Raw genomic sequence first — 230686 nt, 5'->3', positions numbered from 1 at the left:
GGCATTTTTCTACACTGCAAACTGGAGCTCACTTAAACCTCGGTAAACGCCCTTGTCTAGCTTCATGAGGTGTTCGTGGGTACCCTGTTCAACTATGCGACCTTTGTCGAGCACAATAATATTATCGGCTCTGCGAATGGTTGCCAGCCTGTGCGCAATGACAATAGAAGTGCGTCCCTGCATCAATTTTTCCAGAGCTTCCTGAACCAGACGTTCCGATTCAGAATCGAGCGAGGAGGTGGCCTCATCGAGAATGAGTATCTGCGGGTTTTTCAACAAAGCACGGGCAATGGCAATGCGTTGCCTCTGACCTCCGGATAATTGCGTACCCCGCTCGCCTACAAGGGTTTCCAGTCCATCCTTCATTTCCGAAATAAATTGCCAGGCATTAGCCTGCTTAGCAGCCTCTACAATCTCATCATGGCTGGCTCCCCATCGTCCATAGGCAATGTTTTCGGCAATGGTACCTCCAAACAAAAAGATATCTTGAGGCACTACAGCCATTTGCGAACGCAATGCCGTTAAGGAATACTGTGTCGACTCTTTCCCATCAAACAGAATACGGCCCGAACTGGGTTCGTAAAGGCGCATCAATAGCGAAACAAGAGTCGATTTGCCGGCACCACTGGGCCCTACCAGGGCAATAAGGTTATTGGGCTCGACAGAAAAACTAATTTCAGTTAACACATCCGTACCTAAGCGCGAAGGGTATTCGAAACGCAGGTTATCAAAACGTATACGACCTTTGATGGTTTGCTCGGGAACCAATGCAAGATTTTCCTGAACCGTTTCTTCCTTTTCATCCAAGATTTCGAGTAAATTTTCTGTGGCTCCCACAAATTTCTGCACACGACCCAATACACTTGCCAGGCCACCAATGGTGCCACCAATAAAGCCTGAATAGATAATAAACGAAAACAGCTCTCCGGTTTGCAGTTCTCCTTTTCCTAAGAGGTCAGCTCCTTTCCAGATAACTGCCACCATGGCCCCGAAGAGACCTAGTATGATGAAGGACGAAAAAGCACCCTGCATGCGTCCGTTCTGTATACCGGTTTGGGCAATCTTTCCGGTTATTTCCCGATAGCGATCCATTTCGTGATATTCGTTGGTAAATGATTTTACCGATTGAATACCTTGTAGAGTTTCTTCCACCACCACATTCGATTCGGCCACCTGGTTCTGGGCTTCTTTCGACAACTTTCGTATGTAGCGTCCAAAAAATATCACCAGCACCATTACCACTGGCAAAACCGCCAACATAAAAAGGGTAAGCTTCATAGAAGTAAACATCAACAGGCTTATGCCACCCACAATAATCAAAATCTGCCTGATAAATTCTGCCAGAGTAGTGGTCATAGCATCCTGAAGCAGGGAAATATCAGCCGATAGGCGACTATTCAGCTCGCCCACCCTTCGTCCCTGAAAAAATTTAAGCGGTAAACGAATTAAATGGTTATAAACCTTGCGCCGTAAATCGGCGAGGGTTTTTTCTGTTACCCTTACAAACAATAATATCCTGAAGTAAGAAGCCGTTGCCTGTAAAAGCAACACTACAACCAACAACAATCCTATTCGGTTAATCTGCTCCTTGATCATGCCGGCCTGACCGATGTCCACCAGATCGCCAAGCAATTTAGGAAAAGCAAGACTAGCCGCGCTACTAATCAGCAGCAGAAGCATGCCAAGGGCATATTCCCTGCGGTAGGGCCGTATAAAGCGATATAGTTTAAAGAGTTCTTTTAGTCCCGAAAGACTAATTTTTTTCCTGGGAGTTTCTGAATTCATTCACGAAATAGCTTGGATGCAAAACGAAATATAAACACCCGGTTGGCTTTAGTGTTCATGCAAAAAAATAAAAACACCCTATCCGCCTGAACGATTAGCTCTCCAATTCTATTCTACCAGGAAGGTAAGGCTTTACCCTGGCCGCAAAACTACGAAGTATTGATTCCGTTGTTTCCCAGTCGATGCATTCGTCGGTTACCGATACACCATATTGTAGCATCGATAAATCGGCAGGAATGAGTTGTTTGCCGGCCTTCAGGTTGCTTTCTATCATCACGCCAATTATAGATTGGTTTCCGGTTTCAATCTGTCCGGCAATATCGTCGAGCACCTCGCACTGGTTACTTGCTTTTTTTCTGCTATTGGCATGACTGCAATCGACCATAATATTCACCGCAAGCCCGCAGCGCGATAAAAGGGTTTCGTATTCCGAAATAAACGCAGCCGCATAGTTGGGTGACTTTCCACCGCGCAAAATAATATGTCCATAGGGGTTGCCTTTGGTTTGCACCACAGCCACATGCCCATCGGGATCGATACTGACAAAACTATGCGGGGCAGCCACCGATTCCAAGGCATTGATAGCCACATTGATGTTTCCATCGGTGCCATTTTTAAACCCTACTGCCGAAGTAAGCCCACTGGCCATTTTCCTGTGGCTGTGCGATTCGGTGGTACGTGCCCCGATTGCGGTCCACGAAATCAAATCCTGGATGTATTGCGGGGTAACAATATCGAGGGCTTCGCCAGCTGCAGGAAGTCCAAGATTGGCAATGTATGAGAGTAGTTCACGAGCTTGCTTCAGCCCCTCTTCAATTTTACCACTGTTGTCGAGGTACGGATCATTGATAAGTCCGGACCAGCCCACCGTAGTGCGAGGCTTTTCGAAATAAACACGCATCACGAGCAAAAGCGTATCCCCAAGTTCATCGGCTAATTTTTTTAACCTGCTGGCATATTCTTTTGCTGCACTAATGTCGTGTATAGAACAAGGACCCACAACCATTAACAAACGTTTGTCTTTGCGGTCGAGAATATCTTTTACTGCAAGCTGTCCCTTGAAAACTGTATGAATAATCTTTTCGTTTAATGGATATAATTCCTTTAAATGATTTGGAGCAATTATAGGTGTCTCAGAAACAATATGGTGGTTTTCAATTCTCCTTTCTGTCATTGTTTTTTTATTTATTCTTTTTTTTAAAGCCGCAAATGTAAGGCATGTATCACGAAATAACATCTAGATTGAATAAAAACCTTTAGAATAAGGTTCCTTTTCAACAACAGAATTAAATAGTATATCCACTATCCTTTGGTAAAAAGGGTAACAGAATAACTTTATTATTATTATATTTAAATAACACAAATCCCTCAACACTTGGAAGAAGACCGGCTCATAGATCGGGTAATTAACTCCCTGCTGATATTCGGTAGTTTAATGGGGATTATCTCTTTTATCCTGAGCTATTTAATAAATCTGGAAACTGAATATGGCATGGTCTTTTACAGCGATAGCCTTGTATTGGCTATTATGATTGGCATTACCATTTTCCGGAAGAAAATAAGCAGGTATGTAAAATCGGTCACCGTGTTGACACTCTTGTTTGCTCTAATTTTTACAGACATCTTTCATTCGGGAATTTATGCAGCCAATGTGCGCCTTATGGTGCTTATTCCCTTTTTTTGCTTCCTGATCTTTGGGTTACGTAAAACTGTTATTATATACCTTTTAAGTATAATTATCATCACACTAATTGGCTATTTCTTTTCTACGGAATCCTTACAAATTAAAACCGATTTAAATCATCGCGTAACTCAGTTTGATGTGTGGCTTATACATCTCACCATTACTACTATGGTGGCATTTTTAATTCTGATTATCGAAAAAAATTTTCACGAATCCTTTCTTTCTTTTATCGACAGTTTAAAGAGAAAGAATATTGAACTTGCAGAAAGCGAACAAAGTTACCGGGAGATATTTAATGCCACGGCTGATGCCATTATTCTGTACGATCTGGAAGGAAACATTCTGGAAGTTAACCAAACTATGATTCAGAACCTTGGATACGAACAAAATGAAATTAAGGACCTTTCTATCCATTCAATCAGTGCAGCTAATGAAGGATACACTCAGGAATTGGCTCTCACTCACATAAAAGACGCTCGCGATAAAGGAAATAAAAAAACCGATTGGAAGTTACAGGCTAAAAACGGTAGAGTTTTCTGGGTTGAGATATCGTTAAAGCGTACCTTTATTTTAGGTAAGGACAGAATTCTCGCAGTAATCACCGACATCGATGAAAAGAAAAAAACAGCCCTTCAACTCGAACTATACAAGAACCAATTAGAGCAATTGGTATCTGAGCGTACCGAAAAATTAGAACTTGCCAACCAACAGTTAACTTTTAGCCATACACAGCTCATAGCACAGAATGAAGAATTACAATCGACACTCAAGCAACTCAAAGATGCTCAAGAGCAACTGATGCAGGCCGAAAAAATGGCTTCACTTGGAGTTTTAAGCGCTGGAGTGGCACATGAAATCAACAATCCTCTTAATTTTATTCAGGGTGGTTTAACAGGTCTCGAGGAATTCTTCAACGAACAACCTGAACTTAAAAATAATGAATCAACTACCTTATTGCAAGCTATCCGCGAGGGTATTGACAGAGCCTCGGCGATTGTTACGAGTCTCAACCAATTCAGCAGGCAAAGCAATTCGATAAAAGAAAAATGCCAGGTACATGCCATCATTGAGAATTGCCTACAAATTTTACAAAGCCAGTTTAAAAACAAAATAGAAATAAAAAAAGAATATTGCAGCCCCAACCCTGTAATTTATGGTAACAGTGGTAAACTGCACCAGGCATTTTTAAATATCCTAATCAATGCAGAGCAAGCAATTTCGACAAAAGGAATAATTTCCATTAAAACGTTAATCATAGGCAATTCTCTTCATATTCTCTTTGCAGATAGCGGCGAGGGCATTGACAAACAAATTATAAATCGCATTACAGAACCATTTTTTACTACCAAAGAGCCCGGAAAAGGTACAGGCCTTGGTTTATCCATTACCTACAACATTATTACAGAACTAGATGGAAAATTGGCATTTAATTCTGAAAAAAGTAAAGGCACTGATGTCACAATTGTATTACCTTTAATACAAGTTTAAATCAAAATTTATGTCTGAAAAATCTACCATCCTTTATGTCGACGATGAACTTCTGAATCTTCAGATTTTTGAAATCAATTTCAGGAAGAATTACAGGGTAGTCACTGCTCTTTCCGGAGAACTGGCACTGGAAATACTCGAACTCGACCCGAGCATCACAGTTGTAGTTAGCGACATGAGAATGCCAGGTATGGATGGGCTGGAATTTATACGAAAGGCACGAGATAAACATTTCAACCTGGCTTTTTTTATTCTTACGGGTTATGACATCACTTTTGAAATTTCACATGCACTGGAAAGTAAACTAATCCATCAATACTTCCGAAAACCGTTCAATATGAAAGAGATAAGTGAAGCAATTGAAATTGCTCTGAATCAACCAAAACAATCCTAACACCAATCATTTACAGAGAATGGGGTTCCTTTAACAGGAGAAAAATGGTGAAAAACAAAAGGTTAACCGGTAAACGATTAACCTTTTTTTATGTGAACCTGAAGGGAGTCGAACCCCTAACCTTCTGATCCGTAGTCAGATGCTCTATCCAATTAAGCTACAGGTCCAAATTGGGAGTGCAAATATAAATTATTTTTTGGATATGGTAAACCCAATTGTTGATTATTCAACAAGAAAAACCTCTCAATAAAACAATTTTAACTCATGCAATCCATAGCAGAGCAGAGTGTCTACAAGGACTTATGGATCTCGAAATAGATTTCCAGCTTGTTCTTATCGAATCTATAATTAAGCTGGCTTCCCTGAAGCGCTATAAACTCTCGCGCAATAAACAAACCCAACACGGGCACGCTGGACGCTTTTGAGGCATTATAAAGTTCCTGAGGCCTGGCATTCAGGCAAAACTCCACATCTTCGGGTTCTGCAGTAAAATTATCCGATTGCAATACCACAAACCATTTGCCGTCCTGCACACGTGCATCGAAAATAACAGATGCTTTATGCATGGTGTTTTTTATCAGGTAAACCGCAATATTTCGAATGGCAATGCGCACCAGGTTGCTGTCGGCCATAATATTCATTGCCGAAGGAACCTTGTTCTGCAGTGCTACCCTTTTTACACCGGCCAAATAGTCGTAATAAGGCTTGGTATCGGAAAAGATATTCGCCAGGTTGTTGGTCGATAAACGACAACGAATTTCGTTTTGCTGAAGATTATTCCAATCGGCCAGATTTTCAAGAAACACATAAAGGTTACGCAAAGTGCTGTCCATCGCCTTCATCTTAACTGCCATCTCGGAAGCCGAATACTGGTGCGATTTGTTTCGAAGCATTTCCGAATAACCCAATATTGTACTCAGCGGGGCATGCAGGTCGGTGGTAATAACCGAAATAAGTTTATCCTTCATCAGGTTAATTTCTGCCAATTCACGCGTCTGCTGCCTGAGTAATTCTTTGGAACGAATTCGCTGTATCTCAGAAGCTGCCCTTGAAGAGAGTATACTGAGCATATAGCGCGAATTTGGTAATTCTTCCATACTATCCTGGCTCAACACCCCAATCACACCAAAAGCCTGGCCACTGATATCGAAAACAGGAGCCCCGATAAAGCTTCTGGCCGAAGTCTCCTTTACCAACGAATCGTTAGGAAATAATTTCTCTAAGGCTTGCGGATAAAAAGAAGTATAACCCCTTAGAATATTTTCAATTACCGAGTCTTTGATTGTAATAAAATAGGTTTTAATATCTTCGCCATACCAATAAAAAACTTTAAGTTGAGAGTCATTTTCGGCCACCCGACGGGCAATAAAAGCGGCTTTGGCATTAAAAGTGTGGCATAAAAACTTGGTAAGCTCCTTAAAAAACTGTCGGCCTGTTACCTTGGAAGTAACCCGCAACACTTCACCTAACCAATCTTCTTCGCGAAGATAATTGGCCGATTTTGCGATTTTTATGAGAGCATAGTCTGGATGTGAGAATGGCAAGATTTTCTGCGTCATCCTTCCCCAAAACACATTTTGTTTTCGGGTTTTAAAGGATAATTCGTGCGAGTAATTGGAATTATTAACAAGCTCATCTTTAAGGCGATGGTTGCCCAGATTCAGAGGCTCATGATTGTAAAGTCGGTTAATTGCCAGATCAACCAGTTCGTTCTTTGATTCAGCCTCAAACAACTTAAGGGCTGCCTGGTTGCAATCGGCAATCACAAATTTTTCCAGATTGATAATGAAAATGGCTTCGTCGGAAATTTCAATAATTCCTTTGAATAACAATTCTTCCTCGCTTAAATGTGTAAGCAGGTCGAGACGTGTGGTTTGACTCTGAGGCATGGAGTAGTTTGGTTTGTTAGTGGTAGTTACGTGGTTGGTTTTGAAAATGTTATAGCTATTGGTACATATTTTAACTTTTTTACATTAATTTAACGATAGTATCTGCCGATTTGGTATTTTTAAGGATATATTTCTCAACACAATTGAAAGTTAGCAAACTTAACTTGTTCGAAAAAACATAACAAGCCTGACACCATGAAAAAAATCTTAAAATTCCTCTTTTATTTTGTGCTTTTCGTTCTATTGGTGATGTTGGTATCACCAGTATTGTTCAAGGGTAAAATCATTAAAGTTGCGCACGAACAGATTAATGCCAACATCAATGCAAAGGGATCATTTAGTGATATTAAGCTCTCTTTTTTCAAACAGTTTCCATACCTGAGCGCCAGCATCCAAGATTTATGCGTAGTAGGCATCGAACCATTTGAAGGCGACACTTTAATTTATATCGAATCCTTCGACGTGGCTGTGCATGTGATCAGTGCCATAAAGATGGAAAACATCGAAGTAAAAAAGATAGCCATCAACCAGCCTTTTGTGCAGGCGCTTGTGTTGGAAAATGGGCAAGCCAACTGGGATATAGCCAAAGAAACTACCGAAGAGCCTGAAGTTATCGATACTTCAGCAACAGAGTTCAATGCCAAAATATCGCTAAAAAGTTTTCAAATCAACCACGCCAGGATTATTTACAACGACCATGAAGCCAAGATGATGGCCTCTCTGGAAGATTTCAACTTTAACCTGAAGGGTGATTTTTCGCAACAATTCTCCACCCTGCTGATTCAATCAAAAACAAAAAAACTCTGCTTTGTAATGGACGGCATTCGTTACCTGCGCGATGTAGCTCTAAACATTGATATGAATGTGGATGCAAACCTTACCGAAAACATTTATGTGCTTCAACAAAATAGTTTCGCACTCAACGACTTTGTGCTTACACTCGACGGGCGTGTGGAAATGCCAGACAGCAGCGACATGCTCCTCGACATGACTTATGCTACCAGTAACACCGACTTTAAAACTCTACTTTCACTGGTTCCTGCTATTTACATGCGCGACTATGCCGAGCTTCAAACCAGTGGTAAACTCGCCCTCAACGGAAGCATCAGTGGACCGCTGGGCGAAGAGGTTACACCCGATGTAAAGGGTAAACTTACCGTGCAAAATGCCATGTTTCGTTACCCCGACCTGCCCAAAGCAGCCGACAACATCCATATCGATGTGGACTATTTCTACGATGGCCGGCAGATGGACAATACCACTGTGGATGTAAACCGTTTTCATATCGAATTTGGGGGCAATCCAATTGATATGACACTAAACCTCCGAACACCCATCAGCGATCCCTTTATCAATGCCCGAATGATTGCCAAACTTGATTTAGAATCATTCTCTGATCTGATACCCTTGGAAGATACAGAGTTGAAAGGAAAAGTAGATATCGATTTGGACATGATGGGAAATCTCTCACTACTGGAACAAGAAAAATACGAAGATTTCAAAGCTCAGGGTAAAGTGCTCATCAATGATTTTAAATACAATTCGTCCGATTTACCCAAAGCCTTTGGCATAGCAACAGCCAACCTCGAGTTCTCTCCACAATTCATGGCTTTGAATAGTTTTAACGCCACCATGGGCAAAAGCGATTTTGCTCTGCAGGGAAAGGTGAGCAATTACCTGCCCTATGTACTTAACGACGGGATAATCAGTGGCAATCTTTCGTTGCAATCCAATACACTCGACCTCAACGAGCTGATGGGTACCGAAACCACAGAAGAAAGTGCTGAATTGGAAGATACAGCAGCCATGGAGGTATTCGAAGTACCAACCAACATCAATTTTACATTTGCCTCAGTAATCAACAAAGTTTATTACGACAAACTTGAAATCGATCAGCTTATTGGAAGTATTTACATTCGCGACGGAAAAGTTGTGATGGAAAAGCTCCAGATGAATACCCTGGGAGGATCGCTCTTATTAAGTGGCGAATACAGCACACAAGATATAGCCAACCCACTATTCGATTTTAAATTCCAGGCAAAACAGATCGACATTCCAAAAACTTTTGCTGCTTTCGATTTTATTGGAGTTATTGCCCCTATTGCTTCAAAGGCTACTGGCAATATATCTGTGGATATGGAAATGAGCAGTTTCCTCGACAAAACTATGAACCCCGTAATGAACTCCATCGTAGCAAGCGGAAATCTGGGATCGAACAAAATTGGCATTAAAAGCTCCAATGCCTTCAATGCAATTGGCAAACAACTCAACTCCGATGCCTTTAACAACATGGAGTTAACCGACCTTTTATTCGATTTCGAGATCAGAGCAGGAAAATTGTTTGTCAACCCCTTCGAAACCAAGCTGGGAAAATCCAAATTAATTATTGCCGGCGAACAGGGCATTGACAAAACTATCAACTATGGCATTAGCATGGCTATTCCAAGGTCTTTGCTGGGTACCAGCAATGCTGCCGTAAGCAATCTCGCAGCTGACAAAGGAATCGACCTGGCCACCTCCGAAGAGGTTAATCTGGTTGCTCGCCTTACAGGTGATATGGCTAAGCCCAATGTAAAAATTGATATGAAAGAAATGCTTGGAGGCACTAAAGAGGCTTTAAAAGCAGCTGCTACCAAGGAGCTCGACACCAAAAAGGACGAAGCTAAAGCACAGGCAAAAGCAGAAGCCGACAAAATCATGAAACAAGCGGAGACCCAGGCTGCTACTATTCGCAGCGAAGCAAAAAAAGCAGCAGATTTGGTGAGAGCCGAATCCAACGCTAATGCCGATAAGCTTGTAAAACAAGCAACCAACCCAATTGCGAAAAAAGCAGCAGAAGCCTCGGCAACAAAAATTAAGTCTGAAGGAGAGAAAAAAGCCCAGCAAATAGAGTCAGAGGCCGACACGAAGGCCCAGAAAGTGCTTGACGAGGCTCAGGCAAAAGCAGATCAATTGCTGAAATAAGCCCCCGGAATAAGATTCGCTAGGAGCTTATCCTTAGGCGATGTAACAAAAAAAGCCGTTCGGATACCGAACGGCTTTTTCTATGTTGTGAGATTAGATTAAGCTTTTTTAACCACTTTACGTTCCTGAATACGGGCCTTTTTACCAGTAAGTTCGCGGAAATAGAAAATTCTGGCCCTCCGTACACGTCCGTGTTTATTCACCTCAATTTTGTCGATAAAAGGTGAAGCAAGAGGAAAAATACGCTCTACACCAATATTGCCTGACATCTTCCGAACGGTAAATGTTTCTTTAATGCCAGTACCTTTACGTTGAATAACAACGCCACGATATTGCTGCACGCGTTCTTTATTACCTTCTTTAATTTTGTAATGAACAGTTATGGTATCGCCGGCTGCAAATTCCGGAACCTCTTTTTCAACAGTAAAATGACTCTCAGCTACTTTAAGTAAATCCATCTGAATAGATATTTATTGGTTACACCCCGATTTTTCAGGTCGCAATATTAGTAAAATATTTTCAATAATGTATCGCTGCGAAGCTTAAATCTTTTGTTTTTTTTATTTTCGATCCAACCCTTGTTTTAATGTCCGCTGCCTTCCGGTACTTTCAGACGTTCGCCGGTATCTTCGGCTACTTTCTTGTACCAGGCCTCGCTGTATCCGGGTTGTTCTAGTTTAGGTGTTACATATTTATAACCTTCCGGAACTGGCACTTCACTCTTAACATTGCCATCCATAAATCGCACAAATAAAAACTGGTAAAGCGATTTCCATTCGTTAAGCGTTTGGTTTCCAGCTTCGAGCGTGAAGTTTGTTAGCAATTCGGCTTGTTCTTTTTCCTTTTTGGTTGCCAGATAACGGGCATCCATTACTTTCACACTTTCGATAAAGCTTTGTTCGAGCCTCGATTGTTTGTCCTGAATAAAAGGCAACATCAGGTTGTAGCGTGTGTAAGCCAGATTCGATACCATGTTAAAAATCCAAAACGCCGATTCATCGCTGAATTTCATCATAGAGCCATTTCCTACTGCAAATGCATGAGGCACCCCATTGGTTCCGCAATAAACAGGTGTGTAAACCGTGCTATAAGTATCGTCTACACCAAACCATAAAATGCCACCCACTGGATTGGGTAACCAACTGCGCATTTGTGCCACAAAAGAAAATCCTGTTTGTTGTGTTGAAATGGCTCTTTCATTGAAATATGTTTTACCATCAACCTCCCAGGTAAGAGGGCGCCAGCGCACGATGCAGGCATTGGCACCGGCACCGATATCCTGGGTCATGTCCATAGGAGTTCCCTGGTAATAATCGCGCATCATGCCCATTACATCGCTCACGTTAAGTTTTTTGTCCGGCTTTACCCAAAGTGGCATACGGTTTTGGAGGTTGTGCCCCATGGCATAATCCTCATAAGCTTTCATGCCGGAATTTACTTTATTAAAACCTGCATAAACGCGCGCATCGCAAAAACGTGCACCGCCAAAATCAACCGGAGCATAAGCATCGGAGAAACTAAACAAACTATCAGGACCCTGGTAATAAGCTTTTTCTTTTGCAAAGCTAATTACATCGGGTGCATACAAACAGTTTTCAGGGTCATTGATAGGAAACTGGGTAATACGTGCCTGGTTCGCATGACCGCTGATATAACCATCCGGAATGCGTTGTGCCACCCAAACAGCACCTTTGTTTCCTACACCTTTTCCTATCATTTCCATAATCCATACCTCGTTAGGGTCGGCAATAGAGAATGACTCCCCACTGCTGTAATAACCATAGGTCGCAAGCAATTCACCAATAATCTGAATGGCCTCGCGTGCTGTTTTGGCTCGTTGAAGGGTAATGTACATCAGACTTCCGTAGTCGATTACCCCGGTTGTGTCAATCAGTTCAGGTCTGCCGCCATAAGTCGTTTCGCCAATAGCAAGCTGGTGTTCGTTGATGTTGCCAACTACCTTGTATGTTTCAGGAGCCTGTTTAATTTTACCTAAATATTTTCCTGTATCCCATTCGTAAATCTCGAGCGAATCCGTGGCACCGTATTTGGCTGCAGGGTAAAAGTACAATTCACCAAACAATACATGCGAGTCAGCTGCATAGGTTATCATGGTTGATCCATCGGAAGAAGCTCCTTTTGTAACTAAAAAGTTAGTACATGCCTTTGTTGTTGCATATCCCGCAAACAGCAAGGCAATAATTATTATTCTTTTCATTCTATGGTAATTTAAGTTATATCTGAATATGGCAAAAAAAAACTATTTGCATTGCAAAAATGCTAATAATCGTCATATACCGGCATTCATACAACTTGAATTTTACTGTGTTTAATTTATGGTAAATAAACAGCACCTGATACTGAATTGTTCCAGGCACCGGTTACACTGGCCAAAGTATTTACCTTCCCTTCGAGGCGCAAAAGACCTAGGAAAGCAAAAATTACCGCTTCTTTCATTTCAATCAGGGTATTCGTCGGAATTACCAGTTCTTTATGGCAAAGGAGTTTGACCTGATCAAGCAAAAAACCGTTGTATGCTCCCCCTCCGGTTACAAGCACAGTTTTTCCGGGACCTTCATTTAAAGTTTGAGCAATCTGCTGCGCAGCATGCATAGTAAATGTTCGCAGCAGGTCTTTTGCAGTATGAGTTCCTATTAACAAAGGTAAGATGTTGGTATGAACCCATTCGAGCCCGAGTGATTTCGGAAATGTTGCTTTGTAATAGTCCAGATTATTTAGCTTCTCCAACAGATCAGGCAATAATTGCCCCGTTTGGGCAAGGTCTCCATTCGAATCGTAAGGATGGCCGAGGGAATTAGCCAGCTTGTTCAGCACAATATTCACAGGGCAGATGTCAAAAGCAATCCTTACCCCATCGGAGCGGTCGTATGAAACATTGGCAAAGCCACCAAGGTTGAGGCAGGCATCGAATTCACTAAAAAGAAGCTTATCGCCAACAGGCACCAAAGGAGCACCTTGACCGCCTCTTGCTACATCAGTCGAACGGAAATCGCAAACCACGATTTTATCGGTAGCGACCGCAATCTCAGCACCGTTGCCAATTTGCAGGGTATACCCCTTATCGGGTGCATGAAAGATAGTATGGCCGTGAGAAGAAATAAAATCAACCTGCGATTTGGTATCAGACAGAAAACGTTTAGCCTCCTGTCCCATGAACCTGCCAAGAGATGCGTGCAAGGCGGCAAGGGTGTTTGCATCCTGATTAAACACACTTTTAAGTTCTGCTTGTATTCCAACCGGATAGGAAATTGTTTTAGAAACTATTGTTTCGTATTTCCAGCCTTTTCTTTTTCTTTCGAAATGACACACTACAAGGTCCAGACCGTCAAGACTGGTACCAGACATCATGCCAAGAACGCGGTGATCATGTTTTTTCGCAATCATAAATTAGAAATAAAAAGAGGCTGAATACTTGGCCAGGTTATTACGCTCGTCGAGCACATAAATTTCGAGCTTATGAGGTTCATTCAAGTTAGCAATCCTTTTCTTGTCCAGCTTGCAACTAAAGGTACCTGTTTTTGCATCGAAACGGAATAAGACCCAATTCCCATCGACATAGGCATTGTAGGTTTTAATTCCCGATAGGTTGTCGGATATAATAAACGACAGCATATCGCCAGCCTTGTAACGGCCCCCGTTGATGAATGAAAGTGGAATAATCTCTGGCGACAAGGTATCGCAGACCACAAGGTATTTGCCGAACTTGCTTATGGAAGCTATTACCCTACCTGACTGATACCTTCCTCCAAGGGATTCCAGCTCTCCTTTCTCGTCAATTTGTGCCAACAAAAGTTTCTCTGGCAACATACCATTGAGCGGCCGTGTTACAGAAAGCGATAATTCTGGTTGTTTATTTAAGGCAACGAGCTCATCGCCTACCACAATAATATCGGAGAAAGACTGAGTGGGGTATGGAATGCTGATAAAGGATACCCATTTATCTGAAAAAAGTGCATTTGAAGGAAAATACAGCGAGAAATATTCATTTTGATAAGTCTTTTCCTGCTTACAACTGATATAAACATTGCCTGTATCGGAAGGTGTATTAGGGATATCGTCAGCCAGTGCCAATTTAAAATTGAGTTCCGATTTGTTTTGGTACACATCGGTAACACGCACCTTTGCCTTGTAGGTTCTGTCTTTATTAAGTCTTACAACTCCGCCATCCCGAACTTTATTGTAAATCGAAAGTTGGTTATTGGTTTCGGAGAATAATCGGTGAACGTATCGGTCGTTCAACATTTTCTCAGCGTAATCGAGGTGAGATTTGATAAAACGCGACTCATCAAAGCTGATCTTGTCGATTGTAAAAGAATAGATTAAGGTATCATCCAGCAAAAACTCAAGTTCGTAAATACCACATTTATTGTTTGAACCATTCAGATAATCATATACTTCTACTCCAAACGCTGAGGCACTTCCGACTTTTATAGTGCCGGAAGTGTAGTAAGTCCCGTTTGATCCGGCAACCGAATACATGCGCTTGTCGGCAGGGATAAAAGTAAGGGTATCTAACTGGCTGTAAACAGCCAAACGCATAAATACCGGAGGAATTGAATCTTTCACAGGAAGATTGAATTTTAGTCCATTCAAAGGCACCTGTCTCGAATCGCGCAACTCAAAATGCAAATGGGGTCCTCCCGAACGACCAGTATTTCCTGATAAGCCTATTTTCTGCCCCTGATTCACAACAAATAGGTCTGCGGGCAAGTTCAGGTCGATCTCGTAAGATTTTCGCCGGTACTGTTCGTTTTGCAGGTAAGCTTCCAATTCCGGATAAAACTCTTCCATATGGGCATAAACCGAGGTATACCCGTTGGCATGCGTAATATAAACCGCATGACCATAGCCTCCAGACTGCACCTTAACACGCGATACATAGCCCGATTGCACGGCATAAACAGGCTTACCAATAGTACCATTTGTTTTAATGTCGATTCCTGCATGAAAATGGGTACTCCTCAATTCTCCAAAATTACCAGACAAATACAATGGCAAATCGAGAGGGGGCACCAATTGAAATGTTTGGGAAAAAACAGGTGAAGCAGTTATTATAGAGAATAACAGAAATACAAATTGAATTTGAAAAGAAATGCCCATAAAATAAAGATTAAATGCCGTGTAAAAAACAGATTATAAATTAATATGAGGTAAAAATAACTTAAAGATTTTTTTATATTTGTATAAGCATTATGTAAATTTATAGCAAGATATTTTCATGGAACAGAGTAATGACCAACTTATTCTTTTACTGCGCGATAGAATAAAAAAAGTCATTCAATTACATGAAAGAGAAAAAGAAAAAAACAGCATTTTAGAGGCAGAAAAGAAAAAGCTGGAACAAAATGTTGCAAATTTGTATAGAGAAAAAGAAGACTTTGAATCAAAATATAACAATTTAAAATTAGCTAAACAACTGGAAGTATCGTTTGAAAACACACACGATGCGAAGTTGAAAGTGAACAGAATTGTGCGGGAGATTGACAAATGTATTGCTCTTTTAAATAAGTAGCTGTGAATGGAGGAAAAGCTTTCCATAAAAGTAAACATAGCCGACAAGTTTTATCCTTTAAAGATTGATAAAAACGAAGAGGAAAGAATAAGGAAAGCCGCAAGACTAATAAACGAAAGACTTCTGCAGTATAAGCAGAAATACGTTGAAAAAGATGTTCTTGATTTTCTTGCCATGACAGCCTTGCAAAATACCACCAGAATGGTGGAGTTGGAAGAAAAACACGATGTAAACACAGTAATTGAAAACATTAAGGATATTACTGAAGAATTGGACGAATACATAAAAGGAGAGTAATTAGGTTCTTTACATATAGCAACGATATTGCCCGCATTGTTTCTTCAAATATTTGTGAAACTCAACACTTTCTACATTGAAGCATCGCTCGGGTCATCAAGAACAGGCCATATCCCGATTCGTCGGGAATCGTAAAAGATCATTGGAAGTTCGACATGGTACGGCGGCTTCACCCCTGACAGAATGGGGTTTCAATAAATCTTGAGGAAATATGCGGGCATTTTTATTTATATATAATTCAAATTAACCAATGGACGCAACAAACACAATAGCAAGCCAGACATTCCTTTTGCAAGGAATTGTAATAGGCAGCATTGCCTTTCTGGTTGGCGGAGGGTTGGCATTCGTGCTCTACAATTTTGCCCTGAAAAAGAAGAGAGAAAGCATAATTAACGATGCCAATGCAGAAGCCGAAGTAATAAAAAAGGATAAAATGTTACAGGCTAAAGAAAGATTTCTTCAGCTTAAATCGGAACACGAAAAGCACATCAACGAACGTAACAGCAAGCTGGCCCAGGCTGAATCGAAATTTAACCAGCGCGAATCCCAACTCTCTCACAAATACGAAGAGCTTCAACGCCTTAAAAACGAACAGGATGCCATTCGCGAAAATCTAAATGTTCAACTTGAACTAGTCGAGAAAAAAAGTCAGGAACTGAGCAAATTACACAAACAACAAGTTGAGCAGTTGGAGACTATTTCTGGTTTATCAGGCGAAGAAGCAAAAAACCAATTGATAGAATCGCTCAAAGACGAAGCCAAGACAGAAGCGATTTCGTACATCAACGAAATTATGGACGAAGCTAAGATGACTGCCAATCGTGAAGCAAAAAAAGTAGTAATAGAAACCATACAGCGTGTAGCTACTGAAACTGCCATCGAGAACGCTGTAACCGTATTTAACATCGAAAGTGACGAAATAAAAGGCCGTATCATTGGACGCGAAGGTAGAAACATTCGTGCCCTCGAGGCCGCCACTGGTGTAGAAATTATCGTGGACGATACTCCCGAAGCCATTATACTATCTGCATTCGACCCTGTTCGCAGGGAAATTGCCCGCCTTGCGCTTCACCAACTGGTAACCGATGGCCGGATTCACCCGGCACGTATTGAAGAGGTGGTAGCCAAAACGAAAAAACAAATTGAAGAAGAAATTATCGAGGTTGGTAAACGCACTGCCATTGACCTTGGTGTGCATGGATTACATCCTGAACTCATTCGACTTGTAGGTAAAATGAAATACCGTTCCTCTTACGGACAGAACCTGCTGCAGCACTCCCGCGAAGTAGCAAATCTTTGTGCCATCATGGCATCGGAGTTGGGTTTAAACCCGAAAACTGCCAAACGAGCTGGACTATTACACGATATTGGAAAAGTATCTGACGAGGAACCAGAATTGCCACACGCCATTTACGGAATGAAAATGGCCGAACGTTGCAAAGAAAAGCCAGATATTGTGAATGCCATAGGAGCTCACCACGATGAGATTGAAATGACCAGTCTTATTTCTCCAATTGTTCAGGTTTGCGATGCCATTTCAGGAGCCAGACCCGGTGCCCGCAGGGAAGTAGTAGAGGCTTATATCAAGCGATTGAAGGATCTTGAAAATCTGGCTTTGGCATATCCCGGCGTTACAAAAACCTATGCCATCCAAGCTGGTCGCGAACTCAGGGTTATTGTTGGAAGTGACAAAGTAAGCGACAAAGAGGCCGATGCCTTGTCGTACGAAATTGCAAAACGTATCCAGGACGAGATGACTTACCCGGGACAAGTAAAAATTACCGTCATTCGCGAAACACGCGCGGTAAGCTATGCAAAATAGCAGATTTAACCTTATTTATAGCGAAAACGCCTCCTGACTTGGGAGGCGTTTTTTTTATCGCACAATCTGCTTGTTAATGGTTTTAAGCAATTGCTGCAGAGGCTTTACTTTTTCGTTGTAACCAATTTTTTCATAGGCTATTATAAGGTTTACAATTAGCCTTTCCATAATAATCTCGTTATTGCATGGAAGAAAATATTCTGCCTTAGGTTCCAATTTTTCAGCTACAATAAAACGTTCTACATCGAAGCGGGTTAAAATTGCTCCATTGTTATAGGGGTTTATGTAGAATAAAATGTCGTTCGATTTATCGCGGGCTTCCACATGCCGGTATTCGTTGATATAGGCTAATACAAAGGCTTTGGGTAAGTTTACTCCGTAAACCGGCAATTTAAGTTTACGGGCTATAGACAAATACAAAATACCCAGCGAAACCGGATTACCCTTGCGGGTTTCCAGAACATAATTGATAAAAGAATTGGAAGGTGAATAAAAATTGGCAGAATTGCGTGTAAAGTGGTTCAAATCGAAAATAACATAGTTCAGTAGGTTTATCTTTTCATAGGCCGTAAGGCTTGTGCCCGAATCAAAATTTACATCAGAGGCTATACGTTCCACTTCGGAACTGATGGACTCCAGTGAAATATTCGGATATTGTATTTGTGCGAGTGTGACAGCCCCTTCGAGCAAATTAGTGGCACCTGTGTCTAACCATTCTTTTATCTGCTGATGTGTATGCGAAACCTGAATAAAATGGATCAGGCTTTCAATCCGCTGCTGAAGGTCCCCATCTAAGGTAGATTCCCACACCTTTTCGAGCTGGGGTATAATCTTCAGTCCGTGCTTCATCAATTCGGCCGTTACAGCCTTGTTTACTTCCAAATCCTTATCGTCAAGTAGCGATATCAAAGACTGAATTGGCTTTCTCATTATTCAATGTCAAGAATTAAATGCTTGAAACAAATATATTGTACGATTAAACAGGTTCACTTCTAACTTATAAACAATTCCGCTCATCATAATTAAAATTCTTGCTGAAACAATTGCGTTATATCAGATACAAACATTAGGCAAACTCAAAAAATCCTGTTAAATTAGAAAGTACGATTTCCAGTAGGGTCGAAATTTCATACCAGCAAAGTAATTCGCCAAAAAGGCATTTGTTAGTGCTTCGATAATTACCAGGAAGTAGAATTAAATGCAACCAGAAATGATGGATGCAACCAGGTTTGAAATCGCCGAAACATGTTTTGGCAGATTAAAAGCAATAGAAATAACAAATAAGCATACCCGAGAGCAATTGGTTATATTGCCCGATATGGGAGGCATGTTGCTGGGATATAGACTTCTGGTTAACCATCAATTAATTTCTATTTTAGAAAATTATCGGACTGAAACTGAATTATTGGAAACCATAGGCAACAGTTTTAAAGGTTGTCTTCTATTTCCTTTTCCTAATCGCATCGATGGAGGAAAATATCAGTTTAAAGGAAAGCAGTATCAGCTAAATGTGAACTTTTCGAATGAAAACAACGCCATCCACGGCCTGTTATTCGATAAAAAATTTGTAAAAATTTCACAAACCATCGATGAGCATCACTGCAGCCTTGTGTTAAGCCATTCCGATAAGAATCTTCCTGGCTATCCATTTGCCTTTCAAATTGATATTGCATATACGCTTAATGAGCAAAGTGAGCTGAGTATCTGCACGCGCATTACCAATACCGGAAACCAGAATTTACCAGCAGGTATTGGTTGGCATCCTTATTTTACACTAGGTTGCCAGATCGATCATCTGAGAATAAGCTTTCCGGCTGCAGAAAAATACATCACCAATCAGCGTATGCTCCCAACAGGTGAGCATGATGCCTACAACGATTTTTCTAACCTGAAGCAAATTGGGAACAATCGGTTTGACACGTGTTTTAAAGTGGCCGCTAATTCCGGCCAGGCTGAGACAATTCTGTACAATTCAAACCTGAAAGGCGGGATAAAAGTATGGCAAAATACCGGACACAACCAATACAATTACCTGCAGCTATATACACCCGATCACAGGCAATCCATTGCCATTGAACCTATGACCTGTCTGCCGAATGCTTTCAACATAAACTCAGAATTTCTCGATTTACCTCCTGGTTCAATTCACGAAGTGGAATGGGGAATTAAAAAACATTGCCAATAAAATTCATACTGCTCGGGGTTTTTTAATATTTTTGAAATAAAAACCCATGATACAGCGAATACAATCTATTTTTATTCTGGTCTCTGCTGTTTTGCAGGTAGTGTTTCTGAAAGCTTCGCTTGCACAGTATTTTATTTCAAACAAAGTTGTCGACTTTTATGCAATGGGATTTTATGTTCAACCCGAAAAAGCAGAAAAGATTTTTTCCACTTTCACTCTGGCCATACTTAGTTGGGTTATTCTGTTTTTAACAGCTGTATCTTTGTTTTTATACAAAAAACGAATGCTGCAAATACGGTTTTGCATTTACAGTTTGCTTTTAAATATTGGTGAAATAGGCTTAATCCTTTTCTTTATGAATAGTTTTAACGGGAATTTCCAACCAGAATCACATTCCTACAAGCTCGCACTTGTTATTCCGGTTGCCAATGCCATCCTATTATATCTTGCCTTTAGGGGAATCAGAAAAGATGAACTGCTCGTAAAGGCCTATCACCGCCTGCGATAGCTATAAACTTGTCTTATTTAAGAAAAAAAACGCAATCGGTTGATTGCAGTTTTCTTCTTATAATGCATCAACTTTTTCGGGATCGGTTACCTTTTCGCAGAAATGACAAAGAAGCATACGTGCCTGTTTGTCTATCACTTTAAAATGAGTCTTAATTTTCTCGTGGTTTGTGATGCATTTAGGATTCACACAGCGAATAATACCAAAAATTTCATCGGGTAGTTCAACTGTCTTCTTCTCAACAACTTTATAGTCTTTAATAATGTTGAGCTTGGCCTGCGGAGCAAAAAGGGCAATTCTGTTGATGTCTTTTTCCTTAAAAAATACATCCGAGAGTTTAATAATAGCTTTGCGGCCCAGTTTTTTACTTTCGAAATTGGTACCAAAAGTAATGGTATTATCAATTTCATTGAGCTTAAGTATATTAATTACCATAAACAGGTGGTCTGCCGGAATATGGTCAATCACCGTACCATCTTTAATGGCGCTTACTTCCAGTTTCTTGTTTATCATCGTTTTGATTTTATTGAAGTCCTAAAATGAGCGAAATAATAGCCTGGCGCACATAAACACCATTTTCAGTTTGTTCGAAATAATAGGCATACGGACTGTCATCGACATCGGTATCAATTTCATTAACACGTGGCAGTGGGTGCAGTACCTTCATGCTATTCTTGCATCCATCCAGCATTTCGCGTTTGAGAACATAAGCATTTTTCGTACGCTCATATTCAATCGGATCGCTGAATCGCTCTTTTTGTACACGGGTCATGTAAATAATGTCTGCCTTCTGAACGTGTTTATCAATGTCTTTCTGTTCTGAAAATTTTAAGCCTCTTTTCATAAGATAATCTTTATATTCCTTTGGCATTTTCAGTTCGTCTGGCGAGATAAAACAGAAGGTAGCATTAAATTCAGAAAGAGCCATTAAAAGAGAGTGCACCGTGCGGCCATATTTCAGGTCGCCAACCATAAAAATGTTTAGATTTTCGAGGGTTTTCTGGGTTTTAAGAATGGAATAAAGATCGAGAAGAGTTTGAGTAGGATGCTGATTGGCACCGTCGCCTGCATTGACAACAGGAACCTTTGAGTTTTCACTGGCATACCGGGCACTTCCTTCGAGTGGATGTCGCATCACAATAAGTTCGGCATAATTGGCTACTACCCTTATTGTATCGTAAAGAGTTTCGCCTTTGGTTACCGAAGAACTACTTGAATCGCTAAAACCAATTACTTTTCCTCCAAGTCGGTTAATGGCACTTTCGAAACTCAACCGGGTACGTGTAGAAGGCTCAAAAAACAGGGTGGAAATAACTTTTCCGTTTAGCAGATTTTGGTATGATTTGCTTTCGAACTGCGAAGCGACCTCCATAATTTTCAGATAGTCGTCTTTCGAATAATCGGTAATCGACACTAAACTTTTATTCTTCATTCGGTAAAAGTGTTTATTTTAAAGATAGTTAAATTCATTGTTACATCAATCCTTGTTAAAATCATTCAGCACTTATGTGTGCATTACAGCACCATAAAGTTGCTCAAACCTCGAAACAACTCTGTTGTAATCGAGCAATCGTACATTAAGAGTTAGCTGGCATATCTGGCTAAAATCCTGACGTATTATCTCTATTCCTTCTTCTTTCACGAGTTTTAATACCGGCCCCGATAACTCATAGGGGAATTCGACACGAAAAGTACGCTTCACAAACCTGGGAACAATTTCAGCGGCATCGAGGCATTCTGAAGTAGCCATTTTATAGGCATTGATGAGGCCTCCTGTGCCAAGCAGTGTTCCTCCAAAATAGCGCACCACTACAACCATCAAATCAGACAAGTTACGTGAGATGAATTGACCATAAATAGGTTTGCCTGCAGTACCTGAAGGTTCACCATCGTCGCTTACCCGATATTTTTCGTCGATTATTCCTAAACGGTATGCATAGCAATGATGTCTGGCATCGTTGTATTCTTTCTTTAGGTGAACAATATGTTCCTTTACCTCGTCTTCCTGCGCAACAGGATAAGCAAAAGCCAGAAATCGGCTTCCCTTGTCTTTGAATAAACCTTGCGAGGGAGCAGTGATAGTATTGTAAGCATCGTAACTCATAGATAGCTTAAAAGAAATATATTCTTAAAATAAAATATATGATTGAATGCAGGTCTTTAACTATTGCGGGCTTATACATTCCTCTGGTTGATGCAGATAATACATTCGGTTTTTAGGAAATAGAACTTATAAAGCAAAAAAAAACAGGTTTAAAGCAACCTGTTTTAATGAATTAGAATTTCAATTTTTTTTCAATGTCTTCAATCTGATTTTTGAAATGTTTGTCGGTATCGAGCAAATTATTTACCGTTTTACAGGCATGAAGCACTGTTGCATGGTCTTTGCCTCCTATCTGCGCTCCTATTGTAGCCAATGACGATTTTGTCAGGCATTTGCTAAAATACATAGCCACTTGACGGGCCTGAACAATTTCGCGCTTACGCGTACGTGATTGAAGCATCTCTACTCCTATATCGAAGTAATTGCATACCACCTTCTGTATGTAATCGATTGAAACCTCACGTTTCGTATTTTTAATGAGTTTATCAATCATCTCTTTGGCCAGGTCGAGGGTAATCTCTTTCCGGTTTAGGGTCGATTGGGCCAAAAGAGAGATAAGGGCACCCTCGAGTTCACGAATGTTTTCGGTTATATGTGTGGCGATGTATTCAATTACCTCGTCGGGCATTTGAATGCCATCTTTATAGGTTTTTTGGTTGAGAATTGCAATTCGGGTTTCGAAATCAGGAGTCTGTAGATCTGCCGAAAGCCCCCATTTAAACCGCGAAAGTAAGCGTTGTTCCATTCCCTGCAATTCTACAGGTGGTTTATCCGAAGTTAGAATCAGTTGTTTGCCCGATTGATGCAGATGATTGAAAATGTGAAAGAAAGTATCCTGAGTTTTTTCTTTTCCCGAAAATTCATGCACATCGTCAATGATCAGCACATCAATCATCTGGTAAAAATGCAAAAAGTCGTTGCGGTTATTGTTGCGAATCGATTCGACAAACTGAGTCTGAAACTTATTGGCATTGACATACAATACCGTTTTATCGGGGAAACGATCTTTCACTTCAATTCCAACTGCCTGAACAAGGTGGGTTTTTCCTAAACCCGAATCGCCATAAATTAATAAGGGATTAAATGCAGTTCCACCCGGGCTGTTGGCAACTGCAATACCTGCCGAACGGGCCAGTCGGTTACATTCGCCTTCCACAAAATTGGCAAATGAATTCTCTGGATTTAAATGTGGGTCAATATCGAGTTTCTTTAATCCTGGAATAATGAAGGGATTCTTAATGGATTTCTCTTCATCGTTCAGCGGAACTGAAACAGGTCTGTTCTTAATTTCTTTTTGGTTCTGCGCTGGTAACTTAAGAAAGGTTGAACTGCTTACTTCAACAGGGTTGTATTCCATTACAACACTGTATTCAAGTTTGGCATCATAACCAAGCTCTTTACGTAAGGTTTTGCTGATAATTTCAATGTACTTTTCTTCGAGGTATTCATAGAAAAATGGACTAGGTACCTGAATTGTCAGAATGTTATTCTCAAGCCTCAAGGGTATGATAGGCTCAAACCAAGTCCGATAACTAATTGAGGGCACGTTATCTTTTATTACTTTTAGGCAATTACTCCAAACCTCCCGATGCATTGTTGTATTGTATTAGGTATAAAGCTTTTAGTTTGAACGGCGTTGTTAATTAAACAGAGGAGCAATTTTGTGAAAAAAAAGATAAAAAAAAAGACCTCTGGCTATTGATAAATTCAATAATAATATACCTGGTTTATTATCAGCTTATTAAAATTCAAAAAAAAATAAAAATTATTTATTACATTGATTATAAGCGTATTACACGAACTTCAAGAACCTCAGAGAGTTAATTCAATGTTTATTCTAACTTAATTAAACGTTAACCGTAACTCTTATTAAACAGAAAAATATTCTACATTCAAACTCCTTTGGCTAACAGGCATAGTAATCTGGGTATTGTGGAATGTTAATAACTTTGAAGCTTTAAATATCTATGAAAAAAACGATATCATTCGTCGGAAGTGTTGGTATACCCGCACGTTATGGAGGGTTCGAAACTTTGGTAGAAGAATTATCAAAACAACTTCAGCATCATTACAACATCAAGGTATTTTGCAGTAAGGCGGTTTATTCAAAACCTGAAAGAATCTCGGGGAACAAAACGCTTAGTTACTATTATATTCCATTTAAAGCCAACGGTGTACAAAGCATCTTTTACGATGCCATTAGCTTTAGAAAAGCCTTGAAAAGTTCCGATATAATAATTCTTTTAGGTGGAGGAGCAGGAGTTTTTTTGTATTTATCTCAACTGATCTACAGAAAGAAAAAAATTCTCTTTCACCCCGATGGCCTTGAGTGGAAAAGAAAGAAATGGAATTGGTTTACAAACAGATACCTGCGCTATTCCATTCAGTTACTATGCCGAATTGCAGACAGTATTGTTATCGATAACAAAGCGCTCCTTCCCTATTACCGTCAATTTAGTGCGAAATTAGAATTTTGCACTTATGGTGGCAACCAGTTTGAACTCTCAGATATCCCAACTGATAACGAAGATTATTGGCTTACCATTGCGCGGGCTGAGCCTGAAAACAACCTTGAAATGATTGCACAATCGTTTCTTGGCAGACCTACTGAACATTGGAAGCTAATTAGCAATTACAGTCAAACCTCCTATGGACAAAAGCTTTATGAGCGATTTGGCAATGTGGAGAATATTCAATTTTTACAGGCAGATTACTCCAAAGTCTTTCTCGAAAAACACCTGAATGCTTGCAAAGGTTATATTCACGGACACAGTGCAGGAGGCACGAATCCAACCCTTACCGCAGCCATGTGGCTCAACAAACCTTTGCTGTGTCATCGCAATGAGTTTAACCTTGCAACTACGCAAGAAGCAGCCTTGTTCTTTTGTAGTGCCGACGAACTGTTAAGGCACCGGGAGAAAAACCCATTGCCCAACACAGCATTAACCCAAAAGGCCAAGAATATTGCTATAGAAGAGTATCAATGGAGCCATATTTCAGAGAAATACAGTATTATCATAGAACGATTGCTTAAAAAATAGAATATTTCAGCAACCGACAACGAGCATTTTTTATATTTGTGTTTACTTAAAAAGAACTCATGGAAAATTTTCTGGCCTCTGATTTTTTAGTGGAAAGGTTAGGCTCTTGTAAAATTCCTTCGCCGCTTGATTTATCAAAAAAGTACGATGACAATGTATTCAATTACATCGACGATAAAGAGAGGGTACTTTTCGATAGTTCCTTAAGAAGCTTTCAGGAACATCAACAAAATGGCATTGAACCTATTACTTTCGAAAAAGCAGGACCAAAAGAGTTTATTTACTATGACCCATCGAAAATTCGAGCTGCTATAGTAACCTGCGGTGGATTATGTCCCGGATTAAACAATGTAATCAGGGGTATCATAATGCAGCTGCATAGCCGTTATAAAGTTACCAGAACCATTGGAATACGTTATGGTTACGAGGGTTTTATTCCTAAATACAACCACGATATTATCGAATTAAACCCACAATTGGTGGAAGATATTCATAACCAGGGAGGCTCGATACTAGGTTCATCACGGGGAGATCAGAATGTAGAAGAAATTGTAGATGCCCTTGAAAGAATGAATGTAAATATCCTTTTTGCCATAGGTGGAGATGGGACCCTGCGAGGTGCCAATGCCATTAAAGAGGAAATTACTAAACGAGGGCTTAAAATTTCCGTTGCAGGAATACCCAAAACCATTGACAATGATATCAATTTTATCGAAAAGTCATTTGGTTTCGAAACCTCCTTTACAGTAGCCTCAAGAATACTACGAGGTGCCCACAACGAAGCCAAAGGAGCTTTTAATGGAATTGCCCTGGTAAAACTTATGGGACGCGATTCAGGGTTTATTGCCGCCAATGCCTCGCTTGCGGTTCAAGAGGTAAATTTTGTGATTATTCCGGAAATGGAAATAGAACTCGAAGGGCCCAATGGATTTCTTAGCATATTAAAACGTCGACTGGAGCGTAAACAACATGCTCTCATTGCCGTGGCTGAAGGTGCCGGACAGAATTTATTTGACAAGAAAGACATGGAACGAGACAAGTCGGGAAATATAAAATATCAGGACATTGGTATACTCCTGAAAGAAAAAATTGAAGAAAATTTCAAATCCATCAATTTTCCCTTTACCTTAAAATACATCGACCCAAGTTATATCATTCGCAGTGCAGAGGCCAATGCCAACGACAGCCTGTTTTGCAACCTTTTGGCTCAAAATGCCGTTCATGCAGCCATGGCTGGCCGCACTGGATTTGTTGTGGGTTATTGGAATTCGCAGTTTACAACCATACCGATACACACCGCTGTAAGAACCCGCAAAAGAATTTCTATTGAGGGCGAACTCTGGTCGAATGTGCTTGAAACAACTGGTCAACCAAAACAAATGACTAACTCCAAATAATCACGGTAAAAGCTAAATATCCCAAGAAACTAAAAAAGAGGAATTGAGCATGAAAAGGAAAAAGTTAATATACCAAAAATAGCCCGTTTGCTTATAATTGATTTTTTATTGTATTTTTATTGAAACTTCCAATATTATTTCAACATTCTACCAACCAAATTTTTACCTATGGCACAAACCGTCGCTGAGAAAAGAGCCAAAAGAAGATATAACATCCCGGTTATTGGTCACTTTGCAGATAAAAGCATTCGATTTAATTCCATTCTCCAGGCCGAAAAAATTACAGGGATAAGTTATATTTTGATTTTTGAATCATGCATAGGTAAAATCCACAAAGCACACAATGTGTATTGGGAATTTGAAAAAGGCAATCACTTCATAAAATACAAAGCCCACTTTTTAAGAATGGCTCAAAAGCTTCAACTAGAGAATCCACATTGGCACTAGCCAACTGCCTTTACTTGAAAGCCAATTGCCTTTAGGCTCTGAATAATTTCGGCTCCACCATTCAATAAACCAATTGTCCAATCCTGTGGCTCATATCGATAGACATAACTGGAGCGTATATTCTCAAAATTATTCAAATTTTTCCTCAACAAAGCATCATCCTTCTCAACGGCATAGGTGCGACAAATAACCTCTGCCATAACTTCGTCATTTTCTTTGTTTTTAGCATCAACCACCAACTGGTTTAGGTACCCGGGCAATTCATAATCTGGCTGCCAATCATTGAGTGGAATCTCTAAATATTCTGCCACCCTTTGTACCACCTGCGTCGTAGCATTTGCCTTTCCTTCTATCGAATAGCCTGCTATATGTGGGGTTATAATCGAGGCCATGCTAGCAAGTTCCTGAGAGATGCTTGGCTCGTTTTCGAACACATCGAGTACAGCTTTTAGCTTTTTCTTTTTTCCAACCGATAAAAAAGCATTGGTATCTATCACTTCGCCGCGTGAGCAGTTGATAAGCATTGTGCCTGGCTGCAAAGATTCAATAAACGACTGATTCACCAGATGAAAAGTTTTATCTGGTCCGTTGTGGATTAATGGCACATGAAAACTTATTAGATTGCACTCGCGAATTATGGATTGCATTACCCGAAAGTTGCAATTGCCCTCAACCCTTTCGCGTGGTGGGTCGTTCAATAATACTCGAAGACCAATTGCTTCGGCAAAACTGGCCACCTTACTACCTACATGTCCCACCCCTACCACTCCAAGGGTAATATCTCTGATATTCATGTTTTGTTTCGCAATCAGAGCAAAAATAGCCGACATAAACCATTGCTTTACAGCCCCGGAATTGCAGCCTGGGGAATTCTTCCAACTAATGCCTTCTTTTTTGCAATAGTCCACATCAATGTGATCAAAACCTATAGTGGCACTTGCAATGAATTTTACCTTAGACCCTTTCAGAAGTTCTGCGTTACAAATTGTGCGGGTTCGAATGATAAGCACATCCGCCCCAAGTACGATCTGGTTATTTATTTTGGAATGGTGAAAATACTCTATATCGCAAAAAGGCTCGAATACTCCGAAAAGAAATGGAATATCTTTATCGGCAATAATTTTCATGCTAAAATTGATTGAAGTTATTATTCTATAATTAATCAAATGTGTTTCACACACAGTCAAACAATCCCAATAGTACCAAAATTATGACTCAGCCTGCTTAATAAGCACCGATACGAGTAATAGCTGTGCAAAAAGGTTGTTTAACCTTTGAGTCAGGTTAATGGCTTTAATTCCTTCGGGGGAATACAATTCCGAAAGTTCTTTAAGCTGAACTATCTTTTCGTCAATGCTATTCATCAAACGGTTAGCATCCCATCCGGCATACTTTTCCGCAGGAGCAAATTGAGTGAGCATCGCCGGATTCACTTTTTGCCCCGGGCATAGTTTATTAAAAGAAAAATCTTGATCCAAGGCAGCAATCAAACTGGCATTTTCCAGTTTTTGAATAAGTATGTGTCTATTCACCCCTTTGCGATTTCGATGCTCCAGTCGTTTTATATTGTTCCGGATCTCGCGCAGGAGCATGCGCTTAGTGGCGTTTCTCGATTTCGATTTCTGACTTAAAAAACCGTACAGTTCGAATGCCGAACCGAAAATTTCTTGCATGAGACTCATGGATATTGTAAAATTTATAATAAATTAAGCTTTGTTTAATAAAACTAAACATATTAGGCTTTGTGATACCTAATGGGTTCTTTTCAATCTAAAACAACTACTCTAATCCTTCGCATGAAAAGTTAAAACAAAATACCACGAAAGAAAAAACAATTTTCTGATAAATACGTATGTAGACTTACGAAAACCTGATCCAACTAATAATAATTCCTGTGATTTCACTTACCTATTTTTCAACCCTGAGCTTTCAATTCGTTATTCCTTTTATGACAGGTGCGCTGATTACAGCACTTGGAATTTACTTGTATTTAAAATATTTCAAAGGTCCAATGGGCATTCTACGCGACCTTAGCGAATTGAATCCCGAGGAAACAGTACCCTTCATTACCTTATTAAACAACCTTCCCGATAGCATTTTTATTAAGGACCCCTATGGAAAGTATATCGTGGTAAACGAAAAGTTTGCCAGCTTACTGAAAAAATCATCACCGAAAGAATTAATAGGTAAGCACGATTCGGACCTTTACGAAGAAAGTATTGCTGCCAAATACAATTACGAAGACCAGCAAATACTATACAATGATGTGCCTGAATTGCTTCGGGAACAGCGAAGCGAGAACAACGGAATACTCAAATTCACAGTTACAAGAAAATACCCTCTTAAAAATAGAAATGGCAAATTAATAGGCCTTTTAGGAATAATTTCTGACACTACTCAGCAAAATCTTTACAACGAGTTGTTGACACAGAAAAATGAGGAAATTGAAAAAGAAAGACTTTTGCTACGTACCTTGATAGATAATATGCCGGATGCCATCTATATAAAAGATAGCGAATGTTGCTTTTTAGATGCCAATATCGCACAGATTGAGATTACCAAAGCCAAATCGAGAAGTGAAATTCTCGGAAAATCCGATTTCGATTACTATCCAAAAGAAATTGCTGATATCTTTTATAAGGACGATAAATTTATAATGGACACCGGCCAGTCGGTGATTAATAAAGAAGAAATAGGCTTCGACAAAGAAGGAAATATCAGGGTTCGCTCTACAACTAAAGTGCCATTTAAAGATGAAAACGGAAAAATTCTAGGATTGGTAGGCATTGGCCGTGATATTACCAAGCTTAAGGAAACTGAAGAAAAGTTAATTGAACAGGCACAAAACCTGCAAGAGGTTAATGTATTGCTCGAAGAAAGACAGGAAGAAATTAACCAACAGGCCGATGAATTAGGCGAACAAAATAAAATACTGGAAAGTGAGCGAAAACTGCTGCGCACCCTGATCGACAACCTGCCTGATTTTGTTTACATCAAAGATAAAAACAGCACCTTTATTACAGCCAATCAGTACATGCTCGATTCCTTGAACATCGCTTCGGAGGAAGAAATTAAAGGAAAATCTGATTTTGACATCTATCCGAAAGAAATGGCCAAGAAATTTTTTTCCGACGATCAGCGGATTATTTCGAAAGGCAGCCCAATGATTGGCATTGAGGAAACTAGTCTGGATAAAAACGGGAACCTCATGTATTTGCTAACAAGCAAAGTGCCATACAGAAATGCCGATGGGGAAATAGAAGGTATTGTAGGAATTGGAAAAGACATTACATCTCTGAAAGAAACCGAAATCAAACTACAGGAGCAGGCCGATTACCTCAAAGAGGTGAATGTAGTACTAGAAGAACGTCAGGAAGAAATTCAACAGCAATCCTCAGAACTGGCAACCCAGAATAAAATAGTTGAAAACGAAAGAAACCTCCTAAGAGTGCTTATCGACAATATCCCCGATTCTATTTACATCAAAGACACCCAAAGCCGCTTTGTACTGGCCAACAAGTCACTGATGGAAAAACTTGGAATTAACTCGTCCTATGAACTTGAAGGAAAAAGCGATCTTGACTTCTATCCAAAGGACCAGGCGCAAAGGTTCATCGAATTGGAAAAACAAATTATTGCACAAAAAAAGGCAGTAATAAACAAAGAAGAATTGCGTGTTCTTGACGATGGAGAAAAGATATTCCGGACGGTAACCAAGGTACCCTATTTCGACGAAGATGGGCGAATATTAGGACTGGTTGGTATTACAAAAGACATCACCGAACTTAAAAATTACCAACAGCAGCTCGAACAGCAAGCCGAAGACCTTAAAGAAGTCAACCAATTGCTGGAGGAACGTTCGGAAGAAATACTTAAACAATCGGAATGGCTGGAAGAACAAAATAAAATGATTGAAAAGGAACGTTCGCTTTTACGTACCCTGATCGATAACATGCCTGACTTTATCTATATAAAAGATGCCGAAAGCCGCTTTATTACTGTGAATAAGCGAATGCTCGATACTATGCAAACCGACAACCTTGACGATATCATTGGGAAAACCGATTTTGACCTTGCACCTTCAAAAGAAGCAGCCCAAGAATACTTCAACGACGAGGTTAGGATTATGCGCACGGGTAAAGCCATGATTAACAAAGAAGAAATTGGCTTTGATGAAGAAAGAAGGGAAAAAGTAGTTTCAACAACCAAAGTACCTTTTAAAGATGTCGATGGTAAAATTATGGGTATTGTGGGCATTGGCCGGGATATTACTAAGCAAAAAAACACTGAAAAGCAATTAATTGAGCAAGCGGAAAGTTTGAAAGAAGTAAATACATTACTGGAGGAAAGGCAGGAAAAAATTCAGATACAGGCCGAAGAGTTAAACCGGCAGTCTGATATCTTGAAAAAAACAAATGCCCGACTGGAGGAACTAAATGCAACAAAAAATAAATTCTTTTCTATAATTGCCCATGATTTAAAAAATCCATTCCAGGCCATTTTTGGCTTCTCGGAATTGCTCATGCGGAATTTTGAAGATTTTGAAGAGAAACAGCGCCTTGATCTCTTGGGTATGATTAAAACTTCTTCAGAGAGTGCATATAACCTGCTAGAGAATCTCCTTCAATGGGCTCGCACCCAAACTGAGCGTATCAAGTATACACCAGACCACATACAATTGCACGAAATAATTCAACAGATTGTTATTCTAAGTACTGGCAATGCTGAGAAAAAAAGCATTGCCATCAAAACAAAAATGGAATGCAGTGGAAAGGCATGGGCCGATTTCAATATGGTAAATCTTATTATTCGTAACCTTGTGAGTAATGCTATAAAATTTACAGCAAACAATGGAATTGTCACGATTAGTTGCTCAGATATCTCGCAGGATAAATGCCTGATTGCAATAAGAGATACCGGAATTGGAATATCGCAGGAAAATATCAAAAAACTTTTCCGAATCGACGAATATTTCTCTACCACCGGTACCGCAGGCGAAAACGGTACTGGCTTAGGTTTAATAATCTGCAAAGAGTTTATTGAAAAAAACCAAGGCGAGTTAATGGTCGATAGTGAACTGGGAAAGGGAACTACATTCTCTTTCACGTTGCCAAGAAAAGAGCATTCGCTTGGTTAATTATTATACAAATTACACAGCCCGATATGTAGTTGCTCTTTGAAAAAAATGTATGCGTGATTCTTTTATTGGCTCAGTTATCAAATTGTTCTCATCCTTCGAGATAATGGCAGGTATAGAAAAAATAAAGGTGTTTCCATGTCCATGATTTGATTCTACAAGAATATCTCCTTCCATTAATTGGAGCAAATCTTTGCAAATAGACAAACCTAAACCTAAGCCGCCATCATTTGTTTTTGATACCTCTAATTTCGAGAACTTTTTAAACAGCAATCTCTTTTGAGGCATTAGTATAGGTATTGCATTGTCTTTCACGAAGAACTCCAGACGTTCATTCTGAATTGTGCAACCATATTCCACCACTCCTTTATCAGTATACTTCAGCGCATTATCGACTAATTGAGTAAGCACTTGTGCTATTCGGTAACGGTCAAAAACAAAGCTTTTTTGCTTTATGTCTTCTTCTACCGTTAGCAAAAGTGCAATGGCATTCTTTTCCTGGGTATGTCGGCGGATAGAATAAAAACTATGGTTTTCATCAAAGAATTCGCCCAAACAAACAGGTTCGGGCTTAATCTTTATCATACCGGCTTCAAGCAGAGATGCTTGAATAATGTCGTCAAGTAGGCTTAAAAACTTACGGCTATTTACATTGATAAGGTTAGTATATTCTTCTCTTTCTTCAGGAGCAAGTAGGTGTTTATTATCAAGCAGATTTGTAAACCCTATTATGGAATTAAGGGGCGTGCGAATTTCATGGTAGATGTTTTTCAGGAAGCTTGCCTTTGCCAGCTCCAATTGCTGTGAACTTTGTGCAACTTGCATTTCAAGTTGTTTTAACCGGCTTACCATTTGATTGTAATCGCTTATAATCCGATGTTTTGGCATAAATGCCTTGATCCATTCCTGGATCATCCTTATAGGGTTCATCTCACATCATTTTTGAGAATTGTTTCAATTTAAAGCAATAGACATTTGTCCCGTTAATAAATATCTGGTATAAGGCTAATTCCAATCAAACTATTTACCTTTCATATGCTTAAGTATACGGTGGGCATCGCGCTTGTAATATCCGTCGGATTGCATCAAACCTTCGAACAGATTTTTTGCCTTTGTTTTCTCGTTGGAATACAAATAACAAAGCCCCAAATACCAGCTAGCCGATTCGGAAAATGGGCCATAATCCTGAGTTAAAATCGTGTTGAACCGAAGAATAGCCTGGGGGTATTGTGCCAATTCCATATGGGCTATCCCAGCATAAAGATTTATCCCATATTTGTTAGGTTCAATGATCATGATTTTTTCGAAATGACTGATTGCTTCTGAATACTGCTTACTTTCGTACAACTGCATAGCCTCCTTCAGCATTCTGTCTTGCTCGCTGGCATCGCGGTAACTTACTGAAAAGGAAGCTGGTTCAAAATAGCGATTGTAAAGATTCTGATCGGATATCTTACGGTTTGGAAAATATAAACTCAATACGACAGAAGCTGCCATCACACTTCCGGCCAGCAGGTTAATCTTTTTTCTGTATTGTCTGATATAGTGCTGACCTCCAACTGAAGTTTGTATAATTTCTCTGTGAATTGCATCCAGCTGCAACTTAAAATCGACCAGTTCTTTTTCAGCAAGCACCTGGTTTACCTTTCGGTAAAAGAGCAATTCATCCTGTAACAATGAGTTTCCCTGCAATTCCTTTTCAAACCATACTTTTTCAGCTGGGCTCATTTCTTGTTGCAGGTATCGCTCAATAAATTGAGTGTAATCCAGTTCTTTAGCCATAATAATTTGGGTTCAGTTATTCACCAATGCACCCCATAAAAATTTTTCGGGAGCAAAATAAAGAAATATATCCACGTATTACCTGGGGTTACCAGTAAAAGAATAGAAGGTTAAGGTTTCAGTAGACAATAATATCTATGTATCTTTTATATCTGTATGCTATATTCAGAAGTATAAAAAAGTGGGCGGAACAAAAGAAGATAAGAGAGGTATATTGAGTGCCGTCAAAACCAAAAGAGCTTTGTCCCGCCCGGGAAGGTTGGAATTTATTTTTCCATTTTTTTACTAACTATTACGTATTAAACTTTAATGCTTACAACCGCCAAATTGGTTTCCCAAGTTATTTGATCCCACTTTTTAAGTCAAACTTTCTCAAAAAAAAGTTGGACCATTTTTCCAAATATCACCAAAGCGGGGTACATTATATTCTAAGGGAATGAGTGCCGTTAAAACCAGGTTAAATTAAACCCGCTTTGGGATATTTGAATGCCTATTTGGATATTATTTTCTTATGATCATACCACCGTGCTCATCGCCACCGCGTATAGTCATTAATTCTTTTACACTTAATACTTGCTTTTGAGCCAGATTAAAATCGCTGCTTTTTCTTTCTGAAGATTTGTTAAAAAGTTTCATTGCTTTTATGTATAAGTGAATAATAATTCATTGTTTTACTATTAAGTACCACTGGACACTAAAATGTCACCGGTTTCTAATGAAAAAAATAAAAAAAAACAACACCTATTTATTAATTTGTTGATTATTAGAATATTAAATTGAATAAATTTTAGTACTTTCATGTTATTCATCTACCTATTCATTTCTTCAGAATGAAATTGCACTTAATCATTTTGATACTTTTTGCAGCCGAGTGTTTAAAAAGTCAGCCAGCTGATAATCCAGTTAGTGCGTTGGAAGATTCTAACAAAACTCTTAACAACAGAGGTGTGGAAGCATTTATCACGGGCGATTTTATAACAGCGGAAGCACTTCTGAAGCAAACACTAGAATTATCGCTCCAACTCTATCCACCCAATCATTTAAATATTGCCCACGATTTAAATAACCTTGGCGTTTTATGCATAAATCAATGGCATTTCGACAATGGATTAGATTATTTCAACCGTGCCAGGAAAATTTATATGTTAAATGATGCCCCGGCCTTATCTATGGCTAACCTTTATTCGAACATGGGAAATGCATACCGCCATAAGGGTGACTTTACGCTGGCTGTGGAATACTTTGATGAGGCTTTGAAGCTACTTGGTAATTTGAATTCCACAGAAGCCATCCTTCGTAAAATAGAAACCTTGAATCGCTTTGCATTGCTCGAAAACAGCCGGAAGAATTACTCAGAAGCCTCCCGGCTCAGTAACCTGGCCATTAGTGAATTCTCGCGACACAACCTTCAGCAGTACATAACCCTGCATGATATCTACATTACGGCCGCAATAAGCTTTAAAAATCGAAAAATGGCAGATAGCAGTTTCTTTTTTATCCAACAAAGTCTCTTATTATTCGATAAACACAATTATCATTCTCCTCAGCTACATTGCGATTCATACAAGCACTTAGCTGAGTATTACTTGAGCACTAACCAGCCTGAACTGGCTCTTAAAGCGATCAGGTCAGCGGAATCTATTTACATTCAATCGTCCATCGATTCAAAGTATTACTTCGATATAATGGTTCTTAATGGCAATTATTGGAAAGTGAGGAATGATTTTGAAAAAGCAGTTTCATATTATCAAATGGCACTTAAATACCTGCAGGATCAAAATGGTAACGATACCCTTAAAATTCAGCATCGATCATTGCTTCACACAATAAGCTTACTGAATACTTTATCTGATACCTATATTGCCTGGTACGCCCAGAAAAAGAATTTTTTATACCTCGAATTTGCACTCAAAAACCTTCATGAGCTGGCGCTTGTCATTCACCAAATCAGGCAGGGGTATTTATCGGTAGAAAGCAAGCTATACCTGTCTGACAAAGAAAGTCAAGTATACAGTAAGGGTCTCGATTGTGCTGAAAGATTATACTCAGTAACCGGGCAATATCAATACCTCGAAGAGGCATTCTATTTTGCTGAACAAAGTAAATCTTCGGTGCTGTTGGGAGTATTGAGCGAAGAAAAAGCCAAAAAATTTGCAGGAATACCCGATTCACTAATAGAAAAAGAAAGCAGGTTGAAACGTGAAATCGCATTTTACAACGAGAAAGTATATGAAGAAAGCATACAATTAAAGCCTGATCAGGTTAAACTTGATGTGTGGAAAAGCTACCTCTTTAACTTCAGCAGACAATATGAATTGCTCAAAAACACACTCGATTCAGACTTTCCGGAATATTACTCACTAAAATACAAAACCAATCTTTCTACAATTCCCTCGCTGCAATCGTCTCTCGATAGGAATACAACCTTGCTTGAATATAGCCTGAGCGACACGAGTTTGTTTCTCTTTGTGATTAATCGAAAAGAGGTATATTTTTATCGCACCCAGTTAAACAATGCACTAAAAGACAGCCTTAGAAACTATATCAACGAGTTTAAAAATTTTGATTTTTCAGGTCAAAACCATTCAACTTATAGCTTGTACTACAAAAGAGCGTTTTTTCTATATCAACAGCTTTTAAGTAAAGTGAATCAAGATAAGCTGAAAAAAAACCTGGTAATAATTCCGGATGGACTTATCTCCTATATTCCTTTTGAAGCGCTTGTCGATAAACCTAGTGCCTTACCCATCAAATCTTTTAACAACCTCAATTATCTGGTTTACAATTATACCATATCTTATGCCTATTCATCCTCGATTTATTCCGAAATGCTAGGCAGAGGAGGTAAGAAATTATGGAATAAGACCCTGTCTGTTGCGCCCGATTATTCTGCCAGAATTAGCCAGCAAGCAAAAAATACCGATGAATATAAGGTGAGAAACTATCGAAATTACCTGCTCCCATTGCCGTTTGCCCTCGAAGAGGCTTTGATGGTATGCAAACTTACACGAGGTAACAGTTCATTAGGAAAAGATGCAACCAAAGAAAATTTCCTGGAGATTGCCAATAATTATGATATTCTGCATTTGGCCATGCACACTCTTATCGACGATAAAAACCCATTGTTTTCGAAATTGGTTTTTGCAGACAATAACTTGACCAACGACAATGGATTTTTGAATACTAACGAACTTTTTTCATTAAAACTGCAAGCACAGCTCACCGTATTAAGCGCATGCAATTCGGGGCATGGAGAGCTTAAAAATGGTGAAGGAGTGATGAGTCTGTCGCGTGGATTTTTTTATGCCGGATGCCCAAGTCTGGTTATAACCTTGTGGAGAGTAGAAGATGAATCGGGAAAAACTTTGATGCATTATTTTTATAAAAACCTTTTAAAAAGCAAATCCAAATCAGAGGCTTTGCGTCTTGCAAAGCTCAATTTTCTAAAAAGCGCTCAGGAGCAATACAAGCATCCATTTTTTTGGTCTTCTTACATCTTAATCGGTAATGCAGATCCGGTTTATCGGTCACCATGGTGGATTTTCGGAGGCATTACGATGATACTTTTTGCAGGATTTTTATTCTTCAAGATAAAAAGAAATTAAAGAGAAGACTCTATTAACTCTTTTTACCCTTAAAATAAGGATCGGCTTTAATTAAGGAAATTAAACTGCTCTTGCATTTGTGTTTTTTTGTACGCACAATTTTTTCGCTCTTATACCCTAATTTCTCAGCAATTTCATCATTATTTACTCCACTGGCTGACCAAAGCAGTATTTTTCGACAAATTTCGCCCAACTCTAAAAGGTACTTACGCATTAAATGCTGCTCAATCTCATTCTCAATTTCCACATCAGACGGATGATCCTCAGAAAAAGTTTTCTCCGATCCATCCACAAAGCGATGATGAATTTCTTTTTGTCGTAATTGTTTGAAATATATTCGTTTGGCTATGCCTATCAGGTAACTTCCAAAATCGGTTTCAATGGTAAATTGATCTGTTAAGCTAAGTTTGTAAATTACCATGAGCGATTCCTGAAAGATATCTTTAGCATCGTCTGCACTCCCACCTTTACCGGCAATAAAACCGGCAACTTTAGGGTAAAACTCTTTGTACACTGCCTTAAGAGTTTGTGTATCGCGGTTTTTTATCCCTCGCAGCAGCAGTTCGTGCTTTTTACTTTCCACCAATCGTTATAAATGAGATGCCATCTGACTTGCAAGGCAGTTGTTAAGGAAAAAGGTTTTTGTAAATATAGGCATTTTACTCTAAGAACTCCTTTTGCTTTCTAATCCGTTAATCTATCGATAGGGTTTCATGCTTCTATGCAAAACTCATCTAACTCTATTCCTCTATATATTAAAAAAGTCTTCAAAGTCCTTCTGAATGCAGGTTTCACTTACTTGTATACTATTGGTTTACTAAAAAAGTGTTAAATAGTGAAATAATCCTCTTTTTTTTGTTCAGCACCTTGACATAAAAACAAAGTTTTTCTATATTTAATTATAAGTAAATCAATTTATTATTTTTATGGAAGTACAGTGAGCACGCATGAAAACATATATGACCACCTGCATGATTTCCTGGGAATGGATCAAATGGACATCAGCATTCTGGAAGAAAACATCGACTCAGACCTTCAGATGGAATATTTCGAGTGTTCGAGGAAAATAAGCAAATTCAAATCGGAAGAAGAAATTCTGCGGGACAAAGACAATCTCTTTGACCTCGAAATGTCATTGGACAAAAAAAAGCGTAAACTTATCGAGTTAGCCTCGATTAGCAGTATTGAGGCCTATAGAACAATAGAAAAATATTCGAAACAACCCAATATTAAACTGTATCACTGGGCTTGCCTGGCCTTGCAACAAAGCCGTTTACACCTAGAGAGTGATTTACTCAACGAAAGTAAAGTATTAATAACAAGTGCTTTAGGAGGAAAAGGCCTTAAACTTCGCTATTTCATTGTGCTTTTTACTCCTTATGGTAAAAGTCTTGATCCAATTCAACAGTTGATTATTCATAAAGAAGTGAATTATGCTCTCTCGCAATACAATGCTGAACTTGAAGATTCAGTTTTTGAAGGGGAATTTGCCTCTCTCCTTTGCTTAATCCCGCTTAATATCCCGCTTCAGCAGTTGTTTAAATCCATAATTTGCGAATGCAACCAACTTGGAAATTTTCTCTACAACGATTTTATTGTTACTAATGTAAAAGCACTTAGCAACAAAGAAATCAGAGAGATGTTAATTCTTAACAACATTTATTAGTTTTGCCGAAATCTTTTTCGGTATGAACCACTTTGTAAACATTTCTCTTCAAATTCTTCCAACCTCTTCTTCAGTTCATCCTTATGAAATTGTTGACAAGGCAATTGCAGTCATCCAAGCCTCCGGACTAAAATACCAGGTATGCCCGTTTGAAACAGTCATGGAAGGTCCGTATGACAAAATAATGGAAGTGATTAAGCAAGTGCACATTACATGCATGCAAGAGGGTGCTGAAAGTATTTTTGCCAATGTAAAGATGCAAATAGCAAAAAACAAGGATGTTTTTATCGAAGATAAAATGGAAAAATACTAAACAGGCATTGAAGAAGAAGTTAGAAACATTATTCCGCTGTTTTTTGTTCGGCAGAAACTTCCAGTTCTAAATCTTCAAAATTAATGTTTAAATAGTCTTGATTAACATCGGGTTGAAGTTCATTGATCGCTTCATGCTCAGAAAGTGAATTGTAGCCAGCATTTTGAATGAATTGCAAAACTTCATCCAGACCATCCTTAAACTTTTCAAAATCTTCCTTGTAAAGGAAGATCTTATGCTTTTCGAAATAGAACCTTCCATCGTCATGAAAACGTTTTTTGCTTTCAGTAACGGTAATGTAATACTCATTTCTACGGGTTGCTTTCACATCGAAGAAGTAAGTACGCTTTCCAGCCCTTACCGATTTGGAGAAAACTTCATCCCGCTCAGAGTCGCTTTCTGGTAAAACAAAATCTTTGTCTTCTGCCATTATTCAATGTATTATCAGGTTGATGGTAGTCAAAAATAAAAAATATTTTTAGAAGTCCTAATCGATTGTGTATTAATATAACCTTATTTTACCTTTAATAATCCTTGCAACTTCGTAATAAAAAGATCAAGGCTTGAAGCAGATTATGTTTTTACAAAAAAAAACGTTTATTTTGCAGGCACAAATAATTATACAACAGGTTCTTTTAAACGATGATAAGCAGAAGAATACTTCGGATCAAAGTCATGCAGGCTCTTTATGCCTTTTACAAAAATTCAGGCACGGCCTCTATAAATCAGGTTGAAAAAGAGCTTTTTTTCAGCATTAACAAGGCTTACGATTTGTATCATTACCTGCTTATACTTCCTGTTGAACTTGCAAAACTGGCCGAAAAAAGGTTGGAATTAGCCCAAAAGAAAAAACTTCCCTCTCCTTCCGACTTAAATCCTAATTTCAGATTTATTCAAAATCGGGTTATACAGGATTTACGCACCAACAATCAGCTTTTAAGGTATCTCGAATTAAAGAAAGTTTCCTGGGTGAACCAACCCGAACTGATCAAATCTTTACTCGACGAAATACTGGCCAGCAAGCTCTATCAGCAATATATGAGCTCAGAGGAAGATTCATATAAAAACGACAAAAATTTTATAACTGCCCTTTACAGCCAGATTATTTCTGTGTACGAACCACTATTTGCCGAATTGGAAGAGCAGAGCATCTATTGGAACGATGAAGTTGAATTTATTATCAGTGCCATTCTAAAAACGATTAAAAAGTTCAAAGAACAGAGCGACCCCGATCAGCCACTTTTACCTCTTTATAAAAGTACCGATGATGAGGAATTCACAAAGAACCTTTTCAGAAAAGTAATTCTCAAAAAAGAGAAATACGAGGGGCTTATCCAGAGTTATTCAAAAAACTGGGAACTCGAACGCATTGCTTTTATGGATATACTTCTAATTAATATGGCCATTATTGAGGTACTCGATTTCGAAAGTATTCCGGTTAAAGTAACATTTAACGAATACATCGAATTATCGAAATATTACAGCACAAACCGAAGCAATGTCTTTATCAATGGTTTACTCGATAAAATCATTCAGCATTTCAGAGAAAACAATCAGATACATAAAACCGGACGAGGCTTAATTGGTGATCTATAATACGCAAACAACATTTTTTACATTCATTCATAATTGTAATTTTGCAAACTGAAATAAACGTTTTATGAAGTTAAAAGATATATTATCGATTTCTGGTAAACCCGGATTATACCAATTCATTTCTCAAGGAAGAAATGGAATTATTGTAGAGAGTTTTATCACAAAAAAGCGCATGGCTGTGAGTGCGGCAACCAAGGTAAGTTCCCTTGAAGATATTGCCATTTATACAACAACTGAAGACCTGCCTTTGCGCGAAGTTTTTAAAAAATTCTACGAAAAAGAAGAAGGAAAACAAACCATCGAAGCTAAACAAGCCAACGATAAATTAAAAAAACGCTTCGAAGAAGTCATACCCGATTACGATGCCGACAGGGTTTATGTTTCGGATATTAAGAAAGTGATAAGCTGGTACAATACTTTAATTGAATTGAATCTTTTTGATCCGAATGAAACACCGGAAGAAAACCCAAAAGATGAAACTCCTGAAGAACCAGTTGCAGAGATTGTAGAGAAGGAAAAACCAAAAAAACCTTCTGCAGTCAAAAAGGCCCCTGCGAAAAAGAAATAAGATGATTTTACAAAAAAAAAAGACCGTTTCAAGTTGTAACTTTTGAAACGGTCTTTTTATTGAATACCAAGGCAATTAATTGACTTCGCCCTTTATATAAAGTTGTGTGATACCCTCAGATGTATTGGTTTGCACAGTGACTGTTTTGCTGAAATATCCCGATAACTTGGCATCGTAGGTTACTACAATTTTACCTTCAGCACCAGGCGCAAGAGGCTGTTTGGGATATTCAGGAACAGTACATCCACAGGATGATTTGACATCAAGAATTACCAATGGAATCATTCCAGGATTTTTAAAGGTAAATTCAACAGTAACAGGCTTATTTCGATCAATCATACCGAAATTGTATTCTGTAAAACCCCACTCAATCGAAGCATTCGGGCTACTGAATGAAAGTAGCATAATAGAAGCAAGGCTGATAAAAACGAAACTTTTCATATACAAGTTTTTATTCTAAAACGAAAATACTACAATAATGGTTTGCAAGTATTTAAAAAAAAGTTAAAAAGATATAAAAGCCTGTACTCGTGCAAGGGGCATAATGTACCTCAGATTGTCGTGAATTTCTGCCTGGTTCTCTATTGTTAACGATTTTACCTGCCAGATTATGCCCATATCGGCATTAAAACCTAGCCAGGTATTCACTGCAAATTCGCGGCCGAGTGAAAAATTCAGGTAAGAAAATTTTCTGGTTCTATCGACAGTTTCAAGGTTGACTGAATACGTAAATCCCTGGCGGGCATACCAAGCTGGCCTGTTGGTATACATGGACAATGTGCCGAAATGGATCATGTGATCGATGCTATAAGTAGTAATTTTTTCGGTGCGTAACTCCAGGTCGCTGCCTATCGAAATTCCCAGCTGAGTTATATCGGAATATTGATAGCGAAACCCTGCATGAAAGTATTCGCGGGCACTAAGGCCAGCGACAAAATCGAGTTTCGATTGAATTATCTGGGCTTGAAGTGGAAACAACATAATAGCCAGGAATGCAATGGATAGAAGATTTTTTTTCATTCAATTAGAATATTTCTGAATTTTTATATTGGCGTTTTCTTGTAACAAAACAACTGAACATTTTATTTAAGGCATTGCAAGCTTTGAAAACTACTGCTTATCATACTTTTTAGCATCTTCCCAAATAAGGTTCATTTCGTCAAGCGACATTTTCTTTAAAGAACGACCCTTTTTAATGGTATGTTGTTCGAGGTAATTAAAGCGGTCCATAAACTTCAGGTTGGTGCGTTCGAGAGCTGTTTCGGGATCGACTTTGTAAAGTCTGGCAGCGTTTACTACCGAAAAAAGTAAATCGCCAAATTCCTTTTCAATATTTTCCTGATTATTGACCTTAATCTCAGCCATCAGCTCGTTCAATTCTTCGTGAACCTTTTCCCATATTTGCTCACGTTTTTCCCAATCGAAACCAACGGCGCGTACTTTTTCCTGAATACGGTTGGCTTTTATTAAAGCAGGAAGATTGCCCGGAACTCCGCTCAGGACAGATTTATTTCCTTCTTTTTGTTTAAGTTCTTCCCAATTTTCTACCACCCGGCGACTGTCGTTCTGCACATCGACATCGCCAAACACATGAGGATGCCTGAAGATTAGCTTCTGACACAATGAATCGATGACATCTTTAATGTCGAATTTATCCGTTTCAGAGGCTATTTTCGAATAAAACACAATATGCAAAAGCAAATCGCCCAACTCCTTTTTTATGTGCTGATAATCACCCTGCAAAATTGCATCGGCCAGTTCATAAGTTTCTTCTATGGTAAGGTTGCGTATACTCTCCATGGTTTGCTCCCTATCCCATGGACATTTGACACGCAGGTCGTCCATTATTTCGAGCAATTTTCTGAACGATTCTAATTTTTCTTCCATAAAGTTTTATTCTCCGCTTAATAAAAGTTTATTCGACTGATTGGCATGGGCAAACTTAACCCTAATAGTTGAATTTACGTCAAGATTAAGCAGCTCAGCGGCAGGAGCATTGGAAATGGCAATTTCCAGAACATCTGCAGAATTAAACAAAGCAAGCAATTCACCACTGGCTACTTCCTGATATGAATGACTTATTTTATCGATAACATAATGGTTGCTTTGGACATAAATTTTAAAATCCATTCCATTACCAACACGGTTAAAAGTTTCGCGTGTAATGTTGGTAATGGCATTTGAATAAGAATCGATGTAGACCACATTGCCATTGATAAGATTATTGTCGATTACTGGTTTTAAGGGCAATTGCAATACATATTTCGAAGTTTCTTCTGCAAAATCAGCGGGTGCTTCGCCGGTAATCAATCTAAATGCAGTTTCCACAAAAAAATCAAGACTTTCCAGGCTATGCACTGGCGTTTTTGACAGGTTCAACCGATAAACCTTCACATTCTGCTCAGGAAAAATCAGGCCTGGAAAACCAGTATCGGAAGACAAAAAAAAATGTCCTTCTTTTTCGAGTATAAGCAGAGAATTTTTCCGCGAAAGCACAGGGTTTACTCCAACAATGTGCACCGTTCCCGAAGGAAAATAGTGGAAGCAGTTTCGAAGAATAAAAGCTGCCTGCATCATGTTATAAGGAGCCACCAAGTGGTTAATATCGACAACAACCGTTGATGCATCATGGCTGAGAATTTTTCCTTTTATAGCACCTATGTAATAGTCGCTTTTGCGCCAATCGGTTGTAAGAGTTATTAGGGCCATGAAACTACTCTACACTTGTTTTTAATTGAATTTCTTGAAAATTTGAGTTACTTTGCAGGCTTCAAATGTAAGTATTCTTGGCCAATAATTTATGATAGAAAAGTCGATATATTTAGAGGGAATCGACCCGCTTCATCTCTATGGTACCAACAATGTTCTGCTCGATAAGATTGTTTCCTATTTTCCGAAAATTAAGATTGTTGCCCGCGGTAATGAGATGATAACTATTGGCGAAGAATCGGAGATCAGAAATTTTGAAAAGAAAATTGATCTACTGATAAACCATTTCCACCGCTATAACCAAATTAATGCTTCGGACATCGAACAGGTATTTTCTGGCGATGAACCCCTTTGGACAGGAGAAACCCCAAATCCAGACGGAATTTTACTTTATGGCAACCATGGCAAGATAATAAAAGCCAAAACCATTAATCAGTTGGCACTTGTAAAGGAGTACGATTCGAACGATTTGTTGTTTGCCCTGGGGCCTGCCGGTACAGGAAAAACATATACCGCCATTGCTCTGGCAGTGAGGGCTTTGCGCAACAAAGAAGTAAAACGCATTATCTTAACACGGCCTGCCGTGGAAGCAGGAGAAAACCTTGGTTTTTTACCCGGCGACCTGAAAGAGAAGCTCGACCCCTATCTTCAACCCCTTTACGATGCACTGCGCGACATGATTCCGGCAAAAAAACTGCAAAGCTATATCGAAGACGGCACCATTGAAATAGCTCCTCTCGCCTTTATGCGCGGACGAACGCTTGATTATGCATTTGTTATTCTCGATGAGGGTCAGAATACCACTCTCAACCAAATGAAAATGTTTTTAACGCGCATGGGTAAAAACGCCAAATTCATTGTTACCGGCGATACCACTCAAATTGACCTTCCCCGCAAAAGTGCTTCCGGACTGATAAGAGCGCTTGAAATTTTAAAGGACCTTACGGATATTGCCATTATCCATTTCGATGTACGCGATGTAGTAAGGCATAAACTGGTGAAGAAGATCATAGAAGCTTATGATAAATCCGATAAACAATCCATAAATACAAATTAATATGCAGGCATTAAGCAACACTAACTTCAGTTTTCCGGGTCAAAAAAGTGTTTACCACGGAAAAGTACGCGATGTCTACAACATCCGCGACCAGTATTTGGTGATGGTAGTAACCGACCGCATTTCGGCATTTGATGTGGTATTGCCAGAAGGAATACCCTACAAAGGTCAGGTTTTAAACCAGATTGCCTCGAAATTTCTGGATGCCACACAAGATATTGTTCCGAACTGGAAAATAGCCACCCCCGACCCTATGGTGACCATCGGTCATTTTGCAGAGCCTTATAAAGTAGAGATGGTGATAAGAGGTTACCTGACAGGGCATGCCTGGCGCGAATACAAAGCGGGCAAAAGAAGTCTTTGCGGTGTTCCCCTACCCGAAGGTTTGAAAGAGCACCAGAAATTTCCTCACCCCATTGTAACTCCCACCACCAAAGCATCAGAGGGGCATGACGAAGACATTTCGAAAGAAGATATTATTTCAAGCGGGCTTGTAAGCGAAGCCGATTACCTGCTCATGGAAGATTATACCCAAAAACTTTTTGCCCGTGGTACAGAAATGGCCGCACAAATGGGCCTGATTCTGGTCGACACCAAATATGAATTTGGTAAAAAAGATGGCAAAATCTATCTGATTGACGAAATTCATACACCCGACTCATCTCGTTATTTTTACAAAGAGGGGTATGAAATTCGCCTCAAGAAAAATGAGCCCCAGAAGCAGCTTTCCAAAGAATTTGTGCGAGAATGGCTTATCAGCAATGGTTTTCAAGGAAAAGAAGGACAAAAAGTACCTGAGATGAACCAAGAATTTGTTGAACAAGTCAGCGAACGTTACATCGAGCTCTACGAAAACATAACAGGAGATGAATTTGAACGGGCCGATTTGTCGCAACTCGAAAAAAGGATTAACCAGAACGTGAATAACTTTTTGTTAAAATCGAAATAATAAATTGGTATTGAATTAAGAAAATATGGCATCCGGAGGAGTTAAAAACCCAAACCCGGATGCCACTTTTAATAGTTTCAAAGCATAGTTCAGAAAAATAAAAGCCATTTATCAATCCATCGTTTATCATGGTGTAAATGTTAACTTCGACTCCGTAAAAACTTGTTTCATGAGGTACCTTTTCCTGATCATTCTAAGTGTCCTGTCATTTTTTCTCCAGCCTGAAACTGCACATGCACAGTTCCAGCCAGCCCCTGTTGAAAAATCGAACGAAAAGATTTTGCTGCAAGGCAAAGTTTATTATATGCATACAGTAAAGGCCGGACAAACCCTCTATTCGATCAGTAAGGCATACGAAACCGATATTCAACTCATAAAAACAGCCAACCCCGAAGCAAACCTGGATGTACTATCCACCGGACAGGTTTTGCGCATTCCTGATCAAACAACTACTATGAAAAGCGAAGCTACAGCTCCGCAAACAATTCCGGCAGATAGTAATTTTCTCTACCACAGGGTAAGCAAAAAAGAAACCGTACATACCATTGCAAAGAATTATGGGGTTTCGAAAGAAGCAATCTATCTCCATAATCCGGGGAGTGAAACCAGTATTCAGATCAATCAGGTATTAAAAATACCAATAACCAGGAATGTAATTACTTCCAGTACTCTACCCACTATAGGTAGCAATCAATATTTGGTTCAGGACGGGGATAGTTTGTTTCTGATTGCCCAACGTTTTGAGATTGAAATGGATGAATTGGTAAAAATTAACCCAGCCCTACGTTGGGGTTTAAAACCGGGCATGGTCATCTATATTTCGTCTGCCGACAGTCTTATTGCTATGGCTGAGCCTGACAGCAGCCTGTTAGTTGATCATTCTATCAGGCAATACAAGAGTCCGGTTTGCGACTCCATCCAAAAAGCCTCCAAAGTTAAAACTATAAAAATAGCCCTCTTGTTGCCCTTTCATGCCGAGGAAATGATCGCCCTTGAATCTGAGCCTGCCGATTCTTTAAAGCGAAAAAACCCCTCCTATCGGTTTAAAGCCCGAAGCAATGGTGCCAGCGAGTATTATCAAGGTTTTCTTTTAGCGGTCGATTCCTTAAAAAGAAAAGGTGTTTCCGTGAGCATCTTCACCTACGATACCAAATCGGATACACAAAGAGTAAAAAGTATACTTACCGAACTCGATATCATAAAACCAGAAATAATCTTTGGCCCGTTGATCAGTGAGAACGTTAAACTTGTATCGGAATATTCCGAAACCAATAAAATACCTCTTGTGCTTCCGTTCTATAAGGTAAGCGACAACAACATCCGGACCAGCCCATTTAGCCTGTATATGATCCCAGACCGGAAATCGGAAATTGAAAACTGTGCCGATTACCTTTCACAATTTAAAGAGAAAAAAATTATCATTCTGCATCATCAACTATCTGCAGATAGCTTGCAGGTGAAAGAGTTGAAAGAAAACATTTTTGCTTATTCACTGGCCCGTGGCTTTTACGAAACCATCGACTATAAAGAAATAGCGATTAATGATACTCTTGAAAAAGGTTTAAGGAAAGAACTTGTATCAACAAAGGGGAATATTGTGGTTATTCTATCGAACCGTGAAGCCAATGTGAGCAACCTGATAGGTATTTTGAACATTTATCAAAGCCGGGGAATGGATATAGATGTTATCGGTATTCCAGAATGGTTGACCTTTGAAAACTTGCGTATCGAACTTTTACATCAGTTAAACACAGTTATTTATTCTCCATTTTTTATCGATTATAAAAACCTGCATACGCAATCATTTATAAAAAATTGCCGCAAAACTCTTGGCTACGAACCACAACAAGTGCTCAATTCAAATATTCCATACAATTTTACCTTTCTCGGTTACGAATCGGGACTGTTGTTTATGGATGTCTTTAGCCAATATGGTCCCAGCCTTCTAAATTGTGTGTGCCAGGTAAAAGGCAATATGCCACAATCGCAATATCAATTTAAACTGATTCAGGACAAGGGATTCGCCAACACCTCTATTAATTTTATCAATTACAACACCAGCTATGAGGTTGAAAGGATTAGTTTCGAATCGCTGCAGGAAATGAACAGCAAAAAAAACATGGATTCGCCTCAGTTGCCTGCCAGCTATAAACCTTCAAAACCTTAAGGGAAAATATCTTCTACACTGATTTAATTAATCTGAAAAAGAATCTGGCAAAATTGACTGTTCGGACAGTTGGATGGGTATTTTAGATACCAAGTCGGCTATACGATGCTGACCGGTTTTACTTTTCAGAATATAATCTCTTGCACCGCTTCGAATACAAAGTGTTGCCTTTTTTAAATCTGACTCAGAGGTAAGAAAAAGAAACTGAGTATTTTCAAATAAGCGTTTGTATTCCAGCATAAACTCCAGGCCACTCCAGGATTCTAACCCAAAATTACTCTCAGTGATCACAATATCTGCTGCATCCATTTGTGTTGAATAGCAATCCTCACCTGAGCTAAACTCCACAATTCTATGGTAATGCTTTGATTTTAGCAAATTCACAGTTCTTTTGCGGTAAGCCTCATTGGCATCGACCAGGTATATTATAGGCTGATTTTTCATTAAAAGCAAATTGGTTTGCTTGCGGTCAAAGTTAAGTACATCATTGCGAAGTTAACCTTACTAAAACACAGATCCTATATTTACCGGCAAATCGCATTAAAGTAGCTATTTCCGAAAAAATTGCACTAGTGATTTATACAGACTTCCATAAAAAAACCCGGCCATACCGGGTTCTTATCATTAGTCAGAAAAATCTATTGAATAAGTGATACATCCACCATGGAATGTCCAACCTGATTATCCTTAAAGCGTACCAGCAGATCGTAAAAGCCTGTTTTATTGCATTCAAAACTTAATTTATCAAAATACTTCTCACCTATTCCATTGGTCATAATAAGGTTATCGGCATCGAGCAGCTCGATAATAGCTTTGCCAGGTTTATCGTTCACATTGTTTGTTACTGCAAAAATATAGCGCGAACCTTTATTGAGTTTGAGGGTGATGAAATACTCATTCTCATAGTCGATATCGCTAACAACCTCAAGATTAAACTCAATCTGTTTAATAAACAATTCTTTCTGCGCAAAAGCAGACTGATGGGCTGCAATGCTTAAAAAGAGTATTACACTTATGGCTTTGAACGATTTCATGATTTTCACGATTTAGTCTTCACTATAAAGCTATATGCAAATGGGGAGAGGTAAAAAACAAATTTTAAACAATTCTATTCTGTTTTAAGGCTCAGCCACTCGAGTTTGCTATCGAGCAATATTAACTTGGCATTCTCAGAAATCCGTTGTACATCGGAACCACTCAGGCGAACAATCTCTTTCGATATTTCTTCGTAATAATAATCACGAGTAAGATCGTCGCATTTTGTTGTGCCATTGCGTAAATAAAACAATGCTTTCACCTGTCTTTTTTCATCGAAACTCTTAAGGGCATCGACCAACGATTGAAGGCGAGTAAAATTTTTACCATACTCTTCCCACCAGGCTTTGGCAGCTTTTACAGCCAATGCCTGGGCTATTTCGCGCAACATTGCTTCGGTAGCTGTTTCGAGTTTTTTTCGGTTGGTTGTATTGTTGTAATACGCCGGAAAGGTTACTTTGATGTGTGTAATTAGCTCGTCTTTTGGCAGATGAATGCCTGAAAAACCGAAATTATTAAAAGAAATCTCTTCAATAAGCCAACCTGCTCTGATGGAAAGATAATCGATGTCGTAATCAATAATCTGGCCGTGTCCAAAAAATTTCTCGGCTCCGGGATAAATCAGGCTACCAGTATTTTCAAGCTTCTTTTTCTCCGTATTATCGAGCATTTTAACTAATTCGGGCATCGCAAGACCTTGCAGGTTCTCTATATTCGATTTGGCAGCTTTCACAAGCTTCCAATCGGTGCCGGAAAAATCAGCGAGACTTGTTTTTGGTATTTGTGCCTGAAGCAGGCTGCCTGTAACAAGCATCGAAAAGACAAAGGCCAACAAATTAGGTGTTTTCATCCTTATAAATGTTATATATTTTTAATCTGGTAGAACTTCCCCTTCCCTGCTAAATATTTTACTGATATGCTTCCCTTCAGGTGCATTCTATCTTAAAAAAATTGCACTATTATAAAAGTAATAAAAAAAGTGTAAAAACAATGTTCACTCTTTCCTTTGAGGCAAATATTCAGTGAAGATGTTTTCCATCGATCTGAAAATATTCTTCCGGGCATTGTTAGAATTATCGCTCAGCAAATCAATTTTATGTTTCAATGTTTTCCGCTTGCTGTTTTCGAAGGGACATTGCTTTACTTCTTTTTTAAAATTTCGCTCCAAAGCATAAAGCTCTAACTGCTCCTCAGTTACTTCCAGCATGGGTCTGATTACTGTTAACCTGCCATTGAACATATCGAACTTATAAGGCATGGAACTCATGGAACCATGGTATATCATATTCATAAAAAGAGTTTCAATGGCATCGTCCATATGGTGTCCAAAGGCAAGCTTATTATAACCTTGTTCGCGGTTAATTGAAAAAAAAACTTTTCTGCGATGCCATGAACAGATAAAACACATTGATTTTTCAACGGAACTATTTGTTTCAAAACCGGGCCTCACCAACATAAATGGTATTTTCAGGTTGTTGCAAATAGTTCGGAGATATTCAATATCGGTTTGATAACCAATTTCTTCGATTAACACATGCACAGCCAGCACATCTATCTTGAAAGGCAGGCGTTTGGAATGGTCCGCAATTGCTTCCAATAACACGAGAGAATCTTTACCTCCCGATAGAGCAACCATCAGACGGTCGCCTTCAGAAAGCAATTCCTGTTTTCGTATGGTTCGCCAGATATGTCTTTTTAAGTTTTCGGTATATCTTGTATTCATCCAAACTCCTCCTGTACGCTAAATCTTTTTAACTTAGATGCGACAACAAAACTACTTATTAATTTTATCCATGCGCCCTATACTTGTATTGTTAATGATTGGTTTTCTTTCAGCCGGATGTGCTTCCTCGAAGTATTCTCGGGAACTAAGACATAAATCCAAAGATTGCGATTGCTCTAAAAAACAAAAGGCCCCTTCGAATCAATATAAAAAACATCGTACCTTGTAAGTTCAGAATTTGAATGAATGAGTGAAGTGGTGAATGATGGAATAATTGAATGGGTGAATGAAAGAATTTTTAATTCAATTTAATAAACAAGTATCAAGCAATTAAAGTATTTTTATCCGTCCTGATCAGTAAAAACTCCTTTTACATATTAAAACTTTGATTAAATTGCGGTCGTTTTGTTATTCGGATAACAATAATATTATAAGTAACTGAAAAAGAAATTGATATAGAAATGCAAAGTAAACTTCAAGAACTCACCGAGAAGATATACCAGGAAGGTCTTGCCAAAGGGAATGAAGAAGGCCGCGCCCTGGTTGACAAGGCTAAAAAAGAAGCTTCGGAAATTATTGCGAATGCGAAAAAAGAAGCCGGTACCATACTCGCAGAGGCGCAAAAACAGGCAGCCGAAACAAAAAAGAACACCGAATCGGAAATTAAGCTTTCGGCAAGACAAGCCTTGAATGCTTTGAAACAACAAATTACCGATGCTGTGAACAGCAAAGTTATCGCCTCTGCAACAGGAAAAGCCTTCGATGCCGAGTTTGCCAAGCAACTGATTGAGTCGACTTTAAAAAACTGGGCAGGTAGCCAGGTTGCAGACCTGAACCTCGTAATACCCAAAGCACAGGAAAAAGAGCTGACCGAACACCTGAAAAAATCGGTAAAAGATTTGTTCGAAAAAGGCCTGACCATAAGCAACGATGCTTCGGTAAAAGCCGGATTCCAGATTACTGCCAAGGACGGAAGCTACAAAATCAGCTTTACTGACGAAGATTTTAATAACTTCTTCAGACAGTACCTTCGTCCTAAGCTAATTCAATTTTTATACGAAGCGTAAAACAGTATCTATGAGCCGACAATACTATTACCTGGTTGCCGGATTACCAGATATATTGCTGGATGACACAAAAATGATCCTTTCGCCAGTCGAATACCGGTCATTTTTGGCGGAGCACTTGCCAGTAGAAGATTTTGATTTGATCCGTCTGTACTTCTGGCCATTTGATCATCAGAACCTTCTGAACAGGTTAAAAGGATCCGACGAACCCCATGCAGAATCGGGTAACCTGAGTGCCGAAATGCTGGAGCAATTGTTGGCTGCTGCAAAAGATGCATCATACGATTCACTGCCCTTTAAGTGCCCTTCTTACCTGCCGCTTTTTATCGATGCCTACAAGGCCGAGCAGGCAATAATACCCAACAAAAGTTGGGATTTACAACTTACCGAACTCTATTTCCAGCATGCTTTGCAAGTGCCCAACAAGTTTGTACAAGCCTGGATCCTCTTTGAACAAAAGCTCGGAAATGTGCTCACAGCATACAAATGCCGAGAGAACAGCCTAACAATCGAAACTCAGTTAGTAGGCAATGATGAAATACAAGATAAGCTCATTCGAAGCTCTGCCCGTGATTTTGGATTAGATTCCGATGAGCTTCCTTATTCCGAAGCCATATTCAGGGCTTTGGAAACAAATGAGCTTTTCGAACAGGAAAAACGAATTGATACCATTCGTTGGGAACTTCTTGATGAACAATCGTTTTTTCACTATTTCAGTGTAGAAAAACTATTTACGTTTTTAATTAAACTGGCTATCATAGAGCGCTGGATGCGTTTGGATAAAAATACAGGATTAGAATTTTTTAAAGATATGCTGAAAAAGCTCGAAACCAGCTATGAGTTTCCTGCCGATTTTAGTTTAAAATAAGTCAACAAACATGTCAACACAAGGTAAAGTAAAAGGTATTATTGCCAACCTCGTAATCGTGGAGGCCGATGGTCCTGTTTCGCAGAACGAAATCTGCTACATTCTTACTGGCGAAACGAAACTGATGGCCGAGGTAATTAAAATAAACGGTTCCAACACTTATGTGCAGGTATTTGAAAGTACACGGGGAGTAAAAATTGGGTTCGAGGTAGAATTTGCCGGGCACATGCTCGAGGTAACACTGGGACCTGGTATCCTTTCAAAAAACTACGACGGGCTTCAGAACGACCTCGATAAAATGAAGGGAGTATTTCTGAAACGTGGCGAATATACTCACCCTTTGGACATAGAAAAGAAATGGGATTTTAAGGTTCTTGCAAAAGTAGGCGATACAGTTCAGGCAGGCGACTGGTTAGGAGAAGTAGACGAAAACAGCATGCCTCACAAAATTATGGTACCCTTTAAACTAAAGGGAAGCTTTAAGTTAAAAAGCCTAGCTGCAGCAGGAAAATATACCATCGAGGAAACAATTGCTGTAATCGAAGACAAAGAAGGCAACGAGACAAAAATCAACATGATGCAGAAATGGCCTGTAAAAGTAGCCATTACCAATTACAAAGAAAAACCTCGTCCGTTTAAACTGCTCGAAACAGGGGTGCGTACCATCGATACACTTAATCCGATTGTAGAAGGTGGAACAGGTTTTATTCCCGGTCCCTTTGGTGCAGGAAAAACTGTATTGCAGCATGCTATTTCAAAACAAGCAGAAGCCGATATTGTGATTATCGCAGCCTGTGGCGAACGTGCCAACGAAGTAGTAGAGATTTTTACCGAGTTTCCGGAATTGGAAGATGCCCGCACAGGACGTAAACTTATTGAGCGTACCACCATCATTGCCAACACTTCCAACATGCCTGTTGCTGCCCGCGAAGCTTCGGTTTATACTGCTATGACCCTCGGCGAATATTACCGTGCCATGGGTCTTCGAGTATTGATGTTGGCCGATTCTACTTCTCGTTGGGCTCAAGCTCTGCGCGAAATGTCGAACCGGCTCGAAGAGCTCCCTGGTCCGGATGCCTTCCCTATGGATTTACCTGCGATTATTTCGAATTTTTACGCACGAGCAGGATATGTATATTTGAATAATGGAGAATCAGGTTCAATCACCTTCCTTGGAACAGTATCTCCGGCAGGTGGTAACCTCAAAGAACCTGTAACCGAATCGACCAAAAAGGCAGCCCGCTGTTTTTATGCTTTGGCCCAGGGACGTGCCGATAGCAAACGCTACCCTGCGGTTGACCCAATTGACAGTTATTCGAAATACCTCGAATACCCCGAGTTTGCTGAATACATCAACGGTGTTATTTCCGAAGATTGGCTGGAAATGGTCAATACCACCAAAACAATCTTACTACGCGGAAAAGAAACCTATGAGCAAATCAACATCCTTGGGGATGACGGCGTGCCGGTCGAATACCATGTTAATTATTGGAAATCGGAGTTAATAGACTTTGTAATCCTTCAACAAGATGCCTTTGACAAGATCGACCAGTCGACCCCTATCGAACGCCAGGAGTATATGCTGAAAAGCATATTGGATATTTGCCACACAGAGTTTAGTTTCGATTCATTTAACGAAGTAAACGCTCATTTTAAGAAGATGATTAATACCTGTAGGCAAATGAATTATTCTGAGTTTAAATCGGAAAAATTCAACAAGTTCGAAAATGAACTCAAAGAGTTGGTAAAAGAGAAACAGGCTGCCTGATAAAATACGAAACAGTAAATAAATAAAGCATGGAAAACAAGGCTTTTCAGAAAATATACACAAAAATTTCGCAAATCACAAAGGCAACCTGCTCGCTAAAAGCCACTGGCATAGGTAACGAAGAGCTGGCCATTGTGCATGGCAAGCTGGCACAGGTGGTAAAACTTGTCGGTGATAACGTTACCCTTCAGATTTTTGGTGGTACAGAGGGAATCCCAACTAATGCCGAAGTAACTTTCCTTGGTAAAGCTCCAAGCTTAAAAGTAAGCGATGACCTGGCCGGAAGATTTTTCAATGCCTTTGGCGACCCTATCGATGGTGGCCCTGCCTTAGAAGGAGTGGAAGTTGAAATTGGCGGCCCGTCGGTAAATCCTGTAAGGCGCAAACAACCCTCTGAGCTCATTGCAACCGGTATTGCTGGTATCGACTTAAACAATACCCTGGTTTCCGGACAAAAAATTCCTTTCTTTGCCGACCCCGATCAGCCTTACAACCAGGTGATGGCAAGTGTAGCTTTGCGTGCAAAAGCCGATAAAATTATTCTTGGAGGAATGGGGCTTACCAACGACGATTACCTCTATTATAAAAATGTTTTCGACAATGCAGGTGCCCTCGACCGCATTATAAGCTTTGTAAATACAACCGATAATCCACCTGTGGAGCGCTTGTTGGTGCCTGATATGGCCCTTACAGCAGCAGAATATTTTGCCGTGAAGAAAAACGAATCGGTATTGGTATTGCTCACCGACATGACTCTTTATGCTGATGCCTTGAGTATTGTTTCGAATCGTATGGACCAGATTCCATCGAAAGATTCTATGCCCGGATCGCTATATTCCGATCTGGCAAAAATATATGAAAAAGCCGTTCAATTTCCCGAAGGAGGTTCAATAACTATCATCGCCGTAACAACCCTTTCTGGTGGAGATATTACCCATGCTATTCCGGATAACACCGGATACATTACCGAAGGACAGCTCTTTTTACGCCGCGATTCGGATATTGGAAAAGTAATTGTTGACCCTTTCCGGTCCCTCTCGCGTTTAAAGCAGCTGGTTATAGGTAAAAAAACCCGGGCCGACCACCCTCAAGTGATGAACGCTGCGGTGCGCCTTTTTGCCGATGCAGCGAATGCCAAAACCAAACTCGAAAACGGTTTCGACCTTACTGATTACGACCAAAGGAGCCTTCAGTTTGCCAAAGATTATTCCAATAAACTGCTGGCCATTGATGTAAACATCGAAGTAAACGAGATGCTCGATACAGGATGGAGTTTATTCAGCAAACACTTTAAACCAGAGGAAGTAGGTATTAAACAAGAATTGGTAGATCAATATTGGCCTAAATAGTTTAAAGTTTAAACCTTGAACTTTAAACTTTGAACTTACAAAAAGAATAGATGGCAATATCATTTCAATATAACAAAACTTCGTTACAGGGCCTCGAGAAACAGCTTAAGGTGCGTGTAAGAGCCTTGCCAACCATAAAGAACAAAGAGTCGGCATTGCGCATCGAAGTGAAAAGGGCAAAAGATGAAAGCAAACGTCTTGAAGATGAATTGAATGCTGCCATCGAATCTTACAGCAACATGGTGGCGCTTTGGGGCGAATTCGACAACACCTTGCTTAAAGTAGTGGATGTTAAACTCGATGTGAAAAAGATTGCCGGCGTAAAAACTCCTGTTTTGAATAAAATTGAATTTGAGCAGGCTGTTTTCAGCGTATTCAATGCCCCCAAATGGTACCTCGATGGTATAGCCATTGTGAAGAACATGGTGAAGATATCCATTGAACAGGAGGTGTTTCTGCGTAAGATGCAGCTACTGGATCATGCACGAAAAAAAACCACCCAGAAAGTGAATCTTTTCGAGAAAGTTCAGATACCGGGATACCAGGATGCCATTCGAAAAATAAAGCGCTTTATGGAAGACGAGGATAACCTCTCCAAATCGTCTCAGAAAATTGTAAAAACCCGTCAACAAGAGGAGGCTGAAGCATGATTGTGCCAATGAAAAAATATGCTTTCCTGGTTTATCACAAGGATTACTTGGATTTCCTAAGCGAACTTCAGGAACTAGGCGTATTGCATGTGATTGAAAAAAAAACGGGAGAGATTGAAGATGTAGCTTTAAGAGAAAAATTCTCACAAATACAGCAATACAATCAGCTTGTATCATTTCTACAAAAACGACAAATTGAACCAGCCAAGGAACTAAAAGAGTTGGATGGTTTAAAAATTTTCAAGGAAATTAAAGAACTTCAAATTCAAAAAGATCAATACCTGCAGCAGCTTACAACACTCAAAAAGGAACAATCTTTGCTCGAGCCATGGGGCGATTTTTCATGGTCGACCATTGACAACCTTCAAAAAGCTGGAATTAAAGCCCGATTCTTAAGTTGTTCTGCCCGGAAGTTTTCTGATGCTTGGCAAAATAGTTTTTATGTTGAAGCCATTAACGAAATAAAAGGACAAATCTATTTTGTGCTTTTTGAAAAAATCAATGAAAAAACCGAGATCGATGCAGAGGAAATAACACTGCCGCGACGAAAATTAAGTGATGTTTTAGAGCAGATCAATGAAACAAACACCAAGCTCGAAAATACAGAGACACTTTTTGATAACTATGCCGCAACTGCCATCGAAGCGCTTATAAAAACAAAAAACAAATTTACAGGCGAAGTCACTTTCGACAAAGTTGTTTTGAACACTCAAAAAGAAGCCGATGATAAATTGATGATTCTCGAAGGTTGGGTTCCTAATGATAAAGCAGAAGTCCTGGTCGCCTACCTCGAAAAGAAATCGGTTTATTACAATATGTATGAACCTTCAAAGGAAGATTCGATACCGATTAAATTAAAAAATAACTGGTTTAGCCGATTGTTTGAACCCATTGGAGAATTATACTCTCTACCCCAGTATAACGAACTTGATTTAACGCCATTCTTTGCTCCGTTTTTCATGTTGTTTTTCGGTTTTTGTCTTGGCGATATTGGTTATGGACTGCTTATACTTCTAGCCGCATTTTATTACAAGCCAAAGGTAAAACCCAAAATCCGACCTATACTTACTTTAGGACAGTTTTTGGGAATATCAACCATTCTTATGGGCTTAGTGAGCGGTACATTCTTTGGAATAAACCTGCTTGAAACCAATTTTCTCTTTTTCCCATCGCTTCGGTTTATGATGTTGGATAGCAATGAATTAATGACACTTGCGCTCATAATTGGAGGCATTCAAATCATATTTGGTATTTGTATAAAAGCAGTAAGAATAATTCTTTTCGAAGGATTTAGAGCCAGCTTAGCTACTCTTGGATGGATTGTAGTAATTGCAGGATGCGCTGCTGTATATTTTCTGTCTGATTTTGGTTACATCGCAAAAGAGAGTTCCAAGAATTTATATCTGATAATTGGCGTGATTGGTGGAGTACCCATCTTATTTCTGAATAGTCCGGGTAAAAATATCTTTCTCAACTTCGGGTTAGGCTTATGGGATAGTTATGGTATGCTTTCTGGTTTATTGGGCGACTTACTTTCCTACATTCGTTTGTTTGCCCTGGGTATTTCAAGTGCCGTTTTAGGTTTGGTGTTTAATCAAATAGCAGTTGGATTAAGCGGAGATATTCCAGTAGTAAGCCACATAATTATGATATTGATACTTCTATTTGGGCATACTCTAAACCTTGGCCTTTCGGCATTAGGTTCGTTTGTTCACCCAATGCGTTTAACATTTGTAGAATTTTATAAAAACTCCGGTTTTTCCGGTGGCGGATTAAAATATAAACCTTTCATTAAATAAGAATTTAAATTAATAAACACTAAAAATAAAAATTATGGAACCTATTATTTTGGCCTATATCGGAATTGGATTGATGGTAGGCTTAGCAGGCGTTGGCAGCGCATATGGATGTACAATTGCCGGTAATGCCACTATCGGAGCTTTAAAGAAAACTCCCGAAGCCTTTGGTAATTTTCTTGCCCTATCGGCCATGCCTGGTACACAAGGTATTTATGGCTTTGTTGGCTTTTTCGTTTTACAAGGTCGGTTGGTTGCTGAAATGAGCTGGTGGCATGCTGCAGCAATTTTTGGAGCCGGAATTGCTTTGGGTTTGGCTGGTTTATTATCTGCTATCAGACAAGGTCAGGTTTGTGCCAATGGCATTGCAGCCATCGGATCGGGTCATAATGTTTTTGGTAATACCTTAATTATGGCTGCTTTTCCTGAATTGTATGCCATTCTTGCATTGTTGGTAACTATACTTATTAATGGCACATTAGGTTAATAGTTCTTTAGATATATAAAAAAGTCTCTGGTTATGCTACCAGAGACTTTTTTGTTTTAGCACGAAAAAGCAAGCACGCTTATAAGTTTTTCATTCATTGAAACAAAATTTTATAAATTGCCCTAATTCCTTAAGGGTTAAGAATGGATATTATATTGCTATTTCTTGCGACAATTCTAATAATCGCTGGCTTCATGGGGTGTTTTTTACCGGTATTGCCTGGTCTGCCTTTAAGCTTGGCAGGCATGCTTCTCTTGCATTCTTCGCGCTTTGCCCAATTCGAAATCTGGGTTATTCTGGTATTGGCTTTCCTTACAATAGTTATACAGATACTCGATTACATAGTCCCTATCTGGGGCACCAAAAAATTCGGTGGCAGTCGCTTGGGGGCCTGGGGAAGCATTTTAGGTTTAATTGCAGGAATGTTCTTTTTACCTGCCATAGGTCCGTTTGGAATTATTACCATCTTGGCTGGCCCATTTTTTGGAGCTTGGCTGGGTGAGCTCATTGCCGGACAAACAAATAAAACAGCCATTAGGGCAGCTTTTGGCTCCTTTGTGGGGTTTATTGCCGGAACCTTTATGAAGATAGCCCTGGCGTCGGTTATCACCATTTTATGCGTTAAAAATGTAGTTTCTAATTCCTTTTAAAATGAAAGTATTTACACTTCTATTGATTTTATTCCTGGGATTTAAAACTCTAACAGCCCAGTCTATTTATGCCGAAACAGACTATAATACTTACAGAAATCATCCTGCCTTTCAAAAAACAATCGACCCTAAGAATTTTGATATTGCCCTGCTTAATGCGAGTATATTCTTTGCCACCAATGCAATACGGGCTAAAAATGGACTCTCTATTCTGTCGTACCATGCTGCATTGGAAGAAGCTGCCGGCATCCATTCGCAAGACATGGCTAAAGACAACTTTTTCAGTCATACCAACCCCAAAAACAAGAAACACCGCGAAGCAGATGACAGAGCGATTGTGGCCGGAATTGCCAATCCGCATTTGGCAGAAAACATTATCGAGGGATTTATTCTGCAATATCGGTCGAATATGCAAGTAATACCAGTTGAACCTGGGGTATTTCGCAACCCGGAAATAAACCAACTTCTCGCGGCACATACTTACCTGAGTCTATCCGATGCATTGCTGGAAGGCTGGATGAACTCGCAGGGGCACCGCGAAAATATTTTGTCGGACAAAGCATTGGAACTGGGCTGCGGCGTTGCGCTTTACTACATGGATGATTTTAACCACATGCCCGCAGTAAAAGCAACACAGAATTTTCAATGGTTCGAAAAGATAGAACTTGCAATTCCCTAAAACAAGAGTAAATACTATTCTGGTTCTGCCATCACCCATTCCGTGCGATTACGGTATTCCAGTGTATCAACTAGCTCAAACCCAAGTTTCGAATAAAAATTTACCAGACCATAGTCGTCGATAGCCAACCATAATTTTTTTCCCTCAAGGTTCTGCCGAACCTCTTGCACCCATTTTGAGCCAAGACCTTCGTTTCTTCGTTGTTCACATACAAACAGAAATCCGATATACAGGTATCCCTTCTGAAACCATTTCTGCGCATGGTTGCCATAATACAAAGTGTCGGGCGACAGAGTCGAAAACACAATGCCACCTGCTACGATCTGGTTGTGCTCCTCGAGCACAAAAATTTGGGAGCTGGCCTGGTATTTATTCCAATAAGGTTCAATTTCCAGAGCCCAGTCGGAGGGCAGAAACTGAAAAAAGAAGGCAGAATTAGTAGTGTATTCTTTTAAAACAAGCATAGTTTACAATAAATTCCAGGCCCATAACCTGTCGGAGTCTTCGCTCCAGCGGTCGCCAATGTCAGTGCGGTAATAGCTGTTGTTAATCAGCAGGTTGCTTACACGGCTATACATTACACGCTGTGCCTCTTTCATTGTAAGCCCTGTGCCAGAAACCAGCACTGCAATACCGGTGCATCCGGTAATAAGCCATTCGCCATTAACCATTTTTAAATGCATGGGGTGAATACCCTCTTTCATTTCCTTTTTAAAGACCACCACCGCATCTTTCGAGAAAGTATTGAACGTGCGATTGTCTTCGTATGGAAAAGGAGGAACCACGTTATACACCCCTATTTGAAAGCCCTTTTTGGTTTGAATGCGAAAATTCTCCCCACGGGCAATTTTATACAACATGTATCCGATTGGCTCTGTTATTCCGGCACGTTGTATTTGTATTTGGGGAAAGCCAAAACGGGAAGTAAATTCCAAAGGATATATTCCATTGCCATTCACAATGTTATTGATATCGATATGGCCCACAAAATTGTCCTGAGCCAACCTATGTTCCAACTTCCCGAGTGTAGCATCGAAAATAGGACTTTCGTCGGTCCAGAACATGCTGGTGCCCATTTCGCCTGTAGAAACGCCCAACTCACGTGGAAAGAGTTTTTTATGCTCAAAAGTGATGTTGTAGGGTTTAATAAACTCCTTTCCATTGAAAAAGGCTGATACAGCCACTTCCACTCCAGTTACCTTTCGTTGTAATTGAAAAACTCCAAGATCCTTGCCCCATGATTTCTGGTACGCTCTCAGCATTCGGATAATGTCACCTCCATCATCTTCCTGGCCAACATACAAAAGCTGCTTGTAGTCCTGCATTTCGCCGCATGGTTTAATGACATATTGCTTCGGATGCTTTTCTACGTAGGCAATGGCATCGTCGGTATGGCTAAATTCCTTATAGTTGAGAATCTTAACCTTGTGTTTTCTTAATTCGTTTTGACCAAAATTCCTGTCAAGTTCGAGCAAATCCGAATATTCGGTGCCGCCGATAACCAGTTTTCCGGCATCGCGCAATTCGGTTGCAATTTTGCCATATCCCGTATAGTCAAACACAATCACATCAGCCCAGTCGACATGCGAAAGCCACTTTCGGCATTTTGGTACAAATCCATCGCCAATTTCGCGTGATGATTTGTCTTCCACACACATTTTTACACTGTTCCCCTCCTTTTGAATTGCATAGGCGAGATCGAGGGTTTCGCCCCATTTGGATACCATGAGAAATTTTAATTTTTTCTCACTGCTTCTAACCATAGCTGCTTGCGAAGTATTTTGTAAAGAAAATGAGCGCAAATATATTTAAAATTGTAGCACTTCGATAGAACGAAGCAATAATATTTTCAATTGATTATGAACCATTCGAGAAACGACTGAGAACAAGCGCACCAATCAGAGAACATTAATGAAAACAGAGTCAGACAAACAGAAACTACATCCTGACATTAATTGAGAAATCTTAAAAATGGAAAGCAAACATTTCAAACAAAATGCGAATTTACAAGCTGATTGTTTGTTATCATCCACAGCCTATAAAAAAGATTCCCGCGTTAAGATGCGCTTAAATTGGAGAGAACCAAACAAAATTAATTGGGAGTTAAAGAGCCATTTCCCTTACTTTGTTGGTATGTGCCCTTAATACCCGTAAATTTCGGCCTGCAACGGTTTTACCATCGAGGGTTTTTATGGCCTCCATTGCTTCTTTTTTGTTGGCCATATCCAAAAAGCAAAAGCCTTTGGATTTACCAGTTTTCTTGTCGCGGATGAGTTTAATTGCATCCACTTTTCCGAGTACCTCGAAAATGCGTTTTACATCTTCTTCGCCCATTGAATAATTGATGTTGCCCACATAAATTGTCATAATGCCGAAAAATTGAAATGTTACCAAGCTATACAAGTTCATGACTGTCCACTTAAAATAAGCTGAGTGACAGTTGTTTATAATCAAGTTCTTTGACATCATTGTAATCTATATTTGTAAATAGCTCTTTTACAGGAGTTTTGTCCAGTAGAGAGATTCCTAAAACTTGTAATATTTCGTAGGTTGAACGGTCTATTTTGAGATCATTGCCTACAATTGCAATCAAACAATATGTGATGATTGCGGTATAAATTTGGATACGGACAGCATTTTCAGAGTTACCCCAAAAGGATTTTAGCTTAAGATGCTGTTTTATCCATTTGAAAAATAGTTCTACCTGCCAACGATTCTTGTAAAGAAGTGCGATTTCCTGAGCGGTAAGCGTCATATTGTTGGTTAGGAATACAAAGGTGCGATTCATTTCGCTATCGTAGTATTTCACTTTTCGCAATTTAGCAGGGTAATCTTTTGAGACATAAAACCCTGTCAGTTTACCAATTTGGTCGCTTTGCACCCCGGTGGTCTTGTCAATCTTTTGAGAATAAATTCTTTTAAATTGAAGGTTTGACTTTGCACGGACTACGAAAAAGGCAGAAAGCAGCGTTATCTTATATAACCGGCTGTAGTCGACATAACCACGGTCGAAAATGTAGTATGCACCACCCTCATAAGGAATATAATCCATAACATTGACATCGTTTACCGTTGCAGCAGTAATATGAATGAAGGCCGGAATTTGAGTAGTGATATCGTAGAGTGTATGCAGTTTGATACCTCCTTTTGCTTTGCGGAATTTCGCCCACCAAAACACATTTAAACATAAATCAATGGTGGAAGAATCAAAGGCATAAACTTTTCCTTTAATTTCAAAATTTTCATTCTTGCGTTTATTTCGGGCGACATCAATAAGATAATACGCAAATTCTTCAAATACCTTGCTGTTTCGATTTTCATTGGCTTTTGAAAGATTACTGCGGGTAACACTTTTCCCAAAACCCAAATGGTAGGTTTTCCTGCTATGGGCTTCAATAGCAACAATCAAATCCCTGAGGCTATCTCGATTGGTAAGTTGCCCAAAGATCATGCATAACATTTGATTCCAGCAACTGAAATGACGAACATTTTTATCTGCGGAAAAACGATCTACAATACAATCGAAAACTCTCTTAGGCAGAAACTCTATAATCTGTGCAAAAACATACTTACCTTGATTCATGAAATAACATTTTCACGAATTAAGTATTTCAAATCGACACGTAACAAAAAAGTCCTGAAATATAGATTCTACAACGATTTCAAAGAACGTATTTTAATTTATAGTGGACACTAATGATACAAGTTAATAAAAAAAACCCGGAAAGGGAAACTTTCCGGGCATAAATTATAGCAAGGTCAATGAATTATACCGTTCAGGCAAGAGTAGCCACCATTACAGCCTTGATGGTGTGCATGCGGTTTTCGGCCTGGTCAAACACAATTGAATGTTTCGATTCGAATACCTCATCGTTTACTTCCATGGCATCCAATCCATATTTCTGAAAGATCTCTTCGCCAATTTTTGTTTCGCGGTTATGGTAGGCTGGCAAGCAATGCAAAAATTTCACTTTGGGGTTACCTGTGGCTTTGATAACCTCGTTGTTCACTTGGTAAGGTTTTAATAGTTTGATGCGTTCATCCCAAACAGATGCAGGCTCTCCCATGGATACCCACACATCGGTATAAAGGAAATCGGCATCTTTAACGGCTTCTTTCACATTGTCTGTTATGGTAATTTTAGCCCCTGTTTCTTTGGCAATTTCACGGCATGTATTCACCAGCTTTTCGTCGGGTTGGCATTGTTTGGAAGCTGCTGCACGGAAATCGATTCCCATTTTTGCACATCCAACCATTAAGGAGTTACCCATGTTGTTGCGTGCATCGCCCAGGTAGCAAAATTTCAATTGATTCAGGGGTTTATCGCTATGCTCCATCATGGTAAGCATATCGGCAAGAATCTGGGTAGGATGAAACTCGTCGGTAAGTCCGTTCCAGACAGGAACACCGGCATAAGCAGCCAATTCTTCCACAATGGACTGACCAAATCCGCGGTACTCAATCCCATCGTACATGCGCCCAAGCACACGTGCAGTGTCTTTCATCGATTCTTTATGCCCGATTTGCGAGCCCGAAGGTCCCAGATAGGTTACATGGGCTCCCTGATCGAATGCTGCTACCTCAAAAGCGCAACGGGTGCGGGTCGAAGTTTTTTCAAAAATCAATGCAATGTTTTTACCTTTAAGCATCGGCTGTTCGGTGCCTGCATACTTGGCTTGTTTTAAGCTGGATGAAAGATCCAATAAAAACTTAATTTCGGTAGGAGTAAAATCCAACAATTTAAGAAAATGTCGATTTTTCAGATTTACTGGCATGATAAAATATTTTAAGATGTGTGTATGTATACCGCAAAAGTATACAAATTACTGAAGCAATTTTATGAAATTAGTCTGCTGAAGAGCCCGGACGATGAAAGTATTATGCTACTTTGAAAGAAGTATATAAATAGGTTAGTAAAGAAAAAAGAGCTATCGGTCAAATAGCACGAACAACTCATGGCAAACTAAGTATATTCAACCAGGCCTAACAAAGATTATAATGCACAAAAAAAACTATTCTCTTTTTCTTCTTGTTCTGTTGGTTGGTTTGATGGCTGGTTGCAAGCATGAAGAGCACAAGGGTACTCATAAGGCAGGTAGATTGGAATACCGTATTACTTACCTCAATGCAGACCAGGGAAATTTCGATCCTTCGCTCCTGCCCCGAAAAATGATCCTTGAGTTTAATAAAGAATTTTCTACAAACACCATAGATGGCTTTATGGGTATGTTCCGCTTAAGCAACCTCACCTATTTTAATAAGCGAAAAAGTACTACCTATCTTAAAGTGCTTGACAAAAACTATGTGTTTACAGGCAACCGCAACGAATTGATGTGTTGCTTTGATATCTTCGAAAACCTGAAAATTGAAAAAGACACCACACAATTGCTTATTGCAGGCCTACAATCGCAGCATGCCAAGGTATTTATTCCTACCACCAACGAAACTTTCGATATTTTTTATACCTACGACATTGCCCTAGAGCATCCGAATGTTACAAACCCCTATCTTGATATAGATGGAGTTCTTACCGATTTTGTACTTTACATGGGGCCTTATAAGATGCGTTTTGTAGCCGAAAAATTTATTCCTGGCAAGGAACCTAAAGAGGATCTTCGGATTCCTGAATCGGCCGTGGAACTTACACGCGAAGAAATGATATTTGCCCTCGACCGCCTGATGCAGTAGTATCTCTGTTAAATGCCAATCTAGTCAGAAACTCTTTCTTTCTAAGCATCGCCTATTTTTTCTATTCGATGTTGCTATTTATCGCAAATTGTTAAATAATAATTCGTTCAATAACCTGTTATAACCATGTGGCATATTAACTTTGCCCACTAATATTGTGCAAAGCTTCTCATGGCAAAAGACAAAAAAACTTCCGAGGCTGCGGTCAAAAAAGAAAAGAAATCATTTCTGGCCGATGACAGGTTTAGAATAATCATGGGTATTTTATTACTCGCTTTTTCAGTAATCATAACCCTTTCGGTGCTTTCTTACATATTCACATGGAAGTACGATCAAAGTATAGCATGGTCTCCTGAATGGAATGAGGCTGCCTTTACTGCTAAAAACTGGATAGGAAAAATGGGTGCCGGCATCGCCAGCTTGTTGGTTGACCGTTGGTTTGGACTAGCATCCTTGTCCATACCTTTTATCGTTTTCTTGCTTGGATGTAAATTTCTCCGGATTAAAATTCTTCCATTTGGCAAATCTATGTTCGTTGCCAGCCTCTCCACGATTCTGGTCTCCTTGTGGCTGGGTTTACTCACATTAAACACTCCATTGCTTGGTAGTGGCCTTGGAGGACGTCACGGACATTTTGTGGCACTCTACCTGAAAGGCCTGGCCGGCATTATAGGGGCCGTAATAATATTGCTGGCCAGCACATTGGTTTTCCTTTATTTCTTCTGGCCCAGACTATATAACCTTACAGTGGTTATAGCTAAAATGCTTGTTCAACTTTTAAAAGGTAAAAAACCAAGTACAAATAATGATCTAAACGACCCTGAGTTTGAGACTGAAATAAAAACAGAAGCCATTAATGACCTGGTATTTGAAACTGAATTCAAGCAAAATGAAAATAATACACTGCTACAGGACAGGTTCGAAATAAAAAACACGGAGGACGTGGAGGAGGAGGATGAAGATCCGATGAATCCATACCTGGAAGAAGAAATCCATTTTCAGGACCCTCTTGCTGGAGAAAATGAACAGCCAGAAACCGAAGTTCTTCAGTCCGGCGAAACAGCAGAGTCGCATAAGGCATGGAAAAAATTCCCGTTGGAGGATTACGACCCTACGCTTGAATTATCTTCCTTCAAATTACCACCCATTGATTTGTTGGAAAAACACGATGCTGCCAACGCCAGTGTAACCAACGAAGAGCTTATCAGCAATAAGAATAAAATTGTTGAAACCCTCGGGCATTATAAAATCAGTATCGACAAAATTAAAGCCACCATTGGCCCTACGGTAACCCTCTACGAGATTGTTCCGGCACCGGGTGTACGTATTTCAAAGATAAAAAATCTCGAAGACGATATAGCACTCAACCTTTCGGCACTTGGTATACGGATTATTGCACCCATACCCGGGAAGGGTACGATAGGTATTGAGGTGCCTAACCAGCAACCCGAGGTTGTTTCGATGCGTTCGCTGATTACCTCCCGTAAGTTTCAGGAATCGAAATTCGAACTCGGCATTGCCCTTGGAAAAACCATATCGAACGAAACCTATGTATTCGACCTGGCTAAAATGCCTCACCTGCTGGTAGCAGGAGCTACAGGACAGGGAAAATCGGTAGGATTAAATGTGATCCTGGCATCGCTACTCTATCGCAAACACCCCAGCCAGCTGAAATTTGTTCTGGTTGATCCGAAAAAAGTAGAGCTTACCTTGTACCAGAGCCTCGAGAAACACTACCTGGCAAAATTACCTGAAGCAGGCGAAGCAATTATTACCGATACACAAAAAGTAATTCATACGCTTAACTCCCTGTGTATTGAAATGGATGAGCGCTATAACCTGCTCAAGAAAGCCCAGGTGCGCAACATCAAAGAGTACAACCAGAAGTTCATAAAAAGAGGACTGAACCCCGAAAACGGGCATAAATACCTGCCCTACATTGTGGTAATTATCGATGAGTTTGCCGACCTGATTATGACAGCCGGGCGCGAAGTGGAAACTCCATTGGCCCGATTGGCGCAGCTGGCTCGTGCCATCGGAATTCACCTTGTCATCGCTACTCAACGCCCCACTACCAATATTATTACAGGTGTGATTAAAGCGAACTTTCCGGCTCGCATTGCCTTTAGGGTTACATCCATGATTGATTCGCGCACCATTCTGGATAGTCCGGGAGCCAACCAACTCATTGGCCGGGGCGATTTACTCTTTGCGCCGGGCAGCGAACTGATTCGCCTCCAGTGTGCTTTTATTGATATACCAGAACTGGAGCGGATTACCAAATACATCAGCGAACAGCAAAGTTACCCTACAGCCTTTTACCTGCCCGAATACATCGACGAAAATGCCCCAGATATTCTGGATGTGGATTTGTCGAAACGCGATGCACTCTTCGACGAAGCAGCCCGATTGGTTGTGGCACATCAACAAGGCTCCACCTCACTCATACAAAGAAAATTTTCGATTGGATACAACCGTGCAGGACGCATTGTGGACCAACTAGAAGCGGCTGGAGTAGTAGGTCCGTTTGAAGGCAGCAAAGCTCGGCAAGTGCTATTTCCGGATACTTACTCTTTGGAACAATATTTGAAAAGTTTGAACTAAAACAAATCCTTGTTTTCTGAAAAATCCAAACAATATGAAAGCTCAAATAACTTACATAATTGCCCTCATTGTTCCTGTTTTAGTTAGCGGTCAGCAAGACCCGGAAGCGAAAAAGATTCTTGACCGGGTAAGCGAGAAGATGAAAACCTACCAGACCATCGAGGCAGATTTTGAGCTTGTAATTGACAACCGCATGGATAACCTTCATTCCAAAACCTCTGGAAGCATTGAGATTAAGGGAGAAAAGTATATTCTGCAATCGATGGGCACCTCAGTGTATTTCGATGGAAAGACCATGTGGAGCTATATGACCGATATCAACGAAGTAACCATTACACAACCAGGAAAAGGAGAAGGCGATTTTGTCGATAACCCGGCACTTATTTTCTCGTTTTATGACAAAAACTTCAAATACCAGCTCATAGGCGAAGCCAAAGTAGACAATTACTGGGCCTACGAAATAGATTTATACCCTGTGGATCTCAATCAGCCCTATTCGCGCTTTAAACTCTTTATCAGAAAAGACACCGACGCCATTTACATGATGAAGGCTATAAGCAAAGATGCCATCGACTACACTATTTTTATTCTGAATACGCGCTACGATAAACCTATGGACGACAGCCGCTTCACTTTCAAACCTGAAAATTATCCAAAAATTGAAGTAGTTGATCTGAGGTTTTAGTTCATGCATCGATGAGAAACCCAGGCCTTGAAAGAAACTAAAATATCAGGCTTAGTATTTATGTTTTTTTCTTTTTCAAATTCCTACCTTTGCGCGCTGAATTAAAAAACGCGTAAATGATTTCTGTTGATAGTCTAGGCCTTGAGATAGGCGGAACAAGCCTTTTTAAAGACATTTCGTTTGTAATAAATGTCAACGAACGAATTGCCCTTATGGGAAAAAATGGGGCCGGAAAATCGACCTTGCTCAAGATTATTGCTGGCGAAAAAAAACCTTCATACGGCAGGGTTTCAGCACCAAAAGACGCCGTTATTGCCTATCTGCCCCAACATCTTATTACCGATAATTCACGCACCTTATTCGAAGAGGCAAGCCAAGCATTTGCTACAATTCTTGAGTTGCAAAAAGAAATCGATAACCTCAACCACCAGCTCACGGTTCGTACCGACTATGAATCGGAGAGCTATTATGCACTCATCGAGGAGGTGTCGAACCTCAGTGAAAAGCTTTATAGCTTTGGCGATCTGAATTTCGATTCCGAAATAGAAAAAATATTACTGGGATTGGGCTTTGAAAGAAGTGATTTTAACAGGCCTACCAACGAATTCAGTGGTGGCTGGCGGATGCGAATTGAACTTGCAAAAATATTGCTGCGTAAACCCGATCTGATTCTTTTAGACGAACCAACCAACCACCTCGACATTGAATCGGTTCAATGGCTTGAAGAGTTTCTGGTTAACAGTGCCAAGGCGGTGATGGTCATTTCGCACGACCGCGCCTTTGTCGATCGTATCACTACCCGTACCATTGAAGTAACCATGGGACGCATTTACGATTACAAAGTGAACTATTCGAAATACCTTGTGCTGAGACAAGAGCGCCGCGAACAGCAACAAAAGGTTTATGATGAGCAACAAAAAATGATTGCCGAGAACCAGGAGTTTATCGAAAGGTTCAAGGGAACCTACTCCAAAACCAACCAGGTACAATCGCGTGTGCGCATGCTGGAGAAACTTGAATTAGTGGAAGTTGACGAAGTAGACAGTTCGCATCTCAAGCTAAGGTTTCCGCCAGCTCCCCGTTCAGGAAACTATCCGGTAATAGCAGAAAACGTTTCGAAGAGTTACAAAGATCATGTGGTCTTTTCTAATGCTGGCTTTACCCTCGAACGCGGTGACAAAGTTGCTTTTGTTGGAAAAAATGGCGAAGGGAAATCTACCCTCGTAAAAGCCATCATGGGAGAAATAGAACATGGTGGAAAAGTAAGCCTGGGTCATAACACACATATAGGCTATTTTGCACAAAACGAAGCTTCGCTGCTCAACGAATCATTAACAGTTTTTGAAACCATCGACGACATTGCCAAAGGTGATATACGCTCCAGAATAAAAGACCTATTGGGAGCCTTTATGTTCAGTGGCGAAGACATTGACAAAAAAGTAAAAGTGCTATCGGGAGGGGAGCGTACAAGGCTTGCCATGATAAAATTACTGCTCGAACCCTACAATCTTCTAATACTTGATGAGCCTACCAACCACCTCGACATACGAAGCAAGGATATATTGAAACAAGCCCTGATGAATTATGAGGGAACCCTTATTCTGGTTTCGCACGACCGCGATTTTCTGAATGGCCTGGTTACGAAAGTTTTCGAATTTGGGAATAAGCGCGTAAAAGAACACCTTGAGAGTATTGCAGATTTTCTGGCACGGAAAAAAATGGAACACTTAAACGAACTGGAGAAGAAGAATTGAGGCACCGTCCAATACTCGCAAATGATGCAATTTAAAGGTTAATTGTTTATTGTTTTTTAGTCCAACCATTAGAACTAAGTTATTAATTGTGGATAAAATACCAATTACAGCCCTAGTTTGTAAATTCAAATTCTGCTCTAGAATTAACACCAGTTAAATATGGTGGGGTTGACAGATAATTTATTATTCATTTACCATATAAATTCAGATTATTCATTTCGGATAAGCAATTCGTGCATGATAAATATTCTGAAGACGGAGCTTAAATACCTCTTTCACCTTTTTAATTTCTTTGAAAGTAATGTCCGCATCTTCAAACTGGCCATCGGCCATTTGCTGATTTATTAGCCTTTCCACCAGCTCATCGATACTATCAACGCTATAGTTTTCAAGGCTGCGCGAAGCTGCTTCTACTGTATCGGCCATCATCAGAACGGCAGTTTCTTTGGTAAGTGGCCGAGGCCCCGGATACTGAAAATCTTTTTTATCGACCTCTTCGTCCGGATGTTCATTCTGATAGGTCTTGTAAAAATACTTGGCCGTAGAAGTACCATGGTGCATCAGAATAAAATCTATTATTGGTTTCGGTATTTTGTGCTTTATTGCCATCTCTTCTCCGAGCTTCACATGGTTTATAATTATGCGCGCGCTATCCTTAATGTCTTTATCCTGATGGGGATTTGGACCCCCGACCTGATTTTCTATAAAATAAGAGGAGTCTATCATCTTTCCAATATCGTGGTAGAGTGCACCCGTGCGCACCAGCAAAGGACTTCCTCCGATATGCCTAATTGCCTCCTCCGACAGGTTGGCCACCTGCATGCTGTGCTGAAAGGTGGCTGGGGCATTTTCTGCAAGCTTTCGTAACAAGGGCTGATTGGTATCTGAAAGTTCCATCAGGGTGGTATCAGACAAAAAACCAAATGTTTTTTCGAAAATATAAATCAAAAGAAACGACAAGAGGGTAAAAACTCCGTTCAATCCAAAATAGCCAAAGTTACTGGTATCGATTTGAGAAAGGCTTCCCTCTTTCACCACAGAAATACCAAAATAGGTAATCGAATACGCCAGAAATACGAACAAGGCCGACAGGAAAAACCGCGAACGATGGTAAAAGTTGGTAAGACTAAACAAGGCAATCATCCCTGCAATGATATTCAGAAATACAAAGTCGTAGCTATTAAATGCCATAAAACCGGCAAGCAATACAGTAATAATGTGAATGAACAAACCTACCCTTTCGTCGAAAAATGTTCGGATAATAATAGGCAAAATGGTAAAGGGCACTACATAGAAATACTTCTTATCGAAGCCCGAAACCATGGTAGCCACAAAAATCATCAACACCATTAAAAAAAGTATGAAGCTTGTTTTTGTAAGGTTCTGAAGCACCTCCTTTCTGAAACTAAGCAAGAAAAGGTATACCACCAGAAAAGAAATTAGAGTAAGGACAATTCTGCCACCCCAGGCAAGAATATCGTTTACATTTCCTTGCTGGTTTTCGAATTCATATTTGTACGATTCGATTACCTGATTTACTTCCGGGCTTACAATTATGCCACGCGAAATAAGTAATTCCCCCTCTTGTATATACCCTTTGGTGAGCGATAATTCCTTGAGCTTTTCATTGAGCTCCATTTCGGTACGTTTTTTATCCAACAAAAGATTTTCCTGAAGGTAGGCTCCCAGATCGAGGCTATTAAAGAATGAGGCAAACCAGCTTGCCAAAGGTCGGGTATCTTTCTTGTAGGCGGCAGTAAGTTCCTTTCGAAGGAGCTCATAGGCCTCTTTGGAAGTATAAAGCTGATCGATGTTTACCTGTTCAGATAATTGGCCCCTCACCAGGTTGATAATACCTGCATCGTTAAACTGAAATTCAGTGGGCTCGGGTAAGCGTATTATCCCCTTTTGATAGAATTGTTCCAACCTCGAAACCAGAAACTGACTATAGTACTTTTGTAAATTACGCTGGTTTTGATATTTCGCACTTGTGGCGTAACTGGCTGCGTCACTTATATTAAATTCCTGTATGCAGAAGCTTATCCATTTTTTATTGAAATCTGTATAGAACTCGTCCAATTTTTCAAACCAAATCGCTGTGTCGTAAACAAAATAGGGAATCAACATATGGCTCACCGAATCGCGTTCGCGAAGCAATTCTGCTGTTGTTTTTTGAATGGAGAAACCAAACTGTGCTGTTAAATCTTCGTTCACCCATGGGCTACCTTTGGAATAATCATAGGCAAAACGACGTTCGCGGGGCAACATAAGCACTACCAGAACCGCGGCAAGCAGAAAGGCCAATAGGGTAAGTAATGGCCTTAAATGGAGCTTTGCTTTATTTATCAGATTAGCCATAATTGAGCAGTTAAGTAGCCAAATTAGCAAAATCTGAACAATTTATTGTCATGCAATGCCACACAGCTCAACAAATTTGTATCATTTATCCAAATCATCAATTAATTTTAAATGATTAGCCGCTATTATGCCAGTTACAAACTTATTTAAGTTTTGCCCACACTCACCCCTCTTTCACCTATAGGGGATGACCCTCGCTCACTGTTTACAGGTGGGAGGTAAAAAGTGCATGAAAGCAAAAAAAGAACAAACGCGTGATATTAATACTAGCTTTATCTATCTTACTGGTATGATAATGCCATTTTATTTTTGAATGATAATGCAAACCTTACTACTTTTAAACTCTGTCTAGAACACTTTTTATGAATGCACTTGTTTGCCCGCAAAGCTATTTGCCCATACGAAAAGAACCCTCACACCGCTCGGAGCAGTTAAGCCAGATGCTATTTGGAGAAACAGCAAAAGAAATTGAAAAATCGGGCGACTGGGTTCTGGTTCGAATGGATTTTGATGGATACGAAGGCTGGGTTGAACGTAAAACAATCCGCACGCTTAGCCACATCAACAGCAATGCTCCGGTTATTAAGGCTTTCTCGCGGCTGGTTGAACTTGAGGGTAATAGTATTTGGCTTTCGGTAGGCAGCGAACTATTACCAGAATTAATTGACTCAAAAACCCATACACTTATTACCATAAACGAAGAACTATTGGATGCCAAAGTTGTAGATCTGGCACTCCAGTTTATCGGAACACCCTATTTATGGGGCGGAAGAAGTTTCATGGGCATAGATTGTTCGGGTTTTACACAAGTTGTTTACAAAGCCATGGGAATCAAAATTCCGCGTGATGCTGCTCAGCAGGTATCCTGTGGAACTACAATTTCATTTCAGACCGAATCACAGGCAGGCGACCTTGCCTTTTTTGATAACCCTGAAGGTAAGATAACTCACGTAGGTATTGTGATTGAACCCGGAATTATCATTCATGCCTCAGGTTCTGTGCGCATAGACAAGCTCGACCAACAAGGCATCTTTCATACCCAAAGCAAACAATATACGCATCAACTCAGAATTATTAAACGGCTTGTATAAGTTGAAAGGAAAAAGTAAAAACTACAAAAGGCAAAAGGCTCAGCAGTATGCCCAGTAAGGGAATTTTGGAAAGCCAGCATTACAGAACTGTAGAAAGTTGAATGCTTGCAAGTAGCTGAAGCAAATCAACGCTTACTTTGTAATCTGTTTACTTTCTTGCATTAATTAGTCGTCCCTTAAAAAGTCACTTTTTACGCTAAAGGATATTTTGAGATCAAAATAATATCAAAAGTTCTTTGAAAAATTGTTTCAATATATTGGCATAAAATATTCTTTAGATCTGCTTTAATTCTTAAGAGCATTTTCTTCAGATTAAAAGCAGTTCCTGCCATTATTGTGTTGACTTTGTCACCTAATTCACCCTTAAGGTAGTTGCGGATCATACGATGATCATGTTTCAAGTGGCCTATTACGGGTTCTATTCCGGCTCTGCTTCTAAAACGTTTTCTGGCCTGTTGTTTCTGATATTTTGTGGCAGAAGAAGGTAAATGTTTTGGAGTATGTATTTGTGTGTCTGCAACATATTTCCTTCCCCGATAACCCCTGTCAACAATGGCTACTTTTGGGCTATAAGCAGCAACCCGTTGAATTTGTGCTAATTGTGGATCCAGGGTATCTCCATCGTAAATGTTTTCATTAAATGCCAGGGCTCCAACTATTATCCCACTCTTACGGGTTTTTACAATACTACTTTTATTTCCGAATTCGTAAGGTTTTGCTTCCTTTCCTTTTGCTATGCATTTTACATGAGGTTCATGGATGCTGTATATCTTGTTCTTTGTATCTCTTTGTTGTTGTAGTATTTGTTGAAATAGTTCGAGCCTTGGACCATAAAAATTAAGTTGATCATCAGTCATTTTTCTTTGCAAATCTCGTACAAGCCGACCGGCTATGGTTTTAATCTTCCTGGCGGCTGCCATGGCTTTCTTTTGCGTTTCGGATGAGTTCGAAAACGTTGATCTATCATTAATTGCTTAACTGTGCGTTTATAGGTTTGCCTAAGTGGTATGTCGGCAGTTTTAGCGATTGTATTGCACTTATCTATGATTTTCTTATGCAACTTGGTATCGGTCGGAAAGGTGATATTTTTTTCCTGTACAGTAGTATCAATCAGCACTTCTTTTTCTTTGGCTTCTTTGCCAAATATGTCAATGGATAACTTCAATAATCTTTCGGCTCCTTTTTCACCTATCCGCTTTCTGAAATGCACAAACTCACTGGGATCGAATGGTTTATCAGTCTGAAAATTAGTTTCTCCGGTAAAATATTGCCAATAAGGATTTTCAACCCATCTATCCACAATATTCTCATCACTAAGGTTATAGATGTACTTGAGAAGGACAAGCCCAATCATTCTTCGTAAAGGAACTGAGGGTCGTCCAAATTCCGTGTAATACCCTTTAAAATCATTCGTCACTGATTCCCAATCAATTCTGTCTGCCAAAACGCAGATTTCATGATCCAAATTAATAAACTGTTTCAACGGGGTTCTGAAGATGCTCAATTGAGGATGCCTTTCTGTTTTTGCCACCATTTTGCAAAGCTTTTCAGCAAATTATCAAATTTCTTGCAAATTATATCGCCTTTCTAGGGAAAATTATCAACATAACATGTTAATATACAATAACATAATGTCATTTTAAGGGGTGACTAATTAGTCAGTTTCTTTTGTTGTTCAATGTATATATCATCAGCAAGTTTTTTCAAGGCTTTTAAAGCATTCTTTTTATCCAGAATTTCCAATTGATAAACAGCCATTTCACGCAATTGCAAAAATCTATCCACTTTTTCAATTCCTTTTCTAATCAATTCTGCATTGAGGCTTTCAATGTTTGATAAAACTGCTAACTCATTAATGCTTGCAAAGTCTCTAATATTTAAATCCTTTTTTGCTTGTTCAGGATTTATTTCCCGCCAATCTTTTGCAGTACAATTAAATAATGCAACATTCAATAAATCCGCTTCTTCTGCGTAAATTAACCATTCTTTGTCTTTTGTGTAATTTTTCTCCGGTAAAATGTGTTTCTGAACAGCATCAGTTTGAATATGATAATTTGCTTTACTTAAAAGTCGTTTTACACTCCACTCAAGATTATATTGGTTACTTTCAATCTCTTTATACCTCTGATATTCTTTAATCAGGTAAAGTTTGAAAGTTGGACTGATAGCTGCTCCAAATTCAAATGCGATATCTCGATGTGCGTAGGTTCCACCATATCGACCCGATTTCGATATTATTCCAATCGCTCCAGTTTTTTCAGCCCATTGTTTTGGACTTAATACAAAAGTAGGTAACCCAGCCTCTATTTTAAAGTGGTCAAATTCGGCAACTTTAAAACTTGGATTATACATTGTTTCCCAAGTTCCAAGAAATTCAATTGTGGTTCGAGTTCTAATCCAGTTTTTAATTACATCTGCTGCTCTATTATCACCATCTTTGGATTTTGCCATATCGGTCAGACAAATGTAATCTTCCTCATCAATTTTAGTTATTGAAATAATTGCGTTTTTTATATCAATCGTACTTATTTTACTCATAATCAAAATATTCCAAAGTGGTCAAATTCGACCACTTTAAATTTTACATTTTTTCAAAGGTACCCTTTCTGATTTTGATTTAAAAAATAATCTACAAATGTCTATAGGGTGTCTCCAGGCATGAAGCACAACTCAGATAAAGAAACTTCTCTATATATACCCTTCTGTAATTAAAAAAAGTTTTATCGCTTTTCCCATCAACCCCTATTAAGCAGTAATAATGCTTAATCCACAATCATTCCGGCACATACAGTATTGTTGGTGGCTTCGTCCACCAATATCAGGCTACCGGTAATGCGGTTTTTCTCATAGTCGTCAAACACCAGGGGCTGAGTGGTACGTATAGTCATTTGCCCAATTTCATTGAGGCCCACTGCTTTATCCTGATGGTTCTTTTCGAGTGTATTGATATCAATCTTGTAATCGATAGATTTAATAATGCATTTCACTTCTTTCGAGGTGTGCTTGATGGTATATTTGCCGCCCGGAACCAGCGGTCGCTCGCTCAACCAACAAAACCTGAAAACAATATCCTGGCTTACTGTAGGAAGGTTATCCTCTCCCACAATCATATCTCCGCGGCTAATGTCAATTTCATCGCTTAGCCGAATGGTTACCGATTGAGGCGGGAAAGCTGCATCCATTCCAACATGGTTCATCATGTCGATGGATTTAATGGTAGTTGTCAAACCGGAAGGAAGCACCGTAACCTTGTCGCCTGGTTTGGCAACACCACCGGCAATGCGGCCGGCATATCCACGATAATCATGGTAATCGTCGCTTTGTGGCCGGATAACATACTGAACCGGTATGCGCAAATGGCTGAAATCGCGGTCGTTGGTTATGTGCAAATGTTCGAGCAGGTACAAAAGCGTTGGTCCTTCATACCATTTCATTTTTTCTGAACGATCCACCACATTGTCGCCATTCAGTGCGCTGATAGGTACAAAACGGGTATCTTTAACATTGAGTTTGTCCGAAATGCTTTGTTCGTAATCTTTGCGTATGCGTTCAAAAACCTCTTCTTTGTACTCGACAAGGTCCATTTTATTGATGCATACAATTACGTGTGGTATTTGCAGTAATGACGCAATAAACGAGTGACGAAGTGTTTGTTCAATCACTCCTTTTCGTGCATCGATGAGTATGAGTGCAGCATTGGCTGTGGAGGCTCCGGTTACCATGTTGCGGGTATACTGCACATGGCCAGGAGTATCGGCAATAATAAACTTACGTTTGGGAGTAGCAAAATAGCGGTATGCTACATCAATGGTAATACCTTGTTCACGCTCGGCACGCAGTCCATCGGTAAGCAATGCCAGGTTCACATAATCTTCCCCCTTGTTGATACTGGCGCGTTCAATGGCCTCCATCTGATCTTCGAAAATGGCCTTGCTATCGTACAACAGGCGGCCAATAAGGGTGCTTTTTCCATCGTCTACACTACCTGCGGTAGTAAAACGAAGGAGTTCCATATTCAGATATCCGGCTTGATGTTCCTGGAATTCAGACATTTTTCTTTGCTTTAAATAATTTCACGATTAGAAATAACCTTCTTTTTTGCGGTCTTCCATGGCAGCTTCCGAGCGTTTGTCGTCGGAACGGCCTCCTCTTTCAGTGGTACGCGTAGCGGCTACTTCATTGATAATATCTTCGAGGGTATTGGCCTTCGAAAGTGTAAGCCCGGTACATGTAATGTCGCCAATGGTGCGACAACGAACATCTTTCTCCACCAATTCTTCACCGGCTTTTAACTGCATAAAGGGTGCTTTAAACATCCACACACCGTCGCGGTTAAAAACAGGACGTTTGTGGGTAAAGTATAAATTGGGAATTTCAATGTTTTCCATGTAAATGTATTGCCATACATCCATCTCAGTCCAGTTACTGATGGGGAATACCCTAAAATGCTCGCCCATCTTCTTTTTTCCGTTAAACAAGTTCCACAATTCGGGACGCTGGTTTTTGGGGTCCCATTGTCCAAAATCATCACGATGCGAAAAAAAGCGTTCTTTGGCACGGGCTTTCTCCTCGTCGCGCCTGCCGCCACCCATAGCTACATCGAGTTTGAGCTCGGCAATGGCATCAAGCAGGGTAACTGTTTGTAGTGCATTGCGACTGGCATTCACACCGGTTTCTTCTACTGCCTTTCCTGCATCGATCGAATCCTGCACATAGCGCACATGACATTGTACTCCATATTTTTCAGCCAGCTCGTCGCGAAAATCAAGGGTTTCCTGAAAATTATGGCCGGTATCGATGTGCAGCAAAGGAAAAGGCACTTTAGCCGGCCAGAAAGCCTTGCGCGCCAGGTGAAACATCACAATTGAATCCTTTCCGCCTGAAAATAGCAAACCAGGCCTTTCGAACTGTGCAGCTACCTCGCGCAGCACAAACATCGACTCCGCCTCCAACTCGCGCAAATGGTTTATATCGTATTTTTCCATAGAAGAATAATGGTTATCGCGTTTCGTTCTCTCTTTTTTTTCGAAGCGCAAATATAGCAAAACTGAGGCAAAACACTAATACGAATTTTTGCAGATTGAAAGGAAGATTTTTTTGTGCTACATACTAGTAACTTATACTAAGAGACGTGTTTGAAACCATTAAATTCTTACCGGATAATAAGCTTGCAGGAGGCTTTTCGATCCCTTTCTCTTTTCACTACAATATAGGTTCCGGGTGGCAAAGAAGAAACATCCATTCCACTTTGAATTGCCTGTTCCAACTCTATGGAAAGTAATTGTTTTCCAGAAAGACTATAAACAACCACAGCTCCCTCCTGTTTATGTTCCGAAACAGATTGAATAAAAAAATGGTTTGTGGCCGGATTGGGCCATATATTAAACGTGGTACGTTCTTCAATTTCCTTTTTGTGGGTAATGAGTAAATCAGCTGTCCATAATCCACGGCCATGTGTAGCAGTCAAAATCTGGTTGTCGACTACATCAAGTTGCCAAACCGATACGGCAGGCAATCCGTTTTGTGCAGGGTGCCAGGTTTGTCCATTGTCGACAGACTCAAACAAACCAATTTCGGTAGCTGCCCATAGTATATTGGTGTCGAAGGGCATTACCAACAAATCGTTCACTATTACATCTGGAAATCCATTGATGCTCGAATCTCCCTCATGACTGGCAAAACCGGAAATATCTCTCCACGATTCACCGTAATTGTAGGTTCGTAACAGCTTAGGTTTACCTCTTAACGAAAAGAGCAAAAAAGCCTCGGCCGGATTCGTTGGGTGTGAAGCCATCCCACTGAGATAACCCATCTCTGCTTCGCGATAGAGCGATACAGTATCAAAGGTTTTTCCATAATCTTTCGAAAGAAAAATCGACAAATCGGGTTGACTGAACATTCCGCCTCCAGCCCACACCACCGATGGGTCGGCTTTCGAAACTTTTACCTGGTGACTGCTGGTGACTACTTGGTTAATTGCCCAACTCTCGCCCAGCGAAATGAGTTCCCAGGGGAGCGACCCCATTCCAAAGTTGGTGTGGCGGTATACACCGCTATTCCCCACCGCAAAAACAAGGTTGGGATTGTTGTGCGAATGAGACAATTTAGTGATAAAGGGACCCGAACCCAGCACCGATTCGTGCACCCAGTTCCAGTCGGCCCCATAGTTATTCGATACCTTAATGTAATTGTTGTAACTACTTCCGAGCATACGCTGTGGGTACCAAGGGTGCCATAAAGCCTGAAAACCATCTCCTTCGATGCGAAAATCGTAAAGTGAGTATTGGCTGGCCGCCACTCCTTCGGGCGATTGCCAGGTGCCATTGTCCTGCATACCGCCAATGTATTCGTCTTGTCCTGGCCTTTTAGCGGCTCCATAGAATTGGGTGGTGATAAACCCTTTGTTTACCTGTTCCCAGGTGTTGCCATTGTCGGCAGAATAACCCAATCCGCCATCGTTGGCTTCCACGATGCTAAAATTATTGGAGGTGCCGGAAAGAAAAAACTTTATGTCGTGATGATCGACATGCAAATCCTTATTTTTCTTATCGTCGGCCAGCATGGTGGTATAAGCATCGCGGTATTGGATGCTGCCATAGGTCACCATCAGTTTTCCATCCGGCAGTGAAGCTGCATTCCATTGGGTATCTTCAGGTAAGGTAGGCCACAGAAAATAGAGCAGTTTTTGCTGATGGCCGCCCTGTTGGCCAATGATTGCCGAAGGGGTCAAAGAATCGTAGGCAATGGCATGAACAAAAATGTATTCGCGTCCGCTGATGGCATCGTCATATTTTCTTTCAATCAGATTAAAGCTGCCGTCTCTCTCCTGGTCGCGAAACGAAACCATCAATTGGCGGTTGTTGTCGGTATCCCAAACCTCGAAAGGCACTTCCACATAATCGTTGTAAGCATATAAACTGGCTGGCACCCCTGCCCCTTCGCCGGCAGGCACAGTAAAACGGTGAGCTTTTTGGGAACGATTATTTCCAAATCGGATTTCCACGCTCACAAAGTCATCCGGATCTACTTCTGCTTCTTCGTCCAACCCATTGGCAAGTGCTCCACTGAAGTTGGCACCACCAAAATTCACAAAGTGTATTGCTGCCCCTGTGCCTAAAGTATCTACGCGCATTACACTGCGGTTGGCATTGTAGGTCGAAGGACCAAAATCGAGCAGCCCAAGGTATACGCCACCCACAAAAACCTTATTCCTTTCGAGCGGGTGAGCAGCAACCACGTTGTTAAACCATCCCTGGTTTTTATGAAAGTTAGTAAACAAGCCATCGGCATTGTAATTTATCTGCCAGTTTTGTCCGCCATTGCGCGAATGATAGATATGAGTCTGCTGCCCGGGAGCTTCTACTCCGGCAAAAAGATAGGCAGTATCGACAGGACTTACAGAAACTGAAACCCGGTGCACCTCCCCCATACCTTGGTTTGTCACGCTCCAGGTTAAACCTTGATCGTTTGAGCGGATAATCCCCAATGTATTGACACCAGCAAACAATATATTCTCATTAAGTGGATTTTGGGCAATATCCTGCACTACATACCCCCCGGCAAATACTTGTGTCCAGCTTATGCCTCCATTATCCGACCTTAACAAGCCTCGGTTGGTAGCAGCCAGCAAAATATTTTCGTCAGTAGGACTTACCCACAGTTTGTTTACATACCTGAATCGTTCATCATTTAAGGTACTCTCGAGCGCATTCCAACTCTGTCCTTTGTTGGTTGATTTATAGATACCATTTCCACCCACCATGCCTTCTCCTCCAAAACCCTCGCCGGTTCCGGCATAAATTACCTGGGCATTTGACAATGATATAGCTAAAGTGGATGTAGAAAGATTGGGCAGATCAGGTGTAAGGTTTGTCCAGGTAGCACCTTTGTCGGTCGTTTTCCAGATTCCTCCACTTACGGTACCGGCAAACCAGGTATTGCCGCTGGTATCGTCCGGGTCAAAAATTACTGTACGGGTTCGTCCGCCTACATTACCAGGCCCACGCTGAACCCAGTTGTATTGTTGTGACGATTTAAGCTGAAATTTTGAATTTTCTTTGGATTTGGTATACTCCCGAAGGGCATAATTCAACTCGTAATGTAACCCTTCGTCAGACAAGGGTGTGGTTATCTGTTTAAAATAGCTGTAATAGCCTTTAGGCTGATCAAATCCGGGTTTGGGTGTGGAAAGGCTAGAATAAAAAAATCGAAAGAAGAATACTGCAATGATTAGCGCCAAACCTGGTAAAGTAATTCGCCAAATTGTTTTTTTATTTCGAAATAAACGAATCATAAGAAAGTCCCTTCCAATTAATTTTCTACCTCTTCAAAGCCTGTTCGCCGATAACCCATAACCATAATGGTATCGACCAACGAATAGTAAGCATCGTAAAGGCCTGCCCTGAAAAAGATAATTTCGTCGATGTCTTCAACCTCAAAAGCAGGATTCTCGAATGAAGCCATGGCCAAAGAATAGATAAAATTTGCCAGAATATAGTTCTCATTCACATAGCCATCGATGCTAACCGATTGAATTCCATAGGTATTGTCATTCAACAAATCGAGCTGGGGGTATTGATGGCATATATTCCTGTATCGCCCTGTATTTCGGCCCGTACACGCAAATTGCTATTGTAAAGATTATCCAGAATCAGGGATTTTTTGCGGTTAGGGTCGAGCGCGGTAACCAGATCGTAGGGGCCACTTATTGGGTCATTAATGGAGTCGCCATGAAACTGGAATACCACCCAGTTGCCTGCCAATTTGTTCGGATATCCATTGGCATAGTCAATAGTTTCCTCGTCGTCGGAACAAGCCAAAAGCATAAATAGGGCTGCGATTAAATAACCAGCAAACTTCAAAGTAACAAAAGTTCTCGACTGATCTTCTGAATCTATCTTCCAAAACATTCTATTTCCTTTTCTTCTCATTCGGCTTTCAATCATATTGTTGAAATCAACATTTTGTTAATGGTCTCTTTTTCACAAAGAAACCTACTTCCCATTGGTTATTTTAAAGAAGCAGATTAATCCAACTTCTTTTGCCACACAATGTCCACTTCAACCCCCTGGTAAGGTTCATCGAGCAAAGCAAGCGTCCAGGCCAGTGAGCTGAGGGTATATTCTCCTTCGCGATCGGCCCAGGAGCCAAAATCGCCCTCACCATGCACCAGCACCAGGGTATGGTTGCCCAAATCAACAAGCTTTCCTTTCATCTCTGCATCGGGGTATCCCATTATGTCATTGCAGGTATAAAGCCCCTGTGGATGCGTTTTTACAAGCTTCATCTCAGCCTCTTGCCCAAAACCAGAGCTGGTATAATGACCGGATAAATCGTTGGCTGTTACATCTTGATAAGTTACCGCCACAATGCGCTCTGCAGTTCCCCAAATACCATCTTCGTTCTGGGCAAAGTACTGGATGGTATACACTCCAGGGATGCTTAAATCTACCCTACCCTGTGAATAAACCAACAATTCCATGTCATTCGCAAATGCTCTGGCACCTTTATCGGTATATTCGGCCGAATCTTCAGTCACAAACGACTCAAAGCCTTCACCTTCCAATTCAAATTCAGGAAATTCCGAAACATGCGAAACATCGGCTGTTTCATTCCAGGGTTCACAGGCCACAATGATGAATACAAGCAAAAGAAACAACCAGGCTTTATGAAGCAAACTTGAGCCAATTACCAAGGCTGATTGTATTGTTCTATGTCTTTCTTGTCTTTTCATCGGACTCTTCTCAGTCTCTATTTTAGTTGTTTAAAACATCCCACCAGACAGGTTCCCACACCTCTTTTTTTGCAGGAGTATTTCTGTTGTTGGCATATTCCGATTCGGGAAAAACCAGCCTTCGCGGAAACCGACCACTGGTTGCGTTGTTTACCGACAGGGTAAGCTCACCCGGAATATAGGCAGTATTTTCTGCAGGCACACTACTTTTCGTCGGATATCCTGTACGGTTCGATTCAAAAAAAGTCTCTAAATTCTGAATACCCGACAGGGAAAGCCATTTTTGAATGGCGATGGCCTGTAAATATTCATCGGTTTCATTCCCTTCAGCAGGAAAGGCATAAACACCCCGGTAAAACTGCTGAGCCAGGCCGATAACTCCGGCATTCGAAATGGTGCTGTTAAGTATCATTGCATAGGAAGCTGTAATGGCTTTTTCATAATTTTCCCTTGCCTCCTGATAGGTTCCCACCTGATAGCGGACAATGGCTTCTGCCTGAAGCAGGTAGGACTCTGCATCGCTCATTAAAAATACCGGCGCATCGGCCCGCATAACGGGTTTTGAAAAAGACGAACTATTCGTCCCCGAGGGTTCATCGGGTGCAAAAAAGTTACCTTGCACCAGGGCCTTGTGCTCACCCCCCGAAGCAGGCAATTCAAACAAAGCATCTAGTCTGTCAAAATCGCGATTTTCGATTAAGAAGCTATAAAGAGTAGCACTTAAAATAAGGTTAGGATTTTTACCAAACACTTGGTATTCTGTTTCGTAAAGAGGGTTTCTTCTTCCTGATTCGTTCGTATAGATGTGCAGTGCAGCGCTATTGTCCAAAAAATCGGGGTTCGAGGCATACAGTTCAATAATCTTGTCGCGCGCCTTTTGTGGGTTCACTTCCGACTGACGCAGGAAAATACGAAGCTTCAGGCTGTTTGCAAAAGCGACCCATTGTTCCATATTGCCTTCAAACACCAGGTCGTCTGTAGCTGGATTTAACAGATCATCCTTTTCGAAATCCTGTGCAAGTGCAAGATCAATGCGGGCAATCAGGCTGTCATAAATGGCTTCGGCTGCTTCGTATTTCGGTTCTGTATTGCCCATGCCTCCTTTTAAAGCTTCGGAAAAAGGGATCTGGTTGTACAAATCGGCCAATACCTGGTAGGTATAACATTGGAGCACGGTTGCAATCAGGTAATAATTGAATTCGCCACCGGCCCTGGCACCAATGCGCACTTTCTCAAGGTTCACCAGCGCCCCGGAATAAAGTTCTCCAAACTGGTTTTCGTCAAAGGTGCTGCTGTTGATGTTGTAGGCATCAATGCCGCTGTATTGTGAGGCACCGGGCGATTGGGTCCAGTGCTGCGACCAAAGCGCCCCAAGCACCTGGTAGCGGCCGCCCATGACATAGGCAAGGCTGGAGGTACCGGCAGGAAGCAATTGCTGGTAATCTACCTCCAGGGGAGCATCAGGATTCTGATTGACATCCAGCCAGTTTTCGCAGGAGAGCAGGCAGATAACCAAGAAAAGGGTAGAAAATATTTGTTTTGTTTTTATCAAGTTGAGTTAATTAGAATGTGATAATGTGATAATGTGATAATGTGATAATGTGATAATGTGATAATGTGATAATGTGATAATGTGATAATGTGATAATGTGGTAATGTGATAATGTGGTAATGTGATAATTGGTTAATGGTTAATGGTTAATGGTTAATGGTTAATGGTTAATGGTTAATGGTTTAATCGTCCAATTGTCTAATTGTCTATTTTGTTCTTAAAAATCCACCTTTACAATAAAATTAATACTCCGTACCGAGGGTTGAGCCCCATATTCTCCAAAGTCGGCACCAAGGTCGTTGCCAAAGGTTGTTAACTCCGGATCGATGTATGTTTGAGCAGCCGGTGTCCACAACCACAGGTTCTTCCCGGAAACACCCAGATACAAGTTTTTAATATGAATGCTGTTTAGTGAACCTGCAGGCAGAGTGTAACCAAAAGTTATCTCGCGAAGCTTTACAAACGATTTATCGATAAAAGATGCTTCATCAATTTGCGAACCTCCATTTCCCCAATAATCTATCAGCCTGACTCTATCGATGGGAGTTGTATTTTCTGCATAAATGGGTTCATTCAAGGCATCTCTGCCAACCTCATACACCGAGTTGGGAATGATAAATGGCTGGCGGTCGTTGTAAAGAGTTTCGGGCACCGTACCTGCCCAAAGAGTGATGTCGCGGGTGCGTGAATACATAATGCCCCCCATGCGCACATCGAAATGCACCAGTAAACTTAGACCTTTGTAGCTAAGCGTATTGGTAATTCCTCCAAAATAATTGTATTGCGAATTGCCAAAGGTTTTCAATTCACTGTCGGCCACCGGGAGCCCCTGGTTATCGACCACCATTTTTCCATCGGTTGTATACTTTGGTCCGCGTCCCTGAAATACCCCAACAGGCTGCCCCGGAATAGCCATCCACTGAATCTGCTGTCCGCCATCGACACGCAGCGCATTTAATTCAGCCTGCTCCAGCTCATTGTTGAGCGACAAAAGCTTGTTGAAATTTTTTGTGAAGTTAAGGGCTATTTCCCAAGCAAAATGCTTTTGTTGCACAGGCACCACACGTAGAAGCGTTTCGATACCCTCGTTTTGCATGCTGCCCAGGTTTTGCATCTGGTATTTGTAACCCGAGGTGGTGGCAAGAGGAGAAGCCCAAATCAGGTCGTCGATTTGTTTGTGGTACCATGCCGCATCGATAGAAAGTCGGTTATTGAAGAAACGAAAATCCATGCCAAACTCATATTCGGTTGTCATTTCGGGCTTTAACTGCTGATTGCCGATAAAGGCACCTGCTTCGTAGGCGTTCACCCCTGAAGCCGTCGGAAAGGCAAAATATCCAAAACCATCGGAATGTGCGGCCTGGGTATACATCGGATCGACAAAATAAGGCGGCGCATCGTTTCCGACCCTGGCCCAGCTGGCCCGGATTTTTCCGAAAGGAAATCTTTTATGCACACCAGGTAAGAGTTCTGTAAATATAAACCCTAGGTTTACACCGGGGAAGAAGTAAGAATTATTTTGTTTGGGCAAAGTAGAGCTCCATTCATTTCTGGCTGTTAAGGAAAGATAAACTAAGCTACGATAAGAAAAGTCGGCAGCGGCATACAAGCCAATGTTGCGCACCATCGAAGAACTTTCAAAACTCACCGGACTCACTGTGCTGTTTGATAGATGCGGAAAGTCTTCATTTTGTTGAGAACTGACAGAAGTACCAAAACCTCCTGCACTGCGCTGGTTAACAGACTGCCCCCCAAGGAGCGAAATATCATAATTGTTGAGGTTTTTTGCCCATTGAAGAATAAGGTCGCTATTGATTTGCTGGCGGACAAGACTCGAACGGCTGCGCGAACCCGCGTCGTACACCGAAGCAAATTCATTGTTGCCCTGAGGAATAACAGCGGCACGATATGCTTCGAGATTTTCGTTGCTGATATCAGCGCCCAACCTCCACTTGAGTTGCAAGGCAGCCGGAAGAGAAAGATCGAATTCAAGGCTTCCATAGACACGGTCCTCGGTATTCTGGTTCCCGTTGTTAACCAGAATGTGATAGGGATTGACCGTATAGAGCGAATAATGGTTGTCTATGGTATTAAACGGATTTTCGAGGTCTTGCTGCTCGATAAGGCTAATGTCGCGCGGTGTTTGCATCACTTGGTTGTATACCGACGATTCGCCCTGTCCGGTAGGTACAGAGCTGTTCTGCTTTCGGATGTAATTGACCGAAGCCCCTATTGAGGCTCGCTTTCCCACCTTTTGTGTGCCGCGAAGCGAAAAAGTATGCTTTTTATACCGATCGGCATCGGTAGGGAAAATCCCATCCCATTGCAGGTTGGAATAAGAAAGGTAATAGCTGGTCTGCTCGCTTCCGCCCGAAACAGAGAGTGAATGGCTCATGCTCCTGCCCGTTTCGAAAAATTCCTCTACATTGTTAGGCAAAGCACGGTACGATTTCACACGAACCGTTTCATCGACCATATGACCCCATGGCCTGTATCGGTTGTCGAACCTTGGACCCCAGCTCATGTTTTCGTACAATACCGAGTTGCCATAAATGCCTTGTCCATACTGGTTTTGGTATTCCACTAAGCGTAAAGGCGATTCAAAGCCTACTGAGCCTGAATAGCTTACCAGAGCAGCTTCTTTTAACTTTCCCTTTTGGGTAGTAATGATTATCACCCCGTTGGAGGCTCTGGAACCATACAAAGCCATTCCCGAAGCTCCTTTGAGAAAGGTTACCGACTCTACATCGTTTAGGTTGATATCGTTTATTTTGTTGCCAAAATCAGTTCCTCCATTGATGGAAGCCGTGCCTGTTTGAGTGTTGTTCACCGGCACCCCATCGACCACGAACAAAGGTTGGTTGCTTCCACTAAGCGAAGAAATACCACGCATGAGTATGCGCGACGAAGCCCCGGGAGCGCCAGAAGCCGAAGTAATATTGACCCCCGCAACCTTGCCTTGCAGGGCATTGAGCATGTTTTTCTCACCCGCACCAGTGAGCGCATCGTTCCCCACAGCGGTAGCAGCATAACCCAGACCCTTTGATTCTTTCGAAATACCCAGTGCTGTCACCACAACTTCCTCAACCTGGTAAAGGGCTGGTAAAAGCACCACATCGATAACGTTTCTGTTCTCAACAGCAAGAAGCTGGGTTTCCATGCCCACAAAACTAAAGGAAACTTTTGCTTGTGGCGAACTGATTTCAATCTGATAAACCCCATTGAGGTTTGTTACTACGCCCCGCGTAGTGCCCACCTCCACCACTGTTACACCAGGCAGAGGCTGCTTTCCTTCATCGGTAACCACACCCGACAAAGAAAATGTCTGCGCCATTGCCTGAGAAACAGGAAAAAGCAGAATACTAATAATAAGAAATGACAGGTATGGCCTCACAGAAATTCGGTTGAAAAGTCAAAACTAATAAAAAGGAGAGAGAATTAATTCTACTTTAACAGATTAAACAAAACCCTTGTAAACATTGATATTTCAAGGAAATTCAGTATCTTCAATGCACAGAAAAACAGGCTTATCGTTCCGAAAAATGTTTAATACAACGTAAAAATAATAATCGATATGGAAAAACACTGACCTCTGTAATAGAGCGAGTTAGTGTTCACCTTAATGATTATCAGCATGTATTTTGTAATTCAACAAAGAAGTTCTTTGACAAAGCACAGCAATATTCATTAGGAATAATACAAAGTCAGATGCGCAATATTGAAAGAATAAGCGAAGATTTGGGAGCTAACTACCATCAAATGCAGCACTTTATAACTGAGTCTAACTGGGATCATCGAGTTTTGATAAATCAAGTAGCCCAGGAAGTAAGCCAGGTTTTACCCAAAAGAAAACTTACAGGATTGATTATTGATGAAAGTGGTTGGGTAAAAAAAGGCGACCATAGCGTAGGCGTTGGACATCAATATTGTGGGAATGTAGGGAAACTATCAAATAGTCAGGTTGCGGTATTTGCTTGTTTAAGTAATGGGGATTTTGCATCAATGGTTGATGCCCGACTATACCTTCCCAAGGCTTGGTGTGACGACAAGACAAGATGCGAAAAAGCAGGCGTTCCTGTAAAGCACCGAACATTTAAAACTAAGCTCGAACTGGCATTAGAAATTATTCGCCAGCAAGTAACCAATGGCATCATCTTCGATTTTATTGGAGGCGATGGTTATTATGGTAACGATGTGGATTTTGCCAGCAGCATAGATTTGCTTGGTTATCTGTACATGCTGGATATCCATAAAGACCAAAAATATATTTGGAACGTCCTGACTTGGCTATTCCCGAGCGAAAAAGCAATAAGGGTCGTGAACCCAAGAAATTAAAAGCAACTACAGACGAATTAAGTGTATCAAAATATTTACAGACTTTAAATGACGAAAATTGGCAGCGTATTAGTGTTCGTAATACAGCCAAAGGAGTTCTTGTAGCTGACTATCATTTTATAAAGCTTTGGATAATCAATAACAGTAAAATGCAAGTAGAGCAAAGGTTACTGGTTATCCGTAAAACGAAAACCAAAGAAGGCAAGGACGAAATAAAATATTCTTTTACCAATGCTAATCTTGAACAATACACTAAGAAAGCTATAGCCTATATGCAAGCACAACGGTACTTTGTAGAACATTGCATAAAAGAATCAAAACAGATACTCGGGCTAGACCAGTTTCAGACACGAAAATGGCTTGCATGGCAACACCAGGTTGCATTAAACTTTTTGGTCTCGTCATTTATTTTAAAAGAAAAATTGCATTGCTTTGATGATTTACCTTTACTATCGGCTCGTGATATTAAAGAATTTATCACTTTTAAACTTTATAAACAGATGACCGAAGAACAAATGATTGATAGAATTTATGACCGGCATTTAAAACGACAGCGTGATATAAATTACTCATATTCAAAATTGTAAATCTGTTAAAGTAGAATTAATTAACTCAACTTTAAAGAATACGAATTAAATAAACAATACCCTTTGTTTGGGTTTGTATTTTTATTTAGGCCAATAAAAAAGTCTGGCTAATAAATTAATAACCAGACCTTTTAAAAGAAAAATAACTATTAATGCACTACCGATAATTTCATATTGGTAATACTCTTACCATCAGAAACTTTTAATAAATAAACACCACTTTTCAAGCTTTGAGGTAAAGTAAATGTATGTTCGTTGTTTTGAGTGATGTTATTAATATGATAATCAGCAACAACTTTTCCATCAATTGATAAAATTGTTACAAAAATATCATTCCCCAGATTTCCTGAAATTGTAAAACTTGAATTGACCGGATTTGGGTATACTCTTAAATCAAAATTATCAACATCATTAATACTTACAATGCCTCCATCAACAAGTTTAACATTAAATTCTCCATAGGCACCACAAGCGCTTCCATCTACTTGCAACCAGTATTTCTTGCCCGAGATTAAAGAAATATTATCGATACGAGCCGCAAAGATACTGATTTCATCATAATCATCGTTAGCCGCAACAATAGTATAGAGCAAAGGATTACCGGAAACAATATCTTCTGCAGTCGCAGCCTCATAAATAGCAATCTGATTGTCAAAACCCGGACAATCAATTCCAATAACGCCTGTAGCGGGTGCTATGAAAGTGAACCAAACGCTATTATCCAGGTATGGAGCACCAATTTCACAATCGCACCATTCACCAAGAGTTGCGCATGCGCCGATTACAGGATGGGGCTCATTCTCTTCTACGGTTGCACAATAATTATCAAATGGACCATTTTCACCCATATTTAACATCATGGCATTGGCAACAAAATCATTCTCTGGTACAATTAAGTATATCCGCTGAACCACGCTATCAGCACAAGCACCTTGATAACCCTTAAGTTGTATATCAATATGAAGGGTAGTTTCTGATACAAGTCCTTCTTTTCTTAATAAAGTTAATGTATCTCCATTATCCGAGAAAAGAGGATCAATAAACTCTTCTCCCTCTAAAATACTAAAGCTGAACGAATCGGCACCTACCCCATAAAAAACCAGCTCATCAAAAACATCAAGACAATCCAATGTATCAGTAATTGATTTTATGAGAGGTTTTATCACATTACCACTACTAATATAATTTTTACGAGTGGTGGAATCAGAACCATTCTGATTGGATACCTTTAAACTAACACTATAATTCAAAGACTCTTCAAAGGCAACTATTGGATATTTTGATGTATCGCTTGTGCCATTAAGGTATTGAACACTACCTGGATTAAACTGCCATTTATAGTTTGTAATATTAAACGCAGAACCATTTTTTAAAGAAATTGCTGCATCTTCACAAACCGAAGTAATATCAGCCAGGAAGAAAGGTTCTGGTATCACCTCTGGCGGATAATACCCTTCCATAACAAGCGTACCGGTGTTATCAGGATCAAGGAATGGTTTTATCTTTCCATTTGCCAATGTACCAAGGTTCCATGATCGTGAAAGCTTGCCATAGAAATCAGCACCATCGCCACCGCCATGCAACTGTCCTATAATCCTATTATTATTATCAAACAAAGGTGAACCTGAAGAACCACCAAGTGTAAAGCCAGCATTAAATAAAACAAGCCAATGCGTATTTGGTTCCGATTCAATACCATCTTGCCAGGATATATTGAAGTCCCATGAACGAATAGAATCATGACTGACAGCAATCTTTTTGTCTTCTCCTTGCGGATGATGAATTCCGTATCCCGATATAACGTAATCATCACTCGCAGCATTCCAGCCAGCATAAAATGGCCTGTAATCAGATGGTGGTACTTCCGATAATTCGAGTAAAGTAAAGTCGGTTGCAGCATTTGTTGACTTAAGAACGCTCCCTGAAAGTGTTTGTTGCTGATTATAAATACCAGTACAATTCAACCTTTCATAATTAAAATAAGTAACCAGGGTATTAGCAACGATTTCTTTACTCAAGCAGTGGTTGGCAGTAAGAAAATAAGGTTTACCATCGTTTCGAGCATTGTTAATTAAAGCTCCAGTGCATAAGTATCCGCTATTACCTTCCTGAAAGGTCATTTTAGCCACAGCATGTTTTTCGGTTTGGTAAGGGTATCCTTCAGGGCAAGTTACATTTATGTTATCCTCAGTAGTGGCTTTTAAATCAATTTCACCCAAGTCACGATAGGCTTTTCCTATTTTACCTATAATTAAGCTACCTTTAAAATCTGGATCAAATGGCTCGAAGTATTCAAGAATAATTGCATCACCCGGAAAATCAGCCAAAGCGAATATTCCATTCTCCTTATTATTTTTATAGGTATATGCTCCACGAATAATATTATTATCGAGGGAGTAAACAAACAATTTTGCACCTTGAGGAATCTTAAAATTCGAAAAAATAACAGAAATTGAATATGCATTTTCCGCATCTATTCTAGTTCTCCAAACGTTGCCGTTTGAAATTTGAAAAAGACCTTCCTTATTTTTAAGATCGAGTTTGACATTCTCGTAAACAGCATAACGATTCTTAATTCCTTCTTTTTTATCGTGTTCGAGTTGATTTTGAATATCTACTTTTAAAAAACTGTGTCGAATATAATTACTGCTGCTTTTTAGGTTATTATTGGTAAAGCTTTCAGGGGTACCTCCGTCTGATAACTGTGCCAGTATCGAACTCAAACCAAAGAATAATATAGATAATGAAGTAAAATATCTTTTCATGGATTATTTATTTTGATTAAAAATGAGTGATAGACTGCTTAGAATAATCGTAAAAGTAGTAATAAATAGTATTTAATAAAAAAAGAGGGTGTCCAAAAATGGATACCCTCTTTAAATTAAGTGCATTAATTTAGCTGGCTACTAAACTAGTGATCATCTTCTGGAAATCCAGTTCTACGGGTGCCAGAGCAATAATAAATATTACCTGGATCGTCAGAAAACTCTATTTCGAAATAGATACTATCTACAACAACACCTGATGTTGAAAGACCACCGTCTTCAATTACTTTTCCATTGGCAATGTTTATGGTAACCTCATAAGGAGTGCCACCATCGTCAATTACACTTTCCAATCCAGTACCTGAAAAGGTTTTAGCTGATACATTTATGGGTGTTTTTACAGAATAATACCAGAAATTACCTCCACCACCAGTATTGGCACCATCAGATATCCACATATCTTTTCCATCATTAGCAGCTGTGTTAGTCGTCCATAAGCGTAAATATCCTAAACCGTAATAATCGTCAATTACTCCAGATCCATCGTCAAACTTATAGGTAACATACCATTCACCTGATAAAGGGAAAATTGATGAATACTCGGTCGTTGGTTCTTTGGGTTGATTCCAATCATAGATTGCCTCACATGACCATGAAAGGACAATCGTAAGCACAATAAATGATATATAAATAATTCTTTTCATATGGCTCATGTTTTAATTTACTTGTGTTAAATAGACATAGAATGTACCATTACCAATATTAGCTGTACCGGTAAATGAGATTTCCTTATTGGCTGCATCGACCGTAAAATCTGTAATCTCTACAGTGTTGCCCCAAATTGGGAATGTTGCCCCAGTGATGGTAAAATCATTGGCAGCTATATCATTGGCAGTAATAACAGATCCCTGAGCTGAATAATCGCTACCATAGGCACGTCCCACTGAATAATATGTACCTACTGCGCAATTAATTTCATAAGTATTAGCTCCGGTGGCTCTGATCATCACATATTCCAAATCAGTATACTGTGGAGTGCAGTTTCCCATCCGACAAACTGTAGAAAGATATAAACCTTCGATGCTGGAAACTAAATCCCCATTCTTATAAACATACACTATTCTTTCTGCCGTTCCGTCGAAACCATCGCTATTCGTTGCAGTATAGGTAATTATATGTTTATCCGCTAAATCTGTGTTAACAGACTCTCCTGAAGAATTAAAATAATCACCAGCAACAGAAACAACAACAGGAATTTCTTCACCATTCTCTGTGGCGATAACACCTGGATCTGCCCAAGCTTCTCCTAATTCAACAAACTCTACGCTTTCGCCAGTTACTGTAAATTCTGGAAAGTATGTAAGACGCGAAAGACCTTCTGAAGATACACTCTTTTCACAACTACCATGTATTAGTGCAGTCAGTGAGAAGATTATGCCAAGTATTTTTAATTTATTTTTCATATTTAATAGTGTTTAAATTATTTCTTATCCCACCATACCTTATCGGTAACGCTCGTTTGCCCGGGGAAGTTAGTATTTAAATTTACCTCATCCTGAGGATACAAAAGGCGTTTTGGAAACAACCCGCCGGTTACACCTTCAAGGGAATAAGAGATTTGACCACCTTGATAAGCTACATTATATGTTCCATTTAGCCATGGCGCCACTGCAGATTTTCTTGGATAACCTGTTCTGTTCGACTCGAAAAAGGCTTCGATCGATTGATTGCCCGCCATTGCTGCCCATTTTGCCATAATTATGGCTTCCTGGTTTACTTCAAAAGTAGCACTATTCGGATATTCATAAACACCACCTGTACCAATAAAACTTGATGCATCTTCTCCATATCTTGCAAATGCCTCTGATACAGCAGCATCATAAAGTGCTTTAGCATCACCAGTTCCCCAACCTCTGGCAATAGCTTCTGCCTGTAGAAGATAGCTTTCTACTTCAGAAATGAAATAAACAGGATCGGTTGGTGCCTGGGCAAAAACAGCTACAGCAGGAGGATCAAGCTCTGCACTAGGAATATTAAATCCACCCTGAGGCATAGGCAATGTACCTGATGAAACAATATAATTCAACCTAGGATCTGAATTTGCTTCAAAATACCTGAAGATTGTTGTGCTTACTCTTAGGTTAGTACCCACATTCAACTTTCTAACATTGGATGCATAAAGAGGGTTATCTTTCTTCTCTTCATTAATATATATATCAATTCCAGCATCTTGTGTTAAAAACGAAGCATTTGCTGCATATAAGGCTGCTACACCTGCTTGAGCTTCGGCAGGGTGACTATACATTTGCCTCATAAACATTTTTAGTTTTAAGGTATTCGCAAATTCAACCCAGGTATCGTAATCAGCAGCAAATAAGAAATCACCTTTTATTTGTGCAGCTGTGAGTTCGGTAGAACCTTTTGCCAATGCATTATCAATTCGTGCAATAAGGGTATCATAAATTACTTTGCCGTTGTCATATTTAGGACTAAAATTTAACTCAGATTCTCCCCTAAAAGCTTCGAAAAAAGGTACATCGTTATAAAGGTCAACCATAACCTGGTAAGCATATGCTTCCAGCACAGTTGCCATTAAATAATAAGTCCAATTCTCCTTTTCAAGCGCTTCTTTTTTTACAAACTGAAGATCCATAAGTGGATCAGAATACATTTGGTTCCAGATATCGTTAAAATCACCTGATTGTATCTGATACTGATCAAGATATTTATATTGGTTGGCTGCATTGCTTTGCGACCAGTATTGTGACCAAAAACCACCAATTAAATTATAATATCCACCTACATGTGCTGCGATACCAATTTCGGCTGCAGGCAGAGTAAGCTCAGCTGAAGCTGAGGCAGGATTATTCGGGTCAGTGTTGACATCCAGCCAGTCTTTTGAGCACCCGGCAAGGGTAAGTACTGCCAGAAATACAATTAATATTCTATTTATTTTTTTCATAATCTTTATTGTTGTAAGTGATTGTTAAAATCTAACTCTTAAACTTGCAGTGAAAGAACGCACTGTAGGTCCGGTTCTAAACTCACCAAACTCTGACCGCAAATTATTTCCATACGAAGTGCTCTCTGGGTCAACAAAGTTGTTATCTTCGGGTGTCCACATAAATAGGTTTCTGGCAGATAAAACAATATCTGCTCCTTCAATCGGGGTTTTCTCCATAATTGATTTGGGAACCTTATAAATAAAAGACACTTCACGCAACTTTAAATAGTCTCTTTTAATAACCCTGCTCCGATTGGCAACAGTATTCGATGAATGATAATAATATGCATTAATATTTGTCATATTTATCGGAACATCGTTCTCAATATACTCTGGTTCTGTCGATGTCGCATCCTCTGGATCGTACGCAGGATTTGGCTTCACAGAATTCGGTACAATAAACGGTTGTCTCTCGTTATAAGTAGTTTGTGTAGCATTACCAACAAAATATTGCAAATCGGCTGTTCCTGAATAGAAATAACCCCCTGGTCGGTAATCAAGGGCAAATGTAAAAGTAAAATCCTTCAGAAAATTAAAGGTATTTATTACTCCTAAATTGTATTTTGGTTGGATATCACCAATTTCGGTTTTTTCCACAGTACCTTCCGGAATACCAGTGGCTGCACTAACTACTATGTGTCCTTCATCGTCGCGTAAATAATCCGGAGCACGCAAAACACCTAGTGGTTTACCTTCAATAGCAACATATTCTACATCATAGGCTCCATCAAGAATAAGTTCACCTGCATCACCTGGTAAATCACCAACTTTGCTTTTGTTTTTGGTGTAAATAAATGTAATGTCCCAAACAAAATTTGTTTGTTTCACAGGCACAAGTGTAGCTGCAAGTTCAATACCCGAATTTGTTAGGCTACCAAAATTAATTACCTGGCTATTGAACCCAGTCGAGCCAGGGAGGTCAACAGTTAAAATCTGACCATCGGATACCCTGTTATAATAAGCAAGATCAAGTGTTATTCTGTGGTCCAAAGCACGAAGATCAATACCAACTTCCGTTTCAGTAGTAATCTCAGGTTTCAGGTTTGGATTACCAATTGTGTTATCATAAGAAAATGCACCAGTATTATTTATTGGAAAAGTCTGACGGCTAAATGGTATCCAAAGGTCTGCCGATCTAAAGACAGGATCTAAAAGGTAAGGATCAGCATCTTTACCTGCTTTACCATAACCAGCGCGTAGTTTAATTAAATCGAAAGCGTCTACTTGAACCAATTCAGATATTATAATCGAAGTATGCACAGATGGATAGAAGATACTGTTTGCACCTTTTGGTAAGGTTGATGAATAATCTTGTCTACCATTTAAGGTTAAATAAACAAAATCTTTGTAACCCAGGTTTGCCTGTGCATAGTAACCGTAGTTTCTTTTCTCCTGATAGAATGTTTCTGTTTCTTTTGCTCCATCAGTGTTCGATAGATTGTAAAAATTGGGAATAACCAGCGTGTTAACATTACCTTCAAGCCTCCGAAAATCGTACTGATAGGTTGTGTAACCCAATATTCCATCCACATCAAAGTCTCCGAAAGATTTGTTTAATTTAAGAAGAAACTCTTGGTTAAGTTCACGGGTGGTGCGCTGTTGCTCCATTGTGTAGCCCGGATTTTCAGTAACATTTTTAATATCTTGTGTGCTACCAGGGGTAAATGTCATAATCGCTTCCCAATCCTTTCTGTTGAAATCCGAGACATCCACACCAATTCTATATGTAGCTGTAATCCAGCTAGCAAGCTTAGCATCAAGAGTTACGTTACCATAAGTCCGATTTTCCCAAAACTCAGTTTGGTTTTCATTTAAGGCATAATAAGGGTTAAACGCATAAGGAGTAAAATATTCATCCAGAGTATTAAAAGGATCATTTTTATAATCCTCAAATTCAACTATTGAAAAGTCTCTAGGAATCTGTAGCAACTCAGAATAAAGGTTAGCAGCTGCATTTCTTCCTCCAAATCCGTCAGGAGTGCCACTTCCATCGCGCCTTACATAATTAAAAGAAGTAGAGGCGGTAATTATTTTACCACTGTGACTTCCTGAGAAAGAAACCGTGTTCCTTTTATTCTTATCTACTTCAGTGGGTATTATACCGTCAGCTGTTGTATTATTGAATGATAAACGGAAAGAAGATCTTTCGTTTCCTCCTTGTAAGCTTATTGCATTCGAAAATGAGGTTCCGTATTCGTAAAAATCATAAAGATTTTTTTCCACAGGAGAAAAACTTTTAATTTTTTGAGAATTGTCGACAATATTACCCCATGCACGAGATTCACCATTCATTATTGGACCCCAGGATCCGTTTTCATCATCAACCCAAGTTCCTGACCATCCTTGTCCAAAAGTGTTTTGCATTTGTGGTAAACGAATAACATCTGAAACAGAAGCTGCAGTATTAAACTCAACCGAAATTTTATCCGAAGCCTTTCCTTTTTTTGTAGTAATCAATACTACACCGTTGGCGGCTCTTGGACCATATGCAGTAGAGGCAGCAGCACCCTTTAAAATTGTCATGCTTTCAATATCATTAGGGCTGATATCGTTGGCGCGGTTACCATAATCTATACCAGAACCAATTTCAGTCCGGGTTTCATTATTAATTGGAGTACCATCAATAACATACAGTGGGTTATTATTACCCTTTATGGAAGAGTAACCACGAATGATAACTCTGGTTGAAGAACCAGGAGTACCACCGGCAGTGCTTACCTGTACACCAGCTACTTTTCCCTGAAGTGCATTCATGGCATCGGTTTGAGATTGCTTCTCAAACTCATCACTTTTAACTGTTGAGGAAGAATAACCAATTGTTCTTTGCATCTTGGTCTGCCCTAAGGCCGTCACCACCACCTCTTCCAAACCAGTTACATTCATTTCCATGACAGTACTGATGGTGGTTTGGTTGCCAACAACAATTTCCTGGGTTTTCATACCTACAAAGGTAAATACCAGGGTGGCATTTGCAGGGACAGAAAGGGAATAATCACCATCGATGTTGGTGGTGGTTCCCACGGTTGTTCCTTTCACAACAACCGATACTCCTGGCAAGGCACTACCGTCGTCGGCACTGGTTACCTTACCCGAAATCTGTATGTCTTGCGCGAGGACCGAGAGCCCAAACATAGCAAAACATACAAGCAAGCTTGTAATTCTTTTCATAGATTTTTGTTTTAGGTTTACAATAGGTTAACAAATTTTACTTATTTCTAGCAATACTGTACCAGATAGAAGCTATTGTTAAATCAAATCTATAATTTTTTTTCATAAAAAAAAATCTGCTTTGCTTTTGTTCCCTTTCTTCTGTTTCCTTTAACACTTGTTTTAACAAAAGTGGGTCCTGTGTCAGGTTATATCTATCATCCTCTATTTCCCTGATATTTCGAATCTTATCCTCTATTTAGGGTATAAATATGGACTACAATCCTTCACATTTTACAATTTCTAAACAACAGAAGATTTTTATTAACACTGGCTAAATATTTACTTCAATAATTGTAAACTGAAAGGCTCATAATTAATTAGTTAGAAAATTCTGATTTTTGTCATGTTTTGAGAATGCTTTCATGAAACCTGGTTCTGGCAAAAATGGCTTTGGGTCTTAACATTCTCTTAAGGGTAAAGACTCTTAAACCGATATATCTAAAAGGTGATTTCATTCACAAGAAGATTAGTTTGAATTACCCCTGGCTTAAGCCAGGGGTAACAAAAGATATTATTTGTATTTTTTTACTTTCACACATTACTTGACAGCACTGATTCCTTATATTCGTTCTCCAAAACCAAGGCCTTATGTTTAAAAAGATACCCGATACCTTTGTCATCATCTTTGTTTTAATTGTTATTGCAGCAGCACTCACATGGGTTGTTCCCGGCGGAGAATATATTCAAACCGAAGAAGGTTCGCAACAATTCGAGTATCGTGAGAATTCACCCCAAAGCTGGCAGGTATTCACAGCTTTCCAGAAGGGTTTTATTAAACAGGCAGGCATCATTATTTTTGTGCTGATTGTAGGTGGCGTGTTCTGGATTTTCAATACCACCCAAGCTATCGATGTTGGGATTTATGCCTTACTGCGTAAAATGAAAAAACTCGAAGGCAGCCGGTTGTTTTCGCCTAAACTGATATCAAATGCGATATTGGTGTTTATTTCACTGGTATTTAGTGTCTTTGGAGCTGTGTTTGGCATGAGCGAAGAAACCATTGCCTTCGTGGGAATTGTAATTCCGCTTGCTATTAGTTTGGGCTATGACTCCATTGTAGGTTTGTGTGTTGTTTTCGTGGCCGCAGGTCTCGGATTTGCCGGCGCTGTTTTAAACCCCTTTACCATTGGTATAGCCCAGGGTATCGCAGGCTTACCGCTTTTTTCGGGTATTGAGTACCGGCTATTCTGCTGGCTGATAATAAATCTTGTTGGCATTGGCTATATATTATGGTATGCCAACCGGGTGCATGCCAGGCCGGAGAAATCGCTTGTATATGCCGAAGATGAGTATTGGAGAAAGCGCAATGCTACCATATCTTCTACCGAATATTATACACCTAAAAGAGCCTGGGTTATTTATGGTCTGTCGCTTGTAGTAATGGTAATTTTTGCTGCCTTGTATCCTGAAACAGATATAAAAATCGGAAATGCCAGTCATCAGATACCGGCTTTAATTATTTTGGCAGCCCTTTTCGGAGTATTGGGATTTTTAAGCCTTTTAAAATCGGTGCATTACTTTGTTATGACCATATTGCTATTTATAATCCTCTACCTTACTGTGGGTGTAATGGGCTTCAACTGGTACATCAACGAAATTGCCGGGCTATTTCTGGCCGGAGGCATTATTACTGGGATTACTATACGCAAAACTGGCAATGAAATTGTAAAACTATTTATGGAAGGAGCCCGTGACATAGCAGGAGCTGCACTGGTTATTGGTCTGGCAGGTGGCATAATTGTGATACTTGAAGATGGAAGAATTGTGCATTCCATTTTGCACAGTGCAGCAGGATTAATGAATGGTTTGGGCAAAATAGCCTCGGTGCAAACCATGTATGTCATTCAAACCTTTATCAACATCATTATACCATCCGGTTCGGCCAAAGCTGCCATTACCATGCCCATTATGGCCCCATTTTCAGACCTGATAGGCATTTCTCGCCAGGCCACTGTAATGGCATTTCAGCTTGGCGATGGTTTTACGAATATGATTACACCCATCTCACCAGTGCTAATGGGTGTTTTGGCAGTTTCACGAATCCCCTATGTAAAATGGTTGAAATGGATACTCCCTTTAATGGTAATGCTGATTATACTAGGTGCACTGCTGCTAATCCCAACAGTTACAATGCAGCTTAATGGCTTTTAAACCCTGCCAATAAATACTTCTTACAGAATTGCTGCCAGCATCACACCCAGGTAATTACCCATAGCATAACCCATGATGCCTACTGTAAGTCCGGCAACAATTACTTCTTTATTTTTAAGTGGTCCGGCAACCATAGGAACAAAAGGTGGCGAGCAAATCAGTGCCACCGAAGTAACCATAAAGGTATCGGCATCTACTCCAAATAGTTTGCTTAGTAAGGCATGGACAAGAAGAGAACCAAACACCACCATGGTAATAAACAGGAACAAGGAAAACGAGATGTGGATAAGCATGTGCACATCGGCCATGGTAGCCACAACGAGGCTAAACACGATAATGAAATACATTCCCAGTTCAAAGCTCTTTTCAATTCTATTAATTCGAGGAATGAAAGAAGCAACTATGCTAAGTGAAGTGATGACCAATATTACAACCAGCATCAAGGCAGAAGGCGGAGCTAAAAGGCTAAGCAGGCCAGCGATGAGCACTATTCCAAAAGTAATTGCAAGTGCAACCAGCAGTGGTTTTGCAATTTTCAGCTTAAACATACCCTTGTAATTTTCTTCATACGTGCTGATTTTTTCATCTGCACTTTTGTTTTGTAGCGAAGGATAAGGTCTTAAAAAGGCTCTGAAAAAATATTTTCCAATAGTAATTAAAAACAGTAGGTAAAACATTCCAACAGCAGTATCGTAGGTGTGTGTCATGATATAGGTATTCACGTCCACACCCAGCATTTCTTTCAGGGCTGCGAGGTTGGGAGTGCCCCCGGTATACAAACCAATGAGCATACCAGAGACTTGATCAGCATCCTGAATGTTACTGCCAAACAAGTGAAAGCCAAGTACTATTAACAACATAGTGGATACCACCGAGAGTAACATCGACAGCATAGTCGTACCCGACATACGGAACCATGCTTTAATTTGAAGCGAAAAAAGCAACAGGGGCAGTGCCACTGGTATGGCGATGCTTGTAAAAAGGTTCTGCAACTTATAAATACCATAGGCCTGAATATCCATTTTAGTTATCAGGCCTTTCTCCAGCCAGATCTGAAGCTGCTCGTTGCTCAAAGAATTTCCAAGCTTAAGTGCCTCATACAAAAAAAGTCCCGGACGTGGAATAAGATTGATATGCCCCAGGATAATGCCAATGACATAGGCCAAAATGATAGCTCCTATTTTGTTGAAAATCGAGAATTTACTTGTCAGATAAATTAGGCCAATAGGTAACAATACATAAATCAATGCAAGGAATAAAATCATTTTATTATCGCTTAATTATTTTGCAATCGAACTAAAAAAACTACTAAATCGATTTCATGGCCGATTTATACCAAAACAAACATCTTTTCACTTATGCTATTCCTGTTAAAAACATAACAAACAGGTTGTTTCCTTTTAACAAAAAACCGCAACTGGCAATAGTTGCGGTTAAAAATAATTTAAAAAATTCTCTAGTCCCCTAAACCCGGACAATCCTGAAAGCTTTTGTCATACTGGCTCATGGCGCGCAGACTCATACCCATGCTGGAGAATCCACCATCGTGAAACAGGTTTTGCATGGTCACTTTCTTAGTTAAGTCTGAGAACAGAGTAACGCAGTAGTTAGCGCAATCTTCGGCAGTGGCATTACCCAGGGGCGACATCCGGTCGGAAAAATCGAGCAGGCGGTCAATGCCCTTTACACCGCTACCGGCAGTAGTTAAGGTGGGCGACTGAGAAATGGTATTTACTCTGATTTTTTTATCGCGTCCATAAATATACCCGAAACTACGGGCTATTGACTCCAAGAGCGACTTAGCATCGGCCATATCGTTGTAACCGTATAAGGTACGCTGGGCTGCCACATAAGAGAGAGCTACCACCGAACCCCACTCCGAAATGGCATCGAGTTTTCGGCATACAAACAACACCTTATGAAACGAAAGGGCAGAAATATCAAGTGTTTTATGGTAATATTCATAATTAAGCTTATCATAGGTAAGTCCTTTGCGCACGTTTGGCGACATACCAATGGAGTGAAGAATAAAATCGATCTTTCCTCCTAGTATTTCCATTGACTGCTTTACAAGGTCTTCGAGGGCAGCCACATCGGTTGCATCGGCGGGTATTACTTTCGAACCTGTTTTTTTCGCCAAAGCATCCAATTCGCCCATTCGTAAAGCAACAGGTGTGTTGGTGAGTACGAACTGAGCGCCTTCTTCGTGTGCTTTCTCAGCCACTTTCCAGGCTATGGACATATCGTTGAGTGCACCAAAAATAATCCCCTTTTTTCCTTTTAATAAATTGTACGACATAGCTTATTTTTTAAATTTAAGAGCATGCAAAGTTAGTAAACAAATGGAATTGAGAAAAGTTGAAAGGCTTTGATCGGTATTTAATCAACTTTTAAGCAATACACGGGCATTTTCGATGGCTGCTTCCGAGAGTTCTTCGCCACTGAGCATCTTGGCAATCTCATGCAGCTGCTCCTGCTCATTCAGTTTTTTAATGAGTGTGATAGTCTGATTTTTCTCGTGACTTTTAAAGACTTTATAATGAGCCTCTGCCTTACTGGCAACCTGTGGTAGATGAGTGATGTTAATTACCTGCATGCCGCGGCTCATGGAACGGATAATATTGCCCACCTTGTCGGCAATTTCGCCCGAAACACCGGTGTCAATCTCATCGAGAATGATGGTAGGCATGCCGGCACTGCTATGCAATAATGCTTTAATGGAGAGCATGAGACGCGACAACTCGCCCCCGCTGGCAATGCGCGAAACGTCTTTTAAAGGATGGTTTTTGTTGGCCGAAAAAAGAAAAGCTACCTGGTCAGAACCACTGAGGGACAAAGGCTGGCTGCTATGCTGAATTTCTAGTTTTGCATGAGCAATGCCCAATTCTGCAAGAGTTTGCTCTACCCCACTCTGAAAAGGGATAAAGGCTTTTTTCCTGCTTTCGGTAAGCTGTAAGCTCAAATCCAGAGCATCCTTTTCCAGGGCTAACATTTTTTCACGGAGTTTATTCAGTTCAAGTCCTCCGTCTATGCCCAGGTTAAGTTTTCGGTTTAATTCTTCAGAAATGGGCATCAGCTCGCGAAGACTAGCCACCCGGTATTTTTGTATGAGTCCGTTGAGAATATCCAGTCTGGCTTTCACTGCAGCGCAACGTTCGGGGTCAAAATCGAGATGTTCAAATGACCTTGCCAGGTCTGTGGCCAGTTCCTTAAGCTCGACCCGGGCAGAATCGAGCCGGGTATGGAAGGCTGAAGCTTCGGGGTATACCTTTTCTATTCGGCCTAAGAGGGACTCTGCTTTTTTAAGCATATCGAGCACTCCAAGTTCGTCTATGGCTATTAGGTTATTGGCTTCGTGCAAGGCTGATTTTATATCGCTGGCATGCTCCAGCGTCATTAGTTCCAGGGCTAGTTCTTCTTCCTCACCCACAGTGAATTGGGCACTATTCAACTCATTCACCTGAAAAGAAAGAAAATCGAATTCGGTTTTAATGGCCTCGTATTCTGCTCTTGCCTTTTCATATTCCTGCCTGGAATTTTTGTATTGCACAAATGCTGTTTGATAGTTGCGCATCAAATCTTCGTGCCTGCAAAACTTATCAATCATTCCTAATAAAAAATTCTGGTGGTTCAACAGCAGGTTTTGATGCTGGGAATGAATGTCGACTAATCGGAGACAAATTTCCTGAAGAGTATTCAGGGTAACAGGTGTATCGTTGATAAAGGCACGTGATTTTCCATTAGGAAGTATTTCGCGCCTGATAATAGTATGCTGTTCAAAATCAATGTCGTACTCGGAAAATAAATTTTGTAATGAATAGCCTTCTATATTAAATCCGGCTTCTACGATGCATTTTTTATCGGCCTGGCTTAACACCCCGGTATCGGCCCGATTGCCAAGAATTAAGCCCATAGCACCCAGCAAAATGGACTTACCGGCACCGGTTTCGCCTGTGATGATATTAAGACCCCTATGAAAACTCACCTGGAGCTCATCGATAAGGGCATAATTGCTAACTTTTAACGATTCGAGCATACCCTGCAGACTTCTTTTGGGTAAAACTAATACATATAAACAGGAAAGCGAGAAGATTTAGCCCATTTAATATAAACACAATATAAACCGGGCTATTCGAGTGAACCGTATTTGCGGGCCCCTGCAGGATCGATTGACATGAGAGTACTTTTAATTTTTAGTTTCTCGGGTTGCGGTGCCTCCAAATAAATATTCACAATCTCGTCTGATTTGGTTTCGAGAATGATGGAAAAAAGGTAAGTAAAGGGATCGGGCTTGTTTTTGCTGAATCTTTCCAGTATTGAAATGGATTCGGTTATACCTAAACGTCCTCTTTCGACCGACTTTTCCATTAAATCCAGGCCTTGTCTGTGGTAGGAGTAATAAAAATTGCGTAGGGGCTCGTATTCTGAACTTAACAGATTGTCGACCAGCCAATACCTATTTTTTCGCTTCTGGTTGTCGCGTGCCTGCCAGCCAATTGTGGGGGCACTTTGGGCGGCATTTACAATTTGCTCGGCTTTGCGGTAAAATGCATCTCCTCCCAGGGGAGAAAATGTATCGCTATCGAGACCAAGAATAATGTATGCGTAAAAAGACAGCAGCGACGACAAGTTTGAGATATAGGTGTTCTCCGATACATTAATCGGATCGAATTGTTGGTACTTAAACTGTATATCGTTATCGACATAATTCAATATTACCGAATTGTAAGAAGAACCATAAACCGGGCGACGCACCTGTATCTGAAGTTTAGCTTTGAACTCATCGCCTGGAAGCTGCTCGGCAATATCCAGGGTAAGGTTACATTCGATGCGTTCGCCAGCTTCAAAAATTTGAGTTGACCAGGAAGTATTGTTCATAAAATCGCTGATACCCTCCTGAAGAGTAGTAAATATATCTTTATTCGAGCCTTGGATACGGCTTGAATTGACAATTACATTGCAATTAAGCTCTTGTGCCGAAGCAACAACAGTAAAAAGTAAAAGGTATAAAGTAAAAAAGCTTTTCATGCCTGGCTTACAATAATTCTTCGATGGCATCCAGAATATCCAGGGCCACCAATTCTTTAGTTTTTAACTCAAAATCTTTCACTTTATTGTCTTTGCCGATGAGGGTAATTTTATTGGTATCGTGCTGAAAGCCGGCATTTTTGTCCTGAAGTGAATTTAACACAATCAGGTCAAGGTTCTTACTAATCAGTTTAGTTTTGGCATTTTCCAACTCGTTATTGGTTTCGAGGGCAAAACCGACCAGAATCTGCTTGTTGGTTTTGCGGGTGCCTAATTCCCTGGCAATGTCTTGGGTGGGTACAAGCCTGATCTCGCTTAAACCTTTATCCTTTATTTTATTCTTTTGGTATACTTCGGGTGTAAAATCGGCCACTGCAGCAGCCATAATGGCCACTTGGCATTGAGTAAATTCCTTTATGGCTGCTTCGTACATTTCTTTAGCCGACTGCACATTTACCACGCATATCGATTCATTTTCTGCTTTTATGTTAACAGGACCGGAAATCAAAACTACCTCTGCACCTTTTTTGGCTGCCTCTTGAGCCAGGGCATAAGCCATTTTTCCTGAAGAATGGTTGCTGATGTACCTTACCGGGTCTATGGCTTCGAGGGTAGGACCAGCGGTGATGAGGATTCTTCTCCCTGCTAGTTTGGAGGGTTCAGACTTTTTTTTTTCGAAGAGCTTTTTTAGATGTACCACAATTATTTCGGGTTCTTCCATCCTGCCCTTCCCTTCGAGACCTGAGGCCAGTTCGCCGGTCGACGGCTCCACAACAATGTGGTTACCAAAACCACGCAATGTTTCGAGGTTTTGCTGAGTTGATGGATGAAGGAACATATCAAGATCCATAGCTGGAGCTACCACCACTGGGCTTCGGGCCGAAAGGTAAGTGGTAAGAAGCAGGTTATCGGCAATTCCATGTGCCATTTTAGCCAGGGTATTGGCAGTGGCAGGAGCTATGACATAGGCATCGGCCCATAATCCCAAATCAACGTGGCTGTTCCAATCGCCATTTTCGGGGTTAAAAAAATCGACCAAAATCGGATTTTTAGAAAGCGTAGCCAAGGTAAGCGGGGTAATAAATTCTTTAGCCAGGGGGGTCATTATCACCTTTACTTCGGCACCTTCTTTCACGAGTAACCTAACAAGAATAGCAGCTTTATAGGCTGCTATGCTTCCGGTGACACCGATAAGAATGTGTTTGCCTTTTAACATCAGGCTAAATTTATTCGTGCTTTTTAATAAAAATCTTGTCGTTTTCGAGTTCCTCCAATGCAATAAGGCTTGGTTTGGGAAGACGCTCGTAGAATTTAGAGATTTCTATTTGCTCGCGATTTTCAAAAACCTCCTCGAGGTTGTCGGTATAGTTGGCAAATTCTTCCAGTTTCTGGCTCAATTCCGCTTTCAGCTCCACACTAATCTGGTTGGCCCTTTTCGAAGCGATTACCACAGCTTCGTAAATATTCTCTGCTTTTTGCTCCAGCTCGTTCAAATTGCGGGTTATGGTAGTGGGGGCTGCTTTTGTTTTTTTATAATCCATATTACAAGGTTAATTTATTACTTCAAAATCGTCTCCTAAGTATTTTAGTGTAGCTGTTTGGTAGCGGTTAGCTTCGCGTATGTATTTGCTTTCGGGGTATTCCGCCTTAAACGAATAATAATTGTCGAGGGCATCCTGAAAACGCTCTCTTTTTCTCGTGAATACGCTATTTTCGGCATATTTAAAACTCGATTTCACAACCATAAACATCATATCCTCACGGTATTTGCTGTCGGGATATTCAAGCAAACCATTACTCAGTGCTACTAAAGAGGCTTTGTAATCCTCCAAATCGTAATAAAGCCGGGCTGAAATAAACGATTTCTCCACAAGCTTTTCGCGTAGTTCACTAATATAGTCTAATGCCTGTTGGCGCTTACTGCTGCGAGGATGTTTAATCACAAACTTCTGAAAGGCCTGAATCGATTGCACTGTGTAGCTCTGATCGAGTTCCGGACGGGGCGATATTTTGTAATAGCAAAAAGCCGTCATATAGTCCGACTCTTCGACAAAGGGACTTGCACCGTAAGTTTTTGCAAAGGTCTCGAAATAGTGCCCGGCCATAATAAAGTCACCCTGCTCAAAATAGCTCATGGCCTGAAAAAAGTACACCGAATCGGCTTTGGCTGTTCCCCTGAAGATAGGTGCAATCTGGTCGAGTAATACCTGGGCTTTATAAAAATCCCCTTTGTTGTACAACCCAATAGCAGTAGTATACTTCAATTCATAGTCGGTTCCTTTTACTACTTTTTCGTAGCCAGAGCAGCCACTAAAGAGCACGAATGCAATTGAAATATAAAGTATTAAAGGCTTTTTCATCCGGAATAAAAACATCGCGCAAATTTATAAATTAATATTTTAACAGTTGCAAGATACTACAACGAAAATGCATGATAATTATTTGGTTTGTTAAGAAATCAAAAAAAACTACTTTTGTGTCCAAATTAAAATCTTTTAAGACTGTGGACATATTTGACAAAATCAAACAGGATATGGGCCCCTTGGGTCAATATCAGAAAATTGCACATGGATACTTCATGTTTCCAAAACTGGAAGGCGAGATTCAACCTCGTATGAAGTTTCGCGGGAAGGAAGTCTTAACCTGGAGTTTGAACAATTATTGCGGACTGGCCAACCATCCGGAAGTAAGAAAAGCTGATGCTGAAGGTGCAGCACAATGGGGTATGGGATATCCGATGGGTGCCCGTATGATGTCTGGCCAAACCAGCCTGCACGAAGAACTGGAAGCAAAGCTTGCTGAATTTGAAGGGAAACAGGATTCGTTTTTGTTGAATTTTGGTTACCAGGGAATGGTTTCTATCATTCAGACTTTGGCTCACCGTAAAGATGTTATTGTATACGACTCTGAGTCTCATGCCTGTATTATGGATGGAATTTTCCTTCATAAAGCTACTGGCGGAAAGAGTTTTGTATTCCCCCACAACGATATTGAACGTTGCGATAAAATGCTCAAAATGGCAACCAACCGTGCCCAGGAATCGGGTGGTGGTATTCTTTTAATTACAGAAGGTGTATTTGGCATGGCCGGAGATCTGGGTAAGCTCGATGAGATTGCTGCCCTGAAGAAAAAATACAATTTCCGTATGCTTGTTGATGATGCCCATGGTTTTGGTACTATGGGAAAAACAGGTGCCGGAACGGGCGAACATTTCGGCGTACAGGATCAGATTGACCTTTATTTCTCAACCTTTGCGAAAGCTATGGCAGGTATTGGTGCTTTTGTTGCCGGCGACGAAGATGTAATCAATTACCTGCGTTACAACATGCGTTCGCAAACATTTGCTAAATCGTTGCCTATGCCTATGGTTGTAGGCGCTCTGAAAAGGCTCGATATGATCCGCACGGATAGCAGCCACCGCGAGAAGCTTTGGAAAATTGTGAACCGTCTGCAGTCGGGTCTGCGCGAAAACGGATTCGACCTTGGACATACCGAATCCCCTGTTACACCTGTTTTTCTGCAGGGTAATGTAGCGGAAGCTACCAATGTGGTGATGGATTTGCGCGAGAATTATGGCATCTTCTGCTCAATGGTTGTATACCCTGTAGTTCCAAAAGATGTAATTATGCTTCGAATTATCCCAACAGCTGCACATACAATCGAAGATGTGGATTATACCATCAAATGCTTCAAAGAGATAAAAGTAAAATTGGCCGATGGCAAATACAAGTCAGACAAAATCGGCTCATTGCTTGCATCGAAATAAATTTTTAGACAGACGAATATCAAAGGGTGCCAATTCAATGTTGGCACCCTTTTTTTATCCTCTCTAATTTCTGTAGAATTATATTTCCAATCTGGAAAAAATCAGGTTTACTCCCCTCTTTTTTGTATATTTCTGACAATCAAAAAAATCTTTGTCATGAAAAATAAACTTCCTGCATTTCTTGCAAGTTTTGCTTTTATCGTTTTCACGCTTCAGGCACAGCAAAAACTGGTGCCCGACTCGGCTCTGGTAAATGGTTTAAAATTCAGAAGCATAGGACCCGCCGCTGCTTCAGGCCGTATTGCCGATTTTGCAGCAAACCCATTCAACAGCTATGAATATTATGTAGCTGTGGCCTCGGGGCATATCTGGAAAACTACCAACAATGGCATTACTTTTACTCCTGTTTTCGATCAATACGGCGCCTATTCCATCGGTTGCCTGGCTATCGATCCGGCAAATCCTAATATTGTTTGGGCCGGTACAGGCGAAAATAACAGTCAACGGGCCTTAGGCTACGGCAATGGGGTTTACAAAACCCTCGACGGAGGAGCAAGTTGGGTCAATATGGGCTTAAAAAATTCCTTCCAAATTGGAAAAATACTTATCGATCCTCGGAATACAGAGGTGGTTTATGTAGCCGCTGAAGGTTCGGTTTGGGGCCTTGGAGGCGACCGTGGCATTTTCAAAACTACCGATGGTGGCAAGACCTGGACAAAAGTGCTGGAAATAAGCGAAAACACAGGTGCATACGACCTGGAGTTTCACCCTTCAAATCCTGATATTATCTATGCATCGGCACATCAACGCCGCAGGCACACTTATACTAAAATTAACGGAGGCCCCGAATCGGCGCTTTACAAAACTACCAATGCCGGAAAAGACTGGCGCAAAATCACCACCGGCTTACCTTCGGTACACCTTGGTCGCATAGGCCTGGCTGTATGCCTGGCAGACCCAAACCTGGTTTATGCCATTGTGGAAGCTGCAGACAACATGGGCGGATTTTTCCGCTCCGATAACCAAGGCGAAAGCTGGCAAAAAATGAGCGATTATACTTCTTCCGGACAATATTATACCGAGATAGAGTGTGATCCCGAAAACCCCTTAAGAGTCTACAGTGTGGATACTTACTCGCAAGTAACCGAAGATGGCGGAAAAACATGGAAGAAACTTTCGACCAAGAAACGTCATGTCGATGACCATGCCCTTTGGATTAATCCAAAAGCTACCAGTAACATCCGAATTGGAGGTGACGGGGGGGTCTATGAGTCTTATGATAGAGGCGAAACATGGACTTTCCAAGGTAACCTTCCGGTAACACAGTTCTATCGTGTGAACGTCGACAACAGTTGGCCTTTTTACCGTGTCTATGGTGGCACGCAGGATAACAACACCTTAGGTGGGCCTTCGCAAAACCTCACTGCTGCTGGTGTGTCGAACGATGAATGGTTTTACACCCTTGGAGGCGACGGGTTCTGGGTGGCAATTGACCCGAAAGATCCTGATATCGTTTTTTGCGAATACCAATATGGAAATGCTTACCGCTATAACCATAAAAACGGCGAGCTGGTTTACATCAAACCGCAGGAGCCTAAAGGAGAACTGACCTATAAATGGAACTGGGATACCCCGCTGATATTAAGTTCACACAACAACAAGCGGTTGTATATGGCCGCAAATAAAATTTTCAGGAGCGACAATCGCGGCGATTCATGGTCGGTAATCAGTGGCGACCTCACTGCCCAAAAAGACCGTAACGATTTTAAAGTAATGGGGAAATACTGGAGTTCGGATGCGGTAACAAAAGATGTATCCACTTCTTTATATGGAACCATTGTATCGCTGGCAGAAAGCCCTATCAATGAACAAATCCTGGTAGCGGGCACAGACGATGGACTTATTCAGGTTACCAGCGATGGAGGAAAAACATGGAACAAAACAAGCAGTTTTTCAGGGGTTCCGGCATATACCTATGTGAGCGATGTGTTGGCCTCACGCTTCGATGAGAATGTGATTTTTGCCACTTTTAATAACCATAAGAGCAACGACTTTAAACCCTATGTACTCCAAAGCCGCGACAAGGGTAAATCGTGGATATCCATTGCCTCCAACCTGCCTCAGGGTGCAGTTTATAGTATTCTCCAGGATTTAAAGGACCCTAAGATGCTCTTCTGCGGCACTGAATTTGGCTTGTTTGTGACCTTTAACGAAGGTACGAATTGGATTCAAATCCGAAACGGGCTTCCTGATGTGGCGGTACGCGACCTGGTTATTCAGGAAAGGGAGAATGACCTTATAATTGCTACTTTTGGAAGAGGATTTTATATTCTTCATAATTACAGCGTTTTAAAAGAAATAAGCCTCATCGATCAAAATGCCGAGGCGCATCTCTTTACCATACCCGAAGCTTTGCTGTATATTCCAAAATCAGACCGAAGAGATAATTTGGGCGACAACCTTTATATTGCACCCAACAAAACCTATGGAGCAGAGATTAGTTATTATTTGAAAGATGACATACTTTCGGCGAAAGAAAAAAGGCAAAAATCTGATGCCGAACTCTTTGAGGTAGGTTCTAAAATAAAAGTAAATACCTGGGAAGAAGACCGCCTGGAGAAGCTTGAAGAACAGGCTTATCTTTTGTTTGTAGTGGAAGATGCACAAGGAAATGTAATAAGAAAAGTTACAGCACCCGCAAAAAAAGGTATTAACCGGGTTTATTGGGATTTAAAATACCCCGACCTCATGCCAGTGAAAACGGACTTTGAGAAATTCGACCCACTGAAAACACAGGAACCCGGACTCTATTCCATGCCAGGCACTTATCAGGTTCGGCTCTATGCCAGCGAAAAAGGGGTCACCCGTCCGCTCACAGAAAAAATCTCCTTCGAAGTAAAAGCCCTCAACACAACCGGTTTTAATGATGAGAACCGTGGTCAGACTTTGGCATTTCAACAAGAAGTTGCCAAACTCACTCATAATATGGTTCTGGCAGATCAGCAGCTTGCAGAGGCAAAAAAAGAAATACAGCAGCTTAAGCAAAGAAATTTACAAAGTACGAGTTACGATGCTGCACAACACGAAAAATTGGCATCACTGGAACAAAAAAACGCTCAATTATTGCTGGTTTTGAATGGCTATGAAGCCAAAGCCAGTTACGAAGAGGTACCGCCTGCCCCGGTACCTTTGATGCAGCGATTAGGATTTCTGATTTATTCGTTTATCAGCAATTCAGAGGCTACCAACCAGGCTCAAAAAGAAAGTCTCGAAATATTGAGCACTGAGTTTGCATTGCTGGTTGTGGAAATTAAAGCAATGACTGAGGAATTAAAATCAATGGAACCTGCTCTATAAATTGACTCAAAAGAAAATGAAACCGCCGGATCAGCATACTCAATTTAGGTATGATTGGTCCGGCGGTTTCTATTTTAAAGCAGGCTTTTATTCCTTTTCTGAGAGGTAGCGCTCAGCATCGATGGCTGCCATGCAACCAGAACCAGCGGCTGTAATAGCCTGACGGTATACATGATCCTGCACATCGCCGCAGGCAAATACACCTGGCACATTGGTTTTTGAAGTGCCTGGAATGGTTTGAATGTAACCGGTTTCATCTACTTTCAGATACTTACTGAATGGTGCCGAGTTTGGGGTGTGGCCGATGGCAAGAAAGAACCCGTCGATCTTAATATCTACATCCTTTTCCTCAGGTGTGCCTTTTTTATACACAAGGTGAGCTCCTTGCACGACACCTTCTCCAAATAAGCTCTTTGTTTGGTGTTCCCAAAGAATCTCAATTTTAGGGTTCTCCTGCACCCTTTTTTGCATCACTTTCGAGGCCCTTAGTTCGTTCCGTCGCACAATAAGGTATACTTTGTTGCACAAACCAGCCAGATAGGTAGCTTCTTCGGCAGCTGTATCACCCCCTCCTACCACGGCTACATCCTTTCCACGGTAAAAGAATCCATCACACGTAGCACAAGCAGACACACCAGAACCCATATACTTTTGCTCCGATTCGATTCCAAGGTATTTGGCTGTAGCACCAGTGGCTATTATTACGGTATCGGCTTCGATTTGTTTTTTCTCGTCGACGGTAACTTTGTGAACCGGACCCGAAAAATCAACATGGGTTACAATACCCCATCTGCAATCTGTTCCAAAGCGTTGTGCCTGCTTTTTCAGGTCTTCCATCATGGCCGGACCGGTAATTCCTTCGGGATACCCGGGGAAATTTTCTACATCGTTGGTAGTAGTAAGCTGACCACCCGGTTGAAGGCCCTCGTACATTACAGGGCTTAGGTTAGCGCGGGCTGCATAAATAGCAGCAGTGTAACCGGCAGGACCGGAGCCAATAATAAGGCATTTAACATGTTCAACCTCTCCGTGGGTAGTTTTTTCAGAAGAAGAATTATCTGAAGTGTCGAGTGTTTTAAAAAAACTCATAAGAATAATGCTTTATAGTTATTTATTTTGTGCCGAAGCATTTACAAATTTCAATCCAGTTTTGTATTTCTATCAGAAACAAGGTAAAAAGTGAAATGTTGGCAGAGCGCCTATTAATTTAAAGAATAATTGGCAGATAAAAGGCATAAAGAATATACTGTATTTGTTCCTTGACTTTTTAGGAAAACGAGCTTTGTAGATAGAAAAAAATACCTATTTTTGCACCCACCTTCGAAAGCTTGTTATAATAGCCATAAGAGGTAAAAAAATCGGGGTGTGGCGTCCTGATCCCGATGTACATCGGGATGGGAGCTAGCGTATCACGCCATAGGCGTGATGGTCGTCAACCAACTTGGCGAACCTAAAATGAAATATCGGGGTGTGGCGCAGTTGGCTAGCGTACTAGCATGGGGTGCTAGTGGTCGTCCGTTCGAGTCGGATCACCCCGACCACTAAAGAAAGAGGGGTATAATAAAATTTACCCCTCTTTTATATTTAATCAATCCTATGGTTACTGTCTATATTCTTCGCAGTAAAACATTAAACAAATTCTATACCGGCCAAACTGATAACCTTGAAAGGCGAATGGAAGAACATAACCGCGGAAAAACACCATTTACAAAGTCGGGAATTCCTTGGATCTTAATTTATTCTATACCCTTGGAGTCCAGAGCTGAGGCAATGAAACTTGAAAAACAAATCAAAAAGCGCGGCGCAGAAAGATTTCTGAACGATTTAGGAGTTTCAGTTGGCTAGGGTAGTACGCATAAGGTGTGACGGTCGTCCAGGAAAAAGCGAACCTAAAAATGAATATCGGCGGTTGGTGAAGTTGGATAGCGTATCACGCCGAGGGCGTGATGGTCGTCACGCCAGAGCGTGATCACCCCGACCAAAATAAAGAGGATGTCCAAAAAATGGGCATCCTTTTTTCTTTCATATAAAGTCTAGAAATAATTTCATCCAGGGTGTGGCGTCCCGATCCCGATGTGCATCGGGATGGGAGCTAGCGTATCACACCAGCAACTGAATTAACTTGATTTTATGGCAAGACTTGCAATCAGTTTGAATCTGTTGCAAGAATAAGAACTGTATATATTCTCCAATCTGTTAATTGCAATAAACATAATCGAAAGAAGTAAATTGAACTAAAAGGAGGTTCTCTTAGCTTAATTTGAGTGTCAAGCCGCATTAGGTCAAAGTGCACTTTAAAGCACTTTTCGAATGTCTATTGATATTTTTTTTATGAATGAATACGCAAAGTGCATTTTACTGCACTTTTATTTGAATAATGACTATTTTCTTATAATTTTACATACAAAAGAGCCATAAAATGCACTTCGAAAAGATAATAAACACGATTAAGGAACGTAGGGAAGTTCTGAAAGTGAATCAGGAAAATTTAGCGAAACTATCCGGAGTTGGATTAAGAACCTTAAAGCAATTTGAAAGCGGAAAGGGCAATCCCACTTTGCAAACAGTTACAAAATTGGCAGATACATTGGGCTTGGAACTTGAATTAACTATAAAACAACTGAGATCAAATGAGACAAGCAAAGATACTTTATAAAAACTCAGAAGCAGGGATATTAACCCAGCATGATGATGGTTCCTTTACGTTTCGTTATCATGAATCCTGGCTGACAGACAAAAATAAACCAGGAATTAGTCTAACGTTACCTAAAACCAAGCAAGAGTATCATTCGGAATATTTATTCTCATTCTTCTACAATATGCTACCAGAAGGGTCAAACAAGCAGGTGATATGCAAGCATGATAGAGTTGATCCGAATGATTACTATGGCTTACTGGTCACAATCGCACAAAATGATACAATTGGAGCAGTAAGAGTATTAAAAATTGATGAAATATGAGCCTTCCAGAAATAAAAAACTGTCCTGGCACCCTGGCTGAAGGGTATAATACTTATAGCAAAACATGCCTAAACAGAGTATTCCAAGGGAAAAAAGTGAATCATGTCCTACCTTATGAATCGCCTGCTTCAAATACCGAAACAGATGAGCTGTTTGAAGAGAATAGAAAGCGCATGTCTATTTCAGGTGTTCAGGAAAAATTTTCAGTTTTACTTGAAAAGAATAAGCTTAGACTTATCAATGAAGGCGAACAAGGTATGTATATATTAAAACCTATTCCCAGCACTGGCAAGAAGCCTGATCAGATGCCAGCAAATGAACATCTTACCATGCAAATAGCAAGGCAGGTGTATGGCCTTGAGACTGCTGAAAACGCATTGATTTTTTTTAAAAATGGAGCTCCGGCATATATTACCAAGCGCTTTGATGTGATTGCTGATGGAAAAAAACTCGCCCAGGAAGACTTCGCATCATTAGCAGGCAGGACACCCCAAACATACGGAGAGCATTATAAATATTCAGGTAACTATCTGGAGATGTTTCAACTGTTAAAAAAGCTGGTGCCAGCTTATCGGTTAGAATCTCTTAAACTATTGAAAATACTGATGTTCAATTACCTCTTCTCAAATGGTGATGCGCATTTTAAAAACTTCTCATTAACAGAAATGCCTATGGGAGATTTTAGGCTAAGCCCTGCTTATGATTTGCTAAACAGCCGGATTCACATAGAAGACAAGGATTTTGCATTAGACGATGGCCTTTTACCAAGAAATCTGGCACAGGGAAAGATTAAACACCAATTTGAAGTGCTTTCAGGTATCCCTACTACCAAGTAGGTATATAAAAATATATAGCCAGGGTATACTTTTGGGGCATGAGAAAGAACCAGAAGTATACACAGGAAGAGATGTACATGGCAATAGAGCTATGGAAAGAAAGCGGGATATCGCAGAAAAACTATTGTAATCAAAACCATCTTTCCTATAGTACCTTCAAGTACTGGTTTAATAAATACCAGAAGGATAGACATGGTAAAAAACCAGGATCAACAAAGTCATTTATACCTGTACATATACCTCAAACTATCACTACCCACCTGCCGGAATCCAATACCGGGATGATATCTATAAGCTATCCAAATGGGGTTGTTGTAAATTGCCCTACCACTACGAGCATCGAGCAATTACGGGGACTAATAAAGCTATAAGCAAATGTTTACCCTCTCATCCACCAATAAGTTCCACCTGTTCAGCCAGCCGGCCGATATGCGCAAGAGTTTTGATGGCCTGGCCGGACTGGTGCAAAACAACCTGGAAAACAACCCATGTAGTGGGGATGTTTTTATATTCATCAATAAGCAGCGAAATAAGATAAAGCTATTGCACTGGCAGGGCATTAGTTTTACACTTTATTACAAAAGGCTTGAGAAAGGCACATTCGAACTTCCAAGCTACGATGCCAACGTTGGCAGCATAACCATAGGCTATACCCAAATGGTAATGATAGTGGATGGGTTAAGTATAAAAAACATCCAACGAAGAAAGCAATACCAGCCAAGCCTGGTTTCCTGATATTTATTAACAAAGCCTTGAAACATAGTGAATAACAAAGGTGGGCAAAAACCTTTACTGCAAAGCTATTTGCATACTTTTGGGGCATGACTTTGACACCCGAAAATATAAGCTTTCAAGAGCTTGTTGAGATAAACAAAAAACAAGAATCTCAGATAAACCATTTGGAGTCACAAATCAGCCAAATGCAGTTCCAGATTGATCAGATGAACCGCTTGCTTTTCGGGGCAAAGAGAGAAAGGTTCATCCGCAACGCCGACGAAGCCCAACTTACCTTGCCCTTTGATGTGAAAGTGGAAGAAGCCCCTGAAAAAGAGCAGGAGGTTATCAGTTATGTACGGTCGAAAAATACCCACAGGGAACATCCGGGAAGGTTGCCCCTGCCATCACATTTACCAGTTGAAGAGATAGTTATAGAGCCTAAAGAAGATACAACAGGGTTAAAGTGCATTGGCAAAGAGGTAACCGACCAACTGGAACTTGTCCCGGCCAAACTGTACATCAAACGGTTTATCCGTCCAAGATACATAAAGCCAACCGATGAAACTGCTTTAAACCATGTAGGCATTATAGCCGACCTGCCAACCTTTCCTATCGAAAAAGGCATAGCAGGCCCTGGTTTACTGGCACAGATCATGGTTGATAAGTTTGTAGACCACCTGCCTATTTACAGGCAAATAGAACGGTTTAAAAGAGAAGGCATTCACATGCCATCCTCGACCCTTAATGGCTGGCAGGAATCGATATGTAATTTACTGGAACCACTTTATGATACCTTAAAACACAGGGTGCTCTCGCAAGGCTACTTACAGGTCGATGAAACCCCTATTCAGGTATTAGATAAAACGAAAAAGGGGAAAACACACCGTGGTTACCACTGGATATATTACAGCCCGCTTGAAAAGACTGTATTCTTCGACTATAACAATGGGCGCTCCCGGGAAGGACCAACAAGGCTCCTGAAAAACTTCAAAGGTTATTTGCAAACCGATGGCTATAACGTATATGACATTTTCGGGAAGAAAGAACATATTACCCTGCTAAATTGCATGGCGCATGCCCGGCGTGGGTTCGAAAAAGCATTGGATTATGATAAACCCAAGGCTGAATATGCAATGGACATGTTCCAAAAACTTTATACCATAGAACAAAAAGCCAGAGATGAAAACCTTACCCAGCAGCAAAGGCATGAACTCAGGCTTGACCAGTCGCTGCCCATACTCAACGAATTGGGCAAGTGGATAGTTGAAACATATAAAACCGAATTGCCAAAATCGGCCTTAGGCAAAGCACTGGCATATTGCATACCTCGTTGGGATAATTTATTGGCATACTTAAATGACGGTTCATTGGAAATAGACAATAACCTGGCTGAAAATGCTATTCGACCAATAGCCCTTGGCAGAAAGAATTACCTGTTTGCCGGTTCCGAAAGAGGAGCTGAAAGGGCTGCCATGTTCTATTCTTTCTTCGGCACCTGTAAAAAGAACAATATAAACCCTTTTGAATGGCTAAGAAAAGTATTGGAAGTTATACCCAACTATAAAGTAAACCAACTAACCGATTTGTTGCCGCAAAATTTTAAGCTGTAGTTACCCAAGCTAACACAAAGTAAACTTATCTGCAACATCTAACCATGACCTACTTGGTAGTAGGGATACGCTTTCAGAAAAAGCAGAAATAGATAACAGTTTTTTTAACAACATCTTAAAAGAAATGCTGTCGAACTCTCAATCGGTAGAAAATTTGGTTTTTTTATCTTTTCTCGATGACAGTACCAAAAGGAATTACTGGCAGTCTTACCAGGGAAGGTTAAAGCAATTGGCAAAGGAATAGTGTTTTTGTCCAATCAGAACCACTTTAGAAGGGAGGATCAAAAAAGTCTACCAAAGCATTAACCTGTTTGGGAGTGAATATTTTTCGCTTTTTTTTTCAAGAAGCATTCTTAACAAAAAAACCAGGATTTCCTTTTAGAAAATCCTGGTCTTAACCACTATTAGCAGTATTATTATCCTTTACAGAAAGAAACTATTTGGTTTCAATCATGGGTATTTCAAGTGCCAATTGGGCATTGATAAGCGCTTCGATTTTATTATCTGCCTGGAAAAACCTTACGGCTTTTGCAGTAGGTAGAATTTTTTTGAATTTGTTGTAATAAGACTTTTTCAAACTCAATATCTCTCCTTTGTATTTCATTGATTGAAGCCAAAGCTCATCGGCCTTTTCATCGGTCATATTTTCATAATTGGCTGCATAGTCTTTTACCACAGCAATAAGCATATTATTCACTTTATAAAGCTCCGCAGTATACTCGTTATACAAATTCCAAAAAGGCTGACTTTCGGCCTCGGTAAGTTGCATTACTTCTGCAATAGCAGCTTTGGCCTCTACCTGCATCACTTCGCGGGTCATTTCGAGGTAGTCGTTGGTTGTTTGGCTGTTGGCTGAAAATGCCATTGCGCAAAAACTGAATAGTACAATAAAACTTTTTTTCATTTTTTAATTGTTTAGATTTATTTGTGTATTATGAGGTTTAAAATCAGAATTAAAACAAGAAGCCAATATTAAAATTCAGGTACGAAACTGCAGGGGCATCGCTCACCTCGAAAGCATAATTGTATCGAACGCTTAGCATGAAAGAGGTAGTCGAGTATCCGTTTAAAAGAATACCTACTTCAGGTGCAAGACCGAAGTGCCAGTTATACTCATCGACAAGCCAGAGTCCCATTTGAACTTCCTGTATTGCATAGGTAGCGCCAATACCTGTTCCAATATAGGGAGTTACCGTACCAGATGATTCGAAATGCTTGTAGGCTGTAAACATTTGTGGCAATACGTTCAGATAGCGATACTGAGTGCCTGTAAAAGTGCGGGTATCTTTGGTAAAAGTGCCGCTGCGGCTTTCGTAGAAAGTACTCCAGGAGCTGCTAAAGCCGAGGTAAAAATCGCTGCCCACATCCCAGCGGCCTTCCATGCCGGCACCCCGCCAGCTGAATTGTTTGGCAATTTCGGCCGATTCGCCCAGAGAAAGGCCAGTGTTATATGTCATTCCAAAGCGGCCGGTCTGGGCAAATAGAGATACTGAACCGGCAAACATCAGAATAGCAAGTAAAATATATAGTTTATTCGCTTTCATAGCATTAGTTTTTTAAATAAGGTGATTGTTTGAAGGCCTGGTTGATACCTTTGGCAATATATTCCTGATTACTGGCAGTACTTTCTCTTAAAAGACCATCGATTCCGGCAAGCCATACTATTGGTAAAAGTCCTTTTTCAATATCAATAGTGGGCCCATCTACCATTTCTATCAACACCGTGCCTGTAGAATAAGAATAGGTTACTGGATAACCATAGTAAGGATAATAACCACCCCAATAACCACCGTAGCCCCAATAGGGATATCCGGGATACCAGCCTACGTATGTATTATCGATTGCCAGTGCCTGAACAAAAACTACAACATCTGTTGGGTTATTGATATTGAAAGTGTCTACTCTTAGGTACCCGGCTGATGCCATGTTACTTGCAACCAGACCAAGAATAAAGGCATCGGAACCACGAGGCAGGTCAATGTTGTTATCCTCATCTATTTTATCAAATATCCAATTCAATGAGTCGGGCATATAATAGGTTGCTGGCTCACTTGAACTCCAATACTCGGCTTTGTAATCGGTAATCACGATGTCCAGGTCGGAATAATATTCCGGTCCACCCGGATAGCAGCCTACCATAAGGGTAAGCAAAACTGCTAAGGAAGAAATGGGAAGAATCTTTTTCATTCTATATGGTTTTTAATTGTTACATTATTAAATTAAAACGCAGGAGGAGTAGCACTTTTAGCACCTGTGGTGGTATTAAGTCTGAAAACAAGGCCTGCACCAATTTCGCCTTGTAAAATGGTTGAGCTGGTAGTTACACCTGCACTGGCACCACCTGAGCCAAAATAAAGGCCAAATCCTCCGTATTGCACTGGAACAAGCATACCTCCATGGATACGTATACCTATCTTTTCGTTAAAGTAGTATTTTAACCCTACTTGCAATGTCCAGGAAAAAACCCAAACATCTTCTATTTCACTTGTGCGAGGATTGGAATAAAGAGCGCCCAGGGTTAATCCGGCATAGGGCATTACGTTTCCGGCCATTACGTGCTGCATGGCACCAATCTGAAACCAGTTCATATTAACCGGGTATTCCTCGTAACCATCATTCGTGTAATCGATAGAGCGCAATTCGAGGGTTGTAGGTTGCTGCATGTATTCGAGATGAAGAGCCCTGCCTCCCGGAATCAATACGTTCATTGCAATACCATAGTTCTTGCTGTCGTCAATCTTGATATCGCCACCATAAATGTAAATTTTACCGCCCCACTGGTAGCTGCCGAAGGGGATAATCTGCACTTCCTGCGATTTAGCCAGCAAGGGCAGCAGGATAAGCGCCAGAAAAAGATAACTTAGTTTTTTCATTCTTCGTTTTATTAGAGTTGTTGTTATTTATGTTGATTTTTTAGAATCCAAACCCGTTTGAAAAGTAACTTTCGAAACTGCTAAAAAGTAAAAATATCCATATTCAAAAATCACTTCTATCAATTGATAACTATAGCTGAAAAACTGCTACACAACAAAGATATACAACTGGCTTTAACTTAAACACCATTAATAATAAAAAAACAAAAACTGTCAGTACGAAACTTAATTTCATGCATTGGGCAAATTTAAAAACTAAAACGAAATACAATATTTAATCTTCAAACTCTGCAAAAATAGAGATAAAAAAACATTTGAACCCGAGTACAATCAAAATAAGCAAAAGCCAACTACATAGTGCTATTTTAATCAGTAAATTGTTTCTTGCTATTTTTACCCAAACCCACAAATGGGGGAGAAAACAACATAATACCAAACTCAAAACCTGCGCCGCTGCTGCCGGCAAACTCTTCACTATAGGTAACCGCAAAGGCAGCATGCGGACCTGGTTCCCACCTTAAACCAATTCTATAATCGGGATTGTTTATTGTTTGTCCTTCGCTGCCAAAAATTTCTCCAACAATAGCTAATTTTGGGCCGAAGCAATACCAGGCTAACCGTGTGGTATATGTAAATGATGTAGCAATTGAGTCGTTACCATTTTGTATATTTGTGCTTACTCCGGGCATAATATCCCACGACAATTTATTATTAAATAGTGGTATTGTTGTAGGAAAATTGACCCAATAGCTTTGAAATGCATCAATTCCATCTTCAGTTAAAACTCCCGGATCCAACCCGGTGCCAAATTTAACCGAGCTTCCTCCTGTTTCAGCCTTATTCTGATAGAACATGTACTTTGCATAAATCGAAGTTGTATAACTGTCGTCAGTGCTAACATCTCTATCATGATCGTAAATCCAGAATGCCATTGTAAATTCCCATTTAGGAAATAATGAATAAGTCGTCATAAGCATTGAGCTTGTTTGCCCAATTGTAGGTATAACAGTCATTGTGCCATAGGGTTTTGACAACCAACTGTCGGATGAGTATTGTTGACCGAGAGCCAGACTACTAAATAAAATTGCGATACAAATAAGAACTGATTTAGCAATTTTGGTTGTAATGTTAAGAGGATTCATTTCAAAAAGTATCTATTAAAAAAAATGCAAATACCCTATTTTCCGATATAAAACATTCCATTCAATACTAATTCAAATTAGCCTTTTCCCATGCCCTCACATCAGCGCGGGCTTTATCAAACAGACGTTCGTAGTTTTTAAACAATATTTTTTCGCGAGCTTCCGGTGTAAGCAGCTTCCACAGGGGCTCATAGATTTGATACACTCCAAGGTTTTTTTCCTGGCTGGTCGGAGCTACATTGTCGGTACCAAACAGGAACCTGTCGGGGTATTTATTAATAAGGTAGGAGGCATTCTCCAGCGATTTTTCGCTTTCAACGATATATTTTGCTGTTTCGTCCCATGAGATATCAATGTACAGGTTGTTGTAAGCAGAATCGGAGAGCATGGCTTCAAAAGGTGTGAGCATATCTTTCAGCGGAGCCACAATTCGTCCTACCCCTACATGCGCCCAGATGATGGTTGAGTTTGGGTGCTTTTTGATAAGGTCCTGCATGCCATGCAGATAGTTGGGTTTGCCAGGTTTTGGAAAAGGATTGTCGATGTCGTTGTGCACAATAGCTATTAAACCCGACTCGGCACAAAACTCGAAAATACGGTCTAAGGCAGGATCGGTAAGACTGGCTACATCACCAGAAACTTTAGCGGAAACAAATTCTTTATGGATAGAAAATTCACCGATACCCGTAAACACTCCCGGAAATGTTTTTAAAACCCGTTTAATATGGTCGACAGCATACATATCGGTAACATTAAAACCAATAATCATGGGGTCGAGCCTTTCTTGTTTTTCCTTTGGCAGCGATAAATATTCCATGGCAATATGGGCATCGCAGAACGAATAATAATAGAGCGGCGCATCGGTGTCGAGGTAGTAAGTGGGGGCATTTTCACCTGTAACCCTGTAAGACCATTGCTGCTGAAGCGGAAGACCAAATACAGTTGAACGTCCTACCTTATCGCCCATAATGCTATCGACATAAAACTGCATGCTGATGCCTTCCTGTATATAGTTGGTAAGATGAAAATGGGCATCGTGAAAGAGGTATGAAGAGGGTTCTTCAACTTCTTTTGAATTTTGTGCCAGCACATCAGCCATTGAAATACTGCAAACAACTAACCAAAGGAAGAATAATTTCTTACTGGTTTTGATTTTCATATTCATCGATTTAAGCTTGTAAGTGAAAATTTCTACTAAAGAAAAATATCGGTACCAATAGTTAAGGTTGTACCTGTATGTCCTGTGGTATACAATCCAAATGTTCCACCGGCTGCAGATTTATAAACACGCATAACTTGGGCATTTAATCTCCAGCTGCGGGTTTTTAATGGGTAGATGTTGACTCCACCACCTACTTCATATGGTTTCCTGTTGAATTCGTCAAGGATCATAGAATGGACACCATAAACACATAGTACTTTAGGAACCGCCATATACAAAGCCTCCACCTTGTATCCATTATCATTGATAAAATTAATGGGTACAGGACCATCGGCATTAAATTTAGAAAGCGTGCGATAATAAAACTCAGAGTGCAGCGCAAAACCTTTGTATTTAAATCCTAAATCAACCGATAGAAGATCATAATTCGCTTCAATAACTGTAACTCCCGGAGCAAGAGCACCAGTTTCAAAAAATAGTCCGCCATCCGACATACGTACCTGGGTATTATCAGGAGAGGGATTATCTTCATTGTTAAATCTGTTATCGCGGTAATGGCAATAAGAAACACCAAAGCGAGTTGCTAATTCATTGTGGTTTTCGAAGTCTCCATTTCCACCTCTGGGTCCAAATTCATGAGTAGTAGGCATCCAATTAATTGAGATGCTTTTTGAAAAATGTCGTTTAAGATTTGCAGCCTTCACTCCAAGAATACTTAGGTTATTACCCAATACCGCAGTATACCGTAGGCCGGGCAAGGCTTCTCCGGTTACAAAAACTCCATTTGTAAATCCGCCCCTTAACCCGTCTTCGGCCATGGTTCTGTCTGTTGCACTAAAAAACGGGAAGTTTCCTTGAACACTCCGGATACAAACATTAGGGGTCATACCAGCACCCAGCGCAATGTACTTATTAAATCGGTATGTAAATGTACCATACACCAGTGTTTGTTGGGTGGTACTAACTGTCCAAACTGCAATTTGGTAAGTTAATTTGGGCGAAATGGCAAAACCGTTAAACCATATCATGGCTCTATGCCAGTATATATCGTTTCTTCCTATAAATTCTTTTGTATTTCCCAAATGATCAACCCATGTGCTATCTGGCGACATCTGATTCAAGTACCTTGACATACCATAAATACTTAAATTTAAACTGGCATACTCGGTTTTTGCAAGCTGAAAGCCTTTTGTAGGTGTGAATTCACCAGTAGCCATGTTTGCATATGATGTATCAGAATCCCTATCATTCATTTGTGCCTGCAGGGTAATTGTAAAAACTACCAGTAAACCTATCACTGTCGAAGCACGAATTAAGAGATTAATAAATCTTTTAGGGTAAAGTCTCATAGTTCTTGTTTAGTAAGAAAATAGTAAGTAAAAGGCCCATGGCATGAATTTGTATTAAATTGAAGACCAGCTGGTTAAAAGAACCAGCTGGCTTAAACTTCTTTATTAAAGTTGGCCGGGTGTATTTAATACCTCATTCAGCTTAACAATAATTCAACTCTATTATTTAGGCTGGATAAGAAATGGATTTACACCCAATTTTTCCACCACATATTTAATAACCAATTGTGCTTTTACGCTGTTACCAGCGGCATCGAGGGGAGGAGAAACCACGGCAATACCAAATTTACCGGGGCAAACTGCCAGTAAACCTCCGCCAACACCACTTTTTGCAGGTAAGCCTGAGTTGTAATACCAGATTCCTGAATCGTCATAAAGGCCTGCAGTAGCCATTACAGGAAGCGTATACATTACAGTAGTGGGAGAAACTACTTTTTTCTTGGTAACAGGGTTCACACCACCGTTTGCCAATGTGGCAGCCATGGTAGCCAAATCTTGCGCACTTACATTAATCGCACATTGTTTGGTATAAATATCGGTTGCCTGTACCGGATCGAAATACATTCTGCCATAGGCTAAAAGCAAATGAGCAATAGCCTGGTTACGAAGGTTATCGCCTGCCTCGCTGATGTATACCGGCATATTTAAGGCTAATGGTCGACCGGCAAATTCGCTATGGAAATCAAGTATGCTTTTCCATTTTGCAGCAGAATCAGCACCGTTCACAAGGCTGGTTGAAGCAATAGCTCCAGGATTTACAAGGGGGTTGATTTCCTTGCCACGCATGCGTTCTACAGCTACTATTGAGTTAAACACTTCGCCGGTAGCATCCACACCAATTTTATCCTGAACAAGCTGAAAGCCTTGTTGCTCAATAACCTGGGCCAAAGTGAACACTTTCGATACACTCTGAATTGAAACCATTGAAGTAATATCGCCTTTGGTAAATACCTGTCCGTCGGCAGTTACCAGTGCTATACCAAAAATATTGGGGTCGACAGTAGCAAGTTCCTTAATGTAATCGGCATTTTTGCCCTCTTTCACATCTTTGTATTTATCATAAGCCTCATCGAGGGCAGCCTGGATTTTTTCTTTGGTTAATTGGTTATCTGCCTGAGCAAAAGTTAATGCGGGCATTAAGAGCATACTTAATAGAAGTGAGCTGAGCACTAGTTTTTTCATTTTATATGATGTTTTGGTTTTTAATTAAAATTACTAGAATGTGACAATGTGAGAATCTGAGAAAGAGGAATTGAATGCATATTTAGGATTAATTGTAAATTCATTCCATCATTCCATCATTCCATCATTCAATCATTCTATCATTCTATCATTCTATCATTCTATCATTCAATCATTCTATCATTCAATCATTCAATCATTACTTTTTATAAAAAGCCTGTGCAAAATTGTATTTGAACGAGAACTGAACTTTGAATATATCTGTACTTTTCAAATAAGCAGGATTCGTCGCATCATCCTTGTAGTTATCGCGAGTAGCATATTGAAGTTCAACACCCATCATTACATTCTCAGCCGGATAGTACATAAGGTTACCCACTGCATAATGTCCTAGGCTAAAAGCATCATAATTCTGCCCATTGGTATTTGCAATATCAAGCATTGACCAGCCTAGTGCAGAACTGAATTTTTTATTCCAGTTGTGGTCGATAAAAGCAACCACACCTAACATAGGTATAGCAACACCTTTATTATCTTCAATTGCCACATCTACAGGGGCATCGTTCATGTAGTTTTGTATTCCGGCACCATAAACCACTTGTCCGCGAAATACATTGTTTTGTCCAATTTTAAGATTTGTGCTCAGATTGAGACCCCAGCCAATTGCATCGCCGCTGTAATCGACACCAATTGTATCCAGGTCTTCCCACTGCATCGACCGAACAATACCGGCCAGCTCAATATAACCAGGATCGATTGCCTGACGGTATTCGAAAGAAAGATCGGGTAAGGGAAACCTTGCTCGAATGTTTTGCAATTCTGAACGTTCAGCAAAAGTACCCCCGTCGGCACTGGCCCCCGGACGTTCCAGAGCTATTGTCATGCGGGTATCGCCCTGTATGGGCATATAGCGAAACTGAACATTGCGGAAGAAAACCATACCATTTGGTCCCCAATATTCCACTGTATTCGGGAACACATCGATATCCATAAAAGGGCTCCAATACTGCCCTACCCCTATTTTACCCAGTTCGGCATAGGCATGACGCAAACGAATAGTAGTCTGCCCTGCATCCACGCCTGTTCCAAACATCTCGAATTCAAACTGGGTTTTTAACACTCCTTTTGAGGTTTCGAAATAATTTTTAAAGCCCAAACGGGTTTGGCGCACACTAAAAAAGAAATTTCCATCTGTGCCATACTCATTTTCATAAGTTGGTAATTTGGTTGGACGCACCACATCAAACCAATCGGGGTGAATCTGGTTAGCGTTGTAACCTGCATCCATCATAATAAACCCATAAATATCCATGCTTTTAGGTGGTTCAGGATCCTGGGCAATCAGGTTCGCAGCAGTAAGAAAAATAACTGCAAGGGTTAAAAATATTAAAGGAATAGAGTTTAGTTTTTTCTTCATAATAGTTTGTGTTAATAATACAGGTAAAAATATTTATTAGACGAACAGCAACAAATACCTATAAATGAGTATTTTTTTTTGTAAAAAAACTGATAGGAATCAAACTAGTTGCATTTATATATTCTCTGTTAACAAAGTTAGTATTCGATAAAAAGACGTTGTAAATCATCCCTGTTTCTTTCTTTCAACAGGGCTAACATGAGCAATACCCTTGCCTTTTGAGGATTTAGTTCGTCAGATGATACCGTGCCATAGTCTATATCAACCACTTCGCCTTGAATTAACACTGCGCCAATGGGCACACGTGTAGCCCTTACCACAGGAATACCAGCGGCAGTTGCTCTTTTGGCAGCTTCCAGGGTAGCGGCAGTCATGTTACCATCGCCCACACCGGCAATTACAATTCCTTTTGCACCGGCTTTTACCATCACATCGATCAAATCGGGAGACATGTCGGCACAAGCATATACAATGTCGACTCGGGGCAAAGCAGTTACTCCTTCTACAGAGAATTCGCTGTTTAATGTATTTTTTCCGGAAGGATTATGAAACCAAAGTATCTGTCCGAAAATAACAGTGCCTATCATTCCTTCCTGCGGTGACTGGAATGTTTGAACAGGGGTAGAAATCATTTTCTTCACATCCTTGGCAGAATGGATTTCGTCGTTCATTACCACCATTACACCTTTTCCTTTGGCATCTTTACTGGCTGCCACAGCAACAGCATTGTACATATTCAACGGGCCATCGGCACTGAGTGCAGTAGAAGGACGCATTGAACCGGTTAATACAACAGGTTTATCACTTTTTACAGTAAGTGTAAGGAAATAAGCAGTTTCTTCCTGGGTATCGGTTCCGTGGGTTATCACAATACCATCGACTGTATCGGTTGCCAATAGTGCATTGATGCGATTAGCCAGGTCGAGCCATACTTTTACGCTCATGTCCTGTGAACCAACGTTGGCAATTTGTTCGCCTCTTAAATTGGCCAAACTGCGGATATTCGGCACCGCGTCGATCATGGCTTCAATTTTCACCTGACCCGAAGTATAGGCCGAACCGGTCGAACTTGCACCTGCCCCGGCAATGGTGCCACCAGTGGCAAGAATTACAATATTGGGCAGCTTTGGAGTTTGAGCAAACACCAGAACACTTGCAAAAAGCAAGATCCCTGAAAAGATATTTCTAAGAGCTGTTTGATTTGTTTTCATTTTTATGGATTTTAAAGTTTATGGTTTTATTTTTTTCGTCTTTGCGAGTGGGGTACGAACGAAACAATCTGAATAAAGGGATCGCTTCGCCCGTACCTCGCTCGCGATGACGGTAATACATTCTATTTCGTTTGTCCTGTCATGGCTGCAGGGTCCAATAGTTCTTTAATCTGATCTTCGGTCAGAAGTTTCTTTTCGCGGATCAGCTCCAGAATTCCTTTGTTGGTTTCGAGTGCTTCCTTAGCCAGTTCGGTAGTTTTCTCATAACCCAGAACCGGATTGAGAGCTGTAACGATGCCCACGCTTCGATTAATGTAATTATCCAGCACAGTTTTGTTTACAGTAATACCTTCGATACACTGGGTGCGGAACAAGGGCATGGTTTTGTAAAACAGGGCTTGCGATTCCATAATGGCAACAGCCACCACAGGTTCGTAGGCATTCAGCTGAAGAAGGCCGTCCTGCGAAGCAAAAGCCACAGTAACATCGTTTCCGATTGCTTTAAAACACACTTCGTTCATTAGTTCAGGCATCACCGGGTTTACCTTGCCTGGCATGATAGATGAACCGGGTTGAAGTGCAGGTAAGTTAATTTCGAAAATTCCGGTGCGAGGTCCGGAAGCAAGAAAAATAAGGTCGCTACTGATTTTCGATAGGGTAATGGCAAAGTTTTTCATGGCCGAAGAATACATCACAAATGCCTGCATACTGGAAGTGGCTGCGATGAGGTCCTTTGCCAAAACTATAGGTTTACCAGTAATCTGAGCCAAGTGCGAGGCACATTTTACACCATAACCCGGAGTAGCAGTAATGCCTGTTCCAATGGCAGTAGCTCCCATGTTTATTTCGTAAAGATATTCTTCTGATTTTTCAAGGGCCGAAATGGCAGCATCGATTTGGTTTGCAAAGGCATGAAACTCCTGCCCTACAGTCATAGGCACAGCATCCTGGCCTTCGGTACGACCCATTTTGATTACATCTTTAAACTCTTCTCCTTTTTGGTGAAATGCTGCCGAAAGGGCTTTGGCCTCTTGTATTACTTTATCATTATGCAGAATTAGGGCTACATGAATAGCAGTAGGATATACATCGTTGGTCGACTGGCCCATGTTCAAATCGTCGTGAGGCTCGATGTATTGGTATTCGCCCTTTTTATGGCCACTCATTTCGAGGGCAATGTTAGCCAAAACTTCGTTGGCATTCATGTTGGCCGATGTACCGGCACCACCCTGATATAAGTCCACCAGGAATTGATCGTGGTATTTTCCCTCTATCACTGCCTGACAGGCTTTTTCAATGGCTGCCAGTTTTTCGTCGCTCAGGCGTTTGCCCACTTCGTTATTAGCGCGGGCGGCTGCCAGTTTCACCATTGCAAAAGCCCTTACATAATCGGGATAAAAATTGGTTTTTACTCCACTCACCTGAAAATTTTCCAGTGCCCTGGCGGTTTGAACCCCGTAATAGGCTTCGTTGGGAATTTGTTTTTCACCTAACAAGTCTTTTTCGGTGCGGGTTTGACCGTAACTGTTTATGCCTGTGAAGCAGGCAATAAGCATTAACAAAGAAATAAGATTTTTCATCGTAAATAATATTTTAATTAGGTTAGATGGAACTCGCATTATGAATTTTGACTTCGTCGATTTTCAATTCATCCTTGTTTGTGTTTTATGATTCATGCTCGTTTCATAATTGGTTAATTATATGGTTTTAGAAGAGAACATTGGTGAGAAGAATTCCAGTAAGCACCGATGCTGCTGTGGTAACAATACCTGGAAGCATAAAACTATGATTCAAGACATATTTTCCGATACGGGTAGTGCCGGTGCGATCAAACTCAATGGCGGCCAAAAGTGTAGGGTAACCCGGAATAAAGAAATGCCCGTTTACCGATGGAAAAATTCCTATCAGTAGGGCTGGTGGTAATCCAAGCGACAAACCCAGCGGCATAAGGGCCTTGGTAGTAGATGCCTGGCTGTACAACAACATGCTCAACGTAAACAAGGCCAGTGCAAACAACCATGGATACTGGGTAACAATGGCTCCTAAAGCGTTTTTGATGGTGTCGAAATTATTGTCCATAAAAGTGCCGCTCATCCAAACTACCCCAAATACAGCAATGGTAGCCTGGCCTCCGGAGGTGAACAAACTAGCTTTTGTTACCTGACCGGCAGTAGTTTTGGCTAAAAGAATAATTAATCCCGTTGCTCCCAGCATAATCATCATAATCATGGAGGGCATTTGCACCTGCCCTGAAGCATTCACTGAAAATCCGGGCATAAAATCCTTCCCTTCGCCAAAATGCGGCAATAAAGATGGGAACGAACCCAGCAATACCACAAAAAATACGGCTGCCGAAAAAATAATCACCGAAGGTATTGCACCTGGTTTAAGTGTAAAATCCGAGTCCTTTTTATTGCCATTGAGACGTTGCACAAAAGCAGGGTCTTTCATTCTTTCGAGAAATTCAGGATCGACAGCCAGTTCTTTTCCACGCTTCCAGACAAAAAGTATCCCTACTAATACCCCCACAATGGTTGCAGGAATGGCAACCATCAGTATATCGCCCAGACCTATTCCACTCATGGTCAATACGGTTAACATGGCGGCAGAAGCTGCAGAAACAGGGCTTGCTGTAATTCCCATGTGTGCGGCTGTTACACTCATGCTCAATGCCCGTTCGGGACGGATTCGTGCCTTGATGGCAACTTCTGCCACAATTGGTAAAATTGAATAAGAGATGTGGGCAGTGCCTGCAAACAAGGTAAAGAAATAAGTAACTATTGGCCCCAGCAGAGTAATTTGCCCGGGGTGCTTGCGCAATATTTTAGCGGCAATATCAACGAGGTATTCCATTCCGCCGGCAGCCTGAAGAGCCGCGGCAGCGGTAACCACACTCAAAATAATCAGCATAACCTCCAGAGGTGGATCGGAAGGTTGTAAACGGAATACAAACAAAAGCACCAGCAAGCCGAGCATACCCATTACTCCCAGGCCTATGCCCGACATACGAGCACCTATGAAAATGCAAATAAGAATAACTGCGAGTTGAAAAAATATCATAATCAGGTTGAATTAGGATGTTAAAAACATTATGAGCCAAGGTTTGATGGTAGAGTTTCGTGTGGTATTTCGAAGTTGTTTTTCATAGTTTACTACCCAATTTATTTACGAGCCATCCCTATGAACATCGGGACTCGAAAACTGCTGAAACCCTTATGTAATCTACCATGTGTTGTCAACTGAGCTTTATCTAAATAGTTTTAAATAATTATCAAACACATAAACTCTACTTCTTTGTCCACCAGTCTTTTCTTTCAATATCTTAAGTCTTTCTAAATCTGAAATCAATTTGTAAGATGATGGCATAGAAATCGATGCAATCTCACCAACCTTGTCCGCTGTAATCATTGGACGTTTATACAAGTAGTCTATAACTTTCTTTGCTTTTAAAGCTCTACTGCCTAATGATTGGATGTCAATATCAATTTGCTTTTGAAGTTGTAGTATATTGTCAAAAGTGACAATTCCATTTTTAGCAGTTTCAATCACTCCCACAAGAAAGAATTTATACCATCGTCCTAAATCATTTTTTTCTCTTACGATTGTTAAATTATCATAGTATAATTGTCTGTTTCGCTCAAAAAAATCAGACAAATACAATACTGGTTTTTGTAATATTCCTTTGCTTACCAAATAAAGCGGAATTATTAATCGTCCTACTCTACCATTTCCATCAAGAAAAGGGTGAATTGTCTCAAATTGGTAATGAACCAGCCCTATTTTAAGCAATTCAGGTATATGAAATTCTTCGTTATAAATAAATTTCTCAATATCACTCATTAGGTCAGGCACAGAGCTGTATACTGGAGGAATAAATACAGCATCATTTATTGTTGCCCCACCAATCCAATTTTGACTAATCCTAAATTCACCGGGTTGTTTTTTTTCTCCTCGCACACCTTGAAGCAATACACGATGAGTTTCTCTTATTAATCGTGATGAAAAAGGAAGTTTATCAAGGAACTTAATAGCCCATTCCATTGCTTTTATGTAGTTCTGAACTTCTTCCCAATCATCTCGTTTATCTAATGGCAAGTCTTCTTTATCTAAAAGGGCTTCATCCATATTGGTTTGAGTTCCTTCAATTTTGCTGCTCTTTGTCGCTTCCTTCAACACATGCATACTGATAAACAATTCGATATTGGGAATATATTTTGAATACATGTCCAATCTCCCTAATTCTCTATCAGCTTGGCTTAACAATTGCAATATTTCCATGTTATCAACTTGCAATTGCCGATTTATAAACTCTGGTTGAAAGCTTTTATAATAACCTTGACTAATATATTGACCAGATTTAAACTGTCTCATGGTTAAATTTTAAATAAAGATAACTCTTATTTAATTATTTATCGATTTTATTAAATAAGAAACCTGCTTATTTAAAAATTATGTTCGTTTCTTTTGTGTAGAATGTTTCTTAGCCTTTTTACAACTATACTATATCTGTTCCAGCCGGAAAATATAATATTTCCAGGGCCCTTCGTCGAAATAAAGCCCTTTGTTCTGAATATCGGATCCTGAATAGCTAAACTCAACTCCGCTGAACAGGTCATTCAACCTCCACTGATGATTTTCCAAACCCTCGAAAGGAAGATGCACATAGCACTGGCTGGACTGCCCGGCAAAGTTTACTACCACCAGTTTCTTCTCATCGTGATTGCCCTCCCACAAATAGCTGATATACGAATCGTGCGATTGATTACCCTCCCAGGCTGGAGTATTTTGGAGCAATTTCCAGTTGCCCTGAGTAAATACCGGTCGCTTTAAGAAATCGAGAATTCGTTGGTAGAAGGTAAACAGACGATCGTCGGTGCGCTCCTTCGGACCCCGCACCAGGTGAGGTGAAATGCGCATCTTCTTTCCTTCGAATTGTCCCTGATGGAAGAAACGCATGCCCGGTGAGAAGTAGGTGAGTATGGCAGCAGCTTCATGTTTTTCGGGAGTAAAGTTATAGGCAGCACGGGCTTCGTCATGGTTTTCGAGAAAACGAACCATGTGTTTCTGGTAATCGACTCCTGCATATAAATGCTCGCGTACAGGTTTGGCATAACCTTCGTGAAGCCGGTCGTAGAGCCTTTTGTCATAAGTATATTCAAAACCCAATTGTTGAAGTGCCCACTCCATATCCCAATAAACTTCTGCCATAAACTTGAAACCGGGGTTTTTACGCTGCGCACTTTCAATAGCCCTCTCCCAAAAAGGAGGGCAATCGATTCCCCAGGTACGCTTAAAAATTTCAGGTAAAACCAGCATGGCCATATCGCAACGAATGCCATCGCATTGGCCGGCAATGCGCACAATCTCTGCTATCTGTGCTTCCTGACAATCGGGGTTGCCATAATTTAGTTGCAAGGTATCGGGCCAGCCGGCAAAATAAGGGTCGCGGCCATGTGCAAAAATAATGTCGCCACCGGCACGCGTGAGTTTGATATAGTTTTGAGGTTCGCGGTAAAGCAATTCTTCATTTCCCTGCACATAGTATGAAGGGTTTTCGCGTACCCAAAAATGGTCTATACCGGTATGGTTGGGAACAAAATCGAGCATCAGTTTTAAATTGCGGTATTTTAGCCGCTGACGCAAGCGGGCAAGGGCAGCATCGCCACCCAAATTTTGGTGCACAGTGTATGCTGTGATGGCAAAACCGGAGCCTTCTATATCGGCCTCCTGCAAATCGGTTAAAGTATGCCTAAATTCTGCCTGCCATTGCGGATAATTTCTGGAAACCCTCTGACCCACGATGCCTGTTTGCCACACGCTCAGCATCCATATCCAATTGAAGCCTTTCGAAGCCCAAAGATCAAGTTCGGAATCGGGAATATCATCGAGAGTAGCCCTTCTTCCTAAAAACTGGGATAATTCGTTGAGCATCACCCGAGTATTAACCTGGTAAAGGCTCGGATAGTTTATTTGTTCCATAATTATGTGCTTAGCCTATTGGGGTTCTTTTTTATCATTGCTCAAACAATATTCTATTAAGACTTTTTAAAGGCAGCTGCCTTGCCTTGCTTTAAAAGGTCCTTCTCATCGACTTGTCCATAAAGTTGAATTATTTTGGCAACCAGACCGGTCCAACCTGTCTGGTGGCTGGCACCCAGTCCGGCGCCATTGTCGGCATGGAAATACTCATAAAAGAGTATCAAATCGCGCCAGTGTGGATCGGTCTGGAATTTCTCTGATCCTCCATAAACAGGGCGTTTGCCATCCTTACCTTTGGTAAAAATACTGCTAAGGCGAGTTGCGAGTTCTTTGCTCACTTCAAAAAGGTTGATCATGTTGCCAGAACCTGTTGGGCATTCTACCTTGAAATTATCGCCATAGTATAAATAAAACTGCTGTAATGCACGAATTAGTAAAATATTGATAGGCATCCATACGGGGCCGCGCCAGTTCGAATTACCTCCAAACATGCCGTTGTTCGATTCGGCTGGCAGGTAATCGACACGAAACTCCTGTCCACCTACGTGCAAAACATAGGGATTTTTTTCATGAAACCTTGAAATAGAGCGAATCCCATGGGGACCAAAAAACTCGTTTTCGTCAAGCATTCTCGAGAGTATTCTTTTAAGCCTGTTGGGGTTAACCAGCGCAAGAATTCCCCTTTCATTAACTCCAAAATAACCTGGACCTGTAGGGTGAATGGAATTCATTAGTTCGGGCATCCGGCGCTGGTTTTCCCTTATAACATTTAAAGCTTCAGGTATACGGTCGCGTTGCTCTTTTTCAATAATGCTGGTGGCACACAAAGGCAATAAACCCACCAGCGAACGTACCTTTAATTTCTTGGCGCTTCCATCGGGCAGGCGAAGTAAATCGTAATAAAAACCATCTTCCTCATCCCACATGCCATCTGTACCCTCAGAATTCATAGCCTGAGCAATAAAGAGAAAATGCTGTGTAAATTTCACTATCATCTCTTCGTAGACTTTATCGTGCATGGTTAGTTCCGAAGCCAGTTCGAGCATATTCTGACTAAAGAGTGCCATCCATGCAGTACCATCGGCTTGCTCCAGGTGTCCACCGGTAGGCAGTGGCGCGCTGCGGTCGAATATTCCAATGTTATCCAATCCAAGAAAACCTCCTTCAAATACGTTTTTACCATTGCGGTCCTTTCGGTTAACCCACCAGGTAAAGTTGATAAGCAATTTGTTGAATGTAGCTTTTAAAAAATCAATGTCGACTTCACCTTTTGTATTCTTATCGATGTTGTGCAAAAAAAGGCTAGCCCATGCATGTACCGGTGGGTTCACATCGCTGAAATTCCATTCATAGGCCGGCATTTGTCCGTTGGGGTGGAGGTAAATGGAACGCAACATTAATTCCATCTGGTGCTTGGCAAAAACAGGATCAACAATGGAGAGCGGGAGCGTATGAAAAGCGAGGTCCCAGGCTGCATACCAGGGATATTCCCATTTATCAGGCATGGAGATAATGTCCATGTTCAGCATATGATACCATTCGGAGTTACGGGCACTTTTGTAGCCTGTATGCAGCGGATTCGAATTATGCTCGTCGAGCCAGTTATCGCCATCGAAAAAAAAGAACTGCTTACTCCATAGCATACCCGCCAGAGCCTGACGCATCACATTGGCTTCGTCGGCGCTGATTCCTGAAGGTGTGAGTGCTTTGTAAAACTCATCGGCTTCCTGAATCCTGTTATCCACTATTGCATCAAAGATTTTTCCAAATACAGTTTGATCAGATGCTGCAACAACTTTTGTTAATCGCAAACGAACAACCGATGTTTGTCCGGCCTCTACTTTCAGTGGATAGTGCGCACAAGCCTTGGTACCTTTTTTATCAGGATTTACGGCTTCAAGCTTTCCGTTCACTATAAAATCGTTAATGCCATCTTTCACATGCGCACTTTCATTTTTATGCCCCGCGAAAAGTTTTTCGTGATTGGTTTCGTTTTCCGTAAAAAGCAGTGCTACATCACCTTCGCAATAAAGCGTATAATCACCAAGTTGTTCATGACTTGCCAAAAGCGAAGAGGTACCTTTTACAGTTTGATTCTGCCGGATGACCGGTTTCGCAGTTGCCCTGTTTGATTCTGTAATCCACTCCGACCAATTGTTGCGGAACCAAAGTGTAGGCAGCAGGTGCAATTCAGCCGCTTCAGCACCGCGATTTACAGCGCTTATTTTTATCAGAATATCATCTGTATTTTCTTTGGCAAATTCTACAAATACATCAAAATACCGGTCGTTTTGAAACACACCTGTATCGAGTAATTCATACTCCATCTCCTCTCTTGACCGCTGACCATTTACCCTTACCAGTTCTTCGTACGGAAATGTAGACTGAGGATACTTATAAAGGTACTTCATGTAGGAGTGGGTGGGTGTGCTGTCGAGGTAGAAATAATATTCTTTTACATCTTCGCCATGGTTTCCCTGGCTGTTGGTCAAACCAAACAAGCGCTCTTTCAATATAGGGTCTTTGCCATTCCAGAGAGCCAGTGCAAAACACAATTGCTGTTTATCGTCGGATATACCCGCTATGCCATCCTCTCCCCAACGGTATGCCCTTGATCGCGCCTGGTCGTGGGTAAAAAAGTTCCAGGCATCGCCATTCTCGCTGTAGTCTTCTCTTACAGTTCCCCACTGACGCTCACTCAGGTAGGGGCCCCATTTTTTCCACGATTCTTTTTTAAGGTTGTCGGCTTCAAGCCTCTTTTGTTCGGAATTTTTTGAAGTTATTGACATAGTTTGTTTGAATTAAATTGTGTGTTTATTACAAGACTCTAAAAATGTCTGCATTCAGAATGATCTATTAAAGTTATGAAATATAAGTATTAACCAATTATAGTTGTTGAATATTTTAGATTCGCCAGAAGGTCAAATGACTCATAAAGCAAAATAATTTATTGATTAAGCTGCAGAAGATCAATACGGATTATGAATTGACCAAATTCTTATATCTAATGGGAAGCAAATCAAGAGGTTTTTAGGATCTATTTGTTCATTTGGATTCTCGCCAAAAAGTGTCAAGAGTTCAAAAGATTGCAAAAAAAACTTACTTCAAGAAATTGTATCCCTTTGTAAATGGAAGAAACAAAAAGTCCACTTATGGCCAGCGCACTGACACAAAGCGGACTTATTATACGATGTTTTTCAGTGATCAGATCGTTCCCGAAACCCTGAAATAAGAGGCACGGGCATAGTAGTAATTCAGGCGTGAATCCAGCACAGAATTATAAGCAAGCAACCAGCTATACTGGGCATCGAGTAGTTCGATGATAGGTGATAAACCAGCCAGGTACCTTTCTTCTATCAGTTTATAGTTCTCGTCGGCTTTTTGAAGAGAAGCTTCGGTTAAGGTAATACGTTGACTTGCTTCTTCGAGCTGATAATAGGTTGAATTGAGTTCAAGCGAAATCTGTTTCTGCAGGTCTTCCATTTCGAGCAAAGATGATTCGTAACCTACTCTTTTTTCGCTTACCTCAAATTGCTTTTTTCCCCAATGAACCAGTGGAACAGAAACAGTTGCCATCAGGGCAGCATTAAAGTTCGGGTTCGGGTCGAGCAATTGAGTATTAGGTGAACCCCATGTGGGAAGTGCCGAAACATACACCTGTGGCATGTATTTCGAACGGGTAAGACTGATGCTTTTTTCGCTGATGTTCACCCTATCTTGTTGAATTGAAATCTCGGGCCGTTGAGTTAATACAGTGTCTAATCCGGCTAAAACGGGTACCATCGATTCAGCGTAAAAGGAGCTTCCGTCCACATCAATAGCTGTGTTGATGTCATAACCAATGATGCGATTGAGTTCCATTATGGCCACTGCATACTGCATACGGCTTTTATAAATCAGGAGCTCTGCTTCGTTTTGTTTCACCTGGGTCATCAACAAGTCATTTTTCGGAACCAGTCCTATTTCCACTTTATCGCTGATAACCTTTACCAATTCATCCAAAAGTGTTTTGTACTTGTACGAAATGCCATTTGCCTCCTTTGCCCAGGTAGCGTTCCAATAACGCACTTCGGTTTGAAAAAGAATTTCGTCGGTAGTAAGCATAAGGGTATTTCCTGCAATACTTTGTTCAAATCGTGCGATTTCAGTCTGGGTTTTCACCTGGCCACCCTGGTATACATTCTGCACTAGGGCAGCATTCACCTGATACAAATTATGGTCGCCTTCATAAAGGCTGTTGCCAAGTTCTATTGAAACAGGTGTTGCGAGGTATTTAAAATGTCCGCCAGCCTCTAAGTATGGGTAAAAATCGCGTGTAGTAGCTTTGGTCTTGGCTTCGGCGCTACGCATGAGGTTTGCTGCAATTTTAATGCTGATATTGCTGTCGACCACAATGTTTCGGCAATCCTCGAGACGTAGTATTTGCTGAGCCCTAAGGCTTATACCGGTGAAAACTACCAGAACTATCAGGCTTAATCTTTTAATCATATCGGAATAAATTTTATTTTATGAATCAGTTTTTCAATCTGTCTTATTCGCTTTTTACCTTATAAAATATCACATAGAGTGCAGGCACCACAATCACTGTAAGCATGGTTGCTGCAAACAACCCACCCATTATGGCTGCGGCCATTCCACCAAACATGGGGTCGGGTAAGAGTGGGGCCATTCCAAGAATGGTAGTTCCTGCGGCCATGGAAACAGGCATTACCCTCGACCGGGTAGCAAGTTTAATAGCCTGGTAATGCGTCTTACCTTCGGCAATCTCAATGTTCACCTGATCCATCAATACAATGGCATTCTTGATGACCATTCCAATAAGTCCCAGTACACCCAAAATGGCAAAGAAACCAAAAGGAGCACGGGAAACCAGAAGTGCCAGTGTAATACCTATCATCATAAAAGGTACTGTGAGCATGATTATGATAGGTTTTTTAAAACTATTAAACAACAGAGTAAGCGTAAGCAGTATAATGAAAATCATGATTGGCATCTTCGCTTTGATAGCATTCTGGGTACGGGTCTGGTTGCGGTACATTCCATCGTACATCATGCTGTAACCATCGGGTAAGGCAATCTGTTCCATCAAGGGGAAAAGCTTTGCCTCCAGTTCGGGTGTTTCAATACCCTGAATAGGATCGCACTGTGCGGCTAAACCGGGTTGACGATCGAAGCGACGGATGACAAAATTCTTCCAGTCGGTACCCTGCTTTTCTACTACCTGATTAAGAAGTACGGCCTTGCCGGTAGTGGAAAAAACGGGAGTATTACCCAGGTTTGACAAGTCGGTTTTTCCAAAATTTTCGTCTTTCAAAACAATGGAAATGCTCTTATCTTTTTCACGGTAATCGCCCACCGGAATACCGTTGGTAAGACTCCGCAATGAATAGGCCATGCTTTCTTTGGTTACACCAAGCAACTGACCACGGTTTTGAGAATATACCGGTTCCCAAACCGGAACTTCCTGCCCCCAGCTATCGCGCACATTCTGTGCAAGAGGTTCTTTTTCCATAATGGCCTTGGCTTGCTCGGCAAGTCCGCGAAGCACATTGGCATCAGGTCCTTTGAACATCACTTCGATATCGGCATCGGGCAAGGGCGAAACTTTGAAGAATTGCATCACAGCCGTTGACCCGGGCAGGTTATCTTGGATAAAACGTTCGAGGTCATTCTTTACCTTTTCTGTTTCGTCGGAACTCTTCGCTTCCACCAAAAGATTGGCAAAGTTGGTCATAGGCCCAAAACTGGTCGATGCAAGGTAATACCTTAATGGAGAGGCTCCCAGAGTTACAGAAACTTGCTTTACATCTTCGTGCGAAAGAAGGTACTCTTCGATAAGTTTTATATCGGCTTCGGTTTTATAGATCGAAGTTCCGGTAGGTAACCAATAATCGACCTTAAAATAAGGCTTGCTGATGGCCGGAAAAAAACTTCGTTTCGTTTGGCTGAAAGCAAGCAGGGATAAGACAAATACACCTACCACAATACCCATGGTAAAATAAGGCCTGGTAAGTATTTTTTTCAGAAAGCTGTCGAACCAGTTGTAAAATTTATTGTCATAGGGGTCTTTGTCTCCAGATGCTTTCACCTTAAGCATAAACTCGCCATATACAGTAGTTTGTACCAGGGCAAAAATCCAGCTAAGCATCAAAGAAATAGCCAAAACAATAAAAAGAGGCTTAATAATTTCTGCGGCATTGGAACCCGCCAGATAAAGCGGTAGGAAGGAACAAACCGCTATCACCGTAGCACCAAGCAAACCCCATTGAGGGATAGTGGCCCCATCGATCAGTGCTTTTCGCAAGGGTACGCCTCTTTTCATGGCTACCATAGCATTGTCGGTAACCACAATTGCATTATCCACCAGCACACCCATGGCAATGATAAAAGCAGCCAAAGAGGTACGGTGCAGACTTTCGCCTATAAAGAGCATCACCATAAGAGTACCTAAAATACTAAACAGCAAGCTGGTGCCGATGAGCACACCGGCCCGCATTCCCATGGTGAGCATCAGAAGAAATACCACGATCACGATGGAAATAATCAGGTTAACGATAAAGTTTGTATTCGCTGCACTGGCTATTTCGTCTTCGAAATAAATACCTTCGATTTCTATACCGATAGGAATTTGTTGTTTAATTTGCTTCAATTGCTCTTTCACCAGTGCTCCCACATCCACCACATTGGCATCGAGGGGGGTTGATATACCCATGCCAATTGCCAGTTTTCCATTAAAACGCATCATGATCACCGGAGGATCGAGGTAAGCCTTTTCGATGATGGCAATATCGCTTAAGCGGAACTGCCGGTTATCGGGGCCATTGATAATCACATTACCGATATCCTGAATACTCCTAAAATCGCCTTCAGCTTTAATTTTGAGTTGCGTATCGCCTGCCCTCAAATCGCCCGAATTGATTAGTATGTTCTGCGACTTCAATGCTGAAGCAATGGATGAAGGTGGAATACCCAAATTCGATAAACGTTCTTGCGATATGAATACATTCACCACTTCAACCTGTTCACCAAAAAGAGATACTTTCGATACCCCCTTGATTGGAACCAGATTTTTTTTGATATAATGGGCATAATCTCTTAGTTCCGAGGCTGTATATCCATCTTCGGCCACTACAGCAAAATACAAACCATACACATCGCCAAAGTCATCGTTAATTTCGATGGGCGAAGCTCCCGGAGGTAGTTTCCCTTCGGCTGTTTTTACTTTTCGTCTGAGTTCATCCCAAAGCTGAGGCATGTCTTCGGCTTTATAAGTCTCGTACATGTTCACAAAGATTTTCGACATGCCATAATACGATTCGGAACGGAGAAACTCCACTCCACGCGAACCTTGTACTTCTCTTTCAACAACCTCCGTAATAAGTTCCTCCACCTCTTCCGGCGTTGCACCAGGATAATACGTCGTTAAAACTGCTATTTTAATCACGAAGGGGGCATCTTCCTTCTTACCCAATGTTTTGTAGCCGATAAATCCCAGAACCAGCACAAAGATTAGAATCATGTGGATAACGTACTTGTTATCCAGGGCATATTTTGCAATATTCATGGTTGGCAGGATTAATTAGTGGTAAGCAATTTAACTTTCTGGTTCTCGCTAAGCCTGTTGGCACCAGCAATGACTACAGTTTCGCCCTGATTCAATCCATCTGTTATCAATATCATATCGTTACCCGACAGGGTGCCAATTTTAACGTTGCGCCTGTTCACTAACATCGAATCGCTCAACACCCACACGTACTTTTGTTCGTTTTCAGGGACTTCGTAGACTGCTGTAATGGGTACCGCAATTCCTTCGCTGCTTACTTTACTCTCATCCTTTTTTAATACAACCTGCACATTACAGCTCATGCCCGGAGTTAAACGGTATTGAGTGTTCATGTTATCTTTTTCACGCAACACAATGGTAACCGGTATGCCCGCACTACCCACCGACTTCTTTTCAACCTGTTTCATGTCTGCTTCGAATACTTTATCAGGGTAAGCGTCGAAATTTACAAGGAAATAATCATAATTTCGGTAAAGCATGGCTACCTGATCGGGGACAGAGAATTTCACTTCCATGGCAGAAAGGTCCAACAGGCTCACGATGGGCTGTCCGATGGTCACTCTCTGATAATTCTCTACAAATTTCTGGTCGATATAGCAATCGAAGGGAGCGACAAGACGCACATCGACCATCGCATTTTTAGCCGCCTCATAGGCCGATCTGGCTTCGAGGTACACAGCCTGCTTCTGGTCATATTCGTTTTGCGAAACAGCATTGCGTGTTAAGAGTTCCCTAAAACGCTCTTCTTCTGCTCTTGCCTGAATGTAGCGTCCTTCTTTCGCCGACAGGTCTACCCTGAAATCGCGCGAATCAATTTCGGCAATTAATTGCCCCTTCAACACTTTCTGACCTTCCACAGCATTTAGCTTCACCAGCGGACCTGCCACGCGAAAAGCCATTTCAACTGTTTGAACTTCTTGGGATACACCCGGGAATTTGGCTCCGGATAATTCTTTCACCGTGCTGATAGTCATGGTGCGCACAGGCCGGATCAGAACTTCTTCAGGTTGGTTTTTGCAGCCCACCAGCAAGAGAGGTAGCAATAAAAAGCTAATCAGAAATTGTTTCATGGTTTTTATGGATAATAAATTATTAAAATCGAATCATGGCTAAAGTTATGCTATTATATGTTTTGTACAGTCAAAAAACAGATGGATAAGAATCAATGTGTATCATCCAGCTATAAGAAGCTATTTATTGCGCTAAGCTGGAATAAAAATCGATAAGCTCCACTTCAAAAATCAGGATGGAATTGGCAGGAATACTACCCACAGTTTTATTTCCATAGCCCAAACTGGAAGGAATGTAAAGAATCCCTTCACCTCCACGATTGAAAAGCGGCAATCCATATTGAAAACCGGCTACAAGACTGCTAAGCAAGTAATAATCGAGAGTACCCGAATCGAACACAGTACCATCGAGCAAATAACCAGTATAGCGCACCTTCACTTTTGAGTTTATGTCAGGATAACTCCCCTGGCCTGGCTGGTCAATGCTGTAATACAAACCCGACGAATGGCGTGTGGCTGTTAACTCATTCTCTAAAAGGTATTGCGTGATAATTTCTTCGTCCAACTCAGCTTGAGGTACACTCTCTGAGCACGAAAACATTAGAACTGGAATTAAAATAAGGAGGAGTAAATAACGCATAGTATTTTTTTGCGATAAAGTTAAAAGATTTTCACTCAGTGTGCCCGCATTGCAGCTATTTTTTGAATTAAGCAATTTTAACAAATTAGTATCAAAATTCTTTTGGTAATAATTACTAAATAGTTTTACTTTGTATTTCAAAGTACTTTTTATGAAACAAAATCCACACGATCAAATCCTCGAAATCCGAACCATGATGGAACGCTCCTCTCGCTTTATTTCCCTGAGTGGTATTTCCGGAATACTGGCAGGCACTATTGCTCTTTCAGGCGCCGCACTGGCATTCTTTTACCTCAACTACGATCGGCGCTACTTCGAAGCACAAGAATACTTCTCAGCGTCCTCGCCCATTACCAGCCAAAAAATATGGTTTTTAACGACAACAGCGCTGGTTGTACTTATTTTAGCCATTGGGCAGGCTATTGTGCTTACTACCCGAAAAGCACGCAAACAGGGAATTAAAATCTGGTCTTTTGCCACCCGGCAAATGCTCATCAGCCTAATGGTTCCGCTGCTTGCAGGTGGTATTTTTTGTTTGGCACTTTTGCTGCATAGTATCGTTTACCTTGTGGCTCCGGCCATGCTCATTTTTTATGGTCTAGCCCTGATTCAGGCAAGCAGGCACACACTGGGTGAAATCCGATGGCTGGGTTATAGCGAACTATCTCTTGGCCTATTGGCTACTTTAATTCCGGGTTATGGTTTATTGGCCTGGGCATTTGGATTTGGAATCCTGCACATTGTGTATGGATGGATAATGTACCAGCGGTACGACAAGCAATAATCAAGTGAAAAACCTGATAACAGCCCTAAATAAAAGCTTCGAAAGCCGCATCCGGCTTGGAATTATGTCGGTGTTGATGGTGAATGAAACCATGGACTACAAGGCATTGAAGGAGCTTTTGGAGGCCACCGATGGTAACCTTGCCAGTCATCTGGCTGCCCTGGAAAAGAACGGAATGCTGGAAGTTCAGAAACAGTTTATTGGCCGTAAACCCAATACACGATATCGGGCTACCATGAAAGGACGTGATTTATTTAATGAACACCTCGAAAATCTCAACCGCTTGATTCAAAGCCAAAAATCAATAAAAGAATAACAATTTACCTATTCATTAAAAATAATCGTATGGCACCGCAAAAAGAAGAAAAACAAAAACGTTTTCGCAACTCTATCAGTCTTAAATTGGTGGTTGTGATCATCCTCTCCTTGATTCTGCTCATCCCCTCTCTTATGATCCGCGAATTGATTGATGAGCGGGAAACAACCAAAGACCAAACCATCAAAGAAGTCACTGCGAAATGGGGAGCTCCCCAGGAAATTACCGGTCCAGTGCTGGTTGTGCCCTTTACCGAGCGCGAATATCTTTCGAACGGTAATTACCAGGATAATCTAAGGTATTTTAACATACTCCCGGACGAACTGAACCTGAATGGCTACCTTACTCCTGCTTTACGCAGCCGAAGCATTTACAAAGTAATTACCTACAACAGCCAGCTTCAGATTGAAGGAAGCTTCAGCATCGAAAACCTTAAAGCCAGACCTGATAAATTCCATAAGATCTACTGGGAAGATGCCCGACTGGTATTAGGAATAAGCGACCTGCGAGGGGTTACTGAAAAGATTGAACTGAAATGGAACGAAGAGAGTCTTTCTTTTTCACCGGGTTATTACAATTGCTCGATGTTTATGTCTGGCATAAATGCCCCTGTGAAGTTGACAGAAGAAAAGCCCTGTCGTTTTTCCCTCGAAGCAAATTTAAACGGCAGTGAATCGATGTTTTTTACCCCCGTAGGCAGCAGCACGCATATAAAACTCAGTTCAAACTGGAGTACGCCCAGTTTTGATGGAAGCTTTTTGCCTGCAGAACGGTCGGTAAGCGACAGTGGGTTTGTAGCCGAATGGAGCATCATTGAAATGAACCGTACCTATCCACAAGCCTTCTCGGGCGACAGCTATACAAGCTATACCGACTACCAGCGCTTTGGCGTAAAACTGCTCATGCCGGTAGATACTTACCAAAAAGCCACCCGTTCGGTAAAATATGCCTTTCTCTTTATTGCACTCACCTTTCTGGTAGTATTCTTCTCCGAAATATTAGGCAAAAAGCGTGTTCACCCGGTGCAGTATTTGATTATAGGTTTAGCCCTTGTGGTTTTCTACAGCCTATTAATTGCCCTGGCCGAACACATTACTTTCAACCTGGCTTATCTGGTTTCCAGCATCGTAATTATTGCCATGATTGGAGCTTATGTACAGGCAATCTTTAAAGCGCTGAAAACAACCATTACAATCACGGGGGTACTTACTCTTTTGTACCTGTTCCTTTTCACCATCCTGCAAATCTCTGACTACGCCCTGCTTTTAGGGAACATCGGGCTGGTAATAATTCTTGGTATGGTAATGATTTATTCGAAAAAAGTCGACTGGTATGGACAGGAAACCTTATCGAAGAAGTCAGAACAATAGTCAAATCATTGGGTTAAGATTGCCTCAGAAGCTCTATTGGCTGTTACTTTTTGTACTTGCTAAATTGATCGTATTATGCAACCGAAAGTAAATAAAAAAGGAATTCGTCATCAGTTAAAATCATTCAGATGGGCCTTTCAGGGCCTGTCTGAATTTTTTCAGATCGAAACAAAAGCAAGAATACATCTTGTTGCTTCAGCAATAGCTGTATTTACAGGCGCTATACTTTCGATTGAAATAAAAAGTTGGTTGTTTATTCTTTTAGCAATTGCTCTGGTTTTTATGGCTGAAATAATCAATACGGCGCTGGAGACAGTTGCCGAAACCCTGCCCGATAATTTTGACAGCAAAAGAAAAACAATTAAAGATCTGGGAGCTGGAGCTGTACTGATATCGGCAGCATTTGCCCTGGTAACAGCCTTGCTAATTTTTATTCCTGCCCTGAAAGATTGGGTTAAGCAATAGACAAAATACTAGTCGCAACAGCCTTCGTCGATAAGCTTTTTAATGCGTTCGATCTGCTTTTGCTTGTTTACTTCGCGAAGTGATTGTGCAGTTTGTGTGAAATACTGGTGACCCGAGATAAATTTCACCTGCAGTTGGTTCCAGGCGATCAGCGAAGATATTTTATTCATCTCATGAAGCTCACGGTATAATGCATTTGATACCGGAATCATGTCGGTGCGGCCCAGGTAATCGAGGTCGGCATCGCACATTATTCTTTCCAGGGCATTTTTAGGTGCGGGTGGTAATTTGGTCGATTGTATTAAATCACAGATCATATCAATCTGCCGCTGGGTGTAAAAATAATCGGGTAAAATTTCGCGGACAATCAAGGTACTAAAATGCTCATGGTCATCGTAAGAGAGTATATGGCCAGAATCGTGAAACAAAGCAGCTGTTTTCAGTAAGAGAAGTTCCTCGTCGTTAACACCTTCGCCAATACCAATGAGTTCGGCCTGGGTAACCACATCGATAGTATGTTTGACGTTGTGGTAATAAAGGTACGAAGGCAATTCGCGCTCGAGCTTGTTGAGCATCAGCTCCTGCAAATCGGTAAATTGAATAAGTCCAAAACGCACACTGAAGTGCTTGTTGGGTATAATTCCTTTTTTCTGAAGCGAATACTCACTTTTAATGCCTTTTACATAATACAATTCAATATCACCCTTGTATTTCACAGGCATACGCGAAGAATACTCGCAGACAAAAAGGTCTTTGATAAGCTCGTATGTATTCTCAGAAATTAATATACCACCTGCTTCGCTAAAAGAGCGCACACGAGTAGCCAAATTCACAGTTTCGCCTTTAACCTCGTATTGTATTTTTTTACGACCCGACATCACAGCAGTAACCGGACCGGTGTGAATACCAAATCGTAAGTCCCAGATACGTTCCATTCCATAAGCCCGCTGCAGGTCGCGCACATAATAATGCATCTCCACAGCAGCCAGTACTACTTCGATGGGGTTGGTTGTGTTTTTATGCGGAATACCCCCGGCACACATAATAGTATCTCCGAGTGTGCGAAGTCGTTTGATTTCGTATTTCGAAATTATTTTCTCGAGTTCAAGAAATATCTCATCGAGATTATCCACCAGCTGGTTGCTATTCATCTCGCCCGAAATCTTGTTGTACCCCTGGGCATCGGCATAAAGCACCGTAGCCATTTTAAAACGTAGAATATTCTTGGGAGCCTGCTTGCTGGGCTGTACATCTTTATGTTCTAGACGGTAACGTGAAGCCAGATTTTTGTATTTTTCGAGCTCACTGCCAACCTGCTCAACTTGTTGCCGCAGACGGAAATTTTCTTCCTCCAGGTTTTTTATCTGAGAGATCAGCTCTGCGATGTGTTTGATTGAGCTTTTATTGTCTGAATTCATAAAGATTGAATTGGCCTTACCCGAAGATTGGTTGTTTGGTTGGTTATCGTTTTGGTTTAACTAATTTTGAACTCAATTGGTTTCAGTTGGTTGTTAAAAGTTAGAGTTTTTTTTGACGAGCGGCAAATTTTTAATTACTATTTTCTCACATGAAATTCAGATTAACTTCTGCATACAAACCTACAGGCGATCAGCCGGAAGCAATTCGGCAACTTACCGATGGCCTATTAAACAACCTGCCTTACCAGACTTTGCTGGGTGTTACCGGATCGGGAAAAACTTTTACTGTTGCCAATGTAATAGAAAAAATCGAAAAACCAACATTGGTCTTAAGTCATAATAAAACCCTTGCTGCACAGCTTTTTGGGGAATTCAAGCAATTTTTTCCAGACAATGCCGTGGAGTATTTTGTTTCGTATTACGATTATTACCAACCCGAAGCCTATCTGCCGGTTTCGGATACCTATATTGAAAAAGACCTTTCGATCAACGAAGAAATTGAGAAACTTCGATTAAGTGCTACCTCCTCCCTTCTTTCCGGCCGGCGCGATGTAATTGTGGTCTCCTCAGTAAGCTGCCTCTATGGTATTGGCAACCCCGATGATTTTTACAGCAATACCATACAATTAAAAAAGGGGCAAACAATCAGCCGGAATGTGTTTTTACGCAGCCTCGTCGACAGCCTTTACAGCCGGAACCAGGTAGAGTTTAAAAGGGGCAATTTCAGGGTCAATGGCGATACGGTAGATATTTACCTTGCCAACGCAGATTATGCTTACCGTGTTGTTTTTTGGGGCGATGTCATCGAAGAACTCGAATCGCTCGACCCGTTGAATGGACATATAATCGAAAGCCACGAGCAGGTTACAATCTTCCCTGCTAACATTTTTATGACAGCCAAGTACCGGATGAAACAAGCTATTGAGGAGATACAGGATGACCTGGTGAAACAAATTGACTATTTCAATAAAATAGGCAAGCCTTTGGAAGCCAAACGAATAAAAGAAAGAGTGGAGTACGATCTTGAAATGATTCGTGAGTTGGGGCACTGCCCCGGAATTGAAAATTACTCGCGCTATTTCGATGGCCGTAAACCCGGCACACGTCCATTCTGTCTGATAGACTATTTCCCGAACGATTTCTTAATGGTTATCGACGAGAGCCATGTCACCATACCTCAGATAAGAGCTATGTTTGGAGGCGACCATAGCCGCAAACAAAACCTTGTGGAATATGGTTTCAGGTTGCCTGCAGCTGTGGATAACCGCCCGCTAAAATTCGACGAATTTGAGGGCCTTGCCCCCCAAACCATTTATGTGAGTGCCACCCCGGCGGAATATGAGCTTATCCGGTCGGAAGGTGTGGTGGTAGAACAAGTGGTAAGGCCCACCGGCTTGCTCGATCCAGTGATTGAAGTGCGCCCCAGTTTGCACCAGATCGATAACCTGCTGAAGGAGATCAAACTCACCATCGGCAATTCGGAAAGAGTGCTGGTAACCACTCTAACCAAGCGCATGGCTGAGGAACTATCCGGGTACCTCCTGCGTGTCGATATAAAATGCAGGTATATCCATTCCGACATCGATACCCTCGAACGCATAGAAATTATGGAAGGCCTGCGAAAAGGCACCTTTGATGTATTAGTAGGCGTCAATTTGCTACGAGAAGGGCTAGACCTTCCGGAAGTTTCGCTGGTAGCTATACTCGATGCGGATAAGGAGGGTTTTCTGCGCTCGGAGCGTTCGCTTACACAAACAGCCGGTAGGGCTGCCCGTAACCTTAACGGTCGCGTAATTATGTATGCCGATAAAATTACTCGCTCGATGCAACTTACTATCGACGAAACAATCCGGCGCAGGGAGAAACAGTTACAATACAACCTCGAAAATGGCATCACGCCTACACAAATTGTAAAACCGACATCCACCATTTTGCAAAGTGTAAAACAGGTTTCGGGTGAAAAATATGCCTATACCGAGCCAGAGAAACCGGATATTGCAGCCGATCCGGTAATTAAATACATGGATGGCCATGCCCTGGAAAAAGCCATTGAGATGGCTCGAAAAAAAATGGAAGCAGCGGCTTCCAAACTCGAATTTATCGAGGCTGCCCAATACCGCGATGAAATGAACAAACTGAAGGAATTACTGGCAGGTAAGAAATAAACTTTTTACCCAAACACTTCTTAAGGCAAATAAAAATGATATTGAATGCATCTTCGTACCAGCAGTTATTTGAGTTTGATTAAAAGGAATTCCTTAGATCCTTTCCTGAGTGTGGCTATTTATCCTGGTTGTGAAGAAAATCAAGGGTGGCCGCCAAGGCAAAAACCATCGGGGCATTCCAGTTAATTGCTACCTCGTTGGTAGAATAAGAACATTCACTATCGGTATAAGAGCAGGCCGGCCATTTGGAGCGACTCACTGAGTCTCCACAATCGTTTAAAACGATAGTGTTTGGACCTCCAACCAAAAAGCCAGGTACAGGTTTTTCAATGCCATCGGCACCCGATGGCCGATGATGAATATACATTGGCGATTGATATCCAAAGCCGGTAACAAAACAATACCCCACAGGATTTCTTCCCAATAAATAATGCAGGTTATCGAGAGCCATCCAGGCATATTTATCACTACCAGTAAGACGGTATGCCACAGAAGCTAAAACACTTTGATTGGCTAAATCGCTGTTGCTGCCCCATTTAAAATATTCCAGAGAAACCAGTGCAGGCGAATGTGCATAAATGGCATACAAAGTATCGACAAAATTCAAAAACATTTTATTGCTTTTTTCAAGAATATCGGTTTCTACCCTCGATGGATTGGCAACCAAACTTAAAAGACCCAGAGTCTGCACCAAGTCCCAGGAAGGTGTTGTGTAAGGAAATTGAGGATTTAAAACCTCATTTTCACGCAGATAAGCTCTATCCATTGTAAGGAGATACAATTCTGCCGAAGCCCAAAGCCACTCATCGCTTAAACTAGTATCGTTGTACTGTCCGGTTTGAATATCGGGAGGTTGAATATAATACACCTCTGGATTTTTTAATGCCCAATTCCAGGCACGAATAGCCGATTCGCGGCATCTGCCTGCTAAAAGCACAAGCGAATCGACATCTTCCACAATGCGGGCACAAGCTGCCATTGAGGCAGCAAAATCCAAAGTAGCAGCCGTGGTTTTCATTACAACATATCTAGCCTCTGTTGCTGCTTGTGGCATCACAAAACCTTCAAACTTTTTAGTGGTCAACTTATGGTAAACCCCACCGTCGGAATCCTGCATGCTAAGCATCCATTTTACATTGTAGCATGTTTCGTCTAAAATATCCGGAATGAGATTATCGCTCTCCGGTATGTTCAATGATTTGTCGGCAATAACCTTTGAATAAAGATCGTAAGCACTAAGCAGTGTATAAACGCTTATGGCAGAGTTAACTATGTATTTATTATAATCTCCCGCATCATACCATCCTCCGGGTGAACTTATATAATCTCCAGCTTTTCGACCTACACCGCCTGCAGATTCATGAATAATTACTGCAGTATCGGGGTGACCTGCCTCACGTGCCCAGGAAGCGCCAAATTTAGAATCGATTGGCATAGTTGCTCTGGTGTAATAAAAAGCTTTTAAAGTGGCCTTAAACAAACTGTCGGGGTATGTATTATTGATGTAAATGGGTGCTGAAAATAAATTATTCTCCAACCTAAGCTGATAAACTCCTGATTTAATCACTTCTGAGAAATCAGCCACAGCATACCATTCGTTTGATGAATTCCAAAACACTGTATCGCTGGCTTTTCCTTTATAAACAGTTTTGTTTGTATAAGTATCCACTAAAGTAAACTTACCCTGGTAAGAACGAATGAGTGCCATCTTGGGGGCATTGTTCAAATACCCAACCTGATCGATAAGGATATCTGGTGAATAATTGTTGACCCTTGAAGAACAATTATTAAAAAGGGATACCACGGTTACAATACCAATTAAAAGACCAATCGCCTTGCAAATTGTGTTTATTGTTTTCATGGAATAAATACTTTAACAGTGTGCGATGAACCTGCACTGAATACAGGTATTAAATTCGTATTTATCTCTTTACCATCTAAGAGCATTTTTTTCGTGGCAGCTCCTCTTTCGACAATAATTGTATAGGTAACCTGCCGGAAAACTCTGGTAACAGAAAATCCAGGCCAGTCAGAAGGAATTTTTGGATCGATAATTAACCCATCGTAATCGGGCCTAATACCGAGAATATATTGGCTAATGGCATAAAAACTCCATGCCGCTGTACCTGTTAACCATGAATTTTTTCCTTCTCCAGGCTTGTGAGCATCCTTACCTGCAATCATCTGGCAGTACACATACGGTTCGGTGTGATGCAATTCGCTGATATCTTCAAAATAGGCTGGCGTAATCTTTTTATAATAATCGAAAGCCCTGTTTGCATCACCTGCCATTGTTTCTGATATTATGATCCATGGATTGTTATGACAAAACACACCCGCATTTTCCTTGTATCCCGGCGGATAAGTAGATATTTCACCCAGATTTAGATAGTACTTTGTGTAAGGTGGATGATGCAAAACAATACCATAATCCGAATCGAGGTACTTTTTCACTGAAAGAAGAGCCTTAGATGCCATGCCATTGGTATGCCCAATGCCTGCCATGATAGAGAATCCCTGTGACTCGATAAAAATCTTACCTTCGGTATTTTCATGGCTTCCTACCTTATTTCCTTTACTGTCATAAGCTCGTAAAAACCATTCGCCATCCCAGCCATATGCATGAACTGCCTTTATCATCTTATCTACCTGCACACCAACCTGTCGGGAAAATTCCTGGTTTTGGGATAATTGACAGATACGCTCGAATTCGCGACCATAAAGGATAAACATTCCGGCAATCATTACCGATTCGGCCACATCTCCTTTCTTATTTCCAGTTGTCTGAAAAGATTCACCTGGCTCAGTTGAGTAGCAATTCAAATTCAAGCAATCGTTCCAGTCGGCGCGGCCGATAAGAGGTAATCCGTGTGGCCCCAGATTATTTATTACATGCTCATAAGAACGTCTAAGATGCTCGAAAATGCTGGCAGATTTTTCAGGTTTGTTATCGAAAGGTGCCTCTTCGATAAGGAAAGACCAGTCGCCAGTTTCTTTAATATAGGCCGAAACAGAAAGGATAAGCCAAAGAGGATCGTCATTAAAATCCGAGCCAATGTCGTGGTTCCCTTTTTTGGTTAAGGGTTGGTACTGATGATAAGCCCCACCATTTTGCATTTGTGTAGCTGCAAGATCCAATATACGCTGTTTGGCCAGCCCGGGGGCAAAATGCATAATGCCAATTAAATCCTGGTTCGAATCGCGGAAGCCCATTCCACGGCCTATTCCCGATTCGAAATAAGATGCACTTCGCGAGAAAAAGTAGGTAATCATACACTGGTATTGATTCCATGTATTCACCATACGATTGAGTTTATCATCGTGCGTCTGTAACTGGAACTTAGAAAACATGCTCTGCCAGAAATCTTTTATTTTCGAAAATGCATTTTCAGCTTTTTCGGTTGTATCAAACTTTTCAATAAGCTCCAATGCCCCCTTTTTATTAATAATGCCAGGCGCAGAAAACTTTTCATTCTCTTCGTTCTGGATATAGCCCAGAATAAAAACCAGCTTTTTACTTTCGCCCGGTTCGAGTTGCATATGAATGCCATGCGAAGCAATGGGTGACCAACCATGGGCAAGGGTATTGCTTAATTGCCCCTTTAATACAGACTCAGGTTCATTGTAGCCATTATATGCTCCTAAAAAGCTTTCACGACTTGTTTCGAAGCCATCTATTTTGGCATTTACTGCATAAAATGCAAAGTGATTCCTGCGCTCGCGGTATTCTGTTTTATGATAAATTACCGAGCCTTCCACCTCCACTTCGCCAGTTGACAGGTTCCGTTGAAAGTTTGTCTGGTCATCTAATGCATCCCATAAGCACCATTCCGCAAAAGAAAACAAGCTAAACTCTTTTTTCTTATCGGAATGGTTGGTAAGAGTCACTATTTGAATCTCGCAATTGGATCCCAAAGGCACAAAGGCCAGCACACCAGCTTCCAGATTATTGTATTTCCCTGTAATGCAGGTGTATCCTAATCCATGCCTGCATTCGTAGAAATCAAGTGGAGTTTTCATGGGCTTCCAACCCGGCGACCAGACGTTTTTTTCTTCCTTTATATAGAAGTATTTTCCACCATCGTCGAGAGGCACATTGTTGTATCGGTAACGCGTAATTCGCCTGTGCCGCGGATCGCGATAGAAGCTGTAACCACCCCCTGTATTAGAGATTAGGCTAAAGAAATTTTCATTTCCCAGGTAATTTATCCACGGAAAAGGAGTCTTCGGATTGGTGATCACATACTCCCTGTTTTTGTCGTCAAAGAAACCGTATTTCATGTTTTAATTATTCAAATTAAGATTATTTCGTCTTTGTTGTAATTCATTTTCAACCTGCTCCATGAGCTGTTTGCTTAGTGGATAAAACATCATTACAACACATGCCAAAGCGATAAAAACAACCGGTACTACACTCATATTAAGTTTAATACCTATAAGAGCCTCGGGCGATTGAACATGCCCTCCTTCCGTGTATCCATAAATGCTAAGTATCATGAGCATAATTGCACCCGCTACTGCACCACCGCTTTTCATAGCAAAAGTACCTGCTGAATATACCAATCCCGTAGCCCGGCGATTGTTTTTCCATTCGGAATAATCGGCCGAATCGCCTAGCATGGAAAAAAAGAGTACTGGTAAAATGGCAGCAGCAAATTCTGAAATGTTGCCAATAATAAATACATACCAAATATCATCTGGTTCAGCAAAATACAAGAGTAAGGTTAGCAAACCGGAAAAAATCATTGCTAGTAAAAACAATTGTTTTTTACCTAAAAGCCTAGTAAGAAAAGGAGTTACAAGGGTAGCAGCCATCGAAACCAAAACCAGCACACCGAGGTAAATGCCCCCAAGTCCGGGTTGTTTGGCATAGTGTGCAAAATAATATACCGCGGTTCCTTGCTTTATAGAATTAAAAATAAGAAACAGAAACCCTACCAAAATAAGAATCAGCCACGAACGGTTTCTAAAAAGCTGTTGAACATCATTTCGAAGCGATGAATTTCTTTCCTGAACAACTTTAACTCGTTCTTTAGTCGAGAAGAAAGTAATAAGCGAGAATGCTGTCAACATGAATGCAAATACAAAAAAAGTATACTGATAGCCTTTGGTGGTATTGCCATTGCCTAAAAACGCAACCAGGTAATCAATTAGAAAATAGGCAATGGCCCCACCAGCAAAGGCACCAAAAAAACGGTAGGCCGACAATTTAGTTCGCTCCTGTAAGTCTGAGGTCATAACACCCATAAGGGCATTATAGGGCACGTTGTTGGCAGTGTAGGCGAGGGTTAACAAAATATAGGTCGAGTACGCCCAAATTAGTTTACCACCCTGCCCAAAGCCGGGAGTTGTAAAAGTAAGTGCCAGTAATAATCCGAATGGTAATGCCGACCATAACATCCATGGCCTGAACTTGCCCCAACGAGTTTGGGTTCGGTCGGCAATAGTGCCCATAATCAAATCGGTAATTCCATCGCTTAAACGCGGAATTAATAACAACCAGGTAACAGCAGCTGCTGGCAATACAAATACATCGGTATAAAAAAAAGGCAGAAACGACACCAGGGGTCGCCAGGCAATATTAGCGCCTGTATCTCCAAGGGCATAACCAACCTTTTCGCGAAAACTAAGCTTTATCTGAGGGTTCATGTCAAATTTTTTAAGAAATACGTATTCGGCTTTGAATTACCTATTTTCCCTATGAGATAATAGAATAAATCAAATCAACTCCTAATCGTTTATTGGAATTACAGTTATGGATCGAGCAAAAATAATATTCCTGCCTATCCGGACTTTCTGCCAGACAGTAAAAGGAAACTAGCTTTCACGACTGGAGAAATTTTATGTGTTTTAAATCGCAGTAGTCGGTTGGCTATATTGTGATAACAAACCGCTCTTTCTTTGTGCGTTCATATACTTCCCTGCTAAAAAAGTATAATTCTGCTGGTTTATGGGCAACTCCTTTTTGTTTTTCTTTAAGCGGCACTATGAATCGCATTTGGCTTACTTTTTTTCTGAAATTCCTTCTGTCGAGCTTTGTATCAAGCACAGCCTCATAAGCTTTTTGCATTTGCGATAAAGTAAACTTATCCGGAAGTAATTCAAATATAATAGGTTCCATTCTGGCTTTAACTTTCAGCACTTCCATGGTCTTTTTAATAATCTCGCCATGGTCAAAACCCAGGTCGGGTAAATTGTGAACCGGGTACCAGGATGCTTTTCGATGGGTTTCGGAAAGTTCAACTTTGGTATTATCAATTAAAGAAAAATATACAATAGTAATGGTGCGATTGTCGATATTAAGGTTTAAGTGTTTAATCCATTCCTGATCACGTTCGTTTAGCAAGCGCTTTGTGTCGCCGAAGGTAAAACCCTGTTCAAGATAAATATCTCTTAGCCCGGTAAGCTGATACAAGATATGACTAGCTGCCTCGTCGAGGTTTTCATCGCGATTTATATGGTAACCTGTAAGCGTATGGTCTTTAAACTTCACCTTTCCATCGGGAGCAATTAACTCCCGTTCAATAAGAAGTATATTCAGGTTTTCGCCATCGAAACCAAAAACCACACAATCGACAGAAATATTTGGTACAATCAAAGTCACGATTTATGCGTATTATTTACACTTACAAATGTAATGATATATTCATAAACACCAAATCGGATTTATCATTTTTTTTATTTATCTGTATTTCTGATGTTTATATCACTATTTAGTTTTATAATTATTTTTTTTCATGTTTTATTTTGTTCTTATTAAGTGAATACATATATTTGTTTGAATAATGTTTGTGTACTTTTTACACTTTTATTAAACTCTTATATATATTGGTATTACACGCTTATATTTCTATTATGTGTTTTAATTACATTTTTCCTGCTAGTTCACACACTCTCCCTCTTTCTACCGGAAGTTGATTGCCGGGCTAACTAAAAAGTATCAAACGAAATCCTTTAATTAACCCTAATATGAAAACACACTTAACTTTTAAAACAAAATCCCCTGCAACACGAAAGCATCTTTTGCTAGGATGGTCGTTTGCAGTTTTGTTCTTATTTCAAAGTATGCTGGTATTTGCGCAGCAGAACCAGGTAACTGGTAATTTAACTGACAGCGATAACAATCCCATTCCAGGGGTTAGCATTGCAATAAAAGGTACCACTAAAGGTACCGTAAGTGATTTAGAAGGTAATTTCAGCATTCCTATCGATTCCGCGAAAGCAACACTTGTTATCACAGCAATCGGTTATATCGGAAAAGAAGTTGAAGTTACCAGTAATCAAATAGTCAATATGGTACTCGAAGCTGATTTAACCGAGCTGGATGAAATTGTGGTGATTGGTTATGGTTCACAGAAAACAAGTCTGGTAACAGGAGCCATTTCCAGCCTTGATAATGAAGATATCGAGAAAACATCAAGCAGTCGGATTGAGGATGTCATGCAGGGCAAAACACCCGGTGTGAGTATTACACAAGAATCCGGATCACCTGGTGCAGGTATTAAGGTGCGCATTCGAGGTACAGGTACCAATGGTAATGCGAATCCACTTTATATTGTCGATGGTATTCGTATGGGCAATGTAAACGATATTTCTCCGGCTGATATCGAATCTGTAGAGATTCTTAAAGATGCAGCCTCCACAGCCATCTATGGAGCCGAAGGCGGAAACGGTATTGTAATTATTACCACAAAAAAAGGAAGCAAACAAGAAGGAAAAGTGAATTACAGCTTTTCTTATGGACTGCAAAGTGTGGGCAAACTTCCTGAGTTGCTTAATGCCGATCAATACAATCAATTTCAGTTAGAAAGAGGTTTTACACCCAGCCAAAGCACATACAATACCAATTGGATAGAAGAGGTATTTGAAACTGCCCCAATGAGTACGCACAATTTATCCTTCTCTGGTGGCGGCGAAAAAACAACATACTTTTCTTCGTTCACTTATTTTAACCAGGATGGTATTATTGGTGGCGACAAAGCAAACTTTAAACGATTTACTTCAAGATTAAATGTGGACCACGAAGTAAAATCATGGCTAAAGGTTGGAACAAATCTTACTTATGCACGCAATCAACGTACTAGCCTGAATGAAGATGATGAGTTTGGAGGTATAATTTCTTCAGCTCTGCTCATCGACCCATATACACCTACTCATTACAGCCCTGCCGATGTAACTCAAGGCATGCAGGATCTCATTGATGCTGGAGAACCTGTAAGAAGGGATGACGATGGAAGGTATTTTGCAATATCTGAGAATGTGCAAGGCGAGATGGTGAATCCCTTTCTTCAAATGGATCTGGAAACAGGCCTTAACGTTACCGATAGGGTAATTGGTGTTGCCAGTATAGAAATTATGCCTTTAAAAGGATTAACCATTACTTCACGCCCCGGCATTGATTTTTCGCAAACAAATTATCACGACTGGACTCCTCTTTACTATTATTCGCAAGAAAGAAAAAATACCAGTCTGACTGTGAATGATAATATAGGCAAATACTATCAATGGCAATGGGAGAACTTTATAAGCTACCAACAGATGTTTGGAAGCCATAACATCAGTGCAGTGTTGGGTATGTCTGCACAAGAAAGCAAAGATAAATTCCTGAATACCAATTCGGGCGAAATGGTACGCGAAGGCGATCAGTATGCAGAACACGATTATACCAGCGATTTGGATGGTCTTGTTTCCGGCAATGAATTTCCAAACCGGCTTGTGTCCTATTTTGGTCGTGTATCTTACGATTACAAAGGAAAGTATATGCTTCAGGCATCACTTCGAAACGATAAAACTTCCACTACCAATGTTCCTTTGGATGGTATCAGCGGAATATTTCCATCGGTTTCTGCAGGTTGGACACTTAGTGAGGAAGAATTCTTTCCAGAAGGTGTTGTAAACGGTTTAAAGCTTCGGGGAAGCTGGGGCCAGAACGGAAGCATCAGTTCCATTACAAGCAGAGCCCGACAAAATGGTCAGTACTTATACACCTCTACTATAACCTCTTCTGGATTAAGATACCCCACTTCAAACGGATTTATAGTTCCGGCAGAGCCAGGTGTGTTACCTAATCCCGACCTGACCTGGGAAACAAGCGAACAAACCAACTTTGGCTTAGATTTAAACCTTTGGCTTAACAGGGTTAACATTTCGGCCGATTATTTTGTAAAACAAACCAAGGACCTTCTAATGTTTGGTCAGCCTCCATCAACCGCAGGCACCAACCCCGCAATGTTAAATGCAGGCGATGTAGAGAACCGCGGTTTTGAATTTAACCTTGGATTTAGAAATAATGATAAAGCTTTGAAATACCATGTGAATTTTAACTTTACGACCCTTAAAAACGAAGTTACAAAGCTTAATGTTCCAGCTGCCAGGATAAATGGCACTGATATAGGAACAGGATCATGGGTAGGTGCAACTGCCTTTGAAGTTGGCCAGCCTGTATGGTATTTCCGGGGATACGAAACAAACGGTATCGACCCCGCAACCGGCGACCCGATTTTTGTTGAAAACGGCGGCGATCCGAATACAATTACCGACGAAGACCGCGTGTATTTGGGCGATCCACATCCTGATTTTATGTTTGGCGCCACCTTGTCATTGGAATATAAAGGATTCGACCTTAATATTTTCTTACAGGGACAAACCGGCCACCAGGTTGTTTATGGCTGGATGCGCACCGACAGGCTTAGCTCCAACATGCACACAGATTTCTACGAGGGCCGCTGGACTCCCACCAATACCAATGCCACTATGCCCGCAGCAGATGCCGATCCCCTAATGTATTCGAGCGATCTGATGGTGAAAGACGGAGATTATGTACGCGTAAAACAAATTCAGTTGGGCTATAATCTATCACCCAGCCTTCTCGAAAACGTTAAACTATCGAATATGAGGATATTCATTTCGTTAGACGACTATTTCACCTTTACCAAATACGAAGGTATGGATCCCGAAGCTGGAAGTCCTGACGACGATAGTCAGGGAATCGACAGAGGGGTATATCCAACACCCAGAAGAGTTATGTTTGGTTTATCTGTTTCTTTCTAATCCTTAAAGTTTATCAAAATGAAAACAATAAAATATAAATACCTTATAGCATTGATGCTGATTTTTCTGGGCCTTTCTTGCTCAGAAGATTGGTTAGACATTCAGCAGAAGGGTGCCATACCCCAGGAAGATTTTTATACTACGGATGCCGAATGTTTGTCGGCACTGGCTGCAGTGTATGATATGCTGCAAGTAGCAAATGCCCAGGACTGGGTAAGCCTTCACCACATGAAAACTGTACTCTCCGACGAATGTAACGGCGGTGGAGAGAACGCAGGCGACCAGCCCGAATACCATCAAATGAATGAATATACGTTCACACCAGCTAACACCAAAATAAACGACATTTGGCAACGACTCTACTATGCAGTTTACCGTGCAAATGTTGTAATAGCTAATGTTGAACCAAACAACGAGGCCAGAACAGTGATCGTAGCCGAAGCTAAGGCACTAAGGGCCTACATTTACTTCGAATTAGTGAATTTGTTTGGCGAAGTTCCGCTGGTGCTGACTGAACTGAAACCTGATGAATACCTGGTAGAAAAAACCTCTACTGCCAATATTTGGATTCAGATTGAAAAAGACCTTAGTGAGGCTATCGAGGATTTACCTTTAAAGTCGGAAAATGGTCCTGACAACTCCTGGCGAATTGCCAAAGGTTTTGCACAAGCAATGATGGGTAAAGCACTGATCTTTCAGGAAAAATATTCCGAAGCCCTACCCTACTTAAACGAAGTAATCGCAAGTGGCGAGTACGACCTTGTGGCTGATTACGATCGGGTTTTAAGGGTTGAAAACGAATATGGAACGGAATCTCTTTTCGAACTCGGATATGTAACAACCGAAGGGCACAACTGGGGTAATTATGGATACTGGGGTCAGGGAAGGCGTCAGGAACAAAACATTCACCTGGTATTGTGGGGTCCAAGAGGCGGCTTTTTTTCCGGAGATTCTCTGGGAATGTTTCCAGGTTGGGGAGCATTGCCTGCAAAAGAATTGGCCTATGAGTTTTTTAACGATGACGACCCAAGAAGAGCCTTCAATGTGCTTTCTGAAGCAGAAGTGATAGCCAATTATGGTAGTTTGCGAGATGGAAATAATGAATTGCAGTATCAGGGCGAAGGCTTTTTAAGATTAAAATACACCACATTCGTAGACGAAACCAGTGGCACACCCGGTGATGAACCAGCCCTTAATCTTGGAACAAACCTGCGCATTATGCGATATGCCGAAGTCTTACTTCTTGCTGCTGAAGCCCATTTAGGAATGGGCAACGGTAATCTTGCGGCTGCTGAAATCAACAAAGTAAGGGCCCGTGAAAGTGTTCAATATACACCACTTGCCACAGCTACCTGGGATGATTTAAAATACGAAAGAGCAACTGAACTTTGCTTCGAAGGCCATCGGTTTTACGACCTGGTCCGTTGGGGTGATGCACTTACTGTTCTGGGGCCACTTGGGTTTACGGCCAAGCACGCAAAATTCCCGATTCCACAACCGGAATTAGATGCCAACCCTGCTTTGGAACAAAATAGTCCTTGGTAAAAAGATGATATTAATTAGGTGGTTGTAATATAGAATTTAGAAATTTAAATAGATGTGAATATTAATCTTTAGGGTTTCTTTTCATAGTTATAATCTTCTCAGATTAGTGTAATTTAAGTTAGGTTAGGTTGTATTAAAAAACCCGGAAGCTTTTGCAACCGGGTTTTTTTCTATAATATGAAAGATAGTTTATCCTAAATAGCCTTTGAGCAATTTACTGCGCGATGTATGACGAAGGCGACGGATGGCTTTTTCTTTTATTTGACGCACGCGTTCGCGGGTAAGACCAAATCGCTCACCAATTTCTTCGAGTGTCATTTCCTGCACGCCGATTCCAAAAAAGAGTTTTATAATGTCGCGTTCACGCTCTGTGAGTGTGGACAAAGACCTTTCAATCTCGCGATTCAGTGATTCACCAATCAGTTTACTGTCGGCCTTTGGCGAGTCGTTGTTTACGAGCACATCCAGCAGACTATTGTCTTCGCCTTCCACAAAAGGGGCATCGACCGACACATGACGACCCGATACACGCATCGTATCGGCAATTTTTTCTTTAGGAAGATCGAGGGTTTCTGCAAGTTCTTCAGGTGTAGGTGTTCTTTCGTTCTCCTGTTCAAACTTGTTAAAGGCTTTATTGAGTTTATTGAGCGAACCTACCTGGTTCAGTGGTAGACGTACAATACGCGATTGTTCTGCGAGTGCTTGCAAAATCGATTGACGGATCCACCACACCGCATAGGAGATAAACTTAAAACCTCGTGTTTCGTCGAATTTCTCGGCGGCCTTAATCAAACCAAGATTTCCCTCGTTGATAAGGTCAGGCAGGCTGAGGCCCTGATTCTGATATTGTTTAGCAACCGATACCACAAAACGTAAATTGGCTCTGGTAAGCTGCTCGAGTGCATAGCGATCGCCCTTTTTAATGCGTTGAGCCAGCTCAACCTCCTCTTCTACAGTGATAAGCACTTCTTTACCAATCTCCTGCAAATACTTATCAAGCGAGGCACTCTCACGATTAGTAATTGACTTTGTGATCTTTAACTGTCTCATTTTCCCTTTTAAATTTCCGCGAAATTAGATTATTAATTCTTTATATTCAATATAAATAGCAGGTATGAAAAAAAAGGCTTGCAAATTGCAAGCCTTTCAATGTTTTGCTTGTAATTCACTCCTTAAAGCCCGAAAGCATAATATGCCACTACACCATCCGGATAAATCCCCTCGATATATACCCCACCTCTTGTATTTTTTATTATTTCTCTCAGATCATTCACCGAGCTTACTTTCCGGTTGTTGACCTGAGTAATTATGAATCCTTCTCGTATACCTTCCGCGCGTAATTTACCCGTTTTAAGCTCGGCAATTTTAATTCCGCTGGTAATTCCAAGTTTATTTTTATCTTCTGAAGTAAGTTCAGTAAATCTTGCACCCAGTACTTCGTTGTTGCTGTCTACTTTTACAATCTCTGTACTACCTTGCAAATTACGAAGGGTTACTTCAAAAAGTTTCGTTTTTCCACCTCTTTTTATTTCAACCGATATCTTATCATTAGGCCTGTAGCGACTTACCTGCTCCTGCAATTCGCCGGAACTGTTTACCTGCACATCGTTAATTTTTAGAATGATATCGCCGGCTTCAATTCCCGCTGCTTTTGCAGCACCTTCTTCACGAACTTCTGAAACATAAACTCCTTCAATTTTTTCAAATCCCTTTTCCTTTGCCAATTCCGAGCTTATATCCTGTATCGATACTCCCAGTATAGCTCTTTGTACTGCGCCAAATTCAATAAGGTCGCGCACCACTTTTTGCACAATGCTTACAGGCACTGCAAAAGAAATTCCGGCATAACCTCCCGAGGGAGATACAATGGCTGTATTAATTCCTACAAGCTCACCATTGATATTAACCAAAGCACCACCACTGTTTCCCCTATTTACAGCCGCATCGGTTTGTATAAACGATTCTAAGCGATATTGATCCTGAATAATTCCAATGTTTTTACCCTTAGCACTCACTATGCCGGCTGTTACCGTAGAAGTTAAATTGAAAGGGTTGCCCACTGCCAAAACCCATTCGCCAACCTGAATCTGGTCGCTGTTACCCCACGGAATATATTGAAAATCGCTTCCTTCAATTTTTAAAAGTGCCAGATCGGTGCTTGGGTCGGTGCCAATGAGCTTAGCCTTAAACTCGCGTTTATCGTTTAGCGTAGCCCATATTTGTTCACTGCCGGCCACCACGTGGTTATTGGTTACAATATATCCATCGTTCGAAATAATAACCCCTGAACCAAAACCTACAACTGGCTGGGTCTGCCGGTAAGCATCGCCATAGAAAAAATCTAAAATAGGGTTGTAGCTCGTAACTTCAGATTGTGTTTTTACATGTACCACTGCTTCAACTGAATTTTTGGCAGCGGGAACAAAACTCACTGTGTTTCCGTTCTCGTCGGAAAAACCTGCAAAACCCACCGGCCTCTCGATAATGGTTTTTACCACATTCTCCTTGGCCGGAATCAGCTTTGTATAAGCTATTACAGCAATTAAACCCCCAATGAGGGCAATTACAAGCGTAGAGATTATGTTTCTAATTTTCATTTTGTAGTATTTTTCAGAATTAAAAAGACAAATTCCCCAAACAAAAATTGTGCCTTGCAAGGTATTTACTATTTTTGTCGTACACAAAATTAACTAAAAGCTCTTCCACTTTGTTCTCCACACGCTTAGCTTTTAACAAAGTTTAACTCCACCATAAAAAGAATGAATCTGCCTTTCTACAAATACCAGGGTGCCGGAAACGATTTTGTGATAGTAGATAACCGCCATGGTATGTTCGACCGAGGTAACCAGCAACTCATACAAATCCTGTGCAACCGGCGTTTTGGCATTGGTGCCGATGGGCTTATGCTTTTGCAGGACAAAGCAGGCTATGATTTTGAAATGGTCTATTTTAATTCCGACGGAAAGGAAGGTAGCATGTGTGGCAATGGCGGGCGTTGTATAGTAGCCTTTGCACAAAACCTTGGACTTATAAAAAACACTACACGATTTCTGGCAGCCGATGGCGAACACCTTGCTGAGTTGATCAACACACAGCAAGTGAACTTAAAAATGAGCGATGTGACCCAGGTGGAGATCAATGAAGATTTTTATTACCTCAATACCGGCTCTCCGCATTATGTAAAATTTGTAAAAGGAATTGAAGCACTCGATGTATATTCACTGGGTCGCCAGATACGCTACAACGAACGCTTTAAAGCCAATGGCACGAATGTTAATTTTGTAGAGGAAATCAACCACAGGCTCATGGTGCGTACCTATGAGCGTGGCGTGGAAGATGAAACCCTGGCATGCGGAACGGGTATTACTGCATCGGCCATTGCATTTTCGATGGCAACCGGTGAAACCCGCGAAAAATATGATATGAAAGCCCTTGGTGGAGACTTAATTGTGCGATTTACCCGCGAAGAAAACCGCTTTACCAACATCTGGCTCGAAGGGCCTGCAACCTTTGTTTTTAAAGGTGAAATTACCTTGTAGTAAAATCACGTTTGGTTCTTTAATATCATATATACTAAAATTGATATTAAGTCTTTATCTGAGAACCTTACCTATTAATTTTTGTAATAATTCCCTAAACGCTTTTGAAATGAATTCTGGTTGTATTCATTGATGTTCTTAACAATTCCCGAAATTTCTTCTATGCGCGATGATTTGGTTTCTTCAGAAAGCTGAGAGGATTCACGAAATACAATTTTCTCTACCTTGTAACCCTGGGCATCCAGGCTCATTAGTGCTGCAGCATCGAATTCATCGAATACCACTACCGATGGCAATACATTGCTTGTATAGGCCTTAATGGCAGCTAAAACCTGGCTGCTAATGTAACTTATTTGTGCCTCTCCAAGATAATTGGAACCGAGCATAAGCTTGATCAGATCGATTTTTGCCACAGTGTTCCACTTACCTTCGGCCACAAGTTTATCGTATTGTTTCTGGCTGGTATTTAAAAATAAATCGAGGTAGGTTGAGGGCATGGATTGAATGTCGCCGGGTTTATTTTCTGCAAGCCTCAAGGTATATTCTTTTTGTGCTTCCTTCTGCCCCATGGGTACATAATAATTCCAATCTTTCGTCCGCTGATAGCTTTCTGTCATAGGATGAGGCTTCCATTTCGATTCTGGCCTTTGCATAAGGGGCGCTTTCAGGTCGAGCATGCGTATTTCGAGGGCGTAGGCCACACAGTTGGTGAAATGCACCCATCCGCCACCAAGATTAGCATTTAAGGCACTCCACAATGTTTTTTGGATACCTGCTTTGCTACTATCTGGAATTTGCATCGCATAATCGCTTCCCGGGTTTACAGGATAAAAAACAAACTCCGTTTGGTAATCTTCTTTTGTATCCGATACGTGAAATGCTTCGCGTAAATCATAAGCATAAGAAGAATCATTTGAAAGGGTGAGGTAAATCTCATAATCAAGTTCCCATTTCATCTCAACCACCTGACTGTGAATTGAAAGCACAGATAAAAGCAAAACGACCAGAATGGAAATGTTCTTCATAGCTTCATATTTTAAACCAAAATAGCAAAAAAGAGGCTTACTCCAAAAAGCGAGACAGCCTCTTTCCTAATTATTTACCTATTTGATAGGTGAATCCTCAAAAAGTATTTCTCCCGAAAGAGAAAAATATTGGGTACACTAATTTAAAAATGGATACTAAAAAGCTTAGGCATCGATTTTCGCATATTTTGCGTGTTTTTCGATAAACTCGCGTCGTGGTGGTACATCATCGCCCATGAGCATGGAGAAAATGCGGTCGGCTTCGGCAGCATTTTCGATTGTAACCTGACGCAAAGTCCGGTTTTCCGGGTTCATGGTCGTATCCCAGAGTTGCTCGGCGTTCATCTCTCCCAAACCTTTATAGCGCTGCATGTTTGCACCCTCACCCAATTCCTCAATGGCTCGCAGACGTTGTTCTTCGTTCCAGCAATATACCTGCTTTTTCCCTTTTTTTACAAGGTATAAAGGGGGAGTAGCAATATAAAGATGACCGCGGTTAATCAGTTCTTCCATGTGCCGGAAAAAGAAGGTCATAATAAGGGTTGAAATGTGGCTTCCATCCACGTCGGCATCGGTCATGATAATTACTTTGTGGTAACGCAGGCGATCGAGATTAAGGGCCTTGGTGTCTTCTTCTGTGCCTATGGAAACACCCAAGGCTGTGAAGATATTCTTAATCTCTTCGCTCTCGAGAATTTTATAGGGCATCGCTTTTTCTACGTTCAGAATCTTACCCCGTAATGGAAGAATAGCCTGAAAAGCCCTGTCGCGACCTTGTTTTGCAGTACCTCCTGCCGAATCGCCCTCTACCAGGTATACCTCGGTAAGGGCAGGGTCTTTTTCAGCGCAATCGGAAAGCTTTCCAGGTAATCCGGATCCTGAAAGCACAGACTTACGCTGCACCAATTCGCGGGCTTTGCGGGCAGCATGACGCGCCTGGGCGGCCAAAACAACCTTGTTTACAATGGTGCGCGCATCTTTCGGGTTTTCTTCGAGGTACATACCCAACATGTTGCTTACGGCTGTATCAACAGAACCTGCTATCTCGCTGTTGCCCAGTTTGGTCTTGGTTTGTCCTTCGAACTGTGGCTCTGCTACCTTTACTGAGATTACAGCTGTAAGACCTTCGCGAAAATCATCGCCTGCAATGTCAAATTTGAGTTTGGAAAGCATTCCCGACTTTTCGGCATAAGCCTTAAGGGTGCGGGTTAGTCCACGGCGAAAACCTGCCAGGTGGGTACCTCCCTCGATGGTATTGATGTTATTGACGTATGAATGGATGTTCTCTGTAAAAGAAGTGTTGTATTGCAGAGCAATTTCTACCGGTACGTCATTTTTCTCGGTTTCGATGTGGATGATGTTGTCGGTAAGTTTTTCGCGGGAGCTATCGAGCAATTGTACAAACTCCTTGAGCCCTTCGCGAGAAAAGAAGGTCTCGGTGAGAGCTGTACCACCATTACCATTTTCTTCTATTTCGCGCAGATCGGTAATTTTTAGGGTAATTCCCTTATTCAGATAGGCCAATTCGCGCAAGCGGGCTGCCAGAATTTCGAATTTATATTCGGTAACAATAAAAATTGAGTCGTCGGGTTTAAAAGTTACAGTTGTTCCTTGCTTGCTGGTAGGACCAACTTCCTTTACAGTGTAAAGAGGCTTTCCACAGGAATATTCCTGCATATAATGTTTACCCTGACGGAAAACATCGACCTGCAGGTGGATAGAAAGAGCATTGACACACGATACCCCTACCCCGTGCAAACCTCCGGAAACTTTATACGAGTCTTTGTCGAATTTACCGCCGGCATGCAATACAGTCATGACCACTTCGAGGGCCGACCGTTGTTCTTTTTCGTGCATATCGACGGGAATACCACGGCCATCGTCGGAAACTGTGACGGAGTTATCGGTATTGATAATTACTTCGATGTATTTGCAATGTCCGGCGAGGGCTTCGTCGATGGAGTTATCCACTACTTCGTAAACCAGGTGGTGCAAACCTTTTAAGCCTATGTCGCCAATGTACATGGCAGGGCGTTTACGAACAGCCTCTAAGCCTTCGAGCACCTGAATGCTGCTTGCCGTATAATCGTTCTGGTTTTTTCCTTTATTCTGCTCTGAAAGTGAATTTTCGCTCATTTTATCTCCTCGTTAAATCAAGTTATACTCATATTCCTGAAGGAATAGAGCTTAAAAAAACAGCCGTTTTGTGAATTGAAAGTATTGGCAAGACTATGTGCCACCCCCCCATTCCGGATAGCTTTTACCGGCCGGTCAAAGATAATAAAAAAGCACCTTAATCGGCTATTTATCAAGTATTTTACTATTGGTTTTATCAACAAAGAATTAACAGATCATAAGGCTAATGCTCAATGATTTACAAACTCTTATGGAGGAAGTTTAGTTTGGCATTCAGGCCTTACCCTATCATTGTGCCATGGTGCCTTTGTGGCTATTTTTTTTTGCCACCAAAGCTCCAAGGCTCCAGGAAACACAAACATCCAAACAATTCTCTACAGAAATACTCCTCTCCAGTCTGAAGCCTTTACTACAAAGCATTGGCCATAAAACCAAAAATTGCCCTGCACTTATAAGAAAGGAGCAGGGCAATTCAGACCATCGGATTAGGCAGGAAGATTAGAATTTATAACTGAAGCCCAGCATGGCATTGAACCTTTGCGCCGGGTAATTATTCCACAAATAATAGTGTTGGGCAAAAAGATTGTGAAAATTTAAGAAACCACTCAGTACATCAGAATATTTGTACTCGAAACGCAGGTTCATATCCCATACAGGTTTTAACTCAATTGTGCTAAAATTCTGGCTGTTGTTGCGGCCATACCGTTTACCGGTATAAATTAAATCGGCCGAAGCGTAGATTTTTTCTTTGAAGTTGTATTGCGCAGTAAAGTTGAGTTCACTGCCCGGTTTGTGCCAGGCTTTTTCTTCTGCTTCCAGGTTGTAGCTGTGGTATGCAGCACGCAGGTAAAAGTCGAGATAAGTATAGGGCGAATACCAGAGCTCGCCGCCCAGGCGCATGTGATCGTTGTCGTCGTAGACCACTGTAAATTGATTTTCGAGCAGAGAGGTGGTGTCGTTCACAAAAAAGTAATCGTTCTTCTTCGAGTCGATCTGCAAATCGACCCGAAAGCCGGATTTCGAACTGATGCGACCGTTAATTCCACCATAGCCGGTTAGTTTATGCCGCGTGTCGTCCACATACAATCCGGGTTTGATATAGGGATTCTCACCGGCAATTTTGCTGAAATGGTTCAGCTCCAAACTTCCGTTGAATCCAAAATAAGCGTCAATGACATTTTCTATTACCTCAAAACCCAAACGGGCTTCGGGATAAACGCGAAACTGGTCGTCGCTCACCAGATAGGTATTGGCACCTACCTCGATGTTCCATTGGTCGCCTTGTTTGCTTAGCACCGGCCGAAACTGAAATACGGCCTTGTTGCTGCCGCGCAGGGTATCGAGCACCGAATGAAAATAATGATGCTGCGCATGGAGAGTAAGCCGGAAAGACTCTATCATAAAAGACAGTTGGCCCCTGGTATTAATATGGTTCTGGCTATTGGAATAATCGTCGCTAAAATAACCGGCATGAAGGTTTACATTATAGCGCAAAGCATTGGAGTCGGTTTGCATCGAATATATGCCTGCATTGGCATAAAGCGAGGTATACCATTGCCGGATATCTTTTTCGTCCATTACCGGCAGAGAATCGGTAAAATTGGCTGTATTGTAGCCATAATATCTTCCCTTTAAAGATTGAAGTCCCAGATCGCCCTCTAGGGTTACCTGTTCGTAAAACCTTTTACCATACAAATTCACTTTGTTGATGCCATATCCGGCAGGCACTTTATGCCCGTTATCGAGTTTCAATTTCGAATGCGACGATTTATGGTACACATAAGCCCCCACAGAATATTCTTTCGAACGCAGGTTTTGTATGCTGAATTCTGCCAGCGGGGTGGTATAGTTACCCATGCCCAACCTTACCCGGCTGTGATACAGGCGGTCGAGTGGTGAACCGACCAATTTGGCAGGCTTAATGGGTTTAATCTCGTATCGGGCATCGATACGCGAAGGCAGCACCGAATAATTCAGAATGGGTTTTACCACTATGGTATCGGAAAACACCGGCGATGAATTGATTTTTTCTGCTTTCTCCACAGCGGGTTGATAGGCACCTTCTACCACCACTACTTTATCGAGCTGCTGTGCCTGAATTGTTGCTGACAGGATAATAAGTCCAGCAAACAGTGAAATTCTACTATTTTTAAAATCCATACGGCGTGTTTTTACTTTTCAATGTTTACTTCGATGGACTGCTCAGCTGGCTTTTTCTCTGCTTCCAGCTTGGCTTTTTCAATTTCTGCCTTTTTGGCTTTGGCCATTTCCAGAATTCCATCGTTCGAATTTTCGTAATAGTTGATAATGCTTTGCAGGGTTTCGATGGCCTGGAAATAGTTTTTACGTGCCGAAAAAATATCTGACCAGGTGATAAAACTTCTGGCAACCCAATATTCGTGTGAAGTACTCATGCCGCTAAAGGCAATTATTTCTTTTTCAGCTGTATCTAATTTACCTTGTTTGTAAAGTATCTCGATGATACGGAATTTCGATTCGGCACCTTGGTAACTAAGCACTTCGGAAGAAATGCCTCGGTATGCCTCCAGTGCCAATTCCTCGCGACCGGTTTCGTGCAATGAGCGGGCCTTGATGAAATTAGCCTCACGTTTTTCTTCTGTCGACAAGCCGGATAAACTTAAAAGTTGGCTGGCCGACTCCACAGATTCAGCATACTGGGCCATCTGAAAATTGAGCTGCATGACCGATTTTTTCGCTTCTTTCAGGTTTGCTTCTGTGGAAGACATTCCGGCAAGCCTTTGATAGAGCTGCAAGGCATTCTGGTTGTTCTTGCGAATTACCTCTATACGGGCAGACCCTAATAGTGCCTGCTCGGTGTAAAGGTTTTGGGCTTGTTTCAGCACATAACTAAACTGGGTAAAAGCCTGGTCGTACTCCCGGGCCTGATAATGGCAATCGCCGCTGAAAAAATAAGCTTTTAGCAGGTAAGCCCCGTTGGGATAAGCATCGATGTAACGCCTGAAAGCTGCTTTGGCTTCGTTGCAATTCGAGGTCATGTAAAGTTTTTCGGCAGCCTGAAAAGTGAGCGAATCCTTCTCGCCAACAGATAGTTTGGGAACATTTCCTTCCAAACCATCGACAAAGCTGGCATACTCATCGACCCGGCCCAGGTCGACATAAATATTTTTAAGCCCGATAAGCGCATTGCGCGCCTCCTCGGTGCCATTGTAGGTAGTAACCGTTTTTTTGTAACAACGGATAGCTTCATCGTTGCGGTCGGCATTGTAATTCAACAATCCAGCCTGAACCAGCGCTTTTCCAGCCAGGTTGCTTTGCGGATAATTTGTAGACAATGCCACAAGCGCTTCGATAGCCTGGGGAGAATCCTGCAGCTTGAGGTACTCCTGGGCAATTTCGTAATAGGCATCGTCGGCATAGATGGAAGAGGAATAATCGCGGGTAAGAATTTTAAGTGTCGCAATCTTTTCGAGACCCCGTTGTGCCAGTCCCAGGCTGATGCCCTTTTGCAACAGGGCATAATCGGCCGATGGGGTGCTGGCATCGAGCGAGCGCTGATAAAAATCGACTGCCTGGGTGTAGTTTTTCTGCATGAAATAGCAATCGGCCACGCGCAGGTAACTATCGGCAGTATATTCCTTTGCAGTATTTTCTCCTGCAAATTGGCGAAAGTACTTGGCTGCTTCCGCGTAATTTTTCAATTTATAATAGGCATAACCCAGGCTGTAATTCACCAGTTTGTATTCTTCGGTGGTATGGGCTACCGGAGCTGCCATAAATTTCTTATAAGCCGCCACAGAGGCTTCGTATTTTGCAAGGCGGTAGAGCGATTCTCCCAGCCAGTAATGCACCCGTGCTTCGCGCTGGCTGTCGTAACCGGTATAAAGCCCTGCTTTTTCGAACATCTCCGCAGCCTGGGCATATTCCTGCACGTTAAAAAGTTCGATACCCCTGTTAAAGGCTATACGTTGGTAGGCTTCCTTCAGCTCGTCGGTTTTAATTTCAACCCTTTCGATGGAAGCCAGAGCCTGGCGATAGTTGCGGGCACCCAGGTACGACTGGATAAGCATGCGCCGTGCCTCATCGATACGTTTCGACTCCGGATACAAAGTGATAAACTCCTCGAAAGCACTGATGGCATCGTTAAACGGATCGCCACCAATTTCGTAGGTGAGCAAGGCATAATTAAACAAAGCATCCTGCTTAATAGCTGGATCGAAATCGGAACGCATGGCAGAAGCAAAGGCCTTTCGGGCATTTTCTTTTTCGCCTTTCTGAAGGTAACAACCCGCAAGGTAATAGCTGGCATTTTGCCCCAGTGCATTTTCGGCCACCGAAACCCTTTCGAAATAAGGAACAGCGGTATCGTATTGGGCAATTTTGTAATAAGCATAAGCCAGCTGGTAGACAGCCTCGTCGTCGGCCGAAGGGCTTTCCTGAATGTATATCTTAAAATAGTCGATGGAGGGTTCGAACTGCCCCAGCTTAAAATAAGCCTCGCCGGTAATGCGGGCCACTTCAGCCCTGCGCTTTTCGGTGACATTCTCCATAATGCCGGGCGTAAAATCGATAATCTCCTGGTATTTTTTCTGCATGTAATAAATCTGCACAATGTAGTAAGGGGCAATAGGGCCAAAAGTTTCGTCGTTGGTAATCTTTAAAAACTCGTTGAGTGCAGTCTGGTAATTTTGCTCCAGGTAATGAATATGGCCGGAATAGTAACGGGCGGGGGCAGCAAACTTTGTTTTGCCCTCTTTAATTTCGTAAAAAGCAATTTTGGCCGCTTCGTTGTCTTTCTTTTCAAAATAACTATATCCCTTTTTAAAATGAAGTTCTGCCTGCTGTTCGTCGGTTAATAGGGGTAAATCGACTTTGGCATAAGCATCAATACAGTTGTTCCAATTTTTAAGAGTATAGAAATAGCCTCCCAAGCTAAACCAGGCATCGTTTACTTTAACCGATTTTGGGTTTTCGCGGATAAACTGCAGGGTAAGCAATTCGGCATCGGCATTGAACAAGCGCATGGCGCACTGGGCAATGTAAAACTGCGAAAGGCTTTTAAGCTCGGTGTTGGGCGAATATTGTGCATAAGCCTGCTCGAAAAGTTTTTGTGCGGTGGCATATTTTTCCTTTTCGTATTGGTCGAGTGCTTCGCGAAAAGTGGCATCGTCGTTACTATGGTAAAGGGTAGATTGTGCTCCGGAGGGAAGCAGAAACATTACCATAAAAGATAGGCTCAGAAGATATTTGATCATGGCAACAATTTTAAAATCAATTTAAAACAATACAACTCGGCCAGTAAAATTACGGAATAAGGAGGTAGTTTATTTTGTAAGGGGGGAAATTAAATTAACAAACGAAGGGAGGGAGAAGTATGCCCCCCACATGGGTGCTAGGTAATTAGGGCACCTTACCGAAAAAGAAAACGCTGTAAACGTTTAGATTTTAATCGTATTTCGGTAATACTGGAAAATTTTAGCCTGGACTTTAAGAAGACAATGACATCGAGAAGGGGAAAAAAGATACACAAGAGTTAGGCAAAATGCCAAAAGAAACAATCTGCATAAATAAGTTCTCAATTTGAGAATTTAATATTAGCTTTGTTCTTAGACTGCGAACTATGAAAAGAATATTTGCAAAAAGTACATTGAGAGAGTTTTGGGAGAAACATCCTGATTCAGAACAGTATTTAAAGACTTGGTTTGATACTGCTATGAGTGCGGAATGGAAAACACCAAATGATGTTAAAAAGAGCTATGCAAATGCAAGTATTTTAAAAGACAGCAGAATTGTTTTTAATATTAAGGGCAATTCATATCGATTGGTTATTAAATTCAACTTCGAACACCAATTGGCATTTGTACGATTTATTGGGACACATTTTGAATATGATAAAATTGATGCTAACAATATATAAATTTGGTGATTATGGAACTAAAACCGATAAAAACAGAGATGGATTACCGAGATGCATTGAAAAGATTGGAAGAAATTTTTGACGCAAAACTTGGTACACCAGAGAGTGATGAGCTTGAAATACTTGGATTAATGGTTGACAATTATGAAAACAAACATTATCCGATTGACGCACCTGACCCGATAGAAGCGATTAAGATACGAATGGAAGAGATGCACCTTAAACAAGTAGACTTGATTCCGGAGATTGGTGGAAAAAGTAGAGTTTCTGAGATTCTGAACCGTAAACGCAGATTGACTGTTGAAATGATAAGGAAATTGGCAACACGCTTGAATTTGTCTTCGAATTTATTGATTAAAGATTATCAACTAATACAATAGGCTCATTTTGCTAACATGGTATATGAGGGTTTACTCCCTTTGGTGCCCGCTGTACGGTACAGGGTGTAAGAAAAGTTCAGAGGTTTTCATAGGTGCGTCACTTGTAAACTGTTATTAAAATCGCGAATGATAGCGAAATTAGTTTATTGAATATTAAACTTGAAAAGGAAAAAAGCACACTACCATTTGATTAATATTAACATTACATTTGCCTGCAAAAAAAAATATGATTGATTTCGATTTTTCAATATTACAATGTCCCATTACCAAGGAAAGTTTAAAGCCTATTTCTAAAGAGGATATTACTTTGGTAATTAGAAACTTTGATTCTGATTTTTTGAAAATTGATAATATTACCGAAGGTTTTATTAATGAAAGCGGCAGCTACTTTTATCCGGTTTTTGAAGAAATTATTCTTTTATTACCTGTATATGCCTTATTTATTGGAAAAGGTGAAGATAAAAGAGGTAAAATGGCATTTGACAAAGAAAGAGTATTTAAATACTATAACGAAATAAATTACGACACAAAAAATAGTTTGAAAATATTTGAAGACTCTCCAAAATGGGTTGATTTCAGGGATGTTTCTAGTGATTACATACGTAATTCATTCACCAAGGCACAGAAATATTTAAATCCTAAAGGAAAATATCTGCTTGATATTGCTTCCGGACCAATAGGTTTGAAAGAATATGTTGACCTATCTGAAAACTTCGAAATTCGTATTTGTGCTGATATTTCAGTGAATGCCCTTATACAAGCAAAATATAATTTCGGCCAAAAGAACGGCATTTATATTTGTGCAGATATAACTAATATACCTTTAAAAGAGAGTGTTTGCGATTCGGTACTTTGTCAGCACACTCTATATCATATTCCAAAAAACGAACAAAAAACTGCGGTAGAAGAAATGTACAGGGTAACTAAACCAGATTGCAAGATAGCTATTGTATATAGCTTATTTTATCATAGCTGGTTTATGAATATAAGCTTATTTCCTGTTCAATTGTACCGTATTGCAAGGCATTTTGCAGGAAAGGTTTATGTTACTTTGTTTAACAGCAAACCCCGATTGTATTTCTATCCTCATTCGCTTGGGTGGTTTAAAAGGACTTTCGCGTTTAGCAGTAAAATGGAGTTTTATTGTTGGAGAAGCACTAATAAATACTTCTTAGACATTTATATCCATAAGAAGCTTGGTGGCAAAAAGATTTTGAATTGGCTGCGGAAAAGTGAGGATAAATATCCTAAGTTTTGGGGTAAAATTGGGGAATATCCGTTAATTGCTATTTCTAAATCAAGTGAAATTAAATAAATAGTAATAATTGAGTGAATATTGGTTTCATTTATTTTGAATTAGCGACTAAATCTGAAATATTTACATAATATTCATATTTTGAGGAATCTTCCGGCCAAGAAAATATGAATTTCGAATCATTATAATCATTTATTGTTTGTTCGCCAACCTCATAAACCCTATATTTTATCTCTCCAATATCTTCATTAAACCTTAATGTAATTTTTATGGTATAAGTGCCATTTTTCTCAATTTGAAAGCTTCCCCCAAAACAGTAGCGATTAAAAATATAGTTTAATCGTTAACTTTGGTAGAATGAAAACAACAAAATTTACAGAGAGTCAAATCATCAAGATTCTGAAAGAGCAGGACCAAGGCAAGAGTGTTTCGGATATCTGCCGGGAGCATGGTATAAGCCAACCAACTTTTTATCAGTGGAAATCAAAGTATTCAGGGATGGAGGTAACCCAGTTGAAAAGACTTAAGGAACTGGAACGAGAACTTTCGCAATACAAGAAGATTGTAGCTGAACAGGCGTTGCATATCACGGTTTTAAAAGATGTAATTGAAAAAAAGCTCTAAGGCCTGCAGAGAAACGGGAATTGGTAACCTATGCTCAACAAAGGCACACGTTGAGCATTCGGCAGGCCTGTGTGCTATTTAATATATACCAGAGTGTATATTATTATCAACCCATTGCGGGGAATGATCAGGAAATTAAGGACAAGCTGGCAGAACTAGCAGAGGTTCATCGCCGGTGGGGATTTTGGATGATGCACTATCACCTGCGGCAATTAAATCATTTCTGGAACCATAAAAGAGTTTATCGGGTTTATACCGAGATGAAGCTTAACTTGAGAAGAAAATGTAAAAGAAGGCTGCCATTGCGCCCGCAGGAGTCCTTGTTACAGCCGCTATTACCTAACTTAACCTGGAGCATGGATTTTATGCATGATGTGCTTAATAACGGAGTTAAATTCAGGACATTTAATGTAATCGATGATTTTAACCGGGAAGCTTTGACTATCACCTTAGGTACAAGTATTACAAGTCTGCGGGTAATCAGGGAACTGGAACGATTAATCGACTGGAGAGGCAAACCCGAACACATAAGGGTTGATAATGGGCCGGAATTTATCGCCCAGGCTATGGAAGACTGGGCAAACGATAAGAATATAAAACTCAAGTTTATTCCCAAAGGAAAACCGCATAGAAATGGTTATGTAGAGCGATTCAACAGAAGCTATCGTGAAGAAGTTCTGGATAGTTACCTATTTGAAAACATCCGACAGGCACAACTAATCTCAAATGCATGGCTATGGTCTTACAATAATGAGCGACCCCATAGTTCGCTGATGTACCACACTCCGGTATCATTCCTATTGAAATATGGAAAACTTCACCGCCCACAAGGCCCAACAAAGTTTCCCACATTTCAACAGGACATAAACATTAATTTAAAAAGTTTAATTTTAAATGCTACTAATTAGGGGAAGCTTTCAAATTAGCCGAAGAGATAAAAAAAGGGCATCCATTTTTTGGACGCCCTTCAATTTTAATTATTTCTGAATTACTATTTTAAAATTTTCTACCCTATTGTCGGTGGTTATGGTTCTGATAATGTATAAGCCCTCTTGGGCATTTAAATCAACTACTTCTATCCTATTACCAGGTCTTTGAGAGTAAATCCTTTGACCTAGAGAGTTATAAATTTCGAAATGAGCTATTTCTTCTACATTCGAAAACTCGATATTAAAATGGCCATTCGATGGGTTGGGATAAACCTTTATACTCTGCATAAGCCTGTCTGCCATAGGTGAAGGAATAACCTCCTCTACTGCCTCCTTGGTAGTTGGAATTGGTATATTACCGCCTGTTAGACAAGGATCGTTTGCATTAATTCTTAAATAGTTGCCAGCAGTTGGTTTCGAATTAAACCCAGGTTTTAAACTTACACTATGACATGCCTTTAACTCAATTTTCGCACTATTATAGCTGGGTATACCTGAAAGAGAAGTTAAATCAAAGTTCCCCGTCCAATAGCGGTTAACATTGTCCCAATTGCTTCTTACAGCATTGTTTATTGTACTTTGGGTTAAGGTTTCATTGCAGTCGACAACAATTGGGTACCTCCACTGAATTTCATCATCATGACAACCCCTTGTTTTATTACAAACAAGGTATCTAACGGTTTTTATTCCTTTTGTCTTATATGTATGACTTACTATAGGTATGAAATAATTAAATTGATCAACATATCCTGGTCCAGTGATGTTAAATTCCCAATACCACTCATTATATCCAACCAAGTGTGATGGCGAAGTTGTATGTTCAAAAAACACTGTGCCACCAACAGGTATAATTGTACAGCCAATAAATTCTATACCAATATTTTCAAGGGGTTCGGATTTTATCGGTTCATTAACTATTGTTATTGGAACTTGCTGCGCAATGCCTACTTCACCTTCAGAATCTGTAACGGTTAATGATGCCATATAAGTACCAATATTATTATACGTAAACTGATCTGTCCAAACTGTATTGAAATCACTAATTTTTGTTATTGTTCGGCCATCACCTAATCCGAATACATAAGTAAAGGGACCCACACCTGTGTTATTAAGAATTTCACCCATCAAACTATTCTGTAATCCTACCATATTATCACCTGGTATTGCGTCTAGTACAACGGTTATGGGGCCGGAAGCACCTGCAGCAACATTAATTACGTGAGAAGAATTGCAAGAAACACCTGCATTGTTAATTGCATTTAATGTTACTGTATAGTTCCCTGTATTATTGTAATAGTGCGTAGTGATTGGATCTGTTTCAATAATGGTGTTTCCATCTCCAAAACTCCATCGCCAGCTTACAATATCTCCAACTGCACTTGATTCAAATTCAACCTGATACGAACCACTATTATAACCAACCTGATTAGAAGTAAATGAAACTCCGCATGGCGAAAATACTAAACCAGTCGCTGATGCACTAAAGGGACTTTCCATACTACCACTTGAAGACTTTGCTGCTTTTACCCAATAATAATATGTACTTCCTGCAGTAGCAGATAAATCATTGTAGGTTGTAGTTGTTATCCAACCGGATAAATCAGTTGCAGAGCCGGAATTATTAACTGAATTTCTGAATACTTTGTAATGGGTCGCACCCGAAACACTATTCCAGGTTACTGTAATTTTATCAGGTAGTGTTGTTGTTGCCTGAACATTTGAAGGCATAACGGTTTGAGCAGATTGAACAATAATTTGATGAACATTATCATTATTTGTTGTAGCAGTAGGACTCCAAGATCCATTACTTTGATGCTTAGGTATTTGAGTACCTGCAACACTTGTAGTTCCTGCAGCAAACCCCCAAAGTCCATTACCAGCTAAATCTTTGCTATTGCTTGTAATTGCAATAGTTTTACTGCCTGTAGTTACAGAATTTGAAGCAATGCCAAAGGTCCATTCTTTATTATTTGTATTTGCTACTGGAGTAGCATTGTTAGTTGTAATACCAAATGCATTTAATTCAACATTTGCCATTGGCTCACTGGTGTAAATCTTTATCCAAAGAGCTTCACCTTCTACTATGCTATTTGGTGTAGAAGTGGATAATATGAGCGCTGACACATTCCATGTCCACTGACCCTCATAAACTATAGCACCATTGATATCATTCTTTTTAACAACTATTTTTTCGATATAGGGGAGATAATTGTCTATTAATAGATTGCATGGTAAAAAAATACTATTATTGGGACTATCATTAAAATCAACATCATATCCTGTTATCCCTAAAACGTAAAGCCCATCTTTATAGGCAGCCTCTGTAATGTTTAATGCATCGAGTGTTGCATTTGCAGGCCAGGTTTCTGTAGTTCCTGTTTTTAAATTTGTATTCAAATACCTATCGTTAGGTGTTGTAAATGGACTACATGTTAACATATGTATCGATGGACTTCCTGGACTAACAGATTGTGGATGAAATGCATAAATAGCTGTAGAATTGTTGGGTATTTGATTAAATGTTATTGATTGCTCGGTTAGTAAAACACCATTTTGTTTTAATTCATATTTCATTTTATAAGGTGCAGTTTGTCCAGTTGTACCGCCACCATTACTTAGAACTCTGTAATCTTTAATGTGAGCAGCAATATCAATTTTATTATATACCGTTAAGTAAAGAACACTATTGATTGTTTTTCGAATATTAAATTCCTTTATAGCATAATCAGTTGACGTTTTTATAATACCGTTTTGATAGATGGCAAAACCATATGGTAAGGCAGCATATTCAATTATTGGTACTTGAGTATCGATATAAGGAGTTAAATGTTGATTTAGAAAATTTATTGAATTATCCTCAAGATGCAGATGTTCCTCAATTCCTTCAGTTAGCATTTCAGATATATGCTCATTTATTGAATTAACTTGAGTTATAATACCAAGTCTAATACCATCAATTGGTTTAGTGTGGATATACTTTAAATCGCCTATTAATACATATGAAGTCCAAGCATCCCAAACATCATCCCCATTTACAAAACTAACATTACCAGTATTTATGCTATAAACATTTAAATCATTCCCATTTGTTAAATCAATTCCTCGATGATATCGATGTGCTCCAGAAGATGAAGAATATCGATATTCACCAATTGTGCCGACTACTTGAGCTTGTGTATTTTCACTCTCAAAAGGCCAAACATAGCTTTGAGCATTTATAAGTGAGAATGAATATAGAAAGACAATTATTAATAGCTTATTCATATGTACTAATTGTTAGATCATTTATTAAAAATAGATTTCCTTTAACAATGACAGATTTTGAATTCGTACCACAATTGTCATTCGAATAGATTGGGTTACCCTTTATATCTGTTGAGTTATAAATTCTTAAGGAACCGATGTGTGATTCCTTTTCTGAATCCTCAGAAACCTCATAGGTTATAGAAAATCTCTCATTGTCATTAATCAATGATATATTTGGCACAACTTTATATTTTTGCCAACTTTCCTTCAGATTATTAGGTACTAATTCCAAATTATTGATTTGTTCAATATATTTACCTGTAAGCAAATCAATTACTAAAAGTGCATTAAAAGTATTAGCCACAACCTGGTTATACTTTGAATTTATAAGTACGACATTGTCTATTGTTCTATTTGGTAAATCTTTCTCCCATAATAGTGTTCCTTGTTTATAACATATTAATCGACTAGTGCCATTAATTTGTGAAGAGAGGTAGACCAATATATATTCATTATCATATTTAATTGAGGATAGTACATAATCATCAACATAATATTCTTTAACATATTTTTTTGTTTCACTAATTATTGAATAACTTGTAATTGTAATTGTTTTACTACCATTAGATTGTGTTGCATAACATAAAGTTTGATTGTTATAATTGAAAGCATAATTCGTCATACCCTGCTCACCAAAATCGACAATTACTTTTCTTTTATAATCTTTATCGTAAATAGATATTGAATACAATGTTCCATCAGAATTTTCAAATGATATAATCTTTTCGTTCTCATGAACTGGAATATTATAATCACTCAGATTTATTTTAAAATTGGCTTCTTCAATAAGATTTGACCCATTTAGTTTATAAAAAGTCACCTTTTTTTCGAAGGTTTCAAAATCGTAACCCTCAGTTATTATTTTACTATTAGAATAGGATAATAATTTTTCATTTTGTTTAAGTGAGATTTTATTACCGTTTGGCAACATTAAAGTTTGAATTATGCTTTCTTTTTCCATGCCTTCAAATCTTCCTTGTTTAATGCTTGTTTTACTGGTTATTTTCTCGAAAACAATAATATTGTCTTTAGTATTTTCTATAGGTAATATTTTTTTTATTCCTCCTAAGTTTTCGTCTTTTAGAGTTACACTTCGTATATTTTGAGCTTGATTATAGGAAAATGAAGCGCAAAGAATAATTAATAAGACATATTTTTTCATATAAGTTTTTTTTATTTCTACGTAAACCACTCCCTTTCTATTTACTCCTCAACTCTTCAATCAGCAACTGCTGTTTTTCGTTCTCCTTTTTAATTTCTATAATGTAAAGGGTTAGCTCCTCCACTTTCCTTAATAAGATTTCGTCCATGGTACCAACACTATAGCCATTTTCTTTAAATTCTGCAGCACTAGGCACATCGGGCAGGTGTTTGTTTTCTGTAATAAAACTTTCAACTTTTTCAAGAGAAAGTAAATTATAGTCTTCTTCAAAAACGTAATCGGCATTAGGTACATCCGTTACAACATTTAATTCTTCGCACTGTATTTTACCATTTACAGTTAACATATATGTTGAATTTCCCGGATTACAATTAATTCCCACTTGACCATTGTTTTTTACAATGAACCTATAATTGGAACCAGACGTAAGTGCTAAAAGACCAGGATTATTGGCCTGTGGTACATCCCAACCATAACACCCCCAAAACAAATCTTGATCAGCCGGAACATTCGGTGCATTATTTACTGCACTTATCATTGTACCTTCAGTGTTGCTGCCCTTAACATATGCACCAGTATAAAATAATGCACTTCCATTTACTTCCAATTTATATCTGTTTTGCGAATCAAAAGTTGTTGTGCCAATTCCTACATTCCCTTTAAAATAAGCATGTCCATTATCTAATGATATAGCAGCATTTACGTTACCATTACTGGTAAAAACAATCTGATGCCCAAAATTTGCAATTGGCTTTTTAGCTCCACTACCAGCGTTGGTGTGTGCATACCCCATACCATATAAGGTTCCAAAATTGTTAGAAGTAGTACTAATCAAATAAGTTGGTGAAATGGACCAGATACCCTGTACCTCAGTAGAATTATAAGTTCCACCTAAACCCTGTCTACCAACGCCAACCATTCCACGTACATCGAGTGTTGTGTTTGAGTTTGGACTAGAAGTGCCAATTCCCACGCGTGTGCCCGGTCCAAAATGTGTTGTATATACAATAGGTGCTGTATTATAAATCCATTGTGCATTTAACTGTTTTCCTGCAAGAAATACTAAGCCAATTATGGCAATCCATTTTGTAAGTACTAGTTTTTTCATAAGTATTGTATTTAGGGTTTAATTGTGTTTACTCAATATGCTTATTCGGCATCTGCCGTTGATAAATAATTAGCCATATTATTTGTGATACTACTCCACCTAACTTCTATCCAACCATGTTCTGTTATACTCCAAAATAAAGGTTTGGCATTACCCTGCCTGATAATTCTTCTTGCTTCTAACGTAGACCTTTTACTGTAGCGCATAAAAAAACCGTTTATTAAAACATCAATCCTAAACCATCAAGAAAGCGAAATTAAACCACCCCGCATACTCTCTCTGGTTAATCCATTGGTTTTAAAAACGGCATTCACTCAGGGTAAATATATGCAGACATTTTTAAAAAATATGCATGGGGGGGGGGTAATTTGTAATAAGTCTAAATAAACATAAACGGTTAAGATTCTTCTCTTTGTAATCATGCACCCAACCTGCTGGTTTATCATTTGTTTTTTTACTTTTACAAGCTGCAACAACTAAAACTGCTCTATGCAAATTTTGAAAGGGTAATTAATTAAGGTAAGCAACGCTATACAGTCCGAACACAATTTACCCTTTTATATCTTCCTGTAGGTGCTATATATCAAGAGGTTAACTGTAGTTTTATTAAACATAGTGTAATTATATAAACATTATGAAAATGAATCTGATCAATGATTGTTTTTAATAACTTTGAGTTTTTGAAGGACAAAAAATGATTGATATAAAAAAACAAATTGTTTATTGGACTAAGGGGGCTGATGATGATTTATTGACTGCTGAATTGCTAATACGAGAAAAACGAATTTTGCATGGATTGATTTTTTTCATTTAGTGATTGAGAAGGCTATTAAAGCTCATGTTGTTAAGACTTCTGGTGAGCTTGCCCCGAGGTCGCACAACTTGTTTTTCCTTTTAGAAAAAACCAATTTGGAATTTGATAATGAAACTGAAATATTTTTGGGGATTTTAATGAAGTATCAGTTACAAGGACGATATCCTGATTATAACCCTGAACTGCCAGATATTTTAAAAGTAAATGAATATTTCGAAAAGACAAAAACCTTATTAAAATGGTTAAAAGAGAGATTGTAGAGATATTGAAAAAATATATTTTTGTTTTGCGTTCAGAAGGAATAACCATCGATAAAGCGTATTTGTTTGGTAGCTATTTATCAAATACAGCCACCGATGATAGTGACATTGATGTTATGATTTTGACTGAAAACGAAGATGATTATCAGACTGGAAAAATTTGGAGTTTAACGAGAAGAGTAAATTCAAAAATTGAACCTTATCTTGTTGGAAAAAGAAGATTTATTAACGATGAGGATTCTCCATTGATTGATTTAGTAAAAAGGACGGGACTAGAAATAGCATAAAGATCTACAGGCATCTGGCAAAATATAAAATTACCGAGACAATAGTTTATTCATAGGTAGTTATGAATTGGTTTTTCCAATTGACGACTTATATAAAGGAAAATTGTAAAATAGCTACACACAATACACAAGAAACATGTCAATCGACCACATTATCAGCTTCGAGGGAGCCAATATTTTCCAGGAAGATCACCTGGTGCTTACCAACGTTAATTTTCAGGTAAAAAAGAACGAGTTTGTGTATTTAATTGGCAAGGTAGGAAGTGGAAAAACCAGCCTGATAAAAACCATCAATGCCGAAATACCCCTGAAGCAGGGCGAGGCCTTTGTGGCAGGTTATCATCTGCATAAGCTTAAAAACAACCAGGTGCCAAAGCTACGCCGGAACCTGGGCATTGTGTTTCAGGATTTTCAGTTGCTGATTGACCGCAATGTGCACGAAAACCTGAAGTTTGTGCTGGGTGCCACGGGCTGGAAAAACAAAAAAGAGATTGACAAGCGCATCGAAGAAGTGCTTGATAAGGTAGGCCTGCAGCACAAAGGATACAAAATGCCCCACCAGCTCTCTGGCGGTGAACAACAAAGGGTGGTGATTGCCCGTGCCCTGCTCAACGACCCAGAAGTGATACTGGCCGACGAGCCCACCGGCAATCTCGACCCCGAAACCTCCGACCAGATTATGCAGATACTCTTTGCCATACAACATACCGGCAGGGCCGTAGTGATGGCAACCCACAACTACAACCTTTTCGAAAAGTATCCGGCCAGAACCCTTAAATGCGAAGAGGGGAAGGTGGTGGAAGTGGGTGGAAAAAACAAATTAAACGAAGATCTGCAATAAGGTATGCACCTGCAAATGAAAGCGAATGAGAAAACAATTTGCATGCTTTCAGATATGCATGGTTTGTTTGACGACAGAATTTATTGGAAAGAGGCCGTTTCGTTAAAGAAATACGGATTCAACCTGATTCATATAGGGTTTTCAGACAAGGAAGAAGATTATATTTCAAACGAAGGGATAAGAATTATATCGATACCCAGGTTGAAGTACAGCAAAATTTTTCTCTTCGACAGAATAATTAAAACTATCCTTTTCAAGAAGCCTTACAACACAATGCTGAAAAAGATAAAGCAAACTAATGCTCAGGTATATACAGTACATGATTTAAAGATTAATGCGATAATAAGAAAAATAAAAAAATTACCCCAAAAACCTAAGCTAATTTATTGTATTCATGAGGATTATCCCGATATGATTCGGGATTATACACAAAGAAAAGGATTAGCCAAAATCTTAAGATTTTTCTATGCAACTTTGATTGAAAAGTGGGAAATTAAGAAATCGACACTATACGATTATGTAATAGCCTTTGATGATGCCACATTTAACAAATTCAATAGGTTACGAAATAATACTAATACTGATTTAATATATAATTTCGCTGAGATTGATGAAATTATTACTGACCAGCCAGAAAAAAAATGGGACATATGCTATGTTGGAAGTATTAGCAAACAAAGAGGAATTTTGGAATTGATTGAGGCAATATCATTGACTAGGAGTTTAAAGAAAGATATCAGTTTACTTATACTAGGTACTATACACGATAAAATATTTGACAAAATAATCAGGGATAAAATTTCGAAGCTATCACTTGAATCAAATATAATTCTACATGATGCAATTGATCATAAAAAAGTTTCAGAATATATTAGAAGTTGCCGCATTGGAATGGTAACCCTACTTCCTATTCCTAAGTATTTCAAAAATATTCCAATTAAACAATTTGAATATATGGCTTGCGGATTGCCAGTTATCGGCAGTAATCTTCCTCCGATAAGAAAGTTTGTTGACCCTTCCAATTCTGGTATAATAGTAAATCCTGAAAGCCCTTCGGATATATCTTCGGCAATAATTAAATTGTTGAATGATAAAAAACTCTATTCAGAATTATCAGAAAATGCTTATAAAGCTGCTATTAATCATTATAATTGGAAGATATCAGAAAAAAAAATGTATCACATTTATTCAACACTTCTTCTTTAAGATTCCTTTTAATGGTTGAATTATTATTGATTTAATCAACGAAATTGCTAAATCAAAACAAAAAAATATCAACTGATTTAATCTGGTATCTGATCGGAACGGCATTACCAATGTTAACGCTTTTTGTCCGATCTCCTATTTACACTCGAATATTTTCGCCAGAAGAATATAGTAGTTATTCTTTAATATATATAAGCTTTACATACATTTCCGCAATATCATTCCAAGGAATCACCAATAATGCATGGAGATATTTTCTTAAATACAAGAAAGCTAATATTTCAAATATTTATTATTCCACCCTCTTTCTTTTATTTCTGATTTCAGCTATAATTATTCTGGGTGCATCTACCATTTGGTTATTGTTTGTGAAGGATATATTTCTAAAAAGGCTAATAATATTAGGTTTCTTTTATGCTATAAGCAATGAGTTCTTTATGACTCTGTTTGTGCCAGCAAGACTCGAAAAAAAAGCTGGATTATATAACATTGTAAACAGTCTAAGGGCTATTTTGTCTTTTGGATTATTGTTGTTACTCACTTTCAGATTCACCTATACAATTGACGCTTTTTTTATTGCTCCATCAATTATAAATATACTCTTCATAATACCCCTAATACTTTATAATACTCCTCTCAAAAACCTGGTAATCAATTTAGATACTATTAAGCATAGCAAAAGATTTCTCAAATATGGAGCAGCCAATTTATTTTATAATCTAGGCTTGTTTCTATTGATTTCAAGTGACCGTTTTATTATTTTGTTATTCGAACCTTATGATAAAATCGGAATTTATAATCAAACCTATAATATAGGACAGGTTACCATTGCAGCGATATTTTTGGTTTTTAATTCAGCAATAAATCCATTTATTACCGAAATTCTAGATAAAAGACCTAACTCTTCAGATGAAATATTGAGTGGTTTTTTCAGGCTTTCATTCATAATATTTCTTCCAGTTACAGTTATCTTATCTATTTTCTCAAAAGAAATAGTTTTTCTTTTGCTTGGAGATAGCTTTCGCGAAGCATGGCAAATATTGCCATTCATATTTTTAAGCTCCTTTATTCTTGGATTAAATTATTTTGCAGTTTTAAAAATTAAATTTAAAAACGATTTAAAAACCTTAATGTTTACATCTCTTTTTGCTGCCACGGTTAATATTTTCCTAAATTTATTACTCATCTGGCTCTTTGGTTATAAAATGGCTGCAACTACAACCTTTTTAGCATACCTAATTCTAGCTTTTTTACTGTATCGAAAATCAAATCTTACGGTTTTTGATAAACCCTTTAAAATTATATGTTATAAACTTCTTATTTCATGCCTGTTATCAATATCAGTTCACATTCTGATAAATAAATGGTTGGCTCCTATTCATGTAGTTCTGAATGTTGCTATTCAACTGACTATTATCAGCGTAGTTTTTTTAGCACTTTTAAAAAAAGATGTGAAGAAATTAATCGCAATTCTATTCAATCAAGAAAAATAGTTTATAGCTCGTAAGATAAGTTCTCCTAAAATATTTTTATTGAACCTTAATTGAAAATAGTTTTCAGTCTCCGCCCCAAACCCCTTATAAAACCTGGCAACACCTTCTATTGAAGAACCTTCAAAGTCGATGCAAATTCCTTTACCCGAATATATTTTAATAAGCTCATCGACTAAAAAAAACTGAACGCCCAGATCATATCCTTGATCACTTGTTATTGGGAAAAGATAAGTCAGCCGTTTATTAAACAATAAACCGATAACAATACTTTGAAGTTGCCCCTTATGAAAAGCACCTACTATTTCGCATGATCTATTAATTAATGCACCATTAATCAACCTTAGTAGCAGTTGATAATGTTTTTCCTTCAGATTATACTTTTCTGGCCATGCGACTTTTCTATAAAATTCTTTTAGAACCTGAATTGATATATCGTGTTCAATTTGCAAATTGTACTTTTGGGCTTTTTTAATATTTCGCTTATGATTCGGTTTAAAACCTGAAAAAATTTCGGAATATGGTTTGTTGAGTTTAAGAATTAAATTCTCTCTAACTTTTATTTTATTCTGAGAATAATTTTGAAAGAAAGCGTTGAATTGCAGGAAACCAAAAAAATAATTTGATTTCAACACATAAATGATTTCTTCAAGTGTGAAAAAATCATCTGAATTGCTAAAAATTCCTAGTTGCTGAGTAAAAATAGGCTGTGCAATGTATTTAATTCCTAGTTTTCTTTTTACCGGCAAAGGCATCACTGTTTCGTAATCGCCTTTTACCAAACCCTCCCAATATGGCGATACAATATCGAGGTACCAGCTCAAGGCATAAATCAGTCCATTGGGTGCCTTTTCGATGCAGGTATCCCATTTGGCCTTGTCAATTTCATGATGCTTTAAATAGCGTACCATTTGTTTGTGTTTTCAATTGATTGTTCGCCAATTAGCGAAAGTTACAACTCTTACAAGAAGTAAATGAACATGATTTAAAAAAAGTAAAAAGTTAGAGAGGATAAAAGGAGAATTGCTGTGTGGTTTAATGGCTATTTTTCCCAAATTATAGGATAATTCTAAATGCTAACATAAAAGATGATATCCTTGTTTTCAATTATCTGCTTGGTTTTATGAGGTAATTTAGCATTGTCGGTAATGAACCAAATCAATGCATGCGTATCTATCAGTAAGTTCATTTTAAATAATCACTAAATCCTTCAATTGGATCATCAAAATTATCTTTTATGGCTATAAGACCTTTTGCCTTACCCGATATTCTAATTGCATTTTTGCTGTCACCTTTTTTTGACTTAAAGTTTAAAAAATCGATAAAATCAGCAACCTCAGATTTTAAATCTGAAGGTAACCCTGATAATTTTGTATATAGTTGAATATCAGTCATACTTTTATATGTTTAACCCAAATTGCGCATTAGCGCAAATTTACTAATTATTACTCAGATTTGTCATTTGAATCTTTGCATTAGTTAGTACATTACTAAGCTGCTTGTCCAATAATTCCTTCCAACACTTCCTTCCATCCTTCCCACTCGCCCTCTCCGGAGGCACTGTCGTTGTGCCAGAGAAGGGTAAACTGTCCGCCAATGGATTTTATTTTCCCGGACAGCGATAACAAGCTTTCAAAGGCTTCATCAGGAGACAAGCCCAAGTAATCCTTTAATGTACGGTCCATGGCAACAAAAGGAACCACAAGCAAATGGCTTTCCTTTTCGGCGGGCAGGTTGTACCAATAAAAAGGCCTGCTTATTCCTGCTCTGAAACCGGGTTGGCTGGCATAGCCCATGGAGTGTTCTTCGAGTATGCCTAGCTTTATAAGATGCTCATAACTCGCCGGAAGCTTAAATTTTAAAAAGTGCTGACGACTGTGGCGGGGCTTATTATGCATCAGAAAAGAGAGATTGTAATACTCTTTGCTTAATAGCCGGTAGTTTTTGTGCGAAACATAAGAAGGATGCAGCCCTGCTTTATTGTGGTCATTAATTCCCGAAACCAATTTGCGGAATGCTTTTCCTTTCCTGCAAACTTTCGGATCAAAGGGTTTTTCGCCATGCATCAGGAAGAAATAACGTATCGGTTTGGAAAGTTTCTGTTCGAGTGATGCAAACCATGAATAGGAATCCCAGGGATCGGTACTAAAGCCCGCACATACTTTAATCCTGTTTGTTATTTCGTTCCAACGGCCGGTAAAAAAGTCTCGCAGCAGGGCACCTGAAGTAATTAAAAACCCGCGGTGTGCATATTTCCATGCCTGATCGACATCCACAGTGAGCTGAAATTGAAAATTTTCCAAAGGAAAAGGTACTTTCAAGCATTCTGCCAGGTGCTTTACCCAGAGTTCCACTACAGGCTCCTGTAAAAAACCATAACGATAGGCCACACTGTCTTCGGCCCTGTAACGTCCATGTTCATCGGGTTCGTGGGGAAGGTATTCTTCATAACGGCTGCAGAGGTAAAACACTGCCGAAAAAATATCGAATTTCAGATCGCCCTTTCCATGGTGAAAAAGGGTTTTTATTCCATCCAGTTCACCCGGATAAAGTTCGTGATTGCCAATGCCGGTTTGTTCAAGCAATCCCGAAGGTTCGATGCGAAAAGCACCCTCGATGGACTGAGAACTGTAGTTGATGGTTCCTGAACCTGCCTCTGAAAGCTGGTTGGTAAGAATGTAGGGCTGCTGAAGTATAGTTTCAAACACCAACCGACAAACATATTGTAAGCGCGGACCTGTTTGGGGTGAATAAATGGTGAGCATGCTATTCAGAATTTATTACTGTTTAATATTCTAAAACCACTTCTGTAATTCCAGCGCCACCTCTGTCGGCATGGGCATCGGTGCACGACTTTACATAGCCCGAGGCCAGAAGATACTCGCGAATAAGTTGTCGCAAAATACCATTGCCTTTTCCATGCAGAATGCTTAGCTGGTGGGCCCCTGACATGATGGCTCCATCGAGAAATAGCTGTATCTGCATCAAGGCAGCTTCGCCACGCAGGCCTCGCACATCGATATCGGGTTTAAAACTAAATCGTCGGGCCTGCAGTTCGGGAGAAAGGCGGGTTTTTACTGCGTTTTTTACGCTCTTTTCTTCTGACTCATTGCCACGTACAATTTTATCGGCATGCACTGTGCTTATCATATTTCCGAATGCAACTGTAATGTATTTACCTTCTGTTTTTATCACTTCTCCCTCCGAATCCATGCCCTGCAGTTTTACCTTATCGCCTGCTTGCAAGACAGGCTCTTTTTTAGGTTTTACCTTTTTCAAACTTATCTCTTTAAGCTCGGTGCTGCGTTCGACCAGAGTTTTTCCGGCCTTTCGCAGTTCTTCCTGCTTTTTGGTATAAGGATCAGCTGTTTCGGAGGTTTTTTTCTCAAGCTGAGCGCGGTCATTTTCAAAGCGTTCACGGACAATGCGTGTATGTTCCTTTTCGGCCTGTGCCTCCTTTATGTCGCGAATGGTGCGTTCGATGGAGGCATTGGCTTCTTTTAAAAGCATTTTTGCCTCTTCTTTCGCTTCGGAAAGTATGCGGCGACGTTCTTTCTGAATATTTTCAAGCTCCCCGCCATAGCGCGCATATAACTCATCGAGAGTCTTTTCCACCTTCCGGATACGTTGTCTTTTTTCTTCCCAATAGCGCTTGTCGCGCGCAATTTCGCGAAGCTGTTTGTCGTAATTAAAATGTTCTTCGCCTATTTTGGCAGATGCACTTTGAAGAATATCTTCCGGAAGTCCAATTTTTCGGGCAATGTCGATTGCAAAAGAACTACCAGGCTTACCAATTGATAGTTGGTAGAGCGGCTTAATCGATTGCGAATCGAAAAGCATGGCACCATTGGCAATGCCAGGTGTTTGCGACGCAAAATGCTTCAGGTTGGCATAATGGGTGGTGATGACACCAAACACCTGCTGCTGGTGAAGCTTCTCCAACACCGCTTCGGCAATGGCCCCACCCAGGTTGGGCTCGGTGCCGGTTCCAAATTCATCGATAAGCAATAAGGTACTCTTGTTGGCATGCTTCACAAAAAACTTCATGTTCTCGAGGTGGCCGCTGTAGGTGCTCAGATCGTTATCAATCGATTGTTCATCACCAATGTCGATAAAAATGGATTCAAAAACCCCAGCCTCAGAATTGGGACTTACAGGTACCAGCAATCCGCATTGCAGCATATACTGCAGCAACCCCACCGTTTTAAGACACACCGATTTACCCCCGGCGTTGGGCCCGGAGATAACCAAAATGCGATTTTCGGCAGTGAGGTAAATATCCAGTGGCACAATGGATTTTTCTTCGGCTGAATGGGCAAGATAGAGTAAGGGATGTACAGCCTGCTTCCAGCGGAAGGCCTGTTCATGGTTCAGAACAGGCAGACAGGCTTTAATTTGTCTGGCAAAGCGTGCCTTGGCACGCAAAAAGTCAATAGTGGCTAAAAAGTCATAGCTCGCCAGTAGGTTTTCTATTTCGGGTCGCAGAAAATCGGCAAAGGCCAGGAGTATACGCTTTATTTCGCGCGATTCGGCCAGCAGCAACTCGCGCACACGGTTGTTGAGTTCTACAATGGCAGCAGGCTCCACAAAGGCAGTTTTTCCGGTGGCCGATTCATCGTGGATCATTCCACCTAATCGTCGCTTACCAGCTGCCAACATAGGAATCACCGGCCTTTCGTTCCGAAAGGTGATGTCGGCATCTTCCTCCACAAGACCCTCGGCCTTGGCTTGCTTGAGAATGGAAATGAGCTTCCTGTTGACTTCTGTTTGCTTTTGGCGCAGCGTGCTGCAAATATCCTGTAACTCAGGCGAAGCATTGTCTTTTATCTTGCCGGTATCGTCGACAAGTCTGTTTATTTCTTTGATGATAGCCGGAAATGTTTCGACCTGAGAAGAAAGCTGATAAAGTAGCGGATATTTCGAACGACGTTCGGCGTCGGCAAAAAACCTGGAAATTTGAATAATAACCGCCAGCGATTTTCTTATCAGCACTAGATCGACTACCTCGGGAAAGGCTCCTTCGACACGCGCTTTAAGAATGCTTTTACGGGCATCGAGGTAGCCGTCCTGCGGAAAATGTTCTTCCATCTCCAGCACTGCCTTTAGTTCGGAGGTTATTTGCAATTCAGACTGAATGATTTTAAAATCTGTCATGAACCGCATTTCCTCTGCCCGCTCGCGACCCAAATCGCACAAACAGGACTCTATTATCATGGCCCGTATGCGGTCGAAACCTGTTTTTTGCTCGAAACCCGAAGGATATATCACCTGAAATAATATTTACTAAGGCACAAATTTACTTTAAATGAAAGAATGCACAAATCGAAGTGAATATCTAAGTCTTTATGGCCAATAGGGATATTAAATCCAACCCCGTAGTTTGTAGTAGGCCAAAGCGCAGTATTCGCGCACCACGGTAATTTCGTATTGAAGGTAACTCCACATGTTGTAACGCAGGTTAAGTACCGATCGGTTTTGATCTTCCTTTCGAAGCAGGCTCTTTTCAGAGATTCCCTTTTCGAATGCAGGAGTACTTCCGACAAAACTGAAGCCGGCCTTGCGAAATACCTGTACCGACCTGTACATGTGTTCGGGAGTGGTTACCAACCGAAACACCAGGGTGTCGAGTGCTTGCAAGGAAAACATATCCTTTATGGCCAGAGCCTGGGTATAGGTGCTGTACCCACTGGTCTCGAAAAGAATGAGGCTATTATCCACTCCGCGCATAACCAATTCATTTCTCAATTGCAATTCAGGCGAGCCATAGGGATTGGATGTATCTGCCGGAATGGCGATTATGATCTCTGCCTTGGGTGCTCTTTCCCAAGCCCCTGCCGCATAATAAGCCCTGATCAGTCCATCGGCACCGGGCATTCCTCCACCTCCCATCAGCACAATATAATCCGGATCGGCAGAAAGTTCACACTTGTGGGTTCCTAAGGTGTAGTACTGCCAATAAGGAATGTGTGTAAAGCTTAAAACAAGTGCGGTAAAAAATAGAATGCCCAGAACCAGCAGCAATTTCCGAAATACAGAAGCTACAAGTTTATAAAGCTCTCTGAACGAAATGTTGCTTTTAGCTACCATGGCTTTTCTTCAATATTGTATGCAATCAGGATTTAGTATACTACAACCGAATGGATTGTTTTGTTAAAATGCATAATTTTTGAACAATCTGCAATTTTTTCCGTTAGAGAGGTTTATTTAGAATTAATTCAAATAGCAGGTATGAATCAACAAGAATACACCCCCGATCAGTTACTAAGCCCTAAGAATGCCTCAACGGAAGATACGGTTTTCCGCATTCATTCGGTAAAAAACCTTACCGAATCGACCTACATTCTTCGCTTCGACAGGCATGGAATGGAGTTTAGCCCGGGACAGCATATTACACTGGGTATGCCGGATGACAAACAGCTCAGGGAATACTCGGTGTACAGTGCCAACAATGTAGATTATCTGGAGGTGTTGATTAAAGAGGTTGAAGAGGGACATGTATCGAAAAAGCTTAAAAAGCTCAGTGCCGGACAGCCCATTAAGGTGGAGGGTCCTTTTGGATTCTTTACCCTTGATGCAAAGAAAACTGCCACGCACAAATACCTTTTTATTGCTTCCGGAACAGGCATTGCACCCTTCCACAGCATTGTAAACAGCCATAAAAATCTGAAATACACCCTGCTGCATGGGGTTAAATTCGGCAATGAGCAGTATGCTGCCCATGAATATCCAGAGGGAAGCTATATCGGCTGCACTTCACGCGACCGGTCCGGTACCTTTCATGGCCGTGTAACCGATTACCTCCGTGCGCATGCCATCGATTCCGATACTTTGGTATATCTTTGCGGCAATTACGAAATGATTCACGAAGTGTATGATATCCTTACTACCAAAGGAATCTCGCCCGACAATATTCGTACAGAAGTATATTTCTAGCATAAGGTAAAACAGAAGATTACTTCGATAAGGAGAAAACCTGACAGAAGTTTATTTCGAGGCTTGTACTTTGTGCTCACAAGTTTGATAAAAATGAAATACCACGTTGTAACCTTAGGTTGTCAGATGAATAAGTCGGACAGCGAACGGCTTAAGCATGTAATTGAAAGCATGGGTTTTACCTGGTGCGATGAAGAAGAGGACGCTGATTTTCTTGGTCTGGTTGCCTGTTCGGTGCGCCAGAAAGCCATCGATAAGGTGTATACCAAAATCGATAAATGGAATAAATGGAAAAATAAGCGCCAGCTGGTTACCTTTGTTTCCGGTTGCGTATTGCCTGCCGACAGGGATAAATTTTTAAAGCTGTTCGACCTGGTTTTTCAGATGAGTGAACTATCCCAGCTTCCTGCAATGGTAAGCCAATATGGCGTTGCCCTTCCTGTGCGGATCCAGCATGAAGAGAAGGTTGAAATGCAAGAGGAACTTGCAAATCAAAGCTCTATTGATTTCACACAAATCAGGTTCGACCATAAAACAACCATTGCCGGCAAGCCGGTGCTGATGAACAAAGCCGACCACCGCATCGAACAATTCTGGGATATCAACCCCACCTACAATTCTAACTTCGAAGCCTTTATTCCTATTCAGAATGGATGCGATAAATTTTGCACCTATTGCGCAGTGCCCTTCACCCGTGGCAGGGAAATATCGAGGCCTTCGGGTGAAATTATTGCCGAAGCAGAGCGTTTAGTCAGAAATGGTTACAAATCCATTACTCTTCTCGGACAGAATGTAAACTCCTATGGACACGACAAAAAGGGCGAAGAACTGAGTTTTGCCCAGCTGCTCGAAAAAATTGGACTCATGGGCGAAGAAAGTGGGCGCGACTTCTGGGTATATTTCACCTCGCCCCATCCCCAGGATATGACCGACGATGTGCTCGAAACCATTGCACGATATAAATGCCTGGCTAAACAGATACACCTGCCCATGCAATCGGGCGACGACCATGTACTCATTCGCATGAACCGGAACCACAACCTGAATGATTACCGACGCATTGTGCAATCGATCCGCCGTATTATTCCACAGGCAACCCTTTTTACCGACATCATCGTGGGATTTACAGGCGAAACCGAAGAGCAATACCAGAACACCGTATTGGCTATGAAAGAATTTCAGTTCAACATGGCCTATATTGCCCGCTACTCTCCCCGGCCGGGAGCACGCAGTGCCCGCTGGGACGATGATATTCCTTATGACATAAAAAAGCATCGTTTGCACGACCTCTCCGACCTTTTGGCGAAGCAATCGCTTGCCTATAACCAGAGCCTGATTGGCAGTTTGCAAAAAGTGCTGGTGGTGCAAAAAGACCGCAAAGGAAGGTATTTGTCGGCTGTAAACGAAGGAAAAATAATTGTGCGCTTTGCCTGCGACGACGAAAGTCTGATTGGCCGTTTTGCTATGGTTAAAATAACCTCTGTTGTCGATTTCGCCACCGAAGGCGAATTGATAAATGTGTTTGAAGAAGTAAATAGTGTAGCATGAACAAAAAGCGCGTAGCCTTTAAAACACTCGGATGCAGGCTCAACCAGTTCGAAACCGATTCGATTATCACCGATTTCAGCAAAGCCGGTTATGAGATTGTTCCCTTTCATGCACCTGCCGATGTGTACATTGTAAACACCTGCACAGTTACCAATCAGAGCGACCAGAAATCGAAAAACACCATTAACCAGGCTGTGCGTCACGCCGGCAATGGCGGCATCACTATTGTTACCGGATGCATGGTAACCAGCCAACAGGAATACCTCGAGAACCGCAGTGACCTGACTTATGTGGTCGGTAATAAGGAAAAGAGTTCAGTCTTTCCCCTGGTCGATGCCCACCTGAAAGGTGAGATCCTTCACCCCAACGACCTAAAGCAGGATTTATTCAACTTTACAGTAGTAGAGGACGGAATGCATACCCGCAGCATGATAAAAATTCAGGATGGCTGCAACAATTATTGCACCTATTGCATTGTACCCAAAGTGAGAGGCAGGGCCAATAGCCGTCCTGTACAGGATGTGTTGGACAACATACGCCAGGTGGTAGATTTGGGTCGTAAAGAGGTTGTGCTTACGGGTGTAAACATTAGCCGCTACCGCAGCGAAGGGTTGAGTTTTGAAGATTTGATAGAAAAGATTCTGGTTTTACCCGGCGATTTCAGGGTGCGCATCTCGTCGATGGAACCCGAAGGATTTACAGAGAAATTTATCGACTTATTCCAAAACCCTAAGCTATGTCAGCATCTGCATTTGTGCCTGCAGAGTGGTTCTGAGAAAGTACTCGACCTCATGCGCCGTTTTTATTCAATCGACCAATACCGGAGTCTGATTGATACCTTTCGAAACAAATACCCGAACTTTAACTTTACCACCGATATCATCGTTGGCTTTCCGGGCGAAACAGAAGAACTTTTTGCGGAATCATACAAAACTGTGCGAGAAATTGGGTTTGGGCATATCCACACCTTTAAGTATTCGGTGCGTCGAGGAACGCTTGCTGAGAAAATGCCAGGCCAGGTAAATGAAAAAGTTAAAACAGAACGTAGCGAACTCATCCGTCAGCTTTCCGATGAGAGTAAATACCATTACAGGCAAAGCCTTATAGGCAAAGAACAAATGCTACTGGTTGAAAAACCGGAAGGAGGCCTTAAGGCATCGGGCTATGGAGAAAACTTTGTGCCAGTATGGGTAAAAGGCCATACACTTGCAAAAAACAGCTTTCAGAAAGTAGTAATAAGTGAAGTGCTGAACGACAAGGACAAAACCGTGCTGGCTAAACTTGTCTGAGAGGCTGATTCAAAGTTATTCAGCCAAGGGGCATGTAAACGAAACTGTTGTGCCTTTCTCCGGTAGGCTATCAATCCAGATTTTACCTTTGTTTGCCTCCACAAATTCCTGACAGAGTATCAGGCCCAATCCGGTACCTTTCTCCCCTTGTGTACCTTGTGTGGTGGAGGAATGACCAACAGAAAATAGTTTCTCGCGCTGATCATCGCTTATACCTACTCCTGTATCACTCACTTTGATGAGAAGCTCTTTTTGCCCGGTATTGGGAATAATATCTATTTCTACCCTGCCATCGGCAGGAGTAAATTTGATGGCATTGGCCAACAAGTTTCGTAGCACAGTAGCCATCGATTGTGTATCGACAAGGGCATGGAAAGCATTGTTTTTCTGAAGAAAATCAATATGAATCTTTTTCTTTTTTACCACTTCCTGAAAGAGGTGAATATTCTCCTCAATAAGTGCTGTGATATTGATAGGCTGAAAATGGTAACGAATGTGGCCGGCCTGACTCCTGGACCAGGTAAGCAGGTTGTCGGTAAGGTTGTTGAGTTTTTCCGTTGAATCGACAATCAGCGAAATAAATCTTTTTCTTTTTACGTCATCGTATTGATCGTAATTTGCTTGCAACAAATCGGCAAAGCCAAGCAAAACATTGATAGGATTTTTCAAATCATGCGCAATAATAGAAAAAAACTTATCCTTGGTGGCATTGCTTCTCGTAAGTTCAGTATTGGCATTTTCGAGCACCTTTGCCTGAACCTCCAGCTCACTGTTTTTATCGGCAAGTTCCTGAGTTTTCTTTTCTACAAGCAGGCCAAGCTGAACACTCTGTGCTTGGATCTGTGCCACCCGGCGCAGGTAAATCAGAATAATTAAACCTGCTATTGTAAGTAATACCATCAACCTAAACCACAAAGTTTTCCAGAAAGGAGGGGTAATTACTATCCGTAAAGTTTTCTCTGTTGGGTTCCAAACACCATCGTGGTTGGAGGCCCGTACACGAAACACATATTCACCCGGATTTAAATTGGTGTAAGTAGCCAAACGGTGAGCAGATTCAATTCGATTAAACTCCTTTTCAAAACCTTCGAGCATATATTCATATGCGTTGTCTTGAGGAAAAGCGTAATGTAAGGCTGCAAATTCGAAGGAGAAAATATTTTCGTGGTAGCTGAGTACCACTTTGTCCATTTTATTGATGTCTTTTGTAAGGATAATTTTTCCGTTAATTTCCTCGCCAATCAGAACTGGTTTATTCGCAATGCGCATTTCTGTGATTACCACCGCTGGAAGATATTGATCGAGGAGGATATGCTGAGGCTGGAATCGGCTAAACCCGTTAATTCCGCCAAAATAAAACTCATCTAAGGAATTTTTATATCCTGCACCCCAATAAAACTGATCGCCCTGTAAACCATCATGACGATCGTAGGTGTTCACTTCGAGGGTATTGGGATTAAACCGGGCAAGGCCTTTGTTGGTGCTCATCCAAAGATTACCACTTTCGTCCGACAACAGGGTAAAAATAACATTGTTGGGCAAACCATCCTTGTCGGTATATTGCCTGATACTCTCCACCGAATCGCCTGTTGCATTTAGTTTTATTACCTGCAAGCCGCCACCATAGGTACCCACAAATATGCTTTGCTTGTCAATTTCCGGATTATGATGAATGCTGATTATCCTTTCGTCATTCAATCGAACTCCTTCTTCACCTTCCTTGGCATATTTCACTACCCTGAAGTTGTCGGTAAAAGGATTATCGGTTTTTCTTTCGCGAATAAAATGATTGAGCCCGCCGTAGGTACCCACCCAAAAATTTCCAAAGGCATCACTTAAAATGCAATTGCTCTGCACACTGTATTGGGTAATGGACTGATTGTCTGCTGAAAACTGGGTAAAGTTACGGTACGATTGGCTGGAAGGGTTGTAGATACTCAATCCGTCTTCGGTTCCAATCCAAATATTGCCAAAACCATCGTCGTAAAAAGCATGTACGATATCCGACAAAAGCGTGTTTTCCTGATTCTTTTCTCTGCGCAGGTTTACAAATTCCTTTTTACCCTGAGGAAGCATATAAACCCCTTCTCCCCAGGTGCCAACCCAGATATTCTTGCGCAAGTCAGCATAGGCGCACAATGTCGAGAACACATTCAGGTGAATACCTTTGTAATTGCCCATGGCAAGAGAATGGAAATAGCCCGGTTTGGGTTCGAAAATATTAATACCTCCACTCATGGTCACAACCCAGATATTTCCTTCTGCATCTTCTGTAAATCCTCTCACAATATTGGAGCTTAATGAATTTGGAAGATTAGAATTGTGGCTATATGTAAGGATTTTCTTGGTCGATTGATAAAATACGTTTACTCCTCCACCACCAGTACCCAAATAAAGGATTCCTGATTTATCGGAAAAAATGCTTATTATATCGTTATGGCTTAGACTAGCAGGAATATTTTCGCTGTGAATATAGACTTTAGATTCAGATTGAAGCTTTTTCTGCTTTACAAGTCCAAATAGCGTGGCGTAAATGTAATAACCATCAAACTCTTTTATATCATTAATACCGTATTCGAATTGGTTTTGAAAGGACCCGGATGAACGGTCAAATACCGATAGACCCGAGTGTGTGCCTACCATTATTTGCCCCTGTTTGTTCAGATATAGCGAATATATTTCATTGCTTTTAAGGCTTAAAGGGTCGCCAGGAATTTGCTTATAACAAGTAAAAATGGAGGTTTGGGGGTCGAAATGGTTCAGTCCCTGGTCTTGAGTACCTACCCAAATGCTACCATCGTTATCCACAAGTACTTCGGTAGTTAGATTACTGCTAATGCTGTTGCCCTCGGTAGCACTGGCTTCAAAAATCAAAGTTTGGCCGGTAAGGGGATCAAGACGGGTAAGACCCCCAAAAAAAGTGGAAAGCCACAAAAAACCTGAACGATCTTGCACAATGCGTGTAACCCGGTTGCTGGCAAGAGGGTGGTCTCCCGACATGGTATAGGTTGTAAAATTTTCTGTTGAAGGGTCGAAACGGGAAAGGCCCCCACTGTTGGTACCTATCCAAAGGATGTGTTGCTTATCAAGAAATACATCCAGAATGTAGTTATCGCAAAGTGAGTTCGGGTCATCAGATTGCCTGTAAATTTTCATCGTGTAGCCATCGTACCGGCATAAACCATCGAGCGTACCAAACCACAAAAAACCAGATGAATCCTGAACAATGTCGCTCACAATATTATTGGCCAAACCATTCTCCTCTGTAATATGCCTGAATTGCATATCGAAGGCCACTTCCTGGCTCTGAAGCTTGTTAGTCGCTAATTGGAAAAAGAGCAGAAAAATAATGAAAACTACGAAACGCCAAATTGCCTTTGTCATGAAATAAAACCTATACTTCTAATATACACAATTATATCGTGTAAACGGCAATTCGTATCTCAAGATTCAAAAATGTCGGTGTTATTCCTCACCGGTCTCCACCATTTGCAATTCAGTGAGTATACCCGCCTCGAACCAAAAGTTCAGACCGGCATCGAATACACTGAGCAACACAATGTCGTTTCCATCGCCCACATCAATTTTTTCCGATTCATATTCGCCCAGGCTAAGGGCATCAATCAGGCTGGTAATTTCGCCCAGGGTTTTTCCCATAATCTTTACACCGGCCATGGTGCATTCTTCAGAATTGATGGCAATGGCAGACAATTGCCAGTTATTCCCTTCAATAAATTCAACCGAACATTCTAAATCATCATAATGCCAGATTTCAATTTTTCCTTCTTCTTCGTCGCCTTCGTCATTCTCTTCAATTTCATCCGGCTCGCCCATTTTTTCCTTCAATATTTCGCGCGAAATTCCAAATAGAAATTCGTCTATCCCTACGCCTATTTTAACTTCCAGATTTGGTGCTTTCATTTTTTTCAGTTTGTTTGCTTAAAGTTAGTCTATATTTTTCACGGTGCAATAATTGAAAGAGAGGGTTACATTTTTTGTTTGAGGATGTATATGAATTGTGGGTACTTTTGCACTTCTTTGTTCCGAATCTAAACCAAAACCTTCCTGTTCCGTAGAACACTAAAACTCTTTCGCATGCTTCGATTCATTTTTGCTTTTTCCATTTTCATTTGGAGTGTTTCTGCATATTCTCAAAACCATTGGGAAACTATTGTACTTGCCAGTGACAATTGGCAATATTTGCCGGCCACCTCGGCACCACCTTCGGGATGGAATCTGCCTGGCTTCGATGCTTCTTCCTGGCAAACAGGTCCGGGTGGAATTGGTTATGGCGATGACGACGATGCCACTATCATACCGGCAATAAACTCAGTATATCTTTTGCAAACATTTCAGGTAAACAGTCTTAACGACATACTCGAATGCCATTTGGATGTGGACTATGATGATGGATTTGTAGCCTATCTTAACGGAATCGAAATAGCCCGCTCTTCGAATGTAGCGGAAACTATACCGGTTTTTAATAGTGTATTAACCGATGGACATGAAGCATTCATGTATCAGGGGGGCAAACCAGTGCGATTTATCTTTGAAACTTCAATGCTTCAGGAAGGTAATAACCTGCTGGCTTTGCAGTTTATCAACCAGGGCATCAATTCATCGGACCTTACGGCCATTGTATTTCTAAATGCACTGATTGCCGGCGAAACGCTTCAATACAACGAAACTGCAGACTATTTTCTGCCACCCTATGGTTTTAGTGAAGGTGATCTACCCATTGTGAAAATCAACACACAGGGAATAGAAATTCCCGATGAGCCAAAAATTACTGCCACCATGGGCATCATCGACAACCCGAATGGCCTGAACCAGCCAACAGATGCACCCAACGAATATGACGGATTTATTGGCATAGAAACAAGAGGAAGCTCCTCGCAATCATTCGAAAAGAAAAATTATGGACTCGAAACACGCGATTCATTAGGAGCCAACAACAATGCTTCACTTTTGGGTATGCCAGCCGACAACGATTGGGTACTCCATGGCCCCTACTCCGACAAAAGCCTTATGCGCAACGTACTTACCTTCTATCTGGGCAATTCCATGGGACGTTATGCCCCTCGTACAAGCTTCTGCGAATTGTTTATCAACGAAAACTATACAGGAGTATATGTGTTGATGGAAAAAATCAAAAAAGACAAATTCCGTGTAAACATTAGCACCCTGAACCCAGATGAAATTACTGGTGATGACCTTACAGGAGGGTATATTGTAAGCATCGACCGGGCTGAAGACTTTTGGATATCGCCCTACCCGGGAATGAACGGATGGGGAGAAATTGTGATTAACTACATCTACCCCGATTATGCCGATATGCCTGCGGTGCAAAGAGACTATATCCGCAATTATGTCACATCTTTCGAAAACACCCTTAACAGCAGTCAGTTTGCCAATCCCGAAACAGGTTATGCAGCCTACATCGATGTAGCCTCTTTTATCGATTATTTTCTGATCAACGAACTAAGCAAAAATGTAGATGCTTACCGTTTGAGTGCTTTTATGTACAAAGACAAAGATAGCAAGAATGGGAAGCTCACCATGGGTCCCTTGTGGGATTTTAACCTTGCATTTGGCAATGCAGATTATTACGATGGATGGAATACATCGGGATGGATGTATGAATCGGTAGCTGAAGGAGATTATTTTCAACCTCCTTATTGGTGGGAAAGATTGCTCGAAGACCCACTCTACCGCGGACAATTAAAACAACGCTGGAACCAATTGAGAGCTGGGGTTTTTAGTGTGAATACCATCCATAACTACATCGATTCTGTTGCTGATCGGATTAACAATGCGCAACAACGAAATTTCGAAACCTACCCGATACTGGATCAATATGTTTGGCCCAACGCCTTTGTTGGTGGAAGCTTTCCGGCAGAAATCGATTATTTAAAAAGCTGGATCAGCAGTCGTCTCACATGGATGGATAGCGAGATTGCAAATTTTGAGACCATCAATACCCTTTACGAGAACAGTCTGGCAAATAACAATATCAGCCTATACCCCAATCCGTTTACAACCAGCACAAGTCTGAAGTTTATGCTCGACAATGCCTCTCCTGTAACATTTCATGTATACAATTATTTAGGTCAGTTGGTTTTCGAAACCAGGCTTGAAGGCCATACTGGTGCGAATGAAATTGAGATTACAGCCTCACAACTAGCTTATAAGAAAGGACTATATTTGTTCACACTAAATACGGGAGCTGCAATAAAAGCCAGCGGGCGTATTGTGTTGCAATAATCTGTTGCCAGAAAAAGCAGGCAATTCACAGAATTCTTACACATTGGGAAAAATGTATAATTCTGAACTGAACCGCAAATTGATTCTTGTAGGCATCTTTAGCCTGGCCATGGGGTTTCTGGAAACCGCAGTGGTGGTTTACCTGCGTGAGATTTACTACCCCGATGGCTTTCAATTTCCCCTGGTTGCTATGAGCCAACAAATATTGTCTGCAGAATTGTTGCGCGAGTTAGCTACCTTAATTATGCTGGTTTGCATAGGATGGCTTTCGGGACGTACCTTTAACAGCCGGTTTGCCTGGTTTCTCTATTCATTTGCCATTTGGGATATTTTCTATTACCTATTTCTGAAACTGCTTTTAAACTGGCCCGAATCCTTATTCACCACCGACATCTTGTTTCTTATACCCCTTTTGTGGGTTGGCCCTGTTTTGGCTCCGGTTATCATTTCTCTGAGCATGATACTGCTTGCAGTGCTCATTCTTAAAGTGGAGGAAAAAACAGGAAGTATAAGAATGAAAAAACTTCATTGGTTTTTGTTTATCACTGGTTCCTTAGTGCTGTTATTGTCCTTCATGCTCGATTATTTCTTCTTTATACAACAACTACCTATAAATGAGTTGAAGGAAACAGACCCTTTTAACCAACTAATGGTACAAAACTCAACTTATATGCCCGGGCCTTTTAAATGGTGGCTATTTTCATTAGGGCAAAGCATAATATTTGTGGGTATTTACTTGTTATGGAAAAGCCAGAAAAAAAGGTATAATGCCTATATTTGGGAACATTTAAATTGTTTCTAAATGGAGTGGTACATTTACCTTGCGGTTGTAGGCATTGGTTTTGTGGCTGGTTTTATCAATACACTAGCCGGTGGCGGTTCGGCCCTTTCACTTCCCATGCTTATTTTTACCGGAATGCCTGCCAATGTGGCCAATGGCACCAACCGAATTGCCATACTTTTTCAATCGCTGGTAGCCACTGCCGAATTTAAAAAAAGCAATGTACTTAGTACCCGCGAAAACCTCTGGCTCATCATCCCTTCCATCCTGGGCACCATCCCGGGGGCTATTCTTGCTGTGAACATTAACGAGGCTCTGATGCAGCAGGTAATTGGCTTTATACTCATCTTCATTCTTCTTATTGTTCTGTTTAAGCCCGACATCTGGATTAAATCGAGAGCCGGCCTGGTAAGCTCGAAATCGCACTGGGTGAATGTGCTGGTGTTTTTTGCCATTGGAATGTACGGTGGATTTATCCAGGTGGGTGTGGGTTACTTTATGCTGGCAGCCCTCGTGCTCATTAATGGAATGGATTTATTAAAATCGAATGCTTTAAAGGTATTGCTGGTGCTGCTTTTTACTCCGCTTGCACTTATCATTTTTATGCTCACCAATCAGGTCGATTACCTTATGGGCTTTGTTCTGGCCATTGGAAATGTGCTAGGTGCATGGGTAGCAGCTAAAACCGCCATGAAATGGGGTCCTCAATACATCAGGTACATACTTATTGCTGGTTTGTTGCTTTCCACGGCAAAGCTCTTTAATCTGTTTTAAGCCGAAACACTATATTCTAAGATTGCATTATTCCGTTCGGTTGTATGCCAAAAGAAGGCACCAATGCAGCCTGCCAGTTAGGTGATCTGCACACAAAATCAATCGGAAAATACTTAATTCTACTTTAACAGATTTACAATTTTGAATATGAGTAATTTATATCACGCTGTCGTTTTAAATGCCGGTCATAAATTCTATCAATCATTTGTTCTTCGGTCATCTGTTTATAAAGTTTAAAAGTGATAAATTCTTTAATATCACGAGCCGATAGTAAAGGTAAATCATCAAAGCAATGCAATTTTTCTTTTAAAATAAATGACGAGACCAAAAAGTTTAATGCAACCTGGTGTTGCCATGCAAGCCATTTTCGTGTCTGAAACTGGTCTAGCCCGAGTATCTGTTTTGATTCTTTTATGCAATGTTCTACAAAGTACCGTTGTGCTTGCATATAGGCTATAGCTTTCTTAGTGTATTGTTCAAGATTAGCATTGGTAAAAGAATATTTTATTTCGTCCTTGCCTTCTTTGGTTTTCGTTTTACGGATAACCAGTAACCTTTGCTCTACTTGCATTTTACTGTTATTGATTATCCAAAGCTTTATAAAATGATAGTCAGCTACAAGAACTCCTTTGGCTGTATTACGAACACTAATACGCTGCCAATTTTCGTCATTTAAAGTCTGTAAATATTTTGATACACTTAATTCGTCTGTAGTTGCTTTTAATTTCTTGGGTTCACGACCCTTATTGCTTTTTCGCTCGGGAATAGCCAAGTCAGGACGTTCCAAATATATTTTTTGGTCTTTATGGATATCCAGCATGTACAGATAACCAAGCAAATCTATGCTGCTGGCAAAATCCACATCGTTACCATAATAACCATCGCCTCCAATAAAATCGAAGATGATGCCATTGGTTACTTGCTGGCGAATAATTTCTAATGCCAGTTCGAGCTTAGTTTTAAATGTTCGGTGCTTTACAGGAACGCCTGCTTTTTCGCATCTTGTCTTGTCGTCACACCAAGCCTTGGGAAGGTATAGTCGGGCATCAACCATTGATGCAAAATCCCCATTACTTAAACAAGCAAATACCGCAACCTGACTATTTGATAGTTTCCCTACATTCCCACAATATTGATGTCCAACGCCTACGCTATGGTCGCCTTTTTTTACCCAACCACTTTCATCAATAATCAATCCTGTAAGTTTTCTTTTGGGTAAAACCTGGCTTACTTCCTGGGCTACTTGATTTATCAAAACTCGATGATCCCAGTTAGACTCAGTTATAAAGTGCTGCATTTGATGGTAGTTAGCTCCCAAATCTTCGCTTATTCTTTCAATATTGCGCATCTGACTTTGTATTATTCCTAATGAATATTGCTGTGCTTTGTCAAAGAACTTCTTTGTTGAATTACAAAATACATGCTGATAATCATTAAGGTGAACACTAACTCGCTCTATTACAGAGGTCAGTGTTTTTCCATATCGATTATTATTTTTACGTTGTATTAAACATTTTTCGGAACGATAAGCCTGTTTTTCTGTGCATTGAAGATACTGAATTTCCTTGAAATATCAATGTTTACAAGGGTTTTGTTTAATCTGTTAAAGTAGAATTAAACCAATAAATATTTTGACAATTTTTCGTTTCAGTTTTTTAATTGACTTTCAATATTTTAGCCCAAACCTAAAACCAGGTTAAAATATGATATAATCCATTTTGTTAATGCTTTTTATACACACTACCCGTCAGTTGTACCAAAATATAATTATCTTGTTGAGCCAACATCAACCCAATTCTCATGATTTTGCAGGCATTTTCAAAAGCCTTATTCTTTTGTATTTGCATTTTTCTGATGCAATCAACCAATGCCCGGCAAGCTGAGAAATACAGCGATTCAGACGCAAAAGCAGCACTGATTTCAACCATCCTAAATCACATTCATCATTCTGATTTTGATATTACCGATACCCTTACAATGGGTTTCATGGGCGAAGATAAGGTACTGTTCCAAAGTTTGAAAAAGCTGGAGGCACCTTCGCAAGGTGAGAAACCAGTGAAGGTGCTGCAATTAAAACCAGGTAAACTTCCTGAAAAAATCAACCTGCTTTTGGTATGTAACGAAAACAATTCGCAGCTTACCAGCATAAATTCAATAATTGGCAAAAAAAATGTGCTGCTGATTACAGACCAGGCCAGCCATATCGAGCTCTCCATGCTGAATTTTATTTATCGTCCGGACGAAACTGTAGATTTCGAACTGAACTATTCGCGTTTGAAAGCTTTAGGATTTAAAGTATCGGCTACACTTGTTTGTAGGGGTGGCACCAATGCAGATTTGTTAGGTCTTTACGAAGAAAGTGAACAATTTCTCCAAGCCGAAAAAAAAATCTCATTGGCTCTTCAAACAGAACTCAATCGGAAAACACAAGAGATTAGTGAATTAAAAGAAAGGCAAAAAGAACTTCTTATTCGTATCGATTCGCTGAACCATATCATCCAATTTCAGATTGGCAATATCCACGACCAACACAACATTCTTAGGGAACTTAACAGCCAGCTTGCTATTCTATCTTCACAGGCCAGGGTAAGTCAACAAAAGCTTGATAGTATCAACCTGGCCCTGAGCATAAAAAACGTACAAATATCTACCCTCGATATCGATTTGGCCAAAAAACAATCGGAATTAGTCAAAACAGAAAAAAGCCTTAATCTGCTGATGAGCCTGATTCAGGAAAAAGAAAAAAAACTAAAACTTCAGAGTAGTAAAATTCAATCGCAGGGCACTGCTCTGTTCATTTTTTTGGCGTTTATTGTAGTGCTACTGGTACTCATATTGTTGGTATACCGCAATTACAAAACAAAAACCATTCGTAACATTGACCTCGAACTAAGAAACCAGCAAATCATACTTCAGAAAGAACAGATTGAATTTCAGGCAGAAGAATTGCAGATGAATAACCTCGAGCTGGAGAAACTCTCCCTTGTAGCTGAAAAAACTGACAATGCAGTGCTCATTCTCGACAAGCTTGGCAACATCGAATGGGCCAACAATGCTTTCGAACGCTTACAAGGTCATAAACTTTCTGAATTTATTGAAGAGAAAGGAAAAAACTTCTTAAGTGCCAGCAATTCGCCCAATGCACGAGAAATTTTTGCTAACTGCCTGAAATCGAAAAAACCTGTCAATTACAATTCCTATGTCGAAACCGAAGTCGGGAAAGTAAAATGGCTTCAATCGACCCTGACACCAATTTTAAACGAAGCTGGAGAAATCACAAAAATCATTGCCATAGACTCAGACATCAGTAAACTCAAAGAGGCTGAATTGGATATTATAAACAAAAACCGATTAATTGAAGAAAAGGCAATGGTGTTGTCTCAACAAACCAAGGCCCTTACAAACGCCAATAGCGAACTGGAAAAACAACGAAATAGGGCTGAAAAGGCCTTAAAAAAGCTGCAGGAAACTCAATCGAAACTTATCGCTTCGGAGAAAATGGCTTCGCTGGGGCAGCTTACCGCAGGTATTGCGCATGAAATAAACAATCCTGTAAACTTTATTAGTTCCAGTATCGAAGGTCTGAAAGATATTCTGGAAGATTTCCATTACCTGATGAGTTTTTATGAAAAACAGGCCGACCGGCTCGACCAGGGTGAAATAAACCGCATAAAGGAAAAAATCGGTTACAACGATTTGCTAATTGGCTTCGATGAACTCACGGGCAACATTAAAATGGGTGTAGACCGCACCAGGGAAATTGTTTCCAGTCTGAGGACCTTTTCAAGAATGGACGAAGACTATTTCTCCGACACCGATTTGCATAAAAATATAGAATCGGCTATTGTATTGTTAGGCCGAGGCCACAAAGACCGCATACAGATCATTAAAAATTTCGGAGAGATTCCTCCCATTCCCTGCATCGCAGGAAAAATCAATCAGGTAATACTAAATATCTTGATTAATGCGATACAGGCCATTGAGAATGAAGGAAAGATTGAAATAAGCACCCGAACAACTAGCCGAAAGCATATAGATTTTGTGCAAGTCGAAATTCGCGATACCGGAAAAGGAATGAGCCAGGATGTGATGGAACGCATTTATGAACCCTTTTTCACAACAAAAGAGGTTGGAAGTGGCACTGGTCTGGGTTTGTCTATTGTTTACAGCATAATACAAATGCATAAGGGATACATCGAGGTAAGTAGTAAACCAGGCCTTGGTACAAATTTTAGTCTATTCCTACCGATAAAAAATAACACACTCTCAGAAACTCAGAATAAACTCTCATAAATCTCATGGATACTCCTCTCAGCCACATTTTATACATCGACGATGAAATGGAAAACCTCTCAGGCTTTAAATACGCCTTTCGTAAACATTACCAGGTGCATATTGCCCAGAACGCAGAGGATGCATGGAAGATTTTACACGAGAACCCCATAAAGGTTCTCATCTCCGACCAGCGTATGCCCCAAATCAGCGGGGTGCAGATACTGGAAAAAGCAGCCATTGAATTCCCAAAAGCCTTTCGCATTGTGGTGACCGGATATACCGAAGTACAGGATATTATTGCGGCTATTAACAAGGGGCGTATCTTTCAGTTTATCCGCAAGCCATGGGAAAAAGATGAAGTAAAAGTGATTCTTGACAATGCCATTCGGCTTTACGATTTAAAACAAGAAAACTGCAAGCTGCTCGATGATCTTAAAAGTAAAAACAAAGAATTGAGCCAGCTGAACGAAAACCTCGAAATAATAGTAAAGGAGCGTACCAGCGAACTTCAAATGCATAAAGAGAACCTGGAATCTTTGGTAAAAGAGCGCACCCGCGAACTCGAAATAGCTAAAATAAAAGCCGAAGAAAGTGATGCGTTGAAATCAGCCTTTTTATCGAATGTTTCTCACGAAATACGCACACCCATGAATGCCATCATTGGATTTTCGGAGTTGCTTGTTTCGGACAACAGCCTCAGCGACGAAGAACGCGAAGAGTTTAAAAACCAGATTGTGCTTAACTCCAATTCGCTTTTAAGGCTTATCGACGACATTATTGATATATCGCGCATAGAAGCCAACCAGGTTTCGATTGAATACGAAAGCCATTCATTAAACCAGATTCTGGGAGAAATCCATACCATCTTCCACGAGCAAAAAGCAGGTATGGACAAGTCTCACCTTAAACTATATGCCGACATCCTGCCGCAGTATAGTCCAGTAATTTTAACCGATAAAATCCGGTTGCACCAAATTTTATCGAACCTTATCGGAAATGCCCTTAAATTTACCGAGCAAGGCCATGTGTGTTATGGCTATCGCCTGGAACAAACCGGAACAACCAAGCCACTTATTCACTTCTTTGTAAAAGATACGGGTATCGGTATCGATAAAGAGGCTCAGGAATACATCTTCGATCGCTTCAGAAAAGCAGAATTAAAAAATAAAATTTTTCGCGGAGCTGGTCTCGGTTTATTTATCTCCAAAAACCTTGTCGAAAAATTTGGTGGTAAAATATGGCTCGAATCTGAACCTGGAAAGGGCACTGGTTTACACTTCGAAATCCCCTACCTCGAGAGCCAGACTCTTCAACAAAACCTGCCACTCAGTCAGGAGAGTCAACAGAAACAATATACTTTTCCCGATAAAACCATTTTAGTGGCCGAAGACGAAGATTCGAGTTACATTTATATTCATACCATACTAAAAGATACCCAGGCTACTATTTTAAGAGCAAAAAATGGCCTCGAAGCAGTGAATGTCATTTTTAACCATCCCCAAAAAATAGATTTGGTATTAATGGACATTCAAATGCCCGAAATGAATGGTTACGAAGCTATTTCGATCATAAAAAACCACAACCACCGCATACCTATCATTGCACAAACAGCCCACGCGCTTATCAGCCAACAGCAGGATGTAATTGATTCGGGGTGCGATCATTTTCTGGCCAAACCCTATCAGAAAATCGATCTTCTTTCTTCGGTAGGAAAATTCTTATGCTCGTAGGCTTCTGATGCTGTAGAAAAAAGATTTGCTTTACCTCGATAGATTGATGCTTTGCTTGTAACGCAGGCTCTTCGAAGGATTAGCTCCGTTGAAAATAAACCAAGCAAGCGCCAAGTATTTTGAATCCTTATAAAACTTTTTCCCAACCTTGACGGCATAAAGCAAGCGAAAAACAAGTTGCACCGGTTTGGAAAAGAATTTCTGCTGGTATTGCATTAACGAAATAAAGTATTCTCGTTTGGTAGCAAAATTGGTGACGGTACTTTTTCCTTCGAAGTGTGTAAACCGGGCTTCAGGAACCAGGTAAACCTCATATCCGGCAAGTTTGGTGCGCATCGAAGCATCTTCTTCTTCGCAATACAAAAAATAGCGGGTATCGAGCCCACCGGTGAGGGATAAAGTCTCGGCCCTGAAAAACATAAAACTTCCTGCAATGGTATCTACCTTCAGAGGTTGGGTATAAATGCCCTTTCGGTGCGGATACCTGTTGGGATGAAAGAAACGAAGCAAACCAACACCAAAAAGCATTTTAGTAAGTGTTTGAAAATGCGTAAAAGAGTGGACCTGCCTGCCTTCGGAGTTGTACATCTGGGCAGTAACCAGACCGGCTTTGAGTTCACGATTCATAAAATCAAGCAATACCGAAAGGCAATCGTTCTCAAATACACAGTCGTTATTCAGGAAAAGGTAATACCGGGCTGGCGAAGCATGCTGCAGTCCCAGCATCATTCCTCCGGCAAAACCAAGGTTCTGCTTACTAAAAACAAGCCGGACGTTAGGTTTGAATGAAGCACGTTTTAAGGATGCATAATTGTCCTCATCGGACTGGTTATCCACTACTACAACTTCAAAATTCACTTGCTCAGCAGTCTTTTCTTCAATCGATTTGATGCACTGAAGTGTATAAGCCGTACTATTGTAGTTGAGTGTGATAATAGAAACGTCAATCATAATTTATCTCTTTGTTGAGTATACAATTACATAAAGTATTATATTGCCTGATTCCGATAGAGCACTAAAGCCTTACGCATTGATTCAAATGCAAATTTTTCGCCATCCAGGTCCTCAGCCGATAGCCAGTGCACCGAAGCAATTTCAGAAATATCCAGGCTCAGGTTAGGCTGCTTGAGTTCACACACAAAAAACAGGTCGCAGGTAGTGTATTCAATTCCCTTGTACACATAATGATTAGGGGCCGAACCAAGGTACCGGAGGTTTTCTGGTTCAATACCAAGCTCCTCTTTCAGCTCTCGTAAGGCAGCTTCTTCGGCAGTTTCATCGGGATCGACAAAACCACCCGGAAAATCGAACATACCCTTGCCGGGTTCTCTGTTGCGTTCTACCACAAGCACCTTACCGTTTTTTTCGACGATACATGCTACTGCAGCAGCGGTGTTTTGGTAGAACTCCCATCCACATGCTGTACAAGTGTATTTTTTTATCTGGTCAAACTCTAATTTGTTTGATTGGCAAATCGGGCAATAGGAAAAAGCCTTTTGTATGGTTTTACTCGTCATTAGTCTTTTTTCACATTGGGTTTCTCCAGGCCAATCCCTGCTTTTCGGTCTTCGCGACGCAGGAGCATTGCAAACAATATACCCAGTATGCCCAGAAATACAAGCATGAGTATGGGTTTGGTATAATCGTATTTTGCCAGTCCGTCTTTTACAAGCTCCTGTGTCACACCAGGGTTCGAAACGTCGAGTACCAGGCCAATAAGTATTGCAAACAACCACAAACCTAAATTCTGAACAGAAAACATAAACCCATAGGCTGTTCCAATTTTATTGTTATCAACAATTTTAGCCACACTGGGCCACATAGCTGCAGGAACCAGTGAGAAACCAATACCCAGAATAAACATAGGTACGTATGGATTAAGTGGAAGATAAACAAACATCAGGTGAGCCACAATAATAAGAAGCGAGCCAAGAATCATAATCGAAGCGCTTTTGCCTTTGTAATCGGTAAATAATCCAAACAAGGGTGTAAAAAGAATGGTCCCCATTGGCAGAATTGCAGCTATCATACCTGCTTTTTGAGGAGTAAAGGCAAACCTGTTTACCAGCATATCAGGTGCATATTTCAGAAATGGAAAAACCGCCGAATAAAAGGTAACACAAAGCAAGGTTATATATATCAAGGCAGGAATCTTAATAATATCCTTTAAATCCGAAAGTTTAAACTCTTCCTGCTCACTGCGTTCTTTAATCAACTCAGCTTCGCGGTCAATCTTAAGGTCGAACATAATATAGATACCATAAGCGAGAGCTCCTATTAATAGCGCCATTGCACCAAGCCAGATAGGTTTGTTCCAGGGATTCGAATCGGCCAGTGAAGCCGAAAACAGAAAAGCCATTAAAGTACCCATACGGGCAACTGAAATATTGAGACCCAAAGCAAAAGCAAGTTCTTTTCCTTTAAACCATTTTACAATAATCTTACTGATCACCACAATACTGGTTTCGGCACCCAGTCCAAAAAGAAAAAATCCAAAGGTCATCATTTTTAATGCCGGGCTATAGGATACCAAAAATGAGTTGAAAAAATTATAGGCTATGCCTCCCTGGTTAAAATAATCGGTCGAACCATAATAGGTCAGAAGCGAGCCAACTGCCATAAAACCTACGAATAGCGAACCAGTAATTCGGATACCTATTTTATCCAGAATAATCCCACCAATAATGGCCATCAGCAAAAAAACATTGGATATGGAATAAGCCGATACCAAAAAACCATATTCGCTGTTCGAAAAGCCAAACACCTCCCGAAGCTTTCCCTGTAAAGGAGAAAGTACATCGTAGAAAAAATAATTGGCAGCCATTATGGAGCTAATCACGAGCAGCACAACCCAACGGATTCCTGACTGCCTCATAGAAGTTTTTTGCATTGTATTCATTTTTAGGTTGGGCTAAATTTAGCACAATATATTTATTGTAAAATCATCGAAGCATATTTCGGACTGTTGTTTCGCATGATTTGCAGTCCCTTTCCGTCTGGCTAAAAATCGAAGCATATAAATTCCATTTTAATAAAAATATGTGCAATTTTGCAGCCTCAAATAGTTTATTGACAAATATCATAATTAAACATACAACACCATGATTAAAAGTGCATTGCAAAAAGCCAGGGAACAATACAATCCCAAGCTACCCTCATCACTCAAAGGACAAGTAAAAGTTGTTGAAGGAAAAAAAACTGAGTCAATAGCCGATCAGGCCGAAATCGCTAAATTATTTCCCCATACCTATGGCATGCCGCTGCTTACGTTCGAACCGGGTGCAAAAAAAAGCTACCAGGCAATTAATGTAGGCGTTATTCTTTCGGGTGGTCAAGCACCAGGCGGGCACAATGTAATTGCCGGTTTGTTCGATGGATTAAAATCACTTAACCCAAACAACAAGCTTTATGGTTTTCTGGGCGGACCATCCGGGCTTGTCGATAACAAATACATGGAAATCACTTCAAAAGTAGTAGACGAATACCGCAATACAGGAGGTTTTGACATTATTGGATCGGGCCGAACCAAACTCGAAAAAGAATCGCAATACGATCAGGGACTAGGCAATTGCAAATCGCTTGGCATCAAAGCACTTGTTATCATTGGTGGCGACGACTCCAATACCAATGCCTGCGTGCTGGCCGAGTATTACAAAAAAATAGATGCCGGTGTTCAGGTAATTGGCTGCCCCAAAACCATCGACGGCGACCTTAAAAACGAGATGATAGAGACATCCTTTGGTTTCGACACTGCTTGCAAAGTATACAGCGAACTGATTGGCAACATACAGCGCGATGCCAACTCAGCTAAAAAATACTGGCACTTCATTAAGCTCATGGGTCGCTCGGCTTCACACATCGGTCTCGAATGTGCCCTGCAAACCCAACCAAATATCACACTGATTTCTGAAGAGGTTGAACAAAAAAAGCAAACCCTCGTGGCAATTGTCAATTCTATTGCAGAGGTAATAGCCAAACGTGCCGCCAATGGAGAGAACTTTGGTACAGTACTCATCCCTGAAGGGCTGATTGAATTCATACCGGAAATGAAAAAACTCATGGCCGAATTGAACGATGTCATGGCGCACAAAGAAAATGAGTTCAGCAAACTGGAAACCAAACTTGAGAAAAGAAAATTTATTGCGGCCGAACTAACTTCAGAATTGTCAGGAGTTTATAGCAGCTTGCCTACCGACATTGCCGACCAGCTTATTATGGATCGCGACCCTCATGGCAATGTGCAGGTATCGAAGATCGAAACCGAGAAATTACTCATCGAAATGGTTGAGACCCGCTTGAAACAAATGCAAAAGAACAACCAATACAACGGCAAGTTTGCTGCCCAGAACCACTTCTTCGGATACGAAGGCCGCTGTGCAGCTCCTTCGAACTTCGATGCCGACTATACCTATTCGCTTGGTTACACTGCAGCAGTGCTTATTGGCGAGGAAAAAACCGGTTACATGGCCTCAGTAAGAAACCTCACTGCTCCTGCTGACAAATGGATTGCTGGTGGCATACCAGTTACCATGATGATGAACATGGAGCGTCGTCATGGCGAAATGAAACCCGTAATTCAGAAAGCCCTTGTCGACCTGAACGGTGCACCATTTAAGGCATTCGAAAAACATAGGGCTGATTGGGCAAATCAGACTCTTTATGTATATCCCGGTCCAATACAATATTTCGGGCCAACTGAAGTGTGCGATGCACCTACTAAAACGCTTCAATACGAAAAAGCATAAACAAGTAATTCATTTATTTACTCAAGGGCCTTTCCACATCGGGAAGGCCTTTTTGCTATTCCCTGCCATTTGCAATTCGGAAAAGTTTTAGTAATTTATACCTCTCTGAAAAATCACATAAACACATAAAATGGACGAACCAAAGAATATTAGAGGCACCATTGCAATCTTAACCGGTGGAGGAGATGTGCCAGGCCTGAACCCTGCCATTCGCGCTATCACAGTTAGGGCCCTGCACGAGGGTTATAAAGTAATTGGCTTGCGTCGTGGTTGGGCAGGAATAACCGATTTAATTCCTGATAAAGAAGCTGACAATTCCGACCATTATATGATACTCAATGAAGATATCGTTAACAAAGCAGGACGCACAGGTGGCACATTTCTTCACACTTCCCGCACCCGGCCCAGCCATGTAACAAAAAATCATGTACCTGATCACCTCAAAGACAAATATACCAATGAAATAAACGATCTAACCCCTGAAGTAATTAAAAACATTGAGTTTCTGGGCATCGATTATCTCATACCCATAGGAGGAGATGACACCTTGAGTTATGCAGTCCGCTTGTATGCTGAAGGGGTGAAAGTGGTAGGCATACCAAAAACCATGGACAATGATGTGGCTGGCACAGAATATTGCATTGGATTTAGCACATGTGTTTCGCGTACTATACAAATTTGCAATACGCTTCGTACCTCTGCAGGTTCGCATGAGCGAATATTGGTAATGGAAGTTTTTGGTCGCTACTCCGGTTTTACTGCCATGCTGCCAACCATAGCTGGTGCTGCGAATCGGTGTATAATACCCGAGCATAAATTTGATATTGAAAAACTCACACAGCTATTGGTAGAGGATCGTAATAAAAACCCCAGTAAATATTCCATTGCCATCATATCGGAGGGAGCCATGCTGGCTGGCGATGAACAAATGACTTATCGCTCGCAAGAGAAAGATGCCTATGGTCATGCCAAACTAGGTGGCATTGGCGACTATGTTGCTTCAAGAATTAAAGAATTATCGCCCACCTACAACGGAGGGCGCCAAATCAATGTAATAAGTCAGCAGCTTGGTTACCTGGTAAGAGGTGGTGAACCCGATGCCATCGATTCCATCGTTCCAATGGCTTATGGAAACCTTGCGCTAGATATCATAATGAAAGGTATCCACGGTAGACTTGTAGTGCTGAGAAATGGTAGATACGACAATGCTCCAATTGATGTGGTAACCAGTACCAGTAAGAAAATCGATGTCAAGCGTTTTTATAACATAGACCGCTACCGGCCTTACTACAAGAGTTTCGAATTCCAGCCATTGTTTATCATGACAGGTACTCTCTGAAAATAAGAAAGGCTGACAGATTGATATTCTGCCAGCCTTTCTATTTATAATTTTCTGATAATTACTTCTTTACATGTACCCAGGCTCTGCTGGTCACTGCTTCGCGAAAGACAGGAATATCGTTCACGGCTGTTTTAAAATCGGTATATGACTTGGCCGAAACACGATAATATCCAGCGCTGGAAGAATAGATAACCTGGGGTTTATAACCCATATCCAGTATGGTGTTGGCATATTTCATGGCCAGTTTCTCACTTAAAAAGCTACCTACAATCATGTAATAGCGATCGGTAGAATAGCCAATTCTGGTTTCATTATTCAGGTCAACCGGTTCAGTTTCTGCAACTATCTGTTCAATCTCAACTGTATCCTCGACTGCCTCAACCATAGCTGGGGATTGAGTTAAAAGAGTATCTACATCTTTGCTGAATAGTTTCTGCTTTTTAAAGAAATTACAGGAAGTTACCAGCATGGCAACCGACATAAATAAGATAAATCGTGTGAGTTTCATTGCAGCTTTGTATTGGTTATCAAGACAAATCTAAACATTTTTAGAAAGCAATAATTTTAAATAAAAAATATTTATTAACCTTCGCACCTGATTTACTGATCATTGAATAATGCAATTAAACTAAATCGCAGGCATCGGCTGGCATCCAGTGCTTGTCTTTTCCTTCCCACTTTACATTGCATCCAATTGGATTAGTGGCTGTTACACTCAATTTCTTTCCCTGAACTAACTCTTCTAAAACCTGTTCGAGGTTATTGATTTTTATTTGCGCAGCATCGCGTGGACTATCCACCGCACGCCCTGTATAGACCAACCTGCGCGCCTGATCAAAAACAAAAAAATGAGGTGTTCGAAGAGCGCCGTAAGCCATAGCTATTTCTTGTGTCGAATCATGCAGATAAACCCACGGAAATTTAAACTCGTTCATACGATCCACCATGTGTTTGAAGTCATCCTCGGTATAGGTATTAGCACTGTTGCTATTAATGGCTACAAACCTTACACCCGAAGAGGCAAATTTCAATGCTGTTAAACGCGTTATTTCGTCGGAACCTAGAACATAAGGACAATGGTTGCAGGTAAAGAAAATTACAAGGAACATGTTTTGCACAAAACTATCGAGGCTGTATTCTCTGCCGTCGGTGGCAGTCAATAAGAAATCGGGGGCATTGCTGCCAATAGATATAGTAAATGCCATGGCATTTTTAATTTGATACCATGGCATAACAAGCACTACTGAGAATAGTTCTCAGTAGTGAATAAAAGTTAAGAATTTTGCATTACAACAATTTTGCCTTTTTGAGTCTGTCTTGATGGGCAAACCCATAAATGTGCCTCCTTGCTAAAGGTTTATATCAAAATAAATCTCCGCTTCGAGGTTTACATTCTGAGTAATGGTCTCGCGCAGAACACCTTTGAGCACAATGGTGTATTCATCTTCCAGCATAAAATCCTTCAGGTTGTCAGAAATAACAACAGGTACGATGCTGGTTACATCCATTGGAACACTTTCCATCGATGCAATTTTCTTCTCAGCCTTTAATGGCGTTTTGATGAATACATCGAAGGATTCGAATGCATTAAAATTAGGTGCGCCAGATACAATACTAATGGTAGCACTTTTTAAACTCACCTTGTCGAGCTGATCCATCTTTCCACCCTTTGCCTCAACCTCTTCGGTTAGCTCGTGAATGTAAACATCGAACTCGTTAAAAATATCGCCCTGGTTGGCAGGTTCGATAGTAAATTCAACCCTATGTGGACCAACAGTAAAATCGAGGTTCAATTGGTCAATCAGTTCATCGCAACTTATCGCTGTCAGAGAGAGGATAAGCATTGAAAACAAGTAATTACGGCTTTTTTTCATATTCTTCGAAATATTATTTGTTGAATAAAGTTACGATTCGCTATGTCCAATATCAATAATAATCAACGAATGGTGATGAATTTTACATAAAACCATCAATTCATACCTATCAAGACAGATTGACGCAAGACAAAAAAGATTACTGAATAGTTTTTTAGTACAACTTTCAATTGAAAATGGGATTATTGAATAGTAACATTATATTTGAATGATATTTGTCATCATGAATAAGTGTTTTGCCTTACCAAGTTTATGGGTTCATCAATAAAAAACATCCTTTTATTAGTTTTGCCGTAAAGAGTAAAAGCAACCTATACCAAACCCAATCGTATGCAATTTAATTGGCACAATAAAACTGTCCTCGTTGCCGAAGATGATCCGATAAACTTCAGGTATCTGCAATTATTACTGGAAAAAAGAACCGGCATAAAGATCGTATGGGCGAAAGATGGTATTGAGGCTTATGAAAAAATGGTGAACCATTCGGGCATTGACATCGTACTTCTCGATTTGCAACTTCCCGAATTAAACGGCCTTGATGTCCTCAAACATGCACGTGCTTATTGCAGCGATATTCCAGTAATTATGCAAACCGCCAATTCGTGGAACAATGAACAGGAAATGAGTCTGGAGTTAGGTGCCAATGCTTTTTTTGTCAAACCGCTTAATATAGATGCACTCTTCGAATGCATGGATCAATGTTTCCATGAATATGCCGAAAAGAAGAGTTCACAATCTTCCAAAATCAATCAAATTGTCTAAGGGGAACTCTTGTTTAAAGAATTTTTCTGAATACATTTCAGCCTTTTTATTTCGCATCAAGTATGTGCAACATCCTGCACAAACTACTTTTTAAAAAGAAGCCAACAGAACTTATCTTGTAAAAGCTTATTATATTTGGTTATTATCAAATTCAATTTGCATGAGAACCCTGGTGAGTTTATTTGAAGAAAGTGCTGCCAAATTCGCAGATAATCCTTATGTATATCAGAAAGAAGAGAATGTTTACAAGGCTTACACATATAAGCAGGTAAAAGAAAGGGTACATTGGTTTGCAGCCGGACTGCAGCAAATGGGTTTAAACCCCGGCGACCGTGTGTCGTTACTTGCAGAAGGGCGACTGGATTGGATTACTGCCGAATTAGGGGTTGTTTATAACTGCGCTGTGAATGTACCTCTCTCCGTAAAACTTAGCCCCGAAGAGGTAATGTTCAGGTTGAATCACAGTGGTTCAAGGTACATCATCACCACCAACCGACAACTTGATAAAGTGCTTGCGGTAAGAGATAAAATCACCACTGTTGAGAAAATAATACTTCTCGATGCACCACTCAGCATCGATAATGGAATAATTGGCATCGATACCATTCTTTCGAACGGTAAGGTGTTTCTCGAAAACAAAGAACCGGATTTTAAAGCACGCATTCATTCCGTTAAGGAAGATGATTATGCCAATATCTGTTATACTTCTGGCACAACGGCCGATCCGAAAGGAATTATTCTTTCTCATCGAAACTATACAGCCAATGTAGAACAATCAAACACCCTGATGCCCGTACCGGAATGGTATTCTACCCTGCTCATTCTGCCATGGGACCATGCCTTTGCCCACACCTGTGGAATCTACACCCTCATGAAAAACGGTGCCAGCCTGGCCTGCATTGATTTGGGTAAAACACCCATGGATACTCTTAAAAATATACCCATTAACATTAAAGAAACCAAGCCTGTTTTTCTGTTAAGTGTTCCTGCCTTGGCTAAAAATTTCCGGAAAAATATTGAGAATGGTATACGGTCAAAAGGCCCGTTAGTGAATGCTCTATTTAAAAACTCGCTATTTTTTGCTTATGCCTATAACGGAAATGGTTGGAACAAAGGAAAAGCTCTGAGAAAACTGCTGTTCCCCTTTGTGAAACTTTACGATAAAATTCTTTTTAAGAAAATACGGGAAGGATTTGGTGGTAAGCTTGAGTTTTTTGTTGGCGGCGGTGCCCTTCTCGACATTGAATTACAGCGGTTCTTTTATGCCATTGGTATTCCCATGTTCCAGGGTTATGGCTTAAGCGAAGCTGCACCGGTAATTTCGTCCAATAGTCATTCGAAACACAAAATGGGCTCCTCAGGGGCCATTGCGGACTTTATGGATGTAAAAATTTATGACGAAGACGGCAACCAAATGCCTGTGGGGCAAAAAGGAGAAATAGTGGTTCGGGGCGAAAATGTAATGAAAGGTTATTGGAACAATCCGGCAGCAACGGCGGAAGCATTAAAAGGCGAATGGCTCTATACAGGTGACCTCGGCTATTTCGATTCCGATGGTTTTCTTTACGTATTGGGTCGCTCAAAAAGCCTTCTGATTGCGGATGATGGTGAAAAGTTCAGTCCCGAAGGCATTGAAGAAGCACTTACCGACCACTCGCCCCTGATCGAACAATGTATGTTGTATAACAACCAGAAGCCTTATACCGTGTGCTTGATGGTAGTAAATACAGAGGCCTTAAAACGGTATGCCCGGCAACATCATATCGATGTAAGTGACTCCCATGGGCAAGAACATCTTTTAAAAACCATTGAGAAAGAAATTAATGCCTTCCGCACCGGAGGTCACTTCGAAGATATGTTCCCGCAACGCTGGTTACCAGCTGCCATCGGCATTCTCGACCAGGCATTTACCGAAGAAAATCAATTGCTGAACAGTACCTTAAAAATGGTGAGGCCTAAAATTACTGAACGGTATGCCGAACGAATTGAGTTTTTATATACCCCCGAGGCAAAAAAAATTCACAACAGCAAAAACATCGAAAGCCTCAGGAAAATTCTATCCTAATAAATGCAATGAGCCAAATGGTTCGCTTTACAACATGCTATAATTGAAGCGAAAAACCAGAATTATGCTACGGGTTGAAGCATTTTTTGCAAAGACTTAAAAATATTAATGATAGCCTTTATTATACCAGTTACAGGCTTGTTTTAATCCTGCCCACGCTCACCCCTCTTTCCCCTAATGGGGATGAACTCCGCGCGGTTCCAACCTGGCAAGTAAAAAGTTCATGAGAGTATAGAAAGAATAAATGTTTGATGTTAATATTAATACAAGCAGTATCTATCTTACTAGTGATAAAGCCTATTTATTTAATTTTTCAGGTAACTACCAGATTTAAATCGAATATGAACATTTATGGCAGTGAATGTTGATAAATCTCATATTTTTGCAATCTAAACACGCGAAAACTGAATGAACAGACAGGAACTACTAAATATAGCATTAAAGGAAAGGGTTTTGTTGCTCGATGGAGCCATGGGAAGCCTTATTCAGCAATACAATTTATCCGAAGAAGATTACCGTGGCGAGAGATTTAAGAATACTGCCATCGATTTAAAAGGAAACAACGACTTGCTATCCATTACCAAGCCAGAGATAATTATTGAGATACACGAGCGCTACCTCGAAGCAGGATCGGACCTTATTGAAACCAATACCTTTAACGCGAACAGAATTTCTCAAGCCGACTATGCCCTCGAAGAAATCTGTTACGAACTAAACTACCAATCGGCAAAAATAGCCCGCGAAGCAGCCGACCGCTTTACCATAAAAAATCCTAAAAAACCTAGATTTGTGGTTGGTTCCATCGGGCCTACCAACAAGACTGCTTCTATGTCGCCTGATGTAAATGATCCGGGTTACAGGGCGGTTAGTTTCGACGAGATGGTAGCCGCCTATGCCGAAGAAGTGCATGGTCTCATTGATGGAGGCTCGGACATTCTGATGGTAGAAACGGTATTTGACACACTGAACGCCAAAGCAGCTCTTTTTGCTATCAGCGAGGTTTACAAGGAGAAAAATACTGAACTCCCCATTATGGTTTCCGGAACCATTACCGATGCCAGTGGACGTACCCTTTCCGGACAAACCGTGGAGGCTTTTTTAAATTCCATCTCACACATCAAGCTATTAAGTGTGGGATTAAATTGCGCATTGGGGGCGGCAGATATGAGGCCCTATATCGAGGAATTGAGCAGGAAAGCCCCTTTTAATATCAGTGCACACCCGAATGCAGGTCTCCCCAACCAGTTTGGTGGCTATGACGAAACTCCCGACCACATGGCTCTTGAATTGGAAAAACTGCTTACCGGAGGTAATGCCAACATCATTGGAGGATGCTGCGGGACTACACCGGATCATATCCGGGCTTTCGCAAAAATTATCGAAAAACACAACAACCGAAAAATTCCGCTTATTGAACCAAAAACCCGACTCAGCGGTCTTGAACCCCTTACCATAAGTCCCGAGAGCAACTTCATTAACATAGGCGAACGCACCAATGTAGCCGGCTCTAAAGCCTTTGCGCGGCTCATTAAAGAAGAAAAATACGACCAGGCACTTACAGTAGCCCGTGAGCAGGTTGAGGGAGGAGCCCAAATTATCGACATTTGCATGGACGATGCCATGATCGATGCCGAATATGCCATGGTAAAATTCCTTCACCTGGTAATGACCGAACCCGAAATTGCCCGTGTTCCTGTAATGATAGATTCCTCGAAATGGTCGGTAATCGAAGCAGGCTTGAAATGCGTTCAGGGAAAATGCATCGTCAACTCCATTTCGTTAAAAGAAGGCGAAGAAAGCTTTCTCCAGCAGGCTGAAAAAATTAAACTTTACGGCGCAGCTGTGGTAGTAATGGCCTTCGATGAACAAGGACAGGCCGATAGTTTTGAACGTAAAATAGAAATTTGCCAGCGCGCTTACAAACTCCTGACTTCGAAAATAGGTTTTCAACCGGAGAACATTATTTTCGACCCCAACATTCTGGCCATAGCCACAGGAATTGAAGAACATAACAACTATGCAGTAGATTTTATCAATGCAACCCGATGGATTAAAGAAAACCTTCCCTACGCCAAAGTGAGCGGTGGGGTAAGTAACTTATCCTTTTCGTTCAGAGGAAACAACACGGTACGCGAGGCCATGCACTCGGCATTTTTATACCATTGTACGCGTGCCGGAATGGATATGGGTATTGTAAATCCGGCCCTGCTTGAAGTGTATGACAATATTCCAAAAGAATTATTGGAATTGGTTGAAGATGTAATTCTTAATCGCCGGAGCGATGCCACCGAGAGGTTGGTTGAATTTGCCGAAACCGTAAAACAAACCGATAAAAAGGAAGCCAAAACTGATGCCTGGCGCGAAAAACCAGTGGAGGAAAGGTTAAGTTATGCCCTTGTAAAAGGGATAGCAGATTACATCGAAGCCGATGTACTGGAAGCCCGTCCTAAATACCAACGAGCCTTACATATTATCGAAGGCCCTCTGATGGATGGCATGGGTGTGGTAGGTGACTTGTTTGGTTCTGGTAAAATGTTTCTGCCACAGGTTGTAAAAAGTGCCCGGGTAATGAAACGCGCCGTAGCAACCCTTCTGCCATACATTGAAGAAGAAAAAATAAGCGATGGCGAGGGCAATGGAACTATTGGCAAAATTCTACTGGCCACTGTGAAAGGAGATGTGCACGACATAGGTAAAAACATTGTAGGCGTTGTGCTGGCTTGTAACAACTACGAAATTATCGACCTTGGTGTGATGGTGCCTACAGAAAAAATAATTCAGGTTGCGCGTGAGAAGAATGTCGACATTATTGGCTTAAGCGGACTGATTACTCCATCGCTTGAAATTATGAGCGATTTTGCCCGCGAGATGGAAAAACAAGGCATCGACAAGCCGCTGCTCATTGGAGGGGCAACAACTTCGAAAATACATACAGCCATAAAAATAAGCCCACACACAGGGGCCCCCGTTGTTCACGTCAAAGATGCCTCGAAAAGCGTTGGAGTGGTTAATCAGTTATTATCGAAAGAGAATAAAGACAGCTTTGTAAATCAAATACGCGAAGAGTATATCGAGTTACAAAAAACCTATGCAAGTGCCAGTTCAAAAATGGAATTTGTAAGTATTGAGGAAGCAAGGAAAAACCGGCTCCGCATCAATTGGCAGGCAAATAGACCTGTAAAACCAGCATTTTTGGGCACAAAAAATTATGTCGATTACCCTCTTACCGAAATTAAGGAATACATCAATTGGGTATTCTTCTTTGTCGTGTGGCAATTAAGAGGCAAATACCCCGAGATACTTCACGATGCGCGCTATGGTAGCGAGGCCCGCAAACTCTTCGACGATGTCAACAAATTGCTCGATGAAATAATTGCCGGCAATCTTATTCGGGCCAATGGAGTGGTTGGATTCTTCCCGGCCAACTCAGTGGGCGACGACATTGAAGTGTACGCCGACGAATCGCGCAGTAAAACTCTTGCAGTTTTCCGCAACCTGCGCAACCAGGTAAAAAAGGAAGCCGGGCAGCCAAACCTTTGCCTTTCTGACTTTATTGCCCCAAAAGAATCGGGCGTAATCGATTACATCGGTGCTTTTGCCCTTACTGCGGGCATAGGTGTCGATCAAATGGTGAAAAAGTTTGAAGCCACCCACGACGATTACAACAGCATTATGGTAAAAGCACTTGCCGACAGGCTGGCCGAAGCCTTTACAGAGTTGGTTCATCTGAAGGTGAGAATAGAATGGTGGGGATACTCCAAGGATGAAAACCTAAGCCTTGATGATCTTTTACTTGAGAAGTACCAGGGTATCAGGCCAGCGCATGGTTACCCGGCATGTCCCGACCATTCCGAAAAAGAAACCCTCTTCAATCTGCTGCATGCCGAAGGCAGTGGCATACACCTCACAGAGAGTTTTTCGATGGTGCCGGCAGCCTCGGTTAGCGGCTTGATCTTTGCTAATCCTCAATCGAAATACTTTTATGTAAGCAAAATATCATCCGACCAGGTGCAGGATTACGCGCAAAGAAAAGGAGTTTCGGCCAATACTGTAGAAAAATGGCTGGCAACCGAACTAAATTATTTATAGACTAACCTAGACACCAAGCCCATCGATTACACATTATGAAGATTACAGACTTATTCTTATCTCAGGACCGGTCCTTTTCCTTTGAATTCTTTCCACCCAAGGATGAAATCTCTGCCGTAGATTTTGGCATCAATGTGGGGCAACTTATGCGCCTTTCTCCTTCGTTTGTAACCGTTACCTACGGTGCCGGCGGGTCCGATCAGCATAAAACTTTCGACCTGGTTGATTATCTTCAAAATAAAATAGGGCTTACCACCGTGGCGCATTATACTTGTGTCAATGCTTCCCGACAGAAAGTAGTAGAAGATTTAAATTACCTGCAATCGATACACATCGAGAACCTGATGCTACTGCGTGGTGACCCTCCTAAAAATGAAGCACATTTCAATGCACCCGCCGATGGTTTTCGCCATGCCAGCGAACTGATAGCCTTTGTGGATGAGCACTACGATTTTGTGAAAGCAGGTGCCTGCTATTTGGAAAAACATCCCGAAGCCTCTTCGATGGAAGAAGATTTGGCGAACCTTAAAACCAAAGTCGATGCTGGAGCCGATTTTTTAATTACACAGCTCTTTTTCAATAATAAGCTTTACTTTGATTTTGTAAAAAAAACCCGGGAATTGGGAATTCACTCGCGCATAATACCAGGCATTATTCCAATAACTACTTTCAGGCAAATCGAAAGATTTACCAAAATGTCAGGCACAAAAATTCCTGTTGAGTTGGCATTAAGTCTGGAAGAATACAAAGATAATCCATCCAAATCTTATCAGATTGGCGTTGACTATACCATACAACAGTGCCGCGAATTACTGGCAGGTGGTGCACCAGGAATTCATTTTTATACCCTGAATAAATCGCGAGCAGCAGTAGAAATTTTCGAATCGCTCTGATTATTCGCCAGCATTTTTCTAAAAGCCTTGCAATGCCAAAAAAATGCCCTGCCTAGCGGCAGGGCATTCTTATTTGGATATTTTTTAAATTCCTAAAATTGCTGAAATTGCTTCCAATATTCAGGTGAAAAATTAAACCCGGTGGTGGCCAAGGCAATTAATATGATAATGATAAAAATTGCTGATAAAGAGAGACCAACGATCGCTGTAACCCGGCCTGCCTGCAGGTTGGGGTAACCCGACCACTTTTCCGGATCTGCCTTATATAATTTCAGTGGATTGGTTGAGATGACAAGTGCAATAATTCCCATTATAATTCCCAGAATACCATAGCACCAGCAAAACGCTATAGACAAAATACCTAACACCAATACAGCTGTGGCATTGGGTAGTGGTTGTTTGTAGAACAATTGTTGTTGATTATTTTGCTCTTCCATTTTTATTCAGATTTTGTTATTGAAATTTTACATGT

General features: G+C 40.6%; 182 protein-coding genes, 2 tRNA genes and 1 pseudogene (2 of these 185 running past the window's edge). 79 read left to right on the top strand and 106 right to left on the bottom strand.

What is annotated here, in order from left to right:
• A protein-coding gene (locus tag IPM71_13720; protein ID QQS50628.1) for a M1 family metallopeptidase crosses the window boundary here: on the top strand, position 1 shows a 1-nt sliver of it. It extends 1982 nt beyond the left edge of the window; just 1 of its 1983 coding nucleotides falls inside the window; the start codon falls outside the window, past its left edge; only part of the stop codon is in view: it crosses the left edge, with 1 base visible at position 1.
• A gap of 8 nt (positions 2–9) precedes the next feature.
• Here IPM71_13720 and IPM71_13715 read toward each other — a convergent pair whose 3' ends face one another.
• Positions 10–1785, bottom strand: coding sequence for an ATP-binding cassette domain-containing protein (locus IPM71_13715; protein ID QQS50627.1), 1776 nt, complete (start codon positions 1783–1785; stop codon positions 10–12).
• Positions 1786–1879: 94 nt separating this feature from the next.
• A complete protein-coding gene (locus IPM71_13710; GenBank protein QQS50626.1) occupies positions 1880–2959 on the bottom strand; it encodes a 3-deoxy-7-phosphoheptulonate synthase in 1080 nt (359 codons plus the stop codon).
• A 201-nt stretch (positions 2960–3160) separates the two neighbouring features.
• Here IPM71_13710 and IPM71_13705 point away from each other — a divergent pair, with 201 nt between their 5' ends.
• Positions 3161–4957 (top strand): PAS domain S-box protein, encoded by a 1797-nt coding sequence (locus tag IPM71_13705; protein ID QQS50625.1) that lies wholly within the window; start codon positions 3161–3163, stop codon positions 4955–4957.
• A 10-nt stretch (positions 4958–4967) separates the two neighbouring features.
• Complete coding sequence (locus IPM71_13700; GenBank protein QQS50624.1) at positions 4968–5351, top strand: response regulator; 384 nt, start codon at positions 4968–4970, stop codon at positions 5349–5351.
• Between the two features lie 93 nt (positions 5352–5444).
• Here the strand turns inward: IPM71_13700 and IPM71_13695 are convergent.
• Positions 5445–5518: transfer RNA gene (locus IPM71_13695), tRNA-Arg, on the bottom strand.
• Positions 5519–5641: 123 nt separating this feature from the next.
• The gene (locus IPM71_13690; GenBank protein ID QQS50623.1) at positions 5642–7240 is read right to left on the bottom strand and encodes a PAS domain-containing protein; all 1599 of its coding nucleotides are present in this window, start codon (positions 7238–7240) and stop codon (positions 5642–5644) included.
• 195 nt (positions 7241–7435) lie between these two features.
• Between IPM71_13690 and IPM71_13685 the strand changes: the two genes are divergently transcribed.
• A complete protein-coding gene (locus IPM71_13685) occupies positions 7436–10204 on the top strand; it encodes a hypothetical protein (protein ID QQS50622.1) in 2769 nt (922 codons plus the stop codon).
• Positions 10205–10302: 98 nt separating this feature from the next.
• Here the strand turns inward: IPM71_13685 and rplS are convergent, their stop codons facing one another.
• The 4 genes from rplS to IPM71_13665 all read right to left on the bottom strand — a co-directional run bounded on the left by rplS (position 10303) and on the right by IPM71_13665 (position 15325).
• Positions 10303–10662, bottom strand: coding sequence for a 50S ribosomal protein L19 (gene rplS, locus IPM71_13680; protein ID QQS50621.1), 360 nt, complete (start codon positions 10660–10662; stop codon positions 10303–10305).
• Between the two features lie 125 nt (positions 10663–10787).
• Positions 10788–12422: a C69 family dipeptidase gene (locus IPM71_13675; GenBank protein QQS50620.1), complete on the bottom strand. Its 1635-nt coding sequence runs from the start codon at positions 12420–12422 to the stop codon at positions 10788–10790.
• Positions 12423–12538: 116 nt separating this feature from the next.
• Positions 12539–13609, bottom strand: a complete 1071-nt coding sequence (locus IPM71_13670; protein QQS50619.1) for an anhydro-N-acetylmuramic acid kinase — start codon at positions 13607–13609, stop codon at positions 12539–12541.
• A gap of 3 nt (positions 13610–13612) precedes the next feature.
• A complete protein-coding gene (locus IPM71_13665) occupies positions 13613–15325 on the bottom strand; it encodes a M23 family metallopeptidase (protein ID QQS50618.1) in 1713 nt (570 codons plus the stop codon).
• Between the two features lie 118 nt (positions 15326–15443).
• On the opposite strand from IPM71_13665, the gene IPM71_13660 reads away from it, so the two are divergent.
• The 3 genes from IPM71_13660 (at position 15444) to rny (ending at position 17856) form a co-directional block, all read left to right on the top strand.
• Positions 15444–15737: a hypothetical protein gene (locus tag IPM71_13660; protein ID QQS50617.1), complete on the top strand. Its 294-nt coding sequence runs from the start codon at positions 15444–15446 to the stop codon at positions 15735–15737.
• 6 nt (positions 15738–15743) lie between these two features.
• The gene (locus IPM71_13655) at positions 15744–16034 is read left to right on the top strand and encodes a cell division protein ZapA (GenBank protein ID QQS50616.1); all 291 of its coding nucleotides are present in this window, start codon (positions 15744–15746) and stop codon (positions 16032–16034) included.
• A gap of 250 nt (positions 16035–16284) precedes the next feature.
• Positions 16285–17856 (top strand): ribonuclease Y, encoded by a 1572-nt coding sequence (gene rny / locus IPM71_13650; protein QQS50615.1) that lies wholly within the window; start codon positions 16285–16287, stop codon positions 17854–17856.
• A gap of 54 nt (positions 17857–17910) precedes the next feature.
• Here rny and IPM71_13645 read toward each other — a convergent pair whose 3' ends face one another.
• Positions 17911–18786, bottom strand: coding sequence for a transglutaminase family protein (locus tag IPM71_13645; GenBank protein ID QQS50614.1), 876 nt, complete (start codon positions 18784–18786; stop codon positions 17911–17913).
• Positions 18787–19066: 280 nt separating this feature from the next.
• Here IPM71_13645 and IPM71_13640 point away from each other — a divergent pair, with 280 nt between their 5' ends.
• Entirely contained in the window at positions 19067–20041 is a 975-nt protein-coding gene (locus IPM71_13640; GenBank protein QQS50613.1) for an aldose 1-epimerase, read from the top strand.
• A 46-nt stretch (positions 20042–20087) separates the two neighbouring features.
• On the top strand, positions 20088–20549 hold the full coding sequence (locus tag IPM71_13635; GenBank protein QQS50612.1) for a DUF4293 domain-containing protein: 462 nt from the start codon (positions 20088–20090) through the stop codon (positions 20547–20549).
• A gap of 57 nt (positions 20550–20606) precedes the next feature.
• Here IPM71_13635 and IPM71_13630 read toward each other — a convergent pair whose 3' ends face one another.
• From IPM71_13630 to dnaA, 4 genes are all read right to left on the bottom strand, one after another.
• Complete coding sequence (locus IPM71_13630; protein QQS50611.1) at positions 20607–21062, bottom strand: aspartate carbamoyltransferase regulatory subunit; 456 nt, start codon at positions 21060–21062, stop codon at positions 20607–20609.
• A gap of 10 nt (positions 21063–21072) precedes the next feature.
• Positions 21073–21981: an aspartate carbamoyltransferase gene (gene pyrB / locus IPM71_13625; protein ID QQS50610.1), complete on the bottom strand. Its 909-nt coding sequence runs from the start codon at positions 21979–21981 to the stop codon at positions 21073–21075.
• Positions 21982–22053: 72 nt separating this feature from the next.
• Positions 22054–22653 carry a YigZ family protein gene (locus tag IPM71_13620; GenBank protein ID QQS50609.1) on the bottom strand — a complete coding sequence of 200 codons (600 nt, stop codon included), beginning with the start codon at positions 22651–22653 and terminating at the stop codon, positions 22054–22056.
• Positions 22654–22825: 172 nt separating this feature from the next.
• On the bottom strand, positions 22826–24247 hold the full coding sequence (dnaA, locus tag IPM71_13615; GenBank protein ID QQS50608.1) for a chromosomal replication initiator protein DnaA: 1422 nt from the start codon (positions 24245–24247) through the stop codon (positions 22826–22828).
• Positions 24248–24620: 373 nt separating this feature from the next.
• Here dnaA and IPM71_13610 point away from each other — a divergent pair, with 373 nt between their 5' ends.
• The 3 genes from IPM71_13610 (at position 24621) to IPM71_13600 (ending at position 27538) form a co-directional block, all read left to right on the top strand.
• On the top strand, positions 24621–25694 hold the full coding sequence (locus tag IPM71_13610; protein QQS50607.1) for a DUF1972 domain-containing protein: 1074 nt from the start codon (positions 24621–24623) through the stop codon (positions 25692–25694).
• 59 nt (positions 25695–25753) lie between these two features.
• Positions 25754–27091 carry an ATP-dependent 6-phosphofructokinase gene (locus IPM71_13605; GenBank protein QQS50606.1) on the top strand — a complete coding sequence of 446 codons (1338 nt, stop codon included), beginning with the start codon at positions 25754–25756 and terminating at the stop codon, positions 27089–27091.
• 168 nt (positions 27092–27259) lie between these two features.
• The gene (locus IPM71_13600; protein ID QQS50605.1) at positions 27260–27538 is read left to right on the top strand and encodes a hypothetical protein; all 279 of its coding nucleotides are present in this window, start codon (positions 27260–27262) and stop codon (positions 27536–27538) included.
• On the opposite strand, the gene IPM71_13595 is transcribed toward IPM71_13600, so the two are convergent.
• Together IPM71_13595 and IPM71_13590 are read right to left on the bottom strand one after the other, a co-directional pair.
• A complete protein-coding gene (locus tag IPM71_13595; GenBank protein QQS50604.1) occupies positions 27535–28665 on the bottom strand; it encodes a 4-phosphoerythronate dehydrogenase in 1131 nt (376 codons plus the stop codon). The genes IPM71_13600 and IPM71_13595 overlap by 4 nt on opposite strands.
• Positions 28666–28746: 81 nt before the next feature.
• Positions 28747–29211, bottom strand: coding sequence for a hypothetical protein (locus IPM71_13590; protein ID QQS50603.1), 465 nt, complete (start codon positions 29209–29211; stop codon positions 28747–28749).
• A gap of 221 nt (positions 29212–29432) precedes the next feature.
• On the opposite strand from IPM71_13590, the gene IPM71_13585 reads away from it, so the two are divergent.
• On the top strand, positions 29433–32675 hold the full coding sequence (locus IPM71_13585) for a PAS domain-containing protein (GenBank protein QQS50602.1): 3243 nt from the start codon (positions 29433–29435) through the stop codon (positions 32673–32675).
• 12 nt (positions 32676–32687) lie between these two features.
• On the opposite strand, the gene IPM71_13580 is transcribed toward IPM71_13585, so the two are convergent.
• Both IPM71_13580 and IPM71_13575 read right to left on the bottom strand, forming a co-directional pair.
• Positions 32688–33605: a hypothetical protein gene (locus IPM71_13580; protein QQS50601.1), complete on the bottom strand. Its 918-nt coding sequence runs from the start codon at positions 33603–33605 to the stop codon at positions 32688–32690.
• A gap of 90 nt (positions 33606–33695) precedes the next feature.
• Complete coding sequence (locus tag IPM71_13575) at positions 33696–34457, bottom strand: tetratricopeptide repeat protein (GenBank protein ID QQS50600.1); 762 nt, start codon at positions 34455–34457, stop codon at positions 33696–33698.
• Positions 34458–35404: 947 nt separating this feature from the next.
• On the opposite strand from IPM71_13575, the gene IPM71_13570 reads away from it, so the two are divergent.
• Entirely contained in the window at positions 35405–38062 is a 2658-nt protein-coding gene (locus tag IPM71_13570; GenBank protein ID QQS50599.1) for a CHAT domain-containing protein, read from the top strand.
• 13 nt (positions 38063–38075) lie between these two features.
• On the opposite strand, the gene IPM71_13565 is transcribed toward IPM71_13570, so the two are convergent.
• On the bottom strand, positions 38076–38645 hold the full coding sequence (locus tag IPM71_13565; protein QQS50598.1) for a sigma-70 family RNA polymerase sigma factor: 570 nt from the start codon (positions 38643–38645) through the stop codon (positions 38076–38078).
• A gap of 354 nt (positions 38646–38999) precedes the next feature.
• Between IPM71_13565 and IPM71_13560 the strand changes: the two genes are divergently transcribed.
• Both IPM71_13560 and IPM71_13555 read left to right on the top strand, forming a co-directional pair.
• Positions 39000–39728 carry a hypothetical protein gene (locus tag IPM71_13560; GenBank protein ID QQS50597.1) on the top strand — a complete coding sequence of 243 codons (729 nt, stop codon included), beginning with the start codon at positions 39000–39002 and terminating at the stop codon, positions 39726–39728.
• 22 nt (positions 39729–39750) lie between these two features.
• Entirely contained in the window at positions 39751–40041 is a 291-nt protein-coding gene (locus IPM71_13555; protein ID QQS50596.1) for a thiamine-binding protein, read from the top strand.
• Between the two features lie 28 nt (positions 40042–40069).
• Here the strand turns inward: IPM71_13555 and IPM71_13550 are convergent, their stop codons facing one another.
• Positions 40070–40471, bottom strand: a complete 402-nt coding sequence (locus IPM71_13550) for a PUR family DNA/RNA-binding protein (GenBank protein ID QQS50595.1) — start codon at positions 40469–40471, stop codon at positions 40070–40072.
• Between the two features lie 212 nt (positions 40472–40683).
• Between IPM71_13550 and nusB the strand changes: the two genes are divergently transcribed.
• A complete protein-coding gene (gene nusB / locus IPM71_13545) occupies positions 40684–41637 on the top strand; it encodes a transcription antitermination factor NusB (GenBank protein ID QQS50594.1) in 954 nt (317 codons plus the stop codon).
• 64 nt (positions 41638–41701) lie between these two features.
• Positions 41702–42205 (top strand): DUF5606 domain-containing protein, encoded by a 504-nt coding sequence (locus IPM71_13540; GenBank protein QQS50593.1) that lies wholly within the window; start codon positions 41702–41704, stop codon positions 42203–42205.
• A 75-nt stretch (positions 42206–42280) separates the two neighbouring features.
• Here the strand turns inward: IPM71_13540 and IPM71_13535 are convergent, their stop codons facing one another.
• The 4 genes from IPM71_13535 to IPM71_13520 form a co-directional block, all read right to left on the bottom strand.
• Positions 42281–42646: a DUF1573 domain-containing protein gene (locus tag IPM71_13535; GenBank protein ID QQS50592.1), complete on the bottom strand. Its 366-nt coding sequence runs from the start codon at positions 42644–42646 to the stop codon at positions 42281–42283.
• A 63-nt stretch (positions 42647–42709) separates the two neighbouring features.
• Positions 42710–43225: a hypothetical protein gene (locus IPM71_13530; GenBank protein ID QQS50591.1), complete on the bottom strand. Its 516-nt coding sequence runs from the start codon at positions 43223–43225 to the stop codon at positions 42710–42712.
• Positions 43226–43315: 90 nt separating this feature from the next.
• The gene (mazG, locus tag IPM71_13525) at positions 43316–44092 is read right to left on the bottom strand and encodes a nucleoside triphosphate pyrophosphohydrolase (GenBank protein ID QQS50590.1); all 777 of its coding nucleotides are present in this window, start codon (positions 44090–44092) and stop codon (positions 43316–43318) included.
• Positions 44093–44098: 6 nt separating this feature from the next.
• On the bottom strand, positions 44099–44914 hold the full coding sequence (locus IPM71_13520) for an SAM-dependent chlorinase/fluorinase (protein QQS50589.1): 816 nt from the start codon (positions 44912–44914) through the stop codon (positions 44099–44101).
• Positions 44915–45005: 91 nt separating this feature from the next.
• On the opposite strand from IPM71_13520, the gene IPM71_13515 reads away from it, so the two are divergent.
• The 3 genes from IPM71_13515 to IPM71_13505 all read left to right on the top strand — a co-directional run bounded on the left by IPM71_13515 (position 45006) and on the right by IPM71_13505 (position 49087).
• The gene (locus IPM71_13515; protein QQS50588.1) at positions 45006–45971 is read left to right on the top strand and encodes a PhoH family protein; all 966 of its coding nucleotides are present in this window, start codon (positions 45006–45008) and stop codon (positions 45969–45971) included.
• A 1-nt stretch (position 45972) separates the two neighbouring features.
• On the top strand, positions 45973–46920 hold the full coding sequence (locus IPM71_13510; protein QQS50587.1) for a phosphoribosylaminoimidazolesuccinocarboxamide synthase: 948 nt from the start codon (positions 45973–45975) through the stop codon (positions 46918–46920).
• A gap of 169 nt (positions 46921–47089) precedes the next feature.
• On the top strand, positions 47090–49087 hold the full coding sequence (locus IPM71_13505; protein ID QQS50586.1) for a LysM peptidoglycan-binding domain-containing protein: 1998 nt from the start codon (positions 47090–47092) through the stop codon (positions 49085–49087).
• A 27-nt stretch (positions 49088–49114) separates the two neighbouring features.
• Here the strand turns inward: IPM71_13505 and IPM71_13500 are convergent, their stop codons facing one another.
• The 4 genes from IPM71_13500 to IPM71_13485 form a co-directional block, all read right to left on the bottom strand.
• Entirely contained in the window at positions 49115–49531 is a 417-nt protein-coding gene (locus tag IPM71_13500) for a response regulator (protein ID QQS50585.1), read from the bottom strand.
• A gap of 194 nt (positions 49532–49725) precedes the next feature.
• Positions 49726–50121 (bottom strand): hypothetical protein, encoded by a 396-nt coding sequence (locus IPM71_13495; protein QQS50584.1) that lies wholly within the window; start codon positions 50119–50121, stop codon positions 49726–49728.
• 74 nt (positions 50122–50195) lie between these two features.
• Positions 50196–50972 (bottom strand): hypothetical protein, encoded by a 777-nt coding sequence (locus tag IPM71_13490; protein QQS50583.1) that lies wholly within the window; start codon positions 50970–50972, stop codon positions 50196–50198.
• 144 nt (positions 50973–51116) lie between these two features.
• Positions 51117–51845 (bottom strand): tRNA 2-thiocytidine biosynthesis protein TtcA, encoded by a 729-nt coding sequence (locus tag IPM71_13485; GenBank protein ID QQS50582.1) that lies wholly within the window; start codon positions 51843–51845, stop codon positions 51117–51119.
• A gap of 461 nt (positions 51846–52306) precedes the next feature.
• Between IPM71_13485 and IPM71_13480 the strand changes: the two genes are divergently transcribed.
• The 9 genes from IPM71_13480 (at position 52307) to IPM71_13440 (ending at position 61159) form a co-directional block, all read left to right on the top strand.
• Complete coding sequence (locus IPM71_13480; GenBank protein ID QQS50581.1) at positions 52307–52912, top strand: V-type ATP synthase subunit E; 606 nt, start codon at positions 52307–52309, stop codon at positions 52910–52912.
• Positions 52913–52922: 10 nt separating this feature from the next.
• A complete protein-coding gene (locus IPM71_13475) occupies positions 52923–53780 on the top strand; it encodes a DUF2764 family protein (protein ID QQS50580.1) in 858 nt (285 codons plus the stop codon).
• Positions 53781–53790: 10 nt separating this feature from the next.
• The gene (locus IPM71_13470; protein QQS50579.1) at positions 53791–55548 is read left to right on the top strand and encodes a V-type ATP synthase subunit A; all 1758 of its coding nucleotides are present in this window, start codon (positions 53791–53793) and stop codon (positions 55546–55548) included.
• A gap of 29 nt (positions 55549–55577) precedes the next feature.
• Positions 55578–56897, top strand: a complete 1320-nt coding sequence (locus tag IPM71_13465) for a V-type ATP synthase subunit B (protein QQS50578.1) — start codon at positions 55578–55580, stop codon at positions 56895–56897.
• Positions 56898–56947: 50 nt separating this feature from the next.
• The gene (locus IPM71_13460) at positions 56948–57547 is read left to right on the top strand and encodes a V-type ATP synthase subunit D (protein ID QQS50577.1); all 600 of its coding nucleotides are present in this window, start codon (positions 56948–56950) and stop codon (positions 57545–57547) included.
• 8 nt (positions 57548–57555) lie between these two features.
• Complete coding sequence (locus IPM71_13455) at positions 57556–59346, top strand: hypothetical protein (GenBank protein ID QQS50576.1); 1791 nt, start codon at positions 57556–57558, stop codon at positions 59344–59346.
• A 34-nt stretch (positions 59347–59380) separates the two neighbouring features.
• A complete protein-coding gene (locus IPM71_13450) occupies positions 59381–59830 on the top strand; it encodes a V-type ATP synthase subunit K (GenBank protein QQS50575.1) in 450 nt (149 codons plus the stop codon).
• A 143-nt stretch (positions 59831–59973) separates the two neighbouring features.
• Positions 59974–60480 (top strand): DUF456 domain-containing protein, encoded by a 507-nt coding sequence (locus tag IPM71_13445; protein ID QQS50574.1) that lies wholly within the window; start codon positions 59974–59976, stop codon positions 60478–60480.
• Between the two features lies 1 nt (position 60481).
• Positions 60482–61159: a CAP domain-containing protein gene (locus tag IPM71_13440; GenBank protein QQS50573.1), complete on the top strand. Its 678-nt coding sequence runs from the start codon at positions 60482–60484 to the stop codon at positions 61157–61159.
• 14 nt (positions 61160–61173) lie between these two features.
• Here IPM71_13440 and IPM71_13435 read toward each other — a convergent pair whose 3' ends face one another.
• From IPM71_13435 to IPM71_13415, 5 genes are all read right to left on the bottom strand, one after another.
• Positions 61174–61623 carry a GNAT family N-acetyltransferase gene (locus tag IPM71_13435; GenBank protein ID QQS50572.1) on the bottom strand — a complete coding sequence of 150 codons (450 nt, stop codon included), beginning with the start codon at positions 61621–61623 and terminating at the stop codon, positions 61174–61176.
• A gap of 3 nt (positions 61624–61626) precedes the next feature.
• On the bottom strand, positions 61627–62922 hold the full coding sequence (locus IPM71_13430) for a phosphoribosylamine--glycine ligase (GenBank protein ID QQS50571.1): 1296 nt from the start codon (positions 62920–62922) through the stop codon (positions 61627–61629).
• Positions 62923–63262: 340 nt separating this feature from the next.
• The gene (locus IPM71_13425; protein QQS50570.1) at positions 63263–63526 is read right to left on the bottom strand and encodes an RNA-binding protein; all 264 of its coding nucleotides are present in this window, start codon (positions 63524–63526) and stop codon (positions 63263–63265) included.
• A gap of 52 nt (positions 63527–63578) precedes the next feature.
• Positions 63579–64742, bottom strand: a complete 1164-nt coding sequence (locus IPM71_13420; protein ID QQS50569.1) for an IS4 family transposase — start codon at positions 64740–64742, stop codon at positions 63579–63581.
• Between the two features lie 193 nt (positions 64743–64935).
• The gene (locus IPM71_13415) at positions 64936–65934 is read right to left on the bottom strand and encodes an ornithine carbamoyltransferase (GenBank protein ID QQS50568.1); all 999 of its coding nucleotides are present in this window, start codon (positions 65932–65934) and stop codon (positions 64936–64938) included.
• A 223-nt stretch (positions 65935–66157) separates the two neighbouring features.
• Between IPM71_13415 and IPM71_13410 the strand changes: the two genes are divergently transcribed.
• From IPM71_13410 to IPM71_13395, 4 genes are all read left to right on the top strand, one after another.
• Positions 66158–66847 (top strand): hypothetical protein, encoded by a 690-nt coding sequence (locus tag IPM71_13410; protein ID QQS50567.1) that lies wholly within the window; start codon positions 66158–66160, stop codon positions 66845–66847.
• Positions 66848–67018: 171 nt separating this feature from the next.
• The gene (locus IPM71_13405; GenBank protein QQS50566.1) at positions 67019–69451 is read left to right on the top strand and encodes a DNA translocase FtsK 4TM domain-containing protein; all 2433 of its coding nucleotides are present in this window, start codon (positions 67019–67021) and stop codon (positions 69449–69451) included.
• A gap of 34 nt (positions 69452–69485) precedes the next feature.
• A complete protein-coding gene (locus IPM71_13400) occupies positions 69486–70136 on the top strand; it encodes an outer membrane lipoprotein carrier protein LolA (GenBank protein ID QQS50565.1) in 651 nt (216 codons plus the stop codon).
• A gap of 116 nt (positions 70137–70252) precedes the next feature.
• Positions 70253–71890 carry an ABC-F family ATP-binding cassette domain-containing protein gene (locus tag IPM71_13395; protein ID QQS50564.1) on the top strand — a complete coding sequence of 546 codons (1638 nt, stop codon included), beginning with the start codon at positions 70253–70255 and terminating at the stop codon, positions 71888–71890.
• A gap of 213 nt (positions 71891–72103) precedes the next feature.
• Here IPM71_13395 and IPM71_13390 read toward each other — a convergent pair whose 3' ends face one another.
• On the bottom strand, positions 72104–74248 hold the full coding sequence (locus IPM71_13390; GenBank protein QQS50563.1) for an HDIG domain-containing protein: 2145 nt from the start codon (positions 74246–74248) through the stop codon (positions 72104–72106).
• Positions 74249–74610: 362 nt separating this feature from the next.
• Here IPM71_13390 and IPM71_13385 point away from each other — a divergent pair, with 362 nt between their 5' ends.
• Positions 74611–75339, top strand: coding sequence for a C40 family peptidase (locus IPM71_13385; protein QQS50562.1), 729 nt, complete (start codon positions 74611–74613; stop codon positions 75337–75339).
• Between the two features lie 191 nt (positions 75340–75530).
• Here the strand turns inward: IPM71_13385 and IPM71_13380 are convergent, their stop codons facing one another.
• The 11 genes from IPM71_13380 to IPM71_13330 all read right to left on the bottom strand — a co-directional run bounded on the left by IPM71_13380 (position 75531) and on the right by IPM71_13330 (position 90018).
• Positions 75531–76259 (bottom strand): transposase, encoded by a 729-nt coding sequence (locus IPM71_13380; GenBank protein ID QQS50561.1) that lies wholly within the window; start codon positions 76257–76259, stop codon positions 75531–75533.
• The gene (locus IPM71_13375; protein ID QQS50560.1) at positions 76229–76873 is read right to left on the bottom strand and encodes a transposase; all 645 of its coding nucleotides are present in this window, start codon (positions 76871–76873) and stop codon (positions 76229–76231) included. The genes IPM71_13380 and IPM71_13375 overlap by 31 nt, the downstream gene beginning before the upstream one ends.
• Positions 76874–76989: 116 nt before the next feature.
• On the bottom strand, positions 76990–77877 hold the full coding sequence (locus tag IPM71_13370) for a KilA-N domain-containing protein (protein QQS50559.1): 888 nt from the start codon (positions 77875–77877) through the stop codon (positions 76990–76992).
• Between the two features lie 224 nt (positions 77878–78101).
• The gene (locus IPM71_13365; protein QQS52843.1) at positions 78102–79352 is read right to left on the bottom strand and encodes a GTP-binding protein; all 1251 of its coding nucleotides are present in this window, start codon (positions 79350–79352) and stop codon (positions 78102–78104) included.
• A 66-nt stretch (positions 79353–79418) separates the two neighbouring features.
• Complete coding sequence (gene cysD, locus IPM71_13360; GenBank protein ID QQS50558.1) at positions 79419–80324, bottom strand: sulfate adenylyltransferase subunit CysD; 906 nt, start codon at positions 80322–80324, stop codon at positions 79419–79421.
• 167 nt (positions 80325–80491) lie between these two features.
• Entirely contained in the window at positions 80492–83632 is a 3141-nt protein-coding gene (locus tag IPM71_13355) for a T9SS type A sorting domain-containing protein (GenBank protein ID QQS50557.1), read from the bottom strand.
• A 17-nt stretch (positions 83633–83649) separates the two neighbouring features.
• Positions 83650–83895: a hypothetical protein gene (locus tag IPM71_13350; GenBank protein QQS50556.1), complete on the bottom strand. Its 246-nt coding sequence runs from the start codon at positions 83893–83895 to the stop codon at positions 83650–83652.
• Positions 83892–84269 carry a hypothetical protein gene (locus IPM71_13345; protein ID QQS50555.1) on the bottom strand — a complete coding sequence of 126 codons (378 nt, stop codon included), beginning with the start codon at positions 84267–84269 and terminating at the stop codon, positions 83892–83894. Before IPM71_13345 ends, IPM71_13350 begins: the two co-directional genes overlap by 4 nt.
• Positions 84270–84364: 95 nt before the next feature.
• Complete coding sequence (locus IPM71_13340) at positions 84365–85072, bottom strand: DUF5011 domain-containing protein (GenBank protein ID QQS50554.1); 708 nt, start codon at positions 85070–85072, stop codon at positions 84365–84367.
• A gap of 22 nt (positions 85073–85094) precedes the next feature.
• A complete protein-coding gene (locus IPM71_13335) occupies positions 85095–86624 on the bottom strand; it encodes a SusD/RagB family nutrient-binding outer membrane lipoprotein (protein ID QQS50553.1) in 1530 nt (509 codons plus the stop codon).
• Between the two features lie 217 nt (positions 86625–86841).
• Positions 86842–90018, bottom strand: coding sequence for a SusC/RagA family TonB-linked outer membrane protein (locus IPM71_13330; protein QQS50552.1), 3177 nt, complete (start codon positions 90016–90018; stop codon positions 86842–86844).
• Between the two features lie 314 nt (positions 90019–90332).
• Between IPM71_13330 and IPM71_13325 the strand changes: the two genes are divergently transcribed.
• Positions 90333–90959, top strand: coding sequence for a transposase (locus IPM71_13325; protein ID QQS50551.1), 627 nt, complete (start codon positions 90333–90335; stop codon positions 90957–90959).
• Positions 90893–91546 (top strand): transposase, encoded by a 654-nt coding sequence (locus IPM71_13320; protein QQS50550.1) that lies wholly within the window; start codon positions 90893–90895, stop codon positions 91544–91546. The genes IPM71_13325 and IPM71_13320 overlap by 67 nt, the downstream gene beginning before the upstream one ends.
• A gap of 149 nt (positions 91547–91695) precedes the next feature.
• On the opposite strand, the gene IPM71_13315 is transcribed toward IPM71_13320, so the two are convergent.
• The 5 genes from IPM71_13315 to IPM71_13295 all read right to left on the bottom strand — a co-directional run bounded on the left by IPM71_13315 (position 91696) and on the right by IPM71_13295 (position 100483).
• Positions 91696–94311 carry a T9SS type A sorting domain-containing protein gene (locus IPM71_13315; protein ID QQS50549.1) on the bottom strand — a complete coding sequence of 872 codons (2616 nt, stop codon included), beginning with the start codon at positions 94309–94311 and terminating at the stop codon, positions 91696–91698.
• 146 nt (positions 94312–94457) lie between these two features.
• Positions 94458–95015 carry a hypothetical protein gene (locus tag IPM71_13310; protein ID QQS50548.1) on the bottom strand — a complete coding sequence of 186 codons (558 nt, stop codon included), beginning with the start codon at positions 95013–95015 and terminating at the stop codon, positions 94458–94460.
• Between the two features lie 12 nt (positions 95016–95027).
• Positions 95028–95774 (bottom strand): DUF5011 domain-containing protein, encoded by a 747-nt coding sequence (locus IPM71_13305; GenBank protein ID QQS50547.1) that lies wholly within the window; start codon positions 95772–95774, stop codon positions 95028–95030.
• Between the two features lie 17 nt (positions 95775–95791).
• Positions 95792–97273 (bottom strand): SusD/RagB family nutrient-binding outer membrane lipoprotein, encoded by a 1482-nt coding sequence (locus IPM71_13300; GenBank protein ID QQS50546.1) that lies wholly within the window; start codon positions 97271–97273, stop codon positions 95792–95794.
• Positions 97274–97297: 24 nt separating this feature from the next.
• Positions 97298–100483 carry a SusC/RagA family TonB-linked outer membrane protein gene (locus IPM71_13295; GenBank protein QQS50545.1) on the bottom strand — a complete coding sequence of 1062 codons (3186 nt, stop codon included), beginning with the start codon at positions 100481–100483 and terminating at the stop codon, positions 97298–97300.
• Positions 100484–101113: 630 nt separating this feature from the next.
• Between IPM71_13295 and IPM71_13290 the strand changes: the two genes are divergently transcribed.
• Positions 101114–102676, top strand: coding sequence for a YfcC family protein (locus tag IPM71_13290; protein QQS50544.1), 1563 nt, complete (start codon positions 101114–101116; stop codon positions 102674–102676).
• A gap of 20 nt (positions 102677–102696) precedes the next feature.
• On the opposite strand, the gene IPM71_13285 is transcribed toward IPM71_13290, so the two are convergent.
• The 7 genes from IPM71_13285 to bamD form a co-directional block, all read right to left on the bottom strand.
• The gene (locus tag IPM71_13285; protein ID QQS50543.1) at positions 102697–103941 is read right to left on the bottom strand and encodes a DUF819 family protein; all 1245 of its coding nucleotides are present in this window, start codon (positions 103939–103941) and stop codon (positions 102697–102699) included.
• Positions 103942–104132: 191 nt separating this feature from the next.
• Entirely contained in the window at positions 104133–104975 is an 843-nt protein-coding gene (locus tag IPM71_13280) for an SDR family oxidoreductase (GenBank protein ID QQS50542.1), read from the bottom strand.
• 84 nt (positions 104976–105059) lie between these two features.
• Positions 105060–106712, bottom strand: coding sequence for a DNA repair protein RecN (locus tag IPM71_13275; protein QQS50541.1), 1653 nt, complete (start codon positions 106710–106712; stop codon positions 105060–105062).
• 92 nt (positions 106713–106804) lie between these two features.
• Positions 106805–107704 (bottom strand): DUF4835 family protein, encoded by a 900-nt coding sequence (locus IPM71_13270; GenBank protein ID QQS50540.1) that lies wholly within the window; start codon positions 107702–107704, stop codon positions 106805–106807.
• Between the two features lie 7 nt (positions 107705–107711).
• Positions 107712–108923, bottom strand: coding sequence for a bifunctional phosphopantothenoylcysteine decarboxylase/phosphopantothenate--cysteine ligase CoaBC (gene coaBC / locus IPM71_13265; protein ID QQS52842.1), 1212 nt, complete (start codon positions 108921–108923; stop codon positions 107712–107714).
• Between the two features lie 7 nt (positions 108924–108930).
• Entirely contained in the window at positions 108931–109245 is a 315-nt protein-coding gene (locus tag IPM71_13260; GenBank protein QQS50539.1) for a DNA-directed RNA polymerase subunit omega, read from the bottom strand.
• 9 nt (positions 109246–109254) lie between these two features.
• Positions 109255–110064 carry an outer membrane protein assembly factor BamD gene (gene bamD, locus IPM71_13255; GenBank protein ID QQS50538.1) on the bottom strand — a complete coding sequence of 270 codons (810 nt, stop codon included), beginning with the start codon at positions 110062–110064 and terminating at the stop codon, positions 109255–109257.
• Between the two features lie 143 nt (positions 110065–110207).
• Between bamD and IPM71_13250 the strand changes: the two genes are divergently transcribed.
• On the top strand, positions 110208–111470 hold the full coding sequence (locus IPM71_13250; protein ID QQS50537.1) for a pyridoxal phosphate-dependent aminotransferase family protein: 1263 nt from the start codon (positions 110208–110210) through the stop codon (positions 111468–111470).
• A gap of 156 nt (positions 111471–111626) precedes the next feature.
• Positions 111627–114827: a glycosyl hydrolase gene (locus tag IPM71_13245; GenBank protein QQS50536.1), complete on the top strand. Its 3201-nt coding sequence runs from the start codon at positions 111627–111629 to the stop codon at positions 114825–114827.
• A gap of 87 nt (positions 114828–114914) precedes the next feature.
• On the opposite strand, the gene trxB is transcribed toward IPM71_13245, so the two are convergent.
• Positions 114915–115916, bottom strand: coding sequence for a thioredoxin-disulfide reductase (trxB, locus tag IPM71_13240; GenBank protein ID QQS50535.1), 1002 nt, complete (start codon positions 115914–115916; stop codon positions 114915–114917).
• Between the two features lie 375 nt (positions 115917–116291).
• Here trxB and IPM71_13235 point away from each other — a divergent pair.
• From IPM71_13235 to IPM71_13200, 8 genes are all read left to right on the top strand, one after another.
• Positions 116292–116368: transfer RNA gene (locus IPM71_13235), tRNA-Pro, on the top strand.
• 55 nt (positions 116369–116423) lie between these two features.
• Entirely contained in the window at positions 116424–116672 is a 249-nt protein-coding gene (locus IPM71_13230; GenBank protein QQS50534.1) for a GIY-YIG nuclease family protein, read from the top strand.
• A 574-nt stretch (positions 116673–117246) separates the two neighbouring features.
• Positions 117247–117483 carry a helix-turn-helix domain-containing protein gene (locus IPM71_13225; protein ID QQS50533.1) on the top strand — a complete coding sequence of 79 codons (237 nt, stop codon included), beginning with the start codon at positions 117247–117249 and terminating at the stop codon, positions 117481–117483.
• On the top strand, positions 117458–117787 hold the full coding sequence (locus IPM71_13220; GenBank protein ID QQS50532.1) for a HipA N-terminal domain-containing protein: 330 nt from the start codon (positions 117458–117460) through the stop codon (positions 117785–117787). Before IPM71_13225 ends, IPM71_13220 begins: the two co-directional genes overlap by 26 nt.
• Positions 117784–118623 carry a HipA domain-containing protein gene (locus tag IPM71_13215; GenBank protein QQS50531.1) on the top strand — a complete coding sequence of 280 codons (840 nt, stop codon included), beginning with the start codon at positions 117784–117786 and terminating at the stop codon, positions 118621–118623. The genes IPM71_13220 and IPM71_13215 overlap by 4 nt, the downstream gene beginning before the upstream one ends.
• Before the next feature lie 38 nt (positions 118624–118661).
• Positions 118662–118994 (top strand): hypothetical protein, encoded by a 333-nt coding sequence (locus IPM71_13210; protein QQS50530.1) that lies wholly within the window; start codon positions 118662–118664, stop codon positions 118992–118994.
• Between the two features lie 4 nt (positions 118995–118998).
• Positions 118999–119358 carry an IS66 family insertion sequence element accessory protein TnpB gene (tnpB, locus tag IPM71_13205; GenBank protein ID QQS50529.1) on the top strand — a complete coding sequence of 120 codons (360 nt, stop codon included), beginning with the start codon at positions 118999–119001 and terminating at the stop codon, positions 119356–119358.
• 86 nt (positions 119359–119444) lie between these two features.
• The gene (locus tag IPM71_13200; GenBank protein QQS50528.1) at positions 119445–120950 is read left to right on the top strand and encodes an IS66 family transposase; all 1506 of its coding nucleotides are present in this window, start codon (positions 119445–119447) and stop codon (positions 120948–120950) included.
• Positions 120951–121386: 436 nt separating this feature from the next.
• Here IPM71_13200 and IPM71_13195 read toward each other — a convergent pair whose 3' ends face one another.
• The 19 genes from IPM71_13195 to IPM71_13105 all read right to left on the bottom strand — a co-directional run bounded on the left by IPM71_13195 (position 121387) and on the right by IPM71_13105 (position 146479).
• Positions 121387–121854, bottom strand: a complete 468-nt coding sequence (locus IPM71_13195; GenBank protein QQS50527.1) for a hypothetical protein — start codon at positions 121852–121854, stop codon at positions 121387–121389.
• 49 nt (positions 121855–121903) lie between these two features.
• Positions 121904–122494 (bottom strand): hypothetical protein, encoded by a 591-nt coding sequence (locus IPM71_13190; GenBank protein ID QQS50526.1) that lies wholly within the window; start codon positions 122492–122494, stop codon positions 121904–121906.
• Positions 122495–122498: 4 nt separating this feature from the next.
• The gene (locus tag IPM71_13185; protein ID QQS50525.1) at positions 122499–123137 is read right to left on the bottom strand and encodes a DUF4136 domain-containing protein; all 639 of its coding nucleotides are present in this window, start codon (positions 123135–123137) and stop codon (positions 122499–122501) included.
• Between the two features lie 32 nt (positions 123138–123169).
• The gene (locus tag IPM71_13180) at positions 123170–123823 is read right to left on the bottom strand and encodes a hypothetical protein (protein QQS50524.1); all 654 of its coding nucleotides are present in this window, start codon (positions 123821–123823) and stop codon (positions 123170–123172) included.
• Positions 123824–124188: 365 nt separating this feature from the next.
• The gene (locus IPM71_13175) at positions 124189–124965 is read right to left on the bottom strand and encodes a hypothetical protein (GenBank protein QQS50523.1); all 777 of its coding nucleotides are present in this window, start codon (positions 124963–124965) and stop codon (positions 124189–124191) included.
• Positions 124966–125032: 67 nt separating this feature from the next.
• Positions 125033–126124: an amidohydrolase family protein gene (locus tag IPM71_13170; protein QQS50522.1), complete on the bottom strand. Its 1092-nt coding sequence runs from the start codon at positions 126122–126124 to the stop codon at positions 125033–125035.
• 35 nt (positions 126125–126159) lie between these two features.
• Positions 126160–127476 (bottom strand): hypothetical protein, encoded by a 1317-nt coding sequence (locus IPM71_13165; protein QQS50521.1) that lies wholly within the window; start codon positions 127474–127476, stop codon positions 126160–126162.
• Positions 127477–127638: 162 nt separating this feature from the next.
• Positions 127639–128658 (bottom strand): glutaminase A, encoded by a 1020-nt coding sequence (glsA, locus tag IPM71_13160; protein ID QQS50520.1) that lies wholly within the window; start codon positions 128656–128658, stop codon positions 127639–127641.
• A gap of 199 nt (positions 128659–128857) precedes the next feature.
• The gene (locus IPM71_13155) at positions 128858–130075 is read right to left on the bottom strand and encodes a porin (protein ID QQS50519.1); all 1218 of its coding nucleotides are present in this window, start codon (positions 130073–130075) and stop codon (positions 128858–128860) included.
• A gap of 137 nt (positions 130076–130212) precedes the next feature.
• Positions 130213–131286 (bottom strand): type II asparaginase, encoded by a 1074-nt coding sequence (locus IPM71_13150; GenBank protein QQS50518.1) that lies wholly within the window; start codon positions 131284–131286, stop codon positions 130213–130215.
• 122 nt (positions 131287–131408) lie between these two features.
• On the bottom strand, positions 131409–132842 hold the full coding sequence (locus IPM71_13145; GenBank protein QQS52841.1) for an aspartate ammonia-lyase: 1434 nt from the start codon (positions 132840–132842) through the stop codon (positions 131409–131411).
• Between the two features lie 151 nt (positions 132843–132993).
• Positions 132994–134346, bottom strand: a complete 1353-nt coding sequence (locus IPM71_13140; protein ID QQS50517.1) for an anaerobic C4-dicarboxylate transporter — start codon at positions 134344–134346, stop codon at positions 132994–132996.
• Between the two features lie 186 nt (positions 134347–134532).
• On the bottom strand, positions 134533–135657 hold the full coding sequence (locus IPM71_13135) for a Fic family protein (protein ID QQS50516.1): 1125 nt from the start codon (positions 135655–135657) through the stop codon (positions 134533–134535).
• Between the two features lie 129 nt (positions 135658–135786).
• Complete coding sequence (locus tag IPM71_13130) at positions 135787–137265, bottom strand: alpha-amylase (protein ID QQS50515.1); 1479 nt, start codon at positions 137263–137265, stop codon at positions 135787–135789.
• A gap of 56 nt (positions 137266–137321) precedes the next feature.
• The gene (locus IPM71_13125; GenBank protein QQS50514.1) at positions 137322–140054 is read right to left on the bottom strand and encodes a glucosidase; all 2733 of its coding nucleotides are present in this window, start codon (positions 140052–140054) and stop codon (positions 137322–137324) included.
• Between the two features lie 415 nt (positions 140055–140469).
• Positions 140470–141753, bottom strand: a complete 1284-nt coding sequence (locus IPM71_13120; protein ID QQS50513.1) for a TolC family protein — start codon at positions 141751–141753, stop codon at positions 140470–140472.
• 43 nt (positions 141754–141796) lie between these two features.
• Positions 141797–144829 (bottom strand): efflux RND transporter permease subunit, encoded by a 3033-nt coding sequence (locus tag IPM71_13115; protein QQS50512.1) that lies wholly within the window; start codon positions 144827–144829, stop codon positions 141797–141799.
• A gap of 11 nt (positions 144830–144840) precedes the next feature.
• The gene (locus IPM71_13110) at positions 144841–145899 is read right to left on the bottom strand and encodes an efflux RND transporter periplasmic adaptor subunit (GenBank protein ID QQS50511.1); all 1059 of its coding nucleotides are present in this window, start codon (positions 145897–145899) and stop codon (positions 144841–144843) included.
• A 124-nt stretch (positions 145900–146023) separates the two neighbouring features.
• Positions 146024–146479, bottom strand: coding sequence for an FKBP-type peptidyl-prolyl cis-trans isomerase (locus IPM71_13105; protein ID QQS50510.1), 456 nt, complete (start codon positions 146477–146479; stop codon positions 146024–146026).
• A 151-nt stretch (positions 146480–146630) separates the two neighbouring features.
• On the opposite strand from IPM71_13105, the gene IPM71_13100 reads away from it, so the two are divergent.
• The 4 genes from IPM71_13100 (at position 146631) to IPM71_13085 (ending at position 149414) form a co-directional block, all read left to right on the top strand.
• A complete protein-coding gene (locus tag IPM71_13100; GenBank protein ID QQS50509.1) occupies positions 146631–147263 on the top strand; it encodes a hypothetical protein in 633 nt (210 codons plus the stop codon).
• Between the two features lie 4 nt (positions 147264–147267).
• The gene (locus tag IPM71_13095) at positions 147268–147579 is read left to right on the top strand and encodes a transcriptional regulator (protein ID QQS50508.1); all 312 of its coding nucleotides are present in this window, start codon (positions 147268–147270) and stop codon (positions 147577–147579) included.
• 29 nt (positions 147580–147608) lie between these two features.
• Complete coding sequence (creD, locus tag IPM71_13090; GenBank protein QQS50507.1) at positions 147609–148949, top strand: cell envelope integrity protein CreD; 1341 nt, start codon at positions 147609–147611, stop codon at positions 148947–148949.
• Positions 148950–149024: 75 nt separating this feature from the next.
• Positions 149025–149414: a diacylglycerol kinase family protein gene (locus IPM71_13085; protein QQS50506.1), complete on the top strand. Its 390-nt coding sequence runs from the start codon at positions 149025–149027 to the stop codon at positions 149412–149414.
• An 8-nt stretch (positions 149415–149422) separates the two neighbouring features.
• Here IPM71_13085 and IPM71_13080 read toward each other — a convergent pair whose 3' ends face one another.
• Positions 149423–150832: an HD domain-containing protein gene (locus IPM71_13080; GenBank protein ID QQS50505.1), complete on the bottom strand. Its 1410-nt coding sequence runs from the start codon at positions 150830–150832 to the stop codon at positions 149423–149425.
• Positions 150833–150981: 149 nt separating this feature from the next.
• Between IPM71_13080 and uvrB the strand changes: the two genes are divergently transcribed.
• Complete coding sequence (uvrB, locus tag IPM71_13075) at positions 150982–152997, top strand: excinuclease ABC subunit UvrB (protein ID QQS50504.1); 2016 nt, start codon at positions 150982–150984, stop codon at positions 152995–152997.
• A 115-nt stretch (positions 152998–153112) separates the two neighbouring features.
• Here uvrB and IPM71_13070 read toward each other — a convergent pair whose 3' ends face one another.
• From IPM71_13070 to IPM71_13055, 4 genes are all read right to left on the bottom strand, one after another.
• Entirely contained in the window at positions 153113–154858 is a 1746-nt protein-coding gene (locus IPM71_13070) for a glycoside hydrolase family 9 protein (GenBank protein ID QQS50503.1), read from the bottom strand.
• Positions 154855–157278, bottom strand: coding sequence for a glycosyl transferase (locus tag IPM71_13065; GenBank protein ID QQS50502.1), 2424 nt, complete (start codon positions 157276–157278; stop codon positions 154855–154857). Before IPM71_13065 ends, IPM71_13070 begins: the two co-directional genes overlap by 4 nt.
• Positions 157279–157281: 3 nt before the next feature.
• Positions 157282–158646 (bottom strand): MFS transporter, encoded by a 1365-nt coding sequence (locus tag IPM71_13060; protein QQS50501.1) that lies wholly within the window; start codon positions 158644–158646, stop codon positions 157282–157284.
• A 223-nt stretch (positions 158647–158869) separates the two neighbouring features.
• Positions 158870–159604 (bottom strand): NUDIX hydrolase, encoded by a 735-nt coding sequence (locus IPM71_13055; GenBank protein ID QQS52840.1) that lies wholly within the window; start codon positions 159602–159604, stop codon positions 158870–158872.
• 362 nt (positions 159605–159966) lie between these two features.
• Between IPM71_13055 and IPM71_13050 the strand changes: the two genes are divergently transcribed.
• The gene (locus IPM71_13050) at positions 159967–163047 is read left to right on the top strand and encodes a TonB-dependent receptor (GenBank protein QQS50500.1); all 3081 of its coding nucleotides are present in this window, start codon (positions 159967–159969) and stop codon (positions 163045–163047) included.
• A gap of 18 nt (positions 163048–163065) precedes the next feature.
• Positions 163066–164592 carry a RagB/SusD family nutrient uptake outer membrane protein gene (locus IPM71_13045; protein ID QQS50499.1) on the top strand — a complete coding sequence of 509 codons (1527 nt, stop codon included), beginning with the start codon at positions 163066–163068 and terminating at the stop codon, positions 164590–164592.
• A gap of 189 nt (positions 164593–164781) precedes the next feature.
• Here the strand turns inward: IPM71_13045 and IPM71_13040 are convergent, their stop codons facing one another.
• The gene (locus tag IPM71_13040; GenBank protein ID QQS50498.1) at positions 164782–165642 is read right to left on the bottom strand and encodes a sigma-70 family RNA polymerase sigma factor; all 861 of its coding nucleotides are present in this window, start codon (positions 165640–165642) and stop codon (positions 164782–164784) included.
• A 122-nt stretch (positions 165643–165764) separates the two neighbouring features.
• The gene (locus tag IPM71_13035) at positions 165765–167189 is read right to left on the bottom strand and encodes a Do family serine endopeptidase (GenBank protein ID QQS50497.1); all 1425 of its coding nucleotides are present in this window, start codon (positions 167187–167189) and stop codon (positions 165765–165767) included.
• A gap of 162 nt (positions 167190–167351) precedes the next feature.
• Here IPM71_13035 and IPM71_13030 point away from each other — a divergent pair, with 162 nt between their 5' ends.
• A complete protein-coding gene (locus IPM71_13030; protein ID QQS50496.1) occupies positions 167352–168131 on the top strand; it encodes a diaminopimelate epimerase in 780 nt (259 codons plus the stop codon).
• Positions 168132–168205: 74 nt separating this feature from the next.
• Here IPM71_13030 and IPM71_13025 read toward each other — a convergent pair whose 3' ends face one another.
• The 4 genes from IPM71_13025 to IPM71_13010 all read right to left on the bottom strand — a co-directional run bounded on the left by IPM71_13025 (position 168206) and on the right by IPM71_13010 (position 176526).
• The gene (locus IPM71_13025) at positions 168206–169156 is read right to left on the bottom strand and encodes a hypothetical protein (protein ID QQS50495.1); all 951 of its coding nucleotides are present in this window, start codon (positions 169154–169156) and stop codon (positions 168206–168208) included.
• A gap of 165 nt (positions 169157–169321) precedes the next feature.
• Positions 169322–171292: a DNA topoisomerase (ATP-hydrolyzing) subunit B gene (gene gyrB / locus IPM71_13020; GenBank protein ID QQS50494.1), complete on the bottom strand. Its 1971-nt coding sequence runs from the start codon at positions 171290–171292 to the stop codon at positions 169322–169324.
• A gap of 498 nt (positions 171293–171790) precedes the next feature.
• Entirely contained in the window at positions 171791–173452 is a 1662-nt protein-coding gene (locus IPM71_13015) for a hypothetical protein (protein ID QQS50493.1), read from the bottom strand.
• An 11-nt stretch (positions 173453–173463) separates the two neighbouring features.
• On the bottom strand, positions 173464–176526 hold the full coding sequence (locus tag IPM71_13010; protein QQS50492.1) for a tetratricopeptide repeat protein: 3063 nt from the start codon (positions 176524–176526) through the stop codon (positions 173464–173466).
• A gap of 365 nt (positions 176527–176891) precedes the next feature.
• On the opposite strand from IPM71_13010, the gene IPM71_13005 reads away from it, so the two are divergent.
• From IPM71_13005 to IPM71_12990, 4 genes and pseudogenes are all read left to right on the top strand, one after another.
• On the top strand, positions 176892–177188 hold the full coding sequence (locus tag IPM71_13005; GenBank protein ID QQS50491.1) for a type II toxin-antitoxin system HigB family toxin: 297 nt from the start codon (positions 176892–176894) through the stop codon (positions 177186–177188).
• 11 nt (positions 177189–177199) lie between these two features.
• On the top strand, positions 177200–177568 hold the full coding sequence (locus IPM71_13000) for a transcriptional regulator (protein QQS50490.1): 369 nt from the start codon (positions 177200–177202) through the stop codon (positions 177566–177568).
• A gap of 226 nt (positions 177569–177794) precedes the next feature.
• The gene (locus IPM71_12995) at positions 177795–178883 is read left to right on the top strand and encodes a class I SAM-dependent methyltransferase (GenBank protein ID QQS50489.1); all 1089 of its coding nucleotides are present in this window, start codon (positions 177795–177797) and stop codon (positions 178881–178883) included.
• Positions 178884–179180: 297 nt separating this feature from the next.
• Positions 179181–180253, top strand: a pseudogene (locus IPM71_12990) (IS3 family transposase).
• A gap of 171 nt (positions 180254–180424) precedes the next feature.
• Here the strand turns inward: IPM71_12990 and IPM71_12985 are convergent.
• The 3 genes from IPM71_12985 to IPM71_12975 are packed head-to-tail and all read right to left on the bottom strand — an operon-like array spanning position 180425 to position 185952.
• Positions 180425–183640 (bottom strand): T9SS type A sorting domain-containing protein, encoded by a 3216-nt coding sequence (locus tag IPM71_12985; protein ID QQS50488.1) that lies wholly within the window; start codon positions 183638–183640, stop codon positions 180425–180427.
• A complete protein-coding gene (locus IPM71_12980; protein ID QQS50487.1) occupies positions 183633–184844 on the bottom strand; it encodes a hypothetical protein in 1212 nt (403 codons plus the stop codon). The genes IPM71_12985 and IPM71_12980 overlap by 8 nt, the downstream gene beginning before the upstream one ends.
• Before the next feature lie 37 nt (positions 184845–184881).
• Positions 184882–185952, bottom strand: a complete 1071-nt coding sequence (locus tag IPM71_12975; protein ID QQS50486.1) for a hypothetical protein — start codon at positions 185950–185952, stop codon at positions 184882–184884.
• A gap of 813 nt (positions 185953–186765) precedes the next feature.
• Here IPM71_12975 and IPM71_12970 point away from each other — a divergent pair.
• The 5 genes from IPM71_12970 to IPM71_12950 all read left to right on the top strand — a co-directional run bounded on the left by IPM71_12970 (position 186766) and on the right by IPM71_12950 (position 190853).
• The gene (locus tag IPM71_12970; GenBank protein ID QQS50485.1) at positions 186766–187026 is read left to right on the top strand and encodes a HEPN domain-containing protein; all 261 of its coding nucleotides are present in this window, start codon (positions 186766–186768) and stop codon (positions 187024–187026) included.
• Positions 187005–187313 (top strand): nucleotidyltransferase domain-containing protein, encoded by a 309-nt coding sequence (locus IPM71_12965; GenBank protein ID QQS50484.1) that lies wholly within the window; start codon positions 187005–187007, stop codon positions 187311–187313. The genes IPM71_12970 and IPM71_12965 overlap by 22 nt, the downstream gene beginning before the upstream one ends.
• A gap of 136 nt (positions 187314–187449) precedes the next feature.
• Positions 187450–188154, top strand: coding sequence for an ATP-binding cassette domain-containing protein (locus IPM71_12960; GenBank protein ID QQS50483.1), 705 nt, complete (start codon positions 187450–187452; stop codon positions 188152–188154).
• A gap of 15 nt (positions 188155–188169) precedes the next feature.
• Entirely contained in the window at positions 188170–189360 is a 1191-nt protein-coding gene (locus IPM71_12955) for a glycosyltransferase family 4 protein (protein QQS50482.1), read from the top strand.
• Between the two features lie 44 nt (positions 189361–189404).
• Complete coding sequence (locus IPM71_12950; GenBank protein ID QQS50481.1) at positions 189405–190853, top strand: oligosaccharide flippase family protein; 1449 nt, start codon at positions 189405–189407, stop codon at positions 190851–190853.
• On the opposite strand, the gene IPM71_12945 is transcribed toward IPM71_12950, so the two are convergent.
• The 5 genes from IPM71_12945 to IPM71_12925 all read right to left on the bottom strand — a co-directional run bounded on the left by IPM71_12945 (position 190841) and on the right by IPM71_12925 (position 196937).
• Positions 190841–191632 carry a hypothetical protein gene (locus IPM71_12945; protein QQS50480.1) on the bottom strand — a complete coding sequence of 264 codons (792 nt, stop codon included), beginning with the start codon at positions 191630–191632 and terminating at the stop codon, positions 190841–190843. The two genes, IPM71_12950 and IPM71_12945, sit on opposite strands and share 13 nt — an antisense overlap.
• 403 nt (positions 191633–192035) lie before the next feature.
• On the bottom strand, positions 192036–192245 hold the full coding sequence (locus tag IPM71_12940; protein ID QQS50479.1) for a DUF2281 domain-containing protein: 210 nt from the start codon (positions 192243–192245) through the stop codon (positions 192036–192038).
• A 95-nt stretch (positions 192246–192340) separates the two neighbouring features.
• On the bottom strand, positions 192341–193615 hold the full coding sequence (locus tag IPM71_12935) for a polysaccharide deacetylase family protein (protein QQS50478.1): 1275 nt from the start codon (positions 193613–193615) through the stop codon (positions 192341–192343).
• 22 nt (positions 193616–193637) lie between these two features.
• Positions 193638–196118 (bottom strand): Smr/MutS family protein, encoded by a 2481-nt coding sequence (locus IPM71_12930; protein ID QQS50477.1) that lies wholly within the window; start codon positions 196116–196118, stop codon positions 193638–193640.
• A gap of 93 nt (positions 196119–196211) precedes the next feature.
• Positions 196212–196937: a YdcF family protein gene (locus IPM71_12925; GenBank protein ID QQS50476.1), complete on the bottom strand. Its 726-nt coding sequence runs from the start codon at positions 196935–196937 to the stop codon at positions 196212–196214.
• Positions 196938–197078: 141 nt separating this feature from the next.
• On the opposite strand from IPM71_12925, the gene IPM71_12920 reads away from it, so the two are divergent.
• From IPM71_12920 to mtaB, 3 genes are all read left to right on the top strand, one after another.
• Positions 197079–197783, top strand: coding sequence for an oxidoreductase (locus tag IPM71_12920; GenBank protein ID QQS50475.1), 705 nt, complete (start codon positions 197079–197081; stop codon positions 197781–197783).
• 93 nt (positions 197784–197876) lie between these two features.
• The gene (locus IPM71_12915) at positions 197877–199331 is read left to right on the top strand and encodes a MiaB/RimO family radical SAM methylthiotransferase (GenBank protein QQS50474.1); all 1455 of its coding nucleotides are present in this window, start codon (positions 197877–197879) and stop codon (positions 199329–199331) included.
• The gene (mtaB, locus tag IPM71_12910; GenBank protein QQS50473.1) at positions 199328–200620 is read left to right on the top strand and encodes a tRNA (N(6)-L-threonylcarbamoyladenosine(37)-C(2))-methylthiotransferase MtaB; all 1293 of its coding nucleotides are present in this window, start codon (positions 199328–199330) and stop codon (positions 200618–200620) included. The genes IPM71_12915 and mtaB overlap by 4 nt, the downstream gene beginning before the upstream one ends.
• Before the next feature lie 15 nt (positions 200621–200635).
• On the opposite strand, the gene IPM71_12905 is transcribed toward mtaB, so the two are convergent.
• On the bottom strand, positions 200636–204004 hold the full coding sequence (locus tag IPM71_12905) for a hypothetical protein (protein QQS50472.1): 3369 nt from the start codon (positions 204002–204004) through the stop codon (positions 200636–200638).
• Between the two features lie 81 nt (positions 204005–204085).
• Positions 204086–204541 carry a hypothetical protein gene (locus IPM71_12900; protein QQS50471.1) on the bottom strand — a complete coding sequence of 152 codons (456 nt, stop codon included), beginning with the start codon at positions 204539–204541 and terminating at the stop codon, positions 204086–204088.
• Positions 204542–204715: 174 nt separating this feature from the next.
• Here IPM71_12900 and IPM71_12895 point away from each other — a divergent pair, with 174 nt between their 5' ends.
• Genes IPM71_12895 through IPM71_12885 form a run of 3 tightly spaced genes read left to right on the top strand, consistent with a single transcriptional unit; the run spans position 204716 to position 208439 of the window.
• Positions 204716–206884, top strand: coding sequence for a CotH kinase family protein (locus IPM71_12895; GenBank protein QQS50470.1), 2169 nt, complete (start codon positions 204716–204718; stop codon positions 206882–206884).
• A gap of 52 nt (positions 206885–206936) precedes the next feature.
• Positions 206937–207686 (top strand): hypothetical protein, encoded by a 750-nt coding sequence (locus tag IPM71_12890; GenBank protein QQS50469.1) that lies wholly within the window; start codon positions 206937–206939, stop codon positions 207684–207686.
• Complete coding sequence (locus tag IPM71_12885; protein ID QQS50468.1) at positions 207687–208439, top strand: sulfite exporter TauE/SafE family protein; 753 nt, start codon at positions 207687–207689, stop codon at positions 208437–208439.
• Positions 208440–208572: 133 nt separating this feature from the next.
• On the opposite strand, the gene IPM71_12880 is transcribed toward IPM71_12885, so the two are convergent.
• Positions 208573–209787, bottom strand: a complete 1215-nt coding sequence (locus IPM71_12880; protein QQS52839.1) for an IS701 family transposase — start codon at positions 209785–209787, stop codon at positions 208573–208575.
• A gap of 452 nt (positions 209788–210239) precedes the next feature.
• Between IPM71_12880 and IPM71_12875 the strand changes: the two genes are divergently transcribed.
• Positions 210240–212732: a DUF4154 domain-containing protein gene (locus IPM71_12875; GenBank protein ID QQS50467.1), complete on the top strand. Its 2493-nt coding sequence runs from the start codon at positions 210240–210242 to the stop codon at positions 212730–212732.
• Positions 212733–212737: 5 nt separating this feature from the next.
• On the top strand, positions 212738–214444 hold the full coding sequence (locus IPM71_12870) for a response regulator (GenBank protein QQS50466.1): 1707 nt from the start codon (positions 212738–212740) through the stop codon (positions 214442–214444).
• A 30-nt stretch (positions 214445–214474) separates the two neighbouring features.
• On the opposite strand, the gene IPM71_12865 is transcribed toward IPM71_12870, so the two are convergent.
• The 3 genes from IPM71_12865 to IPM71_12855 are packed head-to-tail and all read right to left on the bottom strand — an operon-like array spanning position 214475 to position 217334.
• Entirely contained in the window at positions 214475–215395 is a 921-nt protein-coding gene (locus IPM71_12865) for a glycosyltransferase family 2 protein (protein ID QQS50465.1), read from the bottom strand.
• Between the two features lie 38 nt (positions 215396–215433).
• Positions 215434–215961: an NUDIX domain-containing protein gene (locus tag IPM71_12860; protein ID QQS50464.1), complete on the bottom strand. Its 528-nt coding sequence runs from the start codon at positions 215959–215961 to the stop codon at positions 215434–215436.
• Positions 215961–217334, bottom strand: a complete 1374-nt coding sequence (locus IPM71_12855; GenBank protein QQS50463.1) for an MFS transporter — start codon at positions 217332–217334, stop codon at positions 215961–215963. The genes IPM71_12860 and IPM71_12855 overlap by 1 nt, the downstream gene beginning before the upstream one ends.
• 211 nt (positions 217335–217545) lie before the next feature.
• Here IPM71_12855 and IPM71_12850 point away from each other — a divergent pair, with 211 nt between their 5' ends.
• Both IPM71_12850 and IPM71_12845 read left to right on the top strand, forming a co-directional pair.
• Positions 217546–219189: a diphosphate--fructose-6-phosphate 1-phosphotransferase gene (locus tag IPM71_12850; protein ID QQS50462.1), complete on the top strand. Its 1644-nt coding sequence runs from the start codon at positions 217546–217548 to the stop codon at positions 219187–219189.
• 130 nt (positions 219190–219319) lie between these two features.
• Positions 219320–220528: an ATP-dependent 6-phosphofructokinase gene (locus tag IPM71_12845; GenBank protein QQS50461.1), complete on the top strand. Its 1209-nt coding sequence runs from the start codon at positions 219320–219322 to the stop codon at positions 220526–220528.
• 61 nt (positions 220529–220589) lie between these two features.
• Here the strand turns inward: IPM71_12845 and IPM71_12840 are convergent, their stop codons facing one another.
• The 3 genes from IPM71_12840 to IPM71_12830 form a co-directional block, all read right to left on the bottom strand.
• Entirely contained in the window at positions 220590–221039 is a 450-nt protein-coding gene (locus IPM71_12840) for an SPOR domain-containing protein (protein ID QQS50460.1), read from the bottom strand.
• A gap of 115 nt (positions 221040–221154) precedes the next feature.
• Positions 221155–221736 (bottom strand): thioredoxin family protein, encoded by a 582-nt coding sequence (locus tag IPM71_12835; protein QQS50459.1) that lies wholly within the window; start codon positions 221734–221736, stop codon positions 221155–221157.
• Positions 221737–221880: 144 nt separating this feature from the next.
• Positions 221881–222405: a hypothetical protein gene (locus tag IPM71_12830; GenBank protein QQS50458.1), complete on the bottom strand. Its 525-nt coding sequence runs from the start codon at positions 222403–222405 to the stop codon at positions 221881–221883.
• Between the two features lie 330 nt (positions 222406–222735).
• Between IPM71_12830 and IPM71_12825 the strand changes: the two genes are divergently transcribed.
• The 4 genes from IPM71_12825 (at position 222736) to metF (ending at position 230214) form a co-directional block, all read left to right on the top strand.
• On the top strand, positions 222736–223167 hold the full coding sequence (locus IPM71_12825; protein ID QQS50457.1) for a response regulator: 432 nt from the start codon (positions 222736–222738) through the stop codon (positions 223165–223167).
• A gap of 160 nt (positions 223168–223327) precedes the next feature.
• Positions 223328–225232, top strand: a complete 1905-nt coding sequence (locus IPM71_12820; protein QQS50456.1) for an AMP-binding protein — start codon at positions 223328–223330, stop codon at positions 225230–225232.
• A 408-nt stretch (positions 225233–225640) separates the two neighbouring features.
• Positions 225641–229321: a methionine synthase gene (gene metH / locus IPM71_12815; GenBank protein QQS50455.1), complete on the top strand. Its 3681-nt coding sequence runs from the start codon at positions 225641–225643 to the stop codon at positions 229319–229321.
• A 35-nt stretch (positions 229322–229356) separates the two neighbouring features.
• Entirely contained in the window at positions 229357–230214 is an 858-nt protein-coding gene (metF, locus tag IPM71_12810; protein ID QQS50454.1) for a methylenetetrahydrofolate reductase [NAD(P)H], read from the top strand.
• A gap of 92 nt (positions 230215–230306) precedes the next feature.
• Here the strand turns inward: metF and IPM71_12805 are convergent, their stop codons facing one another.
• Positions 230307–230651, bottom strand: coding sequence for a DUF4190 domain-containing protein (locus tag IPM71_12805; GenBank protein QQS50453.1), 345 nt, complete (start codon positions 230649–230651; stop codon positions 230307–230309).
• A gap of 27 nt (positions 230652–230678) precedes the next feature.
• Positions 230679–230686 carry the final stretch of a DUF4190 domain-containing protein gene (locus IPM71_12800; protein ID QQS50452.1) on the bottom strand. 310 nt of this gene lie beyond the right edge of the window, so 8 of the gene's 318 nt are visible here — the last part of the coding sequence; its start codon lies beyond the right edge, outside the window; the stop codon is at positions 230679–230681.

This window comes from Bacteroidota bacterium, assembly GCA_016699695.1.
Taxonomy (GTDB): domain Bacteria; phylum Bacteroidota; class Bacteroidia; order Bacteroidales; family UBA10428; genus UBA10428.
Note: the sequence above shows the minus strand (reverse complement) of the source record. Positions and strands in the feature narration are given on the sequence as shown.

Bases quoted from the DNA above. Each gene is read 5' to 3' on its own strand.
- IPM71_13365 (QQS52843.1), bottom strand. From the start codon at position 79,352: ATGGAACTCCTTCGTTTTACTACCGCAGGTAGTGTAGACGATGGAAAA.
- mtaB (QQS50473.1), top strand. From the start codon at position 199,328: ATGAACAAAAAGCGCGTAGCCTTTAAAACACTCGGATGCAGGCTCAAC.
- IPM71_13450 (QQS50575.1), top strand. From the start codon at position 59,381: ATGGAACCTATTATTTTGGCCTATATCGGAATTGGATTGATGGTAGGC.
- glsA (QQS50520.1), bottom strand. From the start codon at position 128,658: ATGAAAAAACTAGTGCTCAGCTCACTTCTATTAAGTATGCTCTTAATG.
- IPM71_13610 (QQS50607.1), top strand. From the start codon at position 24,621: ATGAAAAAAACGATATCATTCGTCGGAAGTGTTGGTATACCCGCACGT.
- IPM71_13375 (QQS50560.1), bottom strand. From the start codon at position 76,873: ATGGTGGCAAAAACAGAAAGGCATCCTCAATTGAGCATCTTCAGAACC.
- IPM71_13440 (QQS50573.1), top strand. From the start codon at position 60,482: ATGAAAGTATTTACACTTCTATTGATTTTATTCCTGGGATTTAAAACT.
- IPM71_13410 (QQS50567.1), top strand. From the start codon at position 66,158: ATGCACAAAAAAAACTATTCTCTTTTTCTTCTTGTTCTGTTGGTTGGT.
- IPM71_13340 (QQS50554.1), bottom strand. From the start codon at position 85,072: ATGAAAAGACAAGAAAGACATAGAACAATACAATCAGCCTTGGTAATT.
- IPM71_13510 (QQS50587.1), top strand. From the start codon at position 45,973: ATGCAGGCATTAAGCAACACTAACTTCAGTTTTCCGGGTCAAAAAAGT.
- IPM71_13665 (QQS50618.1), bottom strand. From the start codon at position 15,325: ATGGGCATTTCTTTTCAAATTCAATTTGTATTTCTGTTATTCTCTATA.
- IPM71_12925 (QQS50476.1), bottom strand. From the start codon at position 196,937: ATGGTAGCTAAAAGCAACATTTCGTTCAGAGAGCTTTATAAACTTGTA.
- IPM71_13220 (QQS50532.1), top strand. From the start codon at position 117,458: ATGAGACAAGCAAAGATACTTTATAAAAACTCAGAAGCAGGGATATTA.
- IPM71_13675 (QQS50620.1), bottom strand. From the start codon at position 12,422: ATGAAAAGAATAATAATTATTGCCTTGCTGTTTGCGGGATATGCAACA.
- bamD (QQS50538.1), bottom strand. From the start codon at position 110,064: ATGAAAAAGCCTTTAATACTTTATATTTCAATTGCATTCGTGCTCTTT.
- IPM71_13495 (QQS50584.1), bottom strand. From the start codon at position 50,121: ATGAAATCGTTCAAAGCCATAAGTGTAATACTCTTTTTAAGCATTGCA.
- IPM71_12840 (QQS50460.1), bottom strand. From the start codon at position 221,039: ATGAAACTCACACGATTTATCTTATTTATGTCGGTTGCCATGCTGGTA.
- IPM71_13170 (QQS50522.1), bottom strand. From the start codon at position 126,124: ATGAAAATCAAAACCAGTAAGAAATTATTCTTCCTTTGGTTAGTTGTT.
- IPM71_13275 (QQS50541.1), bottom strand. From the start codon at position 106,712: ATGCTCGAATCGTTAAAAGTTAGCAATTATGCCCTTATCGATGAGCTC.
- IPM71_13670 (QQS50619.1), bottom strand. From the start codon at position 13,609: ATGATTGCGAAAAAACATGATCACCGCGTTCTTGGCATGATGTCTGGT.
- IPM71_12965 (QQS50484.1), top strand. From the start codon at position 187,005: ATGGTTAAAAGAGAGATTGTAGAGATATTGAAAAAATATATTTTTGTT.
- IPM71_13430 (QQS50571.1), bottom strand. From the start codon at position 62,922: ATGGTTAGAAGCAGTGAGAAAAAATTAAAATTTCTCATGGTATCCAAA.
- IPM71_13700 (QQS50624.1), top strand. From the start codon at position 4,968: ATGTCTGAAAAATCTACCATCCTTTATGTCGACGATGAACTTCTGAAT.
- IPM71_12915 (QQS50474.1), top strand. From the start codon at position 197,877: ATGAAATACCACGTTGTAACCTTAGGTTGTCAGATGAATAAGTCGGAC.
- IPM71_13135 (QQS50516.1), bottom strand. From the start codon at position 135,657: ATGAGACAGTTTAAATCTGGTCAATATATTAGTCAAGGTTATTATAAA.
- IPM71_13325 (QQS50551.1), top strand. From the start codon at position 90,333: ATGCGCAATATTGAAAGAATAAGCGAAGATTTGGGAGCTAACTACCAT.
- IPM71_13260 (QQS50539.1), bottom strand. From the start codon at position 109,245: ATGGATTATAAAAAAACAAAAGCAGCCCCCACTACCATAACCCGCAAT.
- IPM71_12960 (QQS50483.1), top strand. From the start codon at position 187,450: ATGTCAATCGACCACATTATCAGCTTCGAGGGAGCCAATATTTTCCAG.
- IPM71_12900 (QQS50471.1), bottom strand. From the start codon at position 204,541: ATGAAAGCACCAAATCTGGAAGTTAAAATAGGCGTAGGGATAGACGAA.
- IPM71_13190 (QQS50526.1), bottom strand. From the start codon at position 122,494: ATGAAAGCGAATAAACTATATATTTTACTTGCTATTCTGATGTTTGCC.
- IPM71_13225 (QQS50533.1), top strand. From the start codon at position 117,247: ATGCACTTCGAAAAGATAATAAACACGATTAAGGAACGTAGGGAAGTT.
- IPM71_12825 (QQS50457.1), top strand. From the start codon at position 222,736: ATGCAATTTAATTGGCACAATAAAACTGTCCTCGTTGCCGAAGATGAT.
- IPM71_12885 (QQS50468.1), top strand. From the start codon at position 207,687: ATGGAGTGGTACATTTACCTTGCGGTTGTAGGCATTGGTTTTGTGGCT.
- IPM71_13530 (QQS50591.1), bottom strand. From the start codon at position 43,225: ATGAAAAAAAATCTTCTATCCATTGCATTCCTGGCTATTATGTTGTTT.
- IPM71_12805 (QQS50453.1), bottom strand. From the start codon at position 230,651: ATGGAAGAGCAAAATAATCAACAACAATTGTTCTACAAACAACCACTA.
- IPM71_13400 (QQS50565.1), top strand. From the start codon at position 69,486: ATGAAAGCTCAAATAACTTACATAATTGCCCTCATTGTTCCTGTTTTA.
- IPM71_13300 (QQS50546.1), bottom strand. From the start codon at position 97,273: ATGAAAAAAATAAATAGAATATTAATTGTATTTCTGGCAGTACTTACC.
- metF (QQS50454.1), top strand. From the start codon at position 229,357: ATGAAGATTACAGACTTATTCTTATCTCAGGACCGGTCCTTTTCCTTT.
- IPM71_12875 (QQS50467.1), top strand. From the start codon at position 210,240: ATGATTTTGCAGGCATTTTCAAAAGCCTTATTCTTTTGTATTTGCATT.
- IPM71_13420 (QQS50569.1), bottom strand. From the start codon at position 64,742: ATGAATCAAGGTAAGTATGTTTTTGCACAGATTATAGAGTTTCTGCCT.
- mazG (QQS50590.1), bottom strand. From the start codon at position 44,092: ATGGAAGAAAAATTAGAATCGTTCAGAAAATTGCTCGAAATAATGGAC.
- IPM71_13080 (QQS50505.1), bottom strand. From the start codon at position 150,832: ATGAATTCAGACAATAAAAGCTCAATCAAACACATCGCAGAGCTGATC.
- IPM71_13165 (QQS50521.1), bottom strand. From the start codon at position 127,476: ATGAGACTTTACCCTAAAAGATTTATTAATCTCTTAATTCGTGCTTCG.
- IPM71_13305 (QQS50547.1), bottom strand. From the start codon at position 95,774: ATGAAAAATAAATTAAAAATACTTGGCATAATCTTCTCACTGACTGCA.
- IPM71_13500 (QQS50585.1), bottom strand. From the start codon at position 49,531: ATGAAAAATCAGCCTATAATATACCTGGTCGATGCCAATGAGGCTTAC.
- IPM71_13000 (QQS50490.1), top strand. From the start codon at position 177,200: ATGGAACTAAAACCGATAAAAACAGAGATGGATTACCGAGATGCATTG.
- IPM71_13245 (QQS50536.1), top strand. From the start codon at position 111,627: ATGAAAAATAAACTTCCTGCATTTCTTGCAAGTTTTGCTTTTATCGTT.
- IPM71_13575 (QQS50600.1), bottom strand. From the start codon at position 34,457: ATGGCTAAAGAACTGGATTACACTCAATTTATTGAGCGATACCTGCAA.
- IPM71_13145 (QQS52841.1), bottom strand. From the start codon at position 132,842: ATGCTTATTGCCTGCTTCACAGGCATAAACAGTTACGGTCAAACCCGC.
- IPM71_13385 (QQS50562.1), top strand. From the start codon at position 74,611: ATGAATGCACTTGTTTGCCCGCAAAGCTATTTGCCCATACGAAAAGAA.
- IPM71_13590 (QQS50603.1), bottom strand. From the start codon at position 29,211: ATGCAAGAAATTTTCGGTTCGGCATTCGAACTGTACGGTTTTTTAAGT.
- IPM71_13645 (QQS50614.1), bottom strand. From the start codon at position 18,786: ATGAGAAAGCCAATTCAGTCTTTGATATCGCTACTTGACGATAAGGAT.
- IPM71_13540 (QQS50593.1), top strand. From the start codon at position 41,702: ATGAAGTTAAAAGATATATTATCGATTTCTGGTAAACCCGGATTATAC.
- IPM71_13045 (QQS50499.1), top strand. From the start codon at position 163,066: ATGAAAACAATAAAATATAAATACCTTATAGCATTGATGCTGATTTTT.
- IPM71_12905 (QQS50472.1), bottom strand. From the start codon at position 204,004: ATGACAAAGGCAATTTGGCGTTTCGTAGTTTTCATTATTTTTCTGCTC.
- IPM71_12860 (QQS50464.1), bottom strand. From the start codon at position 215,961: ATGACGAGTAAAACCATACAAAAGGCTTTTTCCTATTGCCCGATTTGC.
- IPM71_13030 (QQS50496.1), top strand. From the start codon at position 167,352: ATGAATCTGCCTTTCTACAAATACCAGGGTGCCGGAAACGATTTTGTG.
- IPM71_13380 (QQS50561.1), bottom strand. From the start codon at position 76,259: ATGGCAGCCGCCAGGAAGATTAAAACCATAGCCGGTCGGCTTGTACGA.
- IPM71_12880 (QQS52839.1), bottom strand. From the start codon at position 209,787: ATGCGCAATATTGAAAGAATAAGCGAAGATTTGGGAGCTAACTACCAT.
- tnpB (QQS50529.1), top strand. From the start codon at position 118,999: ATGTTTACCCTCTCATCCACCAATAAGTTCCACCTGTTCAGCCAGCCG.
- dnaA (QQS50608.1), bottom strand. From the start codon at position 24,247: ATGCATCGGGAGGTTTGGAGTAATTGCCTAAAAGTAATAAAAGATAAC.
- IPM71_13480 (QQS50581.1), top strand. From the start codon at position 52,307: ATGCAAAGTAAACTTCAAGAACTCACCGAGAAGATATACCAGGAAGGT.
- IPM71_13655 (QQS50616.1), top strand. From the start codon at position 15,744: ATGGAGGAAAAGCTTTCCATAAAAGTAAACATAGCCGACAAGTTTTAT.
- IPM71_13580 (QQS50601.1), bottom strand. From the start codon at position 33,605: ATGAACCCTATAAGGATGATCCAGGAATGGATCAAGGCATTTATGCCA.
- IPM71_13230 (QQS50534.1), top strand. From the start codon at position 116,424: ATGGTTACTGTCTATATTCTTCGCAGTAAAACATTAAACAAATTCTAT.
- IPM71_12835 (QQS50459.1), bottom strand. From the start codon at position 221,736: ATGGCATTTACTATATCTATTGGCAGCAATGCCCCCGATTTCTTATTG.
- IPM71_13065 (QQS50502.1), bottom strand. From the start codon at position 157,278: ATGAAATACGGTTTCTTTGACGACAAAAACAGGGAGTATGTGATCACC.
- IPM71_12890 (QQS50469.1), top strand. From the start codon at position 206,937: ATGTATAATTCTGAACTGAACCGCAAATTGATTCTTGTAGGCATCTTT.
- IPM71_13685 (QQS50622.1), top strand. From the start codon at position 7,436: ATGAAAAAAATCTTAAAATTCCTCTTTTATTTTGTGCTTTTCGTTCTA.
- trxB (QQS50535.1), bottom strand. From the start codon at position 115,916: ATGAGTTTTTTTAAAACACTCGACACTTCAGATAATTCTTCTTCTGAA.
- IPM71_13435 (QQS50572.1), bottom strand. From the start codon at position 61,623: ATGCTTGTTTTAAAAGAATACACTACTAATTCTGCCTTCTTTTTTCAG.
- rny (QQS50615.1), top strand. From the start codon at position 16,285: ATGGACGCAACAAACACAATAGCAAGCCAGACATTCCTTTTGCAAGGA.
- IPM71_12855 (QQS50463.1), bottom strand. From the start codon at position 217,334: ATGCAAAAAACTTCTATGAGGCAGTCAGGAATCCGTTGGGTTGTGCTG.
- IPM71_13085 (QQS50506.1), top strand. From the start codon at position 149,025: ATGCAACCGAAAGTAAATAAAAAAGGAATTCGTCATCAGTTAAAATCA.
- IPM71_13050 (QQS50500.1), top strand. From the start codon at position 159,967: ATGAAAACACACTTAACTTTTAAAACAAAATCCCCTGCAACACGAAAG.
- IPM71_13110 (QQS50511.1), bottom strand. From the start codon at position 145,899: ATGAAACAATTTCTGATTAGCTTTTTATTGCTACCTCTCTTGCTGGTG.
- IPM71_12940 (QQS50479.1), bottom strand. From the start codon at position 192,245: ATGACTGATATTCAACTATATACAAAATTATCAGGGTTACCTTCAGAT.
- IPM71_12895 (QQS50470.1), top strand. From the start codon at position 204,716: ATGCTTCGATTCATTTTTGCTTTTTCCATTTTCATTTGGAGTGTTTCT.
- IPM71_12850 (QQS50462.1), top strand. From the start codon at position 217,546: ATGATTAAAAGTGCATTGCAAAAAGCCAGGGAACAATACAATCCCAAG.
- IPM71_13010 (QQS50492.1), bottom strand. From the start codon at position 176,526: ATGATCAAATATCTTCTGAGCCTATCTTTTATGGTAATGTTTCTGCTT.
- IPM71_13280 (QQS50542.1), bottom strand. From the start codon at position 104,975: ATGTCGTACAATTTATTAAAAGGAAAAAAGGGGATTATTTTTGGTGCA.
- IPM71_13505 (QQS50586.1), top strand. From the start codon at position 47,090: ATGAGGTACCTTTTCCTGATCATTCTAAGTGTCCTGTCATTTTTTCTC.
- IPM71_13395 (QQS50564.1), top strand. From the start codon at position 70,253: ATGATTTCTGTTGATAGTCTAGGCCTTGAGATAGGCGGAACAAGCCTT.
- IPM71_13455 (QQS50576.1), top strand. From the start codon at position 57,556: ATGAAAAAATATGCTTTCCTGGTTTATCACAAGGATTACTTGGATTTC.
- IPM71_13600 (QQS50605.1), top strand. From the start codon at position 27,260: ATGGCACAAACCGTCGCTGAGAAAAGAGCCAAAAGAAGATATAACATC.
- IPM71_13535 (QQS50592.1), bottom strand. From the start codon at position 42,646: ATGAAAAGTTTCGTTTTTATCAGCCTTGCTTCTATTATGCTACTTTCA.
- IPM71_13345 (QQS50555.1), bottom strand. From the start codon at position 84,269: ATGAGAAGAAAAGGAAATAGAATGTTTTGGAAGATAGATTCAGAAGAT.
- IPM71_13470 (QQS50579.1), top strand. From the start codon at position 53,791: ATGTCAACACAAGGTAAAGTAAAAGGTATTATTGCCAACCTCGTAATC.
- IPM71_13425 (QQS50570.1), bottom strand. From the start codon at position 63,526: ATGACAATTTATGTGGGCAACATCAATTATTCAATGGGCGAAGAAGAT.
- IPM71_12830 (QQS50458.1), bottom strand. From the start codon at position 222,405: ATGAAAAAAAGCCGTAATTACTTGTTTTCAATGCTTATCCTCTCTCTG.
- cysD (QQS50558.1), bottom strand. From the start codon at position 80,324: ATGGAAAAATACGATATAAACCATTTGCGCGAGTTGGAGGCGGAGTCG.
- IPM71_13710 (QQS50626.1), bottom strand. From the start codon at position 2,959: ATGACAGAAAGGAGAATTGAAAACCACCATATTGTTTCTGAGACACCT.
- IPM71_13630 (QQS50611.1), bottom strand. From the start codon at position 21,062: ATGATAAACAAGAAACTGGAAGTAAGCGCCATTAAAGATGGTACGGTG.
- IPM71_13295 (QQS50545.1), bottom strand. From the start codon at position 100,483: ATGAAAAGAATTACAAGCTTGCTTGTATGTTTTGCTATGTTTGGGCTC.
- IPM71_12980 (QQS50487.1), bottom strand. From the start codon at position 184,844: ATGAAAAAATATGTCTTATTAATTATTCTTTGCGCTTCATTTTCCTAT.
- IPM71_12955 (QQS50482.1), top strand. From the start codon at position 188,170: ATGAAAGCGAATGAGAAAACAATTTGCATGCTTTCAGATATGCATGGT.
- IPM71_13635 (QQS50612.1), top strand. From the start codon at position 20,088: ATGATACAGCGAATACAATCTATTTTTATTCTGGTCTCTGCTGTTTTG.
- IPM71_13415 (QQS50568.1), bottom strand. From the start codon at position 65,934: ATGCCAGTAAATCTGAAAAATCGACATTTTCTTAAATTGTTGGATTTT.
- IPM71_12975 (QQS50486.1), bottom strand. From the start codon at position 185,952: ATGAAAAAACTAGTACTTACAAAATGGATTGCCATAATTGGCTTAGTA.
- IPM71_13445 (QQS50574.1), top strand. From the start codon at position 59,974: ATGGATATTATATTGCTATTTCTTGCGACAATTCTAATAATCGCTGGC.
- IPM71_13465 (QQS50578.1), top strand. From the start codon at position 55,578: ATGGAAAACAAGGCTTTTCAGAAAATATACACAAAAATTTCGCAAATC.
- IPM71_13490 (QQS50583.1), bottom strand. From the start codon at position 50,972: ATGAAAACACCTAATTTGTTGGCCTTTGTCTTTTCGATGCTTGTTACA.
- IPM71_13595 (QQS50604.1), bottom strand. From the start codon at position 28,665: ATGAAAATTATTGCCGATAAAGATATTCCATTTCTTTTCGGAGTATTC.
- IPM71_13120 (QQS50513.1), bottom strand. From the start codon at position 141,753: ATGATTAAAAGATTAAGCCTGATAGTTCTGGTAGTTTTCACCGGTATA.
- rplS (QQS50621.1), bottom strand. From the start codon at position 10,662: ATGGATTTACTTAAAGTAGCTGAGAGTCATTTTACTGTTGAAAAAGAG.
- IPM71_13715 (QQS50627.1), bottom strand. From the start codon at position 1,785: ATGAATTCAGAAACTCCCAGGAAAAAAATTAGTCTTTCGGGACTAAAA.
- nusB (QQS50594.1), top strand. From the start codon at position 40,684: ATGATAAGCAGAAGAATACTTCGGATCAAAGTCATGCAGGCTCTTTAT.
- IPM71_13285 (QQS50543.1), bottom strand. From the start codon at position 103,941: ATGATTTTATTCCTTGCATTGATTTATGTATTGTTACCTATTGGCCTA.
- IPM71_13690 (QQS50623.1), bottom strand. From the start codon at position 7,240: ATGCCTCAGAGTCAAACCACACGTCTCGACCTGCTTACACATTTAAGC.
- IPM71_13520 (QQS50589.1), bottom strand. From the start codon at position 44,914: ATGGCCCTAATAACTCTTACAACCGATTGGCGCAAAAGCGACTATTAC.
- IPM71_13310 (QQS50548.1), bottom strand. From the start codon at position 95,015: ATGAAAAGAATTATTTATATATCATTTATTGTGCTTACGATTGTCCTT.
- uvrB (QQS50504.1), top strand. From the start codon at position 150,982: ATGAAATTCAGATTAACTTCTGCATACAAACCTACAGGCGATCAGCCG.
- IPM71_13025 (QQS50495.1), bottom strand. From the start codon at position 169,156: ATGAAGAACATTTCCATTCTGGTCGTTTTGCTTTTATCTGTGCTTTCA.
- IPM71_13460 (QQS50577.1), top strand. From the start codon at position 56,948: ATGGCAATATCATTTCAATATAACAAAACTTCGTTACAGGGCCTCGAG.
- IPM71_13485 (QQS50582.1), bottom strand. From the start codon at position 51,845: ATGAATACAAGATATACCGAAAACTTAAAAAGACATATCTGGCGAACC.
- IPM71_13150 (QQS50518.1), bottom strand. From the start codon at position 131,286: ATGAAAACAAATCAAACAGCTCTTAGAAATATCTTTTCAGGGATCTTG.
- IPM71_13270 (QQS50540.1), bottom strand. From the start codon at position 107,704: ATGAAAAGCTTTTTTACTTTATACCTTTTACTTTTTACTGTTGTTGCT.
- IPM71_13125 (QQS50514.1), bottom strand. From the start codon at position 140,054: ATGTCAATAACTTCAAAAAATTCCGAACAAAAGAGGCTTGAAGCCGAC.
- IPM71_13290 (QQS50544.1), top strand. From the start codon at position 101,114: ATGTTTAAAAAGATACCCGATACCTTTGTCATCATCTTTGTTTTAATT.
- IPM71_12870 (QQS50466.1), top strand. From the start codon at position 212,738: ATGGATACTCCTCTCAGCCACATTTTATACATCGACGATGAAATGGAA.
- IPM71_13215 (QQS50531.1), top strand. From the start codon at position 117,784: ATGAGCCTTCCAGAAATAAAAAACTGTCCTGGCACCCTGGCTGAAGGG.
- IPM71_13390 (QQS50563.1), bottom strand. From the start codon at position 74,248: ATGGCTAATCTGATAAATAAAGCAAAGCTCCATTTAAGGCCATTACTT.
- IPM71_13370 (QQS50559.1), bottom strand. From the start codon at position 77,877: ATGAGTAAAATAAGTACGATTGATATAAAAAACGCAATTATTTCAATA.
- IPM71_13115 (QQS50512.1), bottom strand. From the start codon at position 144,829: ATGAATATTGCAAAATATGCCCTGGATAACAAGTACGTTATCCACATG.
- IPM71_13515 (QQS50588.1), top strand. From the start codon at position 45,006: ATGATAGAAAAGTCGATATATTTAGAGGGAATCGACCCGCTTCATCTC.
- IPM71_13475 (QQS50580.1), top strand. From the start codon at position 52,923: ATGAGCCGACAATACTATTACCTGGTTGCCGGATTACCAGATATATTG.
- IPM71_12995 (QQS50489.1), top strand. From the start codon at position 177,795: ATGATTGATTTCGATTTTTCAATATTACAATGTCCCATTACCAAGGAA.
- IPM71_13355 (QQS50557.1), bottom strand. From the start codon at position 83,632: ATGATTCGTTTATTTCGAAATAAAAAAACAATTTGGCGAATTACTTTA.
- IPM71_12935 (QQS50478.1), bottom strand. From the start codon at position 193,615: ATGCTCACCATTTATTCACCCCAAACAGGTCCGCGCTTACAATATGTT.
- IPM71_13175 (QQS50523.1), bottom strand. From the start codon at position 124,965: ATGAATCCTCTTAACATTACAACCAAAATTGCTAAATCAGTTCTTATT.
- gyrB (QQS50494.1), bottom strand. From the start codon at position 171,292: ATGAGCGAAAATTCACTTTCAGAGCAGAATAAAGGAAAAAACCAGAAC.
- IPM71_12820 (QQS50456.1), top strand. From the start codon at position 223,328: ATGAGAACCCTGGTGAGTTTATTTGAAGAAAGTGCTGCCAAATTCGCA.
- IPM71_13040 (QQS50498.1), bottom strand. From the start codon at position 165,642: ATGAGACAGTTAAAGATCACAAAGTCAATTACTAATCGTGAGAGTGCC.
- IPM71_13060 (QQS50501.1), bottom strand. From the start codon at position 158,646: ATGAACCCTCAGATAAAGCTTAGTTTTCGCGAAAAGGTTGGTTATGCC.
- IPM71_13200 (QQS50528.1), top strand. From the start codon at position 119,445: ATGACTTTGACACCCGAAAATATAAGCTTTCAAGAGCTTGTTGAGATA.
- creD (QQS50507.1), top strand. From the start codon at position 147,609: ATGGCACCGCAAAAAGAAGAAAAACAAAAACGTTTTCGCAACTCTATC.
- IPM71_13620 (QQS50609.1), bottom strand. From the start codon at position 22,653: ATGAGTTACGATGCTTACAATACTATCACTGCTCCCTCGCAAGGTTTA.
- IPM71_13035 (QQS50497.1), bottom strand. From the start codon at position 167,189: ATGAAAATTAGAAACATAATCTCTACGCTTGTAATTGCCCTCATTGGG.
- IPM71_12865 (QQS50465.1), bottom strand. From the start codon at position 215,395: ATGATTGACGTTTCTATTATCACACTCAACTACAATAGTACGGCTTAT.
- IPM71_13140 (QQS50517.1), bottom strand. From the start codon at position 134,346: ATGATATTTTTTCAACTCGCAGTTATTCTTATTTGCATTTTCATAGGT.
- IPM71_13105 (QQS50510.1), bottom strand. From the start codon at position 146,479: ATGCGTTATTTACTCCTCCTTATTTTAATTCCAGTTCTAATGTTTTCG.
- IPM71_13070 (QQS50503.1), bottom strand. From the start codon at position 154,858: ATGAAAACAATAAACACAATTTGCAAGGCGATTGGTCTTTTAATTGGT.
- IPM71_13315 (QQS50549.1), bottom strand. From the start codon at position 94,311: ATGAAAAGATATTTTACTTCATTATCTATATTATTCTTTGGTTTGAGT.
- IPM71_12845 (QQS50461.1), top strand. From the start codon at position 219,320: ATGGACGAACCAAAGAATATTAGAGGCACCATTGCAATCTTAACCGGT.
- IPM71_13195 (QQS50527.1), bottom strand. From the start codon at position 121,854: ATGAAAAAAAGTTTTATTGTACTATTCAGTTTTTGCGCAATGGCATTT.
- IPM71_13180 (QQS50524.1), bottom strand. From the start codon at position 123,823: ATGAAAAAACTAAGTTATCTTTTTCTGGCGCTTATCCTGCTGCCCTTG.
- IPM71_13550 (QQS50595.1), bottom strand. From the start codon at position 40,471: ATGGCAGAAGACAAAGATTTTGTTTTACCAGAAAGCGACTCTGAGCGG.
- IPM71_13640 (QQS50613.1), top strand. From the start codon at position 19,067: ATGATGGATGCAACCAGGTTTGAAATCGCCGAAACATGTTTTGGCAGA.
- IPM71_12985 (QQS50488.1), bottom strand. From the start codon at position 183,640: ATGAATAAGCTATTAATAATTGTCTTTCTATATTCATTCTCACTTATA.
- metH (QQS50455.1), top strand. From the start codon at position 225,641: ATGAACAGACAGGAACTACTAAATATAGCATTAAAGGAAAGGGTTTTG.
- IPM71_13405 (QQS50566.1), top strand. From the start codon at position 67,019: ATGGCAAAAGACAAAAAAACTTCCGAGGCTGCGGTCAAAAAAGAAAAG.
- pyrB (QQS50610.1), bottom strand. From the start codon at position 21,981: ATGAAGAATAAAAGTTTAGTGTCGATTACCGATTATTCGAAAGACGAC.
- IPM71_13660 (QQS50617.1), top strand. From the start codon at position 15,444: ATGGAACAGAGTAATGACCAACTTATTCTTTTACTGCGCGATAGAATA.
- IPM71_13005 (QQS50491.1), top strand. From the start codon at position 176,892: ATGAAAAGAATATTTGCAAAAAGTACATTGAGAGAGTTTTGGGAGAAA.
- IPM71_13185 (QQS50525.1), bottom strand. From the start codon at position 123,137: ATGAAAAAGATTCTTCCCATTTCTTCCTTAGCAGTTTTGCTTACCCTT.
- IPM71_13155 (QQS50519.1), bottom strand. From the start codon at position 130,075: ATGAAGAAAAAACTAAACTCTATTCCTTTAATATTTTTAACCCTTGCA.
- IPM71_13100 (QQS50509.1), top strand. From the start codon at position 146,631: ATGAAACAAAATCCACACGATCAAATCCTCGAAATCCGAACCATGATG.
- IPM71_13130 (QQS50515.1), bottom strand. From the start codon at position 137,265: ATGGAACAAATAAACTATCCGAGCCTTTACCAGGTTAATACTCGGGTG.
- IPM71_12920 (QQS50475.1), top strand. From the start codon at position 197,079: ATGAATCAACAAGAATACACCCCCGATCAGTTACTAAGCCCTAAGAAT.
- IPM71_13210 (QQS50530.1), top strand. From the start codon at position 118,662: ATGAGAAAGAACCAGAAGTATACACAGGAAGAGATGTACATGGCAATA.
- IPM71_13015 (QQS50493.1), bottom strand. From the start codon at position 173,452: ATGGATTTTAAAAATAGTAGAATTTCACTGTTTGCTGGACTTATTATC.
- IPM71_13605 (QQS50606.1), top strand. From the start codon at position 25,754: ATGGAAAATTTTCTGGCCTCTGATTTTTTAGTGGAAAGGTTAGGCTCT.
- IPM71_13555 (QQS50596.1), top strand. From the start codon at position 39,751: ATGAACCACTTTGTAAACATTTCTCTTCAAATTCTTCCAACCTCTTCT.